The following is a 222,309-nucleotide window of genomic DNA, read 5'->3' as shown; positions in this document are numbered from 1 at the left end:
CCTGCGCCATCCCCTGCCAGTAATTCGTGCCACCCCGCCGCCGCGCGCCGGGGGCGGTTTCGCGGTGATACTCGAAATGCAGGTGCGGGTAGGAGGACAGAAGCCCCGAGGCGCCGAGCGTGCCGATCTGCTGTCCGCGCGCCACCGTGTCGCCGACCTCCACCATTCGGTCATCGAGGTGGAAATAGAGCGTCTGGACGCGCCGCCCGGCGGAATCCTTGCCATGTTCGATCACCACGCGGTTGCCGTACATCGGTTCATAGAGGCTGATGGTCACGACGCCCGGCGCGGCGGCAAGGACCGGCGTGCCGGTGACGGCCGCCACATCGATGCCGCGATGGCCCAGCTCGCCGTCCGGCGTGAAGGGCATGAACTGTTGCGCGATGGGGGGCGCGTTCGCAGGCAGGCTCAGGGGAATCTTCGGCTCGACATGAGGACGGTATTCCACGGCGGTGCCGTAGCCGCCGGTCACGCAGCCGGCGAGCGACAGGGCCAGCGCGCCGGTTGCGATGCGTGTCAGAAGCCCCATGCGACATCCCCGTGTGGTCTGCGCAATCCTAGCGCCGGGACGGGGTATGGGCAATCGCGCTAGCCGTGTCTCCGGGCGTGGCGCGCGATTTTCGGTTCCGCCGCCCGAAGCGCGGCCGACAGGGCATCTGCCAGCGTGTCGTGGCCCAGCCGGTCGGGCGTGAGCACGCCTGAATGTGCCGCGCAGAGCTGGCGGGCATCGCCCCAACGCGCCACCAACTCTGCGCTCCAGTCGCGAAACGCCGCGGCCGCACCCGGCCGCTTCTCGAGCGCCATCGACAACGTGGGGTGCACGCCGAGCTTGCCGGTCTTGCCCGCCTTCTTGGGTGGACGGTAGTTGAACGTGTCGTCCACGTGGATCGTGCCGCTCGCCGGGTGGAAGGCGAGGATCGAGCCGCAATGGATCTTCTCGTTCGAGGGGATGAGCGTGACCCCGTCCGGGCAGGCGAAGTCGAGTGCCGGGGCGAATTGCGCCCACAGTGCTGGGTCATCGATCGTCAGATCGCCCCAGTCCAGCGCGGGAAAGAGCCGCAGGTGCCGCGGCGTCCCGTAATGGCTGGCGGCCGGGAAGGCGGCGTGCATCGCTTCCGTGTGCAGCGTGTGGAACGGGTGCAGGTTCAGGACCGCCGCCACGTTCTCGCGCCCGCCCGTGATCGCATCGAGCTGTTCAAGAAGCCCGTCGGACAGGGTGTAGCTGTCCAGGATGACGAAGCGTTCCGGCCCCAGACGGACGAGCGAGGCCTGGGTGCCGATCTCGATCAGCCCGCCGATCTTGAAGGAGCCCCGGATGTTCCAGAAGCCGTCGCCGAGGTCGATGATCCGTTCGCGCATGCTGTCCTCCGTTTCCGGGCAGCGTAGCGGTGCGGGGCCGGCGTGAAACCCGGCCCCCGCGTCAATTCACCGATCCGTGACCGTTGTTTGCGGCTCGAGCGCCCGGATCCGGAGCCGCGCGATGCGGTTCTCCTCGCGCTTGAGCACTTCGAAGCGGAAGCCGTGGAACGAGAAGACCTGGCCCTCGGCCGGGATGGTCTGCGCCTCGTGGATCACGAGCCCGGCGATGGTGTTCGCTTCGTCGTCCGGCAGCGACCAGTCGTTCGCGCGGTTGAGGTCGCGGATCGTCATGCCGCCGTCGACCGAGTAGGCGCCGTCCGGCAGCAACCGCAGGTCGCCCGCGTCCGAGGTGTCGAACTCGTCCGTGATCTCGCCCACGATCTCCTCGAGGATGTCCTCGAGCGTGATCAGCCCTTGCAGGGCGCCGTATTCGTCCACGACCAGTGCGAAGTGCGTGTGGCGCTTGAGGAATTCGCGCATCTGGTCGTCGAGCGTCGTGGTCTCGGGGATGAAGTAGGGCTCCATTGCGACCGACAGGATGTCGAAGGTCTCGAACGCCTCCGTGCGCCCGGTCTCACCGGCCGCCTGGCCGGCCGCGTACATCGCGCGGCTCAGGTCCTTGGCGTGAATGACCCCGATGATGTTCTCGTGGTCGTCGCGGTAGATCGGCAGCCGCGTATGGGGCGAGGCGAGCGCCTGTTCCAGGATCTCGGTCGCGGGCCGGGCCGCGTCGATCATCTCGATCTGCGAGCGGTGAAGCATGATCTCTTCCACCGTCCGGTCGCCCAGGTCCAGCGCGCCCAGCAGCCGGTCGCGGTCTTCCTTCTCCACCGCGCCTTCGTGGTGGCCCAGCGTGATGGCCCCGGCGATCTCTTCGCGCACGGCGAGGATCTGGCTGTCCGGGTCGGTCTGCACCCCGAAGGCGCGCAGGATGAGCCGGGTGAGCACGCGCACGATGCTCACGATCGGCGACAGGGCGAGGATGACGATCCGGATCGGGGCCGAGACCCAGGCCGCGGCCGTTTCGGGCCGGGTGATCGCGTAGGTCTTGGGCAGCACCTCGGCGAAGATCAGGACGAGGAGCGTCATCACCAGCGTGGCCAGCGCGATGCCGCTTTCCCCGAAGAGCCGGGTGAAAAGCGCGGTGGCGAGCGCGGAGGCCAGGATGTTGACGAAGTTGTTGCCCAGGAGCACCGAGCCGATCAGGCGTTCGTTGTCCTCGGTGATCGTCAGCGCCCGTTCGGCCGACTTGTCGCCCTTGTCGGCCTTCGCGCGCAGCTTGCCGCGCGAGGCCGCGGTCAGCGCGGTCTCGGAGCCCGAGAAGAACCCGGAGAGGACGAGGAGAAGGAGGATCGCGCCGGCGCTTGTCCAGAAAGCGGTGTCGAGCAGCGTGCCGGTGTCGGCTGGTGTCATCGTGATTGCATCTCTTTGGAATGACCGTGTTATGGTCGTGCCCTGCACCCGTTTCAAGTGGGCGCGACAGGGAGGACACAATGAAAATCGCCGATCTGGGCCGTCTGGAGGGCCCCGTGATCCTTTGGGGCGGGGCGCTCGGCAATCTATCGGCGCTGCAGGCGCTGCGCGCGGTGATCGAGGAGGCCGGCATCCCGCGCGACCGGGTGATCGCCACCGGGGACCACGCGGGCTACTGCGCGGAAGGTGAAGCCTGCGCGGACGCGGTCCGCCGCCTGGGTTGGGCGAGCATCGCCGGAAACGTGGAGCGCAGCTTGGCGCGGGACGCGGCCGAGTGCGGCTGCGGCTTCGATGCCGGGTCGACCTGCGCGGCGCTGTCCGAGGCCTGGTGGGCTCACGCACGACGGACCGTGTCGCAGGCCACGCGCGACTGGGCGGCCGGGTTGCCGGACGTGGCGGTGTTCCAGCACGGCCCGCGCCGCTACGCGGTGATCCACGGCGGCGTGACGGCCATCTCCCGGTTCCTGTGGCCCGTGTCGCGCCAGCCGGAATTCGCGGAAGAGATCGGCGCGCTCGAGGCGGCTGTGGGGCCCGTCGACGGCGTAATCGCCGGGCATTGCGGGCAGGCGTTCCAGCGGGTCGTGGCCGGGCGGCGGTGGATCAACGCGGGGGCGATCGGGATGCCGCCCAACAACGGTGTGCCGGGCGGGCAGTACGTGCGGCTCGACGACGCTGGCGCGCATATCCTACGCCTGTCCTACGACCCGGCACCGAGCCTGGCTGCGATGCGCGCGGCGGGTCTCACCCAGGGGTATGACCGGACACTTGAGACGGGGCTCTGGCCCAGCGAGGACATCCTGCCCCCGCAGATGCGCCGGCAACCCGAAGCGCGCGACGCGATCGGGCCTTGACGCACAGGCCGGACGCTGGCCCGGCTTTCACCGGAAAACCGGAAAACCGGAAAACCGGAAAACCGGAAAACCGGAAAACCGGAAAAGTGAAATCATGCTATGAAACAGGGTGTTGCGCGGCACCTTGGCCTTGGACGGCCCGGCGCAGGCTCAACTGCGCAGGCCGGTGGCCTTCAGAAGCCCCAGCCGTTTCGCCTCGTAGTAATACCCCTGCGCGTACCACCCCATCGCCGCGTCCATGTCGCCATCCGCCACCATGTAGGCCCCGCGCAGGTACTTGCCCGCGTAGCGCAGGTTCACGTCCGGATCGAGAAGCTCCGACGCCGGGCCGCGGTGCCCCATCGTGCGCGCAGTGCGCGGATGGATCTGCAACAGCCCGAAATACGGGCCGTTGCGCGCGGCCGGCTTGTGCGTGCTTTCGCGGATCGCCTGGCGGTGGACCAGCTCGCGGGGGATCTCGTAATGGTCCGCCCACTTGTTGATCAGCGTGCGCAGTTCCGGCGTCTCGTTGGGGTAGAGCGGCGGATCGAACCGGCCGCGTGACTTCGTGGCCGCCGTCAGGTTCAACTGTCCGCAGCCGGCCAGCGCGACCAACCCGCCGCTCAAAACCGCGCGCCGTGACAAGGTCTTCATGCAAGCTCTCCCCACTGTCCTGTTCCACCGTGCCGCGAATTGGAGCGCACGGGAAGACAGGCGGGAGTGCCTCGGCGGGCGGGCGCCGATCAGCGCACGGTGACGGGCAGCCGGGTGAAACCGCGAAAGCGGGCGAGCGGCAGGCGTTCGCGCGGCCCGTCGGCGGCGAGCTTGGGAAAACGGTCGACGAGCTTGCCGATGGCGATGCGCCCCTCGATCCGTGCCAACGTGGCCCCGAGGCACACGTGAATGCCCGTGATGAAGGCGATCTGGCGGTTGGGCTTGCGCCCCAGGTCCACCCGCTCGGGGTCCTCGAACTGGGCGGGGTCGCGGTTCGCCCCCGCGATCGAGGTGTGGATGTAGGTCCCCTTGCGCACGACGCCGCTGTCGAGCGTGATGTCCTCGCCCGCGCGCCGGTTGCCGATCTGAAGTGGGCTTTCCACGCGCAGGAACTCCTCGACCGCCGTCGTGATGAGGCCGGGATCGTCCAGCAGCCGGCGATGTTCGCCCGGATTGTCCAGAAGCGTGCCCACCGCGTTGCCGGCGAAGGAGGTCGTCGTCTCGTGCCCCGCGTTCAGCAGGAAGATGCAGTTCTGGATCAGTTCTTCCTGGCTCAACCTCTGTCCGTCGTGTTCCCCGAAAATCAGCGCCTCCAGCACCTCGCCCTGCGCGGCCCCGTCCGGGTTCGCCCGGCGATGGTTGATCAGGTCGTCCAGCACTTCCGAGAATTCCTCGACGGCGCGGTTGCCCGCCTCCATCCGGTCGGGCGGCACCACCGGGTCGAGCGCCCCCAGGATGGCGAGGGAATAGCCGCGCAGTTGCGGCCGGATCTCTTCCGGCACCCCCAGCATGAACGAGATGATCTCGGTGGGCAGAACCTTCGCGAAATCATCGATCATGTCGAACGACCCCATGTCCTCGACGCGGTTCAGAAGCCGGTCCACGATGTCGTCGATGAGCGGCTCGAACTCCCCCAGCTTGCGGGGCGTGAAGGCGCCCGACAGCAGCTTGCGCACCAACGTGTGCTTGGGCGGGTCGTTGAAGACGAGCGATGTGGTGTGATGGCGCGCGAGCGGGCACTCGCCGAACTTGCGGCCGAATTCCTCGGTCTTGTCCGACAGCATGTCGCGCGACTGGTAGACCTTCAGCACGTCCGCGTAGCGCGTGAGAAAGACCGAGCCGTCCGGGTTCTCGTGGATCGGGTCGGTTTCGCGCAGCCGCGCGAGGGTGGGGTAGGGATCGGCGATGAACGCCTCGTCGATCCGGTTGAGGTCGAACCCCTTCACGTCGCCATCCATCGCATCCTCCCTTGGCTAGCGCCGCAACCTATGCCGAGCGGCCGGGCGGCTTCAAGGGGGCGGCGCGAAACATATTCATGGAACAGAATGAATTTCCGCGTGTTGCGGGGGAAAGCACATCCAAGGAGGCAAGATGACCCATCCGACCGTCAAATCATTCTGGGACGAAACGACCGGGAGCTGGCAATACGTGTTCCACGACCCGGCCACGATGAAGGGCGCGGTCGTCGACCCGGTTCTCGATTTCGACCCGAACGCGGGGGCCGTGATGACCACGAACGCCCAGCGGATCCTCGACTACGTCGACGAAATGGGGATCGAGGTGGTCTGGATCCTAGACACGCATCCGCATGCCGACCACTTCTCGGCCGCGGCCTGGCTCAAGGAAAAACTGGGCGCGCCGCAGGGGATCGGAGAGCACGTGGTCGGGGTGCAGCGGCTCTGGCGCGACTATTACCACCTGCCGGATTTCCCGGTGGACGGCCACCAATGGGATCGGCTGTTCGCCGATGGCGACCGGTTCGAGGTGGGCGAGATCGAGGTCGAGGTGATGTTCACCCCGGGCCACACGCTCGCCTCCGTGAGCTACCGGGCCGGCGACGCGGTGTTCGTGGCCGACACGCTGATGATGCCGGACGTGGGCACCAGCCGCGCGGACTTCCCGGGCGGCAGCACGGCCGATCTCTACGACAGCCTTCAGCGCATCCTGTCGCTGCCCGAGAACACCCGCGTCTACGTGGGCCATGATTACGCACCGGAAGGGCGCGACGCCGCCTGCGAGGCGACGGTGGCCGATCACAAGGCGCACAACGCGCACCTGGGTGGCGGTGTGAGCCTGGACGATTTCCGCGAGACCCGCGATGCGCGTGACGCCACGCTGCCGCTCCCGGACCTGATGCTCTACGCGCTCCAGGTGAACATGCGCGGCGGGCGCCTGCCGGAACCGGAGGCGGACGGGCGCAACTATCTCAAGGTGCCGGTGGGCCTCTTCGAACCGCGCTGACAGCCATGCGCCGCGGCAAAAGAAAAGGGCCGCGCAGGGTGTCCCTGCGCGGCCCTCGCATGTCGTGGGGCGAAGATTACTCTTCGTCTTCCGACTTCTCGTCTTCGGTCGTCTCTTCGACGGTCTCGGCCAGTTCCTCGTCCTCCGAGGTGGCGGCGCCGATGTCGTCGAACAGTTCCGAGATTTCGAACTCGGCCTGCGCTTCTTCTTCGGCGGCCAGTTCCTGGATCGACTTGCCCGACGCCTGCAGCTCGGCCTCTTCGGGCGAGCGGGCGACGTTCAGCTCGATCGTGATCATGACTTCCGGGTGCAGGTGGATTTCCACCTCGTGCAGACCCAGCGTCTTGATCGGCTCACGGATGAGGACCTGCTTGCGATCGACCGAGTAGCCTTCTTCGGTGGCGACGTCGGCGGCGTCACGGGTGGTGACGGAGCCGTACAGGTTGCCGCCGTCGGAGGCCGCGCGAATCACGACGAACTGCTGGCCACCCAGCTTTTCGGCGAGCGCTTCGGCTTCCTTGCGGGTTTCCAGGTTGCGCGCCTCGAGGTGGGCTTTCTGCTCTTCGAACTGGGCGATGTTCGCCTTCGAAGCGGTCAGCGCCTTGCCCTGGGGCAGAAGGTAGTTGCGCGCGAAGCCCGGCTTCACGTCGACGACTTCGCCCATCTGGCCCAGCTTGGCCACGCGTTCGAGTAGGATGACTTCCATGGGATCTCTCCTTACTTCACGGCGTAGGGGAGCAGGGCGAGGAAACGGGCACGCTTGATTGCGCGGGCCAGCTCACGCTGCTTCTTGGACGAAACGGCCGTGATGCGGGACGGCACGATCTTGCCGCGCTCGGAAATGTAGCGCTGCAGGAGCTTCGTGTCCTTGTAATCGATCTTGGGTGCATTGTCGCCGGAGAACGGGCAGACCTTGCGACGGCGGAAAAACGGTTTCGCAGCCATGGTTTAGCTCCTTCTCGGCTCAGCGGTCACGACGTTCGCGACGGTTGTCGCGTTCGTCTTTCTTCTGCATCTGGATCGACGGACCTTCGTCGTGCTCTTTCACCTTGATGGTGAGCACGCGCATCACGTCGTCATGCAGGCGCATCAGGCGTTCCATTTCCTGAACGGCGTCCGACGGAGCGTCGGTCTTCAGGAAGGCGTAGTGGCCCTTGCGGTTCTTGTTGATCTTGTAGGCCATGGTCTTCACGCCCCAGTACTCGCTGTCCACGACTTTCCCGCCGTTGTCAGCCAGCACGGTCGAGAAGTGTTCGACCAGACCCTCGGCCTGCGCGTTGGACAGGTCCTGACGCGCAATCATCACATGCTCATAAAGCGGCATGGGTTCTCCAGTTTTTCAGGCGCGCTTCAAAGACCGGGTTTCCTTCCGCTCCCGGTCACGAGAGGCCACGCGGTTCAGTCAGCTGCGCGGAAGGAAGCGCCCTTCTACACGTCTCGCCCCCGAATGCAAGGAAAACGAAAAGGGTATGGAGGCCCTTACCGTTGAAGTTCAAAGGTAGGGGAAACCGTACATTTTTCTATAAAACAAAGGGATAAGGCCGCTAAATGTCCTGCGGCGCGCCCCATTTGCGCCTCATTTCCTAACGAACGTGATCCTCATAACAACTGTGGGAATGGGAAGAGAACAATGTCTGCTCTTTCAGGACAATTCGGTCTGGACCTGACCGACACACTTCCGAAGGAAGCCGTCGACCGGCTCGGCACAACGCCGACCTCCTGGGGCTACATCATCGGGAACCAACCCGATGGGGTCTCGACGCTTCGCTTCGCACTCGCCCGGTTCTTCGGAACCATACTGTTTCTCTCGGGCCTGACGCTGGGGCTGTTGCCCGAAGGGGGCGCCGCGACCGGCATGATCGCCATGAAGCTCGGCGGCATGGTCATGTTCATGCTCTTCGGCGGCGTCCTCCTCTGGGCCGGACGCCAGCGTCCCGGCACCGAATGCCACGTGGATCTGCACAACAACGTGCTGCGCCTCGGGGGCCGCGACATCACGGGCGCGTTCAAGATGTCCGACATGCTGCGCTTCTCCGACATTCACTCGGTCTTCCTGTATCGCGAACCGAAGGGCAAGAAAGCCGCCTATCTCTACCTGCGCCTTGACGAGACCATCGCGGTCGAAGTCGCGCACGGGGATCTCGAGCGGATGGAAAGCCTGCGTCAGCGTCTGTCCTACGACCTGACCCGCGGTATCCACTGACTTCTCCCGACCTCTCCTCCTGACCCTCCGAACCGCGTCCGGGCGTTGCGCCCGGGCGCGGCTCGCGCTATCCCCCACGACAACTATAGAGCAGGGAGGGACCATGACCCGCGCATTCGTATTCCCCGGACAGGGCGCCCAGACGATCGGCATGGGCCGCGACCTGGCCGAGGCCTATCCCGAGGCCCGCGCCATCTTCGACGAGGTCGACGAGGCCCTGGGCGAAAAGCTGTCCGCCCTGATCTGGGAGGGCGCGCAGGACGACCTGACCCTCACCCAGAACGCACAACCCGCCCTGATGGCCACCTCGCTCGCCGCGATGCGCGCGCTCGAAGCGGAAGGCGTCGCCGTCGACACCGCGGCCTTCGTCGCCGGCCATTCGCTGGGCGAATATTCCGCGCTGGCCGCGGCCGGGGCACTCAGCGTCGCCGACACCGCGCGCCTCCTGCGCACCCGTGGCGCGGCCATGCAGAAGGCCGTGCCGGTGGGCGAAGGCGCGATGGCCGCGCTTCTCGGGCTCGATTTCGCCACCGCGCAGACGGTGGCCGAAGACGCCGCCCAGGGCGAGGTCTGCCAGGCCGCCAACGACAACGACCCCGCGCAGGTGGTGGTGTCGGGCCACAAGGCCGCGGTCGAACGGGCCGTCGAACTCGCCAAGGAAAAGGGCGCGCGCCGTGCGGTGCTGCTGCCGGTCTCCGCACCTTTCCATTGCGCCCTCATGCAACCCGCCGCGGACGTGATGGCCGAGGCGCTGGCCGAGGTCGCCATCAAGGCGCCGGCCGTGCCGCTGGTCGCCAACGTGCGCGCCGAGGCGGTGAGCGATCCGGACACGATCCGCCAGCTCCTGGTGGACCAGGTGACCGGATCGGTGCGCTGGCGCGAAAGCGTGGCCTGGATGGCCGGGCAGGGCGTCACGGAGACCTGGGAAGTGGGCGCGGGCAAGGCGCTCACCGGGATGATCCGCCGGATCGACAAGAGCCTCGCCACCCGGACGGTGGGAACGCCGGACGAGGTGAAGGCGGCCGCTGAAACGCTGGCCGGCTGAACGGCCACAGGAACAAGGGACGTAAGATGTTTGATCTGACTGGAAAACGCGCGCTGGTGACCGGCGCTTCGGGCGGCATCGGCGGTGCCATCGCCAAGGCGCTCCATGATGCGGGCGCGACCGTTGCCCTGTCGGGCACCCGCGAGGAACCGCTCAAGGCGCTGGCCGGAGAATTGGGCGAGCGCGCTCACGTGGTGCCCTGCAACCTCTCCGATCCGGAGGCGGTCGACGCGCTGCCGAAGGCGGCCGCGGACGCGATGGGCGGGCTCGACATCCTGGTCAACAACGCGGGCATCACCCGCGACCAGATCTTCATGCGCATGTCCGACGAGGACTGGCAGAGCGTCATCGACGTGAACCTGACCGCCACCATGCGGCTGTGCCGCGCCGTGATGCGCCCGATGATGAAGGCGCGCTGGGGCCGCATCGTGAACATCTCGTCCATCGTCGGCGCGACCGGCAACGCGGGGCAGGTGAACTACGCCGCCTCCAAGGCGGGCATGGTCGGCATGACCAAGTCGATCGCGGCCGAGGTCGCCACGCGCGGGATCACGGCCAACTGCGTGGCCCCGGGCTTCATCGCCACCGCGATGACCGACAAGCTCACCGACGATCAGAAACAGAAGATCGACGCGCAGATTCCGGCCGGCCGCATGGGCACGCCCGAGGAGATCGCGGCCGCCGTGCTCTACCTGTCGAGCCCCGAGGCCGCCTACGTCACGGGCGCCACGCTGCACGTCAACGGCGGCATGGCGATGCTGTGACGCTGCACCTTCAGGTTGTGGCTTTCGCAGCACCGACACGCTGCCCGGCACGGGCGGGAGAAATCGTTTGCCCCGCCGGTCCGGTGTGCTAAAGGGGGCGCAGTTTTCGCCCCGGGGACATTGTGATCCGGGGTACAGCCTCGCTTGAACGGGGACAGTCTAAGAGGCTCCAGTCGGAGTAAACAAACAGGCCAAAGGCCTGAAAACTGTGAGGATTTGATATGAGCGACGTCGCAGATCGCGTGAAGAAAATCGTTGTCGAGCATCTCGGCGTGGAAGAAGACAAGGTCACGGAATCGGCCTCGTTCATCGATGACCTCGGCGCTGACTCGCTGGACACCGTGGAACTCGTCATGGCCTTCGAAGAAGAGTTCGGCATCGAGATCCCCGATGACGCCGCCGAAACGATCCAGACCTTCGGCGACGCGGTCAAGTTCATCAGCGAAGCGTCCTGATCCCCAACGGATCGACACTTCCGGAAGCGGCGCCCCTTCGGGCGCCGTTTTGCTTTGGGGCCGGTGCTGCGGCGGCTTGACTCCGAACCGGTCGCGAATGCCGTTTCGCGCTTGCCACATGGGGGCGTGAACGGGTATCCACCCCTGCGAAACACAAGAGAAAAAGGGCTGTCTCGATGGAGAAGCGTCGCGTCGTCGTCACGGGTCTCGGCATGGTATCGCCGCTGGCATGCGGGGTTGAGGAAAGCTGGAAGCGGATTCTGGCAGGCAAATCCGGGGCCGGAGCGATCACCCGCTTCGATGCCTCGAACGTCGCCACGCCCTATGCCTGTGAAATCCCCTACGGCGACGGATCGGACGGGACCTTCAACCCGGACGACTGGATGGCCCCGCGCGACCGCCGCAAGGTGGACGATTTCATTCTCTACGGTCTCGCCGCCGCGACCCAGGCCTGCGAAGACGCGGGCTGGACCCCGGAGGACGAGGAAGACCGCCTGCGCACCGGCGTGATGATCGGCTCCGGCATCGGCGGGCTGAACTCGATCGCCGATACCGCGCTCCTGATCAAGGAAAAGGGCCCGCGTCGCGTGTCGCCCTTCTTCATCCCCGGCGCGCTGATCAACCTGATCTCGGGCCAGGTGTCGATCAAGTACGGCTTCAAGGGTCCGAACCACGCCGTCGTCACCGCCTGTTCCACAGGCGCGCACGCGATCGGTGACGCCTCGCGCCTGATCCAGCACGGCGATGCGGACGTTATGGTCGCCGGCGGCGCAGAAGCCGCCATCTCGGAAATCGGGATCGCCGGCTTCAACGCCTGCAAGGCGCTCTCCACGAAGCGGCCGGACAGCCCGGAAACCGCCTCGCGCCCCTATGACGAGGACCGCGACGGCTTCGTGATGGGCGAAGGCGCCGGCGTGGTCGTGCTCGAGGAATACGAGCACGCCAAGGCGCGCGGTGCGAAGATCTACGGCGAGATCCTGGGCTACGGCATGTCGGGCGACGCCTACCACATCACCGCGCCGTCCGAGGACGGTGACGGCGGTTTCCGCGCGATGCAGGCGGCCCTGAAGAATTCGGGCCTCGAGACGAGCGACATCGACTACATCAACGCGCACGGCACCTCGACGATGGCCGACGTGATCGAGCTGGCCGCCGTCGAGCGGTTCCTGGGCGATCATGCCGCGAATGCGACCATGTCCTCGACCAAGTCGTCGATCGGGCACCTCCTGGGCGCGGCCGGGTCGGTCGAGGCGATCTTCTCGCTGCTCGCGATCCGTGACCAGGTGGCCCCGCCCACCATCAACCTCGACAACCCGGCCGTGGAATCGACCCTGTCGCTTGCGGCCAACAAGGCCGAGGAGCGTGAAATCGAGGTGGCCCTGTCCAACTCGTTCGGCTTCGGCGGCACCAATGCCACGTTGATCATGGGCAAGGTCCGCGATTGATGTGGAAAAACATCGCGTCCAACGCGCTGTCCCTGTCGATCATCGCGCTGGTCGTGATTGCCGGCGTGATCGGGTGGGGCAAGCGCCAGTACGAGGCCGAAGGTCCGCTTGAAACCGCGATCTGCCTGCGTGTCGAGCAGGGGTCGAATTTCACCCGCGTCTCCGAGGCGCTGGAAACGCAGGGTGCGATCGACAGCACCGCGATCTTCCGCATGGGGGCCGAGTATTCCGGCAAGTCGACCGAGCTCAAGGCCGGGTCCTTCCTCGTGGAAGAACACGCCTCGATGCGCCAGATCGTCGACATCGTCACCCGTGGTGGGGCGTCGACCTGCGGGACCGAGGTGGTCTACCGCATCGGCATCAACGCGGCCGAATACCGGGTGCGCGAGCTCGACCCGGCCACCCAGACCTTCCTCGTCGTGGCCGAGTTCACGCCCGAGGACGACGTGCCGGCGGAATACGCCCGCGTGCGCGACCTGGCCGACACACGTTACCGCGTGGCCATCGCCGAAGGGGCGACGTCGTGGCAGATCGTGGACGCGCTCAGGAAGGCCGAGTTCCTGTCCGGCGAAATCGCGGCCCAGCCCGCCGAAGGCTCGCTCGCACCCGACAGCTACGAGCTGCGGCCGGGCGACGACCGGGCGGAGCTGATCGACCGGATGCAGACCAAGCAGGACGAACGGCTCGCCACCGCGTGGGAGAACCGGGCCGAGGGACTGCCCTACGAAAGCCCCGGCGAGGCGCTCATCATGGCTTCGATCATCGAGAAGGAGACAGGCCAGCCGGAGGAACGCCCGCAGGTGGCGAGCGTCTTCGTCAACCGGCTGGAGCAGGGGATGCGGCTTCAGACGGACCCGACGGTGATCTACGGCATCACGAACGGGCAGGGTGTCCTGGGCCGCGGCATACGCCAGTCCGAGCTCCGGGCCGACACGCCCTACAACACCTACGTGATCTCGGGCCTGCCGCCCACGCCCATCGCCAACCCGGGGCTCGCTTCGATCGAGGCGGCGTTGAACCCGGCGGAGACGGATTACCTGTTCTTCGTGGCCGACGGCTCGGGCGGTCACGCCTTTGCCAAAACGCTGGAAGAGCACACCCGCAACGTGTCGCGCTGGCGCGAGATCGAGGCGCAGCGCGCGAGCGAATAGGCTTAGGCCGAGGAAAAGTCACGAAAAAATCCGGAACGTAGCCCCGGGGGTTCGTGTTGTGTCGATAACAAGGCAACACGAACCGAAGGAGGTTACATGACCCGCCTTACGACAACTGCACTTGCACTGATTCTCGCCACCGGCCCCGCGCTCGCCGCGTCGCACACCGAGGGCGACTCCGACGGCAACATGGAAAACCAGGACTCCATGCAGTCCGAGGACATGCAGGACGAGCAGGCGATGTCGGACGAGGACATGTCCGAAGATGCGGACGTGGATGTCGATGTGACCATCGCGGAAGCCAGCGAAGCGATGGTGAACGCGAATCCGCAGCTCATCCGCACCCGTGACATCACGGGCGGCGACATCTACACGCTCGCCGAAGAAGACATGGGCATGAACTGGGAAGACGGTCTGACCTACAACGCCGTCGAAGACGGCTGGACCGACATCGGTGAGATCGAGGACGTCGTTCTGGACCAGAACGGCAAGATCGCCGGCGTCGTGGCCGAAATTGGCGGCATCTGGGATCTTGGCGACAAGCACGTGATGCTGCCGATCGACGGCCTGAAACTGGTGCCGGTCGACGACACCGAATACAGTGTCGTGACGCGCGCCAGCCTGGACGATCTCCAGGCGCTGGAAGACCTCGATGAAGGCTTCTGGAACTAATCGCTCCCTGTTCCCACGCCAGAGGCCCGGTCCCCGCGACCGGGCCTTTTTCATGTGCCGGTCAGGGGATGGAGAAGCCCTCGGGGGCCAGCGTGAAGCCTTCGAACTCGAAACCGGGGCTCACCGTGCAGCCGACCAGCGTGTATTCCCCGGTCGTCTCGGCCGATTGCCAGTGGTGCGGCGGCACCGTGATCTGCGGCGCTTCGCCCAGCGCGAGCCCGGGTCCCAGCTTGTGGTGCACGGCCGGTCCCGCCTCGGAGGAGGCGATCGACAGGGTGAGAGGGCTGCCCGCGTAGAAATGCCAGGTCTCTGCCGCGTCGACCCGGTGCCAATGGCTGCTTTCCCCGGCCTTCAACAGGAAATAGATCGCGGTCCCCGGGCTGCGTCCACCCTCCGGCGCCTCGGCCCGGAAGGTTTCGCGAAACCAGCCGCCTTCGGGATGCGGAGACAGGTCGAGGGCGGCAATGATATCGTCTGCGGTCATGGAGGCAGTTAGCCACGAAAACCCCGACAGGGAAAGCGCTGTGGAAAACGAGCCGCGCGTCGACGGGCGACCGTGGGGGCATGGCGGAAACGAAAAGGCCCGCCGGGGAGGCGGGCCTTTCGCGGTTCATGGAACCTCGATCACTTCAGGATCGAGCGCCCGGCATATTCGGCCGTCTCGCCCAGCTGCTCCTCGATGCGGATCAGCTGATTGTATTTCGCGAGCCGGTCGGAGCGCGCCAGCGACCCGGTCTTGATCTGACCGCAGTTCGTCGCGACGGCGAGGTCGGCGATGGTCGCGTCCTCGGTTTCGCCCGAACGGTGGGACATCACGTTGGTGTAACGCGCGCGGTGGGCCATATCGACGGCCTTGAGCGTCTCGGACAGCGACCCGATCTGGTTCACCTTCACGAGCATGGAGTTGGCCACGCCCTGCGCGATCCCGTCGGCAAGCCGCACGGGGTTGGTCACGAAGAGGTCGTCGCCCACGAGCTGCACCTTGTCGCCGATCTTGTCGGTGAGAAGCTTCCAGCCCTCCCAGTCGTCCTCGGACATGCCATCCTCGATCGAGATGATCGGATAGGCGTCGCAGAGCGCTGCGAGGTAGTCGGCATTCTCGGCGGAGGTGAGCGACTTGCCTTCGCCCTTCATCTCGTACTTGCCGTCCTTGTAGTACTCGGTCGAGGCGCAATCGAGGGCAAGGAAGATGTCCTCGCCGGGCTTGTATCCGGCCTTCTCGATCGACTTCAGGATGAAATCGAGCGCTTCATTGGTCGAGCCCAGTTCCGGCGCGAAGCCGCCTTCGTCGCCCAGGCCCGTCGACATGCCGGCCGCCGACAGCTCTTTCTTGAGCGTGTGGAACACTTCCGAGCCCATGCGCACGGCGTCGCGGATGTTGCCCGCACTCACCGGCATGATCATGAATTCCTGGATGTCGATCGGGTTGTCGGCATGCTCGCCACCGTTGATGATGTTCATCATCGGGACCGGCAGCACGCGGGCCGAAGAGCCTCCGACGTAGCGGTAGAGCGGCAGCATCGAGAAATCGGCGGCCGCCTTGGCGGTGGCCAGCGACACGCCGAGGATCGCGTTCGCACCCAGCCGGCCCTTGTTCTCGGTCCCGTCGAGCTCGATCATCGCGCGGTCGATCATCTCCTGCTCGGTCGCGTCCATGCCGACCAGCTCTTCGGCGATTTCGCCGTTCACGGCGGCGACCGCTTCCAGCACGCCCTTGCCCATGTAGCGGCTCTTGTCGCCGTCGCGGCGCTCGACCGCCTCGTGCGCGCCGGTGGAGGCCCCCGAAGGCACGGCGGCCCGGCCCATGGTGCCGTCTTCAAGGACCACGTCCACCTCGACCGTCGGGTTGCCCCGGCTGTCGAGGATTTCGCGGGCGAAAATGTCGATGATGGTGCTCATTGGCTGTCCCCGGCTGAATATCTTGCTCGACCGCGTTCTAGCGGTGACAGAGCCCGAGGAAAAGGCCGGTTGCGCCAACGGTTCGCGGGGTGAACCGTTGTCAATTTTCACGACCGTGCTACACAACCCGGGCTTTACGTTGCGGAGGGGGTCATGGCGGCTCAGAAGGTATTGATCGCGGGCGGCGGCATCGGGGGGCTGGCGACCGCGCTGACGCTCCAGCAGATCGGCGTCGAATGCGTGGTGTTCGAAAGCGTGCGCGAGCTGAAGCCGCTCGGCGTGGGCATCAACCTGCAGCCCAACGCGGTGCGCGAACTCTACGATCTCGGGATCGGTCAGGAGGCGCTCGACCGCGTCGGCGTGCCGGCCCGGGAATGGGCGCTCGTCGGGCTGAACGGCAATGACATCTACTCCGAGGCGCGCGGCACCCACGCAGGCTACGACTGGCCGCAATATGCCGTGCATCGCGGGCAGTTCCACATGCTGCTGGCCGACACCTTCATGGAGCGCGCCGGGCCGGAGGCCCTGAAGCTGGGATCGCGCGTCACGGGCTATCGCAACAACCCCGACGGCAGCGTCGCCGCCTTCGTCGAAACCGCCGAGGGGACGCGCGAGGAAACCGGCACGCTTCTCATCGCGGCCGACGGCATCCATTCGGCGATCCGCGCGCAGATGCACCCGGAGCAGCCGCCGATCAACTGGGGCGGCGCGATCATGTGGCGTGGCACCACGGTGGCCAAGCCCATCCGCACCGGGTCGTCCTTCGTGGGACTCGGCACCCACAAGCACCGCATGGTGATCTACCCGATCAGCCACCCGGACCCGGAGACCGGCCTCGCGCTCATCAACTGGATCGCCGAGATGACGGTCGATCCCGCCGACGGCTGGGAGAAATCCGGCTGGTTCCGCCCGGTCGAGATCGAGGAATTCGCGGACAATTTCAACGGCTTCACCTACGACTGGCTCGACGTGCCCGCGATGCTGCGCGCGGCCGACGTGGCCTATGAGAACCCGATGATCGACCGCGACCCGATCGACACCTGGATCGATGGCTCCGTCGCGCTGATGGGGGACGCGGCCCATGCGATGTATCCCACCGGCTCAAACGGCGCGAGCCAGGCCATCGTCGACGCCCGCACGCTGGGGGCGCGGATGGTCGAGCACGGCGTGACCCGCGCGGCGATCGAGGCCTACGACGCCCAGCTTGCCGGTCCCATCGGCGAGGTCGTGCTGCGCAACCGGGGCGCCGGCCCCTTCGGGCTTCTCAACATGGTGGACGAGCGCTGCGGTGGCGAGTTCGACGACATCGACGCGGTGATCCCGGCGGACGAGCGGCGCGACTTCATGGCCAAGTACCAGGCCGCCGCGGGCTTCGCGCGCGACACGTTGAACGCGGCGCCGCGGACCATCCCGGCCGGGGCCAGGGCCGCCGACCTGACGCCAGCGGAGTGATCAGCCCGGGCGCACCGGCGAGGCGGCCAGCGCCGCGCGCCGCGCCGCCCGGCTGACCCGCGCCTCCCGCACGATGGTGTAGACGCCCGCGCCCACGATCAGCGCCGCGCCCACCAGCGTCCAGGCATCCGGCACCTCGTCGAAGAACACCAGCGCGAAGACGATGGCATAGACGAGGCGCGTGTACCGGAACGGCGTGACGGCCGGCACGTCGCCGGTCTGCATGGCACGGGTGAGCGCGTAATAGCCCGACATGCCCAGCGCGGTCGCGATCACGATCAGCCCGGCATCGCCGGGGGCGGGCAGGGCGAAGGGTTCGAACGCCAGGAGCACCGCCCCCGACACCGCCGCCATGACGAAGCCCCAGGCCGAGGTCTGAAGCGGGTGGATGCCCGCGGGCGTCACCCGCGTGGCCACGTCGCGCACCGCGAGCCCGATTGCCGCGCCGAGCCCCAGGAGCGCCTCGGGCCGGAACGCCTCGGCCCCGGGGCGCAGGATCACCAGCACGCCGACGAGCCCGATGGAAATGGCAAGCCAGCGCCGCCACCCCACGCTCATGCCCAGAAACAGGATCGCCCCGATGTTCACGAAAAGCGGATTGGCTTGGAGGAGCGCGGACAGAAGCCCCAGTGGCACCAGCGTGAGACCCAGCACGAAGCAGGTGGTCCCCATGAGCTCGCCCGCGTTGCGCAGCAGGATGATCGGGTGAAAGAACTGGCGCGTGAACGGCGAATGCCCGCGTGCCGCCGCGATCAGGCCGAAGACCGCGCCGCCCAGAAGGCCCAACGCGATCAGCACCACGCCCAGCGGCACGCGCTCCGTCACGATCTTCACGAAAACGTCTTCGGAAGCGAAGAAACCCATGGCCAGAACCATGAGAAGCGCGCCGCGGATATTGTCCATGTGCCTGTCTCCGGGGCGAGGGGCCCCGTGCCTGCGTATCGGGAAGCGCGCGCGAGGGGAAGGTCGCGGGGAGACGAAAAAAGGACCCGGAAGGATAGCCCTCCGGGTCCCCGTGTTTCGTCAGGATCGGTCGGCTCAGCCGTCGTAGTCGACTTCCTGCGTGATGCGCAGCGCATCGGGGCGCATGCGGGCCAGTTCCATCAGGTTCACGTCGTCGGCGGTGAATTCACCCCAGCTGTCGACGAGGTCCGAGTTCGGAACGTCGGGGTTCACGGGGTATTCGTAGACCGACTCCGCGTAGATTTCCTGCGCCGTGTCGGAGGCGAGGAACTCCATGAACGCCACCGCGTCCTCGCGGTGCGGCGCGGCCTTGGTCAGCGCCATGCCCGAGACGTTCACGTGGGTGCCGCCGTTCTCGAATTCCGGGAACTCGATGCGCACGGAATTGGCCCACTCGGTCTGCTCCTCGTCCTCGAGCATCGCACCCATGTAATAGGTGTTGCCGATCGAGATGTCGCATTCCCCGGACCAGATGGATTTCACCTGTGCGCGGTCATTGCCCTGCGGCTTCTGGGCGAGGTTCGACTTCAGGCCCTCGAGCCATTCCTTCGCACCCTCTTCGCCCATGTGGTGGATCGCCGCCGAGGTCAGCGCGACCATGTAGGCATGCGTGCCGGAGCGGGTGCAGATGCGGCCTTCCCACTTCGGGTCGGCAAGATCCTCGTAGGTGGTGACGGCGCCTTCTTCCACGCGTTCCTTGGAAGCATAGACGACGCGCGCGCGGCTCGTCAGGCCGAACCACTCGTTGCCCGGGTCGCGGTATTCCGCCGGGATCTGGTCGGCGAGCACGTCGCTGTCGACCGGCTGGGTCACGCCGGCTTCCACGAGCTCGGCCAAGCGCGAGATGTCGGTGGTCAGGACCACGTCGGCCGGCGAACGGTCACCCTCGGCCTGGAGCCGTTCGACCATGCCGGTGTTGAGGAAGGCCACGTTGACCTCGATCCCGGTCTCGTCGGTGAAGGCGTCGACCAGCGGGGCGATGAGCTCGGGCTGGCGGTAGGAATAGACGTTCACCTCGGCCAGCGCGGGCAGGGCGGTGGAAACGCTCAGCGCGACGGCGAGCGGTGTGGACAGACGCATGAAATCCTCCTTCGATTGCGATCTCTGGCGGTCTTAAATCCGAGTATTTCTGTCGGGTCAATAGCTGACCAAAAAGATCAGGTTAAGTTCCGGCCTTCTCGCGAGCCTTCGCTGCATCCCACAGCGCGTCCATTTCCGCGAGGTCGCTGTCCTCGGGTCGCTTGCCGCGCTTTTCCAGCTCCGCCTCGATCATCCGGAAGCGGCGCACGAATTTCGCGTTGGTCCCGCGCAGCGCGGCCTCGGGGTCGACGCCCAGGTGGCGCGCCACGTTGGCCAGCACGAAGAACAGGTCGCCCATTTCATCGGTCAGCGCCTCGTGGCTCAGGTGATCGCGCGCCTCGACCACCTCGCGCGCCTCCTCGGCCACCTTGTCGAGCACGGGGGCGATGTCGGGCCAGTCGAATCCCACCCGTGCCGCGCGTTTCTGAAGCTTCACCGCGCGCAGGAGCGCGGGCAGGCCCAGCGCCACGTCATCGAGCACGCCGCCGCGTTCCTTCGCGGCCCGCTCGGCGGCCTTGATCGTCTCCCAGTCCCGCGTCTGCTGGTCGGCGGACTTGTCGCGGCTCTCGTCGCCGAAGACATGCGGATGGCGCGCGACCATCTTGTCGGACATGTGGTCGGCCACGTCGTCGAAATCGAACAGGCCACGCTCGTCGGCCATCTGGGCGTGAAACACCGACTGGAACAGGAGATCCCCGAGCTCGCCCTTGAGCTCGTCCCAGGCCTCCCGTTCGATCGCGTCGGCCACTTCGTAGGCTTCCTCGATCGTGTAGGGCGCGATGGTGCCGAAATCCTGCTCGATGTCCCAGGGGCACCCCGTCTCGGGGTCGCGCAGCCGGCGCATGATCTCGATCAGCCGGGGCATGCCGCCCCTGGGGTCATGCACGATCTCGTCGGATGTCTTGGTCATGGCGCTCTCCTTCGGGCCAAGCCCTAGCAAAGCGCCCCGGCGACCGCCAGCGCTTGCGGGGCGCGTGGGGCGATGGCAACGTGGCGCGAACCAGCTTGGAGGCATCATGTCGCTCGAAGACGCACAGAACGAAGTGGACGTGGCATTCACCCGCGAAGAGATGAAGGGGCTCGCCTTCGAGAACACCTTCGCGGGCGCGACCAGTTTCCTGCGCCGCCGCTACACCAAGGACCTGACCCATGCGGACGTGGCGGTGACCGGCATCCCCTTCGACCAGGCGGTGACGAACCGGCCCGGCACGCGGCTCGGTCCCCGCGCGATCCGCGAGGCCTCCGCGCTCCAGACGCCGGAGCCGCCCTTCGGCTGGGACTACGACGTGATGTCGACCTTCGCGATCGCCGACTACGGCGACATGGCCTTCGACTATGCCGCGCCCGCCACCATCCGCGAGCGTATCGAGAGCCACGTGGCAGGCATCCTCGACCAGGATTGCGCGGTCGTGACGCTGGGCGGCGATCATTCGATCACGCTTCCGATCCTGCGCGCGCACGTGGCCAGGCACGGCCCCCTCGCGCTGATCCAGTTCGACGCCCACACCGACAGCTGGGAAAATCCCGACCCGACCCGCGTCGATCACGGCACCTTCGTCTACACGGCCGTGCAGGAGGGTCTGATCGACACCGCGCATTCCGTGCAGATCGGCATCCGCACGGTGAACGAGGACCCGCTCGGCATCACGGTGATCGAGGCGCCCGAGGTCCATGAACACGGCCCGCGCGCCGTGATCGAGCGCGTGCATTCCATCGTCGGCGAACGCCGGGCCTACCTCAGCTTCGACATCGACGCGCTGGACCCGGCCTATGCGCCGGGCACCGGCACGCCGGTCTGGGGCGGCCTCACCTCGGCCCAGGCCGCCGCCATCCTGCGCGGGCTCAGGGGCGCCAACATCGTCGGCGGCGACGTCGTCGAGGTCTCGCCCCCCTTCGATCCGGCCGGCACCACGGCCGTCGCGGCCGCTCACGTCGCGGTCGAACTCCTCAGCCTGTGGGGCTGGACCCGCCGCTGACGCGCCCTTTCATCGTTCCGGAAATACTTCGGGGGTGCGGGGGCAGCGCCCCCGCTGGCAGGTTCTGGCAACCCGTCCTTCACACCGGAAAATTCACGCGGGGGTCTGCGCCCCGGGCGTGGACCACCCCGGCGCGAATGCTCACCATTCGTCAAGGTCGGCGAAGTCCACGTATTCCCTGATCGTGTGGAAGAAGATATCGATCTCCAGCGCCAGGCCCACCTCGAAGTCGTTCAGATCCGGGCCGCTCCAGCGGGCCTGTTCGAGGCGGGCGAGGAAGTCCTGCCGCGCCTGTTCGTCGTGTGTTTTCAGCGGCCGGGTTGCGGCGGCCCGCAGGAAATCGATGCGCTTGTGCACCTCCCGCATGGCCGAGAAGGCTTCCATCATCGGGCGCGTCAGGCGCGGGTCGCTCTGCCAGGAGCGGCCGTCGAACACCTCCTGCACGACCCGGTTGCCGGCACCCAGGCAATCGTAGGCGACACAGCCGGGAAAGCCCTCCTGGGTCAGCCTGTCGTGGATGGAACAATCGTGCCCCGACAGGTTGCGGCACGGTTCCCCGGGGTTCTTGTCGAACGCGAAGTCCTTGCCCTTGTCGAAGGCCAGCGCGAGGCAACAGAGCGCGGCGCATTTCGAGCAATCGGTCTTGAGGTGATCGGTCTGTGTCATTGCGGCCATCGATACGCTTTCGCCCGGAGAAAGGTGGTCGTGCGCCCTATCTCGCGAACCGCGGCCGGAATGCAAGGGGCGTGCCCGCTTGCGCCGATCGGCGTGAGCATGGTTTGGTGACATCCGGGAACCGAGGGACCGCAAGACATGTGCACCGTCCTGGGAAGATGTCCGGGCCATCCTCACGCGAAGGCCCACGAATGGTGGCCGCCCCCGCGGGGCGGCTGACCCGTCACGCCCGTTCAAGACATTTTCGGAGACATCCATGCAACCCACCCTCACCACCGGGGCCGAGGGCCTCGAGATCCGTTGGGCCGACGGGACCGTCGGCGCCTTTCCCTATATCTGGCTGCGCGACACCGACCCTGCGGGGTTCCATCCGAAGACGGGCGAGCGCACGTTCGACCTCACGACCGTGCCGCTCGACGTCAGGCCGCGCGAGGCGCGGGTCACGCCGGAGGCGCTCCTCGTCACGTGGGAGGGCCAGGTTGAGCCGAGCCGCTTCGACCTGGACTGGATCAAGACCCACCGGCCGGGCCAGCGGCGCCATGACCCGGCGGACATCGCGCCCGTGGCATGGCGCGCCGAGCTTGGCGGTGCGGGCGTGCCCCGCCACGAAGCCGACGGGATCGCGACCTCGGATACGGCGCTGGCGCGCTGGCTGGCCGATACCAAGCGCTACGGGCTTTCCATCGTCACGGGGCTCGCCGACACCACCGAGGCCGGCCTGGCGGTCGCGCGCCGTGTGGGCCACCTGCGCGAGACGAACTTCGGCCTGACTTTCGAGGTCGTGTCCAAGCCCGATCCCAACAACCTCGCCTACACCTCCGACGCGCTGCCGCTGCACACCGACCTGACCAACCAGGAATTGCCGCCGGGCTACCAGTTCCTGCACTGTCTCGCGAACGAGGCGCGGGGCGGCGGGTCCACTTTCTGCGATGGGGTCGCCGTCGCCCGGGACCTGCGGGCGCGCGATCCGGAGGCGTTCGAGGTGCTGTCGACCGTGACCGTTCCCTTCCGGTTCCACGACCGCCATACCGACATCCGTTCACGCAAGACCGTCATTGCGCTCGATACCCGGGGGGAGGTGTCCGAGATCTGCTTCAACGCTCACCTGGCGGATATTCTCGACCTGGACCCCGGCATCATGACGCCCTTCTACCGGGCCTATCGGCTGTTGATGGAAATGACCCGCGACCCGGCCTACGGCATCGCGTTGAGGCTCGGCGCCGGGGAGATGGTGGTCTTCGACAATCGCCGCGTCCTTCATGGCCGCGAGGCGTTCGATCCCGCCACCGGCTTTCGCCACCTGCACGGCTGCTACGTCGACCGGGGCGAGTGGGACAGCCGCATCCGCGTGCTCGCGCGGGAACAGGGCTGACCGGCCGCTGGCGCGCGGCCGGGGCGGGGCGCTGACGCAGACGCCCCGTTCAGGCCGCCAGCCGCTCTTCGAGGTCCAGCCGCATCGTGGCCATGCCCTGGCGGCGCGACAGTTCCTCGTACCCGGCGGAAATATAGGCGTTGAGTGCCGGCGCGTTGTCGAGCTCGACCTTCAATGTCAGGGTGAGCGCGCCCAGCTCCAGCGCCGCTTCCTCGATGCGTTCCGTCAACTCCGCGGCCGCTCCGCCGCGTGCCTCCTCGACGAGATAGACGTAGGTGAGGTGGCGCATTTCGGGCCCGGCGCCTTCACGGAGCGCGAAGAACCCGACGTCCCGTCCGGCCGCATCCTCGAGGTAGAAGGAGACATCCTCGCGCTCGCCCAGCCACTTGCGATGCCATTCGATCTCGTCGAAGGGGACTTTCGCATTGGGATTGAGCAGCGGGATTTCCGCGTCCGTCAGCATCGCGGCCAACGGGGCCAGATCGCCGTCGCGGTTGCGACGCAGGGTGAGTGCCATGGGTCCTTCCTTCGGCTTGGCCCGGCACGGATGCGCCGGGGGTGCATCTTGATCGCCGCGCGCCTGACATACATGCCCCCTTCGGGTCAACCGTGAGCCGGCTCACGGGGATATGCGGCAGTCCCCCGTTTCCATCCGCTGAAATCCCTCTATCCTCGGCCAAACCGTAACTGTCCGGAGGCCTCATGCTTCTCAAGATCATCGCCGTCATCGTCGCCTTCATCGTCGTCTTCGGCATATGGGTCCGTGTCTCGCCCCTTCCCGAAGACCGCCTCACCGGCAAGCCGGGGCCGGACGAGCCGGGCGTCCATCCCTCGATGGGCGGGATCAAGGTGGTGCGCCCGCTCGACACGCTGCCCGAGGGGGCGTTCGACAAGATGCTCGACATCGCCGCGGCCACGCCGCGCACCGAAAGGGTGGGCGAGGGGACAGATCCCGCGGCCTTCGTAACGCGCTCGAAGCTCTGGGCCTTTCCCGACATCGCGGTGATCTGGGTCGAGGACGGCAACCTGCACGTGCAGTCGCACCTCGTCTTCGGGCGCGGCGACATGGGCGTGAACGCGGCCAAGGTCACGCGCTGGTTCGACCGACTGGAGGCGCAGGGCTGAGGGCCGCAGGCGCCGTGCCCTCTTGACCGGGCCCGCGCTTTGGGCGACGAGACGCGGATGGTGCCCCTCGACAAACTCAACGCGATCACCGAACGATTCCAGTTCCTTGAGGCCAAGATGTCCGAGGGGCTGTCCGGCGACGAGATCGCCGAGGTCGGACGCGAATACGCCGAGCTGAAGCCGGTGGTCGAGGAGATCGCCTCCTACCGCCAACTGCTCGACGACATCGCCGATGCCGAGGCGATGCTCGATGACCCAGAGATGCGGGAACTGGCGGAGGACGAGCTTCCCGCGCTGCGCGAGCGCCTCCCCCAGATGGAGCAGGCCATGCGCCTGGCGCTTCTGCCCCGTGACGCGGCCGATGCGCGTCCGGCGATGATCGAGATCCGGCCCGGGACCGGGGGCGACGAAGCCTCTCTCTTCGCGGGGGACCTGCTGCGCATGTACCAGCGTTACGCCGAGACGAAGGGCTGGAAGCTCGACATCCTCGAGCAGAGCCTGACCGAAGTGGGCGGCGTCAAGGAAGTGGTGGCGCGCGTCACCGGCGACGGCGTCTTCGCGCGGCTCAAGTACGAATCCGGCGTCCACCGCGTCCAGCGCGTCCCGGAAACCGAAAGCGGCGGGCGCATCCACACCTCGGCGGCCACCGTGGCGGTGCTGCCGGAGGCCGAGGACGTCGACATCCACATCGACCCGGCCGACATCCGCATCGACACGATGCGCGCCTCCGGAGCGGGCGGGCAGCACGTGAACACCACGGACAGCGCGGTGCGCATCACCCACGTTCCGACCGGCATCGTGGTGACGAGCTCCGAGAAGAGCCAGCACCGCAACCGCGAAATCGCGATGCAGGTGCTCAAGACCCGGCTCTTCGATGCCGAACGCCAGCGCGCCCATGACGAACGCGCCGCGAGCCGCAAGGCGCAGGTGGGCACCGGCGACCGGTCCGAACGCATCCGCACCTACAATTTCCCGCAGGGGCGCATGACCGACCACCGGATCAACCTGACGCTCTACAAGCTCGCGGACGTGATGGCGGGCGATCTCGACGAAATCATCGACGCGCTGATCGAAGCCGACCAGGCGGCGAAGCTCGCGGAGCTCGACGCGTGACGCGCGGCGACGCGCTGGCCCTGGGCGTATCCCGGCTGCGTGCAGGCGGGATCGAGGGGGCGGCGCGCGATGCCCAGTTGCTGCTGGCCCACGTGCTCGGGGTCGAGGTGATGCGCCTGTCGCTCGAACGCGGGGAAGCGGTCGGCGCCTCCGAGATGGCGGCCTTCGAGGCTGCGCTCGAGCGCCGCGTGGCACGCGAACCCGTGTCGAAGATCATCGGTCAACGCGGCTTCTGGGGGCGCGATTTCATCGTGACCGCGGACGTTCTCGACCCGCGTCCCGAGACCGAGACGCTCATCGCGGAGGCGCTGGCGGGCCCGGCGCCCGCGCGGCTTCTGGACCTGGGCACGGGGACCGGCATCCTCGCCGTCACGCTGCTGGCAGAATGGCCGGAGGCACGTGGCGTGGCCACGGACCTGTCGCAGGCGGCGCTGGACGTCGCGGCGCGAAACGCGGCGCGGCACGGGGTGGCGGACCGGCTGACGCTCGTCCGGTCGGACTGGTTCGCCGAGGTGCACGGGACTTTCGACCTCATCGTCTCCAACCCGCCCTATATCTCCGAGGCCGAGATGCCCGGGCTCGCGCCGGAAGTGCGGCGTCACGACCCGCACATGGCGCTCACGCCGGGGGGCGACGGGCTCGACCCGTATCGCGTCATCGCTGCCGGTGCGGGCGACCACCTCGCGCCGGGCGGCCGGCTTCTGGTCGAGATCGGGAACGGGCAGGGGGCGGACGTCCAGGCCATATTCGCCGCGGCAGGTCTTGAAGATGTCCGCTGCCATCCCGACATGGATGGAAGGGACAGGGTCGTCGGTGCCGTTGCGCCCGCGCCCTAACCTTTTCGCAGGGTTTTTGCGCCACAAAGTGGCAAAAATCCCCGGTTAGCATGGAAAAACACCCGAATGCCCCTTGTCACGCGCAGATCTGCGTGTTTACTCAGGGCTAGCACCTGATGAAGCGTATGCCTCTCGGTGCGATAAGCCGAAAAGCCGGACCGCATAGTCGCAGCGGAGGAGCTGCGCGGACCGAGAGCCAGAAACAGGCTGGATACAGGACCATATGAGATCTTCGAAATCACGTTCGCGCGGGAAGAATAACCGTAACCGCTCGCCTTCGAACAACATCAACCGGGTCTTCGATTCTTCGGGGCCGGAAGGCAAGGTGCGCGGGACCCCGCAGCAAATCATCGACAAATACACCCAGCTCTCGCGCGACGCGTTCCTGGCCAACGACCGTGTGGCCGGAGAGAACTTCCAGCAGCACGCCGAACACTACGCGCGTCTGCTCAGCGAAGCCCAGAAGGACGCCGAGGCGAAGCGCCAGCAGAACCAGCAGGGCGGCGGCGGCCAGCAGCAGGGTGGCAACAAGAACAAGCGTGACGACAACGGGTCCGACCAGGGCCAGGACGGTGCGCCGCGCAAGGATCGCGATGCCCAGCGTCGCGAGGAAAAGCAGAATCGGTCGAAGTCTTCCGACGATCCCGGCTCGGCCCCGCAGCCCGACGTGATCGACACGGAATCGGAAAGCGGTCTCGTCGAGACGCCGGAGAGCGGCTCCAAGTCCGAGGACGAGGCGCCCAAGGCGAAAAAGCCGCGCGCGCCGCGCAAGCCCCGGGCGAAGAAGTCCGACGATGCGGGTGAGGCGAAGCCGCAAGCGGACACGCCCGACGGTGGCACCACCGAAGCGGCGGAGTGATCCTTCGCCAGACCTGATCGAAAGGCCGCCCCTCGGGCGGCCTTTTCGTTTCGGGGGCAGCGGGCGCACGCCCGGCAAAAAAGAAAGGCCGCCCAAAGGCGGCCTTCCCGATCCATCATGCGAGCGGTGCTCAGGCGGTCGCCTTCGCGTTTTCCTTGAGCCACTTCAGCACGTTCTCCGGCGAGCTCTCGCCGTAGGGGTCTTCCGGGTGGTTGTCGTCCTTGCCCGGCTCGACGAACAGCGCTTCGATCACGCCGTCGTTGACGACGGCGGCATAGCGCCAGGAGCGCGCGCCGAAGCCGAGGTTGTCCTTGGCCACGAGCATGCCCATCGCCTTGGTGAACTCACCGGAGCCGTCCGGGATCACCTTGACGTTCTCGAGACCCTGGTCGGCGGCCCACTTGTTCATCACGAAGCTGTCGTTGACGGACATGCAGTAGATGTCGTCGATCCCTTCGGCCTGGAAGTCGGCAAAGCCCTTTTCGAAGCCGGGCAGCTGGTAGGTCGAGCAGGTCGGCGTGAAGGCGCCGGGGAGCGAGAACAGGACGACGCGCTTGCCTTTGAAGTAGTCGTCCGAGGTCATGTCCTGCCAGCGGAAGGGGTTCGGGCCGCCGACGGATTCGTCGCGGACGCGGGTCTTGAAGGTGCAGGCGGGGACGCGGTCACCAACGTTCATGGTCATCTCCTGGGTTTGGTTGATTCTTTCGGTCGGGAATCGGCCGTGTTTACAACGGTTCTAAAATCATACCGCGCCGGCGGAGACAATGCTGCGGCGCAACAACTTGGCCGGGTGCGGCGGCGCGGGGCGCAGAAAATCGCCAGCCATGAACGGCTTGCATGGCGGGTGACATGATTTCGCGGTGACAAACAAGGGCGAAAGGCTGTATGTGATGGGCAACGGAGGACATCATGCGTGACCTGACAATCCCGGCGAGCCGCCACCCCGAGAAAGCCCATCGCCCGGACAATGCCCAGCCCAAGAAACCCGACTGGATCCGCGTGCGCGCGCCGGGCGGGCAGGGGTATGCCGAAACCCACAAGATCATGCGTGAGCACAAGCTCTCCACGGTCTGCGAAGAGGCCGGCTGCCCCAACGTGGGCGAGTGCTGGTCGCAGGGCCACGCCACCATGATGATCATGGGCGAGATCTGCACGCGCGGCTGCACCTTCTGCAACGTGGCCACCGGCCGTCCCGAGGCGCTCGACGCGTTCGAACCGGGCCGGGTGGCCGACGCGGTGAAGAAGCTGGGGCTCAACCACGTGGTCATCACCAGCGTAGACCGCGACGACGTGGCCGACGGCGGGGCCGAGCATTTCGCGATGACGATCCGCGCGATCCGTCGCCATGCGCCCGACACGACGATCGAGATCCTGACGCCCGACTTCCTGAAATCCACGCCCGACGCGCTGGAAACGGTGGTCGCGGCCAAGCCCGACGTGTTCAACCACAACCTCGAGACCGTGCCGGGTCTCTACCCCTCTGTGCGTCCCGGCGCGCGCTACTTCCACTCCCTGCGCCTGCTTCAGCGGGTGAAGGAGCTCGATCCCGGCATGTTCACGAAGTCGGGCATCATGGTGGGCCTGGGCGAAGACCGGCAGGGTGTCATGCAGGTCATGGACGACATGCGCGCCGCCGACATCGATTTCCTGACCATCGGGCAATACCTGCAGCCGACGCCCAAGCACCACGCGGTGGACCGCTTCGTCCCGCCCGACGAGTTCAAGGCCTACGAGAACGCGGCCTACGGCAAGGGCTTCCTGATGGTCTCCGCGACGCCGCTGACCCGCTCTTCCTACCACGCCGGGGACGATTTCGCCCGGCTCAAGGCCGCGCGCGACGCCAAGCTCGGCCGCGCATGACGGACGACGAGGTCGAGGCGATGGGGCGCGATATCCTCGCGCGTCAGCCGTTTTCCCAGATGCTCGGGGCCGAGCTCTTGTCGCTCGCGCTCGGGCGTTCGGAGTTGCGCATGGCGCTTGAGGAGCGCCACACCCAGCATCTCGGGATGGCGCATGGCGGGGTGATCTCGTCGCTCGCGGACATGGCGCTCGCGTTCGCGGGGGGTCCGATGATGGGCGACGGGGCCGTGACCCAGGAGTTCAAGATCAACTTCCTACGTCCGGGCACGGGCGATGCGCTGGTCGCGCGGGCCGAGGTGGTCGGCTCCGGCCGGAGCCAGGCGGTCGTGCGGTCGGATGTCTTCGTGATCAGGGACGGCGAAGAAAAGCTCTGCGCCACTGCGCAGGGCACGATCGCGCGCGGGGCGCGCTGATCGGTCAGAACCGCGCGGAGCGGGAGCGGTTGGAGTTTCCGGCGCCCACGCGGGCCGCGCCATGCTCGATCCCGGACTGACCCACGCGCTTGCCGGGCTTGTTGGAGGCTTCTTCCTCCGCATCGGCGCTGTCGTCGCCCGCGTCGTCTTCGTCCTCTTCGCTGGGCTCACCGACGCTTTCGATGGTGCTTGCCGTGGATGACGCCACGGACGTGGCACCGCCCGAGACCACGCTGAACGTGGTCAGGCACAGGCTGGTGGCCGCGGCGGTCAGGATCATCCAGTCAACGACCGCGGCGCCGTCCTCGGATCGCAGGAAACGCAGGAAATTGGTCATTTGATTTCACACCATCTATCGCTTTCAGGGCAAACGGGACCCTGAGACACAACCTGATGGTGAAAACAGGCGGAAATTGCACGGAATAGGGGCCTGTTGGCGGGTTTGTGCGGGCGATACGACGGCGCTGACGTGGCGAGAGCCCGTCAATGCGGCGCTCACGTGTCGGTGCGTTGTTGCATCGGCAATGGACGGCGCCAAGCGGCGCATTGTGCCGCCTGGCGCAACAATCTGTCGATCACTCGGAAATCGGCAGTGCCTTGATGTACGCCGCGATGGCCGCGCGGTCGTCCTCGGGCAGAGTGGCGAGGTTTTCGACCACCAGCGCCATGTGACCGCCGGCGGTGTCGAATTCGGGCGTGAAGCCGGAGGTGAAGTACTCCACCAACTCGTCCTCGGACCATGACATCTCGGGCGGTGTAAGGTCCGGAAAGCTGCCGCGCCCGGCCGGGTTCGGCGCGCCGGAGAGCCAGGCCGCGCCCGTCTCGAGCCCGCCCAGCGCGTTGCGCGGCGTGTGGCATTCGGCGCAGTGGCCCATGCCTTCGACCAGCATGCGCCCGCGCACGAGCTCCGGCGACAAGTCGCCGTCCATCACCCATTCCTCATCGTGAAACAGCATCTTCCACGCGCCCACACCGGCGCGCAGGTTGTAGGGGAAGGCCACCTCATGCGCCTGCGACGGCGTCGGGTCCGCAGGCAGCGTCTGCATGTAGGCGTGCAGGTCGACGACATCCTGTGGCTCCATGTGGATGTAGGCCCCGTATGGCAGGACGGGATAGTAATGCTGACCCTCGGGCGAGGTGCCGTGATGCAGCGCGTTCCACAGGTCGATCGCCGCCCAGTCCCCGATGCCCGCCTCCGGGTCGGTGGAGATGTTGGGCGCCTTGAAGGTCCCGAAGGGCGACGGGAAGGATTGCCCGCCCGCCAGCACCAGCTTCGCGTCGTCCTCGGCCTCCGGCGCCATGTGGCAGGAGGCGCAGCCGGCCGCCGCGAAGACCGTTTCGCCGTGCACCGGGTCGGGCGTGAGCCCGGCGAGCACATCGGGCGCGTCACTTTGCGGCCGGGTGAGCCAGAGGCCCGCGGCCACGACGATGACGGCAAGAACGGCGAGACGGATGATCCAGCGCATGGTTACCCCTTATGTCCAACAGGTCCGCGACACACAGCAAAACCGGGGCGGTGACACCCCGGTTCTCTCTCCGCGTCTCTTGGCGCGGGCTTAGTCCGGTTCCCTGTAGGCCTTGTGGCAGTCCCCGCAGGCCGATCCAAGGGGGCCCATCGCCGCCTTGAGCGAGTCGGGGCCTTCGCCCGCGGCCGCCTCCATCGCCGCGGCGGCCTCATTCAGCGCGACCGCGTTTTCGATCACGCCTTCCATGTCGGTCCAGATCTCCGGCAGCGCGCGCGTGCCCTCCAGGTCCTCGGTGGAGGTGCCCGGCGCCCACATGGGCCCCTGGTTCATCGAGGTGAGGGCGGCGAGGTTCGCGGCCGCGGCGCTGGCGGCCTCGGCGTCGTAGGGGATCTTCTCCTGCGCCATCGCACCCAGCGTGCCCAGGTTGAAGGCGTAGAGCGTCATCGTGGACTGGCGTGCCTTCACCGACATGGGCAACTCGCCCCCGTGGCTTTCCGCAAGTGCGCTGCCTGCGAGCGCACCGGTCGCTGCAAGTCCCATGAGCATGGTGCGAATCTTCTTCATCACGTCTGTCTCCCTGTGGATTGCTCGTTGCAGCCACGGTATCTGTTAAGAAACCAAGATGAAGTCCGGAATATTGCAAAGGCTCTGTGCAAAATGAAACAGATGGACTGGGATGACCTGCGCTACGTCCTGGCCGTTGCGGACCGGGGCTCGCTCTCGGGTGCGGCGCGCCAGCTGGGCGTGAACCACGCGACGGTGCTCCGGCGGGTCAACGCCTTCGAGGAAAACATGGGCCTTTCGGTGTTCGACCGCACCGCCCGGGGGTACCGGATCGCGCCGCGCCGGCGCCGGGTGCTCGACGCGATGCGAGACGTGGAAGAGGCGGCACTCGGGGTCGAACGGGCGATCACGGCGGCGCGATCTCCGCTTGCCGGTGTCGTGCGCGTGACCTCGACCGACACCCTCTGCCTGGGTGTTCTGCCGGGGATCATCGCCGGGTTGCAGCACGAGGCCGAGGGGCTGGAGATCGAGCTCAGCTCCCAGAACCAGCACGCCGACCTTGCCCGCCTCGACGCCGACATCGCCGTGCGGCCCTCCGCGAAGCTTCCGCCCGAGCTGACCGGCGTGGTGGCGGCAAAGCTGGGCCTGTCGGTCTATGCCGCGCCCGACGGTGACGACAGCTGGCTGGGCCTGTCGGGAAGCCTCGCACAGGCCACGCTGGGCGAACGGATCGCCGAGATCACCGGCGACGCGCCCATCGGGTCGCGCAGCGATTCCTTCCCGGTCCTGCGCGAAATGGCGGCGGCCGGGCAGGGGCGCGCGATCCTGCCCTGCATCCTGGGCGATCCCGATCCGCGGCTCGTGCGTATCGACGGGCTGATCCCGGACAGCGCGGTCGATGTCTGGGTCGCCTCGCACGTGGACCTGGCCGAGGTGCCGCGTATCCGCGCGGTGCGCGACCTGATCATCGCGGGCCTGGAACGCGAAGCGCCGCGGCTCCTGGGCGCGATCTGAGGATCAGCCCTGCGCGTCGTCGGTGAAGCGGACCGAGCCGATGAAGGGCAGATTGCGGTTTCGCTGGGCGAAATCGATGCCATAGCCGACGACGAACTCGTCCGGGATCTCGAACCCGGTCCAGTCCGCCTTCACGTCCACTTCGCGCCGTGTCGGTTTGTCGAGCAGCGCGATGCAGGCCAGCCGCTTGGGTTCGCGCGAGGTGAGCAGCGACGTGACGTGTTTGAGCGTGTGGCCGGTGTCGACGATATCCTCGACCACCAGCACGTCGCGCCCGGCGATCTCACCCCGCAGGTCCTTGAGGATTCGCACCTCCCGGCTCGATTCCGTCGAATTGCCGTAGGAGGAGGCTTCGAGGAAATCGACCTCCACCGGCAGGTCGAGCTCGCGCACGAGGTCCGCGATGAACACGAACGACCCGCGCAGAAGCCCGACCACGACGAGCTTGTCGGTGCCTTTGAACTTCGCCTGGATTTCGTTCGCCAGTGCCTCGATTCGGGCCGCGATGGCCTTGGCCGAGATCATTTCGTCTATGACATAAGGCCGCGTCATCTCTCGCCCTCTTGCATCCCGGGCCCACCTTATGGAATTTGCGCCCCGAGTCACGAGGCGAAAGGGCGACATGCCGACACATAGCGACAAGCGGGTGATGCCGTACACGGCGGACCAGATGTATGCGCTCGTCGCCGACGTCGGCCGCTACCCCGAATTCCTGCCGTGGAACTCCGCCGCGCGCGTGCGCAAGGTCACGCCGCAGCCCGACGGGACCGAGGTGATGGAGGCGGATCTCGTCATTTCGTTCCGCGTCTTCCGGGAACGGTTCGGCAGCCGCGTCGTGCTCGATCCCGCCACGAAGCGGATCGACACGGAATACCTCGACGGGCCGTTCCACCACATGAAGAGCTACTGGCAGTTCACCGACCTCGAGGACGGGCGCTGCGAGGTCGAGTTCTTCGTGGACTTCGAATTCCGCAACGCCATGCTGCGCAGCCTGATCGGGGCGGTGTTCAACCAGGCGATGCACCGGATCGTGAAAGCGTTCGAGGATCGCGCACACGACCTCTACGGCTGAGGGCTACGACTTGCCCGCCAGCGGGTGATGTTCCAGCACCAGTTCGCGCAGGCGTTCGTCCAGCACATGCGTGTAGATCTCGGTCGTGGACACGTCCGCATGCCCCAGGAGCGTCTGGATCGCGCGCAGGTCCGCGCCGCCCGCCAGAAGGTGGGTGGCGAAGGCGTGACGCAGCCGGTGGGGCGTCACCGCGTCGGGCGAGATGCCGGCGGCCACCGCGATGTCCTTGATCATCCCGTGAAAGCGGTGCCGCGTCAGGTGCCCGGACTTGCCCGTCGACGGAAACAGGAAGCGCGAGGGCCGGGCGCCCTTGGCGCGCGCGGTGTCTTCGGCGGCGTCGCGGGCGGTCAGCCAATCGGCCAGCGCGGCGCGCGCCGGCGTGGACAGCGGCACCATCCGCTCCTTCCCGCCCTTGCCCATGACGAGCAACATCCGGGGGTCGCCCCGCGCGGCGGAGACGGGGAGCGAGACGAGTTCGCTCACCCGCATGCCGGTGGCATAGAGCAGTTCCATGAGGCAGGTGTTGCGCGCGCGGTCCTGTTCGGTGCGTCCGTGCCGTCGCGCGGCCGCCAGAAGCGCGTCGACCTCGGCCTCGCTCAGCGTCTTGGGCAGGCGCTTGGACTTGCCGGGTCCGCTGATGCGCAGGGACGGGTTGTCGTCGCGCCAGCCTTCCTCGAAGGCGAAGCGGTAGATCTGCTTGATCGCCGACAGGCGGCGGGCCCGCGTGGAGACCGCCAGGCCCTGCGCCTCGCAATCCACGAGATAGGCTTCGATCGCCTCCCGGTCGGCGCCCGCGAAGGTCTTGCCCTTGCGCTCGAGGAAGGCCCCGAAATCCTTGAGGTCCCGGCCATAGGCCAGAAGGGTGTTCTGCGCCGCGTCGAGCTCGGCCGCCTGCGCCTCGAGAAAGGCGGAAATCCAGCGGTCCGCACCGGCCGCGCTCATCCCCGCCGCTCCAGGATCAGGAATTCCAGCGCCGTGCGCCGGGCCGCGTCTTCGAGCCCGACGGCCCGCAGCAGGGCGATCCCGTCGGCCACGTCGTCGTAGTTGCCGCGTGCGCCGTTGGTGAGAAGCGTGACGGCGCGCAGGATCGCCTCGCCCAGCCGGTCGCCCTCGACCAGGTCGGCAAAGCGGGCCGGGATGCCTGTCGCGTTGAACCCGTCGGCCACCGCGCGCGCCTCGGCGCTCGGGGGCGTGAGATCGGCCACGTTGCCCTGCGCGACACCCGCGAGGAAGCGGTCCTCGGGCGTCTCTGCGACACCGGTCATCGCGGTCATCTCGTAGCGCTCGGAGAGAAGGCCCATGTGGAACGCGATCCGCCCGGCCTCGCCGTCGATCTCCAGCCCGGCAAGCGCGGGGCCGTAGACGCGGGAAATCGGCACCTCGACCTCGGCCGCCATGAGCTCGGCCCACACATCGGGGAGCAGCGTGGCGAGCGTCTCGGTGTCGTTCGTTTCGAGCGCGGCGTCGAGCGCCTGGACCACGCGCACCCGGCTCCAGACCCCGCCGGAGGCGGCCGGTTCGCGTTCCGTGTAGAGCCCAACGAGCTGGTTGTCGGTCACCGCGCCGTAACGCGCCAGCCGTTCACCGGCCTCGACCCGGGCCTTCCAGCCGATGTTCGAACGCAGGTCGGCCTGCGCGAAGGCGGCGGGCAGGCCGTTCGTCGGGATCGGTTCCCCGATCGCTTCGAACAGCCGGAAGGTGAGCGGCGTGAGCGGGCGCGGGGGCTCGGGCGGCGGGCGGTCCTCGAACAGGTCGGGGTCGAGGAAACGCGACAGCAGCCGATCCTCGTTCTCCGTGATCTCGTCGAGCGCGAGCGCGTTCGCCATCACGATCACGGCGCCTTCCCAGTCGCCACCGCGCGCGAGGCAGAAGACCCGGGCGGGGTAGGTGGGCGACAGGTCCGGCGCACTCTCCATCGCGTCGCAGACCGCGTCCTCCTGCCCGAGAAGCAGGGCGGCGTCGAACCAGCGGCGCACGATCTTGGGCGATGCGGCCCCGGCCAGGTCGAGGAGCGCATGCGCCTCTTCCACCGCGCCCATGTCGAGCAGCTTGTCGACACGGGCGAGGAACAGCTGCTGACCGTCCGGACCGCTGGCCTCGGGCGGGTCCAGCTCGGCGAGCAGGATCTGCTTCACGAGCGATTGCAGCGCCGGAAGCATGTCGGGCCGTTCTTCGGTGATCCGGCGCGCGAGCGTCGCCGTGTCGGATGCGCCCCACAGATCGGCAGGCAGCCCGGTCGCATGCGGGGGGACGAGCCCGATCGCATCGGCCCGGGGCCCTTCGGTGTCGTCGAGCGGTTCGACCAGCACCTCGGAAATCTCGGCGCCGTCCGAAGCGTTCTCCTCGCCCACCGGGCCGAGCGTGCTTTCCGGTGGCTCCGCCAGGCTGTCGGACAACCAGTTGATCGCCGACATGGGCGTGCCCGGGTCCTGCGCCGCGGCCAGTCCCGGCCAGGCGAGAAAGACCAGCGTGACGAGGCGTTTAGCCGTCATCCAGCGTCACCGAGATCGAATGCTCGGAAGGCGGCGGAGTCAGGTCACCCACGAGCGCGTAGCCGGCAATGCCGACCGCGCCGAGAAACGCCACCACGAAGACGAATTTCACCAGCCTCCAGAGCATCCTGCCCCCTCTTTCTTGTCCTGCGCGCGCCTGTGCTCGTGCGCAGGGTTTTGCACCGCGCACAAGTTCTATATGGCATGTTCGGCAAGATCACGCCATGCAGGCGGGGTTACAATTCATTCGGCGGGGCTTCGCGCATCTTGGCCTACAGGCTGCATAAACCGGTGACCGTGATCGGCATGATGGGAGCCGGCAAGACGGCCGTGGGCCGCGCGCTCGCCGCGCGCCTGGGTGTGCCCTTCCTCGACTCCGATGCCGAGATCGAGGCGGCGGCGAACATGTCCATCGCCGAGGTGTTCGCGCGGGACGGGGAGGCGTTCTTCCGGGACCGGGAGGCCGAGGTAATCGCCCGTCTGCTGGCCACCGGGCCGATGATCCTGTCGACGGGCGGCGGCGCCTTCCTGGCCGAACGCAACCGGCGCGCGATCTCCGAGGCCGGGGTGTCCGTCTGGCTGCGCGCGGACCTGGAGCTTCTGTGGCAGCGCGTGCGCCACAAGTCGACGCGGCCGCTTCTGCGCACGCCCGACCCGAAACGCACGCTTGCCGAGATATACGCGGCGCGCGAACCGATCTACGCGCTGGCCGATCTGGCGGTCGATGCCGACCCGGGCTATTCCATCGCGACCATGACCGACCACGTGATCCGGGTGCTTCTCACCCGGCCCGATGTTCTCGAGGAGGAGTGACATGGAAACCGTTCATGTCGAGCTTGGCACGCGATCCTACGACGTGCGGATCGGGCCGGGGCTTCTGGCGCGGGCCGGCGACGAGATCACGCCGCTCCTGAACCGGCCGCGGGTCGTCATCGTCACGGAAGAGAACGTGGCCGCCCTGCACCTGGCGGCTCTGGAGACCGCGCTCCAAGCGGCGGGGATCGAGAGCGAAGCGCTGATCCTGCCGCCCGGCGAGGCGACGAAGAGCTGGGCCCATCTGACGCAGACCGTCGAATGGCTGCTCGAGCAGAAAGTCGAGCGCAAGGACGTCGTCGTGGCGCTGGGGGGCGGCGTGATCGGCGATCTCGTGGGCTTTTCTGCCGCGATCCTGCGCCGGGGCGTGCGCTTCGTGCAGATGCCGACCTCGCTTCTGGCGCAGGTCGACAGCTCGGTGGGCGGCAAGACCGGGATCAACTCGCCCCACGGCAAGAACCTTGTCGGCGCATTTCACCAGCCGTCCCTGGTGCTGGCCGACATCGACGTTCTGGGCACGCTGAAGCCGCGTGATTTCCTCGCGGGCTACGGCGAGGTGGTGAAATACGGTGGACTTGGTTCGCTCGCCTTCTTCGAATGGCTCGAGGACAACGGCCCGGCGCTCGCCGCCGGTGACGTGGCGCTTCGGACCGAGGCCGTGCGCCGGTCGGTGCAGATGAAGGCCGACATCGTCGCGCTTGACGAGACGGAGCAGGGGGACCGGGCGCTTCTGAACCTCGGCCATACCTTCGGGCACGCGCTGGAGGCGGCGACGGGGTATTCCGACCGGCTCCTGCACGGTGAAGGCGTGGCCATCGGCTGTGCGCTGGCCTTCGAGACCTCCGCGCGCCTCGGCCTCATGTCGCAGGAAGCGCCGTCTCGGCTGCGCGAACACTTGGCGAAGATGGGGATGAAGCGCGATCTTGCGGACATTCCGGGTGATCTGCCGGATGCGAACGGGCTGCTCGATCTCATGGGGCAGGACAAGAAGGTGGAGGCGGGGCGCCTTCGCTTCATCCTCGCCCGTGCCATCGGCGAGGCGTTCGTGGCCGACGATGTCGACCTGTCGGTCGTGCACCGGGTCTTGGAAGAGGCGCTTGCGACGCGCGGTTAACGGCGCGCGTTGGCCACGACCATCAGCTCCCCGATGTTCTCGCGGGTGATGTAACCCACCATGCTGCCGTCGGTGCCGGTAACGGCCACCGCCGGAACCGGGCCCATCATGCGGTCGAGCACCTGCTCCAGACCTGCGGTCAGCGGCACCGAGGGAATGTCGCGCACCATCACCTGCGCCACGGTCCGGGGCCGGTCCTCGGCCCCCAGCGCCTGGTAGAGCGCGCGCCGGGTCAGCACGCCCTCGAGCCGCCGCGTGGCGGGGTCGATCACGGGAAACTCGTGCTGGGTGGTGCGGATGAGCGCTGCGCTCGCGGCCTCGAGGCTGTCGGACGGGGCGAGTGGTTCGTATTCCACGATCATCGCGTCACGGGCCTTGAAGCGGCGCGCGCGCGACGTGAGTTGCGTGTCCGAGCTTTCGGCCCCGGCGGCCATGAAGACGAACACCGCGATCAGCACGAGGAAGATGTTGCCGGAAATCAGGGCGAAGAGGCCCAGGGCGATCGCGGCCCCCTGGCCGACCATCGCCGCGATCCGCGTGGCCTTCACCCGGTCCATGAAGAAGCTCAGCGCCGCGCGCAGGACCCGGCCGCCATCCATCGGGAAGGCGGGGATCATGTTGAAGACCGCCAGGATGAGGTTGAGCACAGCGATCTGGCCGGGCAGGTCGGCAAAGCCCATCTCGCCGGTCAGCGGCGCGTCCGAGACGTTGAGCCCGACGACGGCCCAGAGCACGAAGAAGATCACCACGTTCACGGCAGGGCCTGCGAGCGCGACAAGGATTTCCTGCGCGGGTTTGTCGGGCATCTTCATCAGGCGGGCGAGCCCGCCGATGGGCAGGAGCGTGATGTCGGGTGTCTTGATCCCGAAGCGGCGCGCCATCAACGCGTGACCGTATTCGTGCGCAATCACGCAGACGAAGAGGAGCAGGATGTAGACGACGTTCACCAGCGCCGCCATCGGGCCCGACTGGGCCCAGGCGACGCCGCCGATCCAGATCAGAAGCAGGAAGAACGTGGCATGGACCCGGAGTTCCGAGCCAAGCAGGCGGCCGATGGGAAAGGACCAGGACATGTGTCGCGAACGCTCCCCCCGCCGTCAGTGCCTCAGAACGGGATCTCGTCGTCGAAGCCGCCGCCCGCGGGCGCCGGGCCCGGGCCGCTTTCGTAGCCGCCGCCGCGGTCGTCGCGGTAGCCGCCGCCGGAGGACGATCCACCGCCGTAACCGCCGCCGCCGTCACCACCGCCGTTGCGGGAGTCGAGCATGGTCAGCTCGGAGCTGTAGGGGCGCAGCGCGACCTCGGTCGTGTAGCGGTCCTGGCCGGACTGGTCCTGCCATTTGCGGGTCTCGAGCTTGCCCTCGATATAGACTTTCGAGCCCTTGCGCAGGTACTGCTCGGCCACGCGCACCAGCGGTTCCGCGTAGATCTCGACCCGGTGCCATTCGGTCCGTTCACGGCGTTCGCCGGTGTTGCGGTCCTTCCACGTGTCGGACGTGGCAAGCCGGAGCGAACAGACCTTGCCGCCGTTCGGGAAGTTGCGAACTTCCGGGTCGGCACCGAGGTTGCCGATCAGAATGACCTTGTTGACGGACCCAGCCATGAGACCTCCCGAATCTGGAAAATTTGCTTCAACCGTTACATCATCCGGGCTCGGTGAAGGAAAGGTTAAAATCCGCGCGAGCGGCCCTTGGCCGACCATCGGTCAGGGTGGTCTCAGGGGCCGTTTCGCGCTATCGTCGTGCATTATTCAGGGACCAGGACAGTGATGATGGGACGTTTCGCAACCACACTGGCGCTCGCGGTCGTGCTGGCGGTACCGGCCGGGGCCGAGACCTTGTTTTCCTCGTCGAACGGACGGTCGAATTTCGAGAACGCGTTGAAATTGCTCGATGGCCGGGCCTCCGAGCAATACTCCGGCTCCGCGCGCTATCGTCCGCGCCCCGACGACACCGTGCCCACCTACCGTGGCAAGTACCGTGGCGAATTCCTCGCCGTCGCCAAGGCCGCGGCGGCGCGCCACGGGGTGCCCGCCGATCTCTTCCTGCGCCTCGTGCAGCAGGAATCCGGCTGGAAAGTCGACGCGATCTCCGTGAAGGGCGCGATCGGGCTGGCCCAGCTCATGCCCGACACCGCGCTCCGCCTGGGCGTCGACCCGGAAGACCCGGAGCAGAACCTCGACGGGGGTGCGCGCTACCTTGCTCAGCAGTTCAAACGCTTCAAGTCGTGGCGCCTGGCGCTTGCGGCCTACAACGCCGGGCCCGAGGCGGTCGTGGAATACGACGGCATCCCGCCCTACGCGGAGACCGAAGGATACGTGAAGGCGATCATGGGCGGCTGAGGCTCAGCGCCCCTGCCGCCACCACGCCATGAAGACGGCGACCCCCGCGATCATTACGGCGGTCGACACGACGGCCGCCGGCAGGCCCTGCATCGCCTCGGTCGCCACGGCGAAATTGTAGCTCGTGTGCCAGAGCGCGACGGCGAGCACCGACCCGCCCGTGAATTCGTAGAGATACCCCAATACGAACGCCCCGAGCGTGAGGCCGATCAGCCAGCCGAAAAGGCCGATCCCGAGCATCGCCGCCATGTTGAGGTTCACGACGAAAAGCGGTGCATGCCACACGGCCCAGATCGCAGCGACGATGAGCGTCGCGGGTATGGGCGCGAAGCGGCGGCGCAGTTGCGGAAACAGGAACCCGCGCCAGCCCATCTCTTCGCCCAGGCCGTTGAGAAGCAGGGCCACCGCGACGACGGCAAGGGGCGACCAGTCCCCGGGCACGCCGGGATAGGCGAAGAGGTCTGACAGCTCGCCCGGTGGCCGGATTGCCAGGACCAGCACGGCGATGACGAGCGGCGCGAGGATGGCGAGCGCTGCAAGACCGGCGCGGCGCGGTATGGTGACGGCGCTGCGCAGGAGCGGCCGCAGGCGGTCCGGCGCGCCCGAGGTGACGATCAACGCGGCGATGGCAGGACCGGCAAGGCCGGGCAGGTGGGTCGCGGGGCTGTCCGGGCCGACCACGCGGCCGGTCAGGATCATCCAGCCCCAGTAGGACCAGCTCGTCGCGAAGGCGAGAAGGATGAAAAGTCCCGTACTCGATCGCCCCATGCCGCCGCTCCTCCTGTGACCCGGACCCGCACGGTCTCAGGCCCGGCGTGCGGGCGCATTGCGTGTGATCAACGGGCGTGGAGGGCTCAGGCGCCGCGGCGGAACTGCGAGGGCGTGCGCCCGGTGTGGTTCTGGAACGCGCGCGTGAAATAGGCGGCCGAGGCGAAGCCCAGCGAGCTCGCGATGTCCTTGATGGGCATGTGCGTCTCGGTCAGGAGCCGGCGCGCCTCGTAATGGACACGGTCGGCCAGGATCGAGGACGCGGGGCGCCCGCAGGCCTTGTTGCACACGCGGCTCAGGTGCGTCGGCGTGACGCCCAGTTCCTTGGCATAGTCGCGCACTGTCTTGGGCGAATGGAAATCCTGTTCCACCAGCGCCGTATAGGCCGCGGCCAGGCGCGAGGAGGCGTCGCCATCGGGTTCCTCGATCTCGAGCGCGCGCATCTGGCGCTCCATCCAGACGGACAGAAGACCGGCGTGACACAGCATAGCGCGGTCGGAGGCGAGGTTGCCGCTTTCCAGCTCGGTCTGCAGGTTGTCGATCAGCCGGTTGAGCTCGATGTGCTGGTCGGCTTCCTGAAGGCGCAGGTGCACCGGATCTTCGGGCAGCGACAGTTCGTCTTCCACGCCGACGGGGAAGACCACGATCATGCCGTGGACGGTGGAGTTCATCTCGAAGCCGTGCATCGTGCCGGCGGGCACGTAGACGGCGTTGTGGGCCGTGTAACCGGAGGTCTTGCCGTTGACCGTGATGCGGCCCTGGCCGCGCGTGAACCACAGAAGGACGGGCGCGCCGTAGCTTCGCATCGCCTCCGTGCGCCAACGGCCACCGCTGGCAAGGCGGGCAAGGGGGATGACACGGAAGGGCGAGCTCAGCGAATTCTGTTGGTCCATTTTCTACGACAACTCCCAATCTATCCCCGGTCCGTCGCACGAATTTTGTTCGATTCGTTCTACCGGGTGCAGGCGGCCCGGCGTCGCGACCCCTCAGACCTAGACGATTCCAACAATTCTGTCGCGCTGGCTATCCACAGGCAGGTGGTTTTCCTGTGGATAACTCGAAGGTGAGCCGTGGGCTGTTTCCCCCGGGCCACACATCCGGGCGGTTACGAGACGGCGGGTATCGCGACTCGCTCCCACGCGCCCATGCGCGATCGGAACCATGTGCGCTGGCGCTTGGCATATTGCCGGGTGGCGATGATGGCGGCCTCACGTGCGGCCTCGAGGCTCATTTCGCCGCGCAGGTGCGCGATGAGTTCGCGCGCCCCGATCGCCTTGGCAGACGGCAGGTCGTCGGACCAGCCGGGCAGGTTGCGCCGCGCCTCGTCCAGCGCGCCCTGCGCCAGCATCGCGTCGAAGCGCCGCGCGATCCGGTCGGCAAGCCATTCGCGGTCCGGGTCGAGGACGAGGGGCAGGGTGTCCGGCCGGGGCAGGAGCGGCGGAGGCGTGTCGTCCTGCCAGGCCGCGAGCCCGCGCCCGGTGGTGCGTTGCACCTCCCACGCCCGGGCCACCCGCGCGGGGTTGCGGGTGTCGATGCGCGACCGCGTTTCGGGGTCGATCTCCGCGAGCATCGCCTCGATCCCGCGCTCGGCCAGAAGCGCTTCGCCTTCCGCGCGCACCCCGGGCGGGGTGAGCGGAATGTCGGCGAGCCCCTCGGTGAGGGCCGTGAAATAAAGCCCGGTGCCGCCGACGATGATCGGCCGGTCTGGGCCGGCAAGCAAAGGCGTGAGGTCGCGCAGCCAGTGCCCGACGGAATAGGGCTGGTCGCCCGGTACATGTCCGTAAAGCCGGTGGGGCGCGACTTCCTCTTCCGAGGCGGTGGGGCGCGCGGTCAGCACCTGCCAGTTCTCGAAAACCTGGAGCGCGTCGGCATTGACCACCACGCCGCCCGCGCGCCGGGCGATCGCCAGCGCGAGCGCCGACTTCCCGCTGGCCGTGGGGCCCGCGATCAGCACCGGCCGGTTCGGCGCGAGCCCTTCGAGGTATGGGGTTATGAGATCGTTCACCATTTCGCCCGGTCCCGGTCGCACGGCCGGTTTTCGCGCATTGCGCCCGACCGCGATTTCCGACATTTTGCGTGCGATCCATACAAGAGCCCCAAGGACTGTGAAAGAGATATGACCGAGGCCGCCACCGACGCCCCCGCCGCCGACACGCTTGAGCCGAAATACAAGCGCGTCATGCTGAAAATCTCGGGCGAGGCGCTGATGGGGGACGCGGGCTACGGGCTGAACCCGCCCACGGTCGCGCGTATAGCGCGCGAGGTGAAATCGGTTCACGACATGGGTGTCGAGATCTGCATGGTGATCGGCGGGGGCAACATCTTCCGCGGCCTCGCGGGCTCCGCCCAGGGCATGGAGCGCACCACGGCCGACTACATGGGCATGCTCGCCACCGTGATGAACGCGCTGGCGATGCAATCCGCGCTCGAAGCGCTCGGGGTCTATACCCGCGTGATCAGCGCGATCCCGATGGACCAGGTCTGCGAACCCTACATCCGGCGCCGCGCGGTGCGCCACCTCGAGAAGAAGCGCGTCTGCATCTTCGCGGCCGGCACCGGCAACCCGTATTTCACCACGGACACCGCGGCCACGCTGCGCGCGAACGAGATGGCCTGCGAAGCGATCTTCAAGGGCACGAAGGTGGACGGTGTCTACGACAAGGATCCCAACAAGTATCCCGACGCCACGCGCTACGAGGAAGTCAGCTACGACGAGGCGCTGGCCAAGCGGCTCGGCGTCATGGACGCCTCCGCCATCGCGCTGGCGCGCGACAACAACATGCCGATCATCGTGTTCTCGCTCGACGAGCCGGGCGGTTTCCGCGGCATCCTGTCGGGGCAGGGCACCTACACCAAGGTCCACGGCGGCAAGTCCGTCTCCTGACCGCAGAATTTCGACCGGCCCGGCCACCCGCCGGGCACACCGTTGGGGCGCCCGCGCAAGGGTGGTTCCAACCCACGGGCGCAGCCTTTAGAGAGCGCCCGCGACCCTATACAACCCATCGAAAATGGGATTATACAGCGCCAAACGACGGGCCACGGGCCCTATGCAGGAGGATTGAGGCATGGCTGACGAGGATTTCGAGATCGACACCGACGACCTTGAACGTCGGATGGACGGGGCGATGGCGGCGCTGCGCACCGAATTCGCGTCGCTCAGGACGGGGCGAGCCTCGGCGTCCATGCTCGAGCCGGTCCATGTCGAGGCCTACGGGCAACGCACGCCGATCAACCAGGTCGGCACCGTGAACGTGCCGGAGCCGCGGATGGTCACGATCAACGTCTGGGACAAGAACCTCGTGCGCGCGGTCGAGAAGGCGATCATGGAATCCGGGCTGGGCATCAACCCCCAGACCAACGGCACCATCGTCATGCTCCCGATCCCCGAGCTCAACGAGGAGCGGCGCAAGGAACTGGCCCGCGTGGCCGCGCAATACGCCGAAAGCGCGCGTGTCGCGATCCGCAACGTGCGCCGCGACGGGATGGAACAGCTCAAGAAAGCCAAGAACGCCGGAATGTCGGAAGACGACAACAAGATCTGGCACGACGAGGTGCAGGAGCTGACCGACCGCTACATCGCGAGCGTCGACAAGGCGCTGGAGTCCAAGCAGGAAGAGATCATGCAGGTCTGAGCCTGCCCCCGCGGCCCTGCGGGCCAAGGAGCGTGACGTGTACGAACAGGCCAACATTCCGGAGGTGCCCGCCAAGGGTCTTCATGTCGCCATCATCATGGACGGCAACGGCCGCTGGGCGAAGGAACGCCGGCGGCCGCGCCTTTTCGGCCACCACGCGGGCGCCAAGCGGGCGCGCGAGATCGTGGAAAGCTGCCCCGACCTGGGCGTGACGCACATCACGCTCTTCGCCTTCTCGACGGAGAACTGGAAGCGGACCCAGGCCGAGGTCGCGGGGCTCATGAGCCTCTTTCGCCGCTACATCAACAAGACGGCCCACGAGCTCGACGCCGAGGGCGCCTGCGTGCGCTTCATCGGGGACCGCATCAAGCTCGACCCCAAGCTGCGCAAGCTGATGGACGACCTCGAGGACCTGACGAAGGACAATGACCGGGTCCATGTCACCGTCGCGCTGAACTACGGTGGGCGCGACGAGGTGGCGCGCGCCACCCAGCGCCTTGCGCGCGACGTGAAGGCAGGCAACCTCGATCCCGAGGAGATCGACGAGGAAACGCTGCCCAAGTATCTGGACACCTGCATGCTGCCCGACCCGGACCTCGTGATCCGCACGAGTGGTGAGGCGCGGGTCTCGAACTTCCTGCTGTGGCAGTCGGCCTACGCGGAATACGAATTTGTCGACACGCTGTGGCCCGACTTCGACCGCGCGACCTTCGCGGCCATCCTGGACAAGTTCGCGCTGCGCGACCGGCGTTTCGGTGCCGTGTCGAATGGCTGAGACGGGCATACCGTCGAAGTGGTCCGACCTGTCGACGCGGATGATTTCGGCAGGCGTGATCGTGCTTCTGGCACTGGGGGCGCTCTTCGGCGGCGCGCTGACCTGGTCGATCTTCGTCCTCGCGATCTACGTGCTCATGCTGCGCGAGCTGGCCAAGCTCTGTGAACCCGACATCCCGACTGCACGGCGCTGGGTGATCGCGTGCCTGCCGGTCGCCGTGCTGGCCGTGGTGATGCTGACGCTCGGGGCCGACGCGCCGGAGGGCGACGTGGTCGCGCTCGCCTGGTCGGTCGCGCGGCTCGGGTTCCTTGCGAGCCTGCTGGTCGCCGTCGTCCCCATCGCCGTCGGCCTGTTTCTGATCCGGGGCAGTCAGCGGATCTGGCTCGCCTACGGCCTGCTTCTGGCCACCGCCGCGCTGTCGCTGAGCTTCGGGCAGGTGCTCGCTGGACCGGGCGCGATCCTCGCTCTGGTTGGAATCGTCGTGATTTCCGACATCGGCGGGTATTTCGCGGGTCGCGCCCTCGGCGGCCCCAAGTTCTGGCCGAAGATCAGCCCGAAGAAGACGTGGTCGGGCACGGTCGCGGGCTGGATCGGGGCGGCCATTTTCGGCGCGCTGATCGGGCCCGACCTGACGGGCGCCACGTGGTGGCTCTGCGCGATCGGCGCCGTCGTGCTCGCCTTCGCCGGACAGATGGGCGATATCGCGGAGAGCTGGATGAAACGGCGCGCCGGGGTGAAGGACAGCTCGTCGCTGATCCCGGGACATGGCGGCGTGCTCGACCGGCTCGATGCACTCGTGGCCGTGGCGGCGCTTGCAGGCGTCGGCGCCTGGATCGCGGGGCTGCCCGCATGACCCGGCGCGTGACGATCCTTGGGTCGACCGGCTCCATCGGCTGCTCGACCATCGACCTCATTGCCCGCGATCCCGAGGCCTACGACGTGGTTGCGCTGACCGGCGGGCACAACGTTACACTGCTGGCCGAGCAGGCGATCGCCCTTGGCGCCGAGATCGCGGTGACCGCACATGAGGACAGCCTTGCCGACCTGCGCGAGGCACTTTCGGGAACCGGGATCGAGGCGGCGGCGGGCGAGGCGGCCCTGTGTGACGCTGCCCGGCGCCCGGCCGACTGGGTCATGTCCGCGATCGTGGGGGCGGCCGGCCTGCCGCCGGGACTGGCCGCGCTCGAGGAGGGGACCTGCCTCGCGCTGGCCAACAAGGAAAGCCTCGTCACCGCCGGGCCGCTCATCCTGGGCACCGCCGAGGAATACGAGGCCCGCGTCCTGCCCGTGGACAGCGAACATTCGGCCGTTTTCCAGGCGCTCGTTGGCGAGGAGATGGACGCGGTCGAACGCGTGATCATCACCGCCTCGGGCGGCGCGTTCCGCGACTGGCCGCTCGAGAAGCTGGCCGGCGCGACCCTGGAACAGGCCTCCAGCCACCCGAACTGGGACATGGGGCAGCGCATCACGATCGACTCCGCCTCCATGTTCAACAAGGCGCTGGAGCTCATCGAGACCAAGGAATTCTTCGGCGTGCGCCCCGACCAGATCGAGGTGATCGTGCATCCTCAGAGCCTGGTCCACGCGCTTGTGGGCTTCAACGACGGGGCCCTGATGGCCCACGTCGGGCCCGCCGACATGCGCCACGCCATCGGCTATGCCCTGAACTGGCCGCACCGCAAGATTCTTCCGGTCGAACGGCTGGACCTGGCCAAGATCGGCCAGCTCGACTTCCGCGCGCCGGAAGACGCGCGTTATCCGGCCCTGCGGCTGGCGCGCGAGGTGATGGAAGCTGGCGGCATGGCGGGGGCGGTCTTCAACGCGGCGAAGGAAACCGCGCTCGACGGGTTCATCGCCGGACGCATCGGTTTCATGGACATGGCGGGCGTCGTCGAGGACACGCTCACTCAAGTGTCAGGTGACAAGACCCTCATGTCTGCCGCATTTACACTTGATAACGTGCGTGCCGCCGACCAGATGGCACGCATGCGAGCAGACGAGATAATGGCCGGGGCACGCACCCCGCAAAGGAGCAACACGTGGACCTGACCGGGCTGATCCCGTCCTTCGGAAATGTCGCCTTCACCCTGATCGCCTTCGTCGTCGCGCTGACCATCATCGTCGCGATCCACGAATACGGTCACTACATCATCGGCCGGATTTCCGGCATCAAGGCGGACGTGTTCTCGATCGGGATCGGGCCCGTGCTGGCCAAGAAGACCGACCGCCACGGCACGCAATGGCAGATCGCGGCGTTGCCCGTCGGCGGGTTCGTGAAATTCCGGGGTGACGCCAACGCGGCCTCGGCCGGCGTCGACGAAGAGGCGATGGAAGAGCTGTCGCCGGAAGAGAAGCGCCACACCATGCACGGCGCGCCGCTCTGGGCGCGGGCCGCGACGGTGGCGGCGGGGCCGATCTTCAACTTCGTGCTCTCCGCGATCATCTTCTTCGCGATGGCGTTCTATACCGGGATTGCCACCGATCCGCTGACGGTCGAGGACCTTGCCCCGGTGCCGGGGCTCGAGGAGCTTCAGCCGGGCGACCAGATCCTGTCCATCGGCGGGCAGGAGACCCCGCCGCTCGACAGCATGGCGGGCTATGTCGAAACGCTGCCGCAGGAAAGCCCGGTCACCTACACGGTGCTGCGCGACGGGCGCGAGGTCACGCTCGAGGCGATCCACCCGTACCCGCCCTACGTGAGTTCCGTGACGCCGCAGTCGGCGGCCGCGGACGCGGGGCTCCAGGAGGGCGACCTGATCGAGACGGTGAACGGCGATCCCGTCGCCACGTTCGAACAATTGCGCCAGATCGTCGGGAACGGCGATGGCGAAACGCTCACGCTGGGCGTCGCGCGCGACGGCGAGATCCGGGACGTGACGCTCACGCCGCGCCGCGTGGACCTGCCACTGCCCGACGGCGGGTTCGAAACCCGCTGGCTCATCGGCGTCTCCGGCGGCCTGATCTTCGATCCGGAAACCCGGTCGCCGACGGTGGGCGAGGCGATCTCAACCGGCGTGGGGCAGGTGGGCTACATCATCTCGTCCTCGATCTCGGGCCTGTGGCACATGATCACCGGCGCGATTTCCTCGTGCAACCTGCGCGGGCCCATCGGGATCGCCGAGACCTCCGGCGCGGCGGCGAGCCAGGGGGTCGACAGCTTCATCTGGTTCATCGCGGTGCTGTCAACGGCCGTGGGTCTTCTGAACCTCTTCCCGATTCCCGTGCTCGACGGCGGGCACCTGGTCTTCCACGCCTACGAAGCAGTGGCCGGCAAGCCGCCTTCGGACCGGGCGATGCGAATCCTCCTGACCGTGGGGCTTGCGTTGATCCTGTCCATCATGGTTCTGGGCGTGACGAACGACCTCTTCTGCCCCTGACGCCGCCGGGCGGAATGCCCACTTTTTGCCCCAAATCGGGGCTTATCATGCCCGAATTCGATGGGAATGTGGCGCCGTATCGGTAGAGGATCGAGCCATGGAACATACCCAACAACGCTATCGCGGGCTGCACCTTCTCATGGACCTGAACTGGGACCGCCTGCTCTATGTCGGCACGATTGCAGCCGCGCTTGGCTGCGGCGCCCTGGTCGGTGCGATCCTCCAATGAGAGCGGGGGCGCGCCGCACCCCGTGATGTCGGCGAAAAACCACACCTGTTCCCGGGCCGCCATAGTGCGGCCCTTAGCATTTCTGACGCTTTGACAGAGCCACCCAAACCGGCTAGCACACTAGGGACTGGGATGTCTGAGCGGATGATAACAAGATGACGTATGACGAGCAGCGTGCCGCCCGCGCAAAAGGGCTGCGCCGATCCTTGATTGTGCCGGCTGCCACGGCGCTTTTCATCGGGGTTTCAGGGGCTTCCGTGATCGCGCCGGCTGCGGCGCAGGCACAGTCCTACAACTTCTCGTCCGTCCAGATCGTCGGCACCGAAAAGATCGAAGCCGCCACGATCCTCGCCTACCTGGGATTCGGCAAGAACGAGACGGTGACCGCGGCGGAGTTGAACGACGCCTACCAACGTCTTCAGGGATCGGGACTTTTCGACACGGTCGAGCTTCAGCCGCGGGGCCGCACGCTGGTCGTGCGCGTGCAGGAGCAGTCGATCATCAGCCGCATCAACATCGAGGGCAACCGGCGCCAGGACGACGAAGACCTGACCGCGCTGATCCAGTCGCGCCCCAACCAGGTGTTCTCGCCCGCGACTGCCCAGCGTGACGCGCAGCTCATCGCTGAAGCCTATGCCGCCGAGGGGCGCATCGCCGCGGAAGTGACGCCGAAGATCATCCGCCGCGGTGGCGGGCGCGTGGACCTCGTGTTCGAGGTGACCGAGCGCGACAACGCCGAGATCGAGCGCATCAGCTTCACCGGCAACCGGGCCTATTCCGATGGCCGCCTGCGCCGGGTCCTGAGCTCCAAGCAGGCCGGGCTCCTGCGCCGCTTCGTGCGCTCCGACACCTATGACCCGGAACGGATCGCCTTCGACCGGCAGGTGCTGACCGACTATTACAACTCGCGCGGTTACATCGACTTCGAGGCCACGGCGGTCGCCGCCGAAGTGCCGCAGTCGCGCGACGGCTACCAGGTCACCTTCCGTATCACCGAGGGCCAGCAGTACCGTTTCGGCGAGATAAACACGATCTCCGAAGTGGCCGGTATCGACGTGGCCGAGTTCGACCGCGAGTCCCGCATCCGCTCGGGCAACGTCTACAACCCCGCCGACGTGGACCGTGCGATCGCACGCATGGAACGGCTGGCGGTGCAGAAGGGCCTCAACTTCATCACGGTCGAGCCGCGCATCGAGCGCAACGATCGCGCCGGCACGCTCGACCTGACGCTCGCCATCGTGCGCGGACCGCGCGTGATCGTCGAGCGCATCGACATCGAGGGCAACCAGACCACGCTCGACCGCGTGGTGCGTGCGCAGTTCCAGACGGTCGAGGGCGACCCGTTCAACCCGCGCCAGATCCGCGCCGCCGCCGAACGCATCCGCGCGCTCGGCTACTTCTCCGACGTGGCCGTCGAAGCGCGCGAAGGCTCGGCCCGTGACCGGGTGATCGTCGACGTCGACGTGGAAGAGCAAGGGACCGGCTCGCTGTCCTTCGGCGCGTCCTACTCGACGACGGCCGGCTTCGGCCTCAACGCGTCGTTCACGGAGCGCAACTTCCTGGGCCGCGGGCAGTACCTGTCCGCCGAGTTCTCGGGCGGGCGCAACGCGCGCAATTACTCCTTCTCCTTCTCGGAGCCGAGCCTGTTCGGTCGCGACCTGGAACTCGGGGTGAGCGCCTACTACCGCACGACCTCGGCCACGTCGTCGGCGAACTATGCCACCACGGGCCTCTTCGTCGAACCCTACCTGTCCTTCCCGGTCAGCCCGTCGAGCCGGATCAGCGTGCGCGGCACGGTGCAGGGCGCGAACATGTACAACGTGGCCGCCAACAGCTCGAACATCCTCAAGGCCGAAGCCGCGCGCGGCTGGCAGGTCGGCGCGGGTGCCGGGTTCACGTTCACCTTCGATTCGGCGCGCACCGCGCTGGATGACCGCACCCGTTACTTCCTGCAGTTCTCGGGCGATGTGGGCGGCCTCGGCGCCGATAACCAGTACCTCAAGGCGACCGCGCTGGCGCGTGCCCAGACCAAGCTCTTCAACGACCAGGTCACGCTGCGCGGGGCCGTCGAAGGCGGCGCGATCTACTCGATCTCGGGCAACGGGACGCGGATCACCGACCGCTTCGCGCTCGGCACCGACAAGCTGCGCGGCTTCGCCAACTACGGCGTGGGTCCGCGCGACCTGTCCGTCCCGAACCTCGACGGCCTTGGCGGCAACTACTTCGTCGCGGCCCGCGTCGAAGCGCAGTTCCCGATCGGTCTGCCGGAGGATTACGGTATCTCGGGCGGCGTGTTCGCCGACGTGGGCTCGCTCTGGGGGCTCGACAACACCGGGGGCGGGCTGATCGACGACTCGTTCTACCTGCGCTCGGTCGTCGGTGCATCGTTGTTCTGGGAAAGCCCGGTGGGCCCGCTGCGGTTCAACTACTCGATCCCGGTGGTGAGCCAGGGCTACGACCGGGAGAGCCGGTTCGAGGTCACGATCCAGAGTTCCTTCTGATCCCGGCGCGCAGCCGCGCCGGGCGGAGAGCCCCATGCGCCACATCCTGATCCTGCTTGCCACACTGGCGGTGCTCGGCACCGCCGGCGCGCCGGCCCCGGCGCAGAACCTGGGCCAGCTCGTGTCCCCGATCCTGACGGTGGACCGCGAGGCCCTGTTCGAGCGCAGCCAGTTCGGGCAGCGCGTGTCGGACGATCTCGAGGCGGAATCGGCTGCGCTGGCGGAGGAGACGCGCAAGATCGAGCAGGAGCTGGAGGACGAGGAACAGGCGCTCACCGAACGCCGCCCCTCGATGTCGCCGGAGGATTTCCGCGCCGCGGCCGATGCCTTCGACGAGAAGGTCGTGAACCTGCGCGAGGACCGCGATGCCGCGCAATCCGACTTCCTCGACCGGCTCGATGCCGCGCAGCGCGACTTCTACAACCGGATCGTGCCGATCCTCGGCCGCCTGATGCAGGAACGCGGTGCGGTCGCGGTGCTCGAGAAGCGCTCGGTCTTCCTTTCCGTGAATGCGATCGACGTCACCGAAGAGGCGATCGCGCGCATCGACGAGGTGCTGGGTGACGGCTCCGACCTGGGCGACGATGCCCCCGCGGCACCGGCCCCGGAGGCCACGCAGCGCGGCTCCGACAACTGAGACACCGGCCGTTCACCCTTGCCCTTGGACGCAGGGCAGGGCAAAAGGCGTGCGACAATTCTGAAGGACCGACCCATGACCGACGTGCCGACCACCGCCGATCTGCAGATGATCCAGCGCTGCATTCCGCACCGTTATCCCTTCCTCCTGATCGACAAGGTGGAAGATATCGTGAAGGGCGAAAGCGCGGTCGGCGTGAAGAACGTCACCTACAACGAGCCGCATTTCCAGGGCCATTTCCCGCAGATGCCGGTGATGCCGGGCGTGACCATCGTGGAAGCGATGGCGCAGACCTCGGCGGTTATGGTGTCGCTGTCGCTCGATCTCGTGGACCGCAACCCGTTGGTCTATTTCATGGGCATCGACAAGGTGAAGTTCCGCCGCAAGGTGGTGCCGGGCGACGTGCTGAAGCTCGCCATCACCACGCTGCGCGGCGGCTCGAAGATCTGGCGCTTCCAGGGCGAAGCGACCGTGGACGGCGAAGTGGCGTGCTCGGCCGAGTTCTCGGCGATGATCGACCTCAGCCAATCCACCGAAGCCTGAGCCGACGGAGCGCGCCCACGCGCGCGCAGGTCTTGCGCCGTCCCGCTGGCGCGGGCCGGCACGATCGTGGGGGCCGGCCCCCACGCCCCCGGGATATTTGAGGACCGGAGAAGGGGTCAGTGGCCGCGCCAGATCCAGCCGCCGCCGTGAATGCGGCTGCTGTCGGGCGCGTAGAACACGCAGGCCTGTCCGGGCGAGACGCCTTCCTCGGGCGTCAGGAGTTCCACCTCGGCCTCGGTGTCCGAGAGCGGACGTATGATCGCCTCGCGCGGCGGGCGGGTCGATCGGACTTTCACCGACAGGTGCCATTCGTCGCGGGACGTGAAGGGTTCGTCGCCGAGCCAGTTGATCTCGCGCACCGGGATGGTCCGGGTGGCGAGCATCTCTTTCGGGCCGACGACGACCTGGCGCGTCTCGGTGTCGAGCTTCACGACGTAGAGCGGTTCGGCCAACCCGCCGATGCCGAGGCCGCGGCGCTGGCCGATCGTGTAGTGGATGACGCCGTCGTGGCTGCCCAGGACCCGGCCGTCCGCGTGGACGATCTCGCCCGGTTCCGCAGCACCCGGGCGCAGCTTCTCGATCACCTTGGCGTAGTCGCCGTCCGGCACGAAGCAGATGTCCTGGCTGTCGGGCTTGTCCGCGACCTCGAGCCCGAATTCGCGGGCGAGCGCGCGGGTTTCGTCCTTGGTGCGCAGGTGGCCCAGCGGGAAGCGCAGGAAGCCCAGCTGTTCCGGGGTGGTCGAGAACAGGAAATAGCTCTGGTCCCGGTTCGGGTCGGCCGCGCGGTGAAGCTCGGGCCCTGCGTCGCCCTCGAAGCGCTGGATGTAATGGCCGGTGGCCATGCAGTCGGCGTCCAGGTCCTTGGCGGTGGCCAGCAGGTCCTTGAACTTCACCCGTTCGTTGCAGCGGATGCAGGGCACCGGCGTGGCGCCGCCCAGGTAGCTGTCGGCGAATTCGTCGATCACGGCTTCGCGGAAGATGTTCTCGTAATCGAGGACGTAATGGGGAAAGCCCATCTCCTCGGCCACCCGGCGCGCGTCGTGGATGTCGATCCCCGCGCAGCAGGCGCCCTTCTTCGCGAGCGCGGCGCCGTGGTCGTAGAGCTGCAGCGTCACGCCGACCACGTCGTAGCCTTCGCGCGCGAGCTTCGCGGCGACGACCGATGAATCGACGCCGCCCGACATGGCGACCACCACGCGGGTTTCCGATTCCGGTTTCGCGAAACCGAGCGAGTTCACTTGGGTATCGAGGCTCATGGCAGGCTCCTTGGAAGCGCGGAATATATGAAAATTGGACGTAACAACAAGGCCGGGTTTCACCCATCCTTAAGGCAGTCGCGCGATTGTGCTCGGGCCAGAGTGCGAGGACGAGCCGCATGTACCTGAAGAAAGTCGATGGACCCCGCGCCGTGCGTTTGCCGGACGGCAGCTTCATGACCCGGGCGGACCTGCCGCCGGCCGACACGCGCCGCTGGGTGGCGTCACGCAAGGCCGCGGTGGTGCGCGCGGTCAAGTACGGGCTTCTGCCGATGGGCGAAGCGTTGGACATGTATGCCCTGTCGGAGGAGGAGTTTTGCCAATGGCAACAAGCGGTTGAGGCGCACGGCGAGGCCGCGCTCAAGGCCACGGCGTTGCAACGGTATAGACAACCTTAGGTTGTGAATGTAGAAAGGTCCGCGGGCGTAACGCCACATTAACCATTTGAGACAAAGATATTTCGGAACCGTACGGGACCTTTTTTGGGAGATTGACCGATGAGAATTCTGCTTGTCGAAGACGACCCGACCACATCGCGCTCGATCGAGCTCATGCTGAGTCACGCCAACCTCAACGTCTATTCGACCGACCTTGGTGAAGAGGGCGTCGACCTGGCCAAGCTCTACGACTACGACCTGATTCTTCTCGATCTCGCGCTGCCGGACATGACGGGACACGACGTCCTGCGCCAGCTGCGCCTGGCGCGCATCGAGACGCCGATCCTGATCCTGTCGGGCAATGATGACACGGATGCCAAGCTCAAGGGTTTCGGGTTCGGGGCGGACGATTACATGACCAAGCCGTTCCACCGCGACGAACTGGTGGCGCGCATCCACGCGATCATCCGCCGCTCGAAGGGGCATTCCCAGTCGGTGATCGAGACAGGGCGCGTGGCGGTCAACCTGGACGCCAAATCGGTGGAGGTGGACGGGCGCCCCGTGCACCTGACGGGCAAGGAATACCAGATGCTGGAGCTTCTGAGCCTGCGCAAGGGCACGACGCTCACCAAGGAGATGTTTCTCAACCATCTCTACGGCGGCATGGACGAACCGGAACTCAAGATCATCGACGTGTTCATCTGCAAGCTGCGCAAGAAACTCGCCGAGGCCACGGATGGCGAGAACTACATCGAAACCGTTTGGGGCCGCGGCTACGTGCTGCGCGATCCCGAACCGGCGGAGATGGATGACAAGGTGGCCTTGGGCGCCTGAGCGTGACCCCGGGCGCCGGGTGTACCCCGGCGCTTTCATTTCGACCCTCCCACCTCGACCCGGCCGGCACCCCCGGCCGGGCCTTTTCCGGGTCAACCGGTGGCTGGACGGGCAGGCGAGGCGGCTCTATCTGTGGTCGGACCAAGTGACAGGGAGCCACCGGGATGGACGCGCAGGACAAGGATGTATCCGAGCTCAGCGAAGCCGAGGCGGAGGCGGAGCTGTCGCGCCTGGCCGACCTGCTGTCGCGGGCCAACCGCGCCTACCATACCGAGGATGCGCCGGAGATCTCGGATGCCGCCTATGACGCCGCGAAACGCCGCAACGCCGCGATCGAAGACCGCTTCCCCGCCCTGAAACGCGCCGACAGCCCGAGCGAACAGGTGGGCGCCGCCCCGGCCGAAGGCTTCGCGAAGGTGCGCCACCGGGTGCGGATGCTGTCGCTCGCCAACGCGTTCGAGGATGACGACATCCGCGATTTCGATGGGCGCGTGCGCTCCTTCCTGGGGCTCGGGGCCGAAGACCCGCTCGCTTACACCGCCGAGCCCAAGATCGACGGGCTGTCGCTTTCCTTGCGTTACGAGAACGGCACGCTGGTGCAGGCCGCGACGCGCGGGGATGGTGCGGAGGGCGAAAACGTCACCGCCAACGCGCGCACCATCGAGGACATCCCGCAGGAGATCGAGGATGCGCCCGACGTGCTGGAGGTGCGCGGCGAGGTCTACATGAGCCATGCCGACTTCGCCCGGCTGAACGAAACGCAGGCCGAGGCGGGCGGCAAGACCTTCGCCAACCCGCGCAACGCGGCAGCAGGGTCCCTGCGCCAGCTCGACAGCCGGATCACCGCGGCGCGCCCGCTGCGCTTCTTCGCATATGCCTGGGGCGAGCATTCGGAACCCCTGGCCGACACGCAGATGGCCGCGATCGAGCGGCTTGAAAGCCTGGGATTTTCCACCAACCCGCTGACCCGGATCGTCGAGACGCCCAAGGCGATGCTCGAGCATTACCACGCAATCGAAGAGAGCCGCGCCACGCTCGACTATGACATCGACGGGGTCGTCTACAAGGTCAACGACCTCGCCCTGCAGCACCGGCTTGGCTACCGCTCGACCACGCCGCGGTGGGCCATCGCCCACAAGTTCCCGGCCGAGCTTGCCTGGACGCGGCTGGAAGCCATCGACATCCAGGTCGGACGCACCGGTGCGCTGTCGCCCGTGGCGCGGCTTACACCCGTCACGGTGGGGGGCGTCGTGGTGTCGAACGCAACGCTTCACAACGAGGATTACATCGCGGGCCGCGATTCGAGGGGCGAGGAAATCCGGGGCGGCAAGGACATCCGCGTCGGCGACTGGGTGCAGGTCTACCGCGCCGGTGACGTGATCCCGAAGGTCGCCGACGTCGACCTGTCGAAACGCCCCGACGACGCCGAACCCTACCGCTTCCCGGAAACCTGCCCCGAATGCGGGTCCGAAGCGATCCGCGAGGACGGCGACGCCGTGCGCCGTTGCACCGGCGGCATGGTATGCCCGGCCCAGGCGGTCGAGAAGCTCAAGCATTTCGTGTCGCGCGCGGCCTTCGACATCGAGGGTCTCGGCGCGAAACAGGTCGAGGCCTTCTATTACGACGAGAGCCTGCCGATCCGCGAACCCGCCGACATCTTCACCTTCGCCGCGCGCGACGGGGAGGGACTGGCGCGACTCAAGAACCGCGAGGGCTGGGGCGAGAAATCGGCCGCCAACCTCTTCGCCGCGATCGAGGAACGGCGCCACATTCCGCTCAACCGGGTGATCTTCGCGCTCGGCATCCGCCACGTGGGCGAGAACGCGGCGAACCTCTTGGCCCGCCATTACGGCGATTGGCCCACGTTCGAGGCTGCGATGACCGGCGCGTCGACCGACGGCGGCGCGGACTGGGATGAGCTTCTGTCGATCGACGGGGTTGGTGAGACGATGGCCACATCGCTTGTCACCACGTTCCACCAGGAGGCCGAGCGCGCCTCGATCGACCGTCTGGTGGCCGAGCTCGACATCGAACCCGTCGAGGCGCCGTCGACCGAGGGAAGCCCGGTCGCGGGCAAGACGGTCGTCTTCACAGGCACGCTCGAGAAGATGACCCGGGCCGAGGCAAAGGCGCGCGCCGAAAGCCTGGGCGCCAAGGTGTCGGGGTCCGTGAGCGCCAAGACGGACCTCGTGATCGCGGGCCCCGGTGCCGGGTCGAAGGCCAAGAAGGCCGAGGAGCTGGGGGTCGAGATCGTCGACGAAGACGGCTGGCTCGCCCTCATCGGGGACGCATGAGCACCCGGCCGGAAATCCTGTTCCCGCTTTTCGCCGAGCTCGAGACGCTGGGCGGGGTGGGGCCGAAATCGGCCAAGTCGATGGCGGCGCTCAACATCACGAAGCCCCGCGACCTGTTGTTTTCCCTGCCGTATTCCGGCATCGACCGGTCCTTTCGCGCATCGGTCGCCGAGGTGCGCCCACCCGCGACCGTGACGGTCGAGGCCGAGGTCGGCCGCCACCTGCCACCGTCCGCGCGCAACCGGCCCTACAAGGTCGAGATGACCGACGCGCTGACCACGTTCCACCTGGTCTTCTTTCACGGCAATCCCGACTGGATCTCGCGCCAGCTGCCCAGCGGCCAGCGCCGGATCGTGTCGGGCCGGGTCGAGGAATACGACGGCATCCGGCAGATCGCGCATCCCGACCACATCCTGCGGCCCGGGGAGGCCGACCAGATCCCGGAGTACGAGCCGGTCTATCACCTGGCGCAGGGCGTGACGCAGAAGCTGATGTTCCGCGCGGTGGGCGAGGTCCTGGCGCGGGTGCAGCCCCTCACGGAATGGGTGGACGGCAACCTCAAGGCGCAGGAGCATTGGCCGGACTGGCACGAGGCGGTTCGGATCGCCCATGCGCCCGAGGGGCCCGACGACATCTCGCCCCAGGCGCCCGCGCGCCGGCGTCTGGCCTACGACGAATTCTTCGCGCACCAGTTGACGCTCGCGCTTGCGCGCGCCCGGCTGAGGCGCGGCAAGGGACGGGCCTCGGTCGGTACCGGCGATCTTCAGGACCGGGTGCGCGCCGCGCTGCCCTACCAGCCCACCGGGGCGCAAGAGCGGGCGGTCGCCGACATCGCCGCCGACATGGCCGCCGGTCAGCGGATGAACCGGCTCCTGCAGGGTGACGTGGGCGCGGGCAAGACGCTGGTGGCCTTCCTCGCGCTGCTGATCGCGGTGGAGGCGGGCGGGCAGGGCGTCATGATGGCCCCGACCGAGATCCTTGCGCGCCAGCACCTCGAAAGCCTGCGCCCGATGGCCGAAGCCGCGGGCGTGGTGGTGGAGCTGCTGACGGGGCGCGACAAGGGGGCCGAGCGGCGTGCGAAGCTCGAGGCGCTGGCGCGCGGTGACATTCACGTGCTCGTGGGCACGCATGCGGTGTTCCAGGACGACGTGACCTACCACGACCTGCGCCTTGCCGTGGTGGACGAACAACACCGGTTCGGCGTCACGGAACGGATGCGCTTGGGGCGCAAGGGGCAGGCGGCGGACGTGCTGGTGATGACCGCGACCCCGATCCCGCGCTCCCTGTCCCTAGCGCAATACGGCGACATGGATGTCTCCGTGCTCGACGAAAAGCCGCCGGGTCGCCAGCCCATCCGCACCTCGGTGCTTCCGACCACACGTCTCGACGACGTGGTCCAGCGCCTGCGCGACGTGGCGCAGGCCGGGGGGCAGGCCTACTGGGTCTGCCCGCTCGTGGGCGAGAGCGAGGTGAGCGAACTCATCGCGGCGGAGGAACGGTTCAAGCAGCTGCGCGCGGCGCTTGGCGAGGGCGTCGTGGGGCTGGTGCACGGCCAGATGCCCCCGGCCGAGAAGGACGCGGCGATGGCGGCCTTCCAGCGCGGCGAGACCAAGGTCCTCGTGGCCACCACGGTGATCGAGGTGGGCGTCGACGTGCCCAACGCCACGATCATGGTGATCGAACGCGCCGAGCATTTCGGGCTGGCCCAGCTGCACCAACTGCGCGGCCGGGTCGGGCGCGGCACGGCGGCCTCGACCTGTCTCCTGCTCTACCAGGCGCCGCTGTCCGAAAGCGGGGAACGGCGGCTCGGGATCATGCGCGAGACAGAGGACGGTTTCCGCATCGCCGAGGCCGACCTCGAGATGCGCGGCGCGGGCGACCTGATCGGCACCGCGCAATCCGGGATCCCGGTGTTCATGGTGGGCGACCTCGAACACCAGGCGGGGCTGATGGCGGTGGCCCAGAAGGACGCGCGCAAGCTCCTGTCGGACGACCCGGACCTCACCAGCCCGCGCGGGGAAGCCGCGCGTGTTCTCCTCTGGCTCATGCGGCAGGACGAAGCGATCCGTTTGATTTCAGTGGGTTAGAGCGCCATTCTCCGGGTGCGTTCCTAAAAGTTCTCATATGTTCTCAAAAAGTTCTTTACAGAACGGGCGTCGATATGAGAACAAAAGGTTAACACAGAACGCGAAGAGAACACGACAGAGCAGGAGCCCACCATGCTGAACGAGATCCGCCACGTGCTGAACCGGTCCCGCGCCACCATCTGGCAGGACATGGCAGGGGCCGCCGCGCTGATGATCGGTCTTGTCGCGGTGCTCTACCTGCCCAGCTTCATCTGACACCCGAGTTTCTGCCTGCGGTCAAAGGGTCCCGGCATCCTGTCCCACAGTCCATGCCAGACGTTCCCCACGTCGCCTGTCCCAACCCGGTTTCTGCCTCATTCCCCGGGTCCGACCCACACCGCACAACTGCCGCCGCCTCGTCCCGAGGCGGCGGTTTTTTTGTGCCGATTGTTCCGGGGATCAGGCCGCTTCCTGCGCCTCGTCCATGGCCGCGAGCGTCGCGTCCCAGGCGAGCAGGATCGAAGGATGGCGGTTCTTGAACTCCCGCGCCGGTCGCAGGACCTCGAGATCGTCGAAGGGGGCGGGCGGTGTCGGCCCGTCTTCCTTGAGCATCGTGACCAGCGCATCGCGGGCAGCCTGGATCGACGCCCGGTCCTGGCCCAGCACATGCGCGCCGAGAATGGCCGACGAGGCCTGTCCGAGCGCGCAGGCCTTCACGTTCTGGGCGAAATCCGCGATGCGGCCGTTCTCCATCCGCACGTCGGCCGTGACGGTCGACCCGCACAGCGGCGAGCGCTTCTTGGACGTGCCCTGCGGCGCCTCGAGCCGGCCGTGATGCGGGATATCGGCGGCAAGCGCGAGGATGCGCTTGGAATAGAGCTTGATCAGGTCGGCGTCGGACATGGCTTTCCCTTTGGTCGCGTCCCTCCTAGATAGGGCAGGCAAACGCGTTTGGAAAGGAACCGGCATGGCCTTCGATCCCTCGACCTTGGTCTATGATCACAAGGGTTTGATCCCCTGCGTGGCGCAGGACGCCGTCTCGGGGGAGGTCCTGATGGTCGCCTGGATGAACGAGGAGGCCGTGGCCCGGACCCTCGAGACCGGGCGCGTGACCTACTGGAGCCGTTCGCGCCAGAGCTTCTGGGTGAAGGGCGAAAGCTCGGGCCATGTCCAGACGCTTATCGAGCTGCGCGTCGATTGCGACCGCGATTGCCTGCTGGCGCTCGTCGAGCAGGCCGGGCCGGCCTGCCACACGAACCGGCGGTCGTGCTTCTACACGGCGGTGCGCGACGGGGACGAGGTCGAGATCCTGACGCCGATGGCGTGAGGGTTGCGCCGGCCTGCCTGCGGCATCCGTCGCGGCGGGGAGGCGGCTGCGCCGCCTCAGGAGGGCCAGCCCTCCTGACCTCCCGAAGTATTTGTCGAACGATGAAGGTCAGAAACCGACGAGGGCTTTGACCTGCCGGGGGGTGAGCCCGTCTTCGCGGTAGGCGCGGATCGCGCGGCTGTGGGCGATCTTGGCGAGCCGCGTGCCGCCCTCGTCGCGGACGAGATCGTGGTGGTGGTAGGTCGGGACCGGCCAGCCCATGAGCGTTTGCAGCACCACGTGAAGGAAGGTGGCGTTCCACAGGTCCGCGCCGCGCACCACGTGGGTGATCTGCTGTGCGGCGTCGTCCTGCGGGCAGGCGAGGTGGTAGGCCGGATCGCCGGTCTGTTTGCGCCTGAGCACCGGGTCGCCGACCCCGGAGAGCAGGGCCTGCGGGTCCGGGCGGTGGCTGCCGGGACGGAGCGGCCCGGTTTCCGTGAAGGCGGGCGGCGGGCCGGCGGCGTCGAGCGCGGCCGCGAGGTTCAGGCGCAGGGCGTCGCCGGGTCGCGCGTCCGCCATCGGGCGGTGGCGGCAGGTGCCCGGGTAGACGAGCCCGTCCCATCCCGGCTGCGCCCCGGCCTGCGCGATCTGCTTGCGCGAACAGGAGCACGGGTAGAGCAGACCGCGCGCGGCGAGCGTGTCGAGCGTATCGGCGTAGTCCGCCAGGTGCTCCGACTGGCGCCGGACGGGCCGGGGCCAGTCGAGACCGAGCCAGTGCAGATCCTCGTGGATCGCGTCCTCGAAGTCGGGGCGGCAGCGGGTGCTGTCGGTGTCCTCGATGCGCAGGAGCGCGGTCCCGCCAAGCTCCTCGGCCACGCGCCATACGGTCAGTGCCGAGAAGGCATGCCCGAGGTGCAGAAGCCCCGTCGGCGACGGCGCGAAGCGGGTGAGCACTCAGGCGATCTCCAGCACGTAGACCCGCGATTGCGAGCCGAGCCCGGGGATGTGGTCGCCGAGCTCCTCGGTCACGATATGCGCGCGGCTTTCGGTGACCTCGTCGAGCGCGTCCATGTAGCTGGGGTCGGAGAGCGTGTGATCGTTGTAGGAAAACGCGAACAGCGTGCCCGGCGCCATGTCGGCGGTCACCTGCTCTAGGACCTCGGGCGGGGCCGCGCCGGTCGAGATGACGCCGACCGCCGCGATGAGGCGGTAGTCCGACAGCCGGAAGGGCAGCGGCGCGTCTTCGCGCGTCTGCCAGAGATTGCGGTAGATGCGCTTGGCCTGGGCCTCTTCCAGCATGCCCTGCGACACGTCGCAGCCGTCGATGGTGGTGAAGCCGACCGCGGCCAGTGCGGCGCCGGAAAGGCCGGTGCCGCAGCCGAAGTCGAGAAGCGGGGCGGAGCGGTCCGGGGCGACGCTGGCCAGAAGGCGGGCGAGACGGCCGGGGGTGGCATAGCCATGCCCCGTCAGGTCGCCGTCGTAATCGCCGGCCCAGTCGTCGTAGAGACCGGTGAGGTTTTCGGGCTTCGTGCCGTAGACCTTGTCGAGATAGGAATTGCTCATGCGCGCAAGCCTAGTGCCCCCGCGCGCCGGCGTCCACCGGCGCGGGGGACGGGTCAGGCCGGTTCGGTGTCGAAGGCCGAGAGCCAGGCCTGCCAGTCGGCCTTGGCCCGGTCGGTATAGGCCTTGTAGCGCGCCGGGCGGTTCTTGCGCCCGCCCTTCAGGTCCACGGGCGGGAACAGGCCGAAGTTCACGTTCATCGGCTGGAACGTCTTCGCCTCCGCCCCGCCGGAGATATGCGTCACCAGCGCGCCCATCGCGGTAGTGGCCGGGACGGGGGGCAGCGTGGCGCCCGTGAGTTCGGCGATCGCGTAGCGCGCGGCCAGGAGCCCCATCGCGGCGCTTTCCACGTAGCCCTCGACGCCCGTCACCTGGCCCGCGAAGCGGATGTTGGGACGCGTGCGCAGGCGCATTTCGCCATCGAGCAGCGTGGGCGAGTTCATGAAGGTGTTGCGGTGGATGCCGCCCAGCCGCGCGAATGAGGCGTTCTCGAGCCCCGGGATCATGCGGAAGACCTCGGTCTGGGCGCCGTATTTCATCTTGGTCTGGAAGCCGACCATGTTGAAGAGCGTCCCCAGCGCGTTGTCCCGGCGCAGCTGCACGACGGCATAGGCCTTTTCATCGGGCTTGTGGGCGTTGGTCAGCCCCACCGGTTTCATCGGCCCGTGGCGCAGCGTTTCGCGCCCGCGCTCGGCCATCACCTCGATCGGCAGGCAGCCGTCGAAATAGGTGGCCGTCTCGCCCTCGTGGAACTCGGTCTTGTCGGCGGCCAGCAGCGCGTCGATGAAGGCCTCGTACTGGTCCTTGGTCATCGGGCAGTTGAGGTAGGCCTTGCGCTCGTCCTCGGTCTCGCCCTTGTCGTAGCGCGACTGGGCCCAGACCACGTCCATGTCGATCGTGTCGGCATAGACGATGGGGGCGATCGCGTCGAAGAAGGCCAGCCGGTCGGCCCCGGTTTCGTGCGCGATCGCTTCGCCGAGGGTGGGCGAGGTGAGGGGGCCGGTGGTGAAGAGCCAGTTGCCCTCGCCGGGCAGGTGATCGACCTCTTCCTCGACGATGGTGACGTTGTCGAGGCCACGCAGCGTATCGGTGATCTGGGCCGAGAACGGTTCGCGGTCCACCGCGAGCGCGCCGCCGGCGGGCAGCCGGTGCTGGTCGGCCGCGGCCATGATGATCGAATTGGCCTGCCGCATTTCCCAATGCAGAAGCCCGACGGCGTTCTGTTCGTGGTCGTCCGACCGGAACGAGTTGGAACAGACCATCTCGGCCAGCTTGCCGGTATGGTGGGCGAAGGTTTCGACCTTGGGGCGCATTTCGTGGATGACCACGTCGAGCCCCGCGTTGGCGGCCTGCCAGGCGGCCTCGGACCCGGCCATGCCGCCGCCGACGATATGAAGCGTGTTTGACATGGGGAGGATTTAGGCGAGGTGCATGCAAAAGAAAAGGCCCGCTGCGAGAGCGGGCCCAGTTGCACCTTGAGGGCGGCTGAAAGGATGACGCGATGTGCGGAGCGCAGCACCCCTGTGGTCGCGTCATGCTCATATGGCCCGGAAATTGCGGCCGGATGATGGGCAGGACGGGGTGTTTGTTCGGCAATGGCGGAAAATCGCGGCGTGACCCATTATTGTTCCGGGACGCGCAACGGCTACAGGTCGTGCTCGCCCGCGGGCGCATGCAAGGCCGACAGCCGGTTTCCGCAGGGCGTTCGCTGCGCGTAGTAGATGTCGTTGAAATCCAGCTCGTCGCCGGTCTCGATATGCGCGATCACGTTCGTCGAGGTGAGGAAGTGGATATAGGCGTCCTCGGGCGGGTAGGTGTCCCCGGCCGCCTCCGAGAACGAGACATATCGCTTGAGGAAGGCGCGTGCGGCGGGCTTGCGCAGGATGTCCTTGGAAAAGCTTTCGGCCAGGGCTGCGCGGCAGGCGGCGGCGACCGACCGGTGGTGGGTGGTCGCCACGAACCGGTACGCGCCGCCCGCCGCACCCAGCGCCAGCACGCCGGCCCCGAGTTTGAGCACGCCGCGCCGCTTCATGTCACGCTCCGTCCCGCACGCAGGGCGAGCGCGGAGAGGGTCAGCGTCGGGTTGGCGGGGCTCGTGGTCGGAAACGCGCCGGAGCCCAGGGCGAAGAGGTTGTCGGTCCCGTGCACGCGGTGCGTGTCGTCGCACAGGTGGCGTGCCGGGTCGGGTCCGAAGGGATGCGTGCCCATCGCGTGTTTTTCGGAGTCGACCGGCGGGAAGAATCCCCTGACCTCGAGATCGTCGGGCAGGATTGACGGGGCCGTCTCCATCCCCCAGGCGATCCCGTCCCAGGCGTAAGGGTCGTGCCCGGCCCATTCGATCTGCACCTCGTCATCGACCAGCGTCACGCGGTTCTCGTCACGTGGCAGGTCCTCGGCGATGAGCTTGATGATCATGCGGTCGGTCCATTTCCCGGGCTCCTTGCGCAGAAGCGGCGGGGCGTTGTGGATCTCCATCAGGACGCCGGAATGATCGGCGCGATGCGCCCCGTCATAAAGGGCGTAGCCGTGCCCGGTGACGGAGGTGCCGCCGAAGTACCCCAGCCCGGGGCCATCGACCACGATGGTCTGTGCGAGCTGTTCGTTGAGCCCGCGCCCAAGTCGCGGATGGTCGAGGCCCGAGCGCATCAGGATCGCAGCGTTGAAGACGGCGTTGGCGCCGAGCGCCACGGCACTGCCCGCGATCTCGGCCTCGGCGCCTGCCGAGCGCACCCGCACACCGGTGGCGCGTCCCGCCTCGGTGCGGACCGCGCGCACTTCGGTCTCCATCAGGAGATGCGCACCGGGATGGGCGAGGCGTTCGATGCTGTTGATCACCGTGTACTTGGAATCGATCGGGCATTCGTCGCAGACCCCGTTCGAGCAGCACCAGGGCCGGTCGCCCCCGTTGGCCCGCGCCGACGGCTGAGCCCACCACATGTCCGAATGCGCGCGCATCTTGCGGTCCGACCGCGTGGGCAGGTGCGCGGGGTAGGGAAATGGCGCGCTGCGGGGCAGGTGGGCGTCGGAGCCGCCCCCGTTGATGTCCATCGCGCGCTCGACCTCGAGGTAGAAGGGCTCCAGCGTGTCGTAGTCCACGGGCCAGTCCTCGCCCACGCCGTAGAGCGTGTTCATGCGGAAGTCCGACGGATGAAAGCGCGGCGTGCAGGCCCACCAGCAGTTCGAATTCCCGCCCAGAAGGCTGTGGAACACCCAGTCCTTCGGATGGTCCGACGTGTTGATCTGCGGGAGCTCTTCGCGGTTGCGAAACCCGGTGGCGATCTGGTCCGCGTGGGTGATGTGACGACCCTTCTCGAGGATGAGCACGTCGAGGTCGCGGGGCAGGCCCTTGAGAAAGAACATCGCGGAGAAGGAACTCCCCGCGATGATCATGTCCCAGTGCCGGGCGCGTGCCGCGTCGAGCGTGACGGTCGGAAACATTGCTATCCGACCGTCCTATCAGGCATCGCCGAGCTCTTCGGTCTCGTCCTCGTCCGAGGATTCGGCGATCCACGCGACCGAGACGACCCGTTCGCCCTTGCCGGTGTTGAACACCTTCACACCGCCGGCGGAACGCGAGCGGAACGAGATGCCATTCACCGGGCAGCGGATCGACTGGCCCTTGGTTGTGGCGAGCATCACCTGGTCCTCCATCCCGACCGGGAAGCAGGCCACGAGGTCGCCGCCGGGCATCGCCTTGGCGAAGGCGGTGACACCCTGGCCGCCACGGCCGCGCACCGGGTAGTCGTGCGAGGACGAAAGCTTGCCCAGCCCGGTCTCGGTGATCGTGAGGATCAATTCCTCGGCCGCCTGCATCTCTTCGAACCGTTCGGGCGAAATCGCGCCCTCGACCTGCTGCTCCTCGTCGTCCTCGTCGCTCTCGCTCTCTTCCGCGCCGGCCATCTGGCGGCGCATCTTGAGGTAGGCGGTCCGTTCCTCGGACGTGGCCTCGAAGTGCTTGATGACCGACATCGACACGACCTCGGCATCGTCCGAGAGCAGCTTGATGCCGCGCACACCCAACGAGGAGCGCGAGTTGAACACCCGCACGTCGGTGACCGGGAAGCGGATCGCGCGGCCCTTGTTGGTCACCAGCATGACGTCGTCGTTCTCGTCGCAGATCCGGGCGTTGATCAGGCGCGTGCCTTCGTCGTCGCCCTCGAATTTCATCGCGATCTTGCCGTTGCGCATGACGTTGGTGAAATCCGACAGGCGGTTGCGGCGTACCGAGCCCTTGGAGGTGGCGAAGACGATCTGGAGATCGTCCCATTCCGCCTCGTCCCGGTCCACCGGCATGATCGCCGCGATGCCCACGCCCGTGGGGATTGGCAGGATGTTGACGATCGCCTTGCCCTTCGACGTGCGCCCGCCCAGGGGCAGTCGCCACGTCTTGAGCTTGTAGACCATCCCGTCGGTGGTGAAGAACAGAAGCTGCGTATGCGTGTTGGCGACGAAGAGCGTGGTGATCGCGTCGTCGTCCTTGGTCGCCATGCCCGACAGGCCCTTGCCGCCGCGCTTCTGCTCGCGGTAGTCCGCCAGCGGCGTGCGCTTGGCCCAGCCCGACTGGGTGATCGTGACGACCATGTCCTCGCGCTCGATCAGGTCCTCGTCGTCCATGTCGCCGGACCATTCGACGATCTCGGTGCGGCGCGGGACGGCGAATTCGTCCTTCACCGCGGTGAGCTCGCCCGAGATGATCGACATGATCCGCTCACGCGACCGCAGGATGTCGAGGTATTCGCGGATCTTGCCCGCCAGTTCCTGCAGTTCGTCGGTGACTTCCTTGACCCCGATCTGGGTCAGGCGCTGCAGGCGCAGGTCGAGGATCGCGCGCGCCTGCGTCTCCGACAGGTTGTAGGTCCCGTCGTCGTTCATCTTGTGCGTCGGATCGTCGATCAGGCGGATGTAGTCCGCGATGTCCGCGGCGGGCCAGCGGCGTTCCATCAGCTTGCGGCGCGCCTCGGCGCCATCGGCGGAGGAGCGGATGGTCGCGACCACCTCGTCCACGTTGGAGACCGCGACCGCCAGACCACAGAGCACGTGGCTCCGTTCGCGCGCCTTGCGCAGGAGATAGGCCGTGCGTCGTGCGACGACATCTTCACGGAAGCTGATGAAATGGCGCAGGAAATCGCGCAGCGTAAGCTGCTCGGGCCGGCCGCCGTTCAGCGCCAGCATGTTGCAGCCGAACGAGGTCTGAAGCTGCGTGAAGCGGAACAGCTGGTTGAGCACCACGTCCGGGGTCGCGTCGCGCTTGAGCTCGATCACGACGCGCACGCCGAACCGGTCGCTTTCGTCCTGGATGCCCGAGATGCCCTCGAGACGCTTTTCGCGCACGAGATCGGCGATCTTCTCGATCATCATCGCCTTGTTGACCTGGTAGGGCACCTCGTCGACGACGATAGCATAGCGGTCCTTGCGGATCTCCTCGATCCGGGTCTTGGCGCGGATGATGACGCTGCCGCGGCCCTCGAGATAGGCCTTGCGCGCGCCGGAGCGTCCCAGAAGGATGCCGCCGGTGGGGAAATCCGGCCCGGGCACGATCTGCATCAGCGACTCGTCCGAGATGTCCGGGTTGTCGATCATCGCCAGCGTGGCATCGACCACCTCGCCCAGGTTGTGGGGCGGGATGTTCGTGGCCATGCCCACCGCGATCCCGCCGGCACCGTTGACCAGCATGTTGGGATAGCGTGCGGGAAGCACCGTCGGCTCGGTCTGCTTGCCGTCGTAGTTGTCCTGGAAATCGACCGTGTCCTTGTCGATGTCCTCGAGCAGCGATTGCGCCGCCTTGGCCATGCGCACTTCGGTGTAGCGGAAGGCCGCGGGCTTGTCCCCGTCCATCGAGCCGAAGTTGCCCTGGCCGTCGAGGAGCGGCAGCGACATCGAGAAGTCCTGCGTCATCCGCGCCAGCGCGTCGTAGATCGCGGCGTCGCCGTGCGGGTGGTACTGACCCATCGTGTCGGCCACGGGGCGCGAGGACTTGCGGTAGGGTTTGTCGTGCGTGTTGCCGACCTCGTGCATGGCGTAGAGAATCCGCCGATGCACCGGTTTGAGCCCGTCGCGCAGGTCCGGAATCGCCCGGCTCACGATCACGCTCATCGCGTAATCGAGATAGGAATTCCGCATTTCCTCCTCGATCGTGATCGAGGGGCCGGAATACTCCGGGCGTTCGGGCGGCATTCCGCCTTCGTTTTCAGGGGGTTCCGGGGTGTCGTTCAAGTCGTCCGCCGTTCGTTTTTTCTGTGTTTTGCGCCTGTGATGCGTTCACCACATTTTGTTTCGTTACCTATACCAACAACCAGCTATTGGGTGCAATCGGAAGCGTCCTTTTGACGCTCGGAAAAGAGGCATTCCGCCTTGGCATTTTCCGGGTGTTCCCCGATAGTCCGGCGAAACCACGCATGAGGATAGGAATGGCCCAGCCAGGTCGCAGTATTTTCGAAGAGGTCGAAGAGGGCGCGGGGCCCAGGAAAGCCCGGGCCACGGGGATGATCGAGAAGGGCGCCGGACGCGGCGCACGCCGGGCGATCCGGGCGTGGCTGATCGGGCTCTTCGCTTTGGTCTGCGTGATGGTCCTGGTGGGCGGGCTCACCCGGCTCACCGACAGCGGTCTGTCGATCACCGAATGGAACCTGGTGTCGGGCACCGTTCCCCCGATGAACGCCGAGGATTGGGCGACAGAGTTCGAGAAGTACCGCGCAAGCCCGGAATATCGCCTCCAGAACGAGGGGATGAGCCTGTCGGAGTTCAAGACGATCTACTGGTGGGAATGGGGCCACCGGCAGCTGGGCCGGTTCATCGGTCTCTTCTGGATCGCGGGCTTCCTCTATTTCTGGCTGTCCAAGCGCATCCCGGGCGGCTGGACCGGCCGGCTTTTCACGATCGGCGCGCTCATCGGCGTGCAGGGCGCGGTCGGCTGGTGGATGGTGCACTCGGGCCTGCAGGGCGACCGGGTCGACGTGGCCTCCTACCGCCTTGCCACGCACCTCGGTCTCGCCTTCTCGATACTGGGGCTCATTCTATGGTGCATCCTGCTTCTGAGCCGGTCAGAGGCGGACGTCATGCAGGCGCGGCGCCTGCGCGAGCGGTCTCTGTTCGGAATGGGCACCGGGCTCATGCATCTTGCGTTCCTGCAGATCATCCTCGGCGCGCTTGTCGCCGGGATCGACGCGGGGCGCAGCTATATCGACTGGCCGCTGATGGCGGGGCAGTTCTTCCCGCCCTATGCCTTCGACCTGGAGCCCGCCTGGCGCAACTTCTTCGAGAACCCGGGGCTCGTGCAGTTCATGCACCGGATCGCGGGCTACCTGCTGGCGCTCTTCGCAATCGGGGCGTTCTTCCGCGGCCGGCGCGCGGCCAACCGCACGACCCGGACCGCCTTCACGCTCGCCAGCGCGATGGTGCTGGTGCAGATGGTGATCGGCATCGTGACGGTGATGCAGGGCGCCCAGCTTGAATACGCCATCGTGCACCAGGCCGGCGCGATCCTGACCTTCGCGCTGATCATCATGGCCCGCTACCGCGCGGGCTACCCGACGGCGCAATCGGTGCGGGGCTGACATGTCGCATTTCGATGACCTGATGGACTACGAACGCCAGACCCAGGCGCTGGCCCAGGTGGCCGGGCGCCTGAGCTGGGACCAGGAAACGGTGATGCCGCGCGGGGCGAGTCCCCAGCGTGCCGAGGAAAGCGAAGCGATGGAGCACGTGCTCCACGCCCGGCGCACCGATCCGCGCGTCGGAGAATGGCTGGCAGAGATCGACGCCGAGACGCTCGACCCGGTGGGACGTGCGAACCTGCGCCACATCCAGCGCGCGTTCGACCGCACGAACCGCGTGCCCGTGAAGCTCGCCGGTGAAATCGCGCGCGTCACCTCGTCAGCGCAGCGCAGCTGGGCCGAAGCCCGCGCAGCCAACGATTTCAAGGCCTTCGCGCCGGTTCTTGCGAAAGTGGTGGAGCTCAAGCGCGCCGAGGCGCAGGCGCTTGCCTCGGGTGGCGACCCCTACGACGCGCTGCTCGACGATTTCGAGCCGGGCGCCACGGCGACCGAGCTCGAGGCGATGTTCGACGCGCTGCGTCCCCGGCTTGTCGCGCTGCGCGACCGGGTGATGGGGGCCGATCATCAGCCCGCGCCGCTCAGCGGCACGTTCGACGAGTCGCGCCAGATGGAGCTCACGCAGGAAATCGCGCGGGCGTTCGGCTACGACATGGAACACGGGCGCATCGACAAGGCGGTTCATCCGTTCTCGTCGGGCTCCGGGCTCGACGTGCGCATCACCACGCGCACCAGTGCCACCGACCCCTTCGGATCGATCTACTCGACGGTCCACGAGGTCGGGCATGCCTGCTGCGAGCAGAATATCGACCGCGACTACCTGCTCACGCCGCTGGGCCAGGGCGTGTCGATGGGCGTGCACGAAAGCCAGAGCCGGATCTTCGAGAACCAGCTTGGCCGCTCGCGCGCCTTCACGGGCTGGCTGCACGGCCGGATGCAGGAGGTGTTCGGCCCGTTGCCCGTGGCCGATGCCGATGCGTTCCACGGCGCGGTGAACCGTGTCACGCAGGGGTTCATCCGGACGGAATCGGACGAGGTGCAATATAACCTCCACGTCCTTCTGCGCTTCGACCTGGAGCGCGACATGATCGCCGGCAAGCTCGCGCCTGCGGACCTCGAAGAGGCGTGGAATGCCCGGTTCGAGGCGGATTTCGGCGTGAAGGTCGACAAGCCCGCGAACGGCTGCCTGCAGGATGTGCACTGGTCGGTGGGGCTGTTCGGCTACTTCCCGACCTACAGCCTGGGCAACGTCTATGCCGGCTGCCTCATGAAAGCCCTGCGCAACGCGGTGCCGGACGTGGACGCCTCGCTGGCGGAAGGAAACCCGCGCCCCGCGACGGGCTGGCTGGCCGAGAACCTCCAGCGTCATGGCGGGCTCTACGAGCCGCGCGAGGTGATCACCCGTGCCTGTGGCGGCGTCGCGCCAAGCGAGGGGCCGCTGCTCGATTATCTCGAGGCCAAGTTTTCCGAGGTCTACAAGCTCTGAGCCCGTTTCAGCCGCCGCCGAAACCGGCCATCACGTTGCCCGCCCCATAGGCGAGCGCGGCGCAGAAGCCGCCCAGGATGACGGTTTCGCCGATGGCACGCAGCGCGTGCTCGTGCGTGGTGCGCCAGCGCAGGGCCCCCAGCAGGGTGAGCGCGGCGAGCGTCGCCACGGCCGAGACCATGAAGGTCGACGGGTGATCGGGGGCCACGAAGAAGGGGATGATCGGGATCAGTCCGAACACCACGAAGGACGAGAAGGTCACCGTGCCGCGCAGAAGCGGGCGTGCCGCGCCCGGCGCCTCGGCCTCGGCGCTGTAACGCAAGGTCACGTCGGCGGCGAGATGCGGATCTGTCGCGATGGCCGCCGCCGCGCGTTGGGCGGTCTCGGTATCAAGCCCCTGCGCGGTGAGCGTCGCGACCAGTTCGCGCTCCGCCACGGCCGGGCCTTCGTCGCGCAGCTTCGCGGTGCGGTCACGGTAGAGCGCGCGGGTGGAGCGGTCGGAGAGAAACTCGCCAAGCCCCATCGAGGCCGCGTCGGCGATCAGGTTCGCCACCCCGAAGACCAGCACGGCGACCGAAGCGATGCCTGCGGTCCCCTGCGCCTCGGCCCCGGCGAAGCCGGCGACGATGGCAAAGGTGGTGACGATGCCGTCGTTGCCCCCGTAGGTGAGCTGGCGCAGGAAAATCCGGGCGAGCGCACCGCGGCGCGCCATCGTCTCAGCCCCGTCCGGCGCGCAGAGTCTCCAGCAGGTCCATCGCCCGCGCCTCGGCCCGACGCACGCGCACGGCGGTCATGTAGGCCTCTTCGAGCGTCTGGGACGAAGTGCCGATCACCTTCTTCACCTCTTCGATGATGTCCTGGTTGCCGGTCTCGTCCACGAGTTTCAGAACCTCGATGGCGACCCGGTCCGCGACGTCGTCGATGAGTTGCATGATGTGATCCTCAGCGCGTGGATTCCGTCAGGCGGCGGCGGACGTATTCGTCCACGGAGGCAAGCATGGTGTCCATGTGATCGCCTTCGTAGAAGTGTCCGGCGCCCTCGATCTCGTTATGGGTGATGGTGATGCCCTTCTGCTCGTGCAGCTTGTCGACGAGCGCGTGGGTATCGGCCGGCGGGGCGACCCGGTCGCCGCTGCCGTTGATGATCAGGCCAGAAGACGGGCAGGGGGCGAGGAACGAGAAGTCGTACATGTTCGCCGGCGGGCTCACAGACACGAAGCCGGTGATCTCGGGGCGACGCATGAGAAGCTGCATCCCGATCCAAGCGCCGAAGCTGAAGCCGGCGACCCAGCAATGCTTCGCGTTCTGGTTCATCGACTGGAGGTAATCGAGCGCGGAGGCCGCATCGGACAGCTCGCCCACGCCCTGGTCGTATTCCCCCTGGCTGCGCCCCACGCCCCGGAAATTGAACCGGAGCACGGTGAAGCCCATGTTGAAGAACGTGTAGTGCAGGTTGTAGACGACCTTGTTGTTCATCGTCCCGCCGAACTGCGGATGCGGATGAAGCACGATGGCGATCGGGGCGTCCCGGTCCTTCTGCGGATGGTAGCGGCCTTCAAGCCGGCCCTCGGGGCCGGGAAAAATCACCTCGGGCATAGACGGTCCAACTCTCCCACGGACCCGGTTTTCTTGACGGAAATTTCCGGGCAAATTACAAGCGATACGGCCCGGCACGAACGCCGCGGCACTGGGCTAAAAGTCACCTATAGCCGCCGGGCGGTTTCGTCAATGTTTCGGGGGGACGAATGAAGCTTTCGACCAAGGGGCGCTACGCGATGGTAGCGCTCGCCGAGCTCGCGCTCCAGCCCGACGGCACCCGCCTGTCGCTGGCGGAACTGGCCGAGCGTCAGAAGATCTCGCTGGCCTATCTGGAACAGCTGTTCGTGAAACTGCGCCGCGCGGAGCTCGTGAAATCCGTGCGCGGACCCGGCGGCGGCTACGTGCTGGCCCGGCCGGCGAGCGAGATTCGGGTGGCCGAGATTCTTGCCGCCGTCGACGAAACCGTGAGCGCGATGCACACCGGGGCGGGCGCCTCGGGCGCGGTATCGGGCACGCGGGCGCAGTCGATGACCAACCGGCTGTGGGAAAGCCTCTCGGCGAATGTCTATGTTTTCCTGCACCAGACGCGGCTTTCGGACGTGGTGCAGAACGAATTGGCCCCCTGTCCGGCGGTTCCGAGCTTGTTCCAGGTGGTGGACGAAGAGTAACAAGGCCGCTCAGAACACCAAAGACAGCGGAAAGGGGGTGCCCGTGGGGCGCACCTATCTCGATTACAATGCAACGACGCCGCTCAGGCCCCCGGCGCGGGCGGCGATGCTCGAGGCGATGGACCTCGTCGGCAACCCGTCCTCCGTCCACAGCGAGGGGCGCGCGGCCAAGGGGCTGGTCGAACGCGCGCGCCGGCAGGTGGCGGCGGCCCTGGGCGCGGAAGGCGCGGACGTGGTCTTCGTCTCCTCTGCCACGGAAGCCGCGGCGCTCGCGCTCGCGGGCCGCGACATGGTCTGCGCGGACGTGGAGCACGAAGCGGTATCTGCCTGGTGCGACCCGGTGCTGCCGGTGGACCGCGACGGGCGCGTGAGCGTCACCGACCCCCGCACCAGCACGCTGCAAGTGGCCAATTCCGAGACCGGGGTGATCCAGGATCTGCCAACCGGGCTCGCCGTCACGGACGCCACGCAGGCCTTCGGCAAGCTGCCCTTCGCCTTCAATTGGTCCGAAGCGGACATGGCCTTCGTATCAGCGCACAAGATCGGCGGGCCGAAAGGGATCGGCGCGCTCGTTTTGAAGCGGGGGCTCGACGTGGAGGCGCGCATCAAGGGCGGCGGACAGGAAATGGGACGTCGGTCGGGGACCGAGAACGTGGTCGGAATCGCCGGTTTCGGTGCGGCCGCGGAGGCCGCGACACGCGATATGGAGGCCGGACGATGGGCCGAGATCGCAAAACTTAGAAATATTCTAGAAAAAAGACTTTCAGAATCCGCAAGAGAGACTATTTTTGTCGGGAAAGACGCGAACAGGCTCCCCAACACGTCCTGTTTCATCACGCCGGGCTGGAAAGGGGAGACGCAGGTGATGGTGATGGACCTGGCCGGGTTTGCGGTGTCCGCGGGCTCTGCCTGCTCATCGGGCAAGGTCCGGGCCAGCCGAGTGCTTCGCGCGATGGGGTACGATGACACGGAAGCGGCCAGCGCGCTGCGGGTGTCCCTCGGGCCCGACACGACAGAGGAGGATGTTTCGGCCTTCGCCGATGCATGGCTTCGCGAATACGAGAAATTCCGCGCACGGCGCGGGGATTGAGAGGCGAGGATGGCCCAAGACGAACACACGATCGTCAAGGAAGGCGTCGAGAAAGAGACCGTGGATGCGGTCAAATCGCTGGGCGACAAGTACAAGTACGGCTGGGAAACCGATATCGAGATGGATTACGCCCCGAAGGGGCTGACCGAAGATATCGTGCGGCTCATCAGCCAGAAGAACGAAGAGCCCGAGTGGATGACCGAGTGGCGCCTGAACGCCTATCGTCGCTGGCTCCAGATGGAAGAGCCGGACTGGGCGATGGTCGACTATCCCGAGATCGACTTCCAGGACCAGTACTACTACGCCCGTCCCAAGAGCATGGAGACCAAGCCCAAGTCGCTGGACGAGGTCGATCCCAAGCTGCTCGCCACCTATGAAAAGCTGGGTATCCCGCTCAAGGAACAGATGATCCTCGCGGGTGTCGAAGGCGCGGGCGAGGTGCCGGCGGACGGCGACAATTCGGACCGCAAGGTCGCGGTCGACGCCGTGTTCGACTCCGTCTCCGTGGGCACGACCTTCCAGAAGGAGCTCAAGGAAGCGGGCGTCATCTTCTGCTCGATCTCCGAGGCGATCCGCGAGCATCCCGAGCTCGTGAAGAAGTACCTCGGCTCCGTGGTTCCGCCCACCGACAACTTCTATGCCACGCTCAACAGCGCGGTCTTCTCGGACGGCTCCTTCGTCTACATCCCGCCGGGGGTGCGCTGCCCGATGGAGCTGTCGACCTATTTCCGCATCAACGCGGAGAACACCGGCCAGTTCGAGCGCACGCTGATCATCGCGGACCGCGAGGCCTACGTGAGCTACCTCGAGGGCTGCACGGCGCCGCAGCGCGACATCGCGCAGCTCCACGCGGCCGTGGTCGAGATCGTGATCCTCGACGATGCCGAGGTGAAGTACTCCACCGTCCAGAACTGGTATCCCGGTGACGAGAACGGCAAGGGCGGCATCTACAACTTCGTGACCAAGCGCGCCGATTGCCGGGGCGACCGGTCCAAGGTGATGTGGACCCAGGTGGAAACCGGCTCGGCGGTGACGTGGAAATACCCGTCCTGCGTGCTGCGCGGTGACGAAAGCCAGGGCGAGTTCTACTCGATCGCCATCACCAACAACATGCAGCAGGCCGACACCGGCACCAAGATGACCCACCTGGGCAAGAACACGCGTTCGCGCATCGTGTCCAAGGGGATCAGCGCGGGGCGGTCGAACAACACCTACCGGGGGCTCGTCTCGATGCACCCGAAGGCGACCAACAGCCGCAACTACACCCAGTGCGACAGCCTGTTGATCGGTGACCAGTGCGGGGCGCATACCGTGCCCTACATCGAGGTGAAGAACCAATCCTCGCGGGTCGAGCACGAGGCGACGACGTCCAAGGTGGACGACGACCAGATGTTCTATTGCCGCCAGCGCGGCATGGACGAAGAAGAAGCGGTCGCGCTCATCGTCAACGGCTTTGCCAAGGAAGTGCTCCAGGCGCTGCCGATGGAATTCGCGATGGAAGCGCAGCAGCTCGTCGCCATCTCTCTTGAAGGCAGCGTGGGCTGAGGCCCGGTCGCGCCGAGATAAGGATCAGGAAATGCTTAAGATCGATAACCTGCACGTCAAACTGGAAGAAGAGGACAAGCAGATCCTCAAGGGCGTCACGCTCGAGGTGCCCGCGGGCGAAGTCCACGCGATCATGGGGCCCAACGGGTCGGGCAAGTCGACCCTGTCCTACGTCCTGTCGGGTCGCGACGGCTACGAGGTGACGGAAGGCTCCGCGATGCTCGGCGACATCGACCTGCTCGAGCTCGAGCCGGAAGAGCGCGCCGCCGCGGGCATGTTCCTGGCGTTCCAGTACCCGGTGGAAATCCCCGGCGTCGGCAACATGACCTTCCTGCGTACCGCGGTGAACGCACAGCGCAAGGCGCGCGGGCAGGAGGAAATGTCCGCTGCCGACTTCCTCAAGTTCGTGCGCGCGAAGGCCAAGGACCTCAAGATCGACGCCGACATGCTGAAACGCCCCGTGAACGTGGGCTTCTCGGGTGGCGAGAAGAAGCGCAACGAGATCCTGCAGATGGCGATGCTCGAGCCCAAGATGTGCATCCTCGACGAGACCGACTCCGGCCTCGACGTGGACGCGATGAAGCTTGTCTCGGACGGCGTGAACGCGCTGCGTGACGAGAACCGCGGGTTCCTCGTCATCACCCACTACCAGCGCCTGCTCGACCACATCGTCCCCGACGTCGTGCACATCATGGCCGGTGGTCGGATCGTCAAATCCGGCGGGCCCGAGCTGGCGCTCGAGGTCGAGAAGAACGGTTATGCAGACCTGATGGAGACCGCCTGATGGCGATCGCGAAGGAAAAACTGCTCGCCCGGCGGCGTGACGCGCTCTCCGCGCGGCTCGAGACCCTGACGCTGCCCGAAGGCGGCGCCTGGATCACCGAGGCGCGCAAGACCGCGCTCGCGCGGCTCGAGACGATGGGCCTGCCCACGGGCCGCGACGAGTACTGGCGCTTCACCAAGCCCGAGAGCCTGAACGCGGCCGAGCCGGAACCCGCCGCGGTCTTCGACCACGGCGAAGAAACCCCGGTGTTCGACGCGGTCGAGCGCACGCGCATCGTCTTCGTCGACGGTGTGTTCGACGCGGCGCAATCCGACGACCTCTCGGTCGATGGGATCGAGATCGAGCGGCTGGAGGATGCGGCCAGGGCCGACATCCACTGGGCCAAGGACATCTACGGCGCGATCGAGACGCGGGGCCAGACCCCGGTCGAGCGCCCGCATGCGGCGCTCAACACGGCTTTCGCCACGGACGGTGTGCTGATCCGAGTGACCGGCAAGGCGGAAAAGCCCGTGTCGCTGATCTACCAGCACAAGAACGAGACCTCGGACGCGTTCCTGCACAACGTGGTGCGCGTCGAGGCGGGCGGGGAGCTGACGCTGCTCGAGAACGGCCCGGCCGCCGCGCGCTTCAACAAGGTGCTCGAAGTCGACATCGCCGCGGGCGGACGCCTGCACCATATCCGCGCGCAGGGCCGCGACCACGAACGGCGCGCCGTCACCGGCATGTTCGTGCGTCAGGACGAAGACAGCCTGTTCAAGTCCTTCACCCTGACGGTGAACGGCCGCCTGACGCGCAACGAGATCTACGTCGACCTCGAAGGCCCCAACGCCTCGGCCCACGTCGCCGGCGCGGCGCTTGGTCACGGTGACTTCCACCACGACGATACGGTCTTCATTCGCCATGATGCGGAGAATTGCGAAAGCCGGCAGGTGTTCAAGAAAGTGCTCCAGGAAGGTGCCATCGGCACGTTCCAGGGCAAGATCCTCGTGGAGCGCGGGGCGCAGAAGACCGACGGCTACCAGAAATCGCAATCGCTCCTGCTGGATGACGGGGCCAACTTCCTCGCCAAGCCCGAGCTCGAAATCTACGCCGACGACGTTGCCTGTTCGCACGGGTCGACCTCCGGCGCGATCGACAAGGACATGCTGTTCTACCTGCGCGCCCGCGGCATCGACGAGAAGACCGCGATGGACCTCCTGGTCATCGCCTTCGTCGCCGAGGCGATGGAAGAGGTCGAGGACGAGCGCTTCCGCGAAGAACTGGTCGAGCGGCTGGAAGGCTGGCTGTTGCGGCGGCGTGGCTGAAAATGTCCGTCGCGCGTGACATGATGCGCGCCTACCGGGCGCCGCGCGAGGTGTTTGCGCGGCGCCTGGGCGATACGGCGCGCGAGGATCGCGCGCTGGCCGTTCTCATGGTCGCCTGTATCCTGATCTTCGTGGCCCAGGCGCCCCGGCTGCAACGCGTGGCGCTGGAGACCGGGCAGGACCTGAACCCGCTTCTGGGCGGGGCCCTTTTTGGTTGGCTCTTCATCGTGCCGCTCACCGCCTACGCGATCGCCGCGATCAGCCACATGATCGCGCGCCTCATGGGCGGGCAGGGCAGCTGGTTCGGTGCCCGTTTCGCGCTTTTCTGGGCGCTTCTCGTGGCCTCGCCGCTCTGGCTTTTCTGGGGGCTGGTCTCGGGCTTCGTGGGCGCGGGCGCGGCCGAAACCGCCGTCGGCGCCGTGGCGCTGGGGGCGTTTCTGGTTCACTGGGTCGTCAATCTCCTGACGGCCGAACGCGGTGCGGGGGCGGCGGCGTGAAGATGGAATTCGGATACCTGTTCGGCATGGCGCTTCAGACCATCGCCGAACCGCGCAAGATCGCACGCGAGCTTTTCGCGCTGGACCTGCCGCGGGCCGTCCTGTGGCAACTGCTGATCCTGCTTCTCGTCTTCGGCGCGATGATCGGCGTGGGGTCCTCGATGATCTTTCCGCCGGCGCCGGAGCTTCAGGGCACGGTCTTCGCCATGCCGATGGCGGTGGCGCTGGCCGAATCCGCGGTGGCGGTGATCACCGTGCTGCTGATCTACTGGCTGGGGCGCGCCGCGGGCGGCACCGGGCGGTTCGAAGACGGGCTCATGACCGTCATCTGGCTCAACTTCGTGCTGCTGATCGTGCAGTCGGGCGTGCTGATCCTGAGCCTTTTCGCCCCCGGCCTGGCTGCACTTCTGTGGATGGCCGGCGGGCTTGCGGGCTTCTGGATCATGAGCCACTTCATCGCCGAGCTGCACGGGTTCGCATCGGCCATGCGCGTGTTCCTGGGCATCCTTTTGACCAGTTTCGTGGCGGTCGCGATCCTGTCGGTCGTGCTCGCACTGGCCGGGGTCGGCGCCGCCTTCACTTCGGGAGAGCTTTGAGATGTATGATGTCGACAAGATCCGCGCCGATTTCCCGATCCTTGCGCGGGAGGTGAACGGGCAGCCGCTCACCTATCTCGACAACGGGGCTTCGGCCCAGAAGCCCAAGGCGGTGATCGACGCCGTCACGCGCGGCTACGCCGAGGAATATTCCAACGTCCACCGGGGCCTGCACTTCCTGTCGAACCTGTCGACGGAGCGCTACGAAGGGGTGCGGGAGACGATCGCGCGGTTCCTCAACGCCCCGTCGGCCGACGAGATCATCATGAACACCGGCACCACCGAGGGGATCAACATGGTCGCCTACGGCTGGGCCGCGCCGCGGATGGGCGAGGGCGACGAGATCGTCCTCACCGTCGCCGAACACCACGCCAACATCGTGCCCTGGCACTTCCTTCGCGAACGCCAGGGGGTGAAGCTGGTCTGGGTGGAGCCGGATCTCGACGGGTCGATCCCGCCCGAGAAGGTGCTGGCCGCCGTGACCGAGCGCACCAAGCTGATCGCCGTGACCCACTGCTCGAACGTGCTGGGCACTGTCGTGGACGTGAAGGCCATCAAGGCGGGCGCAGGCGACGTGCCCGTGCTGGTCGACGGGAGCCAGGGCGCGGTGCACATGCCGGTCGACGTGAGCGACCTCGACTGCGACTTCTACGCGATCACCGGCCACAAGCTTTACGGCCCCTCCGCCTCCGGCGCGATCTTCGCCAAGCGGGCCCGGATGGACGAGATGCGTCCCTTCATGGGCGGCGGCGACATGATCCGCGAGGTGTCGCGCGACGAGGTGAGCTACAACGATCCGCCGATGAAATTCGAAGCGGGCACCCCCGGCATCGTGCAGATGATCGGGCTGGGCGCGGCGCTCGAGTACCTCATGGACATCGGCATGGACCGGATCGCGGCCCATGAACAGGCGCTCGCGGGCTACGCCGCAGAACGCTTCGCGGGGCTCAACTGGCTCCACGTGCAGGGCCACGCGCCCGGCAAGGCCGCGATCTTCTCGTTCACCGTCGAAGGCGGCGCCCATGCGCATGACATCTCGACGATCCTAGACAAGAAGGGCATCGCGGTGCGCGCGGGCCACCATTGCGCCCAGCCGCTGATGGAACACCTGGGTGTGCCGGCCACGGCGCGCGCGAGCTTCGGAATGTACAACACCGAGGCCGAGGTCGACCGGTTGGTCGAGGGTCTCGAGCTCTGCCACAAGCTTTTCGGGTGAGGGGTTTCGCAGCGCGCGTTTGACGCGCTGCGTCCCGCTGGCGGCCAGCCCGCGAACGGCACGCAAGATCGGGGGGCCAGCCCCCCGAACCCCCCGGCGTATTTTCGGAAAGATGAAAGGCGGTCAGCTGTCCGAACGGATGAGGCCGAGGCCGCGCAGGTAGACGCCGATCCCGGATTCGAGCAGGTCTTCGGGCGGGAAGGGCGACTTGGTGCCGGGAGAGCCGCGGGCGAAGAGTTCCACCACGCCGTGGCTCATCGCCCAGACATGGGCCGAGACCATGCGCGCGGGCGGGCGCCTTTCGGGCGGCAGTTCGGCCATGAGGTCGTTGGCCGCCTTGTCGAGTACCCCGAGCGCGCGGTTGGCCACGTGGGCGAGTTCGGGCGAGCGATTGATCGAGATGCCGCTTTCGAACATCGAGATGTAATGGCCCGGGAAGCGGCGGGCGAAGGCCAGGTAGGCGCGCCCGGTGGCCTCGAAGCTGGCCAGGGCCGAGGGCTGGCCCTTGGCATAGGCATGTTCCATCAGGTCCGCGAAGATCTCGTAGCCCTGGCGCGCGGCCTCGGCGATGAGCGCGTCGCGCCCGTCGAAATGGCGGTAGACCGCCGCCGGGGTGACGCCGGCCTGCTTGGCGGCCTCCGACAGGGTGAAGCCGGTGGGGCCCTTTTCCTCGATCAGCGTCAGGGCCGCCTCGACCAGCGCCTGGCGCAGGTTGCCATGGTGATATCCGCGTTTCTTTGCGGGCAAGTCAGCGCTCCCAGGTGTCGAGCCCGCCCGCGATCTTCGGGTCGGGGGCGCAGGCCACGTCGTGGCGTTTGCCTTGGTAATCAATGCCTTGCAGGACGGTCTTGATGGCCGCGAGCCGTGCGCGGCGCTTGTCGTCCGACCGGATGATCGTCCAGGGGGCATAGGGAAAGTGCGAATTGGCGAAGGTTTCCGCGATGGCGTCGGAATAGGCCTGCCAGCGGTTCAGCCCTTCGACGTCGATCCACGAGAGTTTCCAGTGCTTTAGGGGGTCATGTTCACGTTTCAGGAAACGGCGCAGTTGCTCGGCACGCCCGACGTTGAGCCAGATCTTCACGAGGTGGATGCCCTCGTCGACCAGCATGTGCTCGAACTCCGGCAACTGGCGAAAGAAGGCGGCGCGCTGCGGGCCGGTGCAGAAGTCGAAGACCTTCTCGACCACGCCGCGGTTGTACCAGGAGCGGTCGAACAGGACCATCTCACCCGCGGTGGGCAAGTGCCTGACATAGCGTTGGAAATACCATTCGCCGGCCTCCCGGTCGGACGGTTTGGGCAGCGCCACGACGCGCGCGACGCGGGGGTTCAGGTTCTCGCGGATGCGCTTGATCGTGCCGCCCTTGCCGGCCGCGTCGCGCCCCTCGAAGACCACCACGACGCGCTTGCCCGTGGCCTTCACGTCCGCCTGCAGCTTGGCGAGCTCCAGTTGCAGCGCGTAGAGCGTATCCTCGTAGTCGTCCTTGTCCATGCGGTCGTCGTAGGGATAGGACGGGTCGAGCACGACATTCTTGTCGGCGGTCTCGATCGCCGCGCGGATCTCCTTGGGGGCGCTCTCCTTGTAGAACGTCGAGATCGCCCCGTTGTGGGGAAGCTCCATGCGCACCTCCGTTGCCTGTCCGGCCAGTATGGCTATTTGACCCCGGCGCGCAACGCCGCGCGGTCGATGGCGGCGATGGTTTCGTCGCGTGCCACGTGGTGGGGCATGTGGCCCACGCCGTCCAGCACGGTGAGGTTGCCGTTCTGCACCTCGTCGACCAAGGGCTCGGAGTGGATGGACAGGCCCACGGTGGTATCGGCGGTGCCGTGGATCACCTCGACGGGGACCGAGACCTCGCCATAGCGCTTCTGCTGCTCTTCGAGGTGGTGAAGAAGCTCGTGGCGCTGCTGGGCGTTGGCCTTGAACTGCTCGGGCAGCAGGATGATCCCGGGCGCGATGGCGCGGGCATACCCGTCAGGCATCGGGTTCGGGGCGAAGACCGCGTCGATTTGCCGGGCCAAGTAGTTCCTGGGCAGCCAGGCCGAGATCAGGTGCGACAACACCGGGCCGATCACGGGTTGGGCGAGTGCAGCGTAGAGCTTGTCGCGCGGACCCGGCCAGGGATGCGTCGCGCCCGCGATCGAGACGACGGCGGAGAGCGCGTCGGGGTGGTTCACCGCCCAGTTCATCGCCACGGCCCCGCCGAAGCTCTGGCCCGCGACCACCGGCGCCTCGACGCCCAGCTTGGCGGCGGCCGCGACCAGGAGCGCGGTCTGCGCGCTCAGCGTCACGTCGTTGGGGGCCAGCGGCGGCGTGTAGCCAAGACCGGGGCGGTCGAAGATGGTGACGCGGTAGCGCTCGGCCAGCTTCGGCGCGATGTCGAACATCCAGTCGCGGGTCGACCCGGAGGCGCCGTGCAGCAGCACGAGGTCCGGGCCGGCGCCGATCTGGACGTAATGGACGGGATGGTCGTCGACCTCGACGAACTGGCCCTGCGGCGGGTAGTCCCGATGGGCGGCGCGCCGGCGGTCCTCGACGCGGATCATCGTGGCGAAGCCTGCCACGGCGATGATGACGAGAACGCTAAGTGCCAATTTCATCGAGATCGAAGGGCGTCGACTGGTAGATCATGTTGATCCAGTTGCCGTAGAGCAGATGGGCATGGCTGCGCCACCGGTTCTTGGGCGGTTTCGTGGGATCGTCGTCGGGATAGTAGTTGATCGGCACCTCGATGGGCGTGCCCGCCTCGACGTCGCGGTCGTATTCCTGCTTCAGCGTGTCCGAGTCGTACTCGAAGTGATTGAAGATGTAGAGCGCGCGGTGCCCCGGATCCTCGACGAGGCAGGGCCCCGTCTCGGGCGAGCCGAGCAGGGTGGTCAGGCCGGGGGCGGCGTCGATTTCGTCCTGTTTCATCTCGGTCCATCGGCTCACGGGAATGACGAAGCTGTCCGAGAAGCCACGCAGGTAGGGCGAATTCGGTTTCAGGTTCTCCTGCGGAAAACAGCCGAAGCTCTTTTCGCCCAGCATGTGTTTGTTCACGCCGTGGAAGTGATAGATCATCGCCATGCCGCCCCAGCACACGCCGAAGGTGGAATGCACGTGGGTCTGGGTCCAGTTCATGACCTCGACCATTTCGTCCCAGTAGGTGACTTCCTCGAAGGGCAGGTGCTCGATCGGGGCGCCGGTGATGACGAGCCCGTCGAACTTCTCGTCCTTCACCTCCTGGAAGGTGCGGTAGAAGGTGCCGAGATGCTCCTCGGGCGTGTTCTTCGAGGCGTGTTCGGTCATGCGGATCAGCGTGAGCTCGATCTGGAGCGGCGTCGCCCCGATCAGGCGCGCGAACTGCGTCTCGGTCTGGATCTTCTTGGGCATCAGGTTGAGAAGCCCGATGCGCAGCGGCCGGATGTCCTGGCGCGATGCCTCGTTCTCCCGCATGACCATGACGCCCTCGTGCGTGAGCACGTCGGCGGCAGGCAGGTCGGCGGGGATCTTGATGGGCATCGTAAGGCTCCGGTTCGGGAAGTTTCGATTTAGTCCGTGGGTCAGCGCGCCTCAAGGGCGTTGGCGATCAGGTCTTCGACATCGGCCGGCGTCTTCACCCGGGCCACGTCGTCGGCCCGGACGGTGACGCCCCAGTTGCGCGCCATCGCGGCATAGAGCGGCTGGCGGTGATGCAGCGCCTTGGCATAGGTCGCGCGCATGAAATCGTCGGGGTCGACCGCATCGGGGGCCACGTCCTTTTCCGCGAGGTACGCGTCCCAGCAGGCCTGAAGGAATTCGGGCTGGTAATACATCGGCTTGGGCGCCCGGATGAAGCGACGGATGAGCTCTTCGGTATGCGCCTCGGAGCCCTCGATCCAGACCATGAGAAGGTTGTCGGAGAGCGCGGTGAGCACCGGGTCGTCGGGATCGTCCGGATTCACCACCTCGCAGATCGAGCCGCCGGAATCGCACACGAAGTTCTCGTAACCGTAAAGCGACTTGGCGCGCGCGATGAAGCGCACGGTGTCGAGGAGCGCCGCGATCTCGGCATCGCGGTGCTGGACCTGGCGCTCCATGTATTCCTCGAAGGGCAGGCCGCCCTTGGCCGGGTCGCCGGGCTTGCCCAGGTAGGTCGACAGCGGCGCGAGGTTCTCGAACGTGATGTTGGAGGCGATGTAGACGCTGTCGGTCAGCAGAAGCTCCCGCAGGAAAGGGTTCTTCATCGCCTCGCGCTTGAAGTTGTCCGAGATCAACTCGCCCATGTAACGGGTGCCGATACGGTAGTCGACGGAGTAGTGGAACCACTCCCCCTCGTCGCGCAGCATGTTGGACAGGTGCGTCTTGCCAAGGCCCGACATGCCGAAGAAGAGCACCTTCTTCGCATGGGCCGCGCGCCAGTCCTGTGCGGTGTCGTAGATCATGCCGTCCCTCGTTGGTCGCAGCGCTTGGTAGCGGGCAGGCGGAGGCGGGGCAAGATCAACGCGCTTCGCGCACGCTGGCGCGGATGTTGATCCAGTTCGCCGTGAGGATCAGCGCAGCCCCCGCGACCACCGCGAGTTCAAGCTTTTCGCTGTAGAGCAACCACCCGATCGCGGCGATGAGCGGCAGACGCGCGAAGTCGATGGGCATCACCACGGTCGCCGGGGCGAGCCGCAGCGCGCTGGTCAGGCAGAAGTGGGCCATGAGCCCCGCGAACCCGATGATGACGAGCCAGGGGGCCGACACGGCGGTCGGAAGTGCCATGTCCCCATCCATCGCGGCCATGACGAGCCCGAAGGCCGCCTGCATCGTGGTGAGGAAGAAAAGGATCGCGGCAAGGGTCTGGGTCCGCGTGAGCCTGCGCGTGAAGACGGCAGAGCCGGCGAACCCGATGGCCGCACCGAGGGCCGCGAGCACGCCGGGCGTCAGCGTCACCGCGAAGGGGCGCGTGACGACGAGGATGCCCACGAATCCCACGAAGGCCGCGAAGGCGCGGGGCCGCGTGATGCGTTCGCCCAGGAAGATGGGCGACATCGCCAGCACCCAGAGCGGCGAGGTGAACTCGAGCGCGAAGACCTGGGCCAGGGGGATCACGCTCACCGCGAAGAACCACAGGTTCTGGCCGGTAAAATGCGCCACGTTGCGCACGAAATGCAGGCCGATCTGCCCGGTCCCGATCTCGCCCCAGCGGCGGGTCGCGGTGATGGCGCCTGCGACGATCAGGATGCCGACGCAGGAGCGGTAGAACATGATCTCGAACGTGTCGTGGTCGAGGCTGATCTCGCGCCCCGCCACGGCCATCGTCGAGAAACAGGCGAGCGCCCCCAGCATCCACAAGGCGGCGGCGAGGACGGGATTGACCGGCGCGGACTTGGGTCCGGTCTTGCGGGACTCGTAAGACGACATGCGCGCGACATTGCCCCGGGCGCGCCGGGGCGGCAAGTCAGATGACCATCCACGCACCCAGAACGGCCACGGCCGGGATGACCAGCATCGCGGTAAGCGGTCCGACTTTCTGATAAGGCTTCTTCAACGCGTAGCAAGCGCCGCATTGATCCCCGTACAAACGCATGCGGTGACCGCAGGCGCGGCACCTGAATACTCTGACCACCATGGTCCTGACCCCAAGCTTGCCACTCTCGTCGATGCCGCTTTCAAGCGGTGGCTGAGTGGCCCCCAAAATTCACCTCGCAATATATTCAAAATAGCTGGTTCGTTTTTCTTTCGAAAGCTCAATGGGTTATTGGGCCGACGATTTATTGTGCAGTTTTGTACATTTGTCCGATCTGGATATCCTTTCGAACGTCGGGTGATTTGCCGATTACTACCGGGGGTTGCGGGGCGAAATCACAAGACCGCTAAGAGGGTCCGGCGCAATCCGCGCGTCGACGAATCGTCGAACGCCGCGACTCAGTTGTCGGATGCCACCTCGTCCCGCCGGACGAAGAACTGCGTGATGACGGCCGAACCGACGGCCTGGTAGCCGTGCTTCAGGATCAGCCGCGCCTCCGGGCTCTCAAGGCATCGCGCCAGGTCGTTACCGTGGATTTCCACGGCGATCACGGAGGGCCGGAAGCGGTCGAAGTCGAGGGTTTCGAGGATTTCAAGCTCGGCGCCCTCCACGTCGACATTGAGGACGTCGATCTTCTCCACCCCGGCCCGCGACAGTGCATGGTTCAGGTTCACTTGCCGGTGGGTGACCTTGTCGAACCCGCCCGCGTCATCCGGATACTTGGTGCTGACCAGGGACTGGTCGCCGGTGGACGCCGCCGGGATGAAGAAATCGACTTCGACACCGTCCTCGGCCCCGACCACCGCGTTTACGAAGGTGTCGCGCGGGCGCCGGCGGCGAAAGGACCGTTGGGTGCGGGTCGAGGGATCGAAGACGACGCCCGACCAGCCGCGGCGGTAGAGCAGGTAGGTGACGGAATGATCGACGGCATCGAAGGCGCCCACGTCGACATAGACGCCCGGCTCCCGCACATCCCGGCCCAGCACACGCGTGAGAATCCGGTCGAGGATCAGGTCTTCACCTTGCTGGGCGAAGGAGCGTTTCAGCTTCGCCTTGGTGAGATGCGGGACGGACACCCGGCCGATCGCATGGTCAAGGGCCTGCGCGCCGACCAGCGTTCGAAGCGTGGTGGCAGCGCCCTTGAGGGCAGGGCGGAGCGCTGCCCTCAATCCTGGCGGAAGGGTCGTCCAGACGCGTTTCAGAGGCGGGTCGAGGGATGCCATACGATGCCCTTCACGGGTTGCCGACGGCCAAGCCGGATCAACGCAAGCGCGAAACGATTGGCCCATGAGCACACGTTAAAGGCGAACGGCCAATGAAATCAATCATTGGCCGCATTCCAAGATCCGAAAGAGAAGGGGCATCACGCTGGGGCGTGGATCACTCCCACTCGATGGTTCCCGGGGGTTTCGAGGTGATGTCGTAGGTCACGCGGTTGATGCCCTGCACCTCGTTGATGATCCGCGTGGCGGTCTCGCCAAGGAAATCGTGGCTGAACGGATAATAATCCGCCGTCATGCCGTCGACGCTTGTCACCGCGCGCAGCGCGCAGGCGTAGTCGTAGGTCCGGCCGTCGCCCATGACGCCCACCGTGCGCACCGGCAGGATCGCCACGAAGGCCTGCCAGATCTCGTCGTAGAGCCCGTGCTTGCGGATCTGGTCGATGTAGACCGCATCCGCCTTGCGCAGGATGTCGAGCTTGTCGCGCGTGATCTCGCCGGGGCAGCGGATGGCGAGGCCGGGGCCGGGGAAGGGATGGCGGCCGATGAAGCTCGCCGGCAGGCCCAGTTCGTGGCCCAGCGCGCGCACCTCGTCCTTGAAAAGCTCGCGCAGCGGTTCGACCAGCTTGAGCCCCATCTTCTCAGGCAGGCCGCCCACGTTGTGGTGGCTCTTGATCGTGACCGACGGGCCGCCCGAGAAAGAGACGGATTCGATCACGTCCGGGTAGAGCGTACCCTGGGCCAGGAAATCGGCGTCATCGATCTCACTCGCGTATTTCTGGAACACGTCGATGAAGAGGCGTCCGATCGTCTTGCGCTTCTCCTCGGGGTCCGAAACGCCTTCGAGTTCGCCCAGGAAGAGATCGCTCTCGTCGGCGTGGATCAGCTTCATGTTGTAATGGTCGCGGAACATCGTGACCACTTCCTCGGCTTCGTGGAGCCGGAGAAGCCCGTGGTCGACGAAGACGCAGGTCAGCTGGTCGCCGATCGCTTCGTGGAGCAGGACCGCCGTCACCGAGCTGTCCACGCCGCCCGACAGGCCGCAGATCACGTGCGCATCGCCCACCTGTTCGCGAATCTTCTTGATCGCCTCATCGCGGTAGGCGTCCATCGTCCAGTCGCCCTTGAAGCCCGCATCGCGCACGAAGTTCTCGTAGAGCGTCTTGCCGTTCGGGGTGTGGTGCACCTCGGGGTGGAACTGCACGGCGTAGAAGCGGCGCTCCAGATCGGCGGTAATCGCGAAGGGGGCGTTCGGCGAAGTGCCGAAGACCTTGAAGCCTGGCGCGATCTTCGAGACGTGGTCGCCGTGGCTCATCCAGACCTGTTCGCGCCCGGTCCCGTCCATGAACCAGCCGTTCAGCACGTCGATGCGCTCTTCGGTCGGCGTGACCCAGGCGCGGCCGAATTCGGCGGTGCCGTGGCCGCGCAGAACCTCGCCCCCCAGCATGTGCATCATGACCTGCTGGCCGTAGCAGATCCCCAGGATCGGCACGCCGAGGTCGAAGACGCTCTCGGGCGGCCGGGGCGAGCCTTCGTCGATGACGCTGGCCGGTCCCCCGGAGAAGATCACGGCTTTCGGCGCGAAGTCCTTTAGGAACGCGTCGGTCACGTTCTGGTAGGGGTGGATTTCGCAATACACGTTCAGCTCGCGCAGGCGGCGCGCGATCAGCTGCGTCACCTGGCTGCCGAAATCGATGATAAGGAGGCGGTCGTGGGCGGATGTCTCGATCATGGGGCGTGATTATTCCCGTGATCGCGGGCTGGCAAGCGCCAAAGGGGGGCTGTCTGCCCCCCTGACGGCAAATCCTTGCGGATTTGTCGTCTCCCCCCGAAGGTACTTGGGAAACGAAGAAGGGAGCATGTCATGAGTGACGACGTCTATCTTGTCCCCGCCGAGGAGATCGCGGCGATGGAGGGGCTCTCGAAGTCCCACTTTCTCAACGACAACGCGAAACGGGTGAACAAGTCGCTCGGCGACCTCACCGGGCTCACCGGCCTGGGCTTCCACATCATCGAGGTTCAGCCGGGTCACGAGACGACGGAGCATCACGTACATTACTACGAGGACGAATGCGTCTACGTGCTGGCGGGCCAGGGTACCGCGCATATCGGCGACAAGGCGCTGCCGATCGGGCCGGGCGATTTCCTGGGCTACCGCAAGGCCGGACTCGCGCATTCGATCGAGAACAGCGGGGACGAGGTCCTGCGCTGCATCGTGGCGGGCGAACGCAACGATCACGACGTGGGCGATTACCCGCGCCGGGGCAAGCGGATGTTCCGCAACGCGGGCCGGCCGTGGAACGTGGTCGACTTCGACGACATCCGGGAGCCGACCGGGGCGGGGAAGAAATGAGCCGTCTTCCCGGCGTCGGTTTCAGGCGCAAAAGGTCGTAAATCCTCCGCACCGCTGCACACACGCGCGTTATCAGATGGCAGGAACACGCGCACGGAGATGCAGGATGGGCGAAGCAGCAGCGACCGATGGTAAGCGTCGGCGGGCGCGGGGAGGCGGCGGCGCGGCGCGCCGGGCCGAACGCACCGCGACGAGTTTCGACACGGCCCCGACGATCCGGCGCAGGACGCCGACGCTCGATATCCTGAGCGAGGAGACGCTGGCGCTGATCGAGGCGAACGCCGAGACGGTGCTCGAGGAGATCGGGGTGAGCTTCCCGGAGAACCCCGGCGCCCTGGCGCGCTGGCGCGAGGCCGGGGCGGATGTGCGCGGCGAGCGGGTCCATATCCCGAAAGGGCTGGCGCGCAAGCTGTGTGAAGCGGCGCCCTCGAACTTCACCCACCACGCCCGCAACCCGGAGCGTTCGGTCGAGATCGGCGGCAACAACCTGGTCTTCGCCCCGGTCTATGGCCCGCCCTTCGTGCGCGACCTCGACGGCGGACGCCGCTACGGCACCATCGAGGATTTCCGCACCTTCGTGAAACTGGGCTACATGTCGAAATGGCTCCACCTGTCGGGCGGCACGGTTTGCGAGCCCACCGACGTGCCGGTGAACAAGCGGCACCTCGACATGCTGATGGCGCACATGACGCTGTCGGACAAACCCTACATGGGCGCCGTGACCGACAAGGACTGGGCCAAGGACTGCGTGTCGATGTCCAAGGTGCTCTTCGGGGACGCGTTCGTCGACCAGAACGCCGTGATGACCTCGCTCATCAATATCAACTCGCCGCTCACGTTCGATTCCGTGATGATGGGCACGCTCGAGGTCTATGCCGCCGCCAACCAGGCCTGCATCATCTCGCCCTTCATCGTGGGCGGCGCGATGGCGCCGGTGTCGGTCGTGGGCACGCTCACGCAGGTGCTGGCCGAGGTGATGGCGGGTGTCGCCTATTCCCAGCTCGTCCGACCCGGCGCACCGGTCATCTTCGGGGCCTTCGTGACCTCGATCGACATGAACTCGGGCGCGCCCACCTTCGGCACGCCGGAGGCGAGCCAGATCACGATGGGGGCCGGTCAACTGGCCCGCCGGATGGGGCTGCCGTTCCGGTCCGCCGGGGGGTTCACCGGCGCGAAGCTGCCCGATGCGCAGGCCGGCTACGAGAGCGCCAACAGCCTCCAGATGGGGATGAACGCGGGCGTGAACTTCATGCTGCATGCCTGCGGCTGGCTTGAAGGCGGGCTTGTGGCGAGTTTCGAGAAATTCGTCATGGATGCCGACCAGCTGGGCACGATCCACAAGTTCGCGGCCGGGGTGCCCGACGACGAGAACGCCCAGGCGATGGACGCGATCCGCGAAGTGGGGCCGGGCGGGCATTACCTGGGCTGCGCCCATACGCAGGCGAACTTCAAGACGGCCTTCTGGCGTTCGGAGCTTCTCGACTACAAGCCGTTCGAGACCTGGTCCGAGGAGGGCGCGCGCGACACCGCCGTGCTGGCGGCCGAGAAGGTGCGTTCGATGCTCTCGAAATACGTGGAGCCGGCCATCGACCCCGGTATCCGCGAGGCGTTGAACGCCTTCGTCGCCAAGCGCAAGGAAGAGATGCCGGACGCCTACACGTAAGCTGCGTCGGCCCGCGCGAGGGCGGTTTCCACCATCAGCGCGGCAAGCACCTCCACGTGACGCGCCGGGGCGTAGGTCCCGTCCTGCGCCCGGCGCACCGCGTCCAGCACGGCCTCCTGCGCGACGAGTTCGGCGATGAGGCGGTGCACGGCAGGCGGCGGCGTATCCCCGAGAATGCGTTTCAGGTCACGGTCACGCCGGTAGTCTGCGCAGGCATGGCGCGCGGCCGTGACCAGGATGCGGGGGCGGCGCAGGGGCGGCAAGATGGGCGTTTCGCAGGTCATGGAACCTCCTTCGGTTGCGATTCGCCCGTTTGTCACACAACCCAAGCGGGTGTTGCGTGCGCGGTCCGATCACCGCGCGCTGCGTTTGGCGCCCATTATCCTGAAAGGGTTGATGGTGGCAGGACAGATGAGAGCCTGTGGATAAATTCGCCATTTGATCGTTGCCTGTGGATAAAGACTCGCTCTAAGGTTGTGGTGTTTCCGTTAAGGAAACAATCCCGGCAAAAGGAGATGTCATGCAGAGTTCAGCACCGCGCACCTCCGGAGGGCAGGATCGGGTCCCGGACTGGGTGCCGCTCGGCATTCGCGCCTATCTCGACCATGTCGAGGGCGGGCAGTCCTATCGCCATGTCGCCCGGCAGCACGGGGTGCACGCGTCCACCGTGATGCGCCAGGTGCAGCGCACCGAATGTCTGCGCGACGATCCCCTGGCAGATGCGGCTCTCAGGTCACTTGAAACGCTCTGGCGCGGCCAAGGCCGTCCGGGCGGGTCACGCCGGGACGGAGGCATCGCACGGATGGATCGCACACCGAGAGATCAGGAGAAACTGGACCGCGACACGCTCAGGGCGCTGCGCGCGTTGACCGAGCCGGGGGCGATGCTGGTCATCGCCGACGGGATCGAGGAGGCCGTGATCGTGAAGTCGGGGCCGGACGACCGGCCGGTGCGGCGCGCGGTGGTGTCGCGCGACGTGGCCGAGATCCTCGCGCTCAAGGAATGGATCGAGGGGCGCACGAAGGGAAAGCTGGCCCGGTACACGATCACGCCGGCGGGGCGGACCGAACTGGGCCGGCTGGTGGCACGCTCGGAGTCGCGCCAGGTCGCGCTCAACGAGGGTGGGGTCGACGGCCCGTGCGGGGTGCGGCCGCGGATGCGCAGCGCGGGGGCTGAGGCACCGCTCAGGGTTCTGGCCCGGCGCAAGAGAAACGACGGTGCGGCGTTCCTGACGCCTGAGATGGTGCGCGCGGCTGAGCGGTTTCGCGAAAGCCACGAAATCGCGCGGGCCGGGGGCGTGCTGGGCGATGACGCGCAAGCGCTGCTCGCGGGACGGGTTCATGTGCCCACGCCCGATCCGGATGGAACAGGCGCGGTCAGGCCCAGGCAGCACGCCGCGCTCGAAAGCCTGTTGAAGGCGCTCCGGACGCTCGGCCCGGACCTGGGCGAGGTCGCGATCCTCGCCTGCTGCAACGAGACGGGGATGGAAGACATCGAAAGCCGGCTCGAATTCCCCGCGCGCTCCGGCAAGATCGTGTTGCGCATCGCGTTGGCGACGCTCGTGCGCCACTACGCCCGGGTGGGCGACGAAGGTCAGGACATGATCTACTGAGCCCGGTGGGCTCAGTTTGCGTGATCGTCGCGCGTGGGTGTCACAACCAGCACATCGAAATCGAGCTCCGGGTAGGACCGGCCGATTTCGCTGATCACCATTTCGGGGCGCGGGATATCCTCGGCGAAGACCCGGTAGCGGCCATTGAAGCCGCCCGCGGTCAAGAGCTGGGCCACCTCGACACAGTCGAAGCCGGGAGTGACCAGCGGCGACAGCACGACGTCGGGCTGGTAATTGTCGAGGAAATCCGATGTCAGCCCCTGGAAGTCTATGAAATGTGTCCCGGGGACTTCCTGTACCGTTTCTTCGTCCTGCTCGAATGGTGCGGCGCCGATGGCGAGCACACGCAGGCTGGTTTTCAATGTCTGTTCCGAAGTTGAGACCCAATCGTCCGTCTTCGCTTTGAGTAGTTTTCCCATAATCCGGTCGAAAACCCCGTCGCTAATTTCCGGGGAGTCATCTATCCATGTCACGCATTTGTAGTATGAGCGGATTTTAATCCGATTGCCAAGGTTCGGCGCGAAAAAGAACGCGGGCGTCGGGAAAAGAACGCGGCGTCGCAAGGGGATAAGGTGACATGATGCATGCGACGGGACCGGAAAGCTTCATTCGCGCGATCCCGATGCCCTGCGCGGTGATCGGCAACGACGCGCGGGTCTCGGCGCTCAATGCGGCCGCGGAATCCCTGTTCGGCACCGGGCTGCTCGGACGCCATTACGCGGCGGTGTTCCGTCAGCCCGCGCTCCTTGCACGGATCGAATCCGCGCTTGCATCAAGACGGCCCGCGCAGGCGCGCCACGTCTCGTCGAACCAGGCGCGCGACCGGATGTTCGACGTCACGATCACGCCGCTCGAGGACAGCCGGGGCGCGATCCTCGCCTTCAACGATGTCACCGCGCTCGAGGAAGCGGGCGAAATGCGCTCGGAATTCGTGGCGAACGTGAGCCATGAACTGCGCACGCCGCTCACCGCGATCAGCGGGTTCATCGAAACCCTGCGCGGCCCCGCACGCGAGGATGCGGCGGCGCGCGACCATTTCCTCGAGATCATGGAGAGCGAGGCGCGGCGCATGCACCGGCTGGTCGACGACCTGTTGTCTCTGGCGAAGGTCGAGGACACCGAGCGTATGCGACCGACCGAGAAACAGGACATCGCGGATCTCGTGCGCCACGCGGCCGACAATCTCAGCGGCCTGGCCGCGGAACGGGACGTGTCGCTGACGCTCGAGGGCTGCGATGCGCCCGCGCTGGCGCCCGCGGACCCGGACCAGATCACCCAGGTCTTCACCAACCTGATCGAGAACGCGATCAAGTACGGCGGCAAGGATGGCAAGGTGACGGTGACGCTGACCAGGGTCGAACGCGACCCGCGGCTGCGGGGCCCCGGGCTGATCATTGCCGTCTCGGATACCGGCGAGGGGATCGACGAGCGCCACCTGGGGCGGCTTACCGAACGCTTCTACCGGGTGGACGACCACCGTTCGCGCGGGATGGGCGGCACGGGGCTGGGCCTTGCCATCGTGAAGCACATTCTCAACCGTCACCGCGGTCGGCTGCGCATCGAGAGCACGCCGGGGCAGGGGAGCCGGTTCAGCGTGGCCCTGCCGACCGGTTGACGGAACCGGGGAAATTTCCCGGGCGTTGTTACAAGACTGTTACAAGCCTGTCACAAAACCATTGAGGACTCACCCTAGGCAGGCGCCCAGTGCGTCACGGGGTGTGGCGCCTGCTGCAAACCAAACCAGGAGACATGCATGTCCTTTGCGAAACTGACCGCCTCCTCGCTGGCGATCGCCGCCGTATCCGCAACCGCCGCCGTCGCCCAGTCTCGCGACAACGTGCAGGTTGCCGGCTCGTCGACCGTTCTTCCCTACGCGTCGATCGTGGCGGAAGCCTTCGGCGAGAACACCGACTTCCCGACCCCGGTCGTGGAATCGGGCGGCTCCTCCGCGGGTCTCAAGCGCTTCTGCGAAGGCGTGGGCGAGAACACCATCGACGTGGCCAACGCGTCGCGTGCCATCCGCGAATCCGAAATCGAGACCTGTGCCGAGAACGGCGTGACCGACATCATCGAAGTGCGCATCGGCTATGACGGCATCGTCTTCGCCAGCCAGCAGGACGGCCCGGCCTTCGACGCCTTCGTGCCCGCCGACATCTTCAACGCCATCGGCGCCCAGGTTCTGGTCGACGGCGAGATCGTCGAGAATCCCTACACCAACTGGTCCGAGTTCAACGCCGACCTGCCGGACGTCGAGATCGCCATGTTCATCCCCGGCACCAAGCACGGCACGCGTGAAGTGTTCGAGGACAAGGTTCTGCTCGAAGGCTGCGAAGCCACCGGCGCGATGGAAGCCATGATCGAAGGCGGCATGTCGGAAGACGACGCCGAGGACGCCTGCCTCGACGTGCGCACCGACGGCAAGTCGGTCGACATCGACGGCGACTACACCGAGACCCTGGCGCGCATCGACGCCAACCCGAACGGCATCGGCGTGTTCGGCCTCGCGTTCTACGAGAACAACACCGACAAGCTGAAAGTGGCGACCATGTCGGGCGTCGAGCCGACCACCGAGACCATCGCCTCCGGCGAATACCCGGTGTCGCGTCCGCTCTACTTCTACGTCAAGAAAGCCCACATCGGCGTGATCCCGGGCCTCAAGGAATACGCCCAGTTCTTCGTTGCCGACGAGCTGGCCGGCCCGAACGGCCCGCTGGCCAACTACGGCCTCGTGTCCGACCCCGAGCTTGCCGCGACGCAGGAGAAGGTTGCGAACGAAGAAACCATGTAATCCGGTCCGAAGACCCGATTACCGGGGGCGGCCTGTTTCGCCGCCCCCGATTTTCTTTTAGGACGTTCCCATACAGATCCTCAGAGGGAGACACGGGGTCCCATGCCTATCATCTGGCTCGTCTTGATCGTGGCGGCGATCGCGGGTGCCGGTTACGTCGCCGGCCGCGCCCGCGCCATGAGAAGCGTGGAGGGCGATCACCGCAAGCTCCACTCTCTGCCCAGCTATTACGGCTGGAACGTCGCGCTGAAGGCGATCGTGCCGGCCTTCATCCTGGCCGTGGCATGGCTCCTGATCCAGCCGCTCGTGGTCAGCTCGTCCGTCTCGGGCATGCTGCCGGAGGGTGCGATCCCCGAAAATTCGTCGCGCGGGCTCATCATGGCCGAGGTGCGGCGGGCGGCCGACGGGCTCGACATGGCGGTCGAGACCGGCTCGATCAGCCCGGAGGACGCCAGGAGCGACGCGGCCGAGGCCGCCGAGATTTCGCAGGTTCTCAAGGACTCTGGCGCGGTCGTCACCTCCGAGCTGACCGAGCCGATCCTGCGTGCCGCGCAGCGCTACCGGGCGCTCAATGCCACGGGCCATCTGCTGATGACCGGCCTCGTGATCCTTCTTTCGGTCATCGGTGCGCTCTGGGGCATCCGTGAAAGCCGCGGCGATTTCCGCGCCCGCAACACCGTCGAGAACGGCCTGCGCTCTCTCCTGATCGGGGCCGCCTCGATCGCGATCCTGACGACGCTTGGCATCGTGCTGTCGCTCGTCTTTAACACCATCGAATTCTTCCGGCTCTACCCGGCGGCCGACTTCTTCTTCGGCACCGAGTGGGCGCCGAGCTTCTCTGGCCGGGGCGGGTCGTCCGAGCTGGGCGTTCTACCGCTCCTATGGGGCACGTTCTACGTCTCCATCGTGGCGCTGGCCGTCGCGGTCCCCATCGGGCTTTTCGCCGCGATCTACCTGTCGGAATACGCCTCCAAGCGCGTGCGCTCGGTCGCCAAGCCGCTCCTCGAAGTGCTCGCGGGCATCCCGACCATCGTCTACGGCCTCTTCGCGCTCCTGACGGTCGGGCCGCTCCTGCTCGAGATCTTCGGCAAGGACGGGCTGGGCTGGATGCAGGCCGGCACGGCGGTGATGACCGCGGGGCTGGTCATGGGGATCATGCTGATCCCGTTCGTCTCGTCGCTGTCCGACGACATCATCAACGCCGTACCGCAGGCGATGCGTGACGGCTCCTACGGGCTGGGTGCCACGCAATCCGAGACCATCCGCCAGGTCGTTCTGCCGGCCGCGCTGCCGGGCATCGTGGGGGCGATCCTTCTGGCCGCCTCGCGCGCGATCGGCGAAACCATGATCGTGGTGCTCGGGGCAGGGGCCGCGGCCCGGCTCAGCCTCAACCCGTTCGAAGCGATGACCACCGTCACCGCCAAGATCGTGAGCCAGCTCACCGGCGACGCCGACTTCGCTTCGCCCGAAGCGCTGGTCGCCTTCGCCCTGGGCATGACGCTCTTCGTCATCACGCTGGGGCTCAACGTCCTGGCGCTCTTCATCGTGCGCAAATACCGGGAGCAGTACGAATGACCGACACAAGCATTCCGAAGGACGCCCCCCGCGCGAAGACGTCGATCCACCAGATCGACGCGCTCACCAAGAAGCGCAACGCGGCGGAGAAGCGGTTCAAGGCCTACGGCATGGCGGCCATCGGCATCGGGCTGTTCTTCCTGATCGTGCTCTTCACGTCGATCATCCGCTCGGGCGCGCCCGCCTTCACGCGGACCGTGCTCGAGGTCGACTTCACGCTGACCCAGGCGCAGTACGAAGAGGCGGAAGGCCAGCTCTTCAAGACGGCCGCCTATTCCGACTTCTTCATCGCCGAGCTCGAAGAGACGCTGACCGCCGACGGCATGTCCGTCGAGTTCGACGCGGACACGATCGAGCGTATCCTGGGCAAGGTCGGCGGCACGCTGCGCGAGTACTACCGCGCGAACGAGGACAAGTTGGGCGAGCCCGTGACCTTCAGCCTCGCCACGTCGTCGCGGGTCGACGGGTATTTCAACGGCCGCGTGACGCGCGACGGGCTCGAGGACAGCCGGTTCCTGATGGCCGCGGATCTCGACCTGGTCGACGCGCTCGAAGAGGCCGGGATCATCACGAGCGAATTCAACTGGCCCTTCATCACCGGCGCGGATTCCGGCGTGGACAACCCGGGCGGGGCAGGGATCGGGGCTTCGGTCGTGGGGTCGTTCTTCATGATGCTCGTGGTGCTCGCGCTGGCGTTGCCCATCGGCGTGGCTGCCTCGATCTATCTCGAGGAATTCGCGCCGCAGAACCGCTTCACCGACCTGATCGAGGTGAACATCTCGAACCTCGCGGCAGTGCCGTCGATCGTCTTCGGTATCCTGGGCCTCGCGGTGTTCATCCAGTTCATGCACCTGCCGCAATCCGCGCCGCTCGTGGGCGGCCTGGTTCTCACGCTGATGACGCTGCCCACCATCATCATCTCGACGCGCGCCGCACTGAAAGCCGTGCCGCCCTCGATCCGCGAAGCCGCCCTCGGCATCGGCGCCTCACGCATGCAGACGGTGTTCCACCACGTCCTGCCGCTGGCGATGCCGGGCATCCTGACGGGCACGATCATCGGCCTGGCGCAGGCGCTTGGCGAAACCGCGCCGCTGCTTCTGATCGGCATGGTCGGCTTCGTGGCGCGCGGCTATCCGGATGGCTTCCTGCAGGGCTTCGTGGAGCCCAACTCGGCGATGCCCGCCCAGATCTACACCTGGGCCGCGCGCGCGGATTCCGCCTTCTACGACAAGGCATGGGGCGGGATCATCATCCTGCTGATCTTCCTCATGTTCATGAACATCCTGGCGGTCATCCTGCGCCGCCGATTTGAGCGCCGCTGGTAACTCGAGCGTGGAGGACACTATGATGAAAGACAACGTGGACGCAAAAGTCGGGGTCAATGCGATGGACGTGAAATTCACCGCCAAGGACGTTCAAGTCTATTACGGCGACAATCACGCGATCAAGGACGTGTCGGTCGACATCCTCGACAAGACCGTGACCGCCTTCATCGGCCCGTCGGGCTGCGGCAAGTCGACCTTCCTGCGCTGCCTCAACCGGATGAACGACACGATCCCCATCGCGCGGGTCGAGGGTGACATCCGGCTCGACGGCGAGGACATCAACGCGCCCCAGGTGGACCCGGTCCAGCTGCGCGCGAAAGTCGGGATGGTGTTCCAGAAACCCAACCCGTTCCCCAAGTCGATCTACGACAACATCGCCTACGGCCCGCGCATCCACGGGCTGGCCAAGAACAAGGCCGACCTCGACGAGATCGTCGAGAAGAGCCTGCGGCGCGGCGCGATCTGGGACGAGGTGAAGGACCGCCTCGACGCGCCCGGCACGGGGCTCTCGGGCGGCCAGCAGCAGCGCCTGTGCATCGCGCGCGCCGTCGCGACCGAACCGGAGGTGCTTCTGATGGACGAGCCGTGCTCCGCGCTCGACCCGATCGCCACCGCGCAGGTCGAAGAGCTGATCGACGAGCTGCGGCAGGACTATTCGGTCGTGATCGTGACCCACTCGATGCAGCAGGCCGCCCGCGTGAGCCAGAAGACCGCGTTCTTCCACCTGGGCAATCTCGTGGAATACGACGACACGACGAACATTTTCACCAATCCGCAGGATACGCGGACGGAAAGCTACATCACCGGCCGTATCGGCTGAGGAGGGCACAGAGATGAACGATCCGCATATTGCAAAAGCCTTCGACCGCGACCTCGAAGCCATCCAGGCGCAGGTCATGAAGATGGGCGGGCTCGTCGAAGAGGCGATCCGCGAAGGGTCCAAGTCGCTCAAGAGCCGCGACGTGGAACTGGCCGAGAAGGTGCGCCGCGGCGACCGCCAGATCGACGAGCTGGAAGACCTGATCAACACGCAATGCGCCCAGGTGCTTGCCATCCGGCAACCGGCCGCGACGGACCTGCGCACCGTGCTGACGGTGATGAAGATCGCCGGCAACCTGGAGCGCATCGGCGACTACGCCAAGAACATGGCCAAGCGCACCGAGGTGCTGTCGCAGATGCAGCCGGTCGAAGGTGCCTCGAGCGCCATCCGCCGCATGTCGAAAGAGGTGGGGTCGATGCTGTCGGACGCGCTCGACGCCTACGTGCGCCGCGACGCGGAACTGGCCGAGGACGTGCGTCACCGCGACCTCGAGGTCGACCAGATGTACAACGCGCTGTTTCGCGAATTCCTCACCTTCATGATGGAAGACCCGCGCAACATCACGGCCTGCATGCACCTGCATTTCATCGCCAAGAACGTCGAACGCATGGGCGACCACGTCACCTCGATCGCCGACCAGGCCGTCTATCTCGCCACCGGCGAGATGCCCGACGACCCGCGTCCGAAGGACAACAAGGCCATCTACCGGGTCGAGGGGTTCGAAGAGGCTGACGAATGACGAGCGACAAACCCCTGGTGCTGCTCGTCGAGGATGAGCCGGCACAACGGGAGATCCTGCGCTACAACCTGTCGTCCGAGGGCTATGACGTGTCGATTGCCGAGAACGGTGACGACGCAATGGTGCTGGTCGACGAGATCGGGCCCGACCTGATCCTGCTCGACTGGATGCTTCCGGGCGTCTCGGGGATCGAGATCTGCCGGCGCGTGAAGACGCGGCGCGACACCTCGGACATACCCGTGATCATGCTCTCGGCGCGCTCTGACGAGATGGACCGGGTGAGGGGGCTCGAAACCGGGGCGGACGACTACATGGTCAAACCGTTCTCGGTGCAGGAGCTCATGGCGCGCATCCGCACGCAGCTTCGGCGCACGCGGCCGGCGGCCGTGGGCCAGCAGCTCGAATACGACGACATCATCCTCGACGGCGAAACCCACCGGGTCACGCGCGGCGGCGATCCCGTGAAGCTGGGGCCTACGGAGTTCCGGCTTCTGACGACCTTCATGGAGAAACCCGGTCGCGTGTGGAGCCGGGAGCAGCTTCTCGACCGGGTCTGGGGGCGCGACGTCTACGTCGACACGCGCACCGTGGACGTCCACGTCGGGCGGCTGCGCAAGGCGCTGTGCAAGAGCGGTGGGGAAGACCCGGTCCGCACGGTGCGCGGCACCGGCTACGCGCTCGGCTGAACGCCTGAACCGGAGGTATGGGATTCCACCATACGTTACGCGTATAATCAGTATTATGTAATATAAGGTGCCCAGTAACCCGGCGTAACCCATTGCAAATAGCAACACTTTTGCATTTTGTAGTGCACGCTTCGTAAAAAGATGCGCCCAGAGGTGGCTTTTTCAAACGGCAGATGACACGGTCATCTTGCATCGGGTTGCGGCGCTGTGCCGCCTCGTTCGCGACGGGAAGAGGATCAAATGCTTGAAGTACTCGAGCAGCTGGTGAAGGCAAACACGCTTCAGCAGGTCTGGCAGCTTCATTGTAATCGCATGGCGACCTTCGGGTTCGACCGGCTGATCTATGGCTACACACGGTTCGCCACGCCGAATTCGGTCGGCGAGCTGATGGATGCCGTGTTCCTCACGAACCACGATCCGGGCTACTTCGCGCAGTTCATCGAAGAGCGGATGTTCCTGCACGCCCCCCTCACCCGCTGGGCCCGTGAAAACGACAGCGGCTATTGCTCCTGGGGCGCGCTGTGGCAGCACCCGGAAGAGTTGACGCAAAAAGAGCTCGAGGTGATCGCCTTCAACCGCCAGATGGGCGTGACGGCCGGCTACACGGTCGCCGTTCCGACGCCGTCCGACCGGTCCCACGCGCTCTTCGCGCTGACCGGCCAGCCGGATCTCACCCAGGGCGACCTGGACGTGATCTGGGCGGACAAGGGCAAGGAGATCGAGGTGATGTGCAATCTCACGCACCTCAAGATCGCTTCGCTTCCCATTGAAACGAACCGCCCGAAGCTGTCGCGCCGGCAACTCGAGGTGCTGGAATGGGTCGCCGAGGGCAAATCGAACCAGGACGTCGCCACGATCATGGGCGTCTCCGTGCCCACGATCGAGAAGCACCTGCGCCTTGCGCGTGAAAAGCTGGGCGTGGACACCACCGCGCAGGCGATCGCGAAGATCACCTTCCTCAACCAGTTCCACGTGCGCAGTTCGAACGACAGCGGGTCGATGAAGCTCAACGACGAGGCCGACGAAGGTTCGGCCGTGAGCCGCCGGCTTCGGTCCAACGAATACACGTCTTCCGGCGCCCACTGAGGACGTCCGGTCATACCCACACCTTCGGATAAGGTACGGTTAACCTTACTGGAGTCCCGGCCTCAAATGCGAGAGTGTGTCTCCGTTCCGTGAGTGGTGGCATTATTGCCGTTGGAACACGGGATAGGGTCCCTGCGATTACAGGGCCACCCTGTCCCACCTTAAAAAAAGCCAAACAAGTTGCTGATAAAAAAGAAAAACCCGGCGCCGAAGCACCGGGTTTGACTGGTATGGGCCGGACCCCTGCCCGGCCTATCCGAAAGATTACGCGCCCGCGGCCTTGGCCACTTCGGCAGCGAAATCCTCTTCTTCTTTCTCGATGCCTTCGCCGACTTCCATGCGGATGAAGCCGGTGATCTCGGCGCCGGCTTCCTTGGCGGCTTCCTCGACGGTCAGGTCGGGGTTCACGACGAAGTTCTGGCCCAGGAGCGTCACTTCGCTCAGGAACTTCTTCATGCGGCCTTCGATCATCTTCTCGATCACCTGCTCCGGCTTGCCGGATTCACGGGCGATGTCGATCTGGATCTGGCGCTCTTTCTCGACCACGGAGGCGTCCAGCTCGGCTTCGTTCAGCGCGGCCGGGTTGGCGGCGGCCACGTGCATGGCGACCTGCTTGCCGAAGGCTTCGTCACCGCCGTTCATGGCGACGAGAACGCCGATCTTGCCCATGCCGTCGGTGGCGGCGTTGTGAACGTAGGACACGATGGTTTCGCCGGTCAGCTTCTCCATGCGGCGCACGCCCATGTTCTCGCCGATCTTGGCGACCGCGTCGGTGATCATGTCGGCCACGGCCTTGCCGTCCACGTCGGCGTTCTTGAGCGCTTCCACGTCGTCGAGCTTCAGGGCGGCATTCGCGATCTTGGCGACCATGCCCTGGAATTCGGCGTTCTTGGCGACGAAGTCGGTTTCCGAGTTCACCTCGACCGCGATCCCGGTGTTGCCCTCGACGGCGACGGCCACGAGGCCTTCGGCGGCGGTGCGGCCGGATTTCTTGGCGGCCTTGGCGAGACCCTTGGTGCGCAGCCAGTCGACCGCGGCATCCATGTCGCCGTCGTTCTCGGTCAGCGCTTTCTTGGCATCCATCATGCCCGCGCCGGTCATTTCGCGGAGTTCTTTCACTTGTGCGGCTGTGATCGCCATCTTGGCTCTCCTTCGTAGAATTCGGGGACCCGACGAAACGGGTCCGAGGGCGGTCTGCCCGCCCCCGGTATCAGGATTGTGACAGGGCTCAGCTTTCGGCCGATGCGTTCTCTGCCACGGCCTCTTCGGTGGGCGCTTCTTCAAGCGCGCCAACGTCGATGCCGGCCTGTTCCAGCTGACCGGCCATGCCGTCGAGCGCGGCGCGCGCGGCCAGGTCGCAGTAAAGCGCGATGGCGCGGGCGGCGTCGTCGTTGCCCGGGATGATGTAGTCGATGCCTTCCGGCGAGCAGTTGGAGTCGACCACGGCCACGACCGGGATGCCCAGCTTGTTGGCTTCCTTGACGGCCAGGTCTTCCTTCTTCACGTCGATGACGAAGAGAAGGTCGGGACGGCCGCCCATTTCGCGGATGCCGCCGAGCGACGCCTGCAGCTTGGCCTGGTCGCGTTCCATGCCCAGGCGCTCACGCTTGGTGAGACCCTCGGCACCGCCGGCGAGACGCTCGTCGTACTCTTTCAGGCGGTTGATCGACTGCGACACGGTCTGCCAGTTGGTCAGCGTGCCACCCAGCCAGCGGTGGTTCATGTAATACTGGGCCGACTTCTCGGCGGCTTCGGCGATCGGCGCGGAGGCCTGACGCTTGGTACCGACGAAGAGGATGCGGCCGTTCTTCGCCACGGTTTCGCGGATCACGTTGAGCGCGGCGTCCAGCATCGGGACGGTCTGCGTCAGGTCGAAGATGTGGATGCCGTTACGCTCACCGTAGATGAACTCGCCCATGCGGGGGTTCCAACGCTGAGTCTGGTGGCCGAAGTGAACGCCAGCTTCGAGCAGCTGACGCAGAGAAAATTCAGGGAGCGCCATGTCCTTGGTCCTTTCCGGTTTGCGCCTGAGCGGGGTCTTGAGGGTTCGCCATGCGTGCATGACGTTCCCAACCGGCGGACCTGACGGGATTTCTCCCCGCAAGGCCCAAACCCCGCCTGTGAAGTAGTCGGGCCATTACGGCTCTTCGGGCGCGAACGCAAGGGTTTTCGACGCATTTGCGCTTGTTTTCGCCGAGTGTCGGGTATGATCGGGTCGGGCGGCCCGGCCCAAGGGCCCGCCGACGGTGCATTCCCGGAGGACTCAGATGGATTACCCGCACTTCATCCGCGCGTTTCCCGCGCTCGACATACCCTTTCCCGAAGACGTGGTCGAGGCGCGCGCGATCCGCTCCGACGCCGGTTTGGTCGTGTTCTTCACCTTTCACCAGGATTTCGACCTGCCCGAACACAGCCACAAGGCGCAATGGGGCACGCTGGTGTCGGGCGAGCTCGAGATGACCATCGGGGGCGACACCCGCACCTACAGCCCCGGCGACAGCTGGGACCTGCCCTCGGGCGTGCCGCACAGCGCGCGGATCAAGGCGGGCGCGGTTGTGATCGACGTGTTCGAGGAGCCGGACCGCTATCCCATCAAGTCCTGACACGCGCCCTGCCCGCTTGCGGTTTTCCCGCCGGGTTGCCAAAAGCCGTTCATGAGCGACTCCCCTGATATTCTCTGCATCGGCAGCGTCCTGTGGGACGTGGTCGGTCGCACCGGGGCCGCGATGCGGCCGGGCAACGACATGCCGGGGCGCATCGTGCGCCTGCCCGGCGGCGTGGCGCTGAACATCGCGATGACGCTGAAGCGCTTCGGGCTGGCCCCCGCGCTTCTGTCCGCCGTCGGGACCGACCCCGAGGGCGAAGAGCTGATCGTGGCCTGCGACGACATGGGGCTCTTCACCGAGTATCTGCTCCGCGACGCGCGCCTGCCCACCGACAGCTATCTCGCGATCGAGGACCGGGGCGGGCTTGTCGCCGCGCTCTGCGATGCGCATTCGCTGGAAGAGGCCGGGGACCGCATCCTCGCGCCGCTCTTCGACGGTCGGCTGGGCTCGGAGGACGCGCCCTACCGGGGCGCCGTGGCGCTCGACGGGAACCTGACGGCGGCGCTTCTGACGGACCTCGCCCGTCACCCCGCGTTTCGTGACGCCGACCTGCGCATCGCGCCTGCGAGCCCGGGCAAGGCCACGCGGCTTGCTCCCCTGCTCGACCACCCCGGCGCCACGCTCTACGTCAACCTCGAAGAGGCCGGGCTGATCCTGGACCGCCGTTTCGACACCGCCCACGGCGCCGCGCAGGCGCTTGTGGAAGCCGGGGCGACGCGCGCGCTCGTCACCGACGGGTCGCGCCCCGCGGCCCTTGGCGACCAGGCGGGCACGATGAGCGAAACCCCGCCCCGCGTGCCGCAAAAGCGCGTCACCGGCGCGGGCGACACCTTCATGGCGGCCCATATCGCCGCCGAACTGCGCGGCGAGACCGGGGCCCCCGCGCTCCGGGCCGCCCTGGCAGCCGCCGCGCGCTACGTATCCGGAGAAGACGCGACATGATCGACATCACCTATTCCGACGAGGTCGCCCGCGCCCGCGAAAGCGGCGCGCCGCTCGTGGCGCTCGAGAGCACCATCATCACCCACGGGATGCCCTTCCCCCAGAACGTCGAGACCGCGCGCCGCGTCGAGGCCGAGATCCGCGCGGCGGGCGCGGTGCCGGCCACCATCGCGGTGATCGCGGGACGCCTGCACGTCGGGCTGAGCGACGAGGAACTCGACAGGCTCGCCCGGGCGCGCGACGTGGCAAAGCTGTCGCGCGCCGACCTGTCCGCCTGCATCGCAACTGGCGGGACCGGGGCCACCACGGTCGCGGCCACCATGATCGCCGCGCACCTTGCCGGGATCGAGGTCTTCGCCACCGGCGGAATCGGCGGCGTCCACCGGGGGGCCGAGACGAGCTTCGACATCTCGGCCGACCTCGCGGAACTGGCCACCACGCCGGTTACGGTCGTGGCGGCGGGCGCCAAGGCGATCCTCGACCTGCCCAAGACGCTCGAGGTGCTTGAAACGCAAGGCGTCCCGGTGATCGCGGTGGGCCAGGACGAGTTTCCGGCCTTCTGGTCGCGGGAATCCGGTCTTGCCGCCCCCCTCAGCATGGACACCGCGGAGCAGATCGCGCGTGCGGCGCGCACCCGCCGGGCGATGGGTCTGTCGGGCGGGCAGCTTGTCGCCAACCCGATCCCCGAGGCCGCCGAAATCCCCCGCGACGTGGTCGACCCGATCATCCGGGCAGCCCTGGAAGCCGCGGAGGCGGCCGGTGTGCGCGGCAAGGACGTGACGCCCTTCCTGCTCGACCACATCTTCACCGCGACCGAGGGCCGCTCGCTCGAGTCCAACATCGCGCTGGTCCTCAACAACGCGCGCCTGGGCGCTGAGATCGCCAAGGCGCTCACCACTTTGCCCGCGTGACGGGCACGGCGCAGAAATGTGAAGCACCCCGGGTCACTTGGCATTGCCGCGCCGCGCTGCGGCGCATAGATATGTCAAGAACATCAGGGCCCGGCATCGAATGACGAAAGACAATTTCCCCGGCGATTCCCGCCGCCGCTGGCGGCCCTTCGCGGGGCTTCGCAACAATTTCCTCACCGGCTTGATCGTGGTCGCCCCGATCGCGATCACCCTTTGGCTGATCTGGTCCTTCGTCGGCTGGATCGACAGCTGGGTCCTGCCCTTCGTGCCGAAGAGCTACCACCCGGACATGCTGATCCAGCGCTACTTCGGCGACAAGGAGTGGTTCATCGCCGTCTTCGGCGAAAACGTGACGGTGAACGTGCGCGGGCTGGGCGTGATCATCTTCCTGATGTTCACGGTGCTCGTGGGTTGGATCGCCAAGGGCCTCATCGGCCGTCAGTTCATCACCTGGGGCGAACAGATCGTGGACCGCATCCCGGTCCTGCGCTCGCTCTACAATGGTCTGAAGCAGATCGCAGAAACCGTCTTCGCGCAATCGGACACCAAGTTCGACAAGGCCTGCCTCGTCGAGTATCCGCGCAAGGGCATCTGGGCGATCGCCTTCATCTCGACCACCGCCAAGGGCGAGATCGACAAGAAGATCCCGGTCGATGAAGACCTGATCTCGGTCTTCCTGCCGACCACGCCGAACCCGACCTCGGGCTTCCTGCTCTTCGTGCCGCGCCACTCGGTCATCCTGCTCGACATGAGCGTCGAGGACGCCGCGAAGCTCGTGATCTCGGCCGGGCTCGTCTATCCGAACAAGAAGGACACGGCGAGCGACGAGGGCGGCACGCCCCTACCCAAACCCGGGCAGGCATGACGCCCGCCCTCACGGGATTTGCCACGGGTTTTTCGCTGATCCTCGCCATCGGGGCGCAGAACGCGTTCGTGCTGCGCCAGGGGCTTCTGCAAAGCCACGTCTTCTGGTTGTGCCTGTTCTGCGCGGCCTCCGACGCGGTCCTGATCACCGCCGGGGTCGCGGGCTTCGGCGCCCTGGTCGAGGCATTGCCCGCCCTGCCCCTCGTCATGAGCCTGGGCGGCGCGGCCTTTCTCACCGTCTACGGGATCACCCGCCTGGTCGCGGCCTGGCGCGGCGGCGAGGCGATGGAGATCGCGGGCCGCGATCATTCGCTCATGCGCACGCTGGCCATCGCCGCGGCCTTCACCTGGGCCAACCCGCATGTCTACCTCGACACGCTGGGCCTCATCGGCGCGGTGTCCACGCAATACGCGGACTGGTCGGCGCGCATCGTCTTCGGGGCCGGTGCGGTCACGGCGAGCTTCGTGTTCTTCTTCGGGCTGGGCTACGGCGCGCGGCTTCTCGCGCCCCTCATGCGTTCGGCGCGGGCCTGGCAAGTGCTCGACCTTGTCATCGGCCTCACGATGCTGGCGATCGCCTGGAGCCTGGTGGCCGGCGTCCTGTGACGGTGCACGCCGCGTGGCCAAAAAAAACGCCGGCACAGAGGCCGGCGTTCAGTCATTGAGGCAGGTTTCATACAGGCAAGAAACCTATCGAGCAGTGCCCTCAATATAGAACGCACGACTTCAGAGTCCAAGCTAAAAGTTTGAAAAGTCACGGGTCGGCCTCTAGTCTCGGCCAAAAGCGCAGGCGCAGAGAGGAACCCAATTCCATGACAGTCGCAGATATCCGCCGATTCACCCAACATATGCGGGGTTTCGCCCTTGCCTTCGCCGTCGGCGTCGCGGGTGCGCCAGGTCTTGCCGAGCCGATGCACGGCATCGCCATGTACGGCGACCCGGCCCTGCCCCCCGACTACGAACATCTGCCCCAGGCGAACCCGGATGCGCCCAAGGGCGGGCAGATTACCTTCGCCGAATCGGGGAGTTACGATTCGCTGCACCCGGTCATCACCAAGGGCTCCGCGCCGTGGCAGTTGCGGTTCATGATCTTCGAGTCCCTCCTGGGCCGGAACTACGACGAACCCTTCACGCTCTACGGGCTTCTGGCCGAATCCGTCGAGACGGGGCCGAACCGCGAATGGGTCGAATTCACCCTGCGCGAGGAAGCGCGCTTCTCGGACGGCTCGCCGGTGACGATCGAGGACGTGATGTGGACCTTCGAGACGCTGGGCACGCGCGGCCACCCGCGCTACCGCGGCACGTGGAACGCGGTGGAGAGCATGGAACAGACCGGCCCGCGCTCGGTCCGGTTCACCTTCAACACCGACAACCGCGAACTCGCCCTCATCATGGGCCTGCGCCCCATCCTGAAGAAGGCCCAGTGGGAGGGCGAGGATTTCGAGCGCTCCGGTGTCACCGTGAAACCGATCGGCAGCGCCCCCTACGTGATCGGCGACTTCGAACAGGGCCGCTACCTGGAACTCGAACGCAACCCCGACTACTGGGGCAAGGACTTGCCGTTCATGAAGGGCCAGGCGAATTTCGACCTGATCCGGTACGATTTCTACACCGACAGCGACGTGATCTTCGAAGCCTTCAAGGCGGGCGAAGCCGACACCTACCGTGAGAGCAACCCGGAACGCTGGGCCACGCAGTACGACTTCCCGGCCGTCCAGGACGGTGACGTTGTGATGTCGGAGATTCCGCACCAGCGGCCCACGGGGATCGAGGGGCTGGTGATGAACACGCGCCGCGCGCCGTTCGACGACTGGCGCGTGCGCCAGGCGATGATCGAGCTCTTCAACTTCGAGTTCATCAACCAGACCCTGAACGGCGGGCGCGAGCCGCGCATCCAGTCGTATTTCTCCAACTCCGTGTTGGGCATGGACGTGGGTGAACCGGCCGAGGGCCGTGTGGCCGAACTCCTCGCCCCGTTCGAGGACGAGGTGCTGCCCGGCACGATCGACGGCTACGCCCTGCCCGAAACCGACGGGTCCGAGCGCAACCGCGAAGGGCTTGCACGTGCGCTCGACCTGCTGGCCGAAGCCGGCTGGACGCCCAAGGAAGGCGTGATGACGAATGCCGAGGGCGAGCCTTTGACCTTCGAAATCCTGATCAGCTCCACCGCGACCCGCAACCCGGCACGTGATCGCAAGATCGTTCAGATATACCGGGGCGCGCTTGCCAAGGCCGGGATCGACGTGACCGTGACCTCGGTCGACACGGCGCAATACACGGACCGCACGAACAGCTTCGACTTCGACATGACGTCCTTCTGGCGTGCCGTTTCGCTGTCGCCGGGCAACGAACAGCGCCTCTACTGGGGGTCCGAGGCCGCCGACCAGGAAGGCAGCCGCAACTGGATGGGCGTGGAAAGCCCCGCCATCGACGCGATGATCGACGAGATGCTGTCGGCGCGCAGCCGCGAGGACAGCCGCGCGGCCACCAAGGCGCTCGACCGGATCCTGACCGCGGGCCGTTACGTGATCCCGATCTGGTATTCGGATGTCTCGCGCATCGCCCACCGCAAGGAACTTCACTACCCGGAACGTCTGCCGATGTACGGCGACTGGCAGGGCTTCCTGCCGGACGTGTGGTGGTACGAGGAAGAATGAGCCGAAGACCCGGGGCCCCGGCCCCGGGTCCGCTCAGCCGTTGGGCAGCAGAAGCGAGGAATCGCCGTAGCTGAAGAAGCGGTAGCGCTCCTCGATCGCGTGGGCGTAGATTTCGCGCACCCGCTCCATCCCCATGAGGGCGGAAACCAGCATCATCAGAGTCGATTTCGGCAGGTGGAAATTCGTCATCAGCCCGTCTGTGATGCGGAACTCGAACCCCGGCCGGATGAAGATGTCGGTGGGCCCGCGCCACGGCGCGATCTCGCCCGGGCCGGACGCGGCGCTTTCGATCAGGCGCAGCGCGGTGGTGCCCACGGGGATGATCCGCCCGCCAGCCGCGCGGGTGGCGTTGATTTCAGCCGCCGCCGCCTCGGTCACCTCGCCCCATTCGGCATGCATCTTGTGGGCGCGCACGTCATCCACCTTCACCGGCAGAAATGTCCCCGCGCCGACGTGGAGCGTGACGTGCGTGCGCTCGACCCCGCGCTTGTCCAGCGCGGCCAGCAGCGCGTCATCGAAGTGGAGCGACGCCGTGGGCGCGGCCACCGCCCCCGTCTCGCGCGCCCAGACGGTCTGGTAGTCCTCGCGGTCCTGCTCGTCCGCCTTGCGCCGCGCCTCGATGTAGGGCGGCAGCGGCATGCGCCCGGCCTCGGCCAGCGCCGCGTCGAAGGCCTCTCCGGTGAGGTTGAAGGACAGCACCGCCTGCCCCTCGCGCCGCTCCAGGAGCGTGGCTTCGAGCCCGCCGGCAAATTCCACCGTCTCGCCGTCGCGCACCTTGCGCAGCGGCTTCACCAGCGCCTGCCACGCGCCCGGCATGGCATCGGGGGCAAGCAGCGTGACCTCGATCCGCGCCTCGGCCCCCTCGCGCCGTCGCACGCCCTCGAGCCGCGCGGGGATCACGCGGGTGTCGTTCAGGACCAGCCGGTCGCCGGGATGCAGCCATTCGACAAGGTCCGTCACCCCGGCATCGGTGATCGTGTCGGGCCCGGCCACGAGCATGCGCGCGGAGGAGCGCGGGCGCGCGGGCCGGGTCGCGATCAACTCTTCCGGCAGGTCGAAATCATACTCCGACAGCCGGGTTCCCACCTCTGCCTGTGTCATGCGTGCCTCATTCTTCGGTGACTTGTTGCGGGGCCTCGCGCCGGAAGATCTCCCGGAACATCCCCGGGGTCAGCAGCGACAGCGGGTTCACCCCCACCTCCACGTCGTCGTCCGGGCCGATGAGCGTGAAGTTGAAGCCCACCAGCCCTTCGCCATCGCGCAGGCTCATCACCCGGCCCAGCGAGTTGATCAGGTAGAAGGGCGACAGCGTGCCCTGCATGTCGAGCGAGCTCGTGTCGAAATCGTAATAGCCGTCCATCGCCAGCCCGAGCGAGGCCGACACCGCCGAGGACGAGTAGAGCGTCAGGCGTTCTTCGGACAGGTTGAAGCGCGCCTTCACCTCCGTGAAGCCGATGCCCGGGCCATTGAGCTGGTCGAGCAGGCCGATCACGGAAATCGCCGACAGCATCTCGGCCACGACCGGGGCATCGACGAGCCGCGTGTCGTTCATCTGGAGCTGGCCTTCGAAATTGCCCGACGACCCGTTGGCGCGCAGAAGCACCTGGAGGTCGCCGCCCTGCGCCATGCTGAAGACGCCCAGGCCCTTGAGCACGGCGCCCCCGTCATCGGCGCGGATGCGGTAGACCGCGCCCCGCTCGCCCGGTGCGATGCTGCCCGAGATCGGCGCCCCGTTCGAGACCTGCGCGGTGAACGGACCGCGCATGCCGTTGCGGCGGTCGAATTCGCCCGCGAAATTCTGAAGCGCGATGCCGTCCGAGACGACCACCTCGTCGAGGCGGAGCAGGAGCGGCGAGGCGTCCGGGTTCGGCCCGCCGTCACCGTTCATCGAGAAGCCCGCGTTGCGCAGGTCCACCCGGCCGCCGTCCAGTGAAATGACCACCGGAGCGCCCGGCCGCCCGGTCATCGTCACCGGCGCGTCCAGCCAGTCACCCACCCTCACGCGGCTCAGCGCCACGCGCTCAAGGTCGCCGCCGGCGGTCGTGAGCGAGCCTTCGGCGAGCATGCCGGGCGCTTCCAGTCGCATCGCGTCGATCGAGGGGTCGAGCCCCAGCGTCGCGGTCAGCGTCAAGTCACCGGGCGTGGTGCGCGGCTTGGACCAGTCCACCGCCGCGATCGTCAGCCCCACGCCCACGAGGTCGGTGCGCGCGGTCAGGATGGGTGAAGCGTCTTCGGGCAGTTCCAGCGTGAACTCCGCCGGCGCGTCGCCCACCACCATCGAACGGTCGAGACCAAGGTCGAGCTCGCGCACCAACGCCTCGCCGAAGGCCGCGGAGCCCGTGATGATCGACTTGCGTTCTTCCGCGCCGGGGCCGAACGGGTGCGTCCAGGTGGCGTCGTAGATGTCCACCTCGCCGAGCCGGCCGGCCCCCTTGATCGTGAGCTCCGTCGGGGAGACGGTAAAGTCCAGCTTGTCGGCGGCCAGCGTGCTGCCCGCGACCAGCTGATCCGAGGTCACGTCGCGCATCTCGCCCTCGACGGCGAAGTCGATCTCTTCCCAAGGCAGTTGGTCGAGCAGCAGGAAGCGCACGTCGGCGCGCATCTGCATGTAGCCGTCGGCCACGTCCGGTCCGTAGCCCGTCCCCTCGAACACCGTGAAAGGCTCGGCCTCGAGCAGCGAGAACGCGCCATCCGCGGGACCTTCCATGACGATCCGGGCCTCGGCCGGGGCGGGTTCGACGAAGACGTCGGGTATCACGAAGGTCGTCCCGGAGGCGTCCATCGCCACCCCGTTGGGCGCCGTGAGCGTGCCGGACGAGATGTCGACGGCCAGCCGGTCACGCACGAGCGTCACGGTCCCCGTCGCATCCTCGGCCACCGGCAGGTCCGGGCTCATCCGCACGTTCGTGTCCACCACGTGCACGCTCAGCACCATGTTCATCTTGTCGGCGGAATTGCCGAAGAGCACGAAATGGGCGTCCTCGGCCCGCCCGCCGTTCAGGTTCTTCACCACCCATTCGCGGGTGAGTTTGCCGGCGGTCTTGGGCCACACCTTCTTGAGTTCCTCGACCGTGAAATCGGGCGAGCGCAGGTCGATGTCGTATTTCCAGTCGTCGCCCTTCGCGCTCACGCCGCCGGTCATCTCGTAGCGCGTGTCGCCGCGAAAGAGCACGGTCTGCCCGAAGTCGATCGAGAACGGCGACAAGTTGATGCGCATGTCGGCGAAGCCCTGGTCGATGACCACGGGGGCATCGAAGAGCTCCGGCGTCACCAGCCGTGCCTCGTTCAGGCGAAGCTGCGCCAGGATCGATTGCGGCCAGTCCTTGTGGTAGTTCGTGAACAGGAGTTGGCCGTCGAGCGCGATCTCGCCCAGTTCGGAGGTGAAGGTCAGGCCGGAGAGTTCCAGGGAATCCTTCTGCGGGTCATAGTCGACGTAGCCGCGCGCGCCGCCGAAGGCGACCGGCGTCGCGCCCGGTTCCGGCTTGATCGCGCCTTCATTGATCTCCAGCGCACCCGCGAGATCCGAGATCTTGCCATCGGCCGAGATCGTGGTGCGCAGGGCCCCGTCGATGGGCGCGTCGACGACGCTGAGGAACGACAGCGCCGGAGTCTGCGCCCCGATGTCCTGGGCGGCCGCATTGGAGAAGTCGACCGACAGGGAGGCGGCGCTGTCGGCCTTGGACGAGCGCAGGTTGAGCTCGACCTCGGCCAGTTCGTCGGTCTGGTTGAACACGTCGAAGGTGACCTGGGTCTCGATGATCTGGTCGGTCTGGTGCACCGACAGGCGCCCGTCGGTCACCTGCCAGAGCCGGCCCGAACGCGCGTCTTCGAGCGTGATGGTGAGCCCCAGCGCCTCGACCCGGCTCGCGTCCTCGAGGATGCCGCCCACGAAGACCGCGTCCATCGCGTCGAGCATGTCGGCAAGGTTGCCGGTGGCCGTGCCGCCGCGCCCGAACTGAAGCGCGAAAGTGCCGTCGGACAGTCGTCGGAATGTGATCTGGGCGCCCGACAGGATCGCCGTGCGCGGCACCAACTCGCCACGCAGCAGTGGGCCGACGCGCACGCCCCCCTCGATGGAGTTGAGCTGCGCGATATCCAGCCCCGAGGCATCGCGAAGCCCGACGTCCACCAGCCGCAGGCGCGGCCAGCCCTTGGGCGTGACCCCGAACTCGATCCGGCGCAGGGTGATCGATCCCTGCGGCATGGCCGTATTCATCTCGGTCTCCACCCGCTCGGCCACCCAGTTGGGCAGCACGATCGCCCGGCCGGTCAGCGACATGGAGGCCAGAAGCAGAAACAGCCCGACCGCGGCGATGGCGAGGATGGACCAGATCCCGAGGTGAAAATGCAAACGGCGCGGCCGCCATCCGCGTTTGCGCGGGGCGGTATCCTGTGACGTCTCGGCGTGCCGTTCAGGCGGCGGGGCGGTCATGCGGGCCGGTGCTTTCCATCCGGGTTCTGAATGCGTAGACCGTGATTAGGGCAAGAGCCAGAAGAAGGGAAGAACATGGCAGATACCGTTCTCGAGGTCGGCGCCAAAGCGCCAGAGTTCAGCCTCCCCCGCGATGGCGGCGACACCGTCTCGCTGTCCGACTACGCCGGCAAGCCCGTCGTGCTGTTTTTCTACCCCAAGGCATCGACGCCGGGCTGCACCAACGAGGCGCGTGATTTCACCCGCCTGCTGCCGGACTTCGAAGCCGCGGGCGCGGCCGTGCTCGGTGCCTCCAAGGACACCGTGAAGCGTCAGGAGAACTTCGCCGCCAAGCAGGAGCTTGAAGTGCCGCTCCTGTCCGATGCCGAGGGCACGCTGTGCGAGGATTACGGCGTCTGGGCGGAAAAGAAGATGTACGGCAAGTCCTTCATGGGGATCGTGCGCACCACGTACCTGATCGACGCCGACGGCAAGATCGCGAAGGTCTGGCCGCAGGTGAAGGTGCCGGGCCACGCCGACGAGGTGCTCGCGGCGGTGAAGGCGCTTTGACCCTGACGCTGGCCGAAATGGCGGTCGAGGTGCTCTCGACCGCCGACGGACGCGAAAAGACGGCGCTGTCGCGCCGCCACGCCGCGACCTGGTTCGCGGCGCGCACGGCGGGCGAAGAGATCCCGATCGGCCGGGCCGATCCGCCGAACGCCCCGGCCCGGCCCGCCAAGCCGGAGTTGCGCGACCCGCGCGATGTGCCGCGCCGCCGCCCCGGCTCGCCGGAAGGGCGCAACGCACTGCTCCATGCCATCGCGCATATCGAGCTGAACGCTGTGGACCTGCACTGGGACATCATCCCGCGCTTCGCCCACGTGCCGATGCCGATCGGTTTCTACGACGACTGGGTGAAGGCGGCCGACGAGGAATCGAAGCACTTCAACCTGGTCTGCGACGCGCTCGAGGCCAACGGCAGCCATTACGGCGCCCTGCCCGCCCATGCCGGCATGTGGCGCGCAGCGGCCGACACGGTCGACGATTTCATGGGCCGGCTCGCCGTGGTGCCGATGGTGCTGGAGGCGCGCGGGCTGGATGTCACGCCGGGCATGATCGAGATCTTCCGCAAGGCGGGCGACGAAGGCGCGCTTGCCGCGCTCGAAGTCATCTATGCCGAGGAGGTCGGGCATGTCGCCTATGGCTCCAAGTGGTTCCACTTCCTGTGCGGGCGCCACGACATCGACCCGAAAGAAGCGTTCCACGACCTGGTGCGGCGATATTTCCACGGCCCCCTGAAGCCGCCGTTCAACGAGGAAAAGCGCGCCGAGGCCGGTCTCGCCCCCGATTTCTACTGGCCTCTCGTGGAGCAGAACGCCCGGTAGCGCTCACATCGGCGGGATCCTGCGCGCGGGCCGCGGGCCCATGCAGAAAGGGTGATATTTCCTTGCACTTAAGCATGAACGCGCGTTAATCACGGCCCAAGCGCGCCGAAGGGGAAAGAATGCGCATGTTGGGATGGGGCAATCAGACGGTGGAGACGTGCTGAAAAATCTGGCCTTGAGGTTCAACCGTCGGCTCGAGCGAAGCTTTCCGGAACAACGCCTGTTTCTGCGATCCGAACAGGGCACGCGTTTCGTCATCCTGCCCCCACTCACCCAGCTCATTGCCTGGACCGTCAGCGCGGCCTTCGTGGCCTGGGCGATCATCGCCACTGCCGTGCTGCTGATGGACTCGGTGTCCTCCGGCAATGCACGCGAGCAATCCGAGCGCGAACAGAGGCTCTACCAGGAACGGCTGCGGACGGTGTCCGAGCAGCGTGATGCGCGCGCACTGGAAGCCGCGCAGGCGCAGGAGCGCTTCAACCTGGCGCTGGCGCAGATTTCCGAGATGCAATCCGAGCTTCTGGCCTCCGAGGAGCGGCGCCGCGAGCTCGAGACCGGGATCAACGTGATCCAGTCGACACTCCGGCGCACGATGAACGAACGCGACGAGGCGCGCGGATCGCTCGAGGCGATGCTTGCGAGCGCGCGTGGCGAAGGCGCGTCGGGCGATGGCCCTGCGCCGATCATGGGCGACGACCTGAACCGGACCGTGGCGGTCCTGACCTCAGCACTCGAGGCGACCGCGGCCGAACGTGACGCGGCGCGCACGGAGGCACAGGAAGCCAAGGCCACGGCCGACGACCTTGTCTACGAGGCGCGGCTGCGCGACGAGCGCAACAACCAGATCTTCACCCAGCTCGAAGAGGCGGTGACCGTGTCGCTCGAGCCGCTGGACAAGATGTTCTCCGCCGCCGGCATGTCGACCGACAACATCCTGGCCCAGGTGCGCCGCGGTTATTCGGGACAAGGCGGCCCGCTGATGCCGATGATCCTGTCCACCAAGGGCGAGGAGCCCGACGCGGACATGCAGCGCGCGAACCAGATCCTGAACGAGCTGGACCGCATGAACCTTTACCGGATCGCGGCCGAGAAGCTGCCCTTCGACATGCCCGTGCGGCCCGGATCCTACCGTTTCACCTCCGGCTTCGGCCAGCGCTGGGGCCGGCTCCATGCCGGCACCGACATGGCCGGCCCCGTGGGCACCCCCATCTACGCCACCGCCGAAGGCGTGGTCATCCACGCCGACTGGCAATCCGGTTACGGCCGGCTCGTGAAGATCCAGCACGAGTTCGGGATCGAGACCCGCTATGCCCATATGTCGCGCATTCGGGTCAAGAAAGGGCAAAGGGTCTCGCGCGGGGACCGGATTGGTGATATGGGCAATTCCGGACGCTCCACCGGCCCCCACCTCCACTACGAGGTGCGCGTGGGTGGGAAGGCCGTCAATCCAATGACATACATCAAGGCAGGACGAGATGTTTTCTAAGAGCCGTATCAACGAACCGGGCCCCAAGGCGGGCGAGAGCGAAACCAGGCCCGAAGGCAGCGCACCGAAGCCCGCGGCCCCGGCCAGCTCCGGCAACAGCGCGACCGCCAGCGCCGCCCCGGCCAAGGCGAAAGCGCCCGCCTCGACCCTGTCCTCGGACCTCACGATCGTCGGCAACCTGAAATCGACCGGCGACATCCTGGTCGAAGGCACCATCGAAGGCGACATCCGCGCCCACATGCTGACCGTGGGCGAAACCGCCACGGTCAAGGGTGAGGTCGTGGCCGATGACGTCGTCGTCAACGGCCGGATCGTGGGCCGCCTGCGCGGCCTCAAGGTGCGCCTCACCTCGACCGCGCGCGTCGAAGGCGACATCATCCACAAGACCATCGCGATCGAGAGCGGCGCCCATTTCGAAGGCTCCGTGCAGCGCCAGGAAGACCCGCTGAACGGGGGCCGTGCCGCCGCGAAGCCGCAACAGGCGGCCCCGCAGCAGGCCAAGCCGCAGCAACAGGCCCCGGCCCAGCCGGCGCCGAAGAGCTCGTCGCAGAGCTGATCCGATCTTGGACCTGCTTTTCAAAGGCCGCCTTCGGGGCGGCCTTTTTCATTCCGGGTGGACGAGCGCGCGGCGATAGAGATGCCAGGTCGCGTGACCGAGCACCGGCATCACGATGAAGAGCCCCAGGAACGCCGGGATCATCGCCACGAAGAGCAGCACCCCGATCAGCAGGCCCCAGACCAGCATCACGGCCCGGTTCGTGGCCACGAACTGCCACGACACGATCATCGCCGTGATGAAATCGAGCTCCTTGTCGAGCAGCAGCGGCAGGCTCACCACGGTCAGCGAAAACAGCACGTAGGCCGTCGCCGCCCCCACCAGGGAGCCGACCGCCAGCATCTTGATCCCGTTGAAGGAAAAGATCGTGTGCTGCCAGTCCGACAGGATGTTCGTCATGGGCATCAGCCCGAGAAACAGCGCGAAGATCATGTGCGCGATGAACACCCAGAACAGGAAGATCATGATGATGACGACCGCCATCGACGGGATCTGGCGGTCCTTCTGGCGAAACACGACGCCCAGCACCTCGCCCCAGGGGATCGTCTTGTCCCCGCGCTCGAGCCGATGTGAAAGCTCGTAGAGTCCCACCGCCAGGAACGGGGCCAGGAGCGGGAAACCCAGGGCGACCGGGATGATCGAATAGCTCTGGTCGGCATGCCGCAGCTGGAAGTACAGGATGAGCCCGCCGATCACGTAGAAGGCGGCGAAGAACAGCCCCATCAAAGGCGCGCGCGTGAAGTCGCGCCAGCCGAGACGCAGGATCTCGGGGATGACGCTCATGCGCACGGTGCCGACGTCCGGCGTCGGCGACGGCTGGGTCGCTGAAATGTCCGTCAAAGGGTCCTCCCGCACGAAAAATCGTTCGCGCGCGATGAATCTGGGCGAGACAGGTCGTTGTCGTCAAGTCCGTTGATGGTGGCGGCGCGGGGAGCCGTGGCTGCTTTCCGGTTCCCCGGGACTGATCCGAGCGGATACGTCCTGCGCAGCCCGGCTNCTAGAATCCTAGAATCCTAGAATCCTAGAATCCTAGAATCCTAGAATCCTAGAATCCTAGAATCCTAGAATCCTAGAATCCTAGAAAAGAAAGATTCGCACGCCCCCTGAAATCAAGACCTTACCAGGCTCACCTGATGTGAAATCTGAAGATTTCCGGCGACCAGACGCGGCACAGCGCCCGCGTCAGTCTTCGGCGTTGGCCTCGGCCCGGCTCTTGCCGGCCACGTCCATCGCCAGCGTCGCGCCCATCAGGCCGTCGAGGTCCCCGTCAAGCACGCCCGAGGTGTCCGAAGTCTCGAACCCCGTGCGCAGGTCCTTCACCATCTGGTAGGGCTGCAGCACGTAGGACCGGATCTGGTTGCCCCAGCCCGCATCGCCCTTGTTCTCGTGCGCCTCGTTGATCGCCTCGTTCCGGCGGTCGAGCTCCATCTGGTAGAGCCGCGATTTCAGCGCCTTCATGGCGATGTCGCGGTTCTGGTGCTGCGACTTCTCGGAACTGGTCACGACGATGCCGGTCGGGATGTGCGTGATCCGCACGGCCGAGTCCGTGGTGTTCACGTGCTGCCCGCCCGCACCGGAGGAGCGGAACGTGTCGATGCGGATGTCGTTGGGCTGCACCTCGATCTCGATGTTGTCGTCCACCACCGGGTAGACCCAGACCGAGGAGAACGAGGTATGGCGGCGCGCCGAACTGTCGTAGGGCGAAATGCGCACCAGCCGGTGCACGCCGGACTCGGACTTCAGCCAGCCATAGGCGTTGTGCCCGGAAATCTTGTAGGTGGCCGACTTGATCCCCGCTTCTTCGCCCGGGGTCGTGGATTGCAGCTCCACCTTGTAACCATGCGCCTCGGCCCACCGGACGTACATCCGCGCAAGCATCGAGGCCCAGTCGCAGCTTTCGGTCCCGCCGGCGCCGGAATGGACCTCGAGATAGGTGTCGTTGGCGTCCGCCTCGCCGTCGAGCAGCGCCTCGATCTCGGCCTGGGCGGCCTTTTCGCGCAGCGCCTTCAACGTCTCCTCGGCATCCTTGATGACCTCTTCGTCACCTTCCATCTCGCCAAGTTCGATCAGCTCCACGCTGTCGTTCTTGTCCTGCTCCATCGCCTTGTAGCCGTCCATCGCGGCGACGAGCGCCTGGCGTTCGCGCATGAGCTTCTGCGCCCGGTCCGGGTCGTTCCAGAGCTCCGGGTCCTCGGTCATCGCGTTGAGTTCCTCCAGCCGGTGTTCGGCGGTGTCCCAGCCGATCCGTTGCCGCAGGAGCGCCAGCGATTTCTCGATGGCCTCGACGTTGTTCTGTGCCTCTGCCCGCATGTTCGTTCCTCTGCGCGTTATCCGGGTCTACCTAGCAACGCCACCCGCCACGGGCAAGGTCACACGGGCGTTCCGATGCGCCGGTCGATGGCCAGCGCCAGCCCGTCGACCACCGCGGTGAAGGCCTCGGAGCGTTCGAGCGCGGCGTTGGGGCAGACCGCGCGGGCCGCGTCCGACACCAGCGTCATGAGCGACGAACCCCCGACCAGCACCACCCGGTCCACCGCTTCGCCCGGGACCGTGGCGCGCGCCAGGGTCTCGCGGATCGCGGCCGTGATCTTGTCGGCATGGCGGGCCAACGCGGCGTCCATCGCCGGGCGGGTGATGTCGGCGGCAAGCCCCGGCTCCACCAGCCCCATCGCCACGCGCCCTGCCCCGTCCGGGCCGTTGGCCGCGATCTTGGCGCGCTCCACGGCAAAGGCCAGGTCGTGGCCCAGTTCCTCCTCGATGACCGTCTCGAGCCGTTCGATGAGCCGGGGCTCCACCGCGTGACGGGCGTAGTCACGGATCGTGCGCCGGGTTTCGGGGGCGTAGAGGAACGGGATGCGCGCCCAGGTGGCGAGGTCGACGAACAGCGCACGCGGCATCGGGAGGCGCCCGTCGCCGAAGTCGCGGGTCAGCTCGCTGCCGTGACCCAGGAGCGGCATCACCCGGTCGAGCGAGATCGCCTGGTCGAAATCCGTGCCGCCCAGCCGGATGCCGTGCGACGACAGGATCTCGGCCCCCGCATCGCCCGAGCGAAAGACAGAGAAATCCGATGTGCCGCCGCCGATGTCGACGACCAGCCCGATCCCGGCGCCCGGCCCCGCGGCGATGGCCGCGGCCTCGGGTTCGCGCACGACGCGCAGGCGCTCGAAGCCGGCGGCACGGTAGCAGGCGGCCAGGTCGTCGGCCGCGCGCGCGTCGCGCTCCGGGTCGGCGGAATGGAAATGGACCGGCCGCCCCGACACCGCCCCGGTGAAGGTCTGCCCGGTCATGTGCTCGGCCCGGTCCTTCACCTCGCCAAGGAACGCCGTCACGATGTCGGCCAGCGTGCGCCGGCGGCCACCGATCAGCCGGCTTTCGTGAAACAGAGCCGTGCCCAGCACGCTTTTCAGCGCGCGCATGTAACGCCCTTCGGTGCCCGCGATCAGCGCGTCGCCGGCTTCCGTCCCGATCCGCATCCGGCCGCCGGTGGGAAAGAACACGGCCGTGGGCAGCGTGTCGGCCCCGCCCTCCAGCGGCACGCGCAGCACGCGGTCGCCGTCCAGCACCGCGGCTGCGGAATTGGACGTGCCGAAGTCGATGGCGAGCGTCGATTGAAGCTGGTCGCGCATGGGGCCTCCGAGGGAAAGCGCCCCGTCTAATCCCCGGCGCGCGTCCCGTCCAGCCCTAGCGGCGCAGCGACTGCCCGTTGGCGAAGAGATGGACCTTGGAGGGGTCCGCGGTCAGGCGCACGATTTCCCCGCGCAGGCCCTGGTGGATGCCGGGCAGCTTCGCGATCAGCGGATCGGCATCGCCTTCGGGCACGAAGTAGAGCAGCGTCACCTCGCCCAGCCGTTCCACGTAATCGACGGTGGCATGGAGGATGTAATCCTCGCCCTCCTCCGCGATGCGGAAATCCTCCGGCCGGATGCCGGCCTTCACGTCGCGCCCCTTGTCGGCGTCCTGCGTGGCAATGTCGCTGTAGGCGGTGCCGTGGCCGGTGATGTCGACCTCCGTGCGCGCGCCCGTGCCCGAAATCTTGCCCGGCAGCAGGTTCATCGAGGGCGAGCCGATGAACTGCGCCACGAATTCGTTGTCCGGCGTTTCGTAGAGGTCGAGCGGGCTGCCCACCTGGGCGATCCCCTTGTCGGCCAGCACCACGATCTTGTCGGCAAGTGTCATCGCCTCGACCTGGTCGTGGGTCACGTAGATCATGGTGGAGTTCGGCATCGCCTCCTTCAGCTGGGCGATCTCGATCCGGGTGGCCACGCGCAGGGCGGCGTCGAGGTTGGAGAGCGGTTCGTCGAAGAGATAGACCTTGGGATCGCGCACGATGGCGCGCCCGATGGCCACGCGCTGGCGCTGGCCGCCCGACAGCTCCTTCGGAAGCCGGTCGAGGAGGTTGTCGAGTTGAAGGATGCCCGCGGCCCGGCGCACCGCCTCGTCGATCTCCTCCTTCGACTTCTTCGCGATCTTCAGCGCGAAGGACATGTTGTCGTAGACCGTCATGTGCGGGTAGAGCGCGTAGCTCTGGAACACCATGGCGATGCCGCGCTCGGAGGGCGGCACGTCGTTGACCTTGAACCCGTCGATCTCCAGCGTGCCCGCGGTGATCTTCTCCAGCCCCGCGATCATGCGCAGGAGCGTGGATTTCCCGCAGCCCGAGGGGCCGACGAAGACGATCAGCTCGCCCGTCTTGATGTCGAGGTTGATGTCCTTCAGCACCTCGACCTTGCCGCCATACGTCTTGCCGACATTGGTCAGTTTGAGTTCCGCCATGTGTCCTCCCCGGGCCCCTTGTTCTGTTGTTCAGGCCGCTTCGTCCTCGAACCGCTGAAGCAGGATCGAGGGTTGCCAGTGTGCCAGATAGATCTGTCCTTCGAGCCGCGGGTGCGCGGCGTTGAGTTCGGCGCCCACCGCCATCCAGTCGCCCTCCGGCGGCGCGATCGTGACCGGCTCCTCGCCCATGTTCATGGCGAAGAAGACGTCCTCGGTCTCGGTGCGGCGGCGGAAGCTCAGCACGGTGCCGTCGACCGCGATATCCTCGATCGACCCGTACTTGAGCGCCTGGTGCGTATGCCGGAAGGCGATCGCACGCCGGTAATGGTGGATGAGCGCGCCGGGGTCCTCCTCGGCCGCGTCGACGGCGAGCCCGAGGTGCTCGGCCGGGACCGGCAGCCACGGCCGCCCGCCGGGGGTGAAGCCGCCAAGCGCCTCGTGGCTGTCCCAGACCATCGGCGTGCGACAGCCGTCGCGGCCCTTGAAGTCGGGCCAGAACTCGATCCCGTAGGGATCCTGAAGATCCTCGAAGGCGATGTCGGCCTCCGGCAGGCCCAACTCTTCGCCCTGGTAGATGCAGGCCGAACCCTTGAGGCACATCATCAGCGTGACGAAGCCGCGCGCGGCCGCCGGCGATAGGTTCCAGCGTGACACGTGGCGCTCCACGTCGTGGTTGGAATAGGCCCAGCAGGCCCAGCCGTCACCCGCCACTCGCTCGATGTCGCGCATCACCTGCGCCACGTACTCGGCCGTCGGGGTCGAGCCCGAGAGGAGCTCGAACGCATAGCACATGTGCATGGCATCGTCGCCGCGCGTGTATTCGCCGAGGATCTCGAGCCCGCGCTGGTCGTCGCCGACCTCGCCGACGGCGGCCGCGTTGTAGGGTTTCATCACCGCGCGCAAGCGCTTGAGGAACTCCAGGTTCTCGGGCCGCGACTTGTCGTAGAGGTGGTTCTGCCAGGTGTAGGGGTTCACCGCGGGCGCGATCTTGGCCTGCCGCTCCTCGGGCCGCAGCGGCGGGTTGTCCCGAAGCTTCGCGTCGTGGGTGTAGAAGTTGATCGTGTCCAGCCGGAAGCCGTCCACGCCCCGGTCGAGCCAGAACTTCGCCACCCCCAGGAGCGCCTGCTGCACCTCTTCGTTGTGGAAGTTGAGATCGGGCTGCGAGGTCAGAAAGTTGTGCATGTAGTACTGGAGCCGCGCCCCGTCCCACTGCCAGGCGCTGCCGCCGAAGATCGACAGCCAGTTGTTGGGCGGCGTCCCGTCGGGCTTGGCGTCCGCCCAGACGTACCAGTCGGCCCGCTTGTTGTCGCGCGAGGCGCGGCTTTCCACGAACCAGGGATGCTCGTCCGAGGTGTGCGACAGCACGAGGTCGATCATGACCTTGAGCCCCCACATGTGCGCCGCCTCGATCACCGCGTCGAAATCGGCAAGCGAACCGAACATCGGGTCGACGTCGCAGTAATCGGACACGTCGTAACCGAAGTCCTTCATCGGCGAGGTGAAGAAAGGCGAGATCCAGATCGCGTCGACTCCGAGCGACGCGATGTAGGGAATGCGCCCGACGATACCGAGGAGATCCCCGATCCCGTCCCCGTTGGAATCCTGGAAGCTGCGCGGGTAGATCTGGTAGATCACCGCGCCGCGCCACCAATCGGGGTCTTTCTCGAGATGGGTGTGCTGGGGTGCGTTCTGGACGTTGACGTTCACGAGGGCCTCATTTGACCGATCCGGCCAGGAGGCCGCGGACCAGGTAGCGTTGCATGAAGAAGAAGACGGCGAGCGGGACAGCCATGGAGACGAAGGCCGCCGTGGCCAGCACCTCCCAGTTGCCGCCGCGAGTGCCCAGGAGTTCCACGATGTGACGGGTCATCACGGTCGTGTCGCCCGAGGAGTCGACGAGGAAGACGATCGCGACCAGCAGGTCGTTCCAGGTCCACAGGAACTGGAAGATCGCGAAGCTGGCGAGCGCCGGGAAGGACAAGGGCAGGATGATGCGCACGAAGATCTGGAAATCCGTGGCACCGTCCACGCGCGCGTTCTCGATGATGTCGCGCGGCAGCCCGGCCATGTAGTTGCGCAGGAGATAGATCGCCAATGGCAGGCCGAAGCCGGTATGGGCGAGCCAGACCCCGAGATACCCCTTCCCGATGCCGATCGACAGGTGGAGCTTGAGAAGCGGGATGAGCGCGAGCTGCAATGGCACGACCAGGAGCGCCACGATGGCGGCGATCAGGATCGCCCGGCCCGGGAAGTTCATCCAGGCGAGCGCGTAGGCTGCGAAGGCGGCGAAGAGGATCGGGATGATCGTCGCCGGGATCGTCACAGTGACCGTGTTGAAGAACGCCTTGGTGATGCTGTCCGACGTGCCCCCGAAAAGCATGTTGTCGTAGTTGCGCAAGGTGAACTCCGGCGGGATCAGCGCGGTCGCGAAGATGCGCTCGCCCCGGCCCGAGACCTGCTCGTCAGTGCCGCTCCAGCGGTAGCTGCCGTCGGCCTCGACGGTGATCTGCCCGTCGTCGCCCAGGTCGGCGGTATCGCCGGGGGCATACGCCGACACGTCGCGCGCCGAGGTGCCCCAGCTCGACAGCTCGATCCCCTGGTCGGCCTCGAAGATGCGGCCCTCGACCACGTAGAGGTCCCCTTCGGCGACGCGCGCTTCGTCCGGATCGGCTGTGCGGTAGCGGTCCGTCTGCTCGGTCGGGAAGAACGCCTTCCACCAGCCGGACGACGAAATCTGGTCGGCGGTGCGGAACGAGGACACGAGAAGCCCGAGCGTGGGGAAGATCCACAGCGCCACGATCAGGATGACGCTGATGTTGACGGCCCAGCCAAGCGCCGGTTTGCGGCCTGCGATATTGTCCATCAGCGCATCTCCTTGCGGGCCTGGCGCACGTTCCAGATCAGGATCGGCAGCACCAGCAGCATGATCACCATCGCGCTGGCCGAACCGACGCCCCAGTCGTTCGAGCGGAACAGCTTGTCGTACATGTAGTTGGCCAGGACCTGCGTGCCCCATTGGCCGTTGGTCATGGCGAAGACGATGTCGAAGATCTTGAGCACGAGGATCGTGATCGTGGTCCAGACCACCATGATCGTCGGCATGATCTGCGGCACCTTGATCTTGAAGAAGATCTGGAACGGGTTGGCCCCGTCCACGATGGCCGCCTCGATCGTCTCTTCGGGGATGCCCCGCAGGGCGGCCGACAGGATCACCATCGCGAAGCCGGTCTGGATCCAGATCAGGACCACCATGAGCAGGAACGAGTTCAGCCCGGGAATGGTGAGCCAGGCCTGCGGCTCGGAGCCCCCGAGCGCGAGGTAGACGGCGTTCAGGATGCCGATCTGCTCTTCACCGGCCGGGCGGTAGTCGTAGACGAGCTTGAAGATGACCGAGGCGCCGACGAAGCTGATTGCCATCGGCATGAAGATGATCGACTTGGCGACGCTGCCCCATTTCAGCCGGTCGGTGAGCTGGGCGATGATCAGGCCGAAGAGCGTGGACAGCCCCGGGACCACCAGCAGCCAGAAGAAGTTGTTGCGCAGCGCCTCCCAGAATTTCGGGTCGCCGGTCATCTGCACGTAATTGTCGACCCCGGCCCATTCGTAGCCGCCGGGGACGCGGTCGGTGAGAGACAGGCGGATCGTCTCGATCACCGGGTATGCGAGGTACAGGCCAAGCGCGAAGAGCGCGGGAAACAGGAAGATCCAGGGCCGGATCATGTTGGCCCGGTTGATGTTGCGCCCGGCGTTCTTGCCGCGCGCCGGGAAAAGCACCCGGTCCAGCAGCAGGTTGGACAGATAGAAGTAACCGATGGCCGCGATCACGGCGATGCCGACGGTCAGAACGGCCTGGATGGCTGGATGCATCTGTCTTCCCCGGAATTTCGCTGGGTGGTGAAGACGGGCCGCGCGTGGCGGCCCGCCCCGATGTGCGTGGCCTCAGATCACTCTTCCGGCCAGCTGTTCTCGACCGCCTCGGCGACCTCTTCGGCCGAGGCGCCGCCGGCGTAGTCGACCATCGCGGTCCAGAACGAACCCGCGCCGACCGCGCCCGGCATCAGGTCGGAGCCGTCGAAGCGGAACGTGGTCGCGTTGGTCAGGATCTCGCCCTGTGCGCGCAGCGTGTCATCCGCGTAGGCTTCCGGGTTGGCGCCGGTGTGCGGGGTCAGGAAGGCGTCCTGTGCCATCATGATCTCGTTGGCGAACGCGGTCTGGAAGAACTGCATCAGGCCACGGGTGGCTTCGCTGTCGTCGGTGATCGACATCAGCGTGCCCGCGCCCAGCACCGGGGTGCCCAGGTCCTTGTCCGCGTAGGCCGGGAAGTAGAAGAAGTCGACGTCCTCGCCCACTTCGGTGCCTTCCGGGAAATAGGCCGGGATGAACGACGCCTGGCGGTGCATCATGCACTGCGCCGGCACGTCGAAGAGACCCTTGGGCGAGTCGCGGAAGTCGACCGAGGCCACGGCCTCGCGCCCGCCGGACACGCGCCCGTCCTGAAGGAACCAGCCGAATTCCTCGATCGCGTTGACCACGGCCGGGTCGTCGAACGGAATCTCGTGGTTGACCCACTGGTCGTAGACCGACGGCGGCTGCGTGCGCAGCATCAGGTCCTCGACCCAGTCGGTGGCCGGCCAGCCGGTCGCCCCGCCGGAGCCCAGGCCGATGCACCAGGGTGTCTCCCCGTCCTCGACCATCTGCTCGGTCAGCGCCTTCAGCTCTTCCATCGTCTCCGGCACTTCGTAGCCGAAGTCCTCGAAGTTCTCCGGGATGTACCAAACGAGCGACTTGACGTTCACGTTGAAGAAGAAGCCGTAGAGGTTCTCTTCGCCGCTCTCGTTTTCGTAGGTGCCCAGGTCGACCCAGGATTCGCCGGCGGCGTAGTTCGCCTCGATCCAGTCGGCGGTGTCGTCCGACAGCGGCTCGAGGAACCCGCGCGAGGCCATGTTGGCCGCGAGCCCCGGCTGCGGGAACACCGCGATGTTGGGGGCCGAACCCGCCTCGGCGTCGATGACGATCTGCTGTTCCATCGAGTCCGAGCCGACGTAGGACACGCTCGCCCCGGTCGCCTCTTCGAAGAACGCCAGCAGGTTCTCGAAGCTTTCCTGCTCACCGGCGAGCCAGGGGCCGAGGATCGTGACCTCCTGCCCCTCGTAGTCGTGTTCGGCAGCGAATTTCTCGAGCTCTTCCCACAGGTACGGGCCCTCGCCCGGCGTGAACAAGGTCTCGTCCATGTGGCTTTCGGCCTGCGCCATGCCCGCGACAAGCGCGAGTGTCGCAGCACTGCTGATGAGTTTGAATTTCATGAAGTCCTCCCAAGGCGTTGAATTGTCGTTTCTTGCCGGTCGGATACGGCAACGAGTCACCACACCCAAACCGCTTTGGATGCCTCAAATTTGACGAAGCATGGCAACGAGTCAATGCACGTTTCATATTCTGCCTGCTGAATACACGGGCATTATTGAAAAATGCCTGCGAATTCATCAGGGCTTTGACGATGCGGCACGCGGCCGATACGGTGCCCCCATTCAAAACGGTTTGGATTCCATGACCCTCAAGGACCTCGCTAAAGAACTCGGGCTGTCCCCGACCACCGTCAGCCGCGCGCTGAACGGGTTTCCCGAGGTGTCCGAGGCGACGCGCAAGCGGGTCGTGGCCGCCGCCGACGCCTATGGCTACCGCCCCAACATGCGGGCCCGTTCCCTGGCCACCGGCCGGGCGATGGCGATCGGGCATGTTCTGCCCCTGTCCTCGGAACACGAGATGATGAACCCGGTCTTCGCCGATTTCGTCGCGGGGGCGGGCGAGATCTACGCCAAGGCGGGTTACGACATGCTGATCTCGATCGTGGCGGAGGCCGAGCAGGCCCGCGCCTACGAGGAGTTCAAGCACAAGGGGTCGGTCGACGGTATCATCGTGCACGCGCCGCGCATGGGCGACCCGCGCATCAACCTGATCACCGAGGTCGACATCCCCTTCGTGGTCCACGGCCGTGCATCGCAGAGCGACGTGCCCTACAGCTGGGTCGACATGAACAACCAGCGCGCCTTCCAGCGTGCCACCACGCACCTGTTGGATCTCGGTCATCGGCGCATCGCGCTGGTCAACGGGCTCGAGAACATGGATTTCGCCATCCGGCGCCGGCGCGGCTTCGAGGCGGCGCACGAGGCGCGGGGCGTGCCCCACGACGACAGCCTCAAGTTCTCGGGCGAGATGACCGAGCAATTCGGCCACGACACGACCCGCGCGCTCCTGGCCCGGCCGGACGCGCCGACCGCGATCATCTCGTCCTCCATGATCCCCGGCATCGGCATCCGCCGCGCGATCCGCGAAGCGGGGCTCGAGATGGGGCGCGACGTGTCGGTCATCATCCACGACGACGACCTGTCCTACCTGCCCAACGGGGGCGACGAGCCGCTTTTCACCGCAACCCGCTCGTCCGTGCGCGACGCGGGCCGGCGGGCGGCGCGCATGCTTCTCGACATCATCACGAGCGGCGACACCACGCCGCGCACCGACCTGCTCGAAGCCGAGCTGATCCTCGGCCCCTCCACTGGCCCGGCCCCGGTCGCAGCCCGTATGACGGATATCTCATGACCCTGACCCTCTCCCGCGCGGATTTCCCCGAAGACTTCCTCTTCGGCGTCTCGACCTCGGCCTACCAGATCGAGGGGCACGGCTTCGGCGGCGCAGGCTCCACCCACTGGGACACCTTCGCCGCCACCCCCGGCAACGTCGAGAACGCCGAGGACGGGCGCATTGCCTGCGACCACTACAACCGTTGGCCCGCCGATCTCGACCTGATCCGAGACGGCAATTTCGACGTCTACCGCTTCTCGGCCAGCTGGGCGCGCGTTCTGCCCGAGGGGCGCGGCACGCCGAACCCCGACGGGCTCGACTTCTACGACCGCCTCGTCGACGGGATGCTCGAGCGCGGGATCAAGCCGGCGCTCACGCTCTACCACTGGGAAATGCCCTCCGCGCTTGCCGATCTGGGCGGCTGGACCAATCCGGACGTGGCCAAGTGGTTCGCCGATTATGCCGTGACCCTGATGGACCGCATCGGGGACCGTGTCTGGTCGACCGCAACGATCAACGAATTCTGGTGCGTGAGCTGGCTGAGCCATTTCGTGGGCGCCCACGCACCCGGCCTGCGCGACATCCGGGCGGCCGCGCGCGCGATCCACCACACGCTGCTCGCCCACGGCACCGCGCTCCAGGCGCTGCGGGCCGAGGGGCACGACAACCTCGGCGCGGTCTTCAACCTCGAATACGCTCAGCCTGTCGATGGCAGCGAAGCCGCCCGGCGCGCCGCGGCCACCTATGACGCGATCTACAACCGTGCGTTCCTCGAGCCGATATTCCAGAGCCAGTACCCGACCGAGCTGCTCGAGGGAATCAACGCCCACCTGCCCCGCTTCTGGGAAGGCGACATGCACGTGATCGCCGAACCGCTCGACTGGGTCGGCATCAATTACTACACGCGCAAGATCATCGGCCCGGCCCAAGGTCCCTACCCGTCGCTCGAGGAGCTGTCGGGCAACCTGCCGAAGACCGACATGGGATGGGAGATCTTTCCCGATGGCCTCACCCATTTCCTGACGCGGGTGTCGGAGCGGTATTCCGGCGACCTGCCGCTCTACGTGACCGAGAACGGGATGGCCGCGCCGGACGTGCTGCGCCATGGCCAGGTCGCCGACGAGGACCGCATCGCCTATCTCGACGCCCACCTCGCCGCCCTGCGCGCCGCGATGGAAGCGGGTGCCCCCGTGAAGGGGTATTTCGCCTGGTCGCTCCTGGACAATTACGAATGGGCCTTCGGCTACGACAAACGCTTCGGCCTGGTCCACGTGGATTTCGACAGCCTTGAACGGACGCCGAAAGCGTCCTACCACGCCATGCAACGGGCGCTTGCCCACAGCTGACAGCCGGACGGACGCGCCCATGACCCAGACCGCCCTGACCCTCGTCGCCGATATCGGCGGCACCAACACCCGCGTCGCGCTGGCCGAGGGCACGACGCTCATCCCCGACACGATCGAACGGTTCCGCAACGCGGAATACCCGGGGCTCGAGACCGTCCTCACCCGCTACCTCGAAGGCCAGGGCCATCCCGGCTGCGCCGGCGCCTGCGTGGCGCTCGCGGGGCCGGTGCGCGACGGCGTGGGGGACATGACCAACCTCGACTGGACGATCGACGCGGCCACCGTGGCGCGCGCAACGGGCACCGACGTGGTCGACGTGATCAACGATCTGCAGGCCCAGGGCCACGCGCTCGACCATATCGAGGAAGGCTGCCTCACCCGCATCGTGCCTGGGCCGGCACCCAAGGGCCACGCCTCCAAGCTGGTGATCGGGATCGGCACCGGCTTCAACTGCGCCCCGGTCCACGACACGCCCGCCGGGCGGCTGGTGGTGCCGTCCGAGGCCGGGCACGCCAACCTGCCGATCCGCTCGGTCGAGGAGCTGGAGCTGTGCCGCGATTTCGAGACCGCCCACGGTTTTCCCGCGGTCGAGGACGTGCTGTCGGGCCGCGGGCTCGCCCATGTCGCGACGTGGATGAGCGCGCGCGCCGGGGAGACCCGCGAATATTCCGCCGCGCAGGTTATGGAGGCGGTGGAAGCGGGCAACGAAACCGCGCGCGCGGCCCTCGCCTTCTTCGTGCGCATCATGGGCACGGTCACGGGCAACCTGTCGCTGATCCACCTGCCCTTCGGCGGCGTCTTCCTGGTCGGCGGCGTGGCCCGCGCGGTCAGCCCCTGGCTGATCGAGATGGGCTTCGACGACGCCATGCGCGACAAGGGGCGCTTCGCCGGTTTCATGAAGAATTTCTCGGTCACGCTGGTCGACGACGATTATGCCGCGCTGACCGGCTGCGCGCGCCACATGGCCCAGAAGCTGGGCGCGCGAATTTCCGTCTCCGGGTAAGCCAATCTTAACGCCCCCTGCCTTATGCCGGTCGCGAAACCGGATGAGGAAAGGGGTCACGGCCCATGCTGGATGAACGCCTTGGCGCGATGGTCGCGCGATGAGCGGTGCGATCACCCTGCCACCGAAGCTCGACCTGCGCGCGGCGGGCCCGCTCAGGGATGAAATCCTGTCGCACTCGGGCCAGGATCTGACGCTCGACGCGGGCGCGGTCACGCACCTGGGCGCCCTGTCGCTCCAGGTCATCCGCGCGGCTGCCCGGAGCTGGGCGGTGGCCGGGCGGTCCCTCACCATCAGCAACGTGTCCACCGACCTCGCCGATCAGCTCGCCCTCCTGGGCTTCAGCGCGGACAGCGTCACGCGGTGGGAGGCGCAGCCATGACGATGCAGGTCCTCGCCGTCGACGACAGCCGCACCATGCGCGACATGGTCCGCCTCGCCCTCACAGCCGAAGGGATCGGCGCGCACCTGGCGGAGGACGGGCTTCATGGTCTCGAACTGCTGGACGAGATCCCCGCCCCGGACGCGATCATCACCGACATCAACATGCCCCGCATGGATGGGTTCGGCTTCATCGATGGGGTCCGCGCGCGGGAGGAATTCCGGGCGATCCCGATCCTCGTGCTGACCACCGAAAGCGCGGCCGAGATGAAGGCGCGCGCACGCGACGCCGGCGCCACGGGATGGATCGTGAAACCGTTCGAGCCTGCCCGCCTCGTGAAAGCGCTCAGAATGGTGGCGGGGTGACGTGATGTCCGATCCGATGGCCGAAATCCGCGCCTCGTTCTTCGTGGAATGCGAGGAACTCCTGGAGGCATTGCAGGATGGGCTTCAGACGCTCTACGACGAGATGGGCGACGGCGAGACCGTGAACGTGGTCTTCCGCGCTGTGCATTCCATCAAGGGCGGTGCGGGGGCGTTCGGGCTCGACACGCTGGTCGCTTTCGCCCACCGGTTCGAAACCGCGCTGGACCTCGTGCGCAGCGGGCACTTGTCCGCGTCGCCCGACGTGCTGAAACTCTTCTTCACCTGCAGCGATATCCTGACCGATCTCGTGCGTGAAGCGCGCGACGACATCCCCCACGACCCCACCAGGACGGACCCGATCCTCGCCGAGCTCGACACGCTCCTGGGCGCGACGCCCGCGGATGACGTTGCCGAGGACGACCCGATCGACTTCGAGGTCACGACCCTCTCGCTCGACCTCGACCTCGACGCCCCCGGCGAGACGGAAGACCCGACCTGGGACATCACGTTCACGCCGGGCCCGCTGCTCTATGCCAACGGCAACGAGCCACAATTCCTGTTCCGGGCCCTGCGCGATCTGGGCGACCTGACGGTCACCTGCCACGACAACGACCTGCCCCCGCTCGAGGCGCTGGACTGCGAACACGCCCACCTGGGGTGGACCCTGCGGCTCACCACACCGGAAGGGCGCGGGGCGATCGCCGATGCCTTCGATTTCGTCGAGGGGCTGTGCAGCCTCGACATCATGCGGGCAGATGACGCGCCGCCCCCACCGGCCGATCTCCCCGATCTCGCCGAACTCGATGATCTGGCTGCACTGTCCGGCGAGACGCCGGATCCCGAAAAGCCGATACCGGAGCCGGTTCGCCCAACGTCTGAAACCGCGCCGTCTCCGGAGCCCTCTCCGCGCCCCGCCCCGGCGGCGGCCACGCCGCGCGCCACGGTGCGCGTGGACCTCGACCGGATCGACCGGCTCGTGAACCTGGTGGGTGAAATCGTGATCAACCAGGCGATGCTGAGCCAGAGCGTGGATGCGGCCGGCGTGCCGCCGAACTCGCCCGTGCGCACGGGGCTCGAGGAATTCCAGCAACTCACCCGCGACATCCAGGAAAGCGTGATGATGATCCGCGCCCAGCCGGTGAAATCCCTGTTCCAGCGCATGTCGCGCATCGTGCGCGAAGCGTCTGCCGCGATCGGAAAGGACGTGCGCCTGCGCACCGAAGGCGAGAACACCGAGGTCGACAAGACGGTGATCGAACGCCTCGCCGATCCGCTCACCCACATGATCCGCAACGCGGTCGACCACGGGCTCGAACCCGGCGACGCGCGCGAGGCTGCGGGCAAACCGCGCGAAGGCACCGTCCAGCTGACCGCGCTCCACCGCTCGGGCCGGGTTGTGATCGAGGTGGCCGACGACGGCGCTGGCATCAACCGTCCGAAGGTGCTGGCCAAGGCGATCGAGAAGGAGCTCATACCGGCCGACAGCCAGCTCACCGACAGCGAGATCGACAACCTCCTCTTCCTGCCCGGCTTCTCGACCGCCGACAGGATCTCCAACCTCTCCGGCCGCGGCGTCGGCATGGACGTGGTGCGCAATGCGATCCAGGCCTTGGGCGGACGCGTGACGATCCAGTCGGAGCCGGGCCAGGGAACCACCTTCTCGATCTCCCTCCCCCTCACCCTCGCGGTGCTCGACGGCATGGTCGTGCGCGTCGCGCGCGAAACGCTGGTCGTGCCGCTCAATGCGATTTTCGAAACCCTTGCGGTCACCCCGGACGATCTGCGCGCCTTCGGACCGAACACACACGTCATCAACATCCGCGACACCTTCGTGCCGCTCATCGACCTGGGCGCTGAATTGGGCTACCGGCACCCTCTCCAGGATTACACCGGCAGCGTCGTCCTGCTCATCGGGCAGGAGGACGGGCTCGCCGCGGCTGTGGTGGTCGACGCGATCGAGGATCAACGGCAGGTGGTGATAAAAGGGCTTCAGGAAGCCTATGGGCGCGTGCCCGGCATCGCTGCGGCCACAATACTGGGCGATGGCCAGATCGCACTCATCCTCGACCCGATCGACCTTGTCGCCCAAGCCTCGGGCCACACCCAGCCTGCGAAGCCCGTCTCTCCCCAAAAGATTGGAGTTTCGTCATGATCGACCCGGACACCGCGCAAGACAGGACCGGCGATACAGCTGCGCGGGAATACCTGTCCTTTCTGGTCGGCGGCCAGGATTACTGCATCGACATCATGCAGGTGCGCGAAATCCGCGGTGGCGCGAAAGCGACCCCGCTGCCGCATTCCCCCAGCTACATGCGTGGGGTCATCAACCTGCGCGGCACCGTCCTTCCAATCATGGACCTCGCCGGGCGCCTGGACCTCACCGTCGACACCAACGGCCTGCGCAACGTGATCATCGTCGTGGCGAACGGCGCGCGGGTGGTCGGTCTGATGGTCGACGCGGTCTCGGACATCCTGGCCATCTCGCCGGATGATCTGCAAGCGCCGCCGGACCTGCCGGCCGACCAGCAGCGCAGTTTCATATCCGCGTTGACGATCAAGGAAAACCGCATGATCCGCCTTCTGGACCTCGGGGCGATCCTCCCCGTCGCCGACGAGGATGTCGCGTGATCGACATGAAGCCACATCCCAAGCCCGAAGCCAAAGCACCGGTGGGCCTGCACGGCCCGACATTGTCGGATGCCGCGTTCCGTCGCATAACCGCCCTTGCGCGACGCGAAGCCGGGCTTGCGATTGGGGCCTCCAAATCCGACATGGTCCGAACCCGCCTCGCCCGCCGCCTTCGCCAGCTGGGGCTTGCCGACTTCGACGCGTATTGCGCGCTCATCGAGGGTCCACACGGGGCCGAGGAAATACCCAGGTTCATCTCCGCACTGACCACCAACGTCTCGCACTTTTTCCGCGAAGCGCACCACTTTGAACTGCTTCGCTCCACGCTCATTCCTGCATTCAGGCAACAGATCGAACGTGGCCATCCGGTCCGCATATGGTCGGCGGGATGCGCGAATGGACAAGAGCCCTATTCGATCGCGATGGTTCTCGCGGAAGCCGGACTGACGTCGCAAAAGGATTGCCGCATCCTTGCCACGGACATCGACCCGGCCGTTGTCGTCTTCGCGCGATCCGGGCAGTACCCCGAACACATGCTGTCCGGCCTCGCACCTCAAATGCGCGCAGATCATTTCAGAAAAACAGATGGCCAACTGCTAATCGCGGATACGCTTCGCGACCTGACAACCTTTCGTATCCTCAACCTGCTGCGTGACTGGCCAATGCGCGGGAAATTCGACGCGATCTTTTGCCGGAATGTCGTCATCTACTTCGACCAGCCAACCCAGACAAGGCTTTGGAGGAGGTTCGCCAAAATCCTGGAGCCCGGCGGCCATCTGTTCCTTGGGCACAGCGAGCGGATTAGCCCCGAGGTCGAGCCATACTTCGAAAAAGCGGGGGTCACGGCCTATCGTCGAACGGCCCTTGAAAACTCAGAATTGAAAGAGGCGGTCTGACATGTCTTTGCGCGAACAGCTTCGCATCATGGTCGTGGATGATATGTCGACGAGTCGCGGGCTCATTACCCAGGCGCTCGACGGTTTCGGAATCAGGCAGGTGGAAAGCGCGGCCGACGGTGAATCTGCCTTGAACAAGCTCGCGCAATGGCCAGTCCACCTGGTCATATCCGACATGAACATGCCCGGGATGAACGGCCTGCAACTCTTGCACGCACTGCGCTCCAACGCGCGCACGGGCAAGGTCGGTTTTCTACTGATAACGGGCAAAGCTGATAGAAATATCATCGAAACCGGTAAGAAGCTCGGTATGAACAACTTTCTCGCGAAGCCATTTCAGCCGGCTGACCTGCGCAAGGCAATCGAAGCGATCGTGGGACGCCTCTGAGATGGTCGATCCGCAAAATGACGGCCCCAAAGCCAAAGATTCCGGGGGGCCACCGCGCCAGCATCTGGCCGAGCGGCTGTCCGGCGAACTTCAATCATCTGCAGAGACCTGCAAACATTTGCAGCTCGTCGTCTCGGCGATGTTGGAGAAGCTCGACAACCCGCAGCAGGTCGTGGATTACCACATGCTTCAGGAGCTTGATCGCCTCCATCAAACTCTCGATGATCTGGCAAAGCTCACTCGTGCTTTGGATGTCCAGTTCAATAACGCCCGTGGTGTCGCAGAGTTACTGAAACTTACCAGCCTAAGGCATCGCCTTTTTCCGGAGTTGACCCCCGACGAGACAACGGTCCCGGACAATACGCTGACCTGGCTATGACCGCTCGCACTGTGCCAGGAATGGGCGTCCGGGGGACCTGGTCAGAACAATTCGATATCTCGACTTGTCTTGCGGTGGAGGCTACTCGAGACGACAGGGACAGTTTGCCGAACATATTTCAAACGCGCGCGCCCGGTGCCCGGCCAGAATTCCACCCGTCGCGCCTTGGTTCCGCCGATGTCAGACCCGACTTCGCTGATCCCTTCCCGGGCCAGGAAGTGTTGAACGAACTCCGCATTCCGGGATCCACCATCCGATAGCCCATCTATCATGCGCGCGCCCCCGAAAACCTTGGCTCGCAGGGCGCGCCGCTCTGCGCCCAGGCGCAACAAGCCGTTGATCAAGAGTTCCATCGCATTGACGCCATATCCATACGTCATGGAGGACGACGCGGTCGCGTCAACGAACAATACATGATTCATGCCGCCGATCCCGCGGCCTGGATCCCATATGCAGGCGGCAACGCATGACCCCAGAAGCGTCGCGATGACAGCGTCCGGACCTCCATCGATGGCGTGTTCGCCTTGCGCGATGTAGGTCCGGCCGGATTTCCGCGCTTCAAGACTGCTCATATCAAGCCCCTGCACCCATCGGAACCTGGTACGCGCAAGCACCCAACAAAGCCGACGCCATTTGAGCAAGTGGAACGACTTCTCCTGCGGCCCCGATTTCGGTCGCCACGCGAGGCATCCCGTAAACGATGCTGGATGCGGCGTCCTGTGCGAAGGTTCGGGCACCGGCGGATCTGAGTTGCAGCAGTCCGGCGGCTCCATCCCGGCCCATACCGGTGAGGAGCGCCGCCACCGATCGCTGCGCCACCGGCAATGCGGAAAGAAACATTTCATCGACCGATGGTCGATGCCCATTTCGTTTGGGCCCCTCCCAAAGTGTCACCTGTGCCGCCCCATCATGCGAAAGCCGAAGATGGTATCGGCCCCCTGGCGCGATCAGGATGTTGCCCTGCGTCAGTACATCACCGTCGGACGCGAGGCGTATGTTGGGGCACATGTTCGAATTGAGACGCTCTGCGAAGCTCGCAAGGAACGGTGCCGGCATATGCTGGGTCACTAGCGTCGGCGGCGCGTCGTTGGGAAAAGCTGAAAAGATGGTTTCAAGCGCGTCGACCCCGCCTGTCGATGCACCGATGAGAAGGAATCTGCCATTCCACTGAAAGGGCGGGTCGTATTCGCGTTCACGGCTGGCGGGCGATCGACCTGGTCGTGTGGAGGGCTTTGCGGCGGACAGGGTTACAAGAAGATCGGCGAGTTGGGAGAACGTTTCCTGGGCGGTGCCGAAGCGCGGTTTCTCGATGCACTCCATCGCCCCGAGGGACAAAGCCCGGATTGCGGCGTCACTGCCGCGGCCGGTCAGGGACGAAACCATCACCACGGGCATGGGGCGTGCGATCATCAGGCGCGACAGGAACTCGAGACCGTCCATTCCGGGCATTTCGACATCTAGCGTCATGATATCCGGTTCGAGCGTCTTGACCAATTCGCGTGCCTGTCGGGCCGTCCCAGCTTCACCCACGACCCGCAAACGGGGATCGCGACCAAGTCCGTGGCGGATGAGTTTTCGCATGGTGGACGAGTCGTCCACCACCAAGACGCGGCAGGCCTTCTTCATGGCTCGACCTCCGCTCAGAATTCGTCCCAACCGTCATCGTCATCGGGAACCTCCGCGACGGCGACAGCGGCCGCACCTGCGTGAAGCGCAGGTTGGGACGCCGTGTCGCGTACGGGATCGCGGCGGGTGGTGAAGGGGACGGGCGCATGCGCTTCGTTCCCCGCGTCGCGCGGGCCGGTTTGGAACCGGCCCATCGTCTGGGCCAGTGTCTCTGCCTCGCGCGTGAGCGCGTGGCTCGCGGCAGTGGTTTCCTCGAACATGGCCGCGTTCTGCTGGGTCACCTGGTCGAGTTGGTTCACCGCCGCGTTGATCTCGGCGAGCCCTGCGCTCTGTTCACGCGCGCTGACCGCGATCTCCGAGACGTGACGGCTGATCTCCGAGACGCTCTCGACGATGCCCTTGAGCGCGTCGCCCGCCTGCCCGACCAGATCCACGCCGCGCTTGACCTGGCCGCCGGAGGCGGAAATGAGCGCGTTGATTTCGCGTGCCGCTTCGGAGGAGCGTTGCGCGAGGGCACGCACCTCCGAGGCGACCACGGCGAAGCCCCGTCCGGCTTCGCCCGCGCGTGCGGCCTCGACGCCCGCGTTGAGGGCCAGGAGGTTGGTCTGGAAAGCGATGTCATCGATGACGCCGGTGATCTTGGAGATCTGGGTCGAACTCGTTTCGATCTCGCCCATCGCCGTCACCGCTTCGCGCACGACCGTGCCCGAGGCTTCGGCGTTGTCGCGGGCCTTTTCCACGATGTCATTGGCATGGGTCGCGCCGTCCGCGGCGGATTTTACCGAAGAGGTGAGCTCGTCCAGTGCCGAGGCGGTCTCTTCCAGGGTGGCGGCCTGTTTCTCGGTCCGGGCCGAGAGGTCGTCGGCGGCCGACGAAATTTCCGCGGCCTCGCCGGTGATGAGATCGGCGTTCTCGATCACGCCGCGCATCGCGTCCAACAGCTTGTCCGCGGCGAGGTTGAAGTCCGTGCGCAACTGTTCGTAATCAGGCGTAAAGACCTCGTCGATCCGGGTCATCAGGTCGCCGTTCGCCAGGGATTCCAGACCGTGCTTCAGGGCGTCGACAACCTTGTCCTGGGTCGCTTTCGCAGCCTGCTTCTCCGCTTCGGCTTCGGCGATGCGCGCGCGGTCTTCGCTGACGTCGCGCCCCACCAGCACCATGCGCAGGAGGTTGCCTTTCACGTCCTGTACCGGGGTGAAGCCGCCATCGATGACCGCATGTCCGCCGGACCGGCGCTTGATCCTGAACTCGCCGTAGACAGCGGTTCCCTGGCGCAGCCGGTCAAATATGCTGCCGAGACCGCCTTCGAGGCCTTCGTCCAAATCGATCAAGCGATCCAAGTTCACCTCGCCAAGAGAAGCCGGGGACGCGCCGCAGGCATCGTAGAACATGGCGTTCGCGGCTTTCAGGTTTCCATCGAGCGAGAATTCGGCCTTGATCTGGTTGTTCTCGATGGCCGCCAGGATCGCCTCGTTCATGTATTCGCTGGTCTTGTCGGTCCATTCCACGACGTAGCCGTCAAGCGCACCTTCGTCAGAACGGACCGGGGTGATCAGGAGGCGAAAGCGGGCGTCGCCGACGCTGATGTTCGCGTCGTAGGGCAGGTTCGCGGGATCTGCGAGGATCTGGCGCACGCGGGATTTGAGCGCACCGGCATGAAAGAAATCCATGTCCTGGCCGATGACATTGTCCGGGTCGAACCCGTCACAGGTCTTTCGGAATTCCGGCTCGTAGTGGCGCATGAGCTCCAGCACCGCATTGTTCGCGCCGAAAATCCGCATCTCGCTGTCGGCCATCATCACCGCGGATGCGGAGGCCTTGAAGGCCTCGCCGCGAAAGCGGTTTTCCCGGGCGGTTTCGGCGCCCGCGAGAAGCTTCTGGCGCAAGTCCTCGATCGCGCGGCCGAGATCGCCGATCTCGTCGCCCCGGTCCGTGGGCGGAATGTCCACGTCGTAGCGTTCGTCGGCCACCTCGTTGAGAACCTCGGTGGAGGTGACGAGGGGGCGCGTGACCATGCCGCGTACGAGGAAGATCATCACGAGAACGCCGGCAAGCACACCGAGGGAAGCGACGAGGATCGCGGTGTCCTGGGCCGCCATCGCATCGGCGACGAGGTATTCGGCGGTCCAGGCCAGAACGAGCACACCGACCGGATCGGCACGGTCGCCGTAGAACACGGGCGCCGCGACGCTGAATCCGTCTTCGGACAACGTGACCGCGCCCTCGGCGAGCGCCGTGCGGGCAAGCGCGGCCAGCGCCGGTTCCAGCCCCGGCGCGCGGCCGGCCGAGGCGATGAGGTCGCCGTCGGCGCCAAGCGCGAGGCCGTGCACGGTTTCCGAATCTTCGTGGTCGACCAGCGGCGTGATCCGGTCGAGAATGGCATCGGTATCACCGAACGCCATCGCGCCGTCGAGGGTTTCGGCGGTGACGGTGGTGATTTCCAGCCCCGAGCGGCGCAGCGCGTTTTCGAGGTGAGAACGGGACACGTCGGTGTAGAACCAGGAGACGCCGGCCGCGAGCAGGGCCGACATCGCGAAGATCACCGCGGCAAGCTTCACGAAGATCGAGTTCACCCGGATGCGCCGCGGGAGAATGTCTTTATTGATGAATTGCATAAACTTGCACGCTCCTGTTGAGATGATGCTTGAACCGTCAGGGGCTCAGAACAGGGCTTCGGCATTGATGCCGACGGTCATCGCGCCGATGGGCGCGCCGGTCTCCGGGTCGACGATGGTGAAGGAGGCCTGACCCTGGTAGGTGCTGGTGGAGGCGTCCCTTTCGATCTCGGAGAAATGGCGCGCCCTGGGCCCGACGGCGAAGGTTTCCGTGAACTTCGCCTCGTCCCCCTGCCAGTAATCCGAGGTCGGGGCCGAGGCCGCGACGTTCAGGCCATGCGCGTCCACCACGAAGACCTCCGTCACCGCACCGCCCAGGGCGTTGACGCGGGCGCGCAGGAAATCGGATGCGGGGTTTTCCATCACGGTCGAGATCGTGGGCGTCACGCTGCGCCCGATCTCGTCCTGCCAGGCCCGGTCGAGCGCATCGATGCGGGATTGATCGATCCATTCATGGGCGGCGTTCTTGTCACGGATCGCGTCGAGCAGCACCGGGTCGGAAGCCCAACCGACCACGTGCTGGTCGAGAAAGTCGCCCATCGCGGCAGCGAAATCCTGCGCTGTCGCGGGCGCGGCGAGGCCGAGGATCAGGGTCGAGGCAAGCAGGGTCTTCATGTCGGGTCTCCGGTCAAAGGACACGTCCCATCATCGGGCTGTCCGCGGCGACCCTAACGCCCCTCCCTTTCCGCACCCTTAACGCTGGCGCGGGCACAATGCTTAAAACTCGAATGACCGGGGACCGGCACGAAAAAACGGGGCCGCCGATGTGGCGACCCCGTTCGAATGTCGTGTGATCCGGTTCGGATCAGCGCTTGGAGAACTGGAAGCTCCGGCGGGCCTTGCGGCGGCCGTACTTCTTGCGTTCCACCACGCGGCTGTCGCGGGTCAGGAAGCCCGCGGCCTTCAGCGCCGGGCGCAGCGACGGTTCGTAGAGCTGCAGCGCCTTCGAGATGCCGTGCTTGACCGCACCGGCCTGGCCCGAGAGACCGCCGCCGGTGACCGTCGCGTAGACGTCGAATTCACCTTCGACGCCGGCCACGGTGAACGGCTGGGCGAGGATCATCTGGAGCACCGGGCGCGCGAAATACTTGTTCATTTCTCGACCGTTGACGGTGACCTTGCCGGAGCCCGGCTTGATCCAGACGCGGGCGACCGCATCCTTGCGCTTGCCGGTGGCGTAGGAACGGCCCAGCTCGTCGCGGACCGGCTCACGGTTGATGATGTCCTCGGCGACCGGCGCATCGGCGCCTTCGACGACCGCGTTCAGCTCATCAAGCGATTTAACTTCTTCAGCCATGATCAGCCCTCACGCGTGTTTTTCTTGTTCATGGATTTGACATCCAGCACTTCCGGCGACTGCGCCTCATGCGGATGCTCGGCCCCGGCGTAGATACGCAGGTTGGTCATCTGCTGACGCGCCAGGCGGTTGCCCGGGAGCATGCGCTTGACCGCGAGGGTCAGCAGGCGCTCGGGGTATTCGCCGTCGAGGATCTGGCCCGCGGTGCGGTTCTTGATCCCGCCCGGGAAGCCGGTGTGCCAGTAATGGATCTTGTCGGCCCGCTTCTTGCCGGTCAGCTGGACCTTGTCGGCGTTGATCACGATGACGTTGTCGCCGCAATCCATGTTCGGGGTGAAGCTCGGCTTGTGCTTGCCGCGCAGACGCGTGGCGATGATCGAGGCGAGCCGGCCCAGAACAACGCCCTCGGCGTCGATCACGACCCACTTCTTCTCGATATCTGCAGGGGTTGCAGAAAAGGTTTTCATGTCATTCGGCCCTTGATGGGTTTCGGATGGCGCGTTTCTAGAGATTTCCGGCGCACGGTCAAGAGCGTTGTTCTTGGATTTATGTCGCAAAAACAATGCCTTGCGTTTTCGGTATTATTTTACCCCACCATCAATCCGCGGTTTTCGCGCCAATCAGCACCCGCGCCTCGCGCGACCCGGTGAGCCGGTGGTGAAACGCCTGCAGGCGCGAACGCGTCTCGTCCTGCGTCTGGACCGACAGGAGCGAGCCGTAGTCCGCGCCCAGGTCGAGGCTCTTGGTCACCCAGGCCAGGATCGCCAGAGCGTGCTCGGCGCGCCCGACCCCCTCGCCCGCCCCGGCCCGGTAGTGGCGCAGGATCTCGCCCTCGTCCGCCATGTTGAGGATGGTGGGCACGATGTCCGACTGCACGAGGCGCGCGAACCGGTCGAGCATGTCGCCGCGCACCTCGGGGGAGATGAACTCGATCGGCCCGGTGTCAGGCGCGGGCAGGACCACGCGCGCCCGCGTGATGGCCGCCGGGCTCCAGGGCCGGTATCCCGTCCCCTTGCCATGTGCCACGAGCCGTTCGACGGGATCCCAGACAAGCTGCGCCACCGGCAGGATGCGCGTGGCGCCGTGGCGGGTCAGCTGCACCTGCATGCCGACCCCGCCCCACATCTCCTCGTTCATCTGCCACACGGCAAGCCCGCGCCGCCGCCGGAGCAACCCCAGCGCGACAAGCTGACCCGTACAGGCCTCCAGCACCGCTTTCGTGTGTTCCTTCATCGTCGGCGGCTCTTTCCCTTGCGCTTCGAGCATAGCGGAAAAGCGCAACAGAGCTAAGAAAACATGGGGACGGGCCACCTCCTTGCGGTGCGGCGCGCGGAACCGGGAACAATCCGGCGCGCGGCCCGCAATTCAGTGACATTTCGGCGACAATGGCCCCGCCTCCGCCCTGTACGACAAACGCTGGGCAGCCATGCAAAGACAAGGGTTGACCGAATCCTCCATGCCCCCTAGATGCGCCTCACTTTCGGAACCGATCCCAACTTCGAATGTCTTCGGGGGGGCGCTAAGGGACCGACTGGAACCGCGGGTGGGCAACCATCCTAAATCTACTGGAACGAAGGGGAGCGCCATGAAAGACGCCAACCTCTTCCAACTGGGGATCGGTCTGGAGACAGGCGCCCAAGAGGAAGACACCATCGAGGTGGGCTTTTGCCCTGCCAATGCAAACACCGTGACTCGCGACGTGTTCGACGAGGACCGCGAGGATCACTTCATCCGCCGCGACGGCAAGGTCTATGCCGGCACGCACCTCATCCTAGAGGTCGTGGACGGCTTCGGGCTGGATGACGAGACCCGCATCCAGAACGCGTTCCGCGAGATCGTGGATACCTGCGGGGCCACGCTCCTGCACATCCACACGCACAAATTCTCGCCCCAGGGCGTGTCCGGCGTGGCCGTGCTGGCCGAAAGCCATATCTCCGTGCACACCTGGCCGGAAATCGGCTACGGCGCCTTCGACGTGTTCATGTGTGGCGATGCCCAGCCCTGGCTGGCCGTCGACGTGCTCAAGCGCGCTTTCGACACGGACGACGTGCGCATGAAGGAGCTTCTGCGCGGCGAAGGACTCGTCACCGAAGGCGACGCGGTGGCGGCGCAATGACCGACTGGTCGACCGAAACGCTGCACGCGGACTACGCGCAGTCGCTCAAGGTCGGGACGCTGATCTACGACAGCGAGACCGAGCACCAGCGGCTGCGCGTGTTCGAGAACGGCACCTTCGGGCGTGTTCTGACGCTCGACGGTGTGGTTCAGGTCACCGAGGGCGACAACTTCATCTACCACGAGATGATGGCCCATGTGCCGATCATCGCCCACGGCGCGGCCCGGCGCGTGCTGATCATCGGCGGCGGCGACGGCGGCATGGCGCGCGAGGTGCTCAAGCACCGGGACGTCACCCATGTCACGATGGTCGAGATCGACGCGGGCGTGGTCGAGTTCTCGAAGGAATACCTCCCCGGCATCTCGGCGGGCGCCTTCGACGACCCGCGCCTCGAGCTCGTGATCGCCGACGGGGCCGACTTCATCCGGCAGACGGCGGGCGGCTACGACGTCATCATCGTCGATTCCACCGACCCGATCGGCCCGGGCGAAGTGCTGTTCTCCGATACGTTCTACGGCCATGCCAAGCGGGCGCTGACGGACGACGGTATCCTCGTGACCCAGAACGGCGTGCCCTTCATGCAGGGCGAGGAGCTGACCAACACGATGCGCGCCTTCCGCGCGCTCTTTACCGACGCGACCTGCTACCTCGCCACGATCCCGACCTACGCTGGCGGCCCGATGGCCTTCGGCTGGGGCACGGACGGCCCGGCGCGGTCCACCCCGCCGGAGGTCCTGCGCGGCCGGTTCGAGGCGACCGGGATCACCACGGCGTATTACACGCCCGAGGTCCACGCGGCCGCCTTCGCCCTGCCGGGCTATGTCTCCAAGCTGATTCCCTGAACCGGGACACGAAACGCGGTGCGCCGGGGCGGCGCGCCGCACCTCATTCGGGCCGGCCGATCTCGCCCCGCCCGATCGCGACCGCCGTGCGCAGGACCAGCCCGGCCACGACCAGACCCAGGATCATCAGGACGCCCAATCCGATCGACAGGTGCGCCTGCGTCCCCTCGAGCCGCGCGAACAGGAACGAGGCCACGGCGAGCGCGGCCAGCGGGAAGGACAGCGCCCACCAGCTGATCGCGAAGGGAATGCGCACCAGCCGTGGGAGCTGCGCTAGCACGAGGGCCGCGAACATGTACCCGATGTAGATCAGCGCCCGCGCGAACCCGTCGATCACCCCCATCATCGCGACATAGGCCACGAAGGCGACCGAGGGCGGCGCGATCAGGATCACCATCGTCGGGAAGAGCCGCGCGGGGATCGGGTCGTGGAACACCAGCCGGTTCATGATCATCGACAGGAGCACGCCCCAGAAGAGCATGCCCACCGAGAAGAAAAGCCAGCTGATCTCGATGTATCCCATGCGCGCGCCCGCGATCGGGACGATCACGTTGCCGACGGCCGGGATGAACCAGGCCGGCGTCACGTGGCCCACCTCGAACGACCGGTGGCTGATCCAGCCGGTAACCACCGCGATGGTGAGAACCCCCTGCCCCGCGACACCCGCGATCCAGAGCGGCTCGGCCAGCGCCGGGATGTCCAGCCGCAGCGCCGTGGCCAGCAGGAGCAGCGAAATGGTCATCGTCGGGAAGAAGGCCAGCGTCACGGGATGCTGCCACTCGGCGATCACGGCGCCCGGGTGACGCAGGAGCTTGGCGAAATAGACCGCCGCGATGACGGCGAAGACGACGATCGTGACCCAGAGGACCCCTTCCGCCAGAACCGCCGTCCAGCCCAGGAACGGCGCCGCGGCCCGCAAGGCCAGCACGAGCCCCAGGAGGCCCATCGCCACGGAAAAGAAGCTCACGGGAAAATGGGCCAGCCGCCCGCCCTCGATGTCGCTGCCTGCCTCGGTCATCCTGTGCCTCCCCGGTCTCGAACGGTCCCCGGACCGAAACGCCTCACCGCTCCGGCGGGATCGAATAGGTGAGCGAGGCGCGTCCCACCGGCGCCTCCGTCCCTTCGGAATAAAGCAGCACGTCGCCCACGGCCAGAACCTTGCCCAGCTTCAGGATCCGCGTCTCGGCCCGCAGGTTCGCGCCCGCGGCCGGCTTGCGCATGAAGTCGATCGCGCAATTCGTGGTGACGGCGAGCGCCTTGGGCCCGATCATCGCGAGAATCCCGAGATAGACCGACACGTCGGCCAGCGCGAACATCGTGGGCCCCGACACCGTGTTGCCCGGGCGCAGGTGCTTGTCGTCGACCAGGGCACGCGTCGTGATCCGCATCGGGGCCACGTCGAGCACCTCGAAATCATCGGCCACCTGGGGGAAATGCTCGTCGAGGAACCTGTTCAACTCGTCAAGCGACATCTTCAACTGCATCTTTATCCTCCCTCTCTGGACGCCTATCGTTGGCCAAAGGCTAGAGGAGGACAAGATGGCCGAGCTGCTTCTGCGCGAGGACGCCGCGTCAATCGCGACGCTGACGATGAACAACCCGGGCGCGCTGAACGCGCTCTCCGACGACATGCTGGCCGCGCTCAAGGCCGAGTTCACGCGCCTGCGCGACGACCGCTCGATCAAGGCGGTGATCCTGGCGGGCGCCGGCAAGGCATTCTGCGCCGGCCACGACCTCAAGGAAATGCAGGCCGGGCGCCAGGCCGAGAACGGCGGGCGCGCCTATTTCGCCGATCTCTTCACCCGCTGCGGCGAGGTGATGCAGCTCATCCCCACCCTGCCCCAACCGGTGATCGCGCGCCCCCACGGGATCGCGACCGCCGCCGGCTGCCAGCTCGTCGCCTCCTGTGACATGGCCGTGGCGGCCGAGGGCACGCGCTTCGGTGTGAACGGGGTCAACATCGGTCTCTTCTGCTCGACGCCGATGGTGGCGCTGAGCCGCAACGTGCCGCGCAAGCAGGCGTTCGAGATGCTGACCACCGGCGAATTCATCGACGCGACCCGGGCGCGCGAGATCGGTCTCGTGAACCGCGTCGTCGCCCCGGAGGATCAGGAAGCCGAAACCCGCGCCCTCGCCGAAACCGTGGCAAGCAAGCTGGCCTCCGCCGTGCGCATCGGCAAGCAGGCGTTCTACGAACAGATCCAGATGCCGCTCGACGCGGCCTACGCCTTCACCGGCGACGTGATGACCCACAACATGATGAACGAGGACACCTCCGAGGGCATCCAGGCCTTCATCGAGAAACGAAAGCCCGACTGGCCTTCGTGATCCTTCATCGTTCGACAAATACTTCAGGAGGTCAGGAGGACTGGTCCTCCTGAGGCGGCGCAGCCGCCTGCCCGGTGCATGGCGCGACCCCGCCTTTTGCTGCAGGTGCAGAACCGCTAGGGTCGGGGCGAACGAACCCCAGGAGGCTGCCCGATGGACAGGATCAAGGTCGACAACCCCATCGTCGATATCGACGGCGACGAGATGACGCGCATCATCTGGGACCTGATCAAGCGACAGCTGATCGAGCCCTACCTCGACATCGACCTGCTCTACTACGACCTCTCGATCCAGGAGCGCGACCGCACGGACGACCGGATCACGGTCGACGCCGCCGAGAAGATCAAGGAGGTGGGGGTGGGCGTCAAATGCGCCACGATCACCCCGGACGAGGCCCGGGTCGAGGAATTCGGGCTGAAGAAGATGTGGAAGTCGCCAAACGGGACGATCCGCAACATCCTCGGGGGCGTCGTCTTCCGCCAGCCGATCATCTGCCGCAACGTCCCCCGGCTCGTGCCCGGCTGGACGAAACCGGTCGTCGTCGGGCGTCACGCCTTCGGCGATCAGTACAAGGCCACCGACTTCACCTTCCCCGGCAAGGGCAAGATCACGCTCAAGTTCGAGGGCGAGGACGGCACGGTCATCGAGCGCGAAGTCTACGACGCGCCCGGACCCGGCGTCACGATGGCGATGTACAACCTCGACGCCTCGATCATCGATTTCGCGCGCGCGAGCTTCAATTACGGGCTGAACCTGGGCTGGCCGGTCTACCTGTCCACCAAGAACACGATCATCAAGGCCTATGACGGGCGCTTCAAGGACCTGTTCCAAAAGGTCTACGAAGAGGAGTTCGAGGACAGGTTCAAGGCCGCCGGGCTCTGGTACGAACACCGGCTGATCGACGACATGGTCGCCTCCTCGCTCAAGTGGTCGGGGGGCTACGTCTGGGCCTGCAAGAACTACGACGGTGACGTGCAGTCGGACACCGTGGCCCAGGGCTACGGCTCCCTGGGACTCATGACGAGCCAGCTGATGACGCCCGACGGGCAGATCGTCGAGGCCGAGGCCGCGCACGGCACCGTCACCCGTCACTACCGACAGCACCAGAAGGGCGAGGCGACCTCGACGAATTCGATCGCCTCGATCTACGCCTGGACCGGTGCACTCAAGCACCGGGCTAAGCTCGATGGCAACGACCGTCTGAAGGCGTTCGCGGAGACGCTGGAGCAGACGGTGATCGACACGGTCGAGGGCGGGCAGATGACCAAGGACTTGGCGCTTCTCGTGGGTCCGGACCAGGGCTGGCTCACCACCACCGGTTTCCTCGACGCTGTGGACCGGAACCTTCAGAAGGCGCTGGGCTGAGGAGTGAGCGGAGGCCGGACGGCCCCGAGATCACCTCCCTTCCCTTCGCACGCGCCCGGGCGTAGCGTCGCCCGTGAAAGGAGCCCGCCCATGACCGATGCTGTCGAAGTGCAGATCACCTACCCGGACGAAGCCGCCGCCCACGGCGCGGCCGCTATGCTGGTCGAGGCGCGGCTGATCGCCTGCGGCCAGGTCGGGCGCGTGACCTCGGTCTACACCTGGGAGGGCGCGGTCGAGGACGAGCCGGAATGGCTCCTGACCGCGAAGACGTTGCATGCCGCCCTGCCGGCCCTGGCCGAACGCGTGCGCGCCAGCCACCCCTACGACGTGCCGCAGATCACGGCGCTGCCCGTCGCCTGGAGCACGCCCGACTACCTTGCCTGGATCGCAGAAAGCGTGGACGCCTGATGCCCTACCTCATCCTGTTCTTCGCCGTGGTCGCCGAGACCATCGGCACCACCGCGCTCCAGGCCAGCCAGCAGTTCTCGCGCCTGGGCCCGTCGCTGATCGTGGTAGTGGCCTACGCGATTTCCTTCGTGCTCCTGGGCTGGGCACTCAAGTTCCTGCCGGTGGGCATCGCCTATGCCATCTGGTCGGGGCTGGGGATCGTCCTGATCGCGATCATCGGTTTCCTCGTCTTCGGCCAGAAGCTCGACCTGCCCGCGCTCGCGGGCATGGCGATGATCCTCGCGGGAATCCTCGTGATCCACCTGTTCTCGCGCACGGCGCCGCACTAGATGCTGCTCCTTTCCGCCCCGCCCGACCGCCACAGCCTTGTCGAGGACGCGGTCGCGTTCGTGATCGCCACCACGCTCGTGGCGCTGGGCATCGTGTTCCTCCAGACGGCCGGGCTCTTCACCGGCCAGATCGCCGGGGCGGCGCTCATCGGGTCCTACCTGGGCGGCTGGCCCTTCGGCCTGGTCTTCTTCCTTCTCAACCTGCCCTTCTATGTCTTCGCCGCCCTGCGCATGGGCTGGATGTTCACGATCAAGAGCTTCATCGCCGTCATGATGATGTCGAGCTGCACCGAGTTCTTCGCCGCCACCCTGACGATCGACATGCCGCACCCGGTCTACGGCGCGATCATCGGGTCGGTCTGCGCGGGCCTCGGCCTTCTGTCCTTCTTCCGCCACGGGGCGTCGCTGGGTGGGATCGGGATGCTGGCGCTCTATCTTCAGGACCGGTTCGACTTCCGTGCGGGCGTCACCCAGCTCATCTTCGACGCGGGCGTCTTCATCGTCGCCTTCTTCCTGTTCGACCCGATGACGGTGCTCTGGTCCCTTCTGGGCGCGGCCTTCCTGAACGTGATCATCGCGCTCAATCACCGGCGCGACCGCTACGTCGCGCGCTCCTGACGCTGCGCTCCGATTGACAGGGCGCCGCGCGCCCGTCCTGATCGCGGAAGGGAGGAAAGCCAATGCCATTCGAACGGATCGAGACCAACGGGATCACCCTGCGCGCGATGGTCGAGGGGGACGGGCCGCTCGTCGTGCTCGTCCACGGGTTCCCCGAAACCTGGTATTCCTGGCGCCACCAGATCCCGGCGCTCACCGCCGCGGGTTTCCGTGTGGCGGTCCCCGACATGCGCGGCTACGGCGGGTCGGACCGCCCCATGCCGGTCGAAGCCTACGACATGGAGACCATGACAGCCGATCTCGCCGGGCTCGCACGCGCGTTGTCGGATGAACCCGCCATCATAATCGGCCATGATTGGGGCGCGCCGCTTGCGTGGAACGCGGCCCGGCTTCACCCGGACACCTTCCGCGCCGTCGCGGGATTGTCGGTCCCCTATACCGCGCCGGGCGACCAGGCGCCCATCGACCTCTTCCGCAAGCTTTTCACCGACAAGGGCCGGTTCTTCTACCAGGTCTACTTCCAGGACGAGGGCGTGGCCGAAGCCGAGCTCGAAGCCGACCCGGAGGACAGTCTCATCAAGTTCTACTCCGCCTGGTCGGGCGAAGTCGGCCCCGGCGGGTGGCCCACGGACAAGCCGCATGGCGCGGGCGTCCTCGAAGGGATCGCGCGCCCCGAGATGCCGTTGTCGTGGCTCACCCAGGAAGACCTCGACACCTACACGGCCGATTTCGAGCGGTCGGGTTTTCGCGGCCCGCTCAACCGCTACCGCAATTCGCGCCGGGACCATGCGTTCCTGAAAGCCCATCCATCGAACCCGGTGATCCAGCAGCCAAGCCTCTTCATCGGGGGCGACCGCGATCCGGTCCTGACCATGTTCCGGGGCGACACGGCCGAGATCCTGTCGCGCGGGCTTGCCGATCTGCGCGGCTGTCACACGTTGCCCGGCGTCGGGCACTGGACCCAGCAGGAGGCCCCCGAGGCGGTCAATCGCCTGTTGATCGACTGGCTCGCCACGCTTTGACCCTTTGGGCCTAGCCATTCCGCCCGTCCCCCTGTATGGCCCGCCTGAGCAGGACTAAGGACGCAACGAATGGACCTTCGCAACATCGCCATCATCGCCCACGTGGACCACGGCAAGACCACGCTCGTGGACGAGCTTCTGAAACAGTCGGGGGCTTTCCGCGAAAACCAGGCGGTCGCCGAACGGGCGATGGATTCCAACGATCTCGAACGCGAGCGCGGGATCACCATCCTCGCCAAGGCGACGAGCGTGGAATGGAAGAGCACGCGCATCAACATCGTGGACACGCCGGGCCACGCCGACTTCGGCGGCGAGGTCGAGCGCATCCTTTCGATGGTCGACGGCGTCGTGCTGCTGGTGGACGCGGCCGAAGGCCCCATGCCGCAGACCAAGTTCGTCACCTCCAAGGCGCTGGCACTGGGCCTGCGCCCGATCGTGGTGCTCAACAAGGTCGACAAGCCGGACGCGGAGCCCGACCGCGCGCTCGACGAGGTCTTCGACCTCTTCGCGAACCTCGGTGCGGACGACGACCAGCTCGACTTCCCGCACATGTACGCCTCGGGCCGTGCCGGCTGGGCGGATGCCGAGCTCGACGGGCCGCGCAAGAACCTCGAGGCGCTCTTCAACCTGATCGTGAACCACGTACCCAAGCCGCGCCAGATCGCCCACCAGGACGAGGATTTCTCGATGCTGGCGACCACGCTCGGCGCGGATCCGTTCCTGGGCCGCATCCTCACGGGCCGGGTCGAGAGCGGCCGGCTCAAGGCCGGGGCCACGGTGCAGGCGATCAGCCGCATCGGGCAGAAGATCGAACAATTCCGGGTCTCCAAGATCCTCGCCTTCCGCGGCCTCGGCCAGACCGAGATCGAAGAGGCGGTCGCGGGCGACATCGTCTCGCTCGCCGGGATGGCCAAGGCGACCGTGTCGGACACGATCTGCGCGCTGGCGGTCGACGAGCCGCTGGAAGCCCAGCCGATCGACCCGCCGACCATCACCGTCACCTTCGGCATCAACGACAGCCCCCTCGCGGGCCGCGATGGCAAGAAGGTGCAGAGCCGCGTCATCCGCGACCGCTTGATGAAGGAAGCCGAATCCAACGTGGCGATCAAGATCGCCGACACGCCGGGCGGCGAGGCCTTCGAGGTCTCGGGTCGCGGCGAACTCCAGATGGGCGTCCTGATCGAGAACATGCGCCGCGAGGGATTCGAACTGTCGATCTCGCGCCCGCAGGTCATCATGCGCGAACAGGATGGCCAGACGATGGAGCCGGTCGAGGAAGCCACCATCGACGTGGACGACGAATATTCCGGCGCCGTGATCGAGAAGCTCACCGGCACCCGCAAGGGCGAACTGGTCGAGATGAAGCCGGCGGGTGCCGGCAAGACGCGCATCGTGGCCCACGTGCCGTCGCGCGGTCTCATCGGCTACCACGGCGAATTCCTCACCGACACGCGCGGCACCGGCGTGCTGAACCGCGTCTTCCACGGCTGGACCCCGCACAAGGGCGCGATCCCGGGCCGGCGCGCGGGCGTTCTGATCTCGATGGAGGATGGCGAGGCCGTGGCCTATGCCCTGTGGAACCTCGAGGAGCGCGGCAAGATGTTCGTTTCGCCGCAGGAGAAGGTGTACCAGGGCATGATCATCGGTGAGCACAGCCGGGAAAACGACCTCGAGGTGAACCCGCTCAAGGGCAAGAAGCTCACCAACGTCCGTGCCTCGGGCACCGACGACGCGGTGCGCCTGACCCCGCCGACCATCCTGTCGCTGGAAGAGGCCATCGCCTACATCAACGACGACGAGCTGGTCGAGGTCACACCGAACGCGATCCGGCTGCGCAAGCGCCACCTGGACCCGCACGAGCGCAAGCGGGCGGCCAAGGCGAACGGCTGAGGCCCCGCGCCCACCCATTGAAACGAAAACACCGGCGCCCGATGGACGCCGGTGTTTTCATGTCGGGACGCCGGATGGGCGGCGATGCGGGACCGGCTTACTCGCTCGTCTCCACGATCATCAGTTCGCGCTCGGATGCACCCTTCGCGTGGCTCAGGGCCTCCTGGTATTCCGGCGAGTGATAGCAGGCCTCGGCCGCCTCCACGCTGTCGAACTTCGCGACCACGTTGCGCGGGCGCTCCTTGCCCTCCAGTTGCACGAAGCGGCCGCCGCGGGCGATGAACTTGCCGCCGTGCTTGGCGATCGCGGGACCGGCGAGTTCGGCGTATTTGCCATAGGCGTCGGCGTCCGTGACGGTGACGTGGGCGATCCAGAGTGCGGGCATCTTATCCTCCGATGATTGTTTTCGCGGCTTGGATGGCGGCGTCGGCGTTGGACGGATCCTTGCCGCCACCCTGGGCCATGTCGGGACGGCCGCCGCCGCCCTTGCCGCCCAGCTCGGCCACCGCCGCGCGCACGAGGTCCACGGCCGATACCTTGTCGGTCAGGTCGTCGGTCACGCCGGCGGCCACGGCCGCCTTGCCGTCCACGTCGGCGACGAGAAGCACGGCGCCGGTCCCGAGCCGCGTCTTGTGCTCGTCGATCAGCGGCGGCAGGTCACGCCCGGACACGCCGGACAGGACCTGGGCGAAGAACGGCACGCCGTTCACCTCTTCCGCCTCGGGTGCGGCAGCGCCGCCGCCGGACATGGCGAGCTCGCGGCGCAGTTTGGCCACTTCGTCCTCGAGCTTGCGGCGCTCGTCCATCAGCGTCTTCACGCGGTCCACGACCTCGGCCGGCTGGGTCTTGAGCGTACCGGCCACCTCGGCCATGCGCTGGGCTTCCTCCTGGAGGTAGGCGAAGGCCTCTTTCCCCGTCAGCGCCTCGATCCGGCGCACGCCGGCCGACGACGCGCTGTCGCCCAGGATCACGCACAACCCGATGTCGCCGGTGCGGTTCACGTGGGTACCGCCGCACAGCTCGATCGAGTAGGTGTTGCCGTCGGTCCCCTTGCCGGTCGGCGACTTGCCCATCGACACCACGCGCACCTCGTCACCGTATTTCTCGCCGAAAAGCGCCTGCGCCCCGATCTCGCGGGCATCGTCCGGCGTCATGATGCGGGTCTCGACCGGCGCGTTCTGGCGGATGTAGGCATTCACCTCGCGGCTGACGTTCGCCATCTCCTGCGCGGTGAGCGCCTTGGTGTGGCTGAAGTCGAAACGCAGCCGGTCGGGCGCGTTGAGCGAGCCGCGCTGCGCCACGTGATCGCCCAGCTCCTCGCGCAGCGCCTCGTGGATGAGGTGCGTGGCGGAGTGGTTGGCGCGGATCGCGGTGCGGCGCAGGTGGTCGACCGACAGCTCGGCGCCCTGTCCCACGGAGAGCTCGCCGTCCTCGACGGTGGCGAAATGGATGAAGACGCCCGCGACCTTCTTGGTGTCGCGCACGCGTGCCTTGCCCGTCTCGGACGCGATCAGGCCGGTGTCGCCCACCTGGCCGCCAGCTTCCGCGTAGAACGGGGTCTGGTTCACGACCAGCTGGACCTCTTCGCCCTTGCCCACGCGGTCGACGCGCGCGCCGTCATGGACGAGCGCCATGATCTGGCCCTCGGCATGTTCCGTGTCGTAGCCCAGGAACTCGGTCGTGCCCTTCTCCTCGGCGATGTCGAACCAGATGGTCGCATCCGCGGCCTCGCCGGAACCGGACCAGGCCGCGCGTGCCTTGGCCTTCTGCTCCGCCATCGCCGCATCGAAGCCCTCGGTATCCACGATGCGCTCACGCTCGCGCAGCGCGTCCTGCGTGAGGTCGAGGGGGAAGCCGTAGGTGTCGTAGAGCTTGAACGCCGCCTCGCCCGGCAGTGCGGCGCCCTCGGGCAGCTTGCCCAGCTCTTCGTCGAGCAGCTTCAGGCCCCGGTCGAGCGTCGCCTTGAACCGGGTTTCCTCGGTCAGGAGCGTCTCCTCGATCAGCGACTGGGCGCGCCCCAGCTCCGGGTATGCCTGCCCCATAAGGCCCACGAGCGTCGGCACGAGCCGGTGCATCACCGGGTCCTGCGCGCCCAGCAGGTGCGCGTGACGCATCGCGCGGCGCATGATCCGGCGCAGCACGTAACCCCGGCCTTCGTTCGAGGGCATCACGCCGTCGGCGATCAGGAACGAAGTCGAGCGCAGGTGATCGGCGATCACCCGGTGGTGGACGTTGTGGTCGCCATACGGGTCGACCCCGGTCTGGTGCGCCGAGGATTCGATCAGCGCCTTGAAGAGGTCGGTGTCGTAGTTGTCGTGGCTGCCCTGGAGCAGTGCCCCGATCCGCTCCAGCCCCATGCCGGTGTCGATCGACTGCATGTCGAGTTCGCGCATCGAGCCGTCCTCGAACTGCTCGTTCTGCATGAAGACGATGTTCCAGATCTCGATGAACCGGTCCCCGTCCTCTTCGGGCGAGCCCGGAGGGCCACCCCAGATGTGATCGCCGTGGTCGTAGAAGATCTCGGTGCAGGGGCCACAGGGGCCGGTCGGCCCCATCTGCCAGAAGTTGTCGGAGGTCGCGATGCGGATGATCCGGTCCTCCGGCACGCCGACCTTCTTCCAGATCTCGAACGCCTCGTCGTCGGTGTGGAAGACGGTGGCGTAGAGCTTGTCCTTCGGAATGCCGAATTCCTTGGTGATCAGCTCCCAGGCGAACGGGATCGCCTCTTTCTTGAAGTAGTCCCCGAAAGAGAAGTTGCCGAGCATCTCGAAGAACGTGTGGTGGCGCGCGGTGTAGCCCACGTTGTCGAGGTCGTTGTGCTTGCCGCCGGCGCGCACGCATTTCTGCGCGGTGGTCGCGCGGGTGTAGTCGCGGTGCTCGACCCCGGTGAACAGGTTCTTGAACTGAACCATGCCGGAGTTGGTGAACATCAGCGTCGGGTCGTTGCGGGGGACAAGCGGGCTGCTGTCCACGACCCGGTGGCCGTTTTTCTCGAAGTAGCCGAGGAAGGTGGAGCGGATATCGTTCAGGCTGGCCATTGGTGCGGTCCGGGCGTTCGAAGGTTTCGGTTCGCCCGGTTTATCGGCGGCTCGGCCAAGTGTCCACCACGACGAAAAAAGGCGGGCCGCGGCCCGCCTTCTCCGAGGTATTTCCTTGGGCGTCGCCGCCGGACGCGCCTATTCCTCGACGACGTCCGCGTCGTCGAAATCACCGCCCCTCATGTCGAAGTCGAGCCCGTGGGCGGCACGGATCTTGTCTTCGATCTCGAGCGCGATCGAGGGGTTTTCCTTGAGGAACGTCTTGGAATTCTCACGCCCCTGCCCGATGCGTTCGTCACCGTAGCTGAACCATGCACCCGATTTCTCGACCACGCCGGCCTTCACCCCGAGATCCAGCAGTTCGCCGGTCTTCGAGATGCCCTCGCCGTACATGATGTCGAACTCGACCTGCTTGAACGGCGGCGCGACCTTGTTCTTCACGACCTTCACGCGGGTGGCGTTGCCCACGACCTCGTCGCGGTCCTTGATCGCGCCGATGCGCCGGATGTCGAGGCGCACGGAGGAATAGAACTTGAGCGCGTTGCCCCCGGTGGTGGTTTCGGGCGAGCCGAACATCACGCCGATCTTCATCCGGATCTGGTTGATGAAGACCACCATGCAGTTCGAGCGCGAAATGGAGCCGGTGAGTTTGCGCATCGCCTGGCTCATCAGCCGGGCCTGAACGCCGACGCTGGAATCACCCATGTCGCCCTCGAGCTCGGATTTCGGGGTGAGCGCGGCGACCGAGTCGACCACGACCATGTTCACCGCACCCGAACGCACCAGCGTATCGACGATTTCGAGCGCCTGTTCGCCGGTGTCGGGCTGCGAGATCAGGAGTTCGTCGAGATCCACGCCAAGGCGCTTGGCGTATTGCGGGTCGAGCGCATGTTCGGCGTCGACGAAGGCGCAGACGCCGCCCTTCTTCTGTTCCTCGGCCACGCAATGAAGCGTCAGCGTCGTCTTGCCGGAGCTTTCGGGACCATAGACCTCGATGATCCGGCCCTTCGGCAGGCCGCCGATCCCCAGGGCGATGTCGAGCCCCAGCGACCCGGTCGAGGTCGAGGCGATCTCGGCCACCGGGTTGTCGGCGCCGAGCTTCATGATCGAGCCCTTGCCGAACTGCCGCTCGATCTGGGCCAGGGCCGAATCGAGCGCTTTCTGCTTCTCGCTGTCGCGTTTCATATCGAGATCCAGGAGGTTTGCGGTTGCCATGTTTCCGATCCTTATTCCACACCCGGTGCCGGGCAGCAATTGTGCTCTTGTTCGCCTCTTGTTCTTGCGACCTTCATGCGGAACAAAAGAGAACATTTCAAGAAAATTCTACCCTTCCACTGTGACCAGCGGAGGGTTAAGAAACCTTTTACGTCGGCGGGGTGCCGATTTTACGGCCGGAAAACAGGTGCTTGGCTCAGTGGAGCTGGTCGGCGACCGTGGCGGCAAGCGCCTTGAGCGAGAACGGTTTGGGCAGAAAGACCGCGTTCGGGATCCGCATCTGGTGGTCGGCGACCGATTCCTCCGCGTAGCCGGAAACGAACACCACCTTCACGCCGGGTCGGTCTTCCAGCGCGCGGCTCACCCAGGTCGGCCCGTCCATGCCGGGCATGATCACGTCGGTCACGACCACGTCCACGGCAAGCTCCGGGTCCTCGAGCAGCGCGAGCGCGGTTTCGGCGTTGTCCGCCTCGAGCACGGTGTGACCGCGCAGGGACAAGGCGCGCGAAGCGAAGGCGCGCACCGGCCCCTCGTCCTCGACCAGGAGCACGGTGCCCGCCGGATCGTCGCCCCCGCCCCCGTGGGTGGGCTGCGGCAGGGACGCCGCGGGGGCATCCTCCCGCGACTCGCCGGCCCCCTGCGGCAGGTCGTGAACCGGGAAATAGAGCGTGAAGGTCGTGCCGGCCCCTTCGACGGAATCGACGAAGATGAAGCCGCCCGACTGCTTCACGATGCCATAGGCCATCGACAGACCAAGCCCGGTCCCCTTCCCCGCCAGCTTGGTGGTGTGGAAGGGTTCGAAGATCTTGTTGAGGCGCGATGGCGCAATGCCGACGCCCGTGTCGATCACGCGGATCGTCACGTAATCGCCGCGGGGAACCCGCACCCGGTCGCGCTCGAGCGGCTCGGCAAGCGTGACGTTATGCACCTCGAGCCGCACCGTGCCGCCCTCGGGCATCGCGTCGCGCGCGTTCACCACCAGGTTCATCACCACCTGTTCCAGCTGGCGCACGTCGGCGCGCACCGGGTGCACGTCCGCGTCATGGACATAGTCGAGCTGGACCGTCTCGCCCACCAGCCGGCCCAGCAGATGCACGAGGTCGGCCATGCTGTCTGACAGGTCGATCACGTCCGGGCGCAGCGTCTGCTTGCGCGAAAACGCCAGGAGCTGGCCAACGAGCGCCGCGGCCCGGTTGGTGTTCTGCGAGATCTGCTTGAGGTCCGCGTAATCGGGGTCTTCCTCTTCATGGCGCAGGAGGAGCAGATCGCAATGGCCGGTGATCGCGGTCAGCAGGTTGTTGAAATCATGCGCCACGCCCCCGGCCAGCTGGCCGATCGCCTGCATCTTCTGGCTCTGGACGAACTGGTGCTCGAGCGATTTGAACTCGGTGGCGTCGTTCAGCACGACGATCAGAACGTCCGTCCCGGCCACCTGCATCCGTTCCAGCGCGATTTGAAGGAACCGTTCTTCATCGGGCAGCACAGCGCGCACCGTTTCGGTACGCCCAAGATTGCGCCCCCGCCACGCCTCTTCCAGCCAGTCGCCCACGGGCCGCCCCAACCCCTCCACCAACGCCGCGAGGGGCCGTCCGACCGCTTCTTCACAGCCCAGGAGCCGCCGGGCATGTGCATTGGCGGCGGCGACCTCGCCGGACCGGTCGAGCTTCAGCAGCGGAATCGGCAAGGCCTCGATCAAAGGCCAGCCGCCCGCGTCGATCGTCGTGGGCGCGTGGTCGGGGACGAGGTAAATTTCCCGTTCATCCGCTCCGCGCGCCATCTCTGCAACCCGCACGCTCACCGGGCCGCGCGCGCCCTGGAGCACGTGGATGTGGCCCGGTCGGAGCGGCAGGTCGGTGAACACGCGGTCCAGCGTTGTCTCCGCCCCGCCCAAAAGGCGGCGCAGCGCCTCGTTCATGTCAAGGATCGTGCCCGCGCCAGACACGCGCATCATCGGCATCGCGATGTCCTCACCGGCCCGGGCCGGTTCCGGTGCACCCCGCACCTCGTCGATACGCCACATGAAACGCGCCGCACCCACCTGGTGCACGGACAGGTCAAGGCGCCCGCCGGGAATCGGCACACCCTCCCGGGCGGCGCCGAGCGCCTGTGCGCGGTTCTGCATGCGGTAGAGGATGGTGGCGGGTTCGAGGCACAGGGGCGCCAGGACGTCGGCCAGCGCGCGCCCTGGCCGGGCGTCCAGCGCATCGCGCGCCGCATCGTTGGCCAGGTCGACCGCCCCGTCCCCGTCGGCGATCAACGTGGGCGTCCGGTCGTCGCGTGTGAAGCTGCGCAGGACGTTTTCCAGCAACCTGTGGCGTTGCCGGTGGTGCCAGAGCAGACCGGCCACGATCCCGGCCACAGCCCAGAAGGTCGCGCCCAGGGTGACGAGGAAGAGCGCGGCAGCGGGCGATCCGGACACCAGCGCGGCCAGGAGCGCAATGGCCCCGAGCCCCGGCAGAATCCACAACCGCGGCGCCAGCGTCTGCGCAACGCGGGTCACAGGGCCGGGTGTCAGGAGCGTCAGGGACAAGAGGCCACCAAGGTTGATTCGTGCGCCCCAACTTTGGACGCTTCAACGTTAACAGCAGCTTAAGCGAAGATCGGCCTGCAATCTACGGTTGTGAACCGGATGGTTCACGCTCAAGCACGGCAAGGTAGAACCCGTCGCCACCGTCGAGCGGGGTGAACCGATGCTCGGCGACCCCGCGCCAACCCGGGGTCCGTTCGATGAAGTGCTTGATCTGCCTCCCATTTTCCGCATCGAGCAGGGAACAGGTGGCATAGGCCAGCCGCCCGCCGGGGGCGACGCGCGGCGCGATCTCGTCGAGGATTTCGGCCTGGGTCCGGCAGAGCTCGGCAAGGCCCGTTTCACTGAGGCTCCACTTCCCCTGCGGGTTGCGCCGCCAGCTTCCCGAGCCTGAACACGGCGCGTCGGCGAAGACGAGGTCGAAGCCGCGCCCGGCCGTCCCCGGCGCGATCCGCGCGATATCGACACCCGCGCGCCGGGCGCGCTCCGGCAGGTCGGACATGCGCCGGCCGTCGATGTCATGGGCCGTGACCTCCGCCCCGCGCGCAGCGAGGGCGAGCGCCTTGCCCCCGCCCCCGGCGCAGTAATCCAGCACACGCAGCCCCGGCGTGACGTGAAGCGCGTCGACGACCGCCTGGCTCGCGGCGTCCTGCAATTCCACCAGCCCCTCTTGGAAGGCCTTGCTTCGCGCCACGCGCCGGGCGCCGGTCGTGACCTCGAGCGCCGTGTCGGACAGGGTATGCGGCCGGGTTTCGATGCCCTCTTCCGCCAGCGCAGCGCGCGCCGCATCGCGGGTGGTGCGGGCGAGGTTCGCGCGCAGGAAGACCGGGGCGCGGTCACGCAGCGCGTCGGTAATGGGGCCCGCGTCGGGACCAAGACTTTCGGAAAGATGGGGCCAGAGCCAGTCCGGCATGTCGTGACGCACGGGGTCCGGCTGCGTGGCAAGATCGACCGTGTCGCGTTCGCTGTCCGCAAGCGGCGCGGGCGCGAAGCGTTCCCCGGTGAAGATCGTGTCCGGGTCCACGCCGGCGGCCCGCAGACCGCCCAGCACAAGCCCGCGCCCGGTCTCGCTCCCGCCGAGGGCGGCGAACGAGCGGCGGCAACGCGCGGCGTCATAGACGATGTCGCGGATCGCGGCCCGGTCCTTCGACCCGGCATAGCGGTTCTGGCGCGCCCAGCGGGTCAGAACGGCCTCGAGCGCATCGCCGCCCAGCCAGGCATCGAGCACCTCGATCGCGGCCGCCTGCCGCGCGGCGGGCGTCATGCCTCACCCATCGGATAAAGATATGCCCGCAAGCCCCTCAAATATCAGCCGGCCCGGTAGTTCGGGCTTTCGCGGGTGATGGCCACGTCGTGGACGTGGCTTTCCTTGAGCCCGGCGCCGGTGATGCGCACGAAATTCGCGTATTTGCGCATCTCGTCCACGGTGGCGTTGCCGGTGTATCCCATTGCGGCCCGCAGACCGCCGACGAGCTGGTGGACCACCGCGCCGGCCGGACCCTTGTAGGGCACCTGCCCCTCGATCCCTTCGGGCACGAGCTTGTCGGAGGCGGCGTCCTTCTGGAAATACCGGTCCGCCGAGCCGCGTGCCATCGCGCCCATGCTGCCCATGCCCCGGTAGCTCTTGAACGAGCGGCCCTGGTAGAGGATCACCTCGCCCGGGCTTTCGTCGGTCCCCGCGATCATCGAACCGACCATCGCGCAGGACGCGCCGGCGGCGATCGCCTTGGCGAAGTCGCCGGAAAACTTGATGCCGCCGTCGGCGATGATCGGCACGCCGGACTTGTCGGCCTCGGCCACGCTGTCCATGATGGCGGTGAGCTGCGGCACGCCGACGCCCGCGACCATGCGGGTGGTGCAGATCGAGCCAGGGCCGATCCCCACCTTCACGGCATCCGCACCCGCGTCGATAAGTGCGCGGGTGGCCGCGGCGGTGGCCACGTTGCCCGCGATGACCTGCACCTCGTTCGAGATGCGCTTGGCCCGCGTCACAGCCTCGAGCACACCGCGCGAATGGCCGTGGGCGGTGTCGATCACGACGATGTCGGCGCCCGCGTCGACCAGCGCCTCGGTCCGTTCGAAGCCCGCGTCCCCCACGCTGGTGGCGGCCGCGACGCGCAGGCGGCCCAGGTCGTCCTTGCAGGCGGTGGGGTTCAGCACGGCCTGCTCCGTGTCGCGCAGCGTGAGCAGCCCGGTGAGCTTGCCCGCGGCGTCGGTGACCAAAAGCTTCTCGATCCGGCGCGACTTCATCAGGCTGATCGCCTCGTCGCGGTCGGCGGGCTCCTTCAGGATGGCCAGGTTCTCGGAGGTCATCATCACGCGCACCGGCGTGTCTTCGTGCTGGGCGAAGCGCATGTCGCGGTTGGTGACGATCCCGACCACCCGGCGTTCTTCGTCGACCACCGGGAAGCCGGTGAAGCCGTAGCGTTCCGTGAGCGCCTTGGCGTCGGCCAGCGTCTGGTTCGGGGTCAGCGTCACCGGGTTGTAGACGATCCCGCTTTCGAAACGCTTCACGCGCCGCACTTCGCGGGATTGCTCTTCGACCGAAAGGTTCTTGTGGATCACACCGATCCCCCCGACCTGCGCCATTGCGATGGCCATGCGGGCCTCGGTCACCGTGTCCATCGCCGAGGACAGGAGCGGGATGTTCATCTTGATGGACTTGGTCACGTAGGTCGAGGTGTCCGCCGTGGAGGGCAGCACCGTGCTTTCGGCAGGAACCAGTAGAACATCATCGAAGGTCAGCGCCTCGCGAATCTCCATGAGAGGTCTCCTTTGGAGGGATCGTTTGGCACTTCCCTATTTCACGCGTGCGCGGGAATGGAAAGGGGGCATGGGGCGAAATACGCAGTCGTGAGCGCCTCCGGGCCCCTTTGGGGCGTCAGGAGGCCGTCACGTCCTCGTCGTAGATCCAGTCGTAGCGCCCGAGCACGGTCTCCGGCGAGACGCGGCCGGCGAGCCTGAGCGCGCCGTGACCCACGAACCGCAAAAGCGGGTTGGCGTAGTGGTAGTTGCGGGCGTTCGCATTGGCCGCCTCGATCACCCGCGCGGCGCGGTGGCGGCGGCGGGCCTGGAAGAGTGCCGGGCCCTCGTCGAGCCCGGCCAAGGCCAGGCTGTCGCCCAGCACCCAGGCGTCTTCCAGCGCCATGACCGCGCCCTGGGCCATGAAGGGCAGCGTCGGGTGCGCCGCGTCCCCCAGCATGACCGCCGGACCCTTGTGCCACTGGTCGGCGACCGCGTGGCGGAAGAGCCCCCAAATGTTCACCCGGTCGACCCGGTCGAGATGCGCGCGCGTCGTCGGGGCGAAACCCGCGAAGGCGCGGCGCAGGTTGGCCGGGTCGTCCTCGTGGTGCCACCCCTCCTCGGCCCAGCCGCCGCGCTCTTCGACCGCGACGATGTTGACCTGGCTACGGTCGCGCAGCGGATAGGTGACAAGATGGCGGCCCGGCCCCATGAAAACGCGCGCCTCGACCGGCTCGTCGCCCGTGGCAGGCACGATCGCGCGCCAGGCGACCTGTCCGGTGAAGAAGGGCGTGCGTTTGCCGTTCAGCACGTGGCGCAGGCGGGAATGGAGCCCGTCGGCGCCGACGAGGAAGGGCACGTCCCGATCCGCCTGCCCCTCGATCGCCAGGGTCGCATGCGTATCGCCAAGCGTGATGTCGGTGACATGGACGCCCGTCTCGACCACGACGCCCAGCTCCTGCGCGCGCTCGAGCAGCACGGAGATGATGTCGGCGCGGTGAACCAGGAGGAATTCCTGGCGCGGGCGAAGGCCGGCGAGATCCATGCGCAGGACGCTGCGGTCGGACAGGCCGTCGATCAGGTGCACGGCGCGCGAGCGCGGGCTCATGGCACGCAGCGCGTCACCGGCCCCGATCGCGTCGAGCACGCGCAACCCGTTGGGGCTGACCTGGATTCCCGCGCCCACCTCGCGCACCGCGTCGGCCTGCTCCAGAACACGCACCCGTGCACCGCGCATCGCGAGCGCACAGGCAGTGGCGAGCCCGCCGACACCGGCGCCCAGAACGCAAATCGACTGCCCGATCAGCATGGAAACTCCACAAAAAAGGCACCGGGGCGTTGCCGCCACGGTGCCGGTTCAACTCCTCCTCCCATCGCGGGCGTTCAATCGTCGCGATGAACCTTTTCACGCCGCTCGTGACGTTCCTGAGCCTCAAGGCTCAACGTCGCGATCGGGCGGGCATCCAGCCGCTTGAGCGAGATCGGTTCCCCGGTCTCCTCGCAATAGCCGTATTCGCCTTCCTCGATCCGGCGCAGCGCAGCGTCGATCTTGGCGACGAGCTTGCGTTGGCGGTCACGGGTGCGCAGTTCGAGGGCCCTGTCGGTTTCCTCGGATGCACGGTCGGCGATGTCGGGTATGTTGCGGGTGCTGTCCTGGAGACCTTCGATCGTGTTCTTGCTGTCGCCCAGAAGTTCGGCTTTCCAGTTCAACAGCTTGACGCGGAAGTATTCCAGTTGCCGTTCATTCATGAAAGGTTCGTCTTCAGCCGGCTTGTAATCGTCCGGCAGGAAGGTTTCCGCCTTCATCCCACTCTCCTCTTCAACCCCGGAGGCCTCGATATTATCAGAACTGTTTACCATCTCGCGGTCTCCTGCGTGCCGTGTATCCCAGCGTCGGGACGATGTCACTACACAAACCAATGGCGTTGTTCACGTTTCGGCCTAAGCGCCTCGGATCGTGGCAGGAATTTGCCCGTGTGTGGCTAAAACGCCCGTTCGGACGGCAGGACCGTGGTCTGCGCCCGCGTTGCCGGGCCCGCGAAATGGACGATCCGGACCACGGGAGGATGCGCGACTCGCCCCCGTGCCGTCACGTTCGCGCGCAACCGGCTTGCATGTCCCCGCCCCGCCCGGATAGCAGGTAGGCGAAGCTGCCGGAGAGAACCATGCGTTTTGAAAGCACCAAGGATTACGTCGCCACCGAGGACCTCGCCATCGCCGTGAACGCGGCGGTCGCGCTGGAGCGTCCGCTGCTGGTGAAGGGCGAACCGGGCACGGGCAAGACCGAGCTTGCCAAGCAGGTCGCCGCCTCGCTGGGCCTGCCGATGATCGAGTGGAACATCAAGTCCACCACCCGCGCCCAGCAGGGCCTTTACGAATACGACGCCGTCAGCCGCCTGCGCGACAGCCAGCTGGGCGACGAGCGCGTGCACGACGTGGCCAACTACATCAAGAAGGGCAAGCTCTGGCAGGCCTTCGAGGCCGAGGAGAAAGTCGTGCTCCTGATCGACGAGGTCGACAAGGCGGACATCGAGTTCCCCAACGACCTGCTCCAGGAGCTCGACAAGATGGAGTTCCACGTCTACGAGACCGGCGAGACGATCCGGGCCAAGAACCGCCCCGTGGTCATCATCACCTCGAACAATGAAAAGGAACTGCCGGACGCCTTCCTGCGCCGCTGTTTCTTCCATTATATCAAATTCCCCGACATGGACACGATGCGCGAGATCGTCGAGGTCCACCACCCGGGCATCAAGGAACAGCTCCTGACCACCGCGCTCACGCAGTTCTACGAGATCCGCGAACAGGCGGGGCTGAAGAAGAAGCCCTCGACGTCCGAAGTGCTCGACTGGCTCAAGCTGCTCTTGGCCGAGGACATGTCGCCCGAAGATCTCCAGCGCGACGGGGCGACGGCGCTTCCCAAGCTCCACGGCGCGCTTCTCAAGAACGAGCAGGACGTGCACCTGTTCGAGCGCCTGGCCTTCCTCGCCCGCCGCGAGGGGCGCTGAGCCGGCCCTGACCGCGCCACTTCGACGACGCCCGCGCCCCGGTGCGGGCGTTTTCGATTCGGGAAGGCCACGCCACATTGGCGCCCGATTTTCGCGTCCGCGTGTTGTGGAAAGGGCGCGAAAGCGCCCCAATATCTTGAGACACCACTGTTTCGCGCCACGCGACAACCCGTTTTCCGCCCCAATTTCGCCACTTTCCGCTTTGGAGAATCCATCCCCATGCCCTACTCCTTGAAGGGCCTGGGGGGGCGCAGAACGGTGTGCGTGTATTGTGTTGGGAGACAATACGACATTCGCCGTCCGATCGTTGACGCGTGCGGACGAGCCCCAGTGGCGCAGCCTCTGGTCAGATTACCTGCGGTTCTACGAGAGCGCGGTGTCGGAAGAGGTGTATGCCACCACCTTCGCCCGGCTGCTCTCCGACGATGAACCACAGCATGCCCTGATCGCCGAGGCCGACGGGCGCCTCGTGGGACTGGTCCACTTCCTCTATCACCGGCACAACTGGCGCATCGAGGATGTCTGCTACCTGCAGGACCTCTATGCCGACCCTGCCATGCGCGGGCGCGGCGTGGGACGGGCGTTGATCGAGGCGGTCTATGCCGCCGCCGATCGCAACGGGACGCCCTCGGTCTACTGGATGACGACGGACAACAACGCCCGGGCCAGGCTTCTTTACGATCGGATCGGCGAAGTGACGCCGTTCATCAAGTATCAGCGGGGGTAGGCGAATGATCGGACACAGGGTGATCGTGGGGACCGTCGTCGGGGCGGCGCTGGTCTTGGCCGGCTGCACCGGCGCGTTGCAGTCGCCCGCCCCGGGCGCACCGCTCGAGGTGGCCGCGCGCCAGTTCAACATGCCGACGGACCTGCCGCCGATGAAGGCCTTCCACGCCGCTGCCCGCCCCGCGCCGGAGCGGCCCAACGGGCAGATCGCCACGGATTTCCTCGACCTCGTGTTCGAACTGGAAAGCGGCCGGTCCCTGCCCGTCCTGTCACGCTTCGAGGGGCCGGTATCGGTGCGCGTGGTGGGTGCGCGCCCCCAACTGCTCGACGCCGAGCTCGACCGCCTGCTGGCGCGCCTGCGCGAGGAGGCGCAGATCGACATCAGCCGCGTCGCCGGCCGTCAGCCCGCCTCCATCACGCTCGAAGTGGTCCCGAAGCGCAGCTTGCAGGCCCTGGTTCCGGGGGCCGCCTGCTTCGTCGCGCCCAACGTGTCGGGCTGGTCGGAGTACCGCGCCAAGCGCAATCGGCCAGAAACCGACTGGACCCAGCTCACCACGCGCCGCCGCATGGCCGTCTTCATCCCGGGCGACGTGGCGCCCCAGGAGATGCGCGATTGCCTGCATGAGGAGGTGGCCCAGGCGCTGGGCCCGGTGAACGACCTCTACCGGCTCTCCGACAGCGTCTTCAACGACGACAACTTCCACACCGTTCTGACCGGCTTCGACATGCTGATCCTGCGCGCCGTCTACGCGCCCGAGCTGCATTCGGGCATGAGCCGCGAAACGGTCGCCGCGCGCCTGCCCGAAGTGCTGGCCCGGCTCAACCCGGCCGGGGGGACCGGCACGCCCACCGACCGCGCGCCCTCGCCCCGCGCCTGGAAGGACGCGATCGAGACCGCGCTGGCAGGCGGGAGCCCCACGTCGGTGCGCCGCGCCGCCGCCACCCGCGCCGTCGACATGGCGCGCGCCAACGGCTGGCACGACACCCGCCTCGCCTTCTCGCTCTTCGCGCTGGGCCGGCTGAACCTTGGCATCAACTCAGACCTCGCGCTCGCGGCGTTCCGCGAGGCCGAGGCGATCTACGACAGCCTGCCCGACACGCGGCTCCAGGCCGCGCACATGGGCGTGCAGCTGGCGGCCCACGCGCTGTCGCTGGGCCGCGGAGAACGGGCGATGGCCATCGTGGACAAGCATCTGGCCGCCGTGCAATCGGCGCAGAACGCCGCCCTCCTCGCCACGCTTCTGATGATCAAGGCCGAGGCGCTGGCGCTCCTCGGGCGCGACGCTGAAGCGCAGCTCGTCCGTCTCGACAGTCTGGGCTGGGCGCGATATGGCTTCGGTTCCGACGACGAGGTGGGGGCGCGGCTCATGGAAATCGCCGCCATTTCGCCGGTCAACCGAAGCTGACCCCGACCGGGGCGGCCCAGCCCCGGGAGGATGCATGATCGTCATAGCCTTCGCCATCTTCGGAGCCCTTCTGGGGGCCTACCAGGCGCGCAAGCGCGGCGGCCAGCGGCTCGACCTCGCGCAATACGCGACGGCCTACGGGTTGGCTTTTGCAATCCTCGGCCTCTTTGTTACCGTCTTCCTCAGCCGAGGCCTGTAACAGGAGCGTTCCTCCCCGTGTTCATCCCCTTCTTCGAAACGCTGCGCGCCAACAAGGTGCCGGTCAGCCTGCGTGAATACCTCACCTTCCTCGAGGGCATGAAGGCGGGACTGGCCACCTATGACGTGGAAGCCTTCTACTACCTCGCGCGCGCCGCGATGGTGAAGGACGAACGCAACCTCGACAAGTTCGACCGGGCCTTCGCGCAGACCTTCGAAGGGCTCGAGGCGATCACCTTCGACCAGGTGCTCGAGGCCGTCGACATCCCCGGCGACTGGCTGGAGAAGATGGCCGAGAAGCACCTCAGCGAAGAGGAAAAGGCCGAGATCGAGGCGCTGGGCGGTTTCGACAAGCTGATGGAAACGCTGAAGGAACGGCTCGAGGAACAGACCGAGCGCCACCAGGGCGGCTCCAAGTGGGTCGGCACCGCCGGCACTTCGCCGTTCGGCGCCTACGGCTACAACCCCGAGGGCGTGCGCATCGGCCAGAAGGAAAGCCGCCACCAGCGCGCGGTGAAGGTCTGGGACAAGCGCGAATTCAAGAACCTCGACGACTCGGTCGAACTGGGGACGCGCAACATCAAGGTGGCCCTCAAACGCCTGCGCAACTGGGCGCGCGACGGGGCGCACGAAGAGCTCGACCTCGACAACACGATCCGCTCCACCGCCGAACACGGCTACCTCGACGTGAAGACCCGGCCCGAACGGCGCAACGCGGTGAAGGTGCTCCTGTTTCTCGACGTGGGCGGCTCGATGGACCCGCACATCAAGGTGGTGGAAGAGCTGTTCTCGGCCGCGCGGGCCGAATTCAAGCACCTGGAATACTACTACTTCCACAACTGCCTCTACGAAGGCGTCTGGCGCGACAACCGCCGGCGCTGGTCCGAGCAGACGCCGACCTGGGACGTGCTCCACACCTACGGCTCCGACTACAAGTGCATCTTCGTGGGCGACGCCTCCATGTCGCCCTACGAGATCGCCATGCCCGGCGGCGCGAACGAGCACTGGAATCCCGAATCCGGCGCGACCTGGCTGCAGCGCGCCCGCGACCAGTGGCCCGACAACCTCTGGATCAACCCGCTGCGCGAAAGCCACTGGCGCTACACCCAGTCGATCCAGATGATCGACGAGCTTTTCGAAGGGCGCATGGTGCCGATGACGCTCGAGGGCATCGACCGCGGCATGCGCGAGCTCGTGAGATGAGCCACCTGCGCGCCGGTTTCAGGCGGCACCCGGTGCTCTCCACGCTCTTCGTACTCGCGCTCCTCGCCGCCCTGATCTTCGCCGCCCGCACGGCGCGCGACGCGATGGGCTGGGACCAGCGTTTCGCCCATGCCCCCGAGGTGGCCGGCTGGATGACCCCGCGCTACGTGGCGCGCAGCTGGCAGGTGCCGCCCGAGGTCGTGCAGGACGCGCTGGGGCTCGACCCCGGCGACGGACGGCGCACCACCATCGCCGAGCTCGCGGCGGAACGCGGCCAACCGGCGGCAACCCTCGCGGACGCCCTCGAGCGCGACCTTTCCGCATGGATCGAGGCGCAGCCATGAGCGCGCTCTTCCTGGAACTGGTTCCGGCCTACGGTGTCCTGACCCTCGGGATCGCCACCTTCCTGTCCTGCATCGCGATGCCGATCCCCGCCTCGCTCATCATGCTGGCCGGCGGCGCCTTCGCGGCGGGCGGCGACCTCGACGTGGGGCCGACCTATGCCGCCTGCCTTCTGGGCGCGGTGACCGGCGACCAGGCGGGCTACGCGATCGGGGCACGGGGGGCCGGGCTCATCGACCGGATCGAAGCCAGCTCACGCGCCCGCGCCCGGCTCATCGCGCGGGCCCGCCGCTTCTCGATCCGCTGGGGCGCGCCCGGCGTCTTCTTCTCGCGCTGGCTGGTTAGCCCGTTGGGCCCTTACGTGAACCTGCTTTTCGGGGCCGCCCGCGCCCACCGCGCCACCTTCACCTTCTGGAGCGTGACCGGCGAAATCGTCTGGGTCTCGATCTACGTCGGGCTGGGTTACGCCTTCTCCGGCTACATTGCCCAGATCGCCGAGGTCGCCGGCAACATCGTGGGCCTGCTCGCGGCCCTGGTCCTCGCGGTCGTGCTCGCCCGGATCATATGGTCGCGACACGGGCCCCATCCCTCTTGATCGAAGCCCCCCGTACACACCATATCAAGCCATGCTCAAGTTCACCCCGATCCTCATCGCGCTCCTCTACGGTTTCGTCCTGTGGTGGTTCTCGGCCTGGCGCCTGCGCCATGAGCTCGACGCCAAGTCGACCGAGCTCGCCGACGCGCGCCTCAAGGCGCTCACGGACCGGATGGCCGGTGCGCTGGACCTGCCGCGCATCCGGGTGAACATCTACGAGATCGACCAGGTCAACGGCCTGGCCTCCCCCGACGGGCGGATCTTCATCACCCGTGGCTTCTACGAGCAATATCGCCAGGGCCGCGTCAGCGCCGAAGAACTGGCCAGCGTCATCGCGCATGAACTGGGCCACGTGGCGCTGGGCCACGCCCGACGCCGGATGATCGACTTCTCGGGCCAGAACGCCCTGCGCACGGCGCTCATCATGATCCTGGGGCGCATCATCCCCGGCATCGGCCAGATGATCGCGGGCGTGCTCACCTCGATGGTCGCCGCGCGCCTGTCGCGTTCGGACGAATACGAGGCCGACGCCTACGCCACCGCGCTCCTGATGAAGTCGGGGATCGGAACCGGCCCGCAGAAATCGCTCTTCGGCAAGCTCGAGGAGCTGACCAGGAGCCGCGCCTCGGGCCAGCCGGCCTGGCTCCTCAGCCACCCCAAGACCGACCAGCGCATCAAGGCGATCGAAACGAACGAGGCGAAGTGGTCGGGCTGACCCGCCCTTTCATCTTTCCCAAAATACGCCGGGGGTCCGGGGGCTGGCCCCCGGCCGCGTCCCGACGGGCGCAGCCCGATGGGACGCCAGACCTGTGCGCGCGAATGCGCGCGCCTTCAGACCCCGGCCGCCTCCAGCGCCTTGCCCAGCCGTGGCAGACGCGCCTTCTTCATGAGCCGGCGGATCGGCCAGGCCTCGCCCGAAAGCCGCTCGGCCTCGCCGCGTACCATCCGCGCCACGCGCATGACCGCCTCCGGGTCCTCGGCGTAAAGGCCGGTGAGGAACGGATCGGGGCTCGCCAGCGCCAGCCCCTCCTCGCCCACGATCTGGCGGGGAAAATCCTTCATGTTGAGCGTGAGCAGGATGTCGGCCGAACCCGCGATGGCGGCGGCCAGCACGTGGACGTCGTCGGGGTCCGGCAGGTAGAGCCGCGACAGGTCGCCCTTGCGCGGCTCGACCGAGGCGCGCGGCCAGGTCTCCTCGACCAGCGCGATTTCGCCCCGCGCCAGCGCCTCCTGCCCGGGGCCGAGCTTGGCGGCCGCACGCGCCCATTCCTCGAGGATCCGGCGGCTCCATTGCGGCTCGAAAAGCCCCGCGCGCGCCACCCCGAGGACGACTTCGCGCATCACCGTCGGGTAGAGCACGCAGGCGTCGATCAGGACCTTCACGCCGTCAGCCTGTAGAACAGCGCCTTGAGGTACCCGCTCTCGGCCAGCGCCGGGTGCTGCGGATGGTCGGGGCCCGCGAAACCCGTGTGGATCAACTGGCCCGCGCGGCCCGCGCGCCCGATCCCGCGGGTCGAGGCGCGGCGGAACCGGTCGAGGTCGGCGGCATGGGAACAGGAGCACAGCCCCAGGTATCCGCCCGGCGCGACCAGCGGGGCGGCCAGCCGCGCGATGCGTTCGTAGGCGCGCAGCCCGGCCTCGAGCGCCTGCTTGTTGGGCGCGAAGGCGGGCGGATCGCAGATCACCACGTCGAAGGTCTCGCCTGCCTCGCCGAGGGCGGCGAGCGTGTCGAAGGCGTCGCCCTGGCGGGCTTCGAACCGGTCGGCCATGCCGCCGGCCTCGGCCCCCTGGCGTGCGAGATCCAGCGCGGGGGCCGATCCGTCGACCGACAGTGCATGCGTCGCCCCGCCCGCCAGGCAGGCCAGGGCGAAGCCGCCAACGTGCGAGAACACGTCGAGCACCCGGCCCCCGCGCGAAAGCTCGGCAGCGAAGGCGTGGTTGGGGCGCTGGTCGAAGAACAGGCCCGTCTTCTGCCCACCCAGCAGGTCGGCCATGTAGGTGGCCCCGTTCATCGGCACCGGCACCGGGCCGTCGAGCGCGCCCTGCGTCACCTCGACACCCTCCTCCAGACCTTCGAGCGCGCGGGATCGGCCCGAGGCGTTCTTGACCACCGTCGTGACGCCCGTGACCTCGACCACGGAGAGGGCCAGCGTGTCGAACAACACCTCGGCCCAGGCCGCGTTGGGCTGGATCGCCGCAACATCGCCGAACCTGTCGATCACGACGCCCGGCAGCCCGTCCGCCTCGGCATGCACCAGCCGGTAGAACGGCGCGTCGTAGAGCCGTGCGCGATGATCGAGCGCGGTGCGCAGTTTCGCCGAGAGCCAGGCGTGGTCGATCTCGGCCTCCGGGTCGCGGTCGAGCATGCGCGCGAAGATGCGCGACGTCGGGTTGACCGCGACCGTGCCCAACGGGTTCCGGTCGCCATCTTCGAGCCGGGCCACGGTGCCGGGCGCGATGGCGCGGCTGCGCCGGTCGGTCACCATTTCGTTGTCAAAGACCCACGGCGCGCCGTGGCGGATGGCGCGGGCGTTGGCCTTGGGCTTCAGGCGGATCACGGGGCGGGTATCTGTCATGCCCCGTGCCTACCCCCTCCGCGAATGCGCCGGAAGGGGCAAATCGCGCGCCTGAGACCGCCGGCGGGCCGAACCGTTTCACCCGCGTGCATTTCACCCTATGTTGAAGGTGCGACCGTTTGCCGGCGAACGGCAGGTTGTTAGCGCTAACCGAACGTGGTAAAGGCAAGCCCGACACCTTCCGCGCGACACGACAGGTACCCTCATGGCACTCCATTCCGAGATCGACCGCATCACCGAGCGCATCATCAAGCGCAGCGAGGACCGGCGCAAACGCTACCTCGACGGCATCCAGGCCCAGATCGACAAGGGGCCGAAGCGCGGCCACCTGAGCTGTTCGGGCCAGGCCCATGCCTATGCGGGGGCCGGTCCCGACCAGCACGCGCTCTCCACCAAGGACGCGCCCAACATCGGGATCGTCAGCGCCTACAACGACATGCTCTCGGCCCATCAGCCGTTCGAGCGCTTCCCCGACCTCATCAAGCGCGCCGCGCGCTCGGCGGGGGCGACCGCGCAGGTCGCCGGTGGCGTGCCCGCGATGTGCGACGGCGTCACCCAGGGCGAGACGGGGATGGAGCTTAGCCTTTTCTCGCGCGACGTGATCGCGCTCGCCTCCGGCGTGGCGCTGAGCCACAACACCTTCGACGCCGCGCTCTACCTGGGCGTCTGCGACAAGATCGTGCCGGGCCTCGTGATCGCGGCGGCCACCTTCGGGCACATCCCCGGCATCTTCATGCCGGCCGGCCCCATGACCTCGGGCCTGCCCAACGACGAGAAGGCCAAGGTGCGCCAGAAGTTCGCCGCGGGCGAAGTGGGACGCGACGCGCTCATGAAGGCCGAAATGGAGGCCTACCACGGCCCCGGCACCTGCACCTTCTACGGCACGGCGAACTCGAACCAGATGCTGATGGAATTCATGGGGCTGCACCTGCCCGGTGCCTCCTTCGTGAACCCGAACACGCCGCTGCGCGACGCGCTGACGATGGAAGGCGCGCGCCGCGCGACCGAGATCACGGCGCTCGGCAACGCCTTCACCCCGGTGTCGGCCGTGCTCGACGAGAAGGCCTTCGTGAACGGCATGGTGGGGCTGATGGCGACCGGCGGTTCGACCAACCTGCTCATCCACCTGCCCGCAATGGCGCGCGCCGCCGGCGTCGAGCTTACGATGGAGGACTTCGCGGACATCTCGGCCGTGACGCCGCTGATGGCACGCGTCTATCCCAACGGGCTCGCCGACGTGAACCATTTCCATGCCGCGGGCGGGCTTGGCTTCCTGATCGGATCGCTCCTCGAGGAGGGGCTTCTGCACCCCGACACCCGTACCGTGGCCGGTGGCGGGCTCGACGTGTACACCCGCGACCCGAAGATCGACGGGGACCGCGTCGTCTATGAACCCGGGCCGCGCGAAAGCCTGAACGACAAGATCGTGCGCCCCGCCTCGGACCCGTTCCAGAAGACGGGCGGGCTGGCGCAGCTGACCGGCAACCTCGGGCACGCGGTGATCAAGGTCTCCGCGGTCGATCCCGAGCGCCACGTGATCGAGGCGCGCGCGCGGGTCTTCACCGACCAGGAGGCCGTGAAGGCCGCCTTCAAGGCCGGGGAATTCACCGAGGACACGGTGGTCGTCGTCCGCTTCCAGGGGCCCAAGGCCAACGGGATGCCGGAACTTCACGGCCTGACCCCGACGCTTGCCGTGCTGCAGGATCGCGGGCTCAAGGTGGCGCTTGTGACCGACGGGCGCATGTCCGGGGCCTCGGGCAAGGTACCCGCGGCGATCCACGTGTCGCCCGAGGCCGTCGACGGCGGGCCGATCGCCAAGGTGCGCGACGGGGACCGGGTGCGCGTTGACGCGACCGCCGGGACCATCGCGGTGCTCGAAGAAGGCTTCGAGGACCGTGCGCCCGTCACGATGGACCTCAGCGCCAACGCGCGGGGCCTGGGCCGCGAATTGTTCGACGTGTTCCGCCAGAATGTCGGTCTTGCCGTGGACGGCGCCGGCGTCGTCGTGTGAGGAGAAAGCCATGACCCCGACCGAAGCCAGCGAAAAGGCCCTCGAAATCTGCCAGCTCGCGCCCATCGTCCCGGTGCTCGTGGTCGAGGACGTGGCCCATGCCGGACCGCTCGCCGCCGCGCTGGTGGCCGGTGGCCTTCCCGCGCTCGAAGTGACGCTGCGCACCGATGCGGCGCTCGAGGTGATCGCGGAGATGGCCAGGATCGAAGGCGGCGTGGTGGGGGCCGGAACGCTCCTCACCCCCGAGGACGTCAAGCGCGCGAAGGACGCGGGCGCGACCTTCGGCGTATCGCCGGGCGCGACCGACCGGTTGCTCGACGCCTGCGAGGAGGCGGACCTGCCGCTTCTGCCGGGGGCCGCCACGGCATCCGAGGCGATGCGGCTTTTCGAACGCGGCTACACCGTGCAGAAGTTCTTCCCGGCCGAGGCCGCGGGCGGTGCGTCCTTCCTCAAGTCGCTGTCCTCGCCCCTGCCCCTGATCCGGTTCTGCCCCACGGGCGGCGTGAGCCCGAAGAACGCGCGCGACTACCTGTCGCTGCCCAACGTGGTCTGCGCCGGCGGATCGTGGGTCGCACCGAAGGAAATGGTCGCCTCCGGCGACTGGGCGGGCATCGAGCGGCTGGCGGCCGAGGCGGCCGCGTTGCCGCGCTAACGCCGGGCGCGCGAGCCGCCCTTGCGGCCGGGTGCGACGGAGATCGAGGTCATCCCTTCCCGCAGCACCTTGGTCATCGGGTGATCGGGCGCGCTTTCGGCGTGCAATTCGAGAAGCCGCGCGATCTCGGGCGGGCCGATGCGCCGGTCGCGCGCGCCCATGACCCAGTCGAGGAAGATGACCCGGCAATCCGCCTCGGTCACGTCCTCCATCCGGTAGGCCTCTGAAATCAGACCGCGCGGGTCGAGATCCTTGTCGTTCATGCCGCAGCCTCCCCCGGCGTGCGCGCGAGGATCGCCTCGACCGCGCGTTGGGCCCGTTCGGCGCAGCCCGAGACCGTCTCGAGCAGCGCCTCGCCATCGTCCACCTTCATCGTCCGGAACAGGAAGTCGCGCCCGCCCTGCCCGATCGCGTCCAGGTCCAGCGTCTCGTCGGTCAGAAGCTTGGCCGCGCTCTGAAGCCGGCGGAAGGTGCCGTAGGCGGTGGACAGCGCCTCGGCCTCGTCCGCCGTAATCCACCCGATGTCCTGCCCCGCCGCGATCTGGTCCAGCGTCGCGCGCGGCGTTTCGGGCGACAGGACCGCGGCGCATTGGGCGACAAGCTCGATGTCCTGCAACCGGCCCGGGCCGATCTTGGGGTCGAGCAGCCCGCGCTGGCCCTTCGCCTCGGCGATGCGCGCGCGCATGTCGTTCACGTCCGCGATGGTCGTCGCCGGGTCGCGGGTGCGCTCCAGCACCTCGGTGCGGATCGCCTCGACCTCGGCCGCGATGGCGTCTTCCCCCACCACGGGCCGCGCGCGCGTCAGGGCCAGGTGTTCCCAGGTCCAGGCTTCTTCACGCTGGTAGGTGCCGAAGGCGGTGAGCGAGGTGGCCACCGGCCCCTGCCGCCCGGAGGGGCGCAGGCGCATGTCGACCTCGTAGAGCCGCCCCTCGGGCATCTGGGCCGACAGCGCCGTGACCATCGCCTGCGTCAGCCGCGAATAATAGGCGCGCGCACCCAGGGGCTTGCGCCCCTCCGACATCGCGTCGCCGGGCGCATCGTAGATCACGATAAGGTCGAGGTCCGAAGCAGCCGTCACCGAATGCGCCCCGAGCGAGCCCATGCCGATCAGTACCGCACCCCGGCCCGGCGGATCGCCGTGCTTGCGCGCGAATTCCTCGAGCACGATGGGCCAGAGCGTCTGCACCACCGCGTCGGCGAGGTCTGCGTATTCGCGCCCCGCCTCGTCGGCGGACACGATGCCGCGCAGAAGGTGCACGCCGATGCGGAAATGCCATTCCTTCATCCAGCGCCGCGCCCCGTCGAGCTGCGTCTCGTAATCGGGCAGCGCCTCCAGGGTCTCTGCAAGGTCCTCCATCAGCCCGTCCTCGCCCGGCCAGTCGGTGAAGAAGTCGCCACCCAGCACCGCGTCGAGCACCTGCGCATTCCGGCCGAGGTAGACCGACAGGGCCGGAGCGGTCGCGGTGATGTCGACGATCAGGTCGACCAACGGCGGGTTCGCGTCGAACAAGGAGAAAAGTTGAACACCCGCCGGCAAACCCCTGAGGAACTTGTCGAAATTGATCAATGCCTCGCGCGGGCGGGCCGCGCCCTTCAGCCGCGCCAGCAGGTCGGGCTTCAGCCGGTCGAAGATCGTCACGGCCCGCGATGAGCGCAGCGCCGGATAGGCCTTCCAGCCCTCCACGATCTCCGCCTCGTCCTGCTCGAGTTCCACCCCGCCCTCGTCGCTCGAGCCGGGGGCGAAGAAGCCCTCGGTCAGGTCGTGAACCTCGGTCAGCGCGTCGGTGAGCTTCTTCTCCAGCGCGTCGCGGTCCTCGTCCATCATCGCTGCCAGCCGCTCGAAACCTTGCGGGGAATTGGGCAGCTGGTGGGTCTGGGCATCGCGCACCATCTGGACGCGGTGTTCGACCTCCCGGTGAAAGCGGTAATGGTCGATCAGCGTGTCGGCCACGTCGCGCGGAACCCAGTCCTTGTCGGCCAGTGCGGTGAGGCCTTCGACCGTGCCGCGCAGGCGCAGGTCCGGGTCGCGCCCGCCCGCGATGAGCTGGCGTGTCTGGGTGAAGAACTCGATCTCGCGGATGCCGCCACGCCCGAGTTTCATGTCGTGCCCCGGCAGCGTGATCGGCCCGCCCAGCCCCTTGTGCTCGCGAATCCGGAGCCGCATGTCGTGGGCATCCTGGATGGCCGCGAAATCGAGGTGCTTGCGGTAGACGAAGGGGCGCAGCCGGTCGAGATAGGCCCAGCCCGCCTCGATCGCGCCCGCGCAGGGCCGCGCCTTGATATGTGCCGCGCGTTCCCACGTGCGCCCGAGGCTCTCATAGTACCTTTCGGCCGCCTCCATGGAGATGATGACCGGGGTCACGGACGGATCGGGGCGCAGGCGCAGGTCGGTGCGGAAGACATAGCCGTCGGCGGTGTTCTCCGACAGCATCGCGGACATGCGGCGCACCGCGCGGATCAGGCTCGCCCGGGCCTCGTGGAAATCGTCCTCGTCGTAGCGGCTGTCGTCGAACAGCATGATGAGGTCGATGTCGGAGGAGTAATTGAGCTCCCCCGCCCCCATCTTGCCCATCGCGAGCGCCATCGCGCCCCCGGCGGAGGCGATGTCGTCCTCGGTCGCCCCCGGCAGCTTGCCGCGCCGGATTTCCTGCGCCACCTGGAAGGTCAGCGCGCGCTCGGTGGCAAGATCGGCGAAGCGCGTGAGCGCCCCGGTCACATCCTCGAGCGCGAAGACGCCGGCGAGGTCGGCAAGCCCCGCGTAGAGCGCCACGCGCCGCTTGGCCGCCCTCAGGGATGCCGACAGCTCGGACGACGTGTCGCCCGACACCTCCATCGCACGCTCCATCGCCGTGTCGGGCGCCTCGGTCAGCGCCGCGCGCAGCCAGTCTTCCTCGGTCTCCATCAGGCCCTTGAGATAGGGCGAACACCCGGCGGTGCCCGACAGCACCTCGACCAGCTCGGGGGCGAGGTCGGAGAATCTCTCCGACACGTCCTGGGCGGCGTCGGGCTCGAACGGGCGTGGTGTGCGGGTGATCTTGGAGGCAAATGACATGGCGCGGAGAGTGGCCGCACGCCTTGGGGTGGTCAAGGCCGTGCGCGCATGCATAGTGCGGCCATGAGCAAGTCTTTGAAACGCGTCAAACGGGCCGCCGAAGAGGCCGGCCTCGAGATCGAGATCCTGGAGATGGCCGAGGGCACCCGCACGGCCGCCGACGCGGCGGCCGCGGCGGGCTGCGAGATCGACCAGATCGTCAAGAGCATCGTCTTTCGCGGCGAGGATGACGGCCAGGTGCTTCTGTTTCTCACCGCGGGCGGCAACCGGGTGGACGACCGGAAGGCCAGCGCGGTGGCGGGCGAACCGCTGGGCAAGGCCGACGCGGCGCTCATCCGCGGGCAGACGGGCTTCGCCATAGGCGGCATCGCCCCCATCGGCCACCTGAACCCCATCCGTGCCTTCATCGACCCGAGGCTCATGGAATTCGAGGTGATCTGGGCCGCAGCCGGCACGCCGCGCCATGTTTTCGCGGCCAATCCGCGCGATATCGCACGGGTCAGCGGCGCGCAAACGGCTGATTTCACGGAATAATCGAAAATAATGTGAAAAGGTTTCACATTTTTCCTTGAAAAGGCGCCGGCCCGATCCGATCTTCTTCAATGTGAAAGGAATTCACATCGCATCGGACGCGGCTCCCGCGTCGCTTTGAGAAAGGACAGAGAATGACCACGATCACCGAATCCGGCCCGGCCCGCGCCGAAAGCTGGTTCACCAAGACCGAGGCCTGGCTCGACGACAAGGGCAAGGGCGCGTGGATCGCGCTCATGGTGCTGGGCTTCGTGTTCTTCTGGCCCGTGGGCCTTGCCCTTCTGATGTACATGATCTGGAGCAAACGCATGTTTTCGAAATCCTGCAGCGGTGGCCGGGCCCACTGGAAACACGCCCGCCACGATCACATGGCGCGCCGTCACGGCTTCCGCCCGACCGGCAACACCGCCTTCGACGCCTACAAGGCCGAGACCCTGCAACGCCTGATGGACGAGCAGGAACAGTTCGAAGCCTTCCTCGAGCGGCTGCGCCAGGCGAAGGACAAGTCGGAGTTCGACCAGTTCATGACAGAACGCGCGGAAGCCGCGCGCAACGGCCGGATCGACGACGACACGGACGATGACGGCGACGCCGTCGTGGCCCGCGAACCCAAATAATTCCACGCGGCCCCGCTTGTCGGGGCCGCGCGCCTGTCCATATGGAAAGCATGATGACCTACGCGAGCTACTCGGGCCTGCCCGATCCGGACTACCAGGGCGAATTCTATGCCGATGTCCCCATCAAGCGGGGCATCGCCTGGGTGATCGACACGCTGATCGTCCTGGCGATGGTCGCGTTCATCGTGGTGATCACGGTGGGCATCGGCCTGTTCTTCGCGGGTTTCCTGTGGCTTGTCGTGGGTTTCGTCTACCGGGTGGTGACCCTGGCCAACGGCTCGGCCACGCTGGGCATGCGCATGACCTCGATCGAGCTTCGCCGGGGCGACGGACGCCGGTTCGACCTCGGCACGGCCGTGCTTCATACGCTGGGCTACAGCCTGTCGATGTCCTTCGTGCTGCCCCAGGTGGCCTCGATTATCCTCATGCTGACCAACGAACGGGGACAGGGTCTGACCGACCTCGTGCTCGGCACCGCCGCCCTCAACCGCGCCGCCCGGATGTAGGCGGCGTTTACCTGATCCGACCCGGGGGGCTTGGCGTGTTAAGGTTTCGTTGATAAGTTTTCGTAAACCCCGGTCAAGAACCACTGAAAACCAACAGTTTCCATGCGCCATACGCTTCCTCTCGCCCCGCAGTTCTATGTAACTGCGCCGCAGCCCTGCCCTTATCTCGAAGGGCGGCTGGAGCGTAAGCTGTTCACTGCGCTCCAGGGAGAACAGGCCGAGGACCTGAACGACACGTTGTCGAAGCAAGGCTTCCGCCGGTCCCAGAACGTGCTCTATCGCCCGTCCTGTTCCGACTGCAACGCCTGCCTGTCCGCGCGCATCCGCGTGGCGGACTTCGCCCCGTCGAAGAGCCAGAAACGCACCGAGAAGAAGAACGCGCAGCTCGCGCGCCGCACCCGCGCGCCTTGGGCGACCGAGGAGCAGTACGAGCTTTTCCGCAAGTACCTCGACGCGCGCCACGCCGATGGCGGCATGGCCGACATGGACGTGTTCGAATTCGCCGCGATGATCGAGGAGACCCCGGTCAAGTCGCGCGTCATCGAGTATTCCGCGCGGGCCGACGATGGCCGCACGCGGGAACTGGCGGCGGTCTGCCTGACCGACGTGCTCGATGACGGGCTGTCGATGGTCTACAGCTTCTACGATCCCGACCGCCATTCGCAGAGCCTCGGAACCTACGTGATCCTCGATCACATCCGGCTCGCGCGTGAAGCGGGGCTGCCTTACGTCTACCTGGGTTACTGGGTACCGGGGTCGCCGAAGATGGAATACAAGTCGAAGTTCTCGGCGCTCGAAGTCTATATCGGAGGCACCTGGGAGCGGATGGAGAACCCGGCGGATTTCGACAACCGCCCGCATCCGCTGTCCAACGACCCGATCGCCGAGCAGGTCGCCCAGATCTCGCTGCCCAACGCGCAGCCCGTGCGCAAGCGCTGATCCCACCTCTCTTGCGGAGTTTTCATGCACAGGCGCCCGGCCCCGTGGCGCGCCGCACGGGCGCCTGCGCGGTCGAATCGCGCACGGATCAGCCCCCGGATTTTTCGATTCCGTCGCCGGCCCGCGTTTTTCGAAAGAAAATGTCGCCCAAATCCCGCCCCGCGACACTTTGTGAAGCCATTTGACGTTGACGCTGTGTCTTGGCCCTCCTAAAAGGCTTGCACCACTAAGGAGACAGGGTCGTGACGCACCTCGTAGTCATCGTAAGGCATCGGCGCATGGGACGGTAACGGACCCCTGTTGGTTCCCCATGCGCCCCCGATCAGGATCGGGGGCTTTTTTATGACCCGAGGATGGGCCCGCCCGAGACGGAGAGAGACATGACACGTCAGATGACCGGCGCAAAAATGGTTGTTCAGGCCCTGAAGGATCAGGGTGTGGACACGGTATTCGGCTATCCCGGCGGCGCCGTGCTTCCGATTTATGACGAGATCTTCCAGCAGAACGACATCCGTCACGTGCTGGTGCGCCACGAACAGGGTGCGGTGCATGCCGCCGAAGGCTATGCCCGCTCGACCGGCAAGCCGGGCGTCGTGCTCGTCACCTCGGGCCCGGGCGCGACCAACGCGGTGACGGGGCTGACGGACGCCCTGCTCGACTCGATCCCGATCGTCGTGCTCACGGGCCAGGTCCCGACCTTCATGATCGGCACCGACGGGTTCCAGGAGGCCGACACGGTCGGCATCACCCGCCCCTGCACGAAGCACAACTGGCTGGTGAAGGACACGAACAAGCTGGCCGACACGATCCACCAGGCCTTCCACGTGGCGACGACGGGCCGGCCCGGGCCGACGCTGATCGACATCCCGAAGGACGTGCAGTTCGCCCAGGGCGACTACACCACCCCGCAGAAGGCCCGGACCGAGCATTACGCGCCGACCGTCAAGGGCGACATCGATGCGATCACGCAGCTGGCCGACATGATCGAGAAGGCCGAACGCCCGGTCTTCTACACCGGCGGCGGCGTGATCAACTCCGGCACGGCGGCAAGCCAGCTCCTGCGCGAAATGGTCGAGGCGACGAACTTCCCGATCACCTCCACGCTGATGGGCCTGGGCGCCTATCCCGCGTCGGGCAAGAACTGGCTCGGGATGCTGGGGATGCACGGCCTTTACGAGGCCAACATGGCGATGCACGACTGCGACCTGATGATCAACATCGGCGCGCGGTTCGACGACCGGATCACCGGGCGCATCGACGCTTTCAGCCCGGGCTCGAAGAAGGCGCACATCGACATCGACCCCTCTTCGATCAACAAGGTCATCCATGTCGACCTGCCGATCGTCGGCGACGTGGGCCACGTGCTGGAGGACCTGCTGCGCATCTGGAAGTCCCGCGGGCGCAAGACGAACACCGAAGGGCTCAAGAACTGGTGGAAGCAGATCGAGGCTTGGAGAGAGGTGAAGTGCCTCACCTACAAGAACTCGACCCAGACGATCAAACCGCAATACGCCGTCGAGCGGCTCGAGGCGATGACGCGCAGCATGGATCGCTACGTGACCACCGAGGTGGGCCAGCACCAGATGTGGGCGGCGCAGTTCATGGGCTTCGATGAGCCGGGGCGCTGGATGACCTCCGGCGGTCTCGGCACGATGGGCTACGGCCTGCCGGCGAGCGTGGGCGTGCAGATGGCGCATCCCGACAGCTTGGTCGTGAACGTGGCCGGCGAAGCCTCGTGGCTGATGAACATGCAGGAGATGGGTACCGCGGTGCAGTTCCGCCTGCCGATCAAGCAGTTCATCCTGAACAACGAACGCCTCGGCATGGTCCGACAGTGGCAGGAGCTTCTGCACGGCGAGCGGTATTCGCATTCCTGGTCCGAGGCCCTGCCCGACTTCGTCAAGCTCGCCGAGGCCTTTGGCTGCAAGGGCCGCGTGGTGAAGGATCCGGCGGACCTCGACGACGCGATCCGCGAGATGATCGAGTACGACGGGCCCTTCATCCTCGACGTCCTGGTCGAGAAGCACGAGAACTGCTTCCCGATGATCCCGTCGGGTGAACCGCACAACAAGATGCTTCTGGGCGAAGCAACCACCGACGACGCGATCGGCGCTTCCGGCGCCGTGCTGGTGTAAGGAGGACAGGCGATGAATGCTCTCAAGATCAAGAAGGGCTCGTCCCGCAAGTCGGCCTATGACCTGCGCGATCCGAACGCGGATATCGTGGAGACGCACACGCTCGCGGTGATCGTGGACAACGAACCCGGCGTGCTGGCGCGGGTCATCGGCCTGTTCTCGGGCCGTGGCTACAACATCGACTCGCTCACCGTGGCCGAGGTGGACCACACCGGCCACCAGTCGCGCATCACCATCGTGACCGGCGGCACGCCCGCCGTCATCGAACAGATCAAGGCGCAGCTGGGCCGGATCGTGCCGGTCCACCGGGTCCACGACCTGACGGTCGAGGGGCAATCGGTGGAGCGCGAACTCGCACTGATGAAGGTCGCGGGCGCCGGCGAGAAACGGGTCGAGGCGCTGCGCCTGGCCGACATCTTCCGTGCCAACGCGGTGGATTCGACGCTGGAGAGCTTCGTGTTCGAGATCACCGGCACGCCGGAGAAGATCGACGCCTTCGCCGACCTGATGCGGCCCCTGGGGCTCGTGGAGATCGCGCGCACGGGCGTCGCGGCGCTGTCGCGCGGCGCGACCTGACCACACCGGATCACGGCAAGAAAAAAGGCGGGCTTTCGGGCCCGCCTTTTCGTTTGTCCGGGTGACCGGGGCCTCAGCCCCGGTTCCACCAGCCGCGCCGCTTGGGCTTCGGCTCCTCGGCCTTCGCCTCTTCCGGCTCACCGTTCGCCAGGGCGGGCTCTTTTTCCGCCTCAGGCGCCGGGGCTTCCGGCGCGGGCTGCGCGGGAGCTTCCGCCTCAGGCTCGGCCGGGGTCTCCGGCGCGGCCTCGGCGGCCGCTTCGGCCTCGGCGGCCTCCGCTTCGGCCTTTTTCTGCGCGGCGGTCTTGCGCGGGGCCCGCTTGCGCTTGGGCTTCTCCTCGGCAACCGGTTCCGCAGGGGCCTCGGCCTCGGCCGGGGCCTCGCCCGCCGCTTCGGCTTCGGCGGCTTCCGCCTCGGCCTTCTTCTGCGCGGCGGTCTTGCGCGGCGCCCGCTTGCGCTTGGGCTTTTCCTCGGCGGCCGGTTCGGCCTCGGCCTGCTCCGGCTCGGAGGCAGGCTCTTCCTTGGCCTCTTCCGGTGCGGGCTCGGCGTCGGCCTTCTTCTTGCGCGGTGCACGCTTCCGCTTGGGCTTCTCTTCCGCCGCCGGCTCCGCCTCGGGCTCGGCCTTCACGGTCTCGGCCTGGGCTTCGGCATCTGCCGGGGTTTCCGCCGGGGTCTCGGTCTTGGCTTCGCCGTCGTCCGACTGCGTCTGCGCCTCGGCGCCTTCGCTTTCGGACTGCGACTGGTCCTCGCCCTCACCCGACTTGTTCTTGTTGCGACCACGCCCGCCGCGACGCCGGCGCCGGCGACGCTTCTTCTTCGGCTGGTCGTCATCCTCGCCGTTCGCGCCGTTGTCCTGCGACTGCTGGTCGTCCTGGTCGGTGCTCTCGTCCTCGGCCTCCGCCTCGGCGTCCGAGTCGTCCCAGTCGTCCATGAGCGAGGCATCGACCGACACGACGGGCGTCGTGACCTCGGCCACCTTGCGGCTGGCCGTCTTGAACTTCTCGATCTCGAAATCGGGCGAGATCAGGAACGGATCGGCTTCGAGCCGGACCGACAGGCCGTAACGCGCCTCGATCTGGGCGATGTGTTCACGCTTGTTGTTCATCAGGAAGTTGATGATGCCCACCGGGGCCTTCAGCAGCACTTCCTTCGACCGGCCGCGCGTACCCTCTTCCTCAAGCTGGCGCAGGATGTTGAGCGCAAGGTTGTCGTCGGAGCGGATCAGGCCGGTGCCGTGGCAATGCGCGCAGGGCTGCGTCGTCGCCTCGATCATGCCGGGGCGCAGGCGCTGGCGGCTCATCTCCAACAGGCCGAAGCCCGAGATGCGGCCCACCTGGATGCGCGCGCGGTCGGTCTTGAGCTTGTCCTTCAGCTTCTTCTCGACCGCGTTGTTGTTCTTGCGCTCTTCCATGTCGATGAAGTCGATGACGATCAGACCGGCCAGGTCGCGCAGGCGCAGCTGGCGGGCCACCTCCTCGGCGGCCTCGAGGTTGGTCTTGAGCGCCGTTTCCTCGATCGAGCCCTCTTTCGTGGCCCGGCCCGAGTTCACGTCGATGGCGACGAGCGCCTCGGTCACGCCGATCACGATGTAGCCGCCGGACTTGAGCTGAACGGTCGGGTTGAACATCGAGCTGAGGTAGCTCTCGACCTGGTAGCGCGCGAAGAGCGGCAGCTGGTCGTGGTAGTTCTTCACGTTCTTGGCGTGGGACGGCATGATCATCTTCATGAAGTCCTTGGCGATCCGGTAACCGCCCTCGCCCTCGACGAGCACCTCGTCGATGTCCTTGTTGTAGAGGTCACGGATCGACCGTTTGATCAGGTCGCCTTCCTCGTAGATCTTCGCCGGCGCCGTGGATTGCAGCGTGAGTTCGCGGATCTGCTCCCACATGCGCTGCAGGTATTCGTAATCGCGCTTGATCTCGGTCTTGGTGCGCTTGGCGCCCGCCGTGCGCACGATCAGCCCCGCGCCCTTCGGCACGTCGAGCGAGGTCGCGATTTCCTTGAGCTTCTTGCGGTCGGCGGCGTTGGTGATCTTGCGGCTGATACCACCGCCACGCGCGGTGTTGGGCATCAGGACGCAGTAGCGGCCCGCGAGGCTGAGATAGGTGGTGAGCGCGGCGCCCTTGTTGCCGCGTTCCTCCTTCACGACCTGCACGAGCAGGATCTGGCGGACCTTGATGACTTCCTGGATCTTGTATTTGCGCGGGCGCGGCTTGCGCGGCATCCGCAGCTCTTCGTGGTCGTCATCGTCGGCCACGGATTCGATCGTCTCGTCACGCGCCGAGGCGTCGACCTGCGCGTCCTCGTCGTCGTGCTCGTCGGCGGACTTGCGGGACCGGCCCCGGCCACGGCGCGACCGGCCGCGCGGCTTGGTGTCCTCTTCCGCCGTCTCGCCGTCGTCCTGCGACGCGTCTTCGGACTGGTCGCCCTCCTCCTCGGAGGTCGCACCGTTCTCGGGTTCCTCGACCGGGGTCTCTCCGACCCGTTCCATCGGGGAAGAGCCCTCGTCGCCGTCGCCCTCGTCGAGGTCGATCACGTCCATCCCGGCGGGTTCGACATCCTTCGTCGCCACCTCGTCGTCCGAGTTCGTCTTCTCGGCGCGCGAGGAGGAGCGGCGGCGCGACCGCGACGGTTTCTTGTCCTCGTCGTCCTTGGCATCCAGCGCCTCGGCATAGGCGCGCTCTTCCTCGAGCAGCGCTTCGCGGTCCGCGACCGGGATCTGGTAGTAGTCCGGGTGGATTTCCGAGAAGGCCAGGAAGCCGTGACGGTTCCCGCCGTAATCGACGAAGGCCGCCTGAAGCGACGGTTCGACCCGGGTTACTTTTGCAAGGTAGATGTTGCCAGCAAGCTGGCGTTTGTTCTCCGACTCAAAGTCAAACTCTTCGACCTTGTTGCCGTCCACGACCACCACGCGGGTTTCTTCCGCATGGGTCGCATCGATAAGCATTTTCTTTGCCATTGTATCTCATTGCACCCGCACGCGCGATCGCCGCCCCGGGGGGAGCGGTCGCGGATAAAGGGTGACTTGTCTGGGCGAGCAATGGCGCGGCTGCACGCAGGCTGCGCGGGGGTTTCTGCCCCACGTCATCTCCCATCAGTGCCGCGTCGCGCCTCATCGCGTTTCTTCTCCGACCCATTTGCTGGGCCCGTTGCGGTCCGGCAGGGCCTTGGCCCCCGGACGAATGTCTGGCGTTCGGGTTTTGTCGTGCCCGCCTGCCCTGGCCTTTCGGCCAACTCGGTCTGCCTCCGCCTCCTGCGCCTGTAGGTGGCGCGGTGCGGCTGGAGTGCAGCGAAACTTTCGGGCGGTTCGGCAAGCGGACCGCCGCTCGTGTAACATAGTGTCTGCCGGGGTGCGGTGACAATGGCGAAAATGCGCGAATGCCGCGCGGCTTTGTGCCGCCGGCCGCCGCAGGTCCCGCCGGACCCCTGTTTTTCCTCAGTAGAGCCCGCCCGAAGACAGGGCTCCGAAATTCGCCTTGTCGGGGATGACCACCGTTTCGCCGGTCGAGGTCGTCACCTGCTGCGTGCCGTCGCCGGCCTCGCCGTCCTCGCGGCCGAAGAGCGGCAGGTTCGAGCCCATCGCGAAGCCGCCGTCGAAGACGATACCGAACACCGGCTCTTCGCCGTCGCGGAAGTATTCCGCCACCACGTTGGGACCCGAGGCCGCGTCGGGGAGACGCGCACCGGAGAAGCGGTCGATCTTCACGAAATGCCCGCCCGGCGGCAGTTTGAACTTGCCGCCCCCGTATTTCTTGACCGCCTCGGTCATGAAGCGCTGGAACACCGGGCCGCAGGTGCCGCCGCCCGAGGCGCCGCCCAGCGGCTTGGGCCGGTCGAAGCCGATGTAGCAGCCGGCCACCACGTTCGACGTGAAGCCGATGAACCAGACGTCCTTCGAATCGTTGGTCGTGCCGGTTTTGCCCGCCGTGGGCACCGGCAGGCTCACCGCGCCCGAGGCCGTGCCGCGCTGCACGACGCCCTGCATCATCGAAGTGAGCTGGTAGGCGGTGATGGCATCCATCACGCGCTCGCGGTTCGACGTGATCTCGGGCGCTTCGCCGGCCGGCAGGCGCGCGGCCTTGCAGTCCTCGCAGTTGCGCTGGTCGTGGCGATAGATCGTGCGCCCCCAGCGGTCCTGGACGCGGTCGACGAGCGTGGGTTCCACCCGCTCGCCGCCGTTGGCGAACATCGCGTAGGCGCCGACCATCTTGAACAGCGTCGTCTCCGCCGACCCGAGCGCGTTGGCGAGATAGGGGTCGAGATCGTCGTAGACGCCGAAACGTTCGGCGTAGCGCGCGACCGTGTGCATGCCGATTTCCTGGGCCAGGCGCACGGTCATCAGGTTACGCGAGCGTTCGATGCCCGTGCGCAGCGGCGTGGGGCCGTAGAACTGGTTCGAGGCGTTCTTGGGCCGCCAGATCTCGTTGCCCGTGTCGATCTCGATCGGGGCGTCGATGATGATCGAGGCGGGCGAGAAGCCCGTCGACAGCGCGGCGGCATAGACGAAGGGCTTGAAGGACGACCCGGGCTGGCGGGTCGCCTGGGTCGCACGGTTGAAGGTCGAATTCTCGTAGGAGAAGCCGCCCTGCATCGCGAGCACCCGCCCGGTGTTCACGTCCATCGCCATGAAGGCGCCCTGCACCTGCGGCACCTGGCGCAGCGACCAGCGCACGAACTCGCCCTCGTTGCCCTCGCCCGAGGTGATGGCGCGCACGTGGACCACGTCGCCGCGTTCGAAATTCTCCTTCAGGCTGCCGGAGAACCACGACGTGTCGCTACGGGGGATGACCCAGGGCTTGGGCTCCGGGTTCCCCTCGATCTTGATCGTCATCTCCTGATCGCCGATCTGGTCGACCACGGCCACGTGCCACTCGGTTTCGAGCACGATGTCGCGGGCGACGCGGACCTCGGCCAGCGCCTCTTCCCAGGTGCCGTCATCGAGGGTCGCGGGGTCGATCGACTTGCCCGTGCCGCGCCAGCCGGAGCGCGAGCGGTCGTAATCCTCGAGCGCCTTGCGCAGCGACCAGGCAGCGACATCCTGCATCTCCGGATCGACGGTGGCGCGGATCGACAGGCCGCCGCCGAAGAATTCCTCTTCCCCGAAATCACGGCTCAACTGGCGGCGGATCTCGTCGGTGAAGTAGTCGCGGCGCGGCATGGCCGAGCGGAAGCTTTCGAAGTCGTCCCCCTGGACCGAGCGGATCGGTTCCTCGCGCTCGGCGAGGTATTCCGCCTCGGTGAGATACCCGTTCTCGTACATCTCCTTGAGGATGAAGTTGCGGCGGTTCATCAGACGCTCTTCGTTGCGCACCGGGTGGTAGTCCGACGGCGCCTTGGGCATTGCTGCCAGCATTGCCGCCTCGTGCGGGGCGAGCTCGTCGAGCGTCTTGTTGAAATAGGTCTGCGCCGCCGCCGTCACGCCGAACGAGTTCTGACCGAGGAAGATCTCGTTGAGGTAGAGGGCGAGGATGTCCTCCTTGTTCAGCGTCTTTTCGAGCCGCGAGGCGAGGATCAGTTCCTTGATCTTGCGCTCGGCCGACCGGTCGGAGGACAGAAGGAAGTTCTTCATCACCTGCTGCGTGATGGTCGAGGCGCCGCGCAGACGCCCGCCGCGCGCCGCTTCGATCGCGGCGGCCAGCATGCCGCGCGGGTCATAGCCCTTGTGGCTGTAGAAGTTCTTGTCCTCGGCCGAGATGAAGGCGTGCTTCACCAGCTCGGGAATCTGCTCGGGCGGGGTGTAGAGGCGGCGTTCGCGCGCGAACTCGTCCATCAGCTGCCCTTCGCCGGAATAGATCCGCGAAATCGTCGGCGGCTGGTAGTTCTCCAGCTGCTCGGTCGAGGGCAGATCGCGCCCGTACATCCAGAAGATGCCACCGATCCCCAGCGCCGCCATGAAGGCGCCGAGCGTCAGCCACGAGAAGATCGCGCCGAAGAAACCAAGAATGAATCGGGTCAAGACCGCCTCCGGGAGTTGAACCAAAGGGTATAGGCCCTTCCCCATGATGGGTCAAAACACATCGGCGTCCGCCGGCCTCTCGCCCGGTCACATGCGCGGGAATTTGCCCGTTTGTTTTCAGGGCGCTGGACAAGTCGGGGAATTGGCCCCCATGTCGCTGTCATGAGGCCTGACGACATTCTCCCCACATACGACCGCGTCGCTCGCGGATTCGCGAAACGCCGGGACCGGACGCTGTTCGAACGTCGCTGGCTGGACCGGGCGCTGAACCACGCGCCGGGCCGCAAGGTGCTCGACCTGGGCTGCGGGCCGGGCAAGCCGATCGGGTCATACCTGCAGGAACGCAATTGCGACATCACCGGGGTCGACGGCGCGGGTTCGATGCTGGTCCTGTTCCGTGAGAACCTGCCGCGTGCGCGGGCGGTGCATGCCGACATGCGCGGGCTCGAGCTCGGCGAAACCTTCGACCTGATCCTCGCGTGGAACTCGATGTTTCACCTGTCGGTCGACGATCAGCGCGCGATGTTCGCGACCTTCGCGGCCCACGCCCACCACCGCACGACCATCCTCTTCACGACCGGGCCCAACGCGGGCGAAGCGTTCGGGAACGTCGAGGGGGAAACCGTCTACCACGCCTCGCTCGACCCCGAGGAATATCGCGGGCTTCTGAACGAGAACGGGTTCCTCACGGTCGATTTCGTGCCCAACGACCCCACCTGCAACGGCCACACCGTGTGGCTCGCGCAATACGGGCGGGCCTCCTAGCGGCGCAGCCGGTCGCGCGCCGCCTCGTCCTCGAGCGACCAGGTGAGGATGCCGTCCCGGATGCCCTCGGCCGCCTTCAGGCGCCACGCCGGGTCCGTCATCTTCTCACGATCCCTGCGCGACGACAGGAAACCCAGCTCGATCAGCGCGGAGGGGATGTCCGGCGCCTTCAGTACGGAAAAACCGGCCTTGAGGCGGGGCGTCTTGTAGGTGGCGCCGGTCGCGTCGCGGATGCCGTCCACCAGCGCGTCGGCGAGCTTCTCGGAACGCGGCTGGGTTTCGGTGCGCGCGAGGTCCATGAGCACCAGCGCGACCGAATCCTCGGTCTCCTCCAGATCCACCCCCGCCAGCAGGTCCGCCCGGTCGTGGCGTTCGGCCAGCGTCTGCGAGGCGATGTCGGTCGCTTCCTCGGCCAGCGTGTAGACCGTGGCACCGTTCGCCCGCCCCTCGGCCAGCGCGTCGGCATGCAGAGACAGGAAAATGTCGGCGCCCGCGGCCCGGGCCAGCGAGACGCGCTCTTCCAGCGGCACGAACACGTCCTCGTCGCGTGTCAGCACGACCTCGATCCCGTCCTGGCGCAGGAGCACGTCCTTCAGCTCGCGCGCGAAGGTCAGCATCAGGTCCGCCTCGCGCACCCCTTCGCGCTCCGCCCCCGGGTCGATGCCGCCGTGTCCCGGGTCGAGAACCACGATGAAACGCCCGTCGTCGTGCCCCTTGAACCGGGGCGGCTGGGCCAGGTCGAAGACGGCGCTTTCGGGCGCGCCGACGGCCTCCGCGAACGTCGCGGCATCGGTGGGCACAAGCGTCAGCGCGACCCGGGCGCCCGCGTCCTGCGTGCCCCGCATCCCGGCCGCATCGACCAGGAACGGAGCCTCCAGCGTGAGCACCATGCGCGACCAGCCGGGGCGGAAGAGCCCGGTGCGCAGCGCGGCAACGCCCGGCACCGACGTGATCGCGTCCTCGTCGATCGCACTCCAGTCGAGTTCGGCGAAATCCACCACCAGGCGGGCGGGGTCGGCCAACGAGAAGACGCGCCAGGGCACCGACCGGGTCATCTCGATCGCAAGGTCGTAGCCCTCGCCGCGTTCCTCGAGCGTGACGCCGTCACCCGAAAGGCGTGCGAGCGCCGACAATTGCCCCTGCGCCCAGGCCCCCGTGGACCAGGCCACCAGCACCAGCGTCAAAAACACCCGGATCATGAAGCGCTCAACCTGCCATTCTCGTTCCGTTCCGGCCTAGCGTGCGCGGGCCCGCCGGTCCAGCGATACGTGCGCCTCAAGCGCGCGCGGCCATGAAGTCGCGCAACCGGCGCAACCCTTCCTCGATATCCGCGGTCGAACGGGCGTAGGAGAAGCGGAGCGTCGTGGCGCCCCGGTCCGGGTCGAAATCCAGCCCCGGCGTGACCGCGACGCCCGCCTCGCGCAGGATCTCGGCGGCGAACGCCCGGCTGTCGTCGGTGTGTTCGGACACGTCCGCGTAGACGTAGAACGCCCCGTCCGGCGGCGCGATCTTGTCGAACCCGGCCTTGGGCAGCCCGTCGAGCATCAGCTCGCGGTTCTTCACGTAGACCTGCCGGTTCGCCTCCAGCTCGTCCACCGCGTCGAGGGCCGCGAGCGCGGCGACCTGGCTCACGTGCGGGGGGCAGATGAACATGTTCTGGGCCAGCCGTTCGACCGTGCGGACGTGGTCGTCGGGCACCACCATCCAGCCCACGCGCCAGCCGGTCATCGAGAAATACTTGGAGAACGAATTGATCACGTGGACTTCGTCGGTGATCTCCAACGCGCTCACCGCCCGGTCTTCGTAGTGAAGCCCGTGGTAGATCTCGTCGGAGATGAAGGACATGTCGCGCGCCCGGCAGGCCGAGGCGAGATCGGAAAGCGCGTCCTTGTCCAGCATCGTGCCCGACGGGTTGGCGGGCGATGCGACCATGAGCCCGGCAAGATCGTCGGGCAGATCGTCCGGCACCGGTTGGAACCGGTTCCCGGGCGACGTCGGCAGGCCGACAGGCGTGAGGCCGAGTGCCTTCAGGATCTGGCGATAGGACGGATAGCCGGGGTCGCCCAGCCCCACACGGTCGCCGCTGTCGAAGAGCGTCGTGAAGGACAGAAGGAAGGCAGCCGAGGAGCCGGAGGTCACGACGACACGCGCCGGGTCCAGGTCCACGCCGTACCAGCGGTCATAGAGCTGCGCGATGCCCCGGCGCAGCGCAGGGAGCCCGAGCGCGACCGTGTAACCCAGCGAGTCCGCCTCCATCGCCGTCTCCACCGCGCGGCGCGCGGCCTCGGGCGCCGGGGTGGACGGCTGGCCCACTTCCATGTGGATGATGTGGCGCCCGGCCTCTTCGGCCGCGCGTGCCGCCTCCATCACGTCCATGACGATGAACGGATCGACCTCGCTTCGGTTTGATTTGCGCATGCTCGCCTCGCGGTTTACGTCATCGGGAGGTGCCGTTTCGGCGGGCAAAGGTCAACCATGCGGGTCACATGGCCGCAAGGGATTGCGCCCCTCCCCCTGCCCCTCTAGCGTCGCCGCAACCAATTCAGGGAGAGCTCATGACCCGCCTCGTAACCGCCGCCGCCCTCGCAATGGGCCTTGCCACACCCGCCATCGCCTTCGACATCGGCGCGATGACCGAGGACGAACGCACCATGTTCCGGGACGAGGTGCGGGCCTACCTGCTCGACAACCCCGAAGTGTTGATGGAAGCCATTCAGGTGTTGGAGTCCCGCCAGGCGGCGCAGGCGGAAGCCAATGACGTGGCGCTCGTCGCCGCCAACAGCGACGCGCTCTTCAACGACGGCTACAGCCACGTGGGCGGCAACCCGGACGGCGACGTGACGATGGTCGAATTCGTCGACTACCGCTGCGGCTACTGCCGAAAGGCCTTCCCCGAGCTCAACGAGCTGATCGAGAGCGACGGCAACATCCGCATCATCTACAAGGAATTCCCGATCCTGGGTGAAGAAAGCGTGACCTCGTCGCGCTTCGCCATCGCCACGCAGCTCGCCCACGGGGAAGAGGCCTACGGCGAGATGCACGACGCGCTGATGACCCTGCGCGCGAACGCGACCGAAGAGGTGCTGGCGCGGCTGGCCGATGACATGGGCTACGATTCCCAGGAAATCCTGGCCAAGATGGACGACCCCGAGGTCGACCGCCGGATCGGAGAGAACCACGGGCTGGCCCAGCGGCTCCAGATTTCCGGCACCCCGACCTTCGTGATCGGCGACCAGATGCTGCGCGGCTACGTGCCGCTCGACGGGATGCGCGACGTGGTGGAACAGGTCCGCGAACAGGACAGCTGATCCCGATCCCTTCGGTTGAAATGAACGGGGCGCCTTGCGGCGCCCCTTTTCATTCGGCGGCTTCCTCGGCCGCTTCGGCTTCCGCCTCGATCTCGGCGGCCCTCTTCTCGACCAGCTCGACGATGTGGTCGATCATGCCTTCGTTGCCGATGCGGTGGTCCTGCTTGCCCGCCATGTAGACCATGCCGTGCCCGGCACCCCCGCCGGTGAAGCCCACGTCCGTCATCAGCGCCTCGCCCGGCCCGTTCACCACGCAGCCGATGATCGACAGGCTCATGGGCGTGTGGATATGGGCGAGCCGTTCTTCCAGCACCTCGACGGTCTTGATCACGTCGAAGCCCTGGCGCGCGCAGGACGGGCAGGAAATGATGTTCACGCCGCGGTGGCGCAGGCCCAGCGATTTCAGGATCTCGTAGCCGACCTTCACCTCTTCCACGGGGTCGGCGGACAGCGACACCCGGATCGTGTCGCCGATCCCGGCCCAGAGCAGGTTGCCCAGACCGATGGACGACTTGATCGTCCCGGAGGTGAGCCCCCCCGCCTCGGTGATCCCCAGATGGAGCGGCGCATCCGTCGCATCCGCCAGCGCGTGGTAGGCCGCGGCCGACAGGAAGACGTCGGAGGCCTTCACGCTGATCTTGAAGTTGAAGAAATCGTTGTCCTCGAGAATGCGGATATGCTCGAGCCCGCTTTCCACCATCGCTTCCGGGCACGGCTCGCCGTATTTCTCGAGCAGGTGCTTTTCGAGCGACCCGGCGTTCACGCCGATGCGCATGGAACAGCCGTGATCGCGGGCGGCCGCGATGACCTCGCGCACGCGGTCCTGCGATCCGATGTTGCCGGGATTGATGCGCAGGCAGGCCGCGCCCGCCTCGGCCGCTTCGATGCCGCGCTTGTAGTGGAAATGGATGTCCGCGACGATCGGGACCGGGCTTTCCGCCACGATCTCCTTCAATGCCTTCGACGACGCCTCGTCCGGGACGGAGACGCGCACGATGTCGGCCCCCGCCTCGGCAGCGGCCTGCACCTGAGCGATGGTTCCGGCCACGTCGGTGGTGACGGTGTTCGTCATGGTCTGGACCGAGATCGGGGCATCGCCCCCGACCGGCACGTTGCCGACCATGATCTGGCGGGATTTCCGGCGTTCGATGGAACGCCACGGACGGATCGGATTGTGCGACATGGGGCCTCGCAGCTTACGCGTTGACCGACGGATACAGGCTGCATCGCGGACCGGCAAGGCAAGAGAGTGTGACTGCGCGGGGCCTTACTGGCTGGCGTCGGCGACGGCGATGAAGTCGGCCAGCGCCTGGTCGGCCCCCACGTCGGCGACCGCGAAGCTTTCGTGGATCGCGGTGGGCGCAAGCGCCACGTCGGACACCACGCTCGCCCCTTCGCCGGCCGGGCCATAGGCCTCACCGTTGACCGCGAAGTAGACGGAACCGGCATTGCCCGTGCGCAGAAGCGGCGGGTTTTCCGTCTTCGGCAGCACGTAGCGTTCGCCCGCGTCGAGGATCTTCTCGAAGAGGATGGACCCGTCGGCGGCCTGCACGCGCACCCAGCTCGGGCGCACGGCGAAGATCGCCACGTCGGGGGCTTCCGGGCCGAAGACGCGGACGGTGTCGCCCGCATCGGCGACGGCTTCCTCCACGGCGCGGTCGACCGGGTCGGCCTGCGTGGCCTCGGCCATGCGCGGGGCCTGGCGCGCGCCGGCTTCCGGCAAGGCGCCCACTTCGCGCGGATCGAGGGTCGAGATCGGGCCGTCGCGCGCGATGAGCACGGGAACATCAAGCGCCTCGGGCCGGTACATGCGCCCCATCGCCTCGACAGAGGGCGGCGAGGTCAGGCCCGCGGCCCGGGTGCCGTCCCCTTCCGGAGAGGCGCCCGCGGCCGCGTCGAGATCCGGCAGGTCCTCGAGCACGGCGACGCTCTGCTCCACCGGGGCGAAGTCGACGCGCTGTATTTCCTGGAGAAGCGAGTAACCACCGAAGCCCAGAAGCCCGACGATCCCCAGCAGTACGGCGACCGAGCCGACGGCACGCGGTTCGATCCCGTCGAAGACGGAAGCCGGGCGCGGCACGAAGCTGGCGTTGGGATTGGCGAGCGGGTCGATCTCGGGATCGCGCACCTTCTCGACCTTCATCTGCGACGAGGCCGAGGGTGACAGGCCGTGCGCCGTCTCGAAGCCGCTTTCCGTGCAGAAGACGCGGAACGCCCATTCCGGGTCGAGCCCGAGGTAGCGCGAATAGGAGCGCACGTAGCCCGCGATGAAACCGGGGGTTTCGAACGCGGTCACGTCGGCGTTTTCGATGGCGGCGATATAGGTGGCGCGGATCTTGAGCTCACGCTCGACATCCAGGAGCGACTTGCCCAGCGTGGCCCGTTCGCCACGCATCACGTCCCCCAGGCGCAGTTCGAAGGAGTCGAACCCTGAAGGTTGCTCTTCTTCCTTGACCGGAGGCGTGATCCAACGCCTGATCATGCAGCCTGCCCCTGAAATTCGATGCCGTCGTGCGGCTGTTGTCCCCAGATGTGACGATTCGAGTTCGTCACCTTTCTCTTAGGGGGTTTTTAACACGCCGCAACGATTCTCGCACGGAGATAAGTACTTAGGCAGAGAGCTCGGCGCGATTCAGCGCACAGTGCGACCAGAGCTCATCCAGCGCGTGCACGAGGGCGTCCATTTCCTTCGGACCGTGCACCGGCGACGGCGTGAAACGCAGCCGTTCGGTGCCGCGCGGCACGGTGGGATAGTTGATCGGCTGCACGTAGATCCCGAACCCGTCGAGCAGCATGTCCGACAGTTTCTTGGTGTGCACGGGGTCGCCCACGATGACGGGCACGATGTGCGACCCGTGGTCGATGATCGGCAGGCCCAGCCCCTTGAGGCGGGTCTTGAGGATCTTCGCCTGGGTCTGGTGCTTGTCGCGCAGCTCCTGGTCGGTCTTCAGGTGACGCACCGAGGCCGCCGCCCCCGCCGCGATCGCGGGCGCAAGCGACGTGGTGAAGATGAAGCCCGGGGCGTAGGACCGGATCGCGTCGACCATCTTCGCGCTCGCCGCGATGTAGCCGCCCATCACGCCGTAGGCCTTCGCCAGCGTGCCGTTGATGATGTCGAGACGGCCCATGAGCCCGTCACGCTCGCACACGCCCGCCCCGCGCGGGCCGTACATGCCGACCGCGTGCACCTCGTCGATATAGGTCAGCGCGCCGAATTCGTCGGCCAGGTCGCAGATCTCCTCGATCCGGCCGAAATCGCCGTCCATCGAGTAGACCGATTCGAAGGCGATCAGCTTCGGTGCATCCGGGTCGTCGGCTTCCAGAAGCTCGCGCAGGTGCTCCACGTCGTTGTGACGGAAGATCCGCTTCGCGCCCCCGTTACGGCGCACGCCCTCAATCATCGAGGCGTGGTTGAGCGCGTCGGAATAGATGATGAGCCCCGGGAACAGCTTGGGCAGCGTCGACAGGGTCGCATCATTGGCGATGTAGGCCGAGGTGAAGAGAAGCGCCGCTTCCTTGCGGTGCAGGTCCGCGATCTCGGCTTCCAGTTCCTTGTGGTAGACGGTCGTGCCGGAAATATTGCGCGTGCCGCCGGACCCCGCCCCGGTGGAATCGATCGCCTCGTGCATGGCGTTCAGCACGACGGGGTGCTGACCCATCCCGAGGTAATCGTTGCCGCACCAGATCGTGACAGGTTGCTCGCTACCGTCTTCCTTGTGCCACGTGGCGTGCGGAAAATTGCCCTTCGCCCGCTCGACATCGATGAAGACGCGGTAGCGCCCCTCGTCATGCAGCGCCTTGAGCGCAGCATCCAGCTTGGTTTCGTAGTTCACGCGCTTCCCTCCCGGGGTCGAATCTCCGGTTCACCGTGGCACCATACATATTTCGGGTCGGTAAACATATGCAGTTTTCGTGATACACTCTGTCGCATACGGCGCGTTGACGCAAATCAAGCGGCCGGAAATTCTTTTTCCCGTTCTTACTCGTCCTTGTCCTTGTCGGCGATCACGACGACGCAATCGGCCTCCTTGCAGCTCTCTATCGCCGTGCGCGCGCTGGCCAGAGGACCATTCGCCACACCCCAGTTCGACGTCGAGGGCGAAATGGCAAGGTACCGCGGAAGCTCGGACTCGCTCCATTCTTCCTCAACGCGCTCGGTCACCTCGAAGTTCAACGTCAGGTCACGCTCCTCGTAACCCGCCGGCAACAGAAGGGCGGCCACCGCGCATTCGACACCCAGCGTGGACTGGCAATACTCGACCGCCGCCTTCTCGGCCGCTTCGGGCGAATGCAGCTTCACGATCATCGGGCTGTAGGTCGGATAATCGGCGACCACGCCCTCCTTGGGAAAGACCAGCGCCCCGTAATAGCCGTGGCCGGCTGCGAGGAATTTCTTGAGCGTGCTCGGCGCGTTCAACTGCTGCATCATCTGGCGCACGCCCATACGCATCCCGCGCGAGAACGCGTCCAGGTCACGCGGCTCCAGCACCATCTCCTCGGTCGTGAACAGAAGGTCCTGCGCGTCCGCACTGCTGATGGGATCGGCCTGGGCCGGTCCGACCGTTGCCAATGCCAGGGCGATGCCCGCGATCGCGTTGCGCATCATGTGAAATCCTTGTCTGACTACTCGTTGGCGCGGACCATAGGGGTTCACCCCGCCAGTGGCCAGTGCGGCTGGACGCCGCTCACAACAATGCTACGGTCGCCGCCTACCAGATCAGGAGTTACCATGTCCCTCGATACCGTTCTCGTGAAGATCGACGGCGAAATCGACCTCGCGCTCGATCGTCTCATCGCTCTTCTGAAGATCCCCTCCATCTCGACCGACCCGGCCTACAAGGACGAGTGCCGCAATGCCGCGGAGTTCCTCGTCAACGATCTGAAGAGCATCGGCTTCGACGCGGGCCTGCGCGACACCCCGGGCCATCCGATGGTGGTGGCGCATGGCGGGCCCGACGCGGTCGAGGGCGTGCCGCACCTGCTGTTCTACGGCCACTACGACGTGCAGCCGGTCGACCCGCTGGAGCTGTGGGATTCGCCCCCGTTCGAACCGGCCATCGAGGACACCGACAAGGGCAAGGTGATCCGCGGGCGCGGCGCGTCCGACGACAAGGGCCAGCTCATGACCTTCATCGAGGCGATGCGCGCCTGGGAGGCGGTGAACGGCGCCCTGCCCTGCCGCATCACGATCTTCCTCGAGGGCGAAGAGGAATCGGGTTCGCCCTCGCTCGTGCCCTTCCTCCAGGACAACGCCGAAGAGCTGAAGGCGGATATCGCGATGATCTGCGACACCGGCATGTTCGACGGCCGCGTGCCTGCCATCGTCACCCAGCTGCGCGGCCTCCTGGCCGAGGAGATCACGCTCAAGGCCGCGACGCGCGACCTGCACTCGGGCTTCTACGGCGGGCTCGCGCAGAACCCAATCCACCTGCTCACGAAGATCGTGGCCGACCTGCGCGACGACGAGGGTCACGTCACGCTCCCCGGTTTCTACGACGACGTGCCGGAGCTTTCGGACGAACTGCGCGCCCAATGGGACGGGCTCGGCTTCGACGCGGACCGGATGCTCGAGGACGTGGGCCTGTCGGTGCCCGCCGGCGAACAGGACCGCACCGCGCTCGAAAAGGTCTGGTCGCGCCCGACCTGCGAGGTGAACGGGATCTGGGGCGGCTACACCGGCGACGGCTTCAAGACCGTCCTTCCGGCCGAGGCGCATGCCAAGATCAGCTTCCGGCTCGTGGGCCAGCAGGACCCGGAGAAGATCCACGCGGCCTTCGTCGATTTCGTGAACGCGCGCCTGCCCGAGGACGTGTCGTGCATCTTCTCCAACGGCCACGGCGCGCCCGCCTCCGTGATGTCGACCGAGGACCCGGCCTTCGAAGTGGCGCGCGGCGCGCTCTCGGACGAATGGGCGGTCGAGGCGGCCTTCGTGGGCGCCGGCGGTTCGATCCCCGTCGCGGGACACTTCAAGGAGATCCTCGGGATGGACGCGATGCTGATCGGCTTCGCCAAGGAAGACGACGCGATCCATTCGCCGAACGAGAAATACGACGTCCAGAGCTTCCACAAGGGGATCCGCAGCTGGGCGCGCATCCTCTCGGCCCTGTCCGAGGCGGCATGACCCCGGACGGGTTCCGCACGGCGCGCTTCGATCACGACGGGGTCGAGATCGCCTATGACATCGGGGGGAGCGGTCCGCCGCTCCTCCTCCTGCATGGGTTTCCGCAGACCCGTGCGCTCTGGTGGCACGTGGGGCCGAAACTCGCGCGAAACCACACGGTCATCGCGGCCGACCTGCGCGGTTACGGCGCCTCCTCGAAGCCCGACGACCCCGCGCTCTATTCGTTCCGGCACATGGGCGGCGACATGCTCGCGCTGATGACCCACCTGGGCTTCGAAAGCTTCGCGCTCGCAGGCCATGACCGCGGCGGGCGCACGGCCCATCGCATTTCGCTCGACGCGCCGGAGCGGATCACCCGCATGGCGCTCCTCGACATCGTGCCGACCGAGCTGATCCTGAACCGCCTCACCCACCCGGTGGCGCGCGCCTATTACCACTGGTTCTTCCTGTCCCAGCCGGCCCCGTTCCCCGAAACGCTCATCGGCGCCGACCCGGACTATTACTACGAATCCGGCCTCCTCGGTTGGGGCGCGGCGCGGATCACCGATTTCGACCCCGCCCAGCTCGACGCCTACCGCGCGGCCTGGCGCGACCCGGCCTGCATCGCGGCGATGTGCCACGACTACCGCGCGGCGATCGACCTGGACCTGCCGCTCGACGAGGCCGACCTGGGCCGGCGCGTCACCGCTCCCACGCTGATCGGCTGGGGCCGCGACGGCGCGATGGGGCGCGCCTACGACGTGGCCGCGACCTGGGCCGACCGGATCGATACGATCACGCCGGCCCCGCTCCCGGGCGGGCATTTCCTCATCGACAGCCACCCGGACGAGGTGGCCCGCGCCCTGGGCGACTTCTTCGCCTGATCCCCTTCATCGTTCCGTAAATACTTCGGAGGGGGTGCGGGGGAGGCAGCGCCTCCCCCGCCCGCGTCGACGGGCGCAGCCCGGCGAAACCCGCCGGGAGTCGCGTCCCTCGCCTAGCCTCGGAGCGCCAGCTGTCCCACGCGGCCCAGCTTCACCAGGAGCACCAGCCAGGGCGCGCCGTGCATCATCAGGTCGAAGATGTCGATCGGTGCGCTCAGCGTCCCGTTGGCGAGCATGACGAGTTTTTCCCAGACATGCGGCGGGGTGAACGGGGCGAGCCCGAGCGTCGCGCAGAACAGGAGGATCATTCCGATGGAAATCGAGTCGATGAGCTTCACGGCATTCTCCCTGAAAGACTGCATCTTCGCGAGCGCGGCGCGCCGGAACAATGGGCCATAATGGCGCAGCGACTCCGGGGCCCCGGACGCGAAAAAGGCCCCCCGAAGGAGGCCTTTTTCGCCGGATTTCCGGCAACGCAGCAGTGGCGCGGTTGACGGGGCTCGAACCCGCGACCTCCGGCGTGACAGGCCGGCACTCTAACCAACTGAGCTACAACCGCCCGCTGCGTGGGGGGCTTCTACGTTGCGACGCGGGGGGCGTCAAGCGCTTCCGACAGGCTAATTTGCGATTTTTTTCGGCGACCCGCGAAAGGGCATTTTCGGCCCGGTTCGGGAGGCTGAAAAACAGGGGATCGAGGGGGAAGGATGGTGGGTGGTGAGGGATTCGAACCCCCGACATTCTCGGTGTAAACGAGACGCTCTACCAACTGAGCTAACCACCCGCGGGGGACGAATTATAATGCGGCTCGCCACGTGGCAAGCCCCCCGGACCCTTCCCAAAAGCAAAAGCGCGGCCCGGGCCGCGCTTCGGAACCTCTCGGGGAGGAAATGGTGGGTGATAAGAGATTCGAACTCCTGACATCTTCGATGTGAACGAAGCGCTCTACCACTGAGCTAATCACCCGCCGTGGCGCGTTCTTTAGCGTCACTCGGCGCGGGCTGCAAGAGGGTCGTTGGCCTCATCGGCGGGCTTTTTTCGCCCGTGCCCCGCGATGGCCCGTGACGCGCCCTGCCCGCCTGCGCGCAGCGCCCCGGACGGGGGCAAGGTCCCAGCAGACCGGCCCACGAAAAAGGGCGGGCACCCGGAAGTGCCCGCCCCGATTCTGCGGCGTTGCGCCGATCGCGCTCAGTGCGCGATCTGGGGCGCTTCGCGGGCGGCCTTGGCGGCTGCCGCGGCCGCGGCTTCTTCCGCCGCTTCGTCCCATTCGACCGGCTCCGGCTCACGCGTGAGCGCGGCCTTCAGCACGTCGCGGACGTGGGTGACCGGGATGATCTCCAGACCATCCTTCACGTTGTCCGGGATATCCGCGAGGTCCTTCACGTTCTCCTCGGGGATGAACACCGTCTTGATGCCACCGCGCAGCGCGGCCAGGAGCTTCTCCTTGAGGCCGCCGATCGGCATGGCGTTGCCCCGCAGGGACACTTCGCCGGTCATGGCGACGTCCTTGCGCACCGGGATCTGCGTCAGCACGGACACGATGGAGGTCACCATCGCGAGGCCCGCGGACGGCCCGTCCTTGGGCGTCGCCCCGTCCGGCACGTGGACGTGGATGTCCCAACGGTCGAACTGCGGCGGCTTCACCCCGATCTCGGGCGCGATGGAGCGGACATAGGAACTGGCGGCGTCGATCGATTCCTTCATCACGTCGCCCAGTTTCCCGGTCGTCTTCATCTTGCCCTTGCCCGGAAGGCGCAGCGCCTCGATCGATAGAAGGTCACCGCCGACGCTGGTCCAGGCCAGGCCCGTCACGACGCCGATCTGGTCTTCCTTCTCGGCCAGCCCGTAGCGGAACTTGCGCACGCCGAGGTAGTCCTCGATCTGCTCGGGGCCGATCTCGATCTTTTCCTCCTGCTTGCGCACGATCTTGGTCACGGCCTTGCGCGACAGCTTCGCGATCTCGCGCTCGAGGTTCCGCACACCGGCCTCACGCGTGTAGTAGCGCACGATGTCGGTCAGCGCCTCGTCGGAGATGGTGAACTCGCCCTTGCGCAGGCCGTGGTTCTTGACCTGCTTGTCCACGAGGTGCTGCTTGGCGATCTCGCGCTTCTCGTCCTCGGTGTACCCGGCGAGCGAGATGATCTCCATCCGGTCCAGAAGCGGGCCCGGCATGTTGTAGGAGTTCGCGGTCGTCAGGAACATCACGTTCGACAGGTCGTATTCCACTTCGAGATAGTGATCCACGAAGGTCGAGTTCTGCTCGGGGTCCAGCACCTCCAGCATCGCCGAGGCCGGGTCGCCACGGAAGTCCTGACCCATCTTGTCGATCTCGTCGAGCAGGATGAGCGGGTTCGTGGTCTTGGCCTTCTTCAGCGCCTGGATGATCTTGCCCGGCATCGAGCCGATGTAGGTCCGGCGGTGACCGCGGATCTCGGATTCGTCGCGAACGCCACCCAGCGAGATGCGGATGAATTCACGGCCCGTGGCCTTGGCCACCGACTGCCCGAGCGAGGTCTTGCCGACGCCCGGCGGGCCCACGAGGCACATGATCGGCCCCTTGAGCTTCTTCGAACGCTGCTGAACCGCAAGGTATTCGACGATCCGTTCCTTGACCTTCTCGAGGCCATAGTGATCGTGGTCGAGCACCTTCTGGGCGTTGTCGAGGTTCTTCTTCACGCGCGACTTCACGCCCCACGGGATCGACAGCATCCAGTCGAGGTAGTTGCGCACGACCGTCGCCTCGGCGCTCATTGGGCTCATGTTCTTGAGCTTCTTGAGCTCGGCCTCGGCCTTCTCGCGCGCCTCTTTCGACAGCTTGGTCTCTTCGATCCGACGTTCCAGCTCGGCCAGTTCGTCCTGACCTTCGCCGTCCTCGCCCAGCTCCTTCTGAATGGCCTTCATCTGCTCATTCAAATAGTACTCGCGCTGGGTGCGCTCCATCTGGCTCTTGACGCGCGTCTTGATCTTCTTCTCGACCTGAAGGACGGACATTTCGCCCTGCATCAGGCCGAAGACCTTCTCGAGCCGCTCGTCGATGGGCAGCGTTTCCAGGAGATCCTGTTTCTGCTCCACCTCGACGCCCAGGTGCCCGGCGACGAGGTCGGCGAGTTTCGCGGCCTCGCGGGTGTCGGACACGGCGGCGAGCGCCTCTTCGGGGATGTTCTTCTTGACCTTCGCGTAACGCTCGAACTCCTCGCCCACGGAGCGCACGAGCGCGTCCGCGGCGGCCTGGTCACCGACGGTTTCGACAAGGATCTCGGCCTCGGCTTCGAAGAAGTCGGGGTTCTCGAGGAAGGTCTTGATCTTGACCCGCGCCTGCCCTTCTACAAGCACCTTCACGGTGCCGTCGGGCAGCTTGAGAAGCTGCAGCACGTTGGCCAGGACGCCGACACGGTAGATACCGTCCTCGTCCGGGTCATCGACAGCCGGGTCGATCTGGCTCGACAGCAGGATCTGCTTGTCGTCCGCCATCACCTCTTCCAACGCCTTCACACTCTTCTCGCGACCGACGAAGAGCGGCACGATCATGTGGGGAAAGACCACGATGTCGCGCAGCGGCAGAACGGGATGGATCTGGGTTGGTTGCTCGGTCATGACAGTTCCTTTTTCAGCAGGACGGCCCGGCCCCGCTCATCGGCAGCGCGTGCCATCCCCTTTATGCACCTTGATTTGGGGTGTCCCGTCCCCGTATTCAAGCGCGTTCGTTGGTGCCTCGTTCCAGAGATAGTGCCTGCGGTGCAGACCGACGACAAGGGCTGGTGTCCTCTATTTCGCCTCAATTCGAGGTCTCCGTTGGCGCAGCGCGCAACAGTACGGACTCCCTGACCGTTTTGAGGGCGGCCAACAAACAAAATCCCCCCCAATTTCACAAAATCGACCCATTTCGCCCCAGTCCGGCCAGTTTTGCCGTTGATAACAAGGTTAACAATAAACGGACACTGACCATGTTCACCCGACTGAAACGTCGATTGCACAGAGACCGACGCCGGATCGGCGTATCCTTCGCCCTGCTCTTCGCGGCAGGCGTGGTGGAGACGTGGAACACCTCCGACGTCTTCCCGCCGGGCGTGGTGGAAGTCACCGCGGGTCTCGGGATGCTCGCCTTCTTCGGATCTTTCCTGATTGCCGCCGGCCTGGCCCTGCCGAGCCTTCGCCACGCCTATGCGCCGATCGGCTTCACGCTGTTCGGCGCGGCCGTGCTCGGACGCATCTTTCCCGGCTCCGCCTTTTCCCTGAAGACGATCCCCGACGCGGGCCTGAGCTCGCTCGTCGCGCTGGTCATCACGGGCCTGGCCGTTCATTTCATCTTCTACGGGCGCTGGTCCGACAAGTTTTTCGTCATGCGCCGCTCGCGCAACACGACGCGGCTGACCTCCACCCAGCTGGACGCGGACCAGCTTTGGCATGGCTTCGTGCCCACGCCGGGCCGCCGCGAAGCGCTGCATGACCGTGACGTGCTCTCCGTCGACTGGGTCGACCGCGAGCGCAGCCGGGTGCGCGTGATCCGCTGGACCCCGCCGGCCCGCAAGATCGAGGAATTCCTGCAGATCGAGGATTACCTGCCCGGCGCTTACATCGTCTATCGCTGGGTGCGTGAGACGGGCGAGAAGAAGGGCCAGCTCGTGCGCGGCCTGCGCGCGGTCAAGATGATCGACATGATCGACAAGCGCGTGATCTACGTCACCGAGTTCTCCCACAACCGGCCCCTGCGCAAGGTGCTCTTCGACTGGCTCGACGACAGTCTCGGCCGCGCCGAGGACCGCCGCCTGGCCCATCTGGAGGCCGCGGCGAACGCCAGCCAGCCGCGTGGGCCTTCGCGCCAGGAAGAGCTGTCGGTGGGCGGCGTCCTGCGCCCCCGCGACGGGCAGACGACATCTCACAGGGTTCGCGTCCTGGCCCACGATTAGGCACTTCTGGTCACAGGCAGAAGACTTGAGACGCGAGAGGGCGGCATGGGGGACATGCCGCCCTTGAACCTTTCCGGGCCTCAGAGCGGCGCGATATCCCCCGCGGCCCGGGTCGCGTGGAACTCGGCCTCGAAGGCGTCGAACCGGCTTTCCGCGATGGCCGCGCGCAGGCCCCCCATCAGCTCCTGGTAATAGTGCAGGTTGTGCCAGGTCAGGAGCATCCCCGAGATCATCTCTCCCGCCCGGAACACGTGGTGCAGGTAGGCGCGCGAATAGCCGGTGCAGGCCGGGCAGCTGCAATGTTCGTCGAGCGGCCGGGGATCGTCCGCGTGGCGCGCGTTCTTGATGTTGACCTGCCCGCGCCGCGTCCAGGCCTGGCCGGTGCGCCCCGAGCGCGAGGGCAGCACGCAATCCATCATGTCGACGCCGCGCTTCACGGCGCCCACGATGTCGTCGGGTTTGCCCACGCCCATGAGGTAGCGCGGCTTGTCCGCGGGCAGCATGTCGGGGGCATAGTCCAGCACGCCGAACATCGCCTCCTGCCCTTCGCCCACGGCCAGACCGCCGATCGCGTAGCCGTCGAAGCCGATCGCCGTGAGCGCCTCCGCGCTTTCGCCGCGCAGGTCTTCGGTCACGCCGCCCTGCTGGATGCCGAAGAGCGCGTGGCCGGGACGGTCGCCGAAAGCATCGCGCGACCGTTGCGCCCACCGCATCGACAGGCGCATGGCGCGCGCCACCTCGTCCTCGGTCGCGGGCAGCGCGGGGCATTCGTCGAAGGCCATCACGATGTCCGATCCCAGGAGCCGCTGGATCTCCATCGACCGCTCCGGCGTCAGCATGTGCTTCGAGCCGTCGATGTGCGAGCGGAACGACACGCCCTCTTCGGTGAGCTTGCGAAGCTCCGCCAGGCTCATCACCTGGAAGCCGCCGCTGTCCGTCAGGATCGGCTTCGACCAGTTCATGAACTTGTGCAGCCCGCCCAGCCGCGCCACGCGCTCGGCCGTCGGGCGCAGCATCAGGTGATAGGTGTTGCCCAGAAGGATGTCGGCCCCGGTGGCCGCCACGCTTTCGGGCATCATCGCCTTCACGGTCGCGGCCGTGCCCACCGGCATGAAAGCCGGCGTGCGGATCGCTCCGCGCGGGGTCGAAATCACGCCGGTCCGGGCCTTGCCGTCGGTGGCGTCGAGAGAAAAGGAGAAGCGCTCTGTCATGGCCGTTCGCATAGCGCTGCGCGTCCGCCCCGGCAAGCGGGCGGTGTCGCCAAAGCGCGCCTGCGTGCTATGCGTGGTGGTCCGAGAGGCGAGAATCGCACGGGACGGCAGGGAGACGGAATGACCACGACACCGCTACACTTCGGTTGGGAGGAATGGCTTTCGCTTCCCGACCTCGGCATCCCTTCGATCAAGGCCAAGGTCGACACCGGCGCGCGCACCTCTGCACTGCATGCCGACGACATCGAAACCTTCGGCCCGTCCTCGAAACCCAAGGTGCGCTTCACCGTGCGGCCCGTACCGGGGCGCAACGACATCGTGATCCCCTGCTCCGCCCCGGTCGTGGACCGGCGCGAGGTGACCTCGTCCAACGGGGAAAGCGAGAACCGGGTCGTGATCCAGACGACACTTTCGGTCGGCGGCCAGAGCTGGCCGATCGAGGTGACGCTCACCAACCGTGAAACGATGGCCTCGCGCATGCTCCTGGGGCGCCAGGCGCTTCTCGACCACATCACGATCTCGGCGCACGAGCGGATGCTTCAGCCGGAGCTGGGCTACGACGTCTACCACACGTCGGCCGTGGCCAAGGCCCAGCCGCGCCGCGCGCTGCGCGTCTGCGTGCTCTCGCGCGAAAACAATTACACCACCCGGCGGCTCGTTGAAGAGGGTGAAGCGCGCGGGCACGCGGTCGAGGTGATCGACACCACCCGCTGCTACATGGCGATCAACGCGCTGGCCCCCGAGGTGCATTACGACGGCAAGCGCCTGCCGGTCTACGACGCGGTCGTGCCGCGCATCGGCGCCTCGATCACGCCCTACGGCACCGCCGTGGTGCGCCAATTCGAAACCATCGGCACGTTCTGCCTCAACGGTTCGGCGGGCATCGCCGGCTCGCGCGACAAGCTTTTCGCGCATCAGCAGATGGCAAAGGCCGGCATCGGCATGCCCGACACCGCCTTCGCGGCTTCTCCCAAGGACAACGCGAACCTCGTGGGGCTCGTGGGCGGCGCGCCGATGATCGTGAAACTGCTCGAGTCGACGCAGGGGCGCGGCGTGGTGTTGGCCGAGACTCGCAAGGCTGCCGAGTCGGTCATCGACGCGTTCCGGGGGCTCAAGGCCAACTTCCTGGTCCAGCACTTCGTGAAAGAGGCCGCGGGCGAAGACATCCGCTGCCTGGTGATCGGGGCAAAGGTGGTGGCGGCGATGAAGCGCACCGGGGCGGACGGCGATTTCCGCTCGAACCTGCACCGGGGCGGCTCGGCCAAGAAGGTGCGCATCACCGCCGAGGAAAGGCGCACGGCGCTGCGCGCGGCGCGGGCCTTCGGCCTGTCGGTGGCAGGCGTGGACCTGCTGCGCTCGGAAAGCGGGCCCAAGGTGCTCGAGGTCAATTCCTCGCCGGGCTTCGAAGGGATCGAGACGGCGACCGGAAAGAACCTGACCGGGCTTCTGTTCGAAGAGATCGAGCGGCGCGCCCGGCCCGTGCCGAAGCGGCGGCGCAAGAACGCGGCGGACTGACCACGGCTCAGCCCTTCTCCAGGATAACGGCGCGCACGCCATCCGGATCGGCCAGCCGCCGGACCGGGTAGCTGTAGCCCCAGCGCAGGCCATAGCGCGCCGCGGCGCCGATCACGGGATCTTCGCGGTCGAGGATACGGCTGTAGCGCGGGTCGTTCGGCGCCTGCACGCCAACGCCCGCGAAGACGAGCGCGGCCATCATCGCCTCGCCGTCGAAGACCGTCACCTCGTCGACCACGGGGCCATCTCCCCACGGCTCGGTCAGAAGCCGCGCGAGGGGCGCGGGCCCGGTGAGCCCGCCGGGCGGCGTGTAGACCTCGACCCCCGCGGGCGCCTCCGTCTGCACGCCCAGCTGGGCCGCGCGCAGCGGCACGTCGCGGCGTGCAAGCTCCAGAAGCCGGGGCATGACCCCCGCCTCGCCCGCGATATGCGCGGCGAACGACAGGCACCCGCCGCCCTCGTAGCGGTCGGGGCGCAGGATCAGGCTGTATTTCCGGTGGGGCTCGTTGGGATGCGTTTCGAACCGCACAACTTCCTCGCGCGCGGCAAGGCAGTCTGCGCGGTCCACCTCGCTCGCCACGACCACGCCGCGCCCCTCGACCAGCGCACGGTTCTGGTGTTCGGGGAAATCGGCCAGCGAAACGATTTCGCCATCGAGGAAGGTGGACAGGATCGGCGTGACCCCCCAGCCGCCCAGAACCATGCTCTTGCCCTGCCCGCTCAGCTCTCCGGTCATCGAGGTCATGCCGCGCCGCCCGCCGCATTGCCAGCCCACGATCAAGTGCCCGATGGTGGTGCCCGCCTGAAGCGCGCCCAGCTGATCGAAGACGAGGTTGGACAGCGTCGCGCGCGACCGTTCCGGCGTCGAGAGGTCGATGGGATTGGCCGGCGGGACGTAGGCGAGGATGACGTAGTCCCGCTCGCGCCCCAGCGCGAGGCGTTCGAGGTACTCGGGCCATTCCGGCGCCTCGAACGGGCTCAACGTGCCTTTCGTCGCGGGATGCGTGACCGTTTCACGCAGCTCGCAGCCCGTGACGAGGAGAAGGGCCAGACCCGCAAGAAGCGGGCGCCATGCGCCCACTATCCAAGCCCCATCGCGTCGAGCTTGGCCGCGCAGATGAAGTCGTTCTCGGAAAGCCCCTCCACGGAGTGCGTGGTGAAGCTCACCTCGGCGTATCCCCAGCCCAGCGAGATGTCGGGATGGTGGCCTTCCTGCTCGGCCAGGTAGCCGACCGCGTTCACGAGCATCAGCGCCTGCGCGAAGTTCTTGGTCTTGTAGCGCCGCGTCAGCGATCCGCCGTCGACCGTCCAATCGCCGCTGATCTCGCCCTTCAGGCGCGCGACGGCATCATCGTCGAGCGAGGGCGTGCCCTTGGGAAGGTCGGTGCAGCTTTTCGCGGTCAGATCGGTCATGAAACCTCCAATTGTTGAATTATGGATACCAGAACCGGACCAACGCACCAAGCCACGCTCGGGTTCACGTTTTCGTCGGCCGCAGGGGTGCATCCGCCCCCTAGACCTCGTCGCGCTGAAATCCTATATGTTTGGTCAGGAATTCAAAGGACCCGTGATGAACAGCGAAAGCGCAGAGCCGATGGAGGGCGCGCCCCTCATCAAGCCTTCGAGCACCGATCATCCGCTCTACGAGAAGATCGTGGAAGCGTGCCGCACGGTCTATGACCCGGAAATCCCGGTGAACATCTATGACCTCGGCCTTGTCTACACGATCGATATCTCGGACCAGAACGAAGTTTTCATCCAGATGACTCTCACCGCGCCGGGCTGCCCGGTCGCCGGTGAAATGCCGGGCTGGATCATAGACGCGGTGAGCCCGGTGGACGGCGTGCAGAACGTCGAGGTCGAGCTGACCTGGGATCCGCCCTGGGGCATGGACATGATGTCGGACGAGGCCCGCTTGGAGCTGGGCTTCATGTGATCCGACGGACAGAGGGAAGGTTGCGACCCGTGTCGCAGCCTTTTTTCTTTGGCCCCGCGTCTTACGAAATCGTGCACGCCGATCTCACGGCCCCGCTTGAGATCGCGCGCAGTAATCCTTAGTTTAGCGCTAAGGAAAAGGAGTCATCCATGTTCGGCATTCCCGGCAAGCAAGCGGTCAGCATGACCGACGCGGCGGCGTCCCAGATCGCCAAGCTGATGGACAAGGGCGGCCACAAGGGCCTGCGCATCGGCGTCAAGAAGGGCGGCTGCGCGGGCATGGAATACACGATGGATTACGTCGACGAGATCGACCAGAACGACGAGGTCGTCGAACAGGACGGCGCGCGGGTGATGATTGCCCCGATGGCGCAGATGTTCCTCTTCGGCACCGAGATCGATTACGAGGTCTCGCTGCTGGAGAGCGGCTTCAAGTTCCGCAATCCGAACGTGGTGGATGCCTGCGGCTGCGGCGAATCCATCAAGTTCGACGAATCCCTGGGCGCCGAGTGAGCGTCTCGGACGCCGAGATCGCCCGGGTTCACGAGCTATTCGAGGGTCTGGGCGGCCTCTCCCACCGCAAGATGATGGGCGGCGCGTCCTTCTATACCGACGGTCAGATCTTCGCGATCCTGTCGTCGGACGGCCAGATCTTCCTCAAGGCAAAAGGCGCATTCGCCGACACGCTCGCCGCCGAGGGCTGCGAGAAGTTCGAGATGGCCGACGGGCGCAGCATGGGCTACTGGACCCTGCCCGACGCGGCCCTGGACGACCCCGACCTGGCCTGCGACTGGGCCCGGCGCGCGATTGAAGCACTCTGACCCCTTGCCCCTGACGCCCGTGACGCTACCCTCGCCCCGTTGAACAGACGGGAGAGGCTGATGCGGCGCAAACTAGCGGCAGGAAACTGGAAGATGAACGGGACCGGCGCCGCGCTGCCGGAAATCACTGCGATCAGCCAGGCGCATGGCGACGCCGCCGTCGATGTCCTGATCTGTCCCCCCGCCACCCTGCTCCACCGCGTCTCGGAAACCGCGGACGGCGCCATCGCGACCGGGGGGCAGGATTGCCACGCGGCCGACTCCGGTGCCCACACCGGCGACATCTCCGCCGCCATGCTGGCCGAGACCGGGGCGACCTATGTCATCCTCGGCCACTCGGAACGCCGCCAGGATCACGGCGAGAGCGACCTCGAGGTCCGCGAAAAGGCGCGCGCAGCGATGCAGGCGGGGCTCAAGACCATCATCTGCGTGGGCGAATCCCTGGACGAGCGCGAGGCGTCGAACACGCTCGATATCATCGCGGGCCAACTTGCGGGCTCCGTGCCCGACACGGTGACCGGCGAGTCGCTGGTGATCGCCTATGAACCGATCTGGGCCATCGGCACCGGCAAGACCCCCACCCTCGACCAGATCGGCGAGGTGCACGATTTCATCCGCGCCGAGCTCGAGCGCCGCTTCGGCGCGGGCGTCGGCCGCTCCACGCGCATCCTCTACGGTGGTTCGGTCAAACCCGGCAACGCGGGCGAGATCTTCGCGGTCTCCAACGTCGACGGCGCGCTCGTGGGCGGGGCCAGCCTCAAGGCCGAGGATTTCTCTCCGGTCGTCGAGGCCCTTGAGAAAGCCTGACACCGGCCCTAATCCTTAACAAGTTAATGAAAAGGAGACCGGCGTGGACCACGACGAGCTGAACCATTGGTCGAAACGTGCCGCCGACTGGGCGCGCGACTACCACGCCACCCTGCGTGAGCGCCCGGTCCGGCCCGACATCGAACCCGGCGCGTTTCGCGCCCGCATCGAAGGCCCCGTCCCCGAAGAGCCCGAACCGATCGAGGCGATCTTCGACGACTTCGCCCGCCTCGTGCCGGACGCCATGACCCATTGGCAGCACCCGCGCTTCTTCGCCTACTTCCCGGCCAACGCCGCGCCCGTGTCCATGCTGGCCGAGCAACTGGCCAACGCGATGGCGAGCCAGGCCATGCTCTGGCAGACCGCGCCGGCGGCGAACGAAATGGAAGCGCTGGTCATCGACTGGATGCGTGACGGCCTGGGCCTGCCGGAGACGTTCACCGGAACGATCCACGACAGCGCGACCACCGCAACCTTCTCGGCCGTGACCACGATGCGCGAAAAAGCGTTGGGTTTCCAAGGCATTGGCGAAGGACTTTCCGGCGCCCCGCGCCTGCGGATCTACGCGTCGGCGCAGACCCATTCGTCGGTCGACAAGGCGGTGCGCCTGTCCGGCATCGGGCAGAACAACCTGGTGAAGATCCCCGGCAAGGCGGACGATCCGCTCTTTTCGATGGATCCCGCCGCGCTCGACGCCGCGATCCGCGCGGACATCGAGGCCGGGTTCAGGCCCGCGGGCGTGGTGCTGGCGACCGGCGGCACCTCCATCGGGGCCTGCGACGACGTTGCCGCCTGTATCGCGGTCGCGAAGGCGCACGGCCTGCCCACCCATGTCGACGCGGCCTGGGCGGGCTCGGCGATGATCTGCCCTGAATTCAGGGACTTGTGGGCCGGCGTTGAAGAGGCCGATTCGGTCGTCTTCAACCCGCACAAGTGGCTGGGCGCGCAGTTCGACTGCTCGATCCAGTTCCTGCGCGACCCCGGTCCGCAGATCCAGTCGATGGGCCTGCGCCCCGACTACCTTCAGACCCCGGGCACCGACGAGATCGTCAACTACAACGAATGGACCCTGCCGCTCGGCCGCCGGTTCCGCGCCCTCAAGCTGTGGTTTCTTCTGCGATCCGAGGGACTTGCGGGACTTCGTGCACGTATCCGCAACCACGTCGCCTGGGCGCGCGAGGCGCGGGACGCCATCGCCGGGCTCGACGGGTTCGAGATCGTGACCGAACCGATCCTGTCGCTCTTCACCTTCCGCTACCGGGACGACGCGGCCACCGCGCAGCTGCTCGAGGCCGTGAACCGGGACGGACGCATCTACCTGACCCAGACCAGCCATGACGGCGCCTACGTGATCCGCATGCAGGTGGGACAGTTTGACGTGACCCGCGACGATGTCATGATGGTTCCCGACGTTCTCGAGGAAATCGCCAAGGCTTCATGATGCTGCGCCTTCTTGCCCTTCTCGCCCTGCTCTGGCCCGCAATGGCGCTGGCGCAGAGCTGGCCGGTGCATGAAACGACCTACGTCAACGACTACGCCAACCTCCTGCCCGACGACGTGGAAACCCGCGTCACGCGTCAGCTCGAGGTGCTGCGCGAGGACACCGGGGTCGAGGCGACGGTGCTCACGCTGGGCTCACGGCGCGGCTTCACGCCCACCGACACGATGGAAGAGTTCGCCACCGGCCTGTTCAACGAATGGGGCATCGGGGACGCCGGTCGCAGTGACGGTATCCTGATCCTCGTCCTGCGCGACGACCGGCAGATGCGCATCGAGCTCGGGTCGGGCTACGGGACCGGCTACAACCGCGAGGCGCAGGACATCATCGACAGGGTCTTCCTGCCCGCCTTCCGCAAGGAGGGCTATGCCGAGGGGATCGAGGACGGGACCGACGCTGTCATCGACCGGATCGCGCGGCCCCACGCCGCAGGCACCCCCGCACCGGAGCGCGATGGCGGCTCCGGCGGCGGGATCGGCTGGCTCTTCGCGGGGATCGCGATCATCGGCGGCATCCTCATCGCGTTTTCGCGCAAGATCCGCGATCGCCTGTCGCGCTGTCCGGAGTGCGACGAGCGTGGCATCCACACCAAGCGCCACCGGATCGAAGCGCCGACGCGGCACCGGACCGGCAAGGGTCAGAAGATCACCGATTGCCCGCACTGCGGCTACCACGCGGTGATCCCCTACACGATCCCGATGATCACCTCCTCCTCCAGCTCCGGCGGCGGATCCTTCGGCGGCGGGTCGAGCTCGGGCGGCGGCGCCTCGGGCAGCTGGTAGGCGGTGCTCCGCCGATCGTGAACGCCGCGGCCGCCACGTCAATGCAACCTTCGCCCGCTCGCGCGTTACTATAACACCATGAGCCGCTTCGAACTGACAGAAACACTTGCCGAACACATCGCCGACGGGGTTCTCCACGTCATCGGCGTGGTGGCGGCCGTCACCGGGGCCAGCGTGCTGCTGACCTGGGCGGCGCTGTCGATCGACGGGGTGCATGTCGCCGCGCTCGTGCCCTACGCGGTGGGGCTGATCGCCACCTTCGCCTTCTCGGCCGCCTACAACATGACGCTGCACGCGCCGATCCGGGCCGTTCTGCGCCGGTTCGACCACGCCGCGATCTACCTGATGATCGCGGGCACCTACACGCCGGTCGCGCTGATCGGGGTCGGCGGCGGCTACGGCATCGCGCTGGCCGTGGCGAGCTGGAGCATCGCGCTGGTGGGCGTGCTTCTGAAGGTCGTGTGGTTCGACCGGATCGAGAAGCTCGGCTTCTGGCTCTACATCGCCCAGGGCTGGCTCTGCCTGGCCGCGGCGGGCCCGCTGGTCGCCGCGCTGCCGCTCGCCGCGCTGATCCTGCTGGTGATCGGCGGCGTGGTCTACACGGTGGGGACGATCTTCTTTCACAAGGCGCTGCCCTTCGCGCGCGCGATCTGGCACGGCCACGTGCTGGCCGCCGCCGCGACTCACTATGCCGCCGTCCTCGTGGTCGCGCGGCTGGGCTGACAAAACGCCGCGCGGATTTTCGCCTGTGGATCACCGTGGCGTGACAGCTTGCCGCTCTTCGCGTAGAATCGCCGATAATCCGGGCACAGACCCGGCATGAACCAACAAGAGGCGACGGGCATGAACAATTATTCCAGACGCGGATTTCTTCTTCTCGCGGCCGGGGGCGCGGCGACCGCGCTTGCGGCCTGCGACAACGGCATGGCCTCGACGGGCGCGGGCACCATCGACGCGCGGGTCGATACGACGCTGAATTACCTCTATTCCAACTACCCGGGCTCACGCGACCTGGCCGACAAGGCGGTGGGCATGCTGGTCATGCCGCTGGTGACCGAGGCCGGGGTCGTCGTTGGCGGCGCCTATGGCCGCGGCGCGCTGCGGGTCGGCGGGGCGACGGTGGATTACTACTCGCAGACCAAGGCGAGCGTCGGCATCCAGTTCGGCGCCCAGCAATACGCCCACGTCCTCTTCTTCATGACCGAGGACGCGCTTGGCGAGTTCCGTTATTCGCCGGGCTGGGTCGCGGGTGCGGACGTGAAATACGCCGTGCTGAACGAGGGCGACCGGTTCTCGGCCGACACGCTCTCGACCACCTCGCCGGTGATCGCGACGGTGTTCGGCACCTCGGGCCTGATCGTCGGCGCGACGATCGAAGGCACCAAGTACAGCCGCATCATCCCCTGAGCCTGCGGCCCGCAAGGGCGAAGGCCAGCTAGAGAACAAGGATCGCGGCCAGCCATGAGGCCGCGGCCCGCCACGCGATGCGCAGGACATCACCCTAATCGCGCATGTCACGTGCCATCCCGGCCATTGCCGCGCTGGCAACGCTCACCCCCACGACAAGACCGAGCCGCATCGGCCCCGATGCCGAGCCCGAAAATCTGGGGCTCGGACGGCCGCGCGTTTCGCCGCGATATGAATTTCCGTGAGAGGTCGCGCCCTCAGCGCAGCCGCTTGATGAGCGACGAGGTATCCCAGCGCTTGCCGCCCATGTTCTGCACGTCCTTGTAGAACTGGTCGACCAACGCCGTGACCGGCAGCGCCGCCCCGGTCTGCTCGGCCTCGGCCAGGCAGATCGCAAGGTCCTTGCGCATCCAGTCGACCGCGAAGCCGTGGTCGAACTCGTCCTTGAGCATGGTGTCGTGCCGATTGACCATCTGCCAGCTTCCGGCCGCTCCGCCGGAGATCGCCTCGACCACCGAGCGCCCGTCGAGCCCGGCCTTCTCGGCGAAGGCCAGCCCTTCGGACAGCCCCTGCACGAGCCCGGCGATGCAGATCTGGTTCACCATCTTGGTGAGCTGACCGGCGCCGGTGTCGCCGAGCCGCTTGATCGACTTGCCGTAGGCCTCCATCACCGGCACGGCCTTGGCGAAGACCGCTTCGTCGCCGCCGCACATTATGGCCAGCACGCCGTTCTCCGCCCCGGCCTGCCCGCCGGAGACGGGCGCGTCGACATAGCCCACGCCCTTGTCACCCGCGATCGCGGCCATGTCGCGCGTCACCATCGCCGACACCGTGGTGTGGTCGATGAAGGTGGATCCGTCGCCCATCCCGGCGAAGGCCCCGTCGTCGCCCGTGCAGATCGCGCGCAGGTCGTCGTCGTTGCCGACGCAGGCCATCACGAACGCGGCGCCCTCGGCGGCCTCGCGCGGGGTCGCGGCGGCCGTGCCCCCGTGTTCCTTGACCCAGGCCTCGGCCTTGGCACCGGTGCGGTTGTAGACCGTCACCTCGTGCCCTTTCGCGGCAAGATGGCCTGCCATCGGGTATCCCATCACGCCAAGCCCCAGGAATGCGCATTTGGCCATCTTACTCTCCCTTGATTGCACTGGTTCGGTGGAGCCTTTAATGAACGGGGGCAGCGAGCAGGTCAATAAAGGGTCCCATGGCGTCTCTCTTCAAATGGACGGTCCGGCTGGTGAGCGCCGCGCTCGTTTTGGCGGGCATTGCCCTGGCTTTCACCTATTACCTCGCCTCGCGGTCCCTGCCGGATTACGACGCGACGCGCAGCGTGAACGGGCTCACCGCGCCGGTCGAAATCGTGCGCAACAACGTGAACGTCCCGCATATCTTCGGCGAATCCGATCGCGACGTGTTCTTCGGCCTGGGTTACGCCCACGCCCAGGACCGGCTGTGGCAGATGGTGACCATGCGGCGCACCGCGCAGGGGCGGCTGTCGGAGATGTTCGGGGAGCGGACGCTGAAGTCGGACGAACTCATGCGGCGGCTCGACATCTACCGGCTCGCCCAAGCCTCGGTCGAGGCGCAGGATGCCCAGACACGCGCCGCGCTCGAAGCGTATGCGCGCGGCGTGAACGCCTGGCTCGATCGGGTCAACAACGAAGCGCTGGGGCGCGGGGCGCCGGAGTTCTTCCTGTTCGACAACGCGATCTCGCCCTGGGTGCCCGCCGACAGCATCGCGATCCTGAAACTCATGGGGCTGCGCCTGTCCACGCACCTGAGCGCCGAGGTGCTGCGCGCCCGCACGTCGCTGGTGCTGGAACCCGAGCGCGTGGCCGACATCCTGCCCGACGCCCCCGGCGACGGGCTGGCCGCCCTGCCCGACTACGCGGCGCTTTTCGACGGGGTGCGCGGGGCCACGGATTTTGCGGCCTACGACGCAGGGCCCGAAGAGACGCCTTTCTACCCGGTGCCGGAGCAGGCCTTTGCCGGCGCCTCCAACGCCTGGGCAGCCGCGCCGGACCGGTCGGCCGCCGGTGGCACGCTGCTGGCCAACGACCCGCACCTGGGCTTCTCGGCGCCCACGCTGTGGTATCTCGCGCGGCTGGAGCTGTCGTCGGGCGACGTGATCGGCGGCACGATCCCGGGCATGCCGCTCATGCTCCTGGGCCGCTCCGCCGATTTCGCCTGGGGGCTCACGGCCTCCTACCTCGACGACCAGGACGTGATGATCGAAGAGGTGAACCCGGACAACCCGGACGAGGTGCGCGGGCTGGACGGCTGGACGCCGCTCACCACCCGGTCCTCGATCATCCGCGTGAAGGACAAGGCGCCGGTCACGGTCAAGCTGCGCTGGTCGGCGAACGGCCCGATCCTGCCGCCCAACCATTTCAACCTCGGCGCCGTGACGCCGCCGGGGCACATCGCCGCCGTGAGCTGGACGCTTCTGCGCGACCGCGACACCTCGATGAGCGCGGCGATGAAGCTGATGCAGGCGGGGTCGATCACGGAAGGGATCGCGGCGGGCGCCGATTTCATCGCCCCGTCGATGAACGTTACGATGGTCGACGAGAACGCCATCGCGCTCAAGACCATCGGTTACGCGCCGCGCCGTGATGCCGACCACATGACCTACGGCCGCCTGCCCGCCCCCGGCTGGCGCGCCGAGAACCGCTGGCTCGGGCGCGAAACCTACGCGGCGAACCCGCAGTTCGTCTCGCCCTCCGGCGGGATCGTGGGCAACACGAACAACAAGCTGCTCGACCGGCCCTTCCCGCTCCACGTCAGCTATGACTGGGGCGACACCCAGCGCATCCAGCGCTGGGAGTTCCTGATGCAGAACCGCGAGGTGCACACCCGCGAAAGCTTCATGGAAGCCCAGCTCGACACCGTCTCGGTCACCGCGCGCAACCTGCTGCCGCTGGTCGGCGCGGACCTTTGGTACACCGGCGAAGCCGCGCCCGACGGCACGCCGGAACGGCGGCGCCAGATCGCACTCGACCTTCTCGCCAACTGGAATGGCGAAATGAACGAGCACCTGCCGGAGCCGCTGATCTACATGGCCTGGATGCGCGCGCTCCAGAACCGGCTGATCCGCGACGAGCTTGGCCCGCTCACGGCGGCCTTTCCGCATCTCGAGCCGATCTTCGTGGAACGCGTCTTCCGCGACATCGACGGGGCCGGCGTGTGGTGCGACGTGGTTCAGTCTGCCCCGACCGAAACCTGCACGGACATGGCCCGCCTCGCGCTCGACGACGCGCTCTTGTGGATCGACGAGGTCTATGGCGGCTCGGACGAAAGCCTGCGCTGGGGCGACGCCCACGAGGCGACGCATGATCACCCGGTGCTGGGCACGATCCCCGTGCTGCGCTGGTTCGTGAACATCCGGCAGTCCACGTCCGGCGGGGACAACACGCTGATGCGGGGCCTCACCTCCGGGCGCGACCCCGACCCGTTCCTCAACGTGCATGGCGCGGGCTATCGCGGGGTCTACGATTTCGCCGATCCGAACTCGTCGCTCTTCGTCACCGCGACCGGCCAGTCGGGACATTTCCTGTCGCGTCACTACGACGACCTGGGCGAGTTGTGGCGCCGGGGCGAATACGTGCCCATGTCGCTCGACCCCGAGCTTGCGCGGGCCGCATCGGTGGGGACGACGATCCTGCGACCCGTTACGCGGTAATCCGCCGACCGGGATTTCGGTAACGCGACGTCACGAATTCGGACCCGACGACACCCACGTCAGGTAACTCCCTGATAACCAAACTTTTCCGACCGGTCGGTCAGAACAAGCCCGTTTCAATCAGCAAAAACAGGCCGATTCGCGGCCGGGGCGCGGGTTGCCAAGTGGGAAACAAAGGTTCACAGACCGCGCGGCTGTAACGGGCACTACATACGCGCGAACAGCTAGCCGTCACTCACGGCAGTAGGTCGGCCATCGCAGATTGCCCTCTCGCGGCGGTCGGCCTACGCGTGGGCCTTGCGATACTGGGCCGCCTGCTTGGCGTTCCAGCGCACCTCGATCCGCCACCCGTCCTCGGACTGCGTCTCGGACTGGACGACCCCCGCCTCGTGCAGCCAGGCGCGCTTGCGCCCGTCCGCGAAGGCCAGCTCGATCACCTCGTCCGTGGTGTCCTGCGTGAGCGCCGTGTCGATCGCGTCGTAGAGCCGGTCGAGCCCCTCGCCGGTAAGTGCGGAGATCGCGACCACGTCGTTGCTGCGTTCCGCCTGCGTCTCGAAAGCCGCGCGCCTGTCGGGATCGAGCTGGTCGACCTTGTTCCAGACCTCGATCTGCGGCACGTCCTCGTCAACCCCGAGGTCGGCCATGATGGCATGCACGTCCTCGGCCTGCTCCTCCGTCTCGGCGTGGCTGATGTCGCGCACGTGCAGGATCAGGTCGGCCCCCAACACCTCTTCGAGCGTGGCGCGGAAGGCCGCGACAAGCTGCGTGGGCAGATCAGAGATGAAGCCCACCGTGTCCGATAGGATCACCGTGCGCCCGCCCGGCAGGTCGATGCCGCGCATCGTTGGGTCCAGCGTGGCGAACAGCATGTCCTTGGCCATCACCTCGGCCCCGGTCATGCGGTTGAAGAGCGTGGATTTGCCCGCGTTGGTGTAGCCCACAAGCGCCACGACCGGAAACGGCACCTTGGCGCGCGCGGCGCGATGCAGCTCGCGGGTCTTCACCACCTTGTCGAGCTGCTTGCGCAGCCGCGTGAGCTGTTCGTCGATGGCGCGCCGGTCCGCCTCGATCTGCGTTTCGCCGGGGCCGCCGACGAAGCCGAGCCCGCCGCGCTGCCGCTCCAGGTGGGTCCAGGCGCGCACCAGCCGCGTGCGCTGGTAGCTGAGCGCGGCCATCTCGACCTGCAGAACGCCCTCGCGGGTGGCCGCACGGTCCGAGAAGATCTCGAGGATCAGCCCGGTCCGGTCGAGGATCTTGCACCCCAGCGCCTTCTCGAGGTTGCGTTGCTGGACCGGGCTCACCGGTCCGTCGATCAGTAGAAGCTCGACTTCGCGGGCCTTCAACGTGGCCGCGATCTCCTCGGTCTTGCCGGTGCCGAAAAGCTGGCCGGGATGCGGGCGTTGCAGGCGCACGATCTGGCTGCCCACGACCTCCATGCCCGGCAGCGCGGCGGCCAGGGCGACGGCTTCTTCGAGCGCCGGGCCCGCGTCCCGGCGTTCAGGGTCGGATGTCAGCTCCGGATGGATGACCCAGGCACGCGTCGTGCCCGGCTCTTCGGGATGTTCCAAGATCAGTTATCGTCGCCGTCGTAGAGGTTGATCGGCTGCGACGGCATGATCGTGGAGATGGCATGCTTGTAGACCAGCTGGCTCTGCCCGTCGCGCTTGAGAAGCACGCAGAAATTGTCGAACCACGAAATCACGCCCTGCAGCTTCACGCCGTTGATGAGGAAAATCGTCACCGGCACCTTGGCCTTGCGGACGTGGTTGAGAAATGCGTCCTGAAGGTTTTGCTTATCAGCAGCCATCGCTTATTGCCCTTGTTTTATCGTGCTGCCAAACCCGGCAGAAATCCAAATCGGTGTCAATTGTAATGAAGGTATAAGGAATTAAAACCCCCGATTCCCCGGACCGGGCGCGATTTTTCCTATCCTCTTTCAAGGGACTGCCCGCTCAGCGCGGCCGGCGGCGCCACACGTCGGGCGACAGGAGCGCGACGATGGCCAGGAGTTCCAGCCGCCCCAGCACCATCGCGGCGGTCAGCACGAGCTTGCCGGAGGTCGTCAGCGCGTTGTAGCGGATCGGCTCGGCCGCCGCGAGATCCGCGAGCGGCCCGGTGGTGGTGAGCGAGGCGACGGTGAGCACGACCGCCTCCTCGAAGGTTTCGCCCGTGAAGGAGAACGCCATCATGATCACCGCCACCGACAGCGTCATCAGCATGAAGAACACCCAGGCCATGTAGGCGCCCCCGCGCCGGATGTGGCGCGCTTCGCTGCCCGACCCCGCGACCGAGTTCGGGTGCACGAGCTTGTCGAGCTCGCGGCGTCCGTGCTGGAACAGCGCCCAGACCCGCAGAAGCTTCGCACCCCCGGCCGTGGTCGCCACGCCCCCGCCGACGAGCGCGAGGCCCATGAGGATGAGCCCCGGGGTGGACAGGCCCGACCACGCCTGGCTCGCGTCCCAGGCCGAGCTCACGAACCCGGTGGTGGTGAGGAACGACAGCACCGTGAAGACCGACCCCCAGAGCGAGGCGAGCCCGGACCAGATGGTCATGTCGCTCGACACCTCGACCGCGCCGACGAA

General features: G+C 66.8%; 219 protein-coding genes, 3 tRNA genes and 1 pseudogene (2 of these 223 cut by a window edge). 120 read left to right on the top strand and 103 right to left on the bottom strand.

All coding sequences use genetic code 11. The features are described from left to right. The 3 genes from GQE99_RS10045 to GQE99_RS10035 all read right to left on the bottom strand — a co-directional run. A protein-coding gene (locus tag GQE99_RS10045) for a M23 family metallopeptidase (RefSeq protein ID WP_161351453.1) crosses the window boundary here: on the bottom strand, positions 1–529 show its 5' portion. 104 nt of this gene lie to the left of the window's left edge; the window shows 529 of its 633 coding nt (coding positions 1–529); it begins with the start codon at positions 527–529; the stop codon falls past the left edge of the window. A gap of 59 nt (positions 530–588) precedes the next feature. Next, complete coding sequence (locus GQE99_RS10040) at positions 589–1,359, bottom strand: hypothetical protein (protein WP_161351452.1); 771 nt, start codon at positions 1,357–1,359, stop codon at positions 589–591. Positions 1,360–1,425: 66 nt separating this feature from the next. Then, positions 1,426–2,772: an HlyC/CorC family transporter gene (locus GQE99_RS10035; RefSeq protein WP_161351451.1), complete on the bottom strand. Its 1,347-nt coding sequence runs from the start codon at positions 2,770–2,772 to the stop codon at positions 1,426–1,428. Positions 2,773–2,852: 80 nt separating this feature from the next. Here GQE99_RS10035 and GQE99_RS10030 point away from each other — a divergent pair, with 80 nt between their 5' ends. Then, positions 2,853–3,683: a metallophosphoesterase family protein gene (locus GQE99_RS10030; protein ID WP_161351450.1), complete on the top strand. Its 831-nt coding sequence runs from the start codon at positions 2,853–2,855 to the stop codon at positions 3,681–3,683. A gap of 150 nt (positions 3,684–3,833) precedes the next feature. Here GQE99_RS10030 and GQE99_RS10025 read toward each other — a convergent pair whose 3' ends face one another. Next, entirely contained in the window at positions 3,834–4,316 is a 483-nt protein-coding gene (locus GQE99_RS10025; protein WP_161351449.1) for a lytic transglycosylase domain-containing protein, read from the bottom strand. 89 nt (positions 4,317–4,405) lie between these two features. Next, positions 4,406–5,614, bottom strand: a complete 1,209-nt coding sequence (locus tag GQE99_RS10020; RefSeq protein WP_161351448.1) for a cytochrome P450 — start codon at positions 5,612–5,614, stop codon at positions 4,406–4,408. A 133-nt stretch (positions 5,615–5,747) separates the two neighbouring features. Here GQE99_RS10020 and GQE99_RS10015 point away from each other — a divergent pair, with 133 nt between their 5' ends. Further along, positions 5,748–6,617 carry an MBL fold metallo-hydrolase gene (locus tag GQE99_RS10015; protein WP_161351447.1) on the top strand — a complete coding sequence of 290 codons (870 nt, stop codon included), beginning with the start codon at positions 5,748–5,750 and terminating at the stop codon, positions 6,615–6,617. Between the two features lie 76 nt (positions 6,618–6,693). On the opposite strand, the gene rplI is transcribed toward GQE99_RS10015, so the two are convergent. The 3 genes from rplI to rpsF are packed head-to-tail and all read right to left on the bottom strand — an operon-like array spanning position 6,694 to position 7,941. Beyond that, positions 6,694–7,323, bottom strand: a complete 630-nt coding sequence (gene rplI, locus GQE99_RS10010) for a 50S ribosomal protein L9 (RefSeq protein WP_161351446.1) — start codon at positions 7,321–7,323, stop codon at positions 6,694–6,696. An 11-nt stretch (positions 7,324–7,334) separates the two neighbouring features. Then, entirely contained in the window at positions 7,335–7,562 is a 228-nt protein-coding gene (gene rpsR, locus GQE99_RS10005) for a 30S ribosomal protein S18 (protein WP_020040241.1), read from the bottom strand. 19 nt (positions 7,563–7,581) lie between these two features. Beyond that, positions 7,582–7,941, bottom strand: a complete 360-nt coding sequence (rpsF, locus tag GQE99_RS10000; protein WP_161351445.1) for a 30S ribosomal protein S6 — start codon at positions 7,939–7,941, stop codon at positions 7,582–7,584. Between the two features lie 306 nt (positions 7,942–8,247). Between rpsF and GQE99_RS09995 the strand changes: the two genes are divergently transcribed. The 7 genes from GQE99_RS09995 to GQE99_RS09965 all read left to right on the top strand — a co-directional run bounded on the left by GQE99_RS09995 (position 8,248) and on the right by GQE99_RS09965 (position 14,352). Then, complete coding sequence (locus GQE99_RS09995) at positions 8,248–8,820, top strand: hypothetical protein (protein ID WP_161351444.1); 573 nt, start codon at positions 8,248–8,250, stop codon at positions 8,818–8,820. 103 nt (positions 8,821–8,923) lie between these two features. Beyond that, a complete protein-coding gene (gene fabD / locus GQE99_RS09990; RefSeq protein ID WP_161351443.1) occupies positions 8,924–9,865 on the top strand; it encodes an ACP S-malonyltransferase in 942 nt (313 codons plus the stop codon). Between the two features lie 26 nt (positions 9,866–9,891). After that, positions 9,892–10,629, top strand: coding sequence for a 3-oxoacyl-[acyl-carrier-protein] reductase (gene fabG, locus GQE99_RS09985; protein ID WP_161351442.1), 738 nt, complete (start codon positions 9,892–9,894; stop codon positions 10,627–10,629). A gap of 221 nt (positions 10,630–10,850) precedes the next feature. After that, positions 10,851–11,084 carry an acyl carrier protein gene (locus tag GQE99_RS09980; RefSeq protein WP_005645147.1) on the top strand — a complete coding sequence of 78 codons (234 nt, stop codon included), beginning with the start codon at positions 10,851–10,853 and terminating at the stop codon, positions 11,082–11,084. 176 nt (positions 11,085–11,260) lie between these two features. Continuing rightward, the gene (gene fabF / locus GQE99_RS09975; RefSeq protein WP_161351441.1) at positions 11,261–12,529 is read left to right on the top strand and encodes a beta-ketoacyl-ACP synthase II; all 1,269 of its coding nucleotides are present in this window, start codon (positions 11,261–11,263) and stop codon (positions 12,527–12,529) included. Continuing rightward, positions 12,529–13,680, top strand: coding sequence for an endolytic transglycosylase MltG (gene mltG / locus GQE99_RS09970; RefSeq protein WP_161351440.1), 1,152 nt, complete (start codon positions 12,529–12,531; stop codon positions 13,678–13,680). Before fabF ends, mltG begins: the two co-directional genes overlap by 1 nt. Before the next feature lie 96 nt (positions 13,681–13,776). Further along, a complete protein-coding gene (locus GQE99_RS09965) occupies positions 13,777–14,352 on the top strand; it encodes a PRC-barrel domain-containing protein (protein ID WP_161351439.1) in 576 nt (191 codons plus the stop codon). 61 nt (positions 14,353–14,413) lie between these two features. On the opposite strand, the gene GQE99_RS09960 is transcribed toward GQE99_RS09965, so the two are convergent. Both GQE99_RS09960 and eno read right to left on the bottom strand, forming a co-directional pair. Continuing rightward, the gene (locus tag GQE99_RS09960; RefSeq protein ID WP_161351438.1) at positions 14,414–14,836 is read right to left on the bottom strand and encodes a cupin domain-containing protein; all 423 of its coding nucleotides are present in this window, start codon (positions 14,834–14,836) and stop codon (positions 14,414–14,416) included. Between the two features lie 140 nt (positions 14,837–14,976). Next, positions 14,977–16,251 carry a phosphopyruvate hydratase gene (gene eno / locus GQE99_RS09955; protein WP_161351437.1) on the bottom strand — a complete coding sequence of 425 codons (1,275 nt, stop codon included), beginning with the start codon at positions 16,249–16,251 and terminating at the stop codon, positions 14,977–14,979. A gap of 153 nt (positions 16,252–16,404) precedes the next feature. Here eno and GQE99_RS09950 point away from each other — a divergent pair, with 153 nt between their 5' ends. Further along, a complete protein-coding gene (locus GQE99_RS09950) occupies positions 16,405–17,703 on the top strand; it encodes a flavin-dependent oxidoreductase (RefSeq protein ID WP_161351436.1) in 1,299 nt (432 codons plus the stop codon). Here GQE99_RS09950 and GQE99_RS09945 read toward each other — a convergent pair whose 3' ends face one another. The 3 genes from GQE99_RS09945 to mazG form a co-directional block, all read right to left on the bottom strand. Continuing rightward, positions 17,704–18,606 carry a DMT family transporter gene (locus GQE99_RS09945; protein ID WP_161351435.1) on the bottom strand — a complete coding sequence of 301 codons (903 nt, stop codon included), beginning with the start codon at positions 18,604–18,606 and terminating at the stop codon, positions 17,704–17,706. A 135-nt stretch (positions 18,607–18,741) separates the two neighbouring features. After that, complete coding sequence (locus tag GQE99_RS09940) at positions 18,742–19,746, bottom strand: Fe(3+) ABC transporter substrate-binding protein (protein ID WP_161351434.1); 1,005 nt, start codon at positions 19,744–19,746, stop codon at positions 18,742–18,744. A gap of 82 nt (positions 19,747–19,828) precedes the next feature. Beyond that, positions 19,829–20,656 carry a nucleoside triphosphate pyrophosphohydrolase gene (gene mazG / locus GQE99_RS09935; RefSeq protein WP_161351433.1) on the bottom strand — a complete coding sequence of 276 codons (828 nt, stop codon included), beginning with the start codon at positions 20,654–20,656 and terminating at the stop codon, positions 19,829–19,831. Positions 20,657–20,762: 106 nt separating this feature from the next. Between mazG and speB the strand changes: the two genes are divergently transcribed. Further along, positions 20,763–21,722 carry an agmatinase gene (gene speB, locus GQE99_RS09930; RefSeq protein WP_161351432.1) on the top strand — a complete coding sequence of 320 codons (960 nt, stop codon included), beginning with the start codon at positions 20,763–20,765 and terminating at the stop codon, positions 21,720–21,722. 141 nt (positions 21,723–21,863) lie between these two features. Here speB and GQE99_RS09925 read toward each other — a convergent pair whose 3' ends face one another. Then, positions 21,864–22,388: a hypothetical protein gene (locus tag GQE99_RS09925; RefSeq protein WP_161351431.1), complete on the bottom strand. Its 525-nt coding sequence runs from the start codon at positions 22,386–22,388 to the stop codon at positions 21,864–21,866. Positions 22,389–22,653: 265 nt separating this feature from the next. Between GQE99_RS09925 and GQE99_RS09920 the strand changes: the two genes are divergently transcribed. After that, positions 22,654–23,769: a TauD/TfdA family dioxygenase gene (locus GQE99_RS09920; RefSeq protein WP_161351430.1), complete on the top strand. Its 1,116-nt coding sequence runs from the start codon at positions 22,654–22,656 to the stop codon at positions 23,767–23,769. A gap of 49 nt (positions 23,770–23,818) precedes the next feature. Here GQE99_RS09920 and GQE99_RS09915 read toward each other — a convergent pair whose 3' ends face one another. Then, positions 23,819–24,286 carry a GNAT family N-acetyltransferase gene (locus GQE99_RS09915; protein WP_161351429.1) on the bottom strand — a complete coding sequence of 156 codons (468 nt, stop codon included), beginning with the start codon at positions 24,284–24,286 and terminating at the stop codon, positions 23,819–23,821. A 185-nt stretch (positions 24,287–24,471) separates the two neighbouring features. On the opposite strand from GQE99_RS09915, the gene GQE99_RS09910 reads away from it, so the two are divergent. The 4 genes from GQE99_RS09910 (at position 24,472) to GQE99_RS09895 (ending at position 27,702) form a co-directional block, all read left to right on the top strand. Next, positions 24,472–24,894 carry a DUF1499 domain-containing protein gene (locus GQE99_RS09910; protein ID WP_161351428.1) on the top strand — a complete coding sequence of 141 codons (423 nt, stop codon included), beginning with the start codon at positions 24,472–24,474 and terminating at the stop codon, positions 24,892–24,894. Between the two features lie 57 nt (positions 24,895–24,951). Then, the gene (gene prfA, locus GQE99_RS09905; protein ID WP_161351427.1) at positions 24,952–26,007 is read left to right on the top strand and encodes a peptide chain release factor 1; all 1,056 of its coding nucleotides are present in this window, start codon (positions 24,952–24,954) and stop codon (positions 26,005–26,007) included. Beyond that, positions 26,004–26,843, top strand: coding sequence for a peptide chain release factor N(5)-glutamine methyltransferase (gene prmC, locus GQE99_RS09900; protein WP_161351426.1), 840 nt, complete (start codon positions 26,004–26,006; stop codon positions 26,841–26,843). The genes prfA and prmC overlap by 4 nt, the downstream gene beginning before the upstream one ends. Positions 26,844–27,066: 223 nt before the next feature. Further along, positions 27,067–27,702, top strand: a complete 636-nt coding sequence (locus GQE99_RS09895) for a DUF4167 domain-containing protein (protein WP_161351425.1) — start codon at positions 27,067–27,069, stop codon at positions 27,700–27,702. Positions 27,703–27,832: 130 nt separating this feature from the next. On the opposite strand, the gene GQE99_RS09890 is transcribed toward GQE99_RS09895, so the two are convergent. Continuing rightward, positions 27,833–28,378: a peroxiredoxin gene (locus GQE99_RS09890; protein ID WP_161351424.1), complete on the bottom strand. Its 546-nt coding sequence runs from the start codon at positions 28,376–28,378 to the stop codon at positions 27,833–27,835. Between the two features lie 233 nt (positions 28,379–28,611). On the opposite strand from GQE99_RS09890, the gene lipA reads away from it, so the two are divergent. Then, complete coding sequence (gene lipA, locus GQE99_RS09885; protein ID WP_161351423.1) at positions 28,612–29,562, top strand: lipoyl synthase; 951 nt, start codon at positions 28,612–28,614, stop codon at positions 29,560–29,562. Then, complete coding sequence (locus GQE99_RS09880) at positions 29,559–29,975, top strand: PaaI family thioesterase (RefSeq protein WP_161351422.1); 417 nt, start codon at positions 29,559–29,561, stop codon at positions 29,973–29,975. The genes lipA and GQE99_RS09880 overlap by 4 nt, the downstream gene beginning before the upstream one ends. A gap of 4 nt (positions 29,976–29,979) precedes the next feature. On the opposite strand, the gene GQE99_RS21270 is transcribed toward GQE99_RS09880, so the two are convergent. The 3 genes from GQE99_RS21270 to GQE99_RS09870 all read right to left on the bottom strand — a co-directional run bounded on the left by GQE99_RS21270 (position 29,980) and on the right by GQE99_RS09870 (position 32,005). Then, positions 29,980–30,312, bottom strand: coding sequence for a hypothetical protein (locus GQE99_RS21270; RefSeq protein WP_202530636.1), 333 nt, complete (start codon positions 30,310–30,312; stop codon positions 29,980–29,982). A gap of 238 nt (positions 30,313–30,550) precedes the next feature. Then, positions 30,551–31,441: a c-type cytochrome gene (locus GQE99_RS09875; RefSeq protein ID WP_161351421.1), complete on the bottom strand. Its 891-nt coding sequence runs from the start codon at positions 31,439–31,441 to the stop codon at positions 30,551–30,553. Positions 31,442–31,531: 90 nt separating this feature from the next. After that, on the bottom strand, positions 31,532–32,005 hold the full coding sequence (locus GQE99_RS09870; RefSeq protein WP_161351420.1) for a c-type cytochrome: 474 nt from the start codon (positions 32,003–32,005) through the stop codon (positions 31,532–31,534). Between the two features lie 93 nt (positions 32,006–32,098). Here GQE99_RS09870 and GQE99_RS09865 point away from each other — a divergent pair, with 93 nt between their 5' ends. Continuing rightward, a complete protein-coding gene (locus GQE99_RS09865; protein ID WP_161351419.1) occupies positions 32,099–32,959 on the top strand; it encodes a LysR family transcriptional regulator in 861 nt (286 codons plus the stop codon). A gap of 3 nt (positions 32,960–32,962) precedes the next feature. Here GQE99_RS09865 and hpt read toward each other — a convergent pair whose 3' ends face one another. Then, positions 32,963–33,511, bottom strand: coding sequence for a hypoxanthine phosphoribosyltransferase (gene hpt / locus GQE99_RS09860; RefSeq protein WP_161351418.1), 549 nt, complete (start codon positions 33,509–33,511; stop codon positions 32,963–32,965). Between the two features lie 70 nt (positions 33,512–33,581). On the opposite strand from hpt, the gene GQE99_RS09855 reads away from it, so the two are divergent. Then, positions 33,582–34,031: a type II toxin-antitoxin system RatA family toxin gene (locus tag GQE99_RS09855; RefSeq protein WP_161351417.1), complete on the top strand. Its 450-nt coding sequence runs from the start codon at positions 33,582–33,584 to the stop codon at positions 34,029–34,031. Between the two features lie 3 nt (positions 34,032–34,034). Here the strand turns inward: GQE99_RS09855 and GQE99_RS09850 are convergent, their stop codons facing one another. The 3 genes from GQE99_RS09850 to GQE99_RS09840 are packed head-to-tail and all read right to left on the bottom strand — an operon-like array spanning position 34,035 to position 36,650. Beyond that, a complete protein-coding gene (locus tag GQE99_RS09850) occupies positions 34,035–34,973 on the bottom strand; it encodes a site-specific tyrosine recombinase XerD (protein WP_161351416.1) in 939 nt (312 codons plus the stop codon). Continuing rightward, positions 34,970–36,523 carry a hypothetical protein gene (locus tag GQE99_RS09845; RefSeq protein WP_161351415.1) on the bottom strand — a complete coding sequence of 518 codons (1,554 nt, stop codon included), beginning with the start codon at positions 36,521–36,523 and terminating at the stop codon, positions 34,970–34,972. The genes GQE99_RS09850 and GQE99_RS09845 overlap by 4 nt, the downstream gene beginning before the upstream one ends. After that, on the bottom strand, positions 36,513–36,650 hold the full coding sequence (locus GQE99_RS09840; protein WP_161351414.1) for a hypothetical protein: 138 nt from the start codon (positions 36,648–36,650) through the stop codon (positions 36,513–36,515). Before GQE99_RS09840 ends, GQE99_RS09845 begins: the two co-directional genes overlap by 11 nt. 140 nt (positions 36,651–36,790) lie before the next feature. Between GQE99_RS09840 and GQE99_RS09835 the strand changes: the two genes are divergently transcribed. Next, on the top strand, positions 36,791–37,336 hold the full coding sequence (locus tag GQE99_RS09835; RefSeq protein ID WP_268892734.1) for a shikimate kinase: 546 nt from the start codon (positions 36,791–36,793) through the stop codon (positions 37,334–37,336). A 1-nt stretch (position 37,337) separates the two neighbouring features. Further along, positions 37,338–38,450, top strand: coding sequence for a 3-dehydroquinate synthase (gene aroB, locus GQE99_RS09830; protein ID WP_161351412.1), 1,113 nt, complete (start codon positions 37,338–37,340; stop codon positions 38,448–38,450). Here aroB and GQE99_RS09825 read toward each other — a convergent pair. Together GQE99_RS09825 and ssb are read right to left on the bottom strand one after the other, a co-directional pair. Further along, the gene (locus tag GQE99_RS09825) at positions 38,447–39,523 is read right to left on the bottom strand and encodes a site-2 protease family protein (protein ID WP_161351411.1); all 1,077 of its coding nucleotides are present in this window, start codon (positions 39,521–39,523) and stop codon (positions 38,447–38,449) included. The genes aroB and GQE99_RS09825 overlap by 4 nt on opposite strands. Before the next feature lie 32 nt (positions 39,524–39,555). Further along, entirely contained in the window at positions 39,556–40,050 is a 495-nt protein-coding gene (ssb, locus tag GQE99_RS09820) for a single-stranded DNA-binding protein (RefSeq protein ID WP_161351410.1), read from the bottom strand. 168 nt (positions 40,051–40,218) lie between these two features. Between ssb and GQE99_RS09815 the strand changes: the two genes are divergently transcribed. Then, positions 40,219–40,788, top strand: a complete 570-nt coding sequence (locus GQE99_RS09815) for a lytic transglycosylase domain-containing protein (RefSeq protein WP_161351409.1) — start codon at positions 40,219–40,221, stop codon at positions 40,786–40,788. Positions 40,789–40,791: 3 nt separating this feature from the next. Here GQE99_RS09815 and GQE99_RS09810 read toward each other — a convergent pair whose 3' ends face one another. The 3 genes from GQE99_RS09810 to miaA all read right to left on the bottom strand — a co-directional run bounded on the left by GQE99_RS09810 (position 40,792) and on the right by miaA (position 43,564). Then, positions 40,792–41,556, bottom strand: coding sequence for a CPBP family intramembrane glutamic endopeptidase (locus GQE99_RS09810; protein WP_161351408.1), 765 nt, complete (start codon positions 41,554–41,556; stop codon positions 40,792–40,794). Positions 41,557–41,642: 86 nt separating this feature from the next. Beyond that, positions 41,643–42,449 carry a helix-turn-helix transcriptional regulator gene (locus tag GQE99_RS09805; protein ID WP_161351407.1) on the bottom strand — a complete coding sequence of 269 codons (807 nt, stop codon included), beginning with the start codon at positions 42,447–42,449 and terminating at the stop codon, positions 41,643–41,645. Between the two features lie 212 nt (positions 42,450–42,661). Continuing rightward, positions 42,662–43,564: a tRNA (adenosine(37)-N6)-dimethylallyltransferase MiaA gene (miaA, locus tag GQE99_RS09800; protein ID WP_161351406.1), complete on the bottom strand. Its 903-nt coding sequence runs from the start codon at positions 43,562–43,564 to the stop codon at positions 42,662–42,664. Positions 43,565–43,672: 108 nt separating this feature from the next. On the opposite strand from miaA, the gene pyrH reads away from it, so the two are divergent. The 10 genes from pyrH to fabZ all read left to right on the top strand — a co-directional run bounded on the left by pyrH (position 43,673) and on the right by fabZ (position 53,250). After that, entirely contained in the window at positions 43,673–44,440 is a 768-nt protein-coding gene (gene pyrH, locus GQE99_RS09795) for a UMP kinase (RefSeq protein WP_161351405.1), read from the top strand. Between the two features lie 181 nt (positions 44,441–44,621). Continuing rightward, entirely contained in the window at positions 44,622–45,188 is a 567-nt protein-coding gene (gene frr, locus GQE99_RS09790) for a ribosome recycling factor (RefSeq protein WP_161351404.1), read from the top strand. Between the two features lie 37 nt (positions 45,189–45,225). Further along, complete coding sequence (gene uppS, locus GQE99_RS09785) at positions 45,226–45,963, top strand: polyprenyl diphosphate synthase (RefSeq protein ID WP_161351403.1); 738 nt, start codon at positions 45,226–45,228, stop codon at positions 45,961–45,963. Then, positions 45,956–46,816 (top strand): phosphatidate cytidylyltransferase, encoded by an 861-nt coding sequence (locus tag GQE99_RS09780; protein WP_235917167.1) that lies wholly within the window; start codon positions 45,956–45,958, stop codon positions 46,814–46,816. Before uppS ends, GQE99_RS09780 begins: the two co-directional genes overlap by 8 nt. Beyond that, entirely contained in the window at positions 46,813–48,012 is a 1,200-nt protein-coding gene (gene dxr / locus GQE99_RS09775; RefSeq protein WP_161351402.1) for a 1-deoxy-D-xylulose-5-phosphate reductoisomerase, read from the top strand. Before GQE99_RS09780 ends, dxr begins: the two co-directional genes overlap by 4 nt. Further along, a complete protein-coding gene (rseP, locus tag GQE99_RS09770; protein WP_161351401.1) occupies positions 48,003–49,340 on the top strand; it encodes an RIP metalloprotease RseP in 1,338 nt (445 codons plus the stop codon). The genes dxr and rseP overlap by 10 nt, the downstream gene beginning before the upstream one ends. Before the next feature lie 97 nt (positions 49,341–49,437). Continuing rightward, complete coding sequence (locus GQE99_RS21730) at positions 49,438–49,569, top strand: hypothetical protein (protein ID WP_268892733.1); 132 nt, start codon at positions 49,438–49,440, stop codon at positions 49,567–49,569. Positions 49,570–49,724: 155 nt separating this feature from the next. After that, positions 49,725–52,070: an outer membrane protein assembly factor BamA gene (bamA, locus tag GQE99_RS09765; RefSeq protein ID WP_161351400.1), complete on the top strand. Its 2,346-nt coding sequence runs from the start codon at positions 49,725–49,727 to the stop codon at positions 52,068–52,070. A 34-nt stretch (positions 52,071–52,104) separates the two neighbouring features. After that, entirely contained in the window at positions 52,105–52,707 is a 603-nt protein-coding gene (locus tag GQE99_RS09760; protein WP_161351399.1) for an OmpH family outer membrane protein, read from the top strand. Positions 52,708–52,782: 75 nt separating this feature from the next. After that, a complete protein-coding gene (fabZ, locus tag GQE99_RS09755) occupies positions 52,783–53,250 on the top strand; it encodes a 3-hydroxyacyl-ACP dehydratase FabZ (RefSeq protein ID WP_161351398.1) in 468 nt (155 codons plus the stop codon). Positions 53,251–53,366: 116 nt separating this feature from the next. Here the strand turns inward: fabZ and mnmA are convergent, their stop codons facing one another. Further along, positions 53,367–54,506 (bottom strand): tRNA 2-thiouridine(34) synthase MnmA, encoded by a 1,140-nt coding sequence (gene mnmA, locus GQE99_RS09750; protein WP_161351397.1) that lies wholly within the window; start codon positions 54,504–54,506, stop codon positions 53,367–53,369. Between the two features lie 119 nt (positions 54,507–54,625). Here mnmA and sciP point away from each other — a divergent pair, with 119 nt between their 5' ends. From sciP to GQE99_RS21725, 5 genes are all read left to right on the top strand, one after another. Next, positions 54,626–54,904 (top strand): CtrA inhibitor SciP, encoded by a 279-nt coding sequence (gene sciP / locus GQE99_RS09745; RefSeq protein WP_161351396.1) that lies wholly within the window; start codon positions 54,626–54,628, stop codon positions 54,902–54,904. A gap of 99 nt (positions 54,905–55,003) precedes the next feature. Further along, positions 55,004–55,717 carry a response regulator transcription factor CtrA gene (ctrA, locus tag GQE99_RS09740; RefSeq protein ID WP_161351395.1) on the top strand — a complete coding sequence of 238 codons (714 nt, stop codon included), beginning with the start codon at positions 55,004–55,006 and terminating at the stop codon, positions 55,715–55,717. Positions 55,718–55,881: 164 nt separating this feature from the next. Next, positions 55,882–58,011: an NAD-dependent DNA ligase LigA gene (ligA, locus tag GQE99_RS09735; RefSeq protein ID WP_161351394.1), complete on the top strand. Its 2,130-nt coding sequence runs from the start codon at positions 55,882–55,884 to the stop codon at positions 58,009–58,011. Then, positions 58,008–60,098, top strand: coding sequence for an ATP-dependent DNA helicase RecG (gene recG, locus GQE99_RS09730; protein ID WP_161351393.1), 2,091 nt, complete (start codon positions 58,008–58,010; stop codon positions 60,096–60,098). Before ligA ends, recG begins: the two co-directional genes overlap by 4 nt. Positions 60,099–60,230: 132 nt before the next feature. Beyond that, positions 60,231–60,353 (top strand): hypothetical protein, encoded by a 123-nt coding sequence (locus tag GQE99_RS21725; RefSeq protein WP_268892732.1) that lies wholly within the window; start codon positions 60,231–60,233, stop codon positions 60,351–60,353. A 183-nt stretch (positions 60,354–60,536) separates the two neighbouring features. On the opposite strand, the gene GQE99_RS09725 is transcribed toward GQE99_RS21725, so the two are convergent. After that, on the bottom strand, positions 60,537–60,980 hold the full coding sequence (locus GQE99_RS09725; protein ID WP_161351392.1) for an iron-sulfur cluster assembly scaffold protein: 444 nt from the start codon (positions 60,978–60,980) through the stop codon (positions 60,537–60,539). A 64-nt stretch (positions 60,981–61,044) separates the two neighbouring features. Here GQE99_RS09725 and hisI point away from each other — a divergent pair, with 64 nt between their 5' ends. Beyond that, positions 61,045–61,404 (top strand): phosphoribosyl-AMP cyclohydrolase, encoded by a 360-nt coding sequence (hisI, locus tag GQE99_RS09720; RefSeq protein ID WP_161351391.1) that lies wholly within the window; start codon positions 61,045–61,047, stop codon positions 61,402–61,404. Positions 61,405–61,512: 108 nt separating this feature from the next. Here hisI and gluQRS read toward each other — a convergent pair whose 3' ends face one another. From gluQRS to gyrA, 6 genes are all read right to left on the bottom strand, one after another. Next, positions 61,513–62,337, bottom strand: a complete 825-nt coding sequence (gene gluQRS / locus GQE99_RS09715; protein WP_161351390.1) for a tRNA glutamyl-Q(34) synthetase GluQRS — start codon at positions 62,335–62,337, stop codon at positions 61,513–61,515. Continuing rightward, complete coding sequence (locus GQE99_RS09710) at positions 62,338–62,946, bottom strand: class I SAM-dependent DNA methyltransferase (protein WP_161351389.1); 609 nt, start codon at positions 62,944–62,946, stop codon at positions 62,338–62,340. A gap of 53 nt (positions 62,947–62,999) precedes the next feature. Continuing rightward, on the bottom strand, positions 63,000–64,352 hold the full coding sequence (gene trmFO, locus GQE99_RS09705; RefSeq protein WP_161351388.1) for a methylenetetrahydrofolate--tRNA-(uracil(54)-C(5))-methyltransferase (FADH(2)-oxidizing) TrmFO: 1,353 nt from the start codon (positions 64,350–64,352) through the stop codon (positions 63,000–63,002). Between the two features lie 236 nt (positions 64,353–64,588). Next, positions 64,589–64,975 (bottom strand): hypothetical protein, encoded by a 387-nt coding sequence (locus GQE99_RS09700; protein WP_161351387.1) that lies wholly within the window; start codon positions 64,973–64,975, stop codon positions 64,589–64,591. Further along, the gene (locus tag GQE99_RS09695) at positions 64,972–66,381 is read right to left on the bottom strand and encodes a GMC oxidoreductase (RefSeq protein WP_161351386.1); all 1,410 of its coding nucleotides are present in this window, start codon (positions 66,379–66,381) and stop codon (positions 64,972–64,974) included. The genes GQE99_RS09700 and GQE99_RS09695 overlap by 4 nt, the downstream gene beginning before the upstream one ends. 18 nt (positions 66,382–66,399) lie before the next feature. After that, positions 66,400–69,156, bottom strand: coding sequence for a DNA gyrase subunit A (gene gyrA, locus GQE99_RS09690; protein WP_161351385.1), 2,757 nt, complete (start codon positions 69,154–69,156; stop codon positions 66,400–66,402). A gap of 194 nt (positions 69,157–69,350) precedes the next feature. Between gyrA and ctaA the strand changes: the two genes are divergently transcribed. Both ctaA and GQE99_RS09680 read left to right on the top strand, forming a co-directional pair. Then, the gene (gene ctaA / locus GQE99_RS09685; protein ID WP_161351384.1) at positions 69,351–70,496 is read left to right on the top strand and encodes a heme A synthase; all 1,146 of its coding nucleotides are present in this window, start codon (positions 69,351–69,353) and stop codon (positions 70,494–70,496) included. Position 70,497: 1 nt separating this feature from the next. Beyond that, positions 70,498–71,979: a carboxypeptidase M32 gene (locus GQE99_RS09680; protein ID WP_161351383.1), complete on the top strand. Its 1,482-nt coding sequence runs from the start codon at positions 70,498–70,500 to the stop codon at positions 71,977–71,979. A 7-nt stretch (positions 71,980–71,986) separates the two neighbouring features. Here GQE99_RS09680 and GQE99_RS09675 read toward each other — a convergent pair whose 3' ends face one another. From GQE99_RS09675 to GQE99_RS09665, 3 genes are read right to left on the bottom strand one after another with little or no spacing between them, the layout of a single operon-like run. Beyond that, a complete protein-coding gene (locus GQE99_RS09675) occupies positions 71,987–72,691 on the bottom strand; it encodes a VIT1/CCC1 transporter family protein (RefSeq protein ID WP_161351382.1) in 705 nt (234 codons plus the stop codon). 4 nt (positions 72,692–72,695) lie between these two features. Next, positions 72,696–72,911: a hypothetical protein gene (locus GQE99_RS09670; RefSeq protein WP_161351381.1), complete on the bottom strand. Its 216-nt coding sequence runs from the start codon at positions 72,909–72,911 to the stop codon at positions 72,696–72,698. A gap of 10 nt (positions 72,912–72,921) precedes the next feature. Further along, positions 72,922–73,575 carry an alpha/beta hydrolase gene (locus GQE99_RS09665; protein ID WP_161351380.1) on the bottom strand — a complete coding sequence of 218 codons (654 nt, stop codon included), beginning with the start codon at positions 73,573–73,575 and terminating at the stop codon, positions 72,922–72,924. 149 nt (positions 73,576–73,724) lie between these two features. Between GQE99_RS09665 and iscR the strand changes: the two genes are divergently transcribed. Genes iscR through GQE99_RS09625 form a run of 8 tightly spaced genes read left to right on the top strand, consistent with a single transcriptional unit; the run spans position 73,725 to position 81,218 of the window. After that, entirely contained in the window at positions 73,725–74,186 is a 462-nt protein-coding gene (gene iscR, locus GQE99_RS09660; protein ID WP_161351379.1) for a Fe-S cluster assembly transcriptional regulator IscR, read from the top strand. Between the two features lie 43 nt (positions 74,187–74,229). Beyond that, positions 74,230–75,276 (top strand): cysteine desulfurase family protein, encoded by a 1,047-nt coding sequence (locus GQE99_RS09655; protein WP_161351378.1) that lies wholly within the window; start codon positions 74,230–74,232, stop codon positions 75,274–75,276. A 9-nt stretch (positions 75,277–75,285) separates the two neighbouring features. Then, complete coding sequence (sufB, locus tag GQE99_RS09650) at positions 75,286–76,821, top strand: Fe-S cluster assembly protein SufB (protein WP_161351377.1); 1,536 nt, start codon at positions 75,286–75,288, stop codon at positions 76,819–76,821. 31 nt (positions 76,822–76,852) lie between these two features. Continuing rightward, on the top strand, positions 76,853–77,605 hold the full coding sequence (sufC, locus tag GQE99_RS09645; RefSeq protein ID WP_161351376.1) for a Fe-S cluster assembly ATPase SufC: 753 nt from the start codon (positions 76,853–76,855) through the stop codon (positions 77,603–77,605). Continuing rightward, complete coding sequence (gene sufD / locus GQE99_RS09640) at positions 77,605–78,909, top strand: Fe-S cluster assembly protein SufD (protein WP_161351375.1); 1,305 nt, start codon at positions 77,605–77,607, stop codon at positions 78,907–78,909. The genes sufC and sufD overlap by 1 nt, the downstream gene beginning before the upstream one ends. 2 nt (positions 78,910–78,911) lie before the next feature. Beyond that, complete coding sequence (locus GQE99_RS09635) at positions 78,912–79,406, top strand: YIP1 family protein (protein WP_161351374.1); 495 nt, start codon at positions 78,912–78,914, stop codon at positions 79,404–79,406. A gap of 2 nt (positions 79,407–79,408) precedes the next feature. Beyond that, positions 79,409–80,002: a Yip1 family protein gene (locus tag GQE99_RS09630; RefSeq protein WP_235917186.1), complete on the top strand. Its 594-nt coding sequence runs from the start codon at positions 79,409–79,411 to the stop codon at positions 80,000–80,002. Between the two features lies 1 nt (position 80,003). Then, positions 80,004–81,218 carry a cysteine desulfurase gene (locus GQE99_RS09625; RefSeq protein ID WP_161351372.1) on the top strand — a complete coding sequence of 405 codons (1,215 nt, stop codon included), beginning with the start codon at positions 80,004–80,006 and terminating at the stop codon, positions 81,216–81,218. 123 nt (positions 81,219–81,341) lie between these two features. On the opposite strand, the gene GQE99_RS09620 is transcribed toward GQE99_RS09625, so the two are convergent. The 8 genes from GQE99_RS09620 to guaA all read right to left on the bottom strand — a co-directional run bounded on the left by GQE99_RS09620 (position 81,342) and on the right by guaA (position 89,641). After that, positions 81,342–81,965, bottom strand: a complete 624-nt coding sequence (locus GQE99_RS09620) for a TetR/AcrR family transcriptional regulator (protein WP_161351371.1) — start codon at positions 81,963–81,965, stop codon at positions 81,342–81,344. A gap of 1 nt (position 81,966) precedes the next feature. Continuing rightward, on the bottom strand, positions 81,967–82,836 hold the full coding sequence (gene ppk2, locus GQE99_RS09615; RefSeq protein WP_161351370.1) for a polyphosphate kinase 2: 870 nt from the start codon (positions 82,834–82,836) through the stop codon (positions 81,967–81,969). Positions 82,837–82,868: 32 nt separating this feature from the next. Continuing rightward, on the bottom strand, positions 82,869–83,816 hold the full coding sequence (locus GQE99_RS09610; RefSeq protein ID WP_161351369.1) for an alpha/beta fold hydrolase: 948 nt from the start codon (positions 83,814–83,816) through the stop codon (positions 82,869–82,871). Then, positions 83,800–84,717: a homoserine O-acetyltransferase MetA gene (metA, locus tag GQE99_RS09605; protein WP_161351368.1), complete on the bottom strand. Its 918-nt coding sequence runs from the start codon at positions 84,715–84,717 to the stop codon at positions 83,800–83,802. Before metA ends, GQE99_RS09610 begins: the two co-directional genes overlap by 17 nt. Before the next feature lie 41 nt (positions 84,718–84,758). Beyond that, positions 84,759–85,619, bottom strand: a complete 861-nt coding sequence (locus tag GQE99_RS09600; protein ID WP_161351367.1) for an ATPase — start codon at positions 85,617–85,619, stop codon at positions 84,759–84,761. Positions 85,620–85,674: 55 nt separating this feature from the next. After that, positions 85,675–86,583: a DMT family transporter gene (locus GQE99_RS09595; protein ID WP_161351366.1), complete on the bottom strand. Its 909-nt coding sequence runs from the start codon at positions 86,581–86,583 to the stop codon at positions 85,675–85,677. A gap of 504 nt (positions 86,584–87,087) precedes the next feature. Continuing rightward, entirely contained in the window at positions 87,088–87,858 is a 771-nt protein-coding gene (locus GQE99_RS09590) for an FkbM family methyltransferase (RefSeq protein ID WP_161351365.1), read from the bottom strand. 211 nt (positions 87,859–88,069) lie between these two features. Continuing rightward, positions 88,070–89,641, bottom strand: coding sequence for a glutamine-hydrolyzing GMP synthase (guaA, locus tag GQE99_RS09585; RefSeq protein ID WP_161351364.1), 1,572 nt, complete (start codon positions 89,639–89,641; stop codon positions 88,070–88,072). 132 nt (positions 89,642–89,773) lie between these two features. Between guaA and GQE99_RS09580 the strand changes: the two genes are divergently transcribed. Both GQE99_RS09580 and GQE99_RS09575 read left to right on the top strand, forming a co-directional pair. Continuing rightward, the gene (locus GQE99_RS09580; RefSeq protein ID WP_161351363.1) at positions 89,774–90,262 is read left to right on the top strand and encodes a cupin domain-containing protein; all 489 of its coding nucleotides are present in this window, start codon (positions 89,774–89,776) and stop codon (positions 90,260–90,262) included. 106 nt (positions 90,263–90,368) lie between these two features. Next, positions 90,369–91,925, top strand: a complete 1,557-nt coding sequence (locus GQE99_RS09575) for a trimethylamine methyltransferase family protein (RefSeq protein ID WP_161351362.1) — start codon at positions 90,369–90,371, stop codon at positions 91,923–91,925. Here GQE99_RS09575 and GQE99_RS09570 read toward each other — a convergent pair. Then, complete coding sequence (locus GQE99_RS09570) at positions 91,916–92,209, bottom strand: DUF6477 family protein (RefSeq protein WP_161351361.1); 294 nt, start codon at positions 92,207–92,209, stop codon at positions 91,916–91,918. The two genes, GQE99_RS09575 and GQE99_RS09570, sit on opposite strands and share 10 nt — an antisense overlap. A gap of 236 nt (positions 92,210–92,445) precedes the next feature. Between GQE99_RS09570 and GQE99_RS09565 the strand changes: the two genes are divergently transcribed. Next, positions 92,446–93,537 carry a DUF6456 domain-containing protein gene (locus tag GQE99_RS09565; RefSeq protein ID WP_161351360.1) on the top strand — a complete coding sequence of 364 codons (1,092 nt, stop codon included), beginning with the start codon at positions 92,446–92,448 and terminating at the stop codon, positions 93,535–93,537. Positions 93,538–93,548: 11 nt separating this feature from the next. On the opposite strand, the gene GQE99_RS09560 is transcribed toward GQE99_RS09565, so the two are convergent. Beyond that, a complete protein-coding gene (locus GQE99_RS09560; RefSeq protein WP_161351359.1) occupies positions 93,549–93,899 on the bottom strand; it encodes a hypothetical protein in 351 nt (116 codons plus the stop codon). Between the two features lie 218 nt (positions 93,900–94,117). Here GQE99_RS09560 and GQE99_RS09555 point away from each other — a divergent pair, with 218 nt between their 5' ends. The 8 genes from GQE99_RS09555 to GQE99_RS09520 all read left to right on the top strand — a co-directional run bounded on the left by GQE99_RS09555 (position 94,118) and on the right by GQE99_RS09520 (position 102,556). Next, a complete protein-coding gene (locus GQE99_RS09555) occupies positions 94,118–95,152 on the top strand; it encodes an ATP-binding protein (protein WP_161351522.1) in 1,035 nt (344 codons plus the stop codon). A 138-nt stretch (positions 95,153–95,290) separates the two neighbouring features. Further along, positions 95,291–96,325: a substrate-binding domain-containing protein gene (locus GQE99_RS09550; protein ID WP_161351358.1), complete on the top strand. Its 1,035-nt coding sequence runs from the start codon at positions 95,291–95,293 to the stop codon at positions 96,323–96,325. Positions 96,326–96,427: 102 nt separating this feature from the next. After that, the gene (pstC, locus tag GQE99_RS09545; protein ID WP_161351357.1) at positions 96,428–97,900 is read left to right on the top strand and encodes a phosphate ABC transporter permease subunit PstC; all 1,473 of its coding nucleotides are present in this window, start codon (positions 96,428–96,430) and stop codon (positions 97,898–97,900) included. Continuing rightward, a complete protein-coding gene (gene pstA / locus GQE99_RS09540) occupies positions 97,897–99,225 on the top strand; it encodes a phosphate ABC transporter permease PstA (protein ID WP_161351356.1) in 1,329 nt (442 codons plus the stop codon). Before pstC ends, pstA begins: the two co-directional genes overlap by 4 nt. Before the next feature lie 22 nt (positions 99,226–99,247). Continuing rightward, positions 99,248–100,045 (top strand): phosphate ABC transporter ATP-binding protein PstB, encoded by a 798-nt coding sequence (gene pstB / locus GQE99_RS09535; protein ID WP_161351355.1) that lies wholly within the window; start codon positions 99,248–99,250, stop codon positions 100,043–100,045. A gap of 13 nt (positions 100,046–100,058) precedes the next feature. Next, on the top strand, positions 100,059–100,784 hold the full coding sequence (gene phoU, locus GQE99_RS09530; protein ID WP_161351354.1) for a phosphate signaling complex protein PhoU: 726 nt from the start codon (positions 100,059–100,061) through the stop codon (positions 100,782–100,784). Continuing rightward, positions 100,781–101,470: a phosphate regulon transcriptional regulator PhoB gene (gene phoB, locus GQE99_RS09525; RefSeq protein ID WP_161351353.1), complete on the top strand. Its 690-nt coding sequence runs from the start codon at positions 100,781–100,783 to the stop codon at positions 101,468–101,470. Before phoU ends, phoB begins: the two co-directional genes overlap by 4 nt. A gap of 240 nt (positions 101,471–101,710) precedes the next feature. Further along, a complete protein-coding gene (locus tag GQE99_RS09520; RefSeq protein WP_161351352.1) occupies positions 101,711–102,556 on the top strand; it encodes a helix-turn-helix transcriptional regulator in 846 nt (281 codons plus the stop codon). A 264-nt stretch (positions 102,557–102,820) separates the two neighbouring features. Here GQE99_RS09520 and tsf read toward each other — a convergent pair whose 3' ends face one another. After that, complete coding sequence (gene tsf / locus GQE99_RS09515; RefSeq protein WP_161351351.1) at positions 102,821–103,696, bottom strand: translation elongation factor Ts; 876 nt, start codon at positions 103,694–103,696, stop codon at positions 102,821–102,823. Between the two features lie 88 nt (positions 103,697–103,784). After that, positions 103,785–104,558, bottom strand: coding sequence for a 30S ribosomal protein S2 (gene rpsB / locus GQE99_RS09510; RefSeq protein ID WP_161351350.1), 774 nt, complete (start codon positions 104,556–104,558; stop codon positions 103,785–103,787). Between the two features lie 265 nt (positions 104,559–104,823). Here rpsB and GQE99_RS09505 point away from each other — a divergent pair, with 265 nt between their 5' ends. The 6 genes from GQE99_RS09505 to GQE99_RS09480 all read left to right on the top strand — a co-directional run bounded on the left by GQE99_RS09505 (position 104,824) and on the right by GQE99_RS09480 (position 110,536). Beyond that, on the top strand, positions 104,824–105,159 hold the full coding sequence (locus GQE99_RS09505) for a cupin domain-containing protein (protein ID WP_161351349.1): 336 nt from the start codon (positions 104,824–104,826) through the stop codon (positions 105,157–105,159). Positions 105,160–105,210: 51 nt separating this feature from the next. Continuing rightward, positions 105,211–106,104: a PfkB family carbohydrate kinase gene (locus tag GQE99_RS09500; RefSeq protein WP_161351348.1), complete on the top strand. Its 894-nt coding sequence runs from the start codon at positions 105,211–105,213 to the stop codon at positions 106,102–106,104. Then, on the top strand, positions 106,101–107,015 hold the full coding sequence (locus GQE99_RS09495) for a pseudouridine-5'-phosphate glycosidase (RefSeq protein ID WP_161351347.1): 915 nt from the start codon (positions 106,101–106,103) through the stop codon (positions 107,013–107,015). The genes GQE99_RS09500 and GQE99_RS09495 overlap by 4 nt, the downstream gene beginning before the upstream one ends. A gap of 100 nt (positions 107,016–107,115) precedes the next feature. Beyond that, positions 107,116–107,880, top strand: coding sequence for a DUF502 domain-containing protein (locus GQE99_RS09490; protein WP_161351346.1), 765 nt, complete (start codon positions 107,116–107,118; stop codon positions 107,878–107,880). Then, the gene (locus GQE99_RS09485) at positions 107,877–108,485 is read left to right on the top strand and encodes a LysE/ArgO family amino acid transporter (RefSeq protein ID WP_161351345.1); all 609 of its coding nucleotides are present in this window, start codon (positions 107,877–107,879) and stop codon (positions 108,483–108,485) included. Before GQE99_RS09490 ends, GQE99_RS09485 begins: the two co-directional genes overlap by 4 nt. Positions 108,486–108,727: 242 nt before the next feature. Next, complete coding sequence (locus tag GQE99_RS09480) at positions 108,728–110,536, top strand: extracellular solute-binding protein (protein ID WP_161351344.1); 1,809 nt, start codon at positions 108,728–108,730, stop codon at positions 110,534–110,536. A 33-nt stretch (positions 110,537–110,569) separates the two neighbouring features. Here GQE99_RS09480 and queA read toward each other — a convergent pair whose 3' ends face one another. Together queA and GQE99_RS09470 are read right to left on the bottom strand one after the other, a co-directional pair. Beyond that, entirely contained in the window at positions 110,570–111,637 is a 1,068-nt protein-coding gene (queA, locus tag GQE99_RS09475) for a tRNA preQ1(34) S-adenosylmethionine ribosyltransferase-isomerase QueA (RefSeq protein WP_161351343.1), read from the bottom strand. Between the two features lie 7 nt (positions 111,638–111,644). Beyond that, the gene (locus GQE99_RS09470) at positions 111,645–114,887 is read right to left on the bottom strand and encodes a YhdP family protein (protein WP_161351342.1); all 3,243 of its coding nucleotides are present in this window, start codon (positions 114,885–114,887) and stop codon (positions 111,645–111,647) included. Positions 114,888–115,043: 156 nt separating this feature from the next. Here GQE99_RS09470 and bcp point away from each other — a divergent pair, with 156 nt between their 5' ends. The 4 genes from bcp to GQE99_RS09450 all read left to right on the top strand — a co-directional run bounded on the left by bcp (position 115,044) and on the right by GQE99_RS09450 (position 118,374). After that, the gene (bcp, locus tag GQE99_RS09465; protein ID WP_161351341.1) at positions 115,044–115,517 is read left to right on the top strand and encodes a thioredoxin-dependent thiol peroxidase; all 474 of its coding nucleotides are present in this window, start codon (positions 115,044–115,046) and stop codon (positions 115,515–115,517) included. Positions 115,518–115,534: 17 nt separating this feature from the next. Further along, the gene (locus tag GQE99_RS09460; RefSeq protein WP_161351521.1) at positions 115,535–116,332 is read left to right on the top strand and encodes a ferritin-like domain-containing protein; all 798 of its coding nucleotides are present in this window, start codon (positions 115,535–115,537) and stop codon (positions 116,330–116,332) included. A gap of 157 nt (positions 116,333–116,489) precedes the next feature. Beyond that, on the top strand, positions 116,490–117,818 hold the full coding sequence (locus GQE99_RS09455; protein ID WP_328794082.1) for a M23 family metallopeptidase: 1,329 nt from the start codon (positions 116,490–116,492) through the stop codon (positions 117,816–117,818). Next, positions 117,808–118,374 carry a bactofilin family protein gene (locus GQE99_RS09450; RefSeq protein WP_161351339.1) on the top strand — a complete coding sequence of 189 codons (567 nt, stop codon included), beginning with the start codon at positions 117,808–117,810 and terminating at the stop codon, positions 118,372–118,374. The genes GQE99_RS09455 and GQE99_RS09450 overlap by 11 nt, the downstream gene beginning before the upstream one ends. Positions 118,375–118,422: 48 nt before the next feature. Here GQE99_RS09450 and GQE99_RS09445 read toward each other — a convergent pair whose 3' ends face one another. The 8 genes from GQE99_RS09445 to GQE99_RS09410 form a co-directional block, all read right to left on the bottom strand. Further along, positions 118,423–119,205 (bottom strand): DUF2189 domain-containing protein, encoded by a 783-nt coding sequence (locus tag GQE99_RS09445; RefSeq protein WP_407943792.1) that lies wholly within the window; start codon positions 119,203–119,205, stop codon positions 118,423–118,425. Between the two features lie 351 nt (positions 119,206–119,556). Beyond that, complete coding sequence (prfB, locus tag GQE99_RS09440) at positions 119,557–120,684, bottom strand: peptide chain release factor 2 (protein ID WP_161351338.1); 1,128 nt, start codon at positions 120,682–120,684, stop codon at positions 119,557–119,559. A gap of 59 nt (positions 120,685–120,743) precedes the next feature. Continuing rightward, positions 120,744–122,000 carry an Hsp70 family protein gene (locus GQE99_RS09435; protein ID WP_161351337.1) on the bottom strand — a complete coding sequence of 419 codons (1,257 nt, stop codon included), beginning with the start codon at positions 121,998–122,000 and terminating at the stop codon, positions 120,744–120,746. A gap of 55 nt (positions 122,001–122,055) precedes the next feature. After that, positions 122,056–123,147, bottom strand: coding sequence for an ABC transporter ATP-binding protein (locus GQE99_RS09430; protein ID WP_161351336.1), 1,092 nt, complete (start codon positions 123,145–123,147; stop codon positions 122,056–122,058). Positions 123,148–123,177: 30 nt separating this feature from the next. Next, a complete protein-coding gene (locus GQE99_RS09425) occupies positions 123,178–124,854 on the bottom strand; it encodes an alpha-amylase family glycosyl hydrolase (RefSeq protein WP_161351335.1) in 1,677 nt (558 codons plus the stop codon). A gap of 7 nt (positions 124,855–124,861) precedes the next feature. Continuing rightward, complete coding sequence (locus GQE99_RS09420; RefSeq protein ID WP_161351334.1) at positions 124,862–126,010, bottom strand: carbohydrate ABC transporter permease; 1,149 nt, start codon at positions 126,008–126,010, stop codon at positions 124,862–124,864. Further along, positions 126,010–127,014 carry a carbohydrate ABC transporter permease gene (locus GQE99_RS09415; protein WP_161351333.1) on the bottom strand — a complete coding sequence of 335 codons (1,005 nt, stop codon included), beginning with the start codon at positions 127,012–127,014 and terminating at the stop codon, positions 126,010–126,012. Before GQE99_RS09415 ends, GQE99_RS09420 begins: the two co-directional genes overlap by 1 nt. 77 nt (positions 127,015–127,091) lie before the next feature. Continuing rightward, positions 127,092–128,450 (bottom strand): ABC transporter substrate-binding protein, encoded by a 1,359-nt coding sequence (locus GQE99_RS09410; protein WP_161351332.1) that lies wholly within the window; start codon positions 128,448–128,450, stop codon positions 127,092–127,094. 241 nt (positions 128,451–128,691) lie between these two features. On the opposite strand from GQE99_RS09410, the gene GQE99_RS09405 reads away from it, so the two are divergent. The 10 genes from GQE99_RS09405 (at position 128,692) to GQE99_RS09360 (ending at position 137,110) form a co-directional block, all read left to right on the top strand. Then, entirely contained in the window at positions 128,692–129,741 is a 1,050-nt protein-coding gene (locus GQE99_RS09405) for a LacI family DNA-binding transcriptional regulator (RefSeq protein WP_161351331.1), read from the top strand. Next, positions 129,738–131,069 carry a GH1 family beta-glucosidase gene (locus GQE99_RS09400; protein WP_407943787.1) on the top strand — a complete coding sequence of 444 codons (1,332 nt, stop codon included), beginning with the start codon at positions 129,738–129,740 and terminating at the stop codon, positions 131,067–131,069. The genes GQE99_RS09405 and GQE99_RS09400 overlap by 4 nt, the downstream gene beginning before the upstream one ends. A 19-nt stretch (positions 131,070–131,088) precedes the next feature. Then, positions 131,089–132,072 carry a glucokinase gene (locus GQE99_RS09395; protein ID WP_161351330.1) on the top strand — a complete coding sequence of 328 codons (984 nt, stop codon included), beginning with the start codon at positions 131,089–131,091 and terminating at the stop codon, positions 132,070–132,072. Positions 132,073–132,172: 100 nt separating this feature from the next. Continuing rightward, entirely contained in the window at positions 132,173–132,454 is a 282-nt protein-coding gene (locus tag GQE99_RS09390) for an STAS domain-containing protein (RefSeq protein WP_161351329.1), read from the top strand. Then, on the top strand, positions 132,451–132,819 hold the full coding sequence (locus tag GQE99_RS09385) for a response regulator (protein WP_161351328.1): 369 nt from the start codon (positions 132,451–132,453) through the stop codon (positions 132,817–132,819). The genes GQE99_RS09390 and GQE99_RS09385 overlap by 4 nt, the downstream gene beginning before the upstream one ends. 4 nt (positions 132,820–132,823) lie before the next feature. Next, positions 132,824–134,971, top strand: a complete 2,148-nt coding sequence (locus GQE99_RS09380; protein ID WP_161351327.1) for a chemotaxis protein CheA — start codon at positions 132,824–132,826, stop codon at positions 134,969–134,971. Further along, positions 134,968–135,447, top strand: a complete 480-nt coding sequence (locus GQE99_RS09375; RefSeq protein ID WP_161351326.1) for a chemotaxis protein CheW — start codon at positions 134,968–134,970, stop codon at positions 135,445–135,447. Before GQE99_RS09380 ends, GQE99_RS09375 begins: the two co-directional genes overlap by 4 nt. 5 nt (positions 135,448–135,452) lie before the next feature. Then, positions 135,453–136,343 (top strand): CheR family methyltransferase, encoded by an 891-nt coding sequence (locus tag GQE99_RS09370; RefSeq protein ID WP_235917184.1) that lies wholly within the window; start codon positions 135,453–135,455, stop codon positions 136,341–136,343. Between the two features lies 1 nt (position 136,344). Continuing rightward, positions 136,345–136,731 (top strand): response regulator, encoded by a 387-nt coding sequence (locus tag GQE99_RS09365; protein WP_161351324.1) that lies wholly within the window; start codon positions 136,345–136,347, stop codon positions 136,729–136,731. A gap of 1 nt (position 136,732) precedes the next feature. Next, positions 136,733–137,110: a hypothetical protein gene (locus GQE99_RS09360; RefSeq protein ID WP_161351323.1), complete on the top strand. Its 378-nt coding sequence runs from the start codon at positions 136,733–136,735 to the stop codon at positions 137,108–137,110. Positions 137,111–137,151: 41 nt separating this feature from the next. On the opposite strand, the gene GQE99_RS09355 is transcribed toward GQE99_RS09360, so the two are convergent. From GQE99_RS09355 to GQE99_RS09325, 7 genes are all read right to left on the bottom strand, one after another. Then, complete coding sequence (locus tag GQE99_RS09355; RefSeq protein ID WP_161351322.1) at positions 137,152–137,682, bottom strand: chemotaxis protein CheD; 531 nt, start codon at positions 137,680–137,682, stop codon at positions 137,152–137,154. A 1-nt stretch (position 137,683) separates the two neighbouring features. Further along, complete coding sequence (locus GQE99_RS09350) at positions 137,684–138,736, bottom strand: protein-glutamate methylesterase/protein-glutamine glutaminase (protein ID WP_161351321.1); 1,053 nt, start codon at positions 138,734–138,736, stop codon at positions 137,684–137,686. Between the two features lie 14 nt (positions 138,737–138,750). Continuing rightward, positions 138,751–141,351 (bottom strand): methyl-accepting chemotaxis protein, encoded by a 2,601-nt coding sequence (locus GQE99_RS21855; RefSeq protein ID WP_161351320.1) that lies wholly within the window; start codon positions 141,349–141,351, stop codon positions 138,751–138,753. Between the two features lie 45 nt (positions 141,352–141,396). After that, positions 141,397–141,966, bottom strand: coding sequence for a hypothetical protein (locus tag GQE99_RS09340; protein ID WP_161351319.1), 570 nt, complete (start codon positions 141,964–141,966; stop codon positions 141,397–141,399). A 190-nt stretch (positions 141,967–142,156) separates the two neighbouring features. Beyond that, positions 142,157–142,648, bottom strand: a complete 492-nt coding sequence (gene rpsI, locus GQE99_RS09335) for a 30S ribosomal protein S9 (RefSeq protein ID WP_161351318.1) — start codon at positions 142,646–142,648, stop codon at positions 142,157–142,159. Positions 142,649–142,650: 2 nt separating this feature from the next. Next, complete coding sequence (gene rplM, locus GQE99_RS09330; protein ID WP_161351317.1) at positions 142,651–143,115, bottom strand: 50S ribosomal protein L13; 465 nt, start codon at positions 143,113–143,115, stop codon at positions 142,651–142,653. 130 nt (positions 143,116–143,245) lie between these two features. Then, on the bottom strand, positions 143,246–143,881 hold the full coding sequence (locus GQE99_RS09325; protein WP_161351316.1) for a hypothetical protein: 636 nt from the start codon (positions 143,879–143,881) through the stop codon (positions 143,246–143,248). Positions 143,882–144,233: 352 nt separating this feature from the next. Here GQE99_RS09325 and speD point away from each other — a divergent pair, with 352 nt between their 5' ends. Both speD and speE read left to right on the top strand, forming a co-directional pair. Continuing rightward, positions 144,234–144,764 carry an adenosylmethionine decarboxylase gene (gene speD, locus GQE99_RS09320; protein ID WP_161351315.1) on the top strand — a complete coding sequence of 177 codons (531 nt, stop codon included), beginning with the start codon at positions 144,234–144,236 and terminating at the stop codon, positions 144,762–144,764. Next, positions 144,761–145,606 carry a polyamine aminopropyltransferase gene (gene speE / locus GQE99_RS09315; protein ID WP_161351314.1) on the top strand — a complete coding sequence of 282 codons (846 nt, stop codon included), beginning with the start codon at positions 144,761–144,763 and terminating at the stop codon, positions 145,604–145,606. Before speD ends, speE begins: the two co-directional genes overlap by 4 nt. A gap of 43 nt (positions 145,607–145,649) precedes the next feature. Here the strand turns inward: speE and GQE99_RS09310 are convergent, their stop codons facing one another. Then, entirely contained in the window at positions 145,650–146,624 is a 975-nt protein-coding gene (locus GQE99_RS09310; protein WP_161351313.1) for an SLAC1 anion channel family protein, read from the bottom strand. 43 nt (positions 146,625–146,667) lie between these two features. Continuing rightward, complete coding sequence (locus GQE99_RS09305) at positions 146,668–147,090, bottom strand: PaaI family thioesterase (RefSeq protein ID WP_161351312.1); 423 nt, start codon at positions 147,088–147,090, stop codon at positions 146,668–146,670. A gap of 55 nt (positions 147,091–147,145) precedes the next feature. Between GQE99_RS09305 and GQE99_RS09300 the strand changes: the two genes are divergently transcribed. The 7 genes from GQE99_RS09300 to typA all read left to right on the top strand — a co-directional run bounded on the left by GQE99_RS09300 (position 147,146) and on the right by typA (position 153,566). Next, a complete protein-coding gene (locus GQE99_RS09300; protein ID WP_161351311.1) occupies positions 147,146–147,934 on the top strand; it encodes an enoyl-CoA hydratase in 789 nt (262 codons plus the stop codon). 153 nt (positions 147,935–148,087) lie between these two features. Continuing rightward, positions 148,088–149,299: an NADP-dependent isocitrate dehydrogenase gene (locus GQE99_RS09295; protein ID WP_161351310.1), complete on the top strand. Its 1,212-nt coding sequence runs from the start codon at positions 148,088–148,090 to the stop codon at positions 149,297–149,299. A gap of 90 nt (positions 149,300–149,389) precedes the next feature. Then, the gene (gene cutA / locus GQE99_RS09290) at positions 149,390–149,707 is read left to right on the top strand and encodes a divalent-cation tolerance protein CutA (RefSeq protein WP_161351309.1); all 318 of its coding nucleotides are present in this window, start codon (positions 149,390–149,392) and stop codon (positions 149,705–149,707) included. Beyond that, entirely contained in the window at positions 149,704–150,036 is a 333-nt protein-coding gene (locus tag GQE99_RS09285; RefSeq protein WP_407943791.1) for an SMR family transporter, read from the top strand. The genes cutA and GQE99_RS09285 overlap by 4 nt, the downstream gene beginning before the upstream one ends. Next, entirely contained in the window at positions 150,037–150,654 is a 618-nt protein-coding gene (locus GQE99_RS09280; RefSeq protein ID WP_161351307.1) for a YitT family protein, read from the top strand. It abuts the gene before it with no gap. 62 nt (positions 150,655–150,716) lie between these two features. Continuing rightward, positions 150,717–151,676 carry an alpha/beta fold hydrolase gene (locus tag GQE99_RS09275; RefSeq protein WP_161351306.1) on the top strand — a complete coding sequence of 320 codons (960 nt, stop codon included), beginning with the start codon at positions 150,717–150,719 and terminating at the stop codon, positions 151,674–151,676. 69 nt (positions 151,677–151,745) lie between these two features. Beyond that, a complete protein-coding gene (typA, locus tag GQE99_RS09270; RefSeq protein ID WP_161351305.1) occupies positions 151,746–153,566 on the top strand; it encodes a translational GTPase TypA in 1,821 nt (606 codons plus the stop codon). A gap of 97 nt (positions 153,567–153,663) precedes the next feature. On the opposite strand, the gene GQE99_RS09265 is transcribed toward typA, so the two are convergent. The 8 genes from GQE99_RS09265 to dksA all read right to left on the bottom strand — a co-directional run bounded on the left by GQE99_RS09265 (position 153,664) and on the right by dksA (position 164,894). Then, positions 153,664–153,951: a DUF1330 domain-containing protein gene (locus GQE99_RS09265; protein ID WP_161351304.1), complete on the bottom strand. Its 288-nt coding sequence runs from the start codon at positions 153,949–153,951 to the stop codon at positions 153,664–153,666. Position 153,952: 1 nt separating this feature from the next. Further along, positions 153,953–156,604: an alanine--tRNA ligase gene (gene alaS, locus GQE99_RS09260; protein ID WP_161351303.1), complete on the bottom strand. Its 2,652-nt coding sequence runs from the start codon at positions 156,602–156,604 to the stop codon at positions 153,953–153,955. A 138-nt stretch (positions 156,605–156,742) separates the two neighbouring features. Continuing rightward, positions 156,743–157,819: a recombinase RecA gene (gene recA, locus GQE99_RS09255; RefSeq protein WP_161351302.1), complete on the bottom strand. Its 1,077-nt coding sequence runs from the start codon at positions 157,817–157,819 to the stop codon at positions 156,743–156,745. A 196-nt stretch (positions 157,820–158,015) separates the two neighbouring features. Beyond that, the gene (locus tag GQE99_RS09250; protein WP_235917165.1) at positions 158,016–160,349 is read right to left on the bottom strand and encodes a hybrid sensor histidine kinase/response regulator; all 2,334 of its coding nucleotides are present in this window, start codon (positions 160,347–160,349) and stop codon (positions 158,016–158,018) included. A gap of 82 nt (positions 160,350–160,431) precedes the next feature. Next, entirely contained in the window at positions 160,432–161,610 is a 1,179-nt protein-coding gene (locus GQE99_RS09245; protein ID WP_161351301.1) for an RsmB/NOP family class I SAM-dependent RNA methyltransferase, read from the bottom strand. A 44-nt stretch (positions 161,611–161,654) separates the two neighbouring features. Next, positions 161,655–163,109: an IMP dehydrogenase gene (guaB, locus tag GQE99_RS09240; protein ID WP_161351300.1), complete on the bottom strand. Its 1,455-nt coding sequence runs from the start codon at positions 163,107–163,109 to the stop codon at positions 161,655–161,657. A 118-nt stretch (positions 163,110–163,227) separates the two neighbouring features. Further along, positions 163,228–164,397: an FAD-dependent monooxygenase gene (locus GQE99_RS09235; protein WP_161351299.1), complete on the bottom strand. Its 1,170-nt coding sequence runs from the start codon at positions 164,395–164,397 to the stop codon at positions 163,228–163,230. 74 nt (positions 164,398–164,471) lie between these two features. After that, positions 164,472–164,894 carry an RNA polymerase-binding protein DksA gene (gene dksA, locus GQE99_RS09230; RefSeq protein WP_161351298.1) on the bottom strand — a complete coding sequence of 141 codons (423 nt, stop codon included), beginning with the start codon at positions 164,892–164,894 and terminating at the stop codon, positions 164,472–164,474. Between the two features lie 359 nt (positions 164,895–165,253). On the opposite strand from dksA, the gene GQE99_RS09225 reads away from it, so the two are divergent. The 8 genes from GQE99_RS09225 to GQE99_RS09195 all read left to right on the top strand — a co-directional run bounded on the left by GQE99_RS09225 (position 165,254) and on the right by GQE99_RS09195 (position 171,281). Further along, on the top strand, positions 165,254–166,096 hold the full coding sequence (locus GQE99_RS09225; RefSeq protein ID WP_161351297.1) for an AAA family ATPase: 843 nt from the start codon (positions 165,254–165,256) through the stop codon (positions 166,094–166,096). Positions 166,097–166,403: 307 nt separating this feature from the next. Further along, complete coding sequence (locus GQE99_RS09220; protein WP_235917164.1) at positions 166,404–166,823, top strand: GNAT family N-acetyltransferase; 420 nt, start codon at positions 166,404–166,406, stop codon at positions 166,821–166,823. A gap of 4 nt (positions 166,824–166,827) precedes the next feature. Continuing rightward, positions 166,828–168,228 carry a DUF2927 domain-containing protein gene (locus GQE99_RS09215; protein WP_235917163.1) on the top strand — a complete coding sequence of 467 codons (1,401 nt, stop codon included), beginning with the start codon at positions 166,828–166,830 and terminating at the stop codon, positions 168,226–168,228. Positions 168,229–168,262: 34 nt separating this feature from the next. Continuing rightward, a complete protein-coding gene (locus GQE99_RS21265) occupies positions 168,263–168,427 on the top strand; it encodes a hypothetical protein (RefSeq protein ID WP_202530633.1) in 165 nt (54 codons plus the stop codon). Positions 168,428–168,444: 17 nt separating this feature from the next. Further along, positions 168,445–169,629, top strand: a complete 1,185-nt coding sequence (locus tag GQE99_RS09210; RefSeq protein ID WP_161351295.1) for a vWA domain-containing protein — start codon at positions 168,445–168,447, stop codon at positions 169,627–169,629. Continuing rightward, positions 169,626–169,973, top strand: coding sequence for a hypothetical protein (locus GQE99_RS09205; protein ID WP_161351294.1), 348 nt, complete (start codon positions 169,626–169,628; stop codon positions 169,971–169,973). The genes GQE99_RS09210 and GQE99_RS09205 overlap by 4 nt, the downstream gene beginning before the upstream one ends. Then, on the top strand, positions 169,970–170,566 hold the full coding sequence (locus GQE99_RS09200; protein ID WP_161351293.1) for a DedA family protein: 597 nt from the start codon (positions 169,970–169,972) through the stop codon (positions 170,564–170,566). The genes GQE99_RS09205 and GQE99_RS09200 overlap by 4 nt, the downstream gene beginning before the upstream one ends. Before the next feature lie 31 nt (positions 170,567–170,597). Beyond that, the gene (locus tag GQE99_RS09195) at positions 170,598–171,281 is read left to right on the top strand and encodes a M48 family metallopeptidase (protein ID WP_161351292.1); all 684 of its coding nucleotides are present in this window, start codon (positions 170,598–170,600) and stop codon (positions 171,279–171,281) included. Positions 171,282–171,397: 116 nt separating this feature from the next. On the opposite strand, the gene GQE99_RS09190 is transcribed toward GQE99_RS09195, so the two are convergent. Together GQE99_RS09190 and GQE99_RS09185 are read right to left on the bottom strand one after the other, a co-directional pair. Further along, positions 171,398–171,949 carry an RSP_2648 family PIN domain-containing protein gene (locus GQE99_RS09190; RefSeq protein ID WP_161351291.1) on the bottom strand — a complete coding sequence of 184 codons (552 nt, stop codon included), beginning with the start codon at positions 171,947–171,949 and terminating at the stop codon, positions 171,398–171,400. Next, complete coding sequence (locus GQE99_RS09185; RefSeq protein ID WP_161351290.1) at positions 171,946–173,142, bottom strand: RSP_2647 family RNA methyltransferase; 1,197 nt, start codon at positions 173,140–173,142, stop codon at positions 171,946–171,948. The genes GQE99_RS09190 and GQE99_RS09185 overlap by 4 nt, the downstream gene beginning before the upstream one ends. A 205-nt stretch (positions 173,143–173,347) precedes the next feature. Between GQE99_RS09185 and edd the strand changes: the two genes are divergently transcribed. Further along, positions 173,348–175,153 carry a phosphogluconate dehydratase gene (edd, locus tag GQE99_RS09180; RefSeq protein ID WP_161351289.1) on the top strand — a complete coding sequence of 602 codons (1,806 nt, stop codon included), beginning with the start codon at positions 173,348–173,350 and terminating at the stop codon, positions 175,151–175,153. Positions 175,154–175,163: 10 nt separating this feature from the next. Beyond that, positions 175,164–175,805 (top strand): bifunctional 4-hydroxy-2-oxoglutarate aldolase/2-dehydro-3-deoxy-phosphogluconate aldolase, encoded by a 642-nt coding sequence (eda, locus tag GQE99_RS09175; RefSeq protein WP_161351288.1) that lies wholly within the window; start codon positions 175,164–175,166, stop codon positions 175,803–175,805. Here eda and GQE99_RS09170 read toward each other — a convergent pair. Both GQE99_RS09170 and GQE99_RS09165 read right to left on the bottom strand, forming a co-directional pair. Further along, positions 175,802–176,068, bottom strand: coding sequence for a hypothetical protein (locus tag GQE99_RS09170; RefSeq protein ID WP_161351287.1), 267 nt, complete (start codon positions 176,066–176,068; stop codon positions 175,802–175,804). The genes eda and GQE99_RS09170 overlap by 4 nt on opposite strands. Then, on the bottom strand, positions 176,065–178,857 hold the full coding sequence (locus GQE99_RS09165; protein ID WP_202530631.1) for a [protein-PII] uridylyltransferase family protein: 2,793 nt from the start codon (positions 178,855–178,857) through the stop codon (positions 176,065–176,067). Before GQE99_RS09165 ends, GQE99_RS09170 begins: the two co-directional genes overlap by 4 nt. A 63-nt stretch (positions 178,858–178,920) precedes the next feature. On the opposite strand from GQE99_RS09165, the gene GQE99_RS09160 reads away from it, so the two are divergent. The 6 genes from GQE99_RS09160 to ilvN all read left to right on the top strand — a co-directional run bounded on the left by GQE99_RS09160 (position 178,921) and on the right by ilvN (position 184,161). Continuing rightward, positions 178,921–179,391 carry a YbaK/EbsC family protein gene (locus GQE99_RS09160; RefSeq protein WP_161351285.1) on the top strand — a complete coding sequence of 157 codons (471 nt, stop codon included), beginning with the start codon at positions 178,921–178,923 and terminating at the stop codon, positions 179,389–179,391. 131 nt (positions 179,392–179,522) lie between these two features. Then, complete coding sequence (locus GQE99_RS09155) at positions 179,523–180,005, top strand: DUF2852 domain-containing protein (protein ID WP_161351284.1); 483 nt, start codon at positions 179,523–179,525, stop codon at positions 180,003–180,005. A gap of 53 nt (positions 180,006–180,058) precedes the next feature. After that, positions 180,059–180,511 (top strand): RDD family protein, encoded by a 453-nt coding sequence (locus tag GQE99_RS09150; protein WP_161351516.1) that lies wholly within the window; start codon positions 180,059–180,061, stop codon positions 180,509–180,511. A gap of 102 nt (positions 180,512–180,613) precedes the next feature. Further along, positions 180,614–181,450 carry an arginyltransferase gene (locus GQE99_RS09145; RefSeq protein WP_161351283.1) on the top strand — a complete coding sequence of 279 codons (837 nt, stop codon included), beginning with the start codon at positions 180,614–180,616 and terminating at the stop codon, positions 181,448–181,450. Positions 181,451–181,830: 380 nt separating this feature from the next. Continuing rightward, entirely contained in the window at positions 181,831–183,585 is a 1,755-nt protein-coding gene (locus GQE99_RS09140; RefSeq protein WP_161351282.1) for an acetolactate synthase 3 large subunit, read from the top strand. A gap of 12 nt (positions 183,586–183,597) precedes the next feature. Then, positions 183,598–184,161 (top strand): acetolactate synthase small subunit, encoded by a 564-nt coding sequence (gene ilvN, locus GQE99_RS09135; RefSeq protein WP_161351281.1) that lies wholly within the window; start codon positions 183,598–183,600, stop codon positions 184,159–184,161. Between the two features lie 73 nt (positions 184,162–184,234). Here ilvN and GQE99_RS09130 read toward each other — a convergent pair whose 3' ends face one another. Next, positions 184,235–187,117, bottom strand: a complete 2,883-nt coding sequence (locus tag GQE99_RS09130; RefSeq protein ID WP_161351280.1) for an Rne/Rng family ribonuclease — start codon at positions 187,115–187,117, stop codon at positions 184,235–184,237. A 477-nt stretch (positions 187,118–187,594) separates the two neighbouring features. Then, positions 187,595–190,114, bottom strand: a complete 2,520-nt coding sequence (locus tag GQE99_RS09125; RefSeq protein WP_161351279.1) for a penicillin-binding protein 1A — start codon at positions 190,112–190,114, stop codon at positions 187,595–187,597. Positions 190,115–190,276: 162 nt separating this feature from the next. Here GQE99_RS09125 and GQE99_RS09120 point away from each other — a divergent pair, with 162 nt between their 5' ends. Next, on the top strand, positions 190,277–190,879 hold the full coding sequence (locus GQE99_RS09120) for a class I SAM-dependent methyltransferase (RefSeq protein WP_161351278.1): 603 nt from the start codon (positions 190,277–190,279) through the stop codon (positions 190,877–190,879). On the opposite strand, the gene GQE99_RS09115 is transcribed toward GQE99_RS09120, so the two are convergent. Together GQE99_RS09115 and GQE99_RS09110 are read right to left on the bottom strand one after the other, a co-directional pair. Continuing rightward, positions 190,876–192,078, bottom strand: coding sequence for an N-acetylmuramoyl-L-alanine amidase (locus GQE99_RS09115; RefSeq protein ID WP_161351277.1), 1,203 nt, complete (start codon positions 192,076–192,078; stop codon positions 190,876–190,878). The genes GQE99_RS09120 and GQE99_RS09115 overlap by 4 nt on opposite strands. A 76-nt stretch (positions 192,079–192,154) precedes the next feature. Then, entirely contained in the window at positions 192,155–193,297 is a 1,143-nt protein-coding gene (locus GQE99_RS09110) for a pyridoxal phosphate-dependent aminotransferase (RefSeq protein WP_161351276.1), read from the bottom strand. Between the two features lie 137 nt (positions 193,298–193,434). Between GQE99_RS09110 and GQE99_RS09105 the strand changes: the two genes are divergently transcribed. Beyond that, on the top strand, positions 193,435–194,187 hold the full coding sequence (locus tag GQE99_RS09105; RefSeq protein ID WP_161351275.1) for a DsbA family protein: 753 nt from the start codon (positions 193,435–193,437) through the stop codon (positions 194,185–194,187). 49 nt (positions 194,188–194,236) lie between these two features. Here the strand turns inward: GQE99_RS09105 and ispG are convergent, their stop codons facing one another. The 5 genes and pseudogenes from ispG to GQE99_RS09085 form a co-directional block, all read right to left on the bottom strand. Beyond that, positions 194,237–195,370, bottom strand: a complete 1,134-nt coding sequence (gene ispG / locus GQE99_RS09100; RefSeq protein ID WP_161351274.1) for a flavodoxin-dependent (E)-4-hydroxy-3-methylbut-2-enyl-diphosphate synthase — start codon at positions 195,368–195,370, stop codon at positions 194,237–194,239. 84 nt (positions 195,371–195,454) lie between these two features. Further along, on the bottom strand, positions 195,455–196,330 hold the full coding sequence (locus tag GQE99_RS09095) for a DUF4115 domain-containing protein (protein ID WP_407943790.1): 876 nt from the start codon (positions 196,328–196,330) through the stop codon (positions 195,455–195,457). An 87-nt stretch (positions 196,331–196,417) separates the two neighbouring features. Next, positions 196,418–196,582 (bottom strand): annotated as a pseudogene (locus tag GQE99_RS21965) (helix-turn-helix domain-containing protein); the annotation flags it as partial. A gap of 214 nt (positions 196,583–196,796) precedes the next feature. Beyond that, positions 196,797–198,020, bottom strand: coding sequence for a 5-aminolevulinate synthase (gene hemA, locus GQE99_RS09090; protein ID WP_161351272.1), 1,224 nt, complete (start codon positions 198,018–198,020; stop codon positions 196,797–196,799). A gap of 146 nt (positions 198,021–198,166) precedes the next feature. Beyond that, on the bottom strand, positions 198,167–198,793 hold the full coding sequence (locus GQE99_RS09085) for a hypothetical protein (protein ID WP_161351271.1): 627 nt from the start codon (positions 198,791–198,793) through the stop codon (positions 198,167–198,169). 123 nt (positions 198,794–198,916) lie between these two features. On the opposite strand from GQE99_RS09085, the gene GQE99_RS09080 reads away from it, so the two are divergent. Next, positions 198,917–200,308 (top strand): dipeptidase, encoded by a 1,392-nt coding sequence (locus GQE99_RS09080; protein WP_161351270.1) that lies wholly within the window; start codon positions 198,917–198,919, stop codon positions 200,306–200,308. Further along, a complete protein-coding gene (locus GQE99_RS09075) occupies positions 200,305–201,171 on the top strand; it encodes an alpha/beta fold hydrolase (protein WP_161351269.1) in 867 nt (288 codons plus the stop codon). The genes GQE99_RS09080 and GQE99_RS09075 overlap by 4 nt, the downstream gene beginning before the upstream one ends. 113 nt (positions 201,172–201,284) lie before the next feature. Here GQE99_RS09075 and GQE99_RS09070 read toward each other — a convergent pair whose 3' ends face one another. The 5 genes from GQE99_RS09070 to lon form a co-directional block, all read right to left on the bottom strand. Next, complete coding sequence (locus tag GQE99_RS09070) at positions 201,285–201,509, bottom strand: RND transporter (protein WP_161351268.1); 225 nt, start codon at positions 201,507–201,509, stop codon at positions 201,285–201,287. Between the two features lie 144 nt (positions 201,510–201,653). Beyond that, positions 201,654–201,730: transfer RNA gene (locus tag GQE99_RS09065), tRNA-Asp, on the bottom strand. Between the two features lie 146 nt (positions 201,731–201,876). Continuing rightward, a tRNA-Val gene (locus GQE99_RS09060) sits at positions 201,877–201,952 on the bottom strand. Positions 201,953–202,059: 107 nt separating this feature from the next. Then, positions 202,060–202,134 (bottom strand) — tRNA-Val (locus GQE99_RS09055). A gap of 222 nt (positions 202,135–202,356) precedes the next feature. After that, positions 202,357–204,762, bottom strand: coding sequence for an endopeptidase La (lon, locus tag GQE99_RS09050; protein WP_161351267.1), 2,406 nt, complete (start codon positions 204,760–204,762; stop codon positions 202,357–202,359). Between the two features lie 350 nt (positions 204,763–205,112). Here lon and GQE99_RS09045 point away from each other — a divergent pair, with 350 nt between their 5' ends. Continuing rightward, complete coding sequence (locus GQE99_RS09045) at positions 205,113–206,075, top strand: hypothetical protein (protein ID WP_161351266.1); 963 nt, start codon at positions 205,113–205,115, stop codon at positions 206,073–206,075. Between the two features lie 80 nt (positions 206,076–206,155). Here GQE99_RS09045 and tgt read toward each other — a convergent pair whose 3' ends face one another. After that, a complete protein-coding gene (gene tgt, locus GQE99_RS09040; protein ID WP_161351265.1) occupies positions 206,156–207,286 on the bottom strand; it encodes a tRNA guanosine(34) transglycosylase Tgt in 1,131 nt (376 codons plus the stop codon). Between the two features lie 120 nt (positions 207,287–207,406). Here tgt and rimK point away from each other — a divergent pair, with 120 nt between their 5' ends. Continuing rightward, entirely contained in the window at positions 207,407–208,801 is a 1,395-nt protein-coding gene (gene rimK, locus GQE99_RS09035) for a 30S ribosomal protein S6--L-glutamate ligase (protein WP_161351264.1), read from the top strand. Between the two features lie 7 nt (positions 208,802–208,808). Here rimK and GQE99_RS09030 read toward each other — a convergent pair whose 3' ends face one another. After that, positions 208,809–209,882 carry a hypothetical protein gene (locus GQE99_RS09030; RefSeq protein WP_161351263.1) on the bottom strand — a complete coding sequence of 358 codons (1,074 nt, stop codon included), beginning with the start codon at positions 209,880–209,882 and terminating at the stop codon, positions 208,809–208,811. Then, positions 209,882–210,214: a 4a-hydroxytetrahydrobiopterin dehydratase gene (locus GQE99_RS09025; RefSeq protein ID WP_161351262.1), complete on the bottom strand. Its 333-nt coding sequence runs from the start codon at positions 210,212–210,214 to the stop codon at positions 209,882–209,884. Before GQE99_RS09025 ends, GQE99_RS09030 begins: the two co-directional genes overlap by 1 nt. Positions 210,215–210,371: 157 nt before the next feature. Here GQE99_RS09025 and GQE99_RS09020 point away from each other — a divergent pair, with 157 nt between their 5' ends. The 8 genes from GQE99_RS09020 (at position 210,372) to GQE99_RS08985 (ending at position 216,051) form a co-directional block, all read left to right on the top strand. Then, entirely contained in the window at positions 210,372–210,737 is a 366-nt protein-coding gene (locus GQE99_RS09020) for an SUF system Fe-S cluster assembly protein (RefSeq protein WP_161351261.1), read from the top strand. 149 nt (positions 210,738–210,886) lie between these two features. Beyond that, positions 210,887–211,249: a HesB/IscA family protein gene (locus tag GQE99_RS09015; RefSeq protein ID WP_161351260.1), complete on the top strand. Its 363-nt coding sequence runs from the start codon at positions 210,887–210,889 to the stop codon at positions 211,247–211,249. Beyond that, positions 211,246–211,557 (top strand): TfoX/Sxy family protein, encoded by a 312-nt coding sequence (locus GQE99_RS09010; RefSeq protein WP_161351259.1) that lies wholly within the window; start codon positions 211,246–211,248, stop codon positions 211,555–211,557. Before GQE99_RS09015 ends, GQE99_RS09010 begins: the two co-directional genes overlap by 4 nt. Positions 211,558–211,617: 60 nt before the next feature. Next, positions 211,618–212,364 (top strand): triose-phosphate isomerase, encoded by a 747-nt coding sequence (gene tpiA, locus GQE99_RS09005; protein WP_161351258.1) that lies wholly within the window; start codon positions 211,618–211,620, stop codon positions 212,362–212,364. Between the two features lie 43 nt (positions 212,365–212,407). After that, positions 212,408–213,805 (top strand): pyridoxal phosphate-dependent decarboxylase family protein, encoded by a 1,398-nt coding sequence (locus tag GQE99_RS09000; RefSeq protein WP_161351257.1) that lies wholly within the window; start codon positions 212,408–212,410, stop codon positions 213,803–213,805. Further along, entirely contained in the window at positions 213,802–214,644 is an 843-nt protein-coding gene (locus GQE99_RS08995; protein ID WP_161351256.1) for a TPM domain-containing protein, read from the top strand. The genes GQE99_RS09000 and GQE99_RS08995 overlap by 4 nt, the downstream gene beginning before the upstream one ends. Positions 214,645–214,722: 78 nt before the next feature. Continuing rightward, complete coding sequence (gene trhA / locus GQE99_RS08990) at positions 214,723–215,367, top strand: PAQR family membrane homeostasis protein TrhA (RefSeq protein WP_161351255.1); 645 nt, start codon at positions 214,723–214,725, stop codon at positions 215,365–215,367. 120 nt (positions 215,368–215,487) lie between these two features. Beyond that, positions 215,488–216,051, top strand: coding sequence for a lipid-binding SYLF domain-containing protein (locus tag GQE99_RS08985; RefSeq protein WP_161351254.1), 564 nt, complete (start codon positions 215,488–215,490; stop codon positions 216,049–216,051). Positions 216,052–216,308: 257 nt separating this feature from the next. Here the strand turns inward: GQE99_RS08985 and GQE99_RS08980 are convergent, their stop codons facing one another. After that, positions 216,309–217,172, bottom strand: coding sequence for an NAD(P)-dependent oxidoreductase (locus GQE99_RS08980; protein WP_161351253.1), 864 nt, complete (start codon positions 217,170–217,172; stop codon positions 216,309–216,311). A 77-nt stretch (positions 217,173–217,249) separates the two neighbouring features. Between GQE99_RS08980 and GQE99_RS08975 the strand changes: the two genes are divergently transcribed. Then, positions 217,250–219,727 (top strand): penicillin acylase family protein, encoded by a 2,478-nt coding sequence (locus GQE99_RS08975; protein ID WP_161351252.1) that lies wholly within the window; start codon positions 217,250–217,252, stop codon positions 219,725–219,727. A gap of 284 nt (positions 219,728–220,011) precedes the next feature. On the opposite strand, the gene hflX is transcribed toward GQE99_RS08975, so the two are convergent. The 3 genes from hflX to GQE99_RS08960 all read right to left on the bottom strand — a co-directional run. Further along, positions 220,012–221,295 (bottom strand): GTPase HflX, encoded by a 1,284-nt coding sequence (gene hflX, locus GQE99_RS08970; protein ID WP_161351251.1) that lies wholly within the window; start codon positions 221,293–221,295, stop codon positions 220,012–220,014. 2 nt (positions 221,296–221,297) lie between these two features. Then, positions 221,298–221,534, bottom strand: a complete 237-nt coding sequence (gene hfq, locus GQE99_RS08965) for an RNA chaperone Hfq (protein ID WP_008328667.1) — start codon at positions 221,532–221,534, stop codon at positions 221,298–221,300. Between the two features lie 145 nt (positions 221,535–221,679). After that, positions 221,680–222,309, bottom strand: partial view of a TrkH family potassium uptake protein gene (locus GQE99_RS08960; RefSeq protein WP_161351250.1) — the final stretch only. 897 nt of this gene lie beyond the right edge of the window; the window shows 630 of its 1,527 coding nt (coding positions 898–1,527); its start codon lies off the right edge, out of view; it ends in the stop codon at positions 221,680–221,682.

This window comes from Maritimibacter harenae (genome assembly GCF_009882975.1).
Classification (GTDB): domain Bacteria; phylum Pseudomonadota; class Alphaproteobacteria; order Rhodobacterales; family Rhodobacteraceae; genus Maritimibacter; species Maritimibacter harenae.
The sequence above is the reverse complement of the archived record's forward strand: the minus strand, read 5'-3'. Positions and strand labels throughout refer to the sequence as shown.

What these genes read in the sequence shown, in the direction of transcription:
- GQE99_RS10035 (WP_161351451.1), bottom strand. Translation starts at nt 2,772, where the DNA reads ATGACACCAGCCGACACCGGCACGCTGCTCGACACCGCTTTCTGGACA.
- ssb (WP_161351410.1), bottom strand. Translation starts at nt 40,050, where the DNA reads ATGGCTGGGTCCGTCAACAAGGTCATTCTGATCGGCAACCTCGGTGCC.
- GQE99_RS09870 (WP_161351420.1), bottom strand. Translation starts at nt 32,005, where the DNA reads ATGAAGAAGATTCGCACCATGCTCATGGGACTTGCAGCGACCGGTGCG.
- hfq (WP_008328667.1), bottom strand. Translation starts at nt 221,534, where the DNA reads ATGGCTGCTGATAAGCAAAACCTTCAGGACGCATTTCTCAACCACGTC.
- GQE99_RS09235 (WP_161351299.1), bottom strand. Translation starts at nt 164,397, where the DNA reads ATGCTGATCGGGCAGTCGATTTGCGTTCTGGGCGCCGGTGTCGGCGGG.
- GQE99_RS10020 (WP_161351448.1), bottom strand. Translation starts at nt 5,614, where the DNA reads ATGGATGGCGACGTGAAGGGGTTCGACCTCAACCGGATCGACGAGGCG.
- aroB (WP_161351412.1), top strand. Translation starts at nt 37,338, where the DNA reads ATGGAAACCGTTCATGTCGAGCTTGGCACGCGATCCTACGACGTGCGG.
- GQE99_RS09670 (WP_161351381.1), bottom strand. Translation starts at nt 72,911, where the DNA reads ATGCAACTCATCGACGACGTCGCGGACCGGGTCGCCATCGAGGTTCTG.
- GQE99_RS09120 (WP_161351278.1), top strand. Translation starts at nt 190,277, where the DNA reads ATGAGGCCTGACGACATTCTCCCCACATACGACCGCGTCGCTCGCGGA.
- rplI (WP_161351446.1), bottom strand. Translation starts at nt 7,323, where the DNA reads ATGGAAGTCATCCTACTCGAACGCGTGGCCAAGCTGGGCCAGATGGGC.
- GQE99_RS09865 (WP_161351419.1), top strand. Translation starts at nt 32,099, where the DNA reads ATGAAACAGATGGACTGGGATGACCTGCGCTACGTCCTGGCCGTTGCG.
- GQE99_RS09710 (WP_161351389.1), bottom strand. Translation starts at nt 62,946, where the DNA reads ATGAGCAATTCCTATCTCGACAAGGTCTACGGCACGAAGCCCGAAAAC.
- trmFO (WP_161351388.1), bottom strand. Translation starts at nt 64,352, where the DNA reads ATGTCAAACACGCTTCATATCGTCGGCGGCGGCATGGCCGGGTCCGAG.
- GQE99_RS09485 (WP_161351345.1), top strand. Translation starts at nt 107,877, where the DNA reads ATGACGCCCGCCCTCACGGGATTTGCCACGGGTTTTTCGCTGATCCTC.
- GQE99_RS09385 (WP_161351328.1), top strand. Translation starts at nt 132,451, where the DNA reads ATGACGATGCAGGTCCTCGCCGTCGACGACAGCCGCACCATGCGCGAC.
- GQE99_RS09995 (WP_161351444.1), top strand. Translation starts at nt 8,248, where the DNA reads ATGTCTGCTCTTTCAGGACAATTCGGTCTGGACCTGACCGACACACTT.
- GQE99_RS09375 (WP_161351326.1), top strand. Translation starts at nt 134,968, where the DNA reads ATGATCGACCCGGACACCGCGCAAGACAGGACCGGCGATACAGCTGCG.
- GQE99_RS09305 (WP_161351312.1), bottom strand. Translation starts at nt 147,090, where the DNA reads ATGCAGTTGAAGATGTCGCTTGACGAGTTGAACAGGTTCCTCGACGAG.
- speB (WP_161351432.1), top strand. Translation starts at nt 20,763, where the DNA reads ATGTCGCTCGAAGACGCACAGAACGAAGTGGACGTGGCATTCACCCGC.
- GQE99_RS09960 (WP_161351438.1), bottom strand. Translation starts at nt 14,836, where the DNA reads ATGACCGCAGACGATATCATTGCCGCCCTCGACCTGTCTCCGCATCCC.
- ctaA (WP_161351384.1), top strand. Translation starts at nt 69,351, where the DNA reads ATGGCCCAGCCAGGTCGCAGTATTTTCGAAGAGGTCGAAGAGGGCGCG.
- GQE99_RS09140 (WP_161351282.1), top strand. Translation starts at nt 181,831, where the DNA reads ATGACACGTCAGATGACCGGCGCAAAAATGGTTGTTCAGGCCCTGAAG.
- GQE99_RS09575 (WP_161351362.1), top strand. Translation starts at nt 90,369, where the DNA reads ATGGGCGAAGCAGCAGCGACCGATGGTAAGCGTCGGCGGGCGCGGGGA.
- GQE99_RS09805 (WP_161351407.1), bottom strand. Translation starts at nt 42,449, where the DNA reads ATGGACCAACAGAATTCGCTGAGCTCGCCCTTCCGTGTCATCCCCCTT.
- GQE99_RS09890 (WP_161351424.1), bottom strand. Translation starts at nt 28,378, where the DNA reads ATGAACGTTGGTGACCGCGTCCCCGCCTGCACCTTCAAGACCCGCGTC.
- GQE99_RS09850 (WP_161351416.1), bottom strand. Translation starts at nt 34,973, where the DNA reads ATGAGCGCGGCCGGTGCGGACCGCTGGATTTCCGCCTTTCTCGAGGCG.
- GQE99_RS09105 (WP_161351275.1), top strand. Translation starts at nt 193,435, where the DNA reads ATGACCCGCCTCGTAACCGCCGCCGCCCTCGCAATGGGCCTTGCCACA.
- GQE99_RS09550 (WP_161351358.1), top strand. Translation starts at nt 95,291, where the DNA reads ATGTCCTTTGCGAAACTGACCGCCTCCTCGCTGGCGATCGCCGCCGTA.
- frr (WP_161351404.1), top strand. Translation starts at nt 44,622, where the DNA reads ATGGCTGACGAGGATTTCGAGATCGACACCGACGACCTTGAACGTCGG.
- prfA (WP_161351427.1), top strand. Translation starts at nt 24,952, where the DNA reads ATGGTGCCCCTCGACAAACTCAACGCGATCACCGAACGATTCCAGTTC.
- GQE99_RS09480 (WP_161351344.1), top strand. Translation starts at nt 108,728, where the DNA reads ATGCGGGGTTTCGCCCTTGCCTTCGCCGTCGGCGTCGCGGGTGCGCCA.
- GQE99_RS09565 (WP_161351360.1), top strand. Translation starts at nt 92,446, where the DNA reads ATGCAGAGTTCAGCACCGCGCACCTCCGGAGGGCAGGATCGGGTCCCG.
- GQE99_RS09980 (WP_005645147.1), top strand. Translation starts at nt 10,851, where the DNA reads ATGAGCGACGTCGCAGATCGCGTGAAGAAAATCGTTGTCGAGCATCTC.
- GQE99_RS09450 (WP_161351339.1), top strand. Translation starts at nt 117,808, where the DNA reads ATGTTTTCTAAGAGCCGTATCAACGAACCGGGCCCCAAGGCGGGCGAG.
- rpsR (WP_020040241.1), bottom strand. Translation starts at nt 7,562, where the DNA reads ATGGCTGCGAAACCGTTTTTCCGCCGTCGCAAGGTCTGCCCGTTCTCC.
- GQE99_RS09215 (WP_235917163.1), top strand. Translation starts at nt 166,828, where the DNA reads ATGATCGGACACAGGGTGATCGTGGGGACCGTCGTCGGGGCGGCGCTG.
- GQE99_RS09570 (WP_161351361.1), bottom strand. Translation starts at nt 92,209, where the DNA reads ATGACCTGCGAAACGCCCATCTTGCCGCCCCTGCGCCGCCCCCGCATC.
- eno (WP_161351437.1), bottom strand. Translation starts at nt 16,251, where the DNA reads ATGAGCACCATCATCGACATTTTCGCCCGCGAAATCCTCGACAGCCGG.
- GQE99_RS09170 (WP_161351287.1), bottom strand. Translation starts at nt 176,068, where the DNA reads ATGAACGACAAGGATCTCGACCCGCGCGGTCTGATTTCAGAGGCCTAC.
- GQE99_RS09355 (WP_161351322.1), bottom strand. Translation starts at nt 137,682, where the DNA reads ATGAGCAGTCTTGAAGCGCGGAAATCCGGCCGGACCTACATCGCGCAA.
- GQE99_RS09045 (WP_161351266.1), top strand. Translation starts at nt 205,113, where the DNA reads ATGTTCACCCGACTGAAACGTCGATTGCACAGAGACCGACGCCGGATC.
- GQE99_RS09840 (WP_161351414.1), bottom strand. Translation starts at nt 36,650, where the DNA reads ATGCTCTGGAGGCTGGTGAAATTCGTCTTCGTGGTGGCGTTTCTCGGC.
- GQE99_RS09395 (WP_161351330.1), top strand. Translation starts at nt 131,089, where the DNA reads ATGACCCAGACCGCCCTGACCCTCGTCGCCGATATCGGCGGCACCAAC.
- GQE99_RS09025 (WP_161351262.1), bottom strand. Translation starts at nt 210,214, where the DNA reads ATGACCGATCTGACCGCGAAAAGCTGCACCGACCTTCCCAAGGGCACG.
- GQE99_RS09945 (WP_161351435.1), bottom strand. Translation starts at nt 18,606, where the DNA reads ATGGACAATATCCGCGGCGCGCTTCTCATGGTTCTGGCCATGGGTTTC.
- GQE99_RS09095 (WP_407943790.1), bottom strand. Translation starts at nt 196,330, where the DNA reads ATGAAGGTCGAGAAGGTGCGCGATCCCGAGATCGACCCGCTCGCCAAT.
- GQE99_RS21730 (WP_268892733.1), top strand. Translation starts at nt 49,438, where the DNA reads ATGGAACATACCCAACAACGCTATCGCGGGCTGCACCTTCTCATGGAC.
- GQE99_RS09325 (WP_161351316.1), bottom strand. Translation starts at nt 143,881, where the DNA reads ATGAAGGAACACACGAAAGCGGTGCTGGAGGCCTGTACGGGTCAGCTT.
- GQE99_RS09940 (WP_161351434.1), bottom strand. Translation starts at nt 19,746, where the DNA reads ATGCGTCTGTCCACACCGCTCGCCGTCGCGCTGAGCGTTTCCACCGCC.
- GQE99_RS08975 (WP_161351252.1), top strand. Translation starts at nt 217,250, where the DNA reads ATGGCGTCTCTCTTCAAATGGACGGTCCGGCTGGTGAGCGCCGCGCTC.
- typA (WP_161351305.1), top strand. Translation starts at nt 151,746, where the DNA reads ATGGACCTTCGCAACATCGCCATCATCGCCCACGTGGACCACGGCAAG.
- GQE99_RS09415 (WP_161351333.1), bottom strand. Translation starts at nt 127,014, where the DNA reads ATGCATCCAGCCATCCAGGCCGTTCTGACCGTCGGCATCGCCGTGATC.
- rimK (WP_161351264.1), top strand. Translation starts at nt 207,407, where the DNA reads ATGACCACGACACCGCTACACTTCGGTTGGGAGGAATGGCTTTCGCTT.
- hisI (WP_161351391.1), top strand. Translation starts at nt 61,045, where the DNA reads ATGGCCTTCGATCCCTCGACCTTGGTCTATGATCACAAGGGTTTGATC.
- ispG (WP_161351274.1), bottom strand. Translation starts at nt 195,370, where the DNA reads ATGTCGCACAATCCGATCCGTCCGTGGCGTTCCATCGAACGCCGGAAA.
- GQE99_RS21270 (WP_202530636.1), bottom strand. Translation starts at nt 30,312, where the DNA reads ATGACCAATTTCCTGCGTTTCCTGCGATCCGAGGACGGCGCCGCGGTC.
- GQE99_RS09875 (WP_161351421.1), bottom strand. Translation starts at nt 31,441, where the DNA reads ATGCGCTGGATCATCCGTCTCGCCGTTCTTGCCGTCATCGTCGTGGCC.
- GQE99_RS09880 (WP_161351422.1), top strand. Translation starts at nt 29,559, where the DNA reads ATGACGGACGACGAGGTCGAGGCGATGGGGCGCGATATCCTCGCGCGT.
- mnmA (WP_161351397.1), bottom strand. Translation starts at nt 54,506, where the DNA reads ATGAGCCTCGATACCCAAGTGAACTCGCTCGGTTTCGCGAAACCGGAA.
- eda (WP_161351288.1), top strand. Translation starts at nt 175,164, where the DNA reads ATGACCCCGACCGAAGCCAGCGAAAAGGCCCTCGAAATCTGCCAGCTC.
- GQE99_RS09075 (WP_161351269.1), top strand. Translation starts at nt 200,305, where the DNA reads ATGACCCCGGACGGGTTCCGCACGGCGCGCTTCGATCACGACGGGGTC.
- ilvN (WP_161351281.1), top strand. Translation starts at nt 183,598, where the DNA reads ATGAATGCTCTCAAGATCAAGAAGGGCTCGTCCCGCAAGTCGGCCTAT.
- GQE99_RS21855 (WP_161351320.1), bottom strand. Translation starts at nt 141,351, where the DNA reads ATGCAATTCATCAATAAAGACATTCTCCCGCGGCGCATCCGGGTGAAC.
- GQE99_RS09810 (WP_161351408.1), bottom strand. Translation starts at nt 41,556, where the DNA reads ATGGGGCGATCGAGTACGGGACTTTTCATCCTTCTCGCCTTCGCGACG.
- GQE99_RS09420 (WP_161351334.1), bottom strand. Translation starts at nt 126,010, where the DNA reads ATGGACAATATCGCAGGCCGCAAACCGGCGCTTGGCTGGGCCGTCAAC.
- GQE99_RS09200 (WP_161351293.1), top strand. Translation starts at nt 169,970, where the DNA reads ATGAGCGCGCTCTTCCTGGAACTGGTTCCGGCCTACGGTGTCCTGACC.
- pstA (WP_161351356.1), top strand. Translation starts at nt 97,897, where the DNA reads ATGACCGACACAAGCATTCCGAAGGACGCCCCCCGCGCGAAGACGTCG.
- fabG (WP_161351442.1), top strand. Translation starts at nt 9,892, where the DNA reads ATGTTTGATCTGACTGGAAAACGCGCGCTGGTGACCGGCGCTTCGGGC.
- GQE99_RS09405 (WP_161351331.1), top strand. Translation starts at nt 128,692, where the DNA reads ATGACCCTCAAGGACCTCGCTAAAGAACTCGGGCTGTCCCCGACCACC.
- GQE99_RS09910 (WP_161351428.1), top strand. Translation starts at nt 24,472, where the DNA reads ATGCTTCTCAAGATCATCGCCGTCATCGTCGCCTTCATCGTCGTCTTC.
- GQE99_RS10040 (WP_161351452.1), bottom strand. Translation starts at nt 1,359, where the DNA reads ATGCGCGAACGGATCATCGACCTCGGCGACGGCTTCTGGAACATCCGG.
- iscR (WP_161351379.1), top strand. Translation starts at nt 73,725, where the DNA reads ATGAAGCTTTCGACCAAGGGGCGCTACGCGATGGTAGCGCTCGCCGAG.
- GQE99_RS09675 (WP_161351382.1), bottom strand. Translation starts at nt 72,691, where the DNA reads ATGGCGCGCCGCGGTGCGCTCGCCCGGATTTTCCTGCGCCAGCTCACC.
- GQE99_RS09280 (WP_161351307.1), top strand. Translation starts at nt 150,037, where the DNA reads ATGCTGCTCCTTTCCGCCCCGCCCGACCGCCACAGCCTTGTCGAGGAC.
- GQE99_RS09275 (WP_161351306.1), top strand. Translation starts at nt 150,717, where the DNA reads ATGCCATTCGAACGGATCGAGACCAACGGGATCACCCTGCGCGCGATG.
- fabD (WP_161351443.1), top strand. Translation starts at nt 8,924, where the DNA reads ATGACCCGCGCATTCGTATTCCCCGGACAGGGCGCCCAGACGATCGGC.
- GQE99_RS09205 (WP_161351294.1), top strand. Translation starts at nt 169,626, where the DNA reads ATGAGCCACCTGCGCGCCGGTTTCAGGCGGCACCCGGTGCTCTCCACG.
- GQE99_RS09365 (WP_161351324.1), top strand. Translation starts at nt 136,345, where the DNA reads ATGTCTTTGCGCGAACAGCTTCGCATCATGGTCGTGGATGATATGTCG.
- GQE99_RS09160 (WP_161351285.1), top strand. Translation starts at nt 178,921, where the DNA reads ATGAGCAAGTCTTTGAAACGCGTCAAACGGGCCGCCGAAGAGGCCGGC.
- GQE99_RS10030 (WP_161351450.1), top strand. Translation starts at nt 2,853, where the DNA reads ATGAAAATCGCCGATCTGGGCCGTCTGGAGGGCCCCGTGATCCTTTGG.
- sufC (WP_161351376.1), top strand. Translation starts at nt 76,853, where the DNA reads ATGCTTAAGATCGATAACCTGCACGTCAAACTGGAAGAAGAGGACAAG.
- GQE99_RS08985 (WP_161351254.1), top strand. Translation starts at nt 215,488, where the DNA reads ATGAACAATTATTCCAGACGCGGATTTCTTCTTCTCGCGGCCGGGGGC.
- recG (WP_161351393.1), top strand. Translation starts at nt 58,008, where the DNA reads ATGAGCACCCGGCCGGAAATCCTGTTCCCGCTTTTCGCCGAGCTCGAG.
- GQE99_RS09625 (WP_161351372.1), top strand. Translation starts at nt 80,004, where the DNA reads ATGTATGATGTCGACAAGATCCGCGCCGATTTCCCGATCCTTGCGCGG.
- GQE99_RS09435 (WP_161351337.1), bottom strand. Translation starts at nt 122,000, where the DNA reads ATGCGCGACCAGCTTCAATCGACGCTCGCCATCGACTTCGGCACGTCC.
- GQE99_RS09595 (WP_161351366.1), bottom strand. Translation starts at nt 86,583, where the DNA reads ATGTCGTCTTACGAGTCCCGCAAGACCGGACCCAAGTCCGCGCCGGTC.
- GQE99_RS09920 (WP_161351430.1), top strand. Translation starts at nt 22,654, where the DNA reads ATGCAACCCACCCTCACCACCGGGGCCGAGGGCCTCGAGATCCGTTGG.
- GQE99_RS09925 (WP_161351431.1), bottom strand. Translation starts at nt 22,388, where the DNA reads ATGACACAGACCGATCACCTCAAGACCGATTGCTCGAAATGCGCCGCG.
- GQE99_RS09600 (WP_161351367.1), bottom strand. Translation starts at nt 85,619, where the DNA reads ATGATCTACGACACCGCACAGGACTGGCGCGCGGCCCATGCGAAGAAG.
- GQE99_RS09300 (WP_161351311.1), top strand. Translation starts at nt 147,146, where the DNA reads ATGGCCGAGCTGCTTCTGCGCGAGGACGCCGCGTCAATCGCGACGCTG.
- GQE99_RS09700 (WP_161351387.1), bottom strand. Translation starts at nt 64,975, where the DNA reads ATGAAGCGGCGCGGCGTGCTCAAACTCGGGGCCGGCGTGCTGGCGCTG.
- mazG (WP_161351433.1), bottom strand. Translation starts at nt 20,656, where the DNA reads ATGACCAAGACATCCGACGAGATCGTGCATGACCCCAGGGGCGGCATG.
- GQE99_RS09150 (WP_161351516.1), top strand. Translation starts at nt 180,059, where the DNA reads ATGACCTACGCGAGCTACTCGGGCCTGCCCGATCCGGACTACCAGGGC.
- GQE99_RS09815 (WP_161351409.1), top strand. Translation starts at nt 40,219, where the DNA reads ATGGGACGTTTCGCAACCACACTGGCGCTCGCGGTCGTGCTGGCGGTA.
- GQE99_RS09360 (WP_161351323.1), top strand. Translation starts at nt 136,733, where the DNA reads ATGGTCGATCCGCAAAATGACGGCCCCAAAGCCAAAGATTCCGGGGGG.
- GQE99_RS09505 (WP_161351349.1), top strand. Translation starts at nt 104,824, where the DNA reads ATGGATTACCCGCACTTCATCCGCGCGTTTCCCGCGCTCGACATACCC.
- GQE99_RS21265 (WP_202530633.1), top strand. Translation starts at nt 168,263, where the DNA reads ATGATCGTCATAGCCTTCGCCATCTTCGGAGCCCTTCTGGGGGCCTAC.
- ligA (WP_161351394.1), top strand. Translation starts at nt 55,882, where the DNA reads ATGGACGCGCAGGACAAGGATGTATCCGAGCTCAGCGAAGCCGAGGCG.
- GQE99_RS09130 (WP_161351280.1), bottom strand. Translation starts at nt 187,117, where the DNA reads ATGGCAAAGAAAATGCTTATCGATGCGACCCATGCGGAAGAAACCCGC.
- GQE99_RS09115 (WP_161351277.1), bottom strand. Translation starts at nt 192,078, where the DNA reads ATGATCCGGGTGTTTTTGACGCTGGTGCTGGTGGCCTGGTCCACGGGG.
- dksA (WP_161351298.1), bottom strand. Translation starts at nt 164,894, where the DNA reads ATGAAGGCGGAAACCTTCCTGCCGGACGATTACAAGCCGGCTGAAGAC.
- GQE99_RS09245 (WP_161351301.1), bottom strand. Translation starts at nt 161,610, where the DNA reads ATGACGCCCGCCGCGCGGCAGGCGGCCGCGATCGAGGTGCTCGATGCC.
- GQE99_RS09020 (WP_161351261.1), top strand. Translation starts at nt 210,372, where the DNA reads ATGAACAGCGAAAGCGCAGAGCCGATGGAGGGCGCGCCCCTCATCAAG.
- GQE99_RS09380 (WP_161351327.1), top strand. Translation starts at nt 132,824, where the DNA reads ATGTCCGATCCGATGGCCGAAATCCGCGCCTCGTTCTTCGTGGAATGC.
- speD (WP_161351315.1), top strand. Translation starts at nt 144,234, where the DNA reads ATGAAAGACGCCAACCTCTTCCAACTGGGGATCGGTCTGGAGACAGGC.
- dxr (WP_161351402.1), top strand. Translation starts at nt 46,813, where the DNA reads ATGACCCGGCGCGTGACGATCCTTGGGTCGACCGGCTCCATCGGCTGC.
- ppk2 (WP_161351370.1), bottom strand. Translation starts at nt 82,836, where the DNA reads ATGGAGCTTCCCCACAACGGGGCGATCTCGACGTTCTACAAGGAGAGC.
- bcp (WP_161351341.1), top strand. Translation starts at nt 115,044, where the DNA reads ATGGCAGATACCGTTCTCGAGGTCGGCGCCAAAGCGCCAGAGTTCAGC.
- fabF (WP_161351441.1), top strand. Translation starts at nt 11,261, where the DNA reads ATGGAGAAGCGTCGCGTCGTCGTCACGGGTCTCGGCATGGTATCGCCG.
- GQE99_RS09225 (WP_161351297.1), top strand. Translation starts at nt 165,254, where the DNA reads ATGCGTTTTGAAAGCACCAAGGATTACGTCGCCACCGAGGACCTCGCC.
- pstB (WP_161351355.1), top strand. Translation starts at nt 99,248, where the DNA reads ATGAAAGACAACGTGGACGCAAAAGTCGGGGTCAATGCGATGGACGTG.
- trhA (WP_161351255.1), top strand. Translation starts at nt 214,723, where the DNA reads ATGAGCCGCTTCGAACTGACAGAAACACTTGCCGAACACATCGCCGAC.
- GQE99_RS09845 (WP_161351415.1), bottom strand. Translation starts at nt 36,523, where the DNA reads ATGACGGCTAAACGCCTCGTCACGCTGGTCTTTCTCGCCTGGCCGGGA.
- GQE99_RS09295 (WP_161351310.1), top strand. Translation starts at nt 148,088, where the DNA reads ATGGACAGGATCAAGGTCGACAACCCCATCGTCGATATCGACGGCGAC.
- GQE99_RS09895 (WP_161351425.1), top strand. Translation starts at nt 27,067, where the DNA reads ATGAGATCTTCGAAATCACGTTCGCGCGGGAAGAATAACCGTAACCGC.
- pyrH (WP_161351405.1), top strand. Translation starts at nt 43,673, where the DNA reads ATGACCGAGGCCGCCACCGACGCCCCCGCCGCCGACACGCTTGAGCCG.
- sufD (WP_161351375.1), top strand. Translation starts at nt 77,605, where the DNA reads ATGGCGATCGCGAAGGAAAAACTGCTCGCCCGGCGGCGTGACGCGCTC.
- guaA (WP_161351364.1), bottom strand. Translation starts at nt 89,641, where the DNA reads ATGATCGAGACATCCGCCCACGACCGCCTCCTTATCATCGATTTCGGC.
- fabZ (WP_161351398.1), top strand. Translation starts at nt 52,783, where the DNA reads ATGACCGACGTGCCGACCACCGCCGATCTGCAGATGATCCAGCGCTGC.
- GQE99_RS10025 (WP_161351449.1), bottom strand. Translation starts at nt 4,316, where the DNA reads ATGAAGACCTTGTCACGGCGCGCGGTTTTGAGCGGCGGGTTGGTCGCG.
- GQE99_RS09110 (WP_161351276.1), bottom strand. Translation starts at nt 193,297, where the DNA reads ATGCGCAAATCAAACCGAAGCGAGGTCGATCCGTTCATCGTCATGGAC.
- prfB (WP_161351338.1), bottom strand. Translation starts at nt 120,684, where the DNA reads ATGCGGGCAGAGGCACAGAACAACGTCGAGGCCATCGAGAAATCGCTG.
- GQE99_RS09610 (WP_161351369.1), bottom strand. Translation starts at nt 83,816, where the DNA reads ATGAAATTGGCACTTAGCGTTCTCGTCATCATCGCCGTGGCAGGCTTC.
- GQE99_RS09760 (WP_161351399.1), top strand. Translation starts at nt 52,105, where the DNA reads ATGCGCCACATCCTGATCCTGCTTGCCACACTGGCGGTGCTCGGCACC.
- GQE99_RS09370 (WP_235917184.1), top strand. Translation starts at nt 135,453, where the DNA reads ATGAAGCCACATCCCAAGCCCGAAGCCAAAGCACCGGTGGGCCTGCAC.
- tgt (WP_161351265.1), bottom strand. Translation starts at nt 207,286, where the DNA reads ATGACAGAGCGCTTCTCCTTTTCTCTCGACGCCACCGACGGCAAGGCC.
- GQE99_RS09635 (WP_161351374.1), top strand. Translation starts at nt 78,912, where the DNA reads ATGTCCGTCGCGCGTGACATGATGCGCGCCTACCGGGCGCCGCGCGAG.
- GQE99_RS09410 (WP_161351332.1), bottom strand. Translation starts at nt 128,450, where the DNA reads ATGAAATTCAAACTCATCAGCAGTGCTGCGACACTCGCGCTTGTCGCG.
- GQE99_RS09430 (WP_161351336.1), bottom strand. Translation starts at nt 123,147, where the DNA reads ATGGCGGAACTCAAACTGACCAATGTCGGCAAGACGTATGGCGGCAAG.
- speE (WP_161351314.1), top strand. Translation starts at nt 144,761, where the DNA reads ATGACCGACTGGTCGACCGAAACGCTGCACGCGGACTACGCGCAGTCG.
- GQE99_RS09340 (WP_161351319.1), bottom strand. Translation starts at nt 141,966, where the DNA reads ATGAAGACCCTGCTTGCCTCGACCCTGATCCTCGGCCTCGCCGCGCCC.
- GQE99_RS09725 (WP_161351392.1), bottom strand. Translation starts at nt 60,980, where the DNA reads ATGTCCGACGCCGACCTGATCAAGCTCTATTCCAAGCGCATCCTCGCG.
- GQE99_RS09520 (WP_161351352.1), top strand. Translation starts at nt 101,711, where the DNA reads ATGCTTGAAGTACTCGAGCAGCTGGTGAAGGCAAACACGCTTCAGCAG.
- GQE99_RS09310 (WP_161351313.1), bottom strand. Translation starts at nt 146,624, where the DNA reads ATGACCGAGGCAGGCAGCGACATCGAGGGCGGGCGGCTGGCCCATTTT.
- GQE99_RS09460 (WP_161351521.1), top strand. Translation starts at nt 115,535, where the DNA reads ATGGCGGTCGAGGTGCTCTCGACCGCCGACGGACGCGAAAAGACGGCG.
- GQE99_RS09400 (WP_407943787.1), top strand. Translation starts at nt 129,738, where the DNA reads ATGACCCTGACCCTCTCCCGCGCGGATTTCCCCGAAGACTTCCTCTTC.
- GQE99_RS09680 (WP_161351383.1), top strand. Translation starts at nt 70,498, where the DNA reads ATGTCGCATTTCGATGACCTGATGGACTACGAACGCCAGACCCAGGCG.
- GQE99_RS09580 (WP_161351363.1), top strand. Translation starts at nt 89,774, where the DNA reads ATGAGTGACGACGTCTATCTTGTCCCCGCCGAGGAGATCGCGGCGATG.
- GQE99_RS09080 (WP_161351270.1), top strand. Translation starts at nt 198,917, where the DNA reads ATGTCCCTCGATACCGTTCTCGTGAAGATCGACGGCGAAATCGACCTC.
- GQE99_RS09695 (WP_161351386.1), bottom strand. Translation starts at nt 66,381, where the DNA reads ATGTTTCCGACCGTCACGCTCGACGCGGCACGCGCCCGGCACTGGGAC.
- GQE99_RS09265 (WP_161351304.1), bottom strand. Translation starts at nt 153,951, where the DNA reads ATGCCCGCACTCTGGATCGCCCACGTCACCGTCACGGACGCCGACGCC.
- tsf (WP_161351351.1), bottom strand. Translation starts at nt 103,696, where the DNA reads ATGGCGATCACAGCCGCACAAGTGAAAGAACTCCGCGAAATGACCGGC.
- rpsI (WP_161351318.1), bottom strand. Translation starts at nt 142,648, where the DNA reads ATGGCTGAAGAAGTTAAATCGCTTGATGAGCTGAACGCGGTCGTCGAA.
- tpiA (WP_161351258.1), top strand. Translation starts at nt 211,618, where the DNA reads ATGCGGCGCAAACTAGCGGCAGGAAACTGGAAGATGAACGGGACCGGC.
- GQE99_RS09665 (WP_161351380.1), bottom strand. Translation starts at nt 73,575, where the DNA reads ATGCCCGAGGTGATTTTTCCCGGCCCCGAGGGCCGGCTTGAAGGCCGC.
- rplM (WP_161351317.1), bottom strand. Translation starts at nt 143,115, where the DNA reads ATGAAAACCTTTTCTGCAACCCCTGCAGATATCGAGAAGAAGTGGGTC.
- cutA (WP_161351309.1), top strand. Translation starts at nt 149,390, where the DNA reads ATGACCGATGCTGTCGAAGTGCAGATCACCTACCCGGACGAAGCCGCC.
- GQE99_RS21725 (WP_268892732.1), top strand. Translation starts at nt 60,231, where the DNA reads ATGCTGAACGAGATCCGCCACGTGCTGAACCGGTCCCGCGCCACCATC.
- pstC (WP_161351357.1), top strand. Translation starts at nt 96,428, where the DNA reads ATGCCTATCATCTGGCTCGTCTTGATCGTGGCGGCGATCGCGGGTGCC.
- GQE99_RS09780 (WP_235917167.1), top strand. Translation starts at nt 45,956, where the DNA reads ATGGCTGAGACGGGCATACCGTCGAAGTGGTCCGACCTGTCGACGCGG.
- GQE99_RS09500 (WP_161351348.1), top strand. Translation starts at nt 105,211, where the DNA reads ATGAGCGACTCCCCTGATATTCTCTGCATCGGCAGCGTCCTGTGGGAC.
- recA (WP_161351302.1), bottom strand. Translation starts at nt 157,819, where the DNA reads ATGGCAACCGCAAACCTCCTGGATCTCGATATGAAACGCGACAGCGAG.
- hpt (WP_161351418.1), bottom strand. Translation starts at nt 33,511, where the DNA reads ATGACGCGGCCTTATGTCATAGACGAAATGATCTCGGCCAAGGCCATC.
- GQE99_RS09630 (WP_235917186.1), top strand. Translation starts at nt 79,409, where the DNA reads ATGGAATTCGGATACCTGTTCGGCATGGCGCTTCAGACCATCGCCGAA.
- GQE99_RS09965 (WP_161351439.1), top strand. Translation starts at nt 13,777, where the DNA reads ATGACCCGCCTTACGACAACTGCACTTGCACTGATTCTCGCCACCGGC.
- GQE99_RS09145 (WP_161351283.1), top strand. Translation starts at nt 180,614, where the DNA reads ATGCGCCATACGCTTCCTCTCGCCCCGCAGTTCTATGTAACTGCGCCG.
- lon (WP_161351267.1), bottom strand. Translation starts at nt 204,762, where the DNA reads ATGACCGAGCAACCAACCCAGATCCATCCCGTTCTGCCGCTGCGCGAC.
- sufB (WP_161351377.1), top strand. Translation starts at nt 75,286, where the DNA reads ATGGCCCAAGACGAACACACGATCGTCAAGGAAGGCGTCGAGAAAGAG.
- GQE99_RS09495 (WP_161351347.1), top strand. Translation starts at nt 106,101, where the DNA reads ATGATCGACATCACCTATTCCGACGAGGTCGCCCGCGCCCGCGAAAGC.
- queA (WP_161351343.1), bottom strand. Translation starts at nt 111,637, where the DNA reads ATGACACAGGCAGAGGTGGGAACCCGGCTGTCGGAGTATGATTTCGAC.
- GQE99_RS09915 (WP_161351429.1), bottom strand. Translation starts at nt 24,286, where the DNA reads ATGGCACTCACCCTGCGTCGCAACCGCGACGGCGATCTGGCCCCGTTG.
- rpsB (WP_161351350.1), bottom strand. Translation starts at nt 104,558, where the DNA reads ATGGCGCTCCCTGAATTTTCTCTGCGTCAGCTGCTCGAAGCTGGCGTT.
- edd (WP_161351289.1), top strand. Translation starts at nt 173,348, where the DNA reads ATGGCACTCCATTCCGAGATCGACCGCATCACCGAGCGCATCATCAAG.
- rpsF (WP_161351445.1), bottom strand. Translation starts at nt 7,941, where the DNA reads ATGCCGCTTTATGAGCATGTGATGATTGCGCGTCAGGACCTGTCCAAC.
- sciP (WP_161351396.1), top strand. Translation starts at nt 54,626, where the DNA reads ATGTACCTGAAGAAAGTCGATGGACCCCGCGCCGTGCGTTTGCCGGAC.
- miaA (WP_161351406.1), bottom strand. Translation starts at nt 43,564, where the DNA reads ATGGTGAACGATCTCATAACCCCATACCTCGAAGGGCTCGCGCCGAAC.
- GQE99_RS09555 (WP_161351522.1), top strand. Translation starts at nt 94,118, where the DNA reads ATGCATGCGACGGGACCGGAAAGCTTCATTCGCGCGATCCCGATGCCC.
- GQE99_RS09825 (WP_161351411.1), bottom strand. Translation starts at nt 39,523, where the DNA reads ATGTCCTGGTCCTTTCCCATCGGCCGCCTGCTTGGCTCGGAACTCCGG.
- GQE99_RS10015 (WP_161351447.1), top strand. Translation starts at nt 5,748, where the DNA reads ATGACCCATCCGACCGTCAAATCATTCTGGGACGAAACGACCGGGAGC.
- GQE99_RS09195 (WP_161351292.1), top strand. Translation starts at nt 170,598, where the DNA reads ATGCTCAAGTTCACCCCGATCCTCATCGCGCTCCTCTACGGTTTCGTC.
- phoB (WP_161351353.1), top strand. Translation starts at nt 100,781, where the DNA reads ATGACGAGCGACAAACCCCTGGTGCTGCTCGTCGAGGATGAGCCGGCA.
- phoU (WP_161351354.1), top strand. Translation starts at nt 100,059, where the DNA reads ATGAACGATCCGCATATTGCAAAAGCCTTCGACCGCGACCTCGAAGCC.
- metA (WP_161351368.1), bottom strand. Translation starts at nt 84,717, where the DNA reads ATGCCCATCAAGATCCCCGCCGACCTGCCTGCCGCCGACGTGCTCACG.
- GQE99_RS09085 (WP_161351271.1), bottom strand. Translation starts at nt 198,793, where the DNA reads ATGATGCGCAACGCGATCGCGGGCATCGCCCTGGCATTGGCAACGGTC.
- GQE99_RS09015 (WP_161351260.1), top strand. Translation starts at nt 210,887, where the DNA reads ATGTTCGGCATTCCCGGCAAGCAAGCGGTCAGCATGACCGACGCGGCG.
- GQE99_RS08980 (WP_161351253.1), bottom strand. Translation starts at nt 217,172, where the DNA reads ATGGCCAAATGCGCATTCCTGGGGCTTGGCGTGATGGGATACCCGATG.
- guaB (WP_161351300.1), bottom strand. Translation starts at nt 163,109, where the DNA reads ATGGAGATTCGCGAGGCGCTGACCTTCGATGATGTTCTACTGGTTCCT.
- GQE99_RS09855 (WP_161351417.1), top strand. Translation starts at nt 33,582, where the DNA reads ATGCCGACACATAGCGACAAGCGGGTGATGCCGTACACGGCGGACCAG.
- GQE99_RS08995 (WP_161351256.1), top strand. Translation starts at nt 213,802, where the DNA reads ATGATGCTGCGCCTTCTTGCCCTTCTCGCCCTGCTCTGGCCCGCAATG.
- mltG (WP_161351440.1), top strand. Translation starts at nt 12,529, where the DNA reads ATGTGGAAAAACATCGCGTCCAACGCGCTGTCCCTGTCGATCATCGCG.
- bamA (WP_161351400.1), top strand. Translation starts at nt 49,725, where the DNA reads ATGACGTATGACGAGCAGCGTGCCGCCCGCGCAAAAGGGCTGCGCCGA.
- GQE99_RS09490 (WP_161351346.1), top strand. Translation starts at nt 107,116, where the DNA reads ATGACGAAAGACAATTTCCCCGGCGATTCCCGCCGCCGCTGGCGGCCC.
- alaS (WP_161351303.1), bottom strand. Translation starts at nt 156,604, where the DNA reads ATGGCCAGCCTGAACGATATCCGCTCCACCTTCCTCGGCTACTTCGAG.
- GQE99_RS09950 (WP_161351436.1), top strand. Translation starts at nt 16,405, where the DNA reads ATGGCGGCTCAGAAGGTATTGATCGCGGGCGGCGGCATCGGGGGGCTG.
- GQE99_RS09185 (WP_161351290.1), bottom strand. Translation starts at nt 173,142, where the DNA reads ATGACAGATACCCGCCCCGTGATCCGCCTGAAGCCCAAGGCCAACGCC.
- lipA (WP_161351423.1), top strand. Translation starts at nt 28,612, where the DNA reads ATGCGTGACCTGACAATCCCGGCGAGCCGCCACCCCGAGAAAGCCCAT.
- ctrA (WP_161351395.1), top strand. Translation starts at nt 55,004, where the DNA reads ATGAGAATTCTGCTTGTCGAAGACGACCCGACCACATCGCGCTCGATC.
- GQE99_RS09165 (WP_202530631.1), bottom strand. Translation starts at nt 178,857, where the DNA reads ATGTCATTTGCCTCCAAGATCACCCGCACACCACGCCCGTTCGAGCCC.
- GQE99_RS09390 (WP_161351329.1), top strand. Translation starts at nt 132,173, where the DNA reads ATGAGCGGTGCGATCACCCTGCCACCGAAGCTCGACCTGCGCGCGGCG.
- GQE99_RS09350 (WP_161351321.1), bottom strand. Translation starts at nt 138,736, where the DNA reads ATGAAGAAGGCCTGCCGCGTCTTGGTGGTGGACGACTCGTCCACCATG.
- GQE99_RS09155 (WP_161351284.1), top strand. Translation starts at nt 179,523, where the DNA reads ATGACCACGATCACCGAATCCGGCCCGGCCCGCGCCGAAAGCTGGTTC.